Annotated in this window: 168 protein-coding genes and 1 riboswitch (1 of these 169 only partly in view); of the genes, 71 read left to right on the top strand and 97 right to left on the bottom strand. The window is 70.3% G+C overall.

All coding sequences use genetic code 11. The annotated features are described in order from the left end of the window. Positions 1-280: 280 nt before the first annotated feature. Positions 281-3,025 (bottom strand): ATP-binding protein, encoded by a 2,745-nt coding sequence (locus tag ACFY1H_RS29905; protein ID WP_386951748.1) that lies wholly within the window; start codon positions 3,023-3,025, stop codon positions 281-283. Between the two features lie 119 nt (positions 3,026-3,144). Here ACFY1H_RS29905 and ACFY1H_RS29900 point away from each other — a divergent pair, with 119 nt between their 5' ends. Both ACFY1H_RS29900 and ACFY1H_RS29895 read left to right on the top strand, forming a co-directional pair. Continuing rightward, positions 3,145-3,747, top strand: coding sequence for a hypothetical protein (locus tag ACFY1H_RS29900; RefSeq protein ID WP_366586124.1), 603 nt, complete (start codon positions 3,145-3,147; stop codon positions 3,745-3,747). Continuing rightward, positions 3,744-4,265 (top strand): YceI family protein, encoded by a 522-nt coding sequence (locus tag ACFY1H_RS29895; protein WP_386951745.1) that lies wholly within the window; start codon positions 3,744-3,746, stop codon positions 4,263-4,265. Before ACFY1H_RS29900 ends, ACFY1H_RS29895 begins: the two co-directional genes overlap by 4 nt. Positions 4,266-4,269: 4 nt before the next feature. Here ACFY1H_RS29895 and ACFY1H_RS29890 read toward each other — a convergent pair whose 3' ends face one another. Further along, on the bottom strand, positions 4,270-4,713 hold the full coding sequence (locus tag ACFY1H_RS29890) for a MarR family transcriptional regulator (protein ID WP_366586128.1): 444 nt from the start codon (positions 4,711-4,713) through the stop codon (positions 4,270-4,272). A gap of 115 nt (positions 4,714-4,828) precedes the next feature. Between ACFY1H_RS29890 and ACFY1H_RS29885 the strand changes: the two genes are divergently transcribed. Then, entirely contained in the window at positions 4,829-5,221 is a 393-nt protein-coding gene (locus ACFY1H_RS29885) for a DUF5313 domain-containing protein (protein ID WP_366586130.1), read from the top strand. A 59-nt stretch (positions 5,222-5,280) separates the two neighbouring features. Then, entirely contained in the window at positions 5,281-6,222 is a 942-nt protein-coding gene (locus ACFY1H_RS29880; protein WP_386951742.1) for an RluA family pseudouridine synthase, read from the top strand. Positions 6,223-6,244: 22 nt separating this feature from the next. Here ACFY1H_RS29880 and ACFY1H_RS29875 read toward each other — a convergent pair whose 3' ends face one another. After that, positions 6,245-6,850: a hypothetical protein gene (locus ACFY1H_RS29875; RefSeq protein WP_386951739.1), complete on the bottom strand. Its 606-nt coding sequence runs from the start codon at positions 6,848-6,850 to the stop codon at positions 6,245-6,247. Between the two features lie 155 nt (positions 6,851-7,005). Between ACFY1H_RS29875 and ACFY1H_RS29870 the strand changes: the two genes are divergently transcribed. Beyond that, complete coding sequence (locus ACFY1H_RS29870; protein WP_386951737.1) at positions 7,006-7,602, top strand: helix-turn-helix domain-containing protein; 597 nt, start codon at positions 7,006-7,008, stop codon at positions 7,600-7,602. Here the strand turns inward: ACFY1H_RS29870 and ACFY1H_RS29865 are convergent. After that, positions 7,586-8,632, bottom strand: coding sequence for an alcohol dehydrogenase catalytic domain-containing protein (locus ACFY1H_RS29865; RefSeq protein WP_386951734.1), 1,047 nt, complete (start codon positions 8,630-8,632; stop codon positions 7,586-7,588). The two genes, ACFY1H_RS29870 and ACFY1H_RS29865, sit on opposite strands and share 17 nt — an antisense overlap. Before the next feature lie 110 nt (positions 8,633-8,742). Between ACFY1H_RS29865 and ACFY1H_RS29860 the strand changes: the two genes are divergently transcribed. Continuing rightward, positions 8,743-9,372 carry an alpha-ketoglutarate-dependent dioxygenase AlkB gene (locus ACFY1H_RS29860; protein ID WP_386951732.1) on the top strand — a complete coding sequence of 210 codons (630 nt, stop codon included), beginning with the start codon at positions 8,743-8,745 and terminating at the stop codon, positions 9,370-9,372. 354 nt (positions 9,373-9,726) lie between these two features. Here ACFY1H_RS29860 and ACFY1H_RS29855 read toward each other — a convergent pair whose 3' ends face one another. Continuing rightward, positions 9,727-11,001 (bottom strand): cytochrome P450, encoded by a 1,275-nt coding sequence (locus tag ACFY1H_RS29855; protein ID WP_386951729.1) that lies wholly within the window; start codon positions 10,999-11,001, stop codon positions 9,727-9,729. A gap of 158 nt (positions 11,002-11,159) precedes the next feature. On the opposite strand from ACFY1H_RS29855, the gene ACFY1H_RS29850 reads away from it, so the two are divergent. Beyond that, a complete protein-coding gene (locus tag ACFY1H_RS29850; RefSeq protein ID WP_386951726.1) occupies positions 11,160-14,222 on the top strand; it encodes an ATP-binding protein in 3,063 nt (1,020 codons plus the stop codon). Between the two features lie 283 nt (positions 14,223-14,505). Here ACFY1H_RS29850 and ACFY1H_RS29845 read toward each other — a convergent pair whose 3' ends face one another. The 3 genes from ACFY1H_RS29845 to ACFY1H_RS29835 are packed head-to-tail and all read right to left on the bottom strand — an operon-like array spanning position 14,506 to position 16,928. Beyond that, positions 14,506-15,351, bottom strand: coding sequence for an ABC transporter permease (locus ACFY1H_RS29845; protein ID WP_366586146.1), 846 nt, complete (start codon positions 15,349-15,351; stop codon positions 14,506-14,508). Further along, positions 15,348-16,331, bottom strand: coding sequence for an ATP-binding cassette domain-containing protein (locus tag ACFY1H_RS29840; RefSeq protein ID WP_366586148.1), 984 nt, complete (start codon positions 16,329-16,331; stop codon positions 15,348-15,350). Before ACFY1H_RS29840 ends, ACFY1H_RS29845 begins: the two co-directional genes overlap by 4 nt. A gap of 27 nt (positions 16,332-16,358) precedes the next feature. Then, entirely contained in the window at positions 16,359-16,928 is a 570-nt protein-coding gene (locus ACFY1H_RS29835) for an NAD(P)H-dependent oxidoreductase (RefSeq protein ID WP_366586150.1), read from the bottom strand. Between the two features lie 181 nt (positions 16,929-17,109). Here ACFY1H_RS29835 and ACFY1H_RS29830 point away from each other — a divergent pair, with 181 nt between their 5' ends. From ACFY1H_RS29830 to ACFY1H_RS29820, 3 genes are read left to right on the top strand one after another with little or no spacing between them, the layout of a single operon-like run. Next, complete coding sequence (locus ACFY1H_RS29830) at positions 17,110-18,105, top strand: LacI family DNA-binding transcriptional regulator (protein WP_386951721.1); 996 nt, start codon at positions 17,110-17,112, stop codon at positions 18,103-18,105. A 40-nt stretch (positions 18,106-18,145) separates the two neighbouring features. Beyond that, positions 18,146-18,706 carry a TetR/AcrR family transcriptional regulator gene (locus tag ACFY1H_RS29825; RefSeq protein ID WP_386951718.1) on the top strand — a complete coding sequence of 187 codons (561 nt, stop codon included), beginning with the start codon at positions 18,146-18,148 and terminating at the stop codon, positions 18,704-18,706. Beyond that, positions 18,703-19,314: a class I SAM-dependent methyltransferase gene (locus ACFY1H_RS29820; protein WP_386951715.1), complete on the top strand. Its 612-nt coding sequence runs from the start codon at positions 18,703-18,705 to the stop codon at positions 19,312-19,314. Before ACFY1H_RS29825 ends, ACFY1H_RS29820 begins: the two co-directional genes overlap by 4 nt. An 84-nt stretch (positions 19,315-19,398) precedes the next feature. Here the strand turns inward: ACFY1H_RS29820 and ACFY1H_RS29815 are convergent, their stop codons facing one another. From ACFY1H_RS29815 to ACFY1H_RS29805, 3 genes are read right to left on the bottom strand one after another with little or no spacing between them, the layout of a single operon-like run. Further along, complete coding sequence (locus ACFY1H_RS29815; RefSeq protein WP_386951712.1) at positions 19,399-20,289, bottom strand: ROK family protein; 891 nt, start codon at positions 20,287-20,289, stop codon at positions 19,399-19,401. Next, complete coding sequence (locus ACFY1H_RS29810) at positions 20,286-23,195, bottom strand: glycoside hydrolase family 2 TIM barrel-domain containing protein (RefSeq protein WP_386951709.1); 2,910 nt, start codon at positions 23,193-23,195, stop codon at positions 20,286-20,288. Before ACFY1H_RS29810 ends, ACFY1H_RS29815 begins: the two co-directional genes overlap by 4 nt. After that, complete coding sequence (locus tag ACFY1H_RS29805; protein WP_386951706.1) at positions 23,192-24,646, bottom strand: APC family permease; 1,455 nt, start codon at positions 24,644-24,646, stop codon at positions 23,192-23,194. Before ACFY1H_RS29805 ends, ACFY1H_RS29810 begins: the two co-directional genes overlap by 4 nt. A gap of 100 nt (positions 24,647-24,746) precedes the next feature. Here ACFY1H_RS29805 and ACFY1H_RS29800 point away from each other — a divergent pair, with 100 nt between their 5' ends. Beyond that, positions 24,747-25,949 carry an ROK family protein gene (locus ACFY1H_RS29800; RefSeq protein ID WP_366586164.1) on the top strand — a complete coding sequence of 401 codons (1,203 nt, stop codon included), beginning with the start codon at positions 24,747-24,749 and terminating at the stop codon, positions 25,947-25,949. 3 nt (positions 25,950-25,952) lie between these two features. Here the strand turns inward: ACFY1H_RS29800 and ACFY1H_RS29795 are convergent, their stop codons facing one another. After that, positions 25,953-26,579 (bottom strand): TetR/AcrR family transcriptional regulator, encoded by a 627-nt coding sequence (locus ACFY1H_RS29795; RefSeq protein WP_366586166.1) that lies wholly within the window; start codon positions 26,577-26,579, stop codon positions 25,953-25,955. 225 nt (positions 26,580-26,804) lie between these two features. Between ACFY1H_RS29795 and ACFY1H_RS29790 the strand changes: the two genes are divergently transcribed. Further along, the gene (locus ACFY1H_RS29790) at positions 26,805-27,902 is read left to right on the top strand and encodes a DnaJ domain-containing protein (protein WP_366586168.1); all 1,098 of its coding nucleotides are present in this window, start codon (positions 26,805-26,807) and stop codon (positions 27,900-27,902) included. A gap of 261 nt (positions 27,903-28,163) precedes the next feature. Further along, positions 28,164-28,769, top strand: a complete 606-nt coding sequence (locus ACFY1H_RS29785) for a LysE family transporter (protein WP_366586170.1) — start codon at positions 28,164-28,166, stop codon at positions 28,767-28,769. A gap of 49 nt (positions 28,770-28,818) precedes the next feature. Here the strand turns inward: ACFY1H_RS29785 and ACFY1H_RS29780 are convergent, their stop codons facing one another. Beyond that, positions 28,819-31,275, bottom strand: coding sequence for a M14 family zinc carboxypeptidase (locus tag ACFY1H_RS29780; protein WP_386952180.1), 2,457 nt, complete (start codon positions 31,273-31,275; stop codon positions 28,819-28,821). 204 nt (positions 31,276-31,479) lie between these two features. Here ACFY1H_RS29780 and ACFY1H_RS29775 point away from each other — a divergent pair, with 204 nt between their 5' ends. Next, positions 31,480-32,145: a DUF998 domain-containing protein gene (locus ACFY1H_RS29775; RefSeq protein ID WP_366586172.1), complete on the top strand. Its 666-nt coding sequence runs from the start codon at positions 31,480-31,482 to the stop codon at positions 32,143-32,145. A gap of 15 nt (positions 32,146-32,160) precedes the next feature. Here the strand turns inward: ACFY1H_RS29775 and ACFY1H_RS29770 are convergent, their stop codons facing one another. The 5 genes from ACFY1H_RS29770 to ACFY1H_RS29750 form a co-directional block, all read right to left on the bottom strand. Next, positions 32,161-32,553 (bottom strand): hypothetical protein, encoded by a 393-nt coding sequence (locus tag ACFY1H_RS29770; RefSeq protein WP_366586296.1) that lies wholly within the window; start codon positions 32,551-32,553, stop codon positions 32,161-32,163. 420 nt (positions 32,554-32,973) lie between these two features. Next, on the bottom strand, positions 32,974-34,905 hold the full coding sequence (locus ACFY1H_RS29765; protein ID WP_386951699.1) for an AMP-binding protein: 1,932 nt from the start codon (positions 34,903-34,905) through the stop codon (positions 32,974-32,976). Positions 34,906-34,943: 38 nt separating this feature from the next. Continuing rightward, positions 34,944-36,161, bottom strand: a complete 1,218-nt coding sequence (locus ACFY1H_RS29760; RefSeq protein ID WP_386951696.1) for an acyl-CoA dehydrogenase family protein — start codon at positions 36,159-36,161, stop codon at positions 34,944-34,946. A 136-nt stretch (positions 36,162-36,297) separates the two neighbouring features. After that, on the bottom strand, positions 36,298-36,921 hold the full coding sequence (locus ACFY1H_RS29755) for a TetR/AcrR family transcriptional regulator (RefSeq protein ID WP_386951693.1): 624 nt from the start codon (positions 36,919-36,921) through the stop codon (positions 36,298-36,300). Between the two features lie 5 nt (positions 36,922-36,926). Continuing rightward, the gene (locus ACFY1H_RS29750; RefSeq protein ID WP_386951690.1) at positions 36,927-37,700 is read right to left on the bottom strand and encodes a LuxR C-terminal-related transcriptional regulator; all 774 of its coding nucleotides are present in this window, start codon (positions 37,698-37,700) and stop codon (positions 36,927-36,929) included. A gap of 231 nt (positions 37,701-37,931) precedes the next feature. On the opposite strand from ACFY1H_RS29750, the gene fabG reads away from it, so the two are divergent. The 10 genes from fabG to ACFY1H_RS29700 all read left to right on the top strand — a co-directional run bounded on the left by fabG (position 37,932) and on the right by ACFY1H_RS29700 (position 47,981). After that, positions 37,932-38,693 carry a 3-oxoacyl-ACP reductase FabG gene (fabG, locus tag ACFY1H_RS29745; RefSeq protein ID WP_366586182.1) on the top strand — a complete coding sequence of 254 codons (762 nt, stop codon included), beginning with the start codon at positions 37,932-37,934 and terminating at the stop codon, positions 38,691-38,693. 5 nt (positions 38,694-38,698) lie between these two features. Further along, positions 38,699-39,151 (top strand): MaoC family dehydratase, encoded by a 453-nt coding sequence (locus ACFY1H_RS29740; protein ID WP_366586184.1) that lies wholly within the window; start codon positions 38,699-38,701, stop codon positions 39,149-39,151. A gap of 131 nt (positions 39,152-39,282) precedes the next feature. Continuing rightward, on the top strand, positions 39,283-40,308 hold the full coding sequence (locus ACFY1H_RS29735; protein ID WP_386951687.1) for a phosphotransferase family protein: 1,026 nt from the start codon (positions 39,283-39,285) through the stop codon (positions 40,306-40,308). Positions 40,309-40,310: 2 nt separating this feature from the next. After that, on the top strand, positions 40,311-41,534 hold the full coding sequence (locus ACFY1H_RS29730; protein WP_386951685.1) for an acyl-CoA dehydrogenase family protein: 1,224 nt from the start codon (positions 40,311-40,313) through the stop codon (positions 41,532-41,534). Beyond that, positions 41,531-42,709 carry an acyl-CoA dehydrogenase family protein gene (locus ACFY1H_RS29725; RefSeq protein WP_366586190.1) on the top strand — a complete coding sequence of 393 codons (1,179 nt, stop codon included), beginning with the start codon at positions 41,531-41,533 and terminating at the stop codon, positions 42,707-42,709. The genes ACFY1H_RS29730 and ACFY1H_RS29725 overlap by 4 nt, the downstream gene beginning before the upstream one ends. After that, positions 42,706-43,824, top strand: coding sequence for an acyl-CoA dehydrogenase family protein (locus ACFY1H_RS29720; protein ID WP_366586192.1), 1,119 nt, complete (start codon positions 42,706-42,708; stop codon positions 43,822-43,824). Before ACFY1H_RS29725 ends, ACFY1H_RS29720 begins: the two co-directional genes overlap by 4 nt. Positions 43,825-43,978: 154 nt before the next feature. Then, on the top strand, positions 43,979-44,833 hold the full coding sequence (locus ACFY1H_RS29715) for an alpha/beta hydrolase (RefSeq protein WP_366586194.1): 855 nt from the start codon (positions 43,979-43,981) through the stop codon (positions 44,831-44,833). Positions 44,834-45,335: 502 nt separating this feature from the next. Further along, positions 45,336-47,168 (top strand): amidase, encoded by a 1,833-nt coding sequence (locus ACFY1H_RS29710; protein WP_386951681.1) that lies wholly within the window; start codon positions 45,336-45,338, stop codon positions 47,166-47,168. After that, positions 47,165-47,365, top strand: coding sequence for a hypothetical protein (locus tag ACFY1H_RS29705; protein WP_386951679.1), 201 nt, complete (start codon positions 47,165-47,167; stop codon positions 47,363-47,365). The genes ACFY1H_RS29710 and ACFY1H_RS29705 overlap by 4 nt, the downstream gene beginning before the upstream one ends. Positions 47,366-47,420: 55 nt before the next feature. Then, a complete protein-coding gene (locus tag ACFY1H_RS29700; RefSeq protein ID WP_386951677.1) occupies positions 47,421-47,981 on the top strand; it encodes a GrpB family protein in 561 nt (186 codons plus the stop codon). Between the two features lie 1,003 nt (positions 47,982-48,984). Here ACFY1H_RS29700 and ACFY1H_RS29695 read toward each other — a convergent pair. The 3 genes from ACFY1H_RS29695 to ACFY1H_RS29685 are packed head-to-tail and all read right to left on the bottom strand — an operon-like array spanning position 48,985 to position 52,294. After that, positions 48,985-49,596: a TetR/AcrR family transcriptional regulator gene (locus ACFY1H_RS29695; RefSeq protein WP_366586202.1), complete on the bottom strand. Its 612-nt coding sequence runs from the start codon at positions 49,594-49,596 to the stop codon at positions 48,985-48,987. 54 nt (positions 49,597-49,650) lie between these two features. After that, positions 49,651-50,625: a phosphotriesterase-related protein gene (locus ACFY1H_RS29690; RefSeq protein ID WP_366586298.1), complete on the bottom strand. Its 975-nt coding sequence runs from the start codon at positions 50,623-50,625 to the stop codon at positions 49,651-49,653. Positions 50,626-50,638: 13 nt separating this feature from the next. Further along, positions 50,639-52,294: an AMP-binding protein gene (locus ACFY1H_RS29685; protein ID WP_386951674.1), complete on the bottom strand. Its 1,656-nt coding sequence runs from the start codon at positions 52,292-52,294 to the stop codon at positions 50,639-50,641. 835 nt (positions 52,295-53,129) lie between these two features. Between ACFY1H_RS29685 and ACFY1H_RS29680 the strand changes: the two genes are divergently transcribed. Further along, a complete protein-coding gene (locus ACFY1H_RS29680; RefSeq protein ID WP_386951672.1) occupies positions 53,130-53,663 on the top strand; it encodes a hypothetical protein in 534 nt (177 codons plus the stop codon). 80 nt (positions 53,664-53,743) lie between these two features. Then, positions 53,744-54,505: a pentapeptide repeat-containing protein gene (locus ACFY1H_RS29675; RefSeq protein ID WP_386951669.1), complete on the top strand. Its 762-nt coding sequence runs from the start codon at positions 53,744-53,746 to the stop codon at positions 54,503-54,505. A 275-nt stretch (positions 54,506-54,780) separates the two neighbouring features. Here ACFY1H_RS29675 and ACFY1H_RS29670 read toward each other — a convergent pair whose 3' ends face one another. Continuing rightward, entirely contained in the window at positions 54,781-55,128 is a 348-nt protein-coding gene (locus ACFY1H_RS29670) for a transcriptional regulator (protein WP_386951666.1), read from the bottom strand. 728 nt (positions 55,129-55,856) lie between these two features. Here ACFY1H_RS29670 and ACFY1H_RS29665 point away from each other — a divergent pair. After that, entirely contained in the window at positions 55,857-57,020 is a 1,164-nt protein-coding gene (locus ACFY1H_RS29665) for a hypothetical protein (RefSeq protein ID WP_386951663.1), read from the top strand. Positions 57,021-57,022: 2 nt separating this feature from the next. On the opposite strand, the gene ACFY1H_RS29660 is transcribed toward ACFY1H_RS29665, so the two are convergent. Genes ACFY1H_RS29660 through ACFY1H_RS29645 form a run of 4 tightly spaced genes read right to left on the bottom strand, consistent with a single transcriptional unit; the run spans position 57,023 to position 60,017 of the window. Beyond that, positions 57,023-57,796 carry an ESX secretion-associated protein EspG gene (locus tag ACFY1H_RS29660; RefSeq protein WP_386951661.1) on the bottom strand — a complete coding sequence of 258 codons (774 nt, stop codon included), beginning with the start codon at positions 57,794-57,796 and terminating at the stop codon, positions 57,023-57,025. A gap of 18 nt (positions 57,797-57,814) precedes the next feature. Beyond that, the gene (locus tag ACFY1H_RS29655) at positions 57,815-59,086 is read right to left on the bottom strand and encodes a hypothetical protein (RefSeq protein WP_386951658.1); all 1,272 of its coding nucleotides are present in this window, start codon (positions 59,084-59,086) and stop codon (positions 57,815-57,817) included. Between the two features lie 35 nt (positions 59,087-59,121). Beyond that, a complete protein-coding gene (locus tag ACFY1H_RS29650; RefSeq protein ID WP_386952176.1) occupies positions 59,122-59,673 on the bottom strand; it encodes a DUF3558 domain-containing protein in 552 nt (183 codons plus the stop codon). 53 nt (positions 59,674-59,726) lie between these two features. Further along, a complete protein-coding gene (locus tag ACFY1H_RS29645) occupies positions 59,727-60,017 on the bottom strand; it encodes a PE domain-containing protein (RefSeq protein WP_386951655.1) in 291 nt (96 codons plus the stop codon). 342 nt (positions 60,018-60,359) lie between these two features. Between ACFY1H_RS29645 and ACFY1H_RS29640 the strand changes: the two genes are divergently transcribed. After that, positions 60,360-60,950, top strand: coding sequence for an NUDIX hydrolase (locus ACFY1H_RS29640; protein WP_386951653.1), 591 nt, complete (start codon positions 60,360-60,362; stop codon positions 60,948-60,950). Here the strand turns inward: ACFY1H_RS29640 and ACFY1H_RS29635 are convergent. Both ACFY1H_RS29635 and ACFY1H_RS29630 read right to left on the bottom strand, forming a co-directional pair. Further along, the gene (locus tag ACFY1H_RS29635) at positions 60,894-62,030 is read right to left on the bottom strand and encodes a tetratricopeptide repeat protein (protein WP_386951650.1); all 1,137 of its coding nucleotides are present in this window, start codon (positions 62,028-62,030) and stop codon (positions 60,894-60,896) included. The genes ACFY1H_RS29640 and ACFY1H_RS29635 overlap by 57 nt on opposite strands. Positions 62,031-62,197: 167 nt before the next feature. Next, the gene (locus ACFY1H_RS29630; RefSeq protein WP_386951647.1) at positions 62,198-62,578 is read right to left on the bottom strand and encodes an XRE family transcriptional regulator; all 381 of its coding nucleotides are present in this window, start codon (positions 62,576-62,578) and stop codon (positions 62,198-62,200) included. 164 nt (positions 62,579-62,742) lie between these two features. On the opposite strand from ACFY1H_RS29630, the gene ACFY1H_RS29625 reads away from it, so the two are divergent. From ACFY1H_RS29625 to ACFY1H_RS29605, 5 genes are read left to right on the top strand one after another with little or no spacing between them, the layout of a single operon-like run. Then, complete coding sequence (locus ACFY1H_RS29625) at positions 62,743-62,937, top strand: helix-turn-helix domain-containing protein (RefSeq protein WP_386951645.1); 195 nt, start codon at positions 62,743-62,745, stop codon at positions 62,935-62,937. After that, a complete protein-coding gene (locus ACFY1H_RS29620; protein ID WP_386951642.1) occupies positions 62,934-63,266 on the top strand; it encodes a WhiB family transcriptional regulator in 333 nt (110 codons plus the stop codon). The genes ACFY1H_RS29625 and ACFY1H_RS29620 overlap by 4 nt, the downstream gene beginning before the upstream one ends. Beyond that, on the top strand, positions 63,263-63,592 hold the full coding sequence (locus ACFY1H_RS29615; RefSeq protein ID WP_386951639.1) for a hypothetical protein: 330 nt from the start codon (positions 63,263-63,265) through the stop codon (positions 63,590-63,592). Before ACFY1H_RS29620 ends, ACFY1H_RS29615 begins: the two co-directional genes overlap by 4 nt. Further along, entirely contained in the window at positions 63,589-64,392 is an 804-nt protein-coding gene (locus tag ACFY1H_RS29610; protein WP_386951638.1) for a hypothetical protein, read from the top strand. The genes ACFY1H_RS29615 and ACFY1H_RS29610 overlap by 4 nt, the downstream gene beginning before the upstream one ends. Then, a complete protein-coding gene (locus ACFY1H_RS29605; protein ID WP_386951636.1) occupies positions 64,382-66,565 on the top strand; it encodes an FtsK/SpoIIIE domain-containing protein in 2,184 nt (727 codons plus the stop codon). The genes ACFY1H_RS29610 and ACFY1H_RS29605 overlap by 11 nt, the downstream gene beginning before the upstream one ends. Before the next feature lie 339 nt (positions 66,566-66,904). On the opposite strand, the gene ACFY1H_RS29600 is transcribed toward ACFY1H_RS29605, so the two are convergent. The 9 genes from ACFY1H_RS29600 to ACFY1H_RS29560 all read right to left on the bottom strand — a co-directional run bounded on the left by ACFY1H_RS29600 (position 66,905) and on the right by ACFY1H_RS29560 (position 77,136). Next, a complete protein-coding gene (locus ACFY1H_RS29600) occupies positions 66,905-67,138 on the bottom strand; it encodes a hypothetical protein (RefSeq protein WP_386951634.1) in 234 nt (77 codons plus the stop codon). A 505-nt stretch (positions 67,139-67,643) separates the two neighbouring features. Further along, positions 67,644-69,329, bottom strand: a complete 1,686-nt coding sequence (locus tag ACFY1H_RS29595; protein ID WP_386951632.1) for a DUF3732 domain-containing protein — start codon at positions 69,327-69,329, stop codon at positions 67,644-67,646. Between the two features lie 280 nt (positions 69,330-69,609). Further along, complete coding sequence (locus ACFY1H_RS29590; protein WP_386951630.1) at positions 69,610-70,092, bottom strand: three component ABC system middle component; 483 nt, start codon at positions 70,090-70,092, stop codon at positions 69,610-69,612. Beyond that, positions 70,079-70,840 (bottom strand): ABC-three component system protein, encoded by a 762-nt coding sequence (locus ACFY1H_RS29585; protein WP_386951629.1) that lies wholly within the window; start codon positions 70,838-70,840, stop codon positions 70,079-70,081. Before ACFY1H_RS29585 ends, ACFY1H_RS29590 begins: the two co-directional genes overlap by 14 nt. 1,194 nt (positions 70,841-72,034) lie before the next feature. Beyond that, positions 72,035-73,582: a recombinase family protein gene (locus ACFY1H_RS29580; RefSeq protein WP_386951627.1), complete on the bottom strand. Its 1,548-nt coding sequence runs from the start codon at positions 73,580-73,582 to the stop codon at positions 72,035-72,037. A gap of 92 nt (positions 73,583-73,674) precedes the next feature. After that, entirely contained in the window at positions 73,675-74,445 is a 771-nt protein-coding gene (locus ACFY1H_RS29575) for an SDR family oxidoreductase (RefSeq protein WP_386951625.1), read from the bottom strand. After that, positions 74,442-75,194, bottom strand: a complete 753-nt coding sequence (locus ACFY1H_RS29570) for an SDR family oxidoreductase (protein ID WP_366586208.1) — start codon at positions 75,192-75,194, stop codon at positions 74,442-74,444. The genes ACFY1H_RS29575 and ACFY1H_RS29570 overlap by 4 nt, the downstream gene beginning before the upstream one ends. Before the next feature lie 212 nt (positions 75,195-75,406). Beyond that, the gene (locus ACFY1H_RS29565; RefSeq protein ID WP_386951623.1) at positions 75,407-76,126 is read right to left on the bottom strand and encodes an alpha/beta hydrolase family protein; all 720 of its coding nucleotides are present in this window, start codon (positions 76,124-76,126) and stop codon (positions 75,407-75,409) included. After that, positions 76,123-77,136: a zinc-binding dehydrogenase gene (locus ACFY1H_RS29560; RefSeq protein WP_386951621.1), complete on the bottom strand. Its 1,014-nt coding sequence runs from the start codon at positions 77,134-77,136 to the stop codon at positions 76,123-76,125. Before ACFY1H_RS29560 ends, ACFY1H_RS29565 begins: the two co-directional genes overlap by 4 nt. Before the next feature lie 259 nt (positions 77,137-77,395). Here ACFY1H_RS29560 and ACFY1H_RS29555 point away from each other — a divergent pair, with 259 nt between their 5' ends. Next, the gene (locus ACFY1H_RS29555) at positions 77,396-77,776 is read left to right on the top strand and encodes a hypothetical protein (RefSeq protein ID WP_366586214.1); all 381 of its coding nucleotides are present in this window, start codon (positions 77,396-77,398) and stop codon (positions 77,774-77,776) included. 4 nt (positions 77,777-77,780) lie between these two features. Here the strand turns inward: ACFY1H_RS29555 and ACFY1H_RS29550 are convergent, their stop codons facing one another. The 8 genes from ACFY1H_RS29550 to ACFY1H_RS29515 form a co-directional block, all read right to left on the bottom strand. Continuing rightward, positions 77,781-78,998 carry an MFS transporter gene (locus tag ACFY1H_RS29550; protein WP_386951618.1) on the bottom strand — a complete coding sequence of 406 codons (1,218 nt, stop codon included), beginning with the start codon at positions 78,996-78,998 and terminating at the stop codon, positions 77,781-77,783. A gap of 111 nt (positions 78,999-79,109) precedes the next feature. After that, positions 79,110-79,529 carry an aconitase X swivel domain-containing protein gene (locus tag ACFY1H_RS29545; RefSeq protein WP_366586218.1) on the bottom strand — a complete coding sequence of 140 codons (420 nt, stop codon included), beginning with the start codon at positions 79,527-79,529 and terminating at the stop codon, positions 79,110-79,112. Then, positions 79,526-80,821 (bottom strand): aconitase X catalytic domain-containing protein, encoded by a 1,296-nt coding sequence (locus ACFY1H_RS29540; RefSeq protein ID WP_366586220.1) that lies wholly within the window; start codon positions 80,819-80,821, stop codon positions 79,526-79,528. Before ACFY1H_RS29540 ends, ACFY1H_RS29545 begins: the two co-directional genes overlap by 4 nt. A gap of 3 nt (positions 80,822-80,824) precedes the next feature. Continuing rightward, positions 80,825-82,114 (bottom strand): FAD-dependent oxidoreductase, encoded by a 1,290-nt coding sequence (locus ACFY1H_RS29535; protein WP_366586222.1) that lies wholly within the window; start codon positions 82,112-82,114, stop codon positions 80,825-80,827. A gap of 9 nt (positions 82,115-82,123) precedes the next feature. Then, entirely contained in the window at positions 82,124-83,743 is a 1,620-nt protein-coding gene (locus ACFY1H_RS29530; protein ID WP_386951613.1) for a dihydroxy-acid dehydratase, read from the bottom strand. A 104-nt stretch (positions 83,744-83,847) separates the two neighbouring features. Further along, positions 83,848-85,191, bottom strand: a complete 1,344-nt coding sequence (locus ACFY1H_RS29525; RefSeq protein WP_366586226.1) for an MFS transporter — start codon at positions 85,189-85,191, stop codon at positions 83,848-83,850. 161 nt (positions 85,192-85,352) lie between these two features. Then, positions 85,353-86,291, bottom strand: a complete 939-nt coding sequence (locus ACFY1H_RS29520; RefSeq protein ID WP_366586228.1) for a LysR family transcriptional regulator — start codon at positions 86,289-86,291, stop codon at positions 85,353-85,355. Between the two features lie 58 nt (positions 86,292-86,349). Then, entirely contained in the window at positions 86,350-86,709 is a 360-nt protein-coding gene (locus ACFY1H_RS29515) for a hypothetical protein (protein ID WP_366586230.1), read from the bottom strand. A 105-nt stretch (positions 86,710-86,814) separates the two neighbouring features. On the opposite strand from ACFY1H_RS29515, the gene ACFY1H_RS29510 reads away from it, so the two are divergent. Further along, positions 86,815-87,291: a cupin domain-containing protein gene (locus ACFY1H_RS29510; protein ID WP_366586232.1), complete on the top strand. Its 477-nt coding sequence runs from the start codon at positions 86,815-86,817 to the stop codon at positions 87,289-87,291. A gap of 3 nt (positions 87,292-87,294) precedes the next feature. On the opposite strand, the gene ACFY1H_RS29505 is transcribed toward ACFY1H_RS29510, so the two are convergent. The 7 genes from ACFY1H_RS29505 to ACFY1H_RS29475 all read right to left on the bottom strand — a co-directional run bounded on the left by ACFY1H_RS29505 (position 87,295) and on the right by ACFY1H_RS29475 (position 92,776). After that, positions 87,295-88,542: a flavin-dependent oxidoreductase gene (locus tag ACFY1H_RS29505; protein ID WP_386951609.1), complete on the bottom strand. Its 1,248-nt coding sequence runs from the start codon at positions 88,540-88,542 to the stop codon at positions 87,295-87,297. 125 nt (positions 88,543-88,667) lie between these two features. Beyond that, positions 88,668-89,828 carry an NAD(P)/FAD-dependent oxidoreductase gene (locus ACFY1H_RS29500; protein ID WP_386951606.1) on the bottom strand — a complete coding sequence of 387 codons (1,161 nt, stop codon included), beginning with the start codon at positions 89,826-89,828 and terminating at the stop codon, positions 88,668-88,670. Then, positions 89,825-90,019 (bottom strand): ferredoxin, encoded by a 195-nt coding sequence (locus ACFY1H_RS29495; protein WP_386951603.1) that lies wholly within the window; start codon positions 90,017-90,019, stop codon positions 89,825-89,827. Before ACFY1H_RS29495 ends, ACFY1H_RS29500 begins: the two co-directional genes overlap by 4 nt. Positions 90,020-90,062: 43 nt before the next feature. Next, positions 90,063-90,248, bottom strand: coding sequence for a hypothetical protein (locus ACFY1H_RS29490; RefSeq protein ID WP_366586240.1), 186 nt, complete (start codon positions 90,246-90,248; stop codon positions 90,063-90,065). Further along, positions 90,249-90,716 carry an aromatic-ring-hydroxylating dioxygenase subunit beta gene (locus ACFY1H_RS29485; protein ID WP_386951600.1) on the bottom strand — a complete coding sequence of 156 codons (468 nt, stop codon included), beginning with the start codon at positions 90,714-90,716 and terminating at the stop codon, positions 90,249-90,251. After that, positions 90,713-91,963 (bottom strand): Rieske 2Fe-2S domain-containing protein, encoded by a 1,251-nt coding sequence (locus tag ACFY1H_RS29480; protein WP_386951597.1) that lies wholly within the window; start codon positions 91,961-91,963, stop codon positions 90,713-90,715. Before ACFY1H_RS29480 ends, ACFY1H_RS29485 begins: the two co-directional genes overlap by 4 nt. Positions 91,964-92,035: 72 nt before the next feature. Next, positions 92,036-92,776 carry an IclR family transcriptional regulator gene (locus tag ACFY1H_RS29475; RefSeq protein ID WP_386951595.1) on the bottom strand — a complete coding sequence of 247 codons (741 nt, stop codon included), beginning with the start codon at positions 92,774-92,776 and terminating at the stop codon, positions 92,036-92,038. Between the two features lie 197 nt (positions 92,777-92,973). Here ACFY1H_RS29475 and ACFY1H_RS29470 point away from each other — a divergent pair, with 197 nt between their 5' ends. The 4 genes from ACFY1H_RS29470 (at position 92,974) to ACFY1H_RS29455 (ending at position 96,904) form a co-directional block, all read left to right on the top strand. Continuing rightward, positions 92,974-93,651, top strand: coding sequence for an alpha/beta hydrolase (locus ACFY1H_RS29470; RefSeq protein WP_366586248.1), 678 nt, complete (start codon positions 92,974-92,976; stop codon positions 93,649-93,651). A 325-nt stretch (positions 93,652-93,976) separates the two neighbouring features. Then, positions 93,977-95,401 carry a type I glutamate--ammonia ligase gene (gene glnA, locus ACFY1H_RS29465; protein WP_386951592.1) on the top strand — a complete coding sequence of 475 codons (1,425 nt, stop codon included), beginning with the start codon at positions 93,977-93,979 and terminating at the stop codon, positions 95,399-95,401. Positions 95,402-95,436: 35 nt separating this feature from the next. Then, complete coding sequence (locus ACFY1H_RS29460) at positions 95,437-96,129, top strand: gamma carbonic anhydrase family protein (protein WP_366586252.1); 693 nt, start codon at positions 95,437-95,439, stop codon at positions 96,127-96,129. Positions 96,130-96,289: 160 nt separating this feature from the next. Further along, entirely contained in the window at positions 96,290-96,904 is a 615-nt protein-coding gene (locus ACFY1H_RS29455; protein ID WP_366586254.1) for a TetR/AcrR family transcriptional regulator, read from the top strand. Between the two features lie 12 nt (positions 96,905-96,916). Here the strand turns inward: ACFY1H_RS29455 and ACFY1H_RS29450 are convergent, their stop codons facing one another. Beyond that, positions 96,917-97,879, bottom strand: a complete 963-nt coding sequence (locus tag ACFY1H_RS29450) for a YafY family protein (RefSeq protein WP_366586257.1) — start codon at positions 97,877-97,879, stop codon at positions 96,917-96,919. Positions 97,880-97,969: 90 nt separating this feature from the next. Here ACFY1H_RS29450 and ACFY1H_RS29445 point away from each other — a divergent pair, with 90 nt between their 5' ends. Further along, complete coding sequence (locus tag ACFY1H_RS29445) at positions 97,970-98,431, top strand: nucleoside deaminase (protein WP_386951588.1); 462 nt, start codon at positions 97,970-97,972, stop codon at positions 98,429-98,431. A gap of 9 nt (positions 98,432-98,440) precedes the next feature. On the opposite strand, the gene ACFY1H_RS29440 is transcribed toward ACFY1H_RS29445, so the two are convergent. Further along, a complete protein-coding gene (locus tag ACFY1H_RS29440) occupies positions 98,441-99,685 on the bottom strand; it encodes a diguanylate cyclase (RefSeq protein ID WP_386951585.1) in 1,245 nt (414 codons plus the stop codon). Between the two features lie 199 nt (positions 99,686-99,884). Here ACFY1H_RS29440 and ACFY1H_RS29435 point away from each other — a divergent pair, with 199 nt between their 5' ends. From ACFY1H_RS29435 to ACFY1H_RS29425, 3 genes are all read left to right on the top strand, one after another. Continuing rightward, complete coding sequence (locus tag ACFY1H_RS29435; RefSeq protein ID WP_386951582.1) at positions 99,885-101,219, top strand: histidine-type phosphatase; 1,335 nt, start codon at positions 99,885-99,887, stop codon at positions 101,217-101,219. Between the two features lie 214 nt (positions 101,220-101,433). Further along, positions 101,434-102,393 carry a chitinase gene (locus ACFY1H_RS29430; RefSeq protein ID WP_386951579.1) on the top strand — a complete coding sequence of 320 codons (960 nt, stop codon included), beginning with the start codon at positions 101,434-101,436 and terminating at the stop codon, positions 102,391-102,393. 90 nt (positions 102,394-102,483) lie between these two features. Continuing rightward, positions 102,484-103,368: a MarR family transcriptional regulator gene (locus tag ACFY1H_RS29425; RefSeq protein ID WP_386951576.1), complete on the top strand. Its 885-nt coding sequence runs from the start codon at positions 102,484-102,486 to the stop codon at positions 103,366-103,368. Between the two features lie 204 nt (positions 103,369-103,572). Here the strand turns inward: ACFY1H_RS29425 and ACFY1H_RS29420 are convergent, their stop codons facing one another. From ACFY1H_RS29420 to ACFY1H_RS29380, 9 genes are all read right to left on the bottom strand, one after another. After that, the gene (locus ACFY1H_RS29420; RefSeq protein ID WP_386952173.1) at positions 103,573-103,794 is read right to left on the bottom strand and encodes a hypothetical protein; all 222 of its coding nucleotides are present in this window, start codon (positions 103,792-103,794) and stop codon (positions 103,573-103,575) included. A 146-nt stretch (positions 103,795-103,940) separates the two neighbouring features. Continuing rightward, positions 103,941-104,549 (bottom strand): TetR/AcrR family transcriptional regulator, encoded by a 609-nt coding sequence (locus ACFY1H_RS29415; protein ID WP_366586273.1) that lies wholly within the window; start codon positions 104,547-104,549, stop codon positions 103,941-103,943. After that, a complete protein-coding gene (locus ACFY1H_RS29410; protein WP_386951573.1) occupies positions 104,549-105,388 on the bottom strand; it encodes an SDR family oxidoreductase in 840 nt (279 codons plus the stop codon). The genes ACFY1H_RS29415 and ACFY1H_RS29410 overlap by 1 nt, the downstream gene beginning before the upstream one ends. 8 nt (positions 105,389-105,396) lie before the next feature. Further along, the gene (locus tag ACFY1H_RS29405; protein WP_366586275.1) at positions 105,397-106,563 is read right to left on the bottom strand and encodes an acyl-CoA dehydrogenase family protein; all 1,167 of its coding nucleotides are present in this window, start codon (positions 106,561-106,563) and stop codon (positions 105,397-105,399) included. Next, positions 106,560-108,527 carry a biotin carboxylase N-terminal domain-containing protein gene (locus ACFY1H_RS29400; RefSeq protein WP_366586277.1) on the bottom strand — a complete coding sequence of 656 codons (1,968 nt, stop codon included), beginning with the start codon at positions 108,525-108,527 and terminating at the stop codon, positions 106,560-106,562. Before ACFY1H_RS29400 ends, ACFY1H_RS29405 begins: the two co-directional genes overlap by 4 nt. A 10-nt stretch (positions 108,528-108,537) precedes the next feature. Continuing rightward, positions 108,538-110,139 (bottom strand): carboxyl transferase domain-containing protein, encoded by a 1,602-nt coding sequence (locus ACFY1H_RS29395; protein ID WP_366586280.1) that lies wholly within the window; start codon positions 110,137-110,139, stop codon positions 108,538-108,540. Further along, the gene (locus ACFY1H_RS29390) at positions 110,136-111,284 is read right to left on the bottom strand and encodes an acyl-CoA dehydrogenase family protein (RefSeq protein ID WP_386952170.1); all 1,149 of its coding nucleotides are present in this window, start codon (positions 111,282-111,284) and stop codon (positions 110,136-110,138) included. The genes ACFY1H_RS29395 and ACFY1H_RS29390 overlap by 4 nt, the downstream gene beginning before the upstream one ends. Then, positions 111,284-113,008: an acyclic terpene utilization AtuA family protein gene (locus ACFY1H_RS29385; RefSeq protein ID WP_386951569.1), complete on the bottom strand. Its 1,725-nt coding sequence runs from the start codon at positions 113,006-113,008 to the stop codon at positions 111,284-111,286. Before ACFY1H_RS29385 ends, ACFY1H_RS29390 begins: the two co-directional genes overlap by 1 nt. Then, entirely contained in the window at positions 113,005-113,796 is a 792-nt protein-coding gene (locus tag ACFY1H_RS29380; RefSeq protein WP_366586284.1) for a TIGR03084 family metal-binding protein, read from the bottom strand. Before ACFY1H_RS29380 ends, ACFY1H_RS29385 begins: the two co-directional genes overlap by 4 nt. Before the next feature lie 181 nt (positions 113,797-113,977). Between ACFY1H_RS29380 and ACFY1H_RS29375 the strand changes: the two genes are divergently transcribed. The 8 genes from ACFY1H_RS29375 to ACFY1H_RS29340 all read left to right on the top strand — a co-directional run bounded on the left by ACFY1H_RS29375 (position 113,978) and on the right by ACFY1H_RS29340 (position 126,728). Next, a complete protein-coding gene (locus ACFY1H_RS29375) occupies positions 113,978-114,817 on the top strand; it encodes an enoyl-CoA hydratase-related protein (RefSeq protein WP_366586286.1) in 840 nt (279 codons plus the stop codon). Beyond that, positions 114,814-115,413 (top strand): acetoacetate decarboxylase family protein, encoded by a 600-nt coding sequence (locus ACFY1H_RS29370; protein ID WP_386951565.1) that lies wholly within the window; start codon positions 114,814-114,816, stop codon positions 115,411-115,413. The genes ACFY1H_RS29375 and ACFY1H_RS29370 overlap by 4 nt, the downstream gene beginning before the upstream one ends. A 244-nt stretch (positions 115,414-115,657) precedes the next feature. Beyond that, positions 115,658-118,645 (top strand): ribonucleoside-diphosphate reductase subunit alpha, encoded by a 2,988-nt coding sequence (locus tag ACFY1H_RS29365; RefSeq protein WP_386951562.1) that lies wholly within the window; start codon positions 115,658-115,660, stop codon positions 118,643-118,645. A gap of 72 nt (positions 118,646-118,717) precedes the next feature. Continuing rightward, complete coding sequence (locus tag ACFY1H_RS29360) at positions 118,718-119,791, top strand: ribonucleotide-diphosphate reductase subunit beta (RefSeq protein ID WP_364047795.1); 1,074 nt, start codon at positions 118,718-118,720, stop codon at positions 119,789-119,791. 101 nt (positions 119,792-119,892) lie between these two features. Next, positions 119,893-120,103: riboswitch (cobalamin riboswitch) on the top strand. A 99-nt stretch (positions 120,104-120,202) separates the two neighbouring features. Beyond that, entirely contained in the window at positions 120,203-122,461 is a 2,259-nt protein-coding gene (gene metE, locus ACFY1H_RS29355) for a 5-methyltetrahydropteroyltriglutamate--homocysteine S-methyltransferase (protein WP_366583334.1), read from the top strand. A 159-nt stretch (positions 122,462-122,620) separates the two neighbouring features. After that, the gene (locus ACFY1H_RS29350) at positions 122,621-124,081 is read left to right on the top strand and encodes a cytochrome P450 (RefSeq protein WP_366583333.1); all 1,461 of its coding nucleotides are present in this window, start codon (positions 122,621-122,623) and stop codon (positions 124,079-124,081) included. Between the two features lie 366 nt (positions 124,082-124,447). Then, positions 124,448-126,193 carry an EAL domain-containing protein gene (locus tag ACFY1H_RS29345; RefSeq protein WP_366583347.1) on the top strand — a complete coding sequence of 582 codons (1,746 nt, stop codon included), beginning with the start codon at positions 124,448-124,450 and terminating at the stop codon, positions 126,191-126,193. Between the two features lie 73 nt (positions 126,194-126,266). Continuing rightward, positions 126,267-126,728, top strand: a complete 462-nt coding sequence (locus ACFY1H_RS29340; protein ID WP_386951557.1) for a peroxiredoxin — start codon at positions 126,267-126,269, stop codon at positions 126,726-126,728. 32 nt (positions 126,729-126,760) lie between these two features. On the opposite strand, the gene ACFY1H_RS29335 is transcribed toward ACFY1H_RS29340, so the two are convergent. The 4 genes from ACFY1H_RS29335 to ACFY1H_RS29320 all read right to left on the bottom strand — a co-directional run bounded on the left by ACFY1H_RS29335 (position 126,761) and on the right by ACFY1H_RS29320 (position 130,737). After that, on the bottom strand, positions 126,761-127,285 hold the full coding sequence (locus tag ACFY1H_RS29335) for a GNAT family N-acetyltransferase (protein ID WP_386951554.1): 525 nt from the start codon (positions 127,283-127,285) through the stop codon (positions 126,761-126,763). Positions 127,286-127,377: 92 nt separating this feature from the next. Next, positions 127,378-128,577, bottom strand: a complete 1,200-nt coding sequence (locus ACFY1H_RS29330; protein WP_366583330.1) for an LCP family protein — start codon at positions 128,575-128,577, stop codon at positions 127,378-127,380. Between the two features lie 117 nt (positions 128,578-128,694). Then, positions 128,695-129,954: a cyclopropane-fatty-acyl-phospholipid synthase family protein gene (locus tag ACFY1H_RS29325; protein ID WP_366583329.1), complete on the bottom strand. Its 1,260-nt coding sequence runs from the start codon at positions 129,952-129,954 to the stop codon at positions 128,695-128,697. A gap of 90 nt (positions 129,955-130,044) precedes the next feature. Then, a complete protein-coding gene (locus tag ACFY1H_RS29320) occupies positions 130,045-130,737 on the bottom strand; it encodes an alpha/beta fold hydrolase (RefSeq protein ID WP_366583328.1) in 693 nt (230 codons plus the stop codon). 111 nt (positions 130,738-130,848) lie between these two features. Here ACFY1H_RS29320 and ACFY1H_RS29315 point away from each other — a divergent pair, with 111 nt between their 5' ends. Together ACFY1H_RS29315 and ACFY1H_RS29310 are read left to right on the top strand one after the other, a co-directional pair. Beyond that, a complete protein-coding gene (locus tag ACFY1H_RS29315) occupies positions 130,849-131,577 on the top strand; it encodes a sugar isomerase domain-containing protein (protein ID WP_366583327.1) in 729 nt (242 codons plus the stop codon). 125 nt (positions 131,578-131,702) lie between these two features. Further along, the gene (locus ACFY1H_RS29310; protein WP_386951549.1) at positions 131,703-132,866 is read left to right on the top strand and encodes a serine hydrolase domain-containing protein; all 1,164 of its coding nucleotides are present in this window, start codon (positions 131,703-131,705) and stop codon (positions 132,864-132,866) included. A gap of 45 nt (positions 132,867-132,911) precedes the next feature. Here ACFY1H_RS29310 and ACFY1H_RS29305 read toward each other — a convergent pair whose 3' ends face one another. Beyond that, entirely contained in the window at positions 132,912-134,780 is a 1,869-nt protein-coding gene (locus ACFY1H_RS29305) for an ABC transporter ATP-binding protein (protein WP_386951546.1), read from the bottom strand. Positions 134,781-134,895: 115 nt separating this feature from the next. Next, entirely contained in the window at positions 134,896-135,336 is a 441-nt protein-coding gene (locus ACFY1H_RS29300; RefSeq protein ID WP_386951543.1) for a MarR family winged helix-turn-helix transcriptional regulator, read from the bottom strand. A 74-nt stretch (positions 135,337-135,410) separates the two neighbouring features. Here ACFY1H_RS29300 and ACFY1H_RS29295 point away from each other — a divergent pair, with 74 nt between their 5' ends. Together ACFY1H_RS29295 and ACFY1H_RS29290 are read left to right on the top strand one after the other, a co-directional pair. Beyond that, entirely contained in the window at positions 135,411-136,283 is an 873-nt protein-coding gene (locus tag ACFY1H_RS29295) for an LLM class flavin-dependent oxidoreductase (RefSeq protein WP_386951540.1), read from the top strand. Positions 136,284-136,354: 71 nt separating this feature from the next. Then, a complete protein-coding gene (locus tag ACFY1H_RS29290; protein ID WP_366583346.1) occupies positions 136,355-137,671 on the top strand; it encodes a glycosyltransferase 87 family protein in 1,317 nt (438 codons plus the stop codon). On the opposite strand, the gene ACFY1H_RS29285 is transcribed toward ACFY1H_RS29290, so the two are convergent. The 5 genes from ACFY1H_RS29285 to ACFY1H_RS29265 all read right to left on the bottom strand — a co-directional run bounded on the left by ACFY1H_RS29285 (position 137,658) and on the right by ACFY1H_RS29265 (position 145,327). Continuing rightward, positions 137,658-137,867 carry a helix-turn-helix domain-containing protein gene (locus ACFY1H_RS29285; protein WP_003071237.1) on the bottom strand — a complete coding sequence of 70 codons (210 nt, stop codon included), beginning with the start codon at positions 137,865-137,867 and terminating at the stop codon, positions 137,658-137,660. The two genes, ACFY1H_RS29290 and ACFY1H_RS29285, sit on opposite strands and share 14 nt — an antisense overlap. A gap of 179 nt (positions 137,868-138,046) precedes the next feature. Further along, the gene (locus ACFY1H_RS29280; protein WP_364047767.1) at positions 138,047-139,675 is read right to left on the bottom strand and encodes an ABC-F family ATP-binding cassette domain-containing protein; all 1,629 of its coding nucleotides are present in this window, start codon (positions 139,673-139,675) and stop codon (positions 138,047-138,049) included. Between the two features lie 183 nt (positions 139,676-139,858). Next, entirely contained in the window at positions 139,859-140,527 is a 669-nt protein-coding gene (locus ACFY1H_RS29275; RefSeq protein ID WP_386951535.1) for an acVLRF1 family peptidyl-tRNA hydrolase, read from the bottom strand. A gap of 71 nt (positions 140,528-140,598) precedes the next feature. After that, positions 140,599-143,484, bottom strand: coding sequence for a S8 family serine peptidase (locus tag ACFY1H_RS29270; RefSeq protein ID WP_386952166.1), 2,886 nt, complete (start codon positions 143,482-143,484; stop codon positions 140,599-140,601). A gap of 280 nt (positions 143,485-143,764) precedes the next feature. Continuing rightward, complete coding sequence (locus tag ACFY1H_RS29265; protein WP_386951532.1) at positions 143,765-145,327, bottom strand: deoxyguanosinetriphosphate triphosphohydrolase family protein; 1,563 nt, start codon at positions 145,325-145,327, stop codon at positions 143,765-143,767. Between the two features lie 60 nt (positions 145,328-145,387). On the opposite strand from ACFY1H_RS29265, the gene ACFY1H_RS29260 reads away from it, so the two are divergent. Together ACFY1H_RS29260 and ACFY1H_RS29255 are read left to right on the top strand one after the other, a co-directional pair. After that, positions 145,388-146,539, top strand: coding sequence for a lycopene cyclase family protein (locus ACFY1H_RS29260; RefSeq protein ID WP_386951529.1), 1,152 nt, complete (start codon positions 145,388-145,390; stop codon positions 146,537-146,539). Between the two features lie 374 nt (positions 146,540-146,913). Then, positions 146,914-148,593, top strand: a complete 1,680-nt coding sequence (locus ACFY1H_RS29255; RefSeq protein WP_366583319.1) for a GGDEF domain-containing protein — start codon at positions 146,914-146,916, stop codon at positions 148,591-148,593. A 420-nt stretch (positions 148,594-149,013) separates the two neighbouring features. Here the strand turns inward: ACFY1H_RS29255 and ACFY1H_RS29250 are convergent, their stop codons facing one another. From ACFY1H_RS29250 to ACFY1H_RS29240, 3 genes are all read right to left on the bottom strand, one after another. Next, positions 149,014-149,661: a response regulator gene (locus ACFY1H_RS29250; RefSeq protein ID WP_386952163.1), complete on the bottom strand. Its 648-nt coding sequence runs from the start codon at positions 149,659-149,661 to the stop codon at positions 149,014-149,016. Beyond that, positions 149,658-150,872: a sensor histidine kinase gene (locus tag ACFY1H_RS29245; protein ID WP_386951526.1), complete on the bottom strand. Its 1,215-nt coding sequence runs from the start codon at positions 150,870-150,872 to the stop codon at positions 149,658-149,660. The genes ACFY1H_RS29250 and ACFY1H_RS29245 overlap by 4 nt, the downstream gene beginning before the upstream one ends. A 303-nt stretch (positions 150,873-151,175) precedes the next feature. Further along, positions 151,176-151,727, bottom strand: a complete 552-nt coding sequence (locus ACFY1H_RS29240) for a snapalysin family zinc-dependent metalloprotease (protein ID WP_386951523.1) — start codon at positions 151,725-151,727, stop codon at positions 151,176-151,178. 211 nt (positions 151,728-151,938) lie between these two features. On the opposite strand from ACFY1H_RS29240, the gene ACFY1H_RS29235 reads away from it, so the two are divergent. Further along, positions 151,939-153,873, top strand: a complete 1,935-nt coding sequence (locus ACFY1H_RS29235) for an ABC1 kinase family protein (protein ID WP_386951520.1) — start codon at positions 151,939-151,941, stop codon at positions 153,871-153,873. Here the strand turns inward: ACFY1H_RS29235 and lepB (ACFY1H_RS29230) are convergent. The 4 genes from lepB (ACFY1H_RS29230) to ACFY1H_RS29215 form a co-directional block, all read right to left on the bottom strand. Next, a complete protein-coding gene (gene lepB / locus ACFY1H_RS29230; RefSeq protein ID WP_386951517.1) occupies positions 153,797-154,582 on the bottom strand; it encodes a signal peptidase I in 786 nt (261 codons plus the stop codon). The genes ACFY1H_RS29235 and lepB (ACFY1H_RS29230) overlap by 77 nt on opposite strands. Before the next feature lie 74 nt (positions 154,583-154,656). Continuing rightward, positions 154,657-155,436 carry a signal peptidase I gene (gene lepB / locus ACFY1H_RS29225; protein WP_386951514.1) on the bottom strand — a complete coding sequence of 260 codons (780 nt, stop codon included), beginning with the start codon at positions 155,434-155,436 and terminating at the stop codon, positions 154,657-154,659. A 29-nt stretch (positions 155,437-155,465) separates the two neighbouring features. Continuing rightward, positions 155,466-155,801 (bottom strand): YnfA family protein, encoded by a 336-nt coding sequence (locus ACFY1H_RS29220; RefSeq protein WP_366583314.1) that lies wholly within the window; start codon positions 155,799-155,801, stop codon positions 155,466-155,468. Continuing rightward, positions 155,798-156,208, bottom strand: coding sequence for a hypothetical protein (locus ACFY1H_RS29215; RefSeq protein WP_366583313.1), 411 nt, complete (start codon positions 156,206-156,208; stop codon positions 155,798-155,800). Before ACFY1H_RS29215 ends, ACFY1H_RS29220 begins: the two co-directional genes overlap by 4 nt. 256 nt (positions 156,209-156,464) lie before the next feature. On the opposite strand from ACFY1H_RS29215, the gene ACFY1H_RS29210 reads away from it, so the two are divergent. Together ACFY1H_RS29210 and ACFY1H_RS29205 are read left to right on the top strand one after the other, a co-directional pair. Then, a complete protein-coding gene (locus tag ACFY1H_RS29210) occupies positions 156,465-156,887 on the top strand; it encodes a DddA-like double-stranded DNA deaminase toxin (RefSeq protein ID WP_386951511.1) in 423 nt (140 codons plus the stop codon). 14 nt (positions 156,888-156,901) lie between these two features. Continuing rightward, positions 156,902-157,153: an Imm1 family immunity protein gene (locus ACFY1H_RS29205; protein ID WP_386951508.1), complete on the top strand. Its 252-nt coding sequence runs from the start codon at positions 156,902-156,904 to the stop codon at positions 157,151-157,153. Between the two features lie 131 nt (positions 157,154-157,284). Here ACFY1H_RS29205 and ACFY1H_RS29200 read toward each other — a convergent pair whose 3' ends face one another. From ACFY1H_RS29200 to ACFY1H_RS29170, 7 genes are read right to left on the bottom strand one after another with little or no spacing between them, the layout of a single operon-like run. After that, a complete protein-coding gene (locus tag ACFY1H_RS29200; RefSeq protein ID WP_386951505.1) occupies positions 157,285-157,701 on the bottom strand; it encodes a metal-sulfur cluster assembly factor in 417 nt (138 codons plus the stop codon). Continuing rightward, positions 157,698-158,147: a Fe-S cluster assembly sulfur transfer protein SufU gene (gene sufU, locus ACFY1H_RS29195; protein ID WP_366583308.1), complete on the bottom strand. Its 450-nt coding sequence runs from the start codon at positions 158,145-158,147 to the stop codon at positions 157,698-157,700. The genes ACFY1H_RS29200 and sufU overlap by 4 nt, the downstream gene beginning before the upstream one ends. Continuing rightward, the gene (locus tag ACFY1H_RS29190) at positions 158,147-159,460 is read right to left on the bottom strand and encodes a cysteine desulfurase (protein WP_366583307.1); all 1,314 of its coding nucleotides are present in this window, start codon (positions 159,458-159,460) and stop codon (positions 158,147-158,149) included. The genes sufU and ACFY1H_RS29190 overlap by 1 nt, the downstream gene beginning before the upstream one ends. 52 nt (positions 159,461-159,512) lie before the next feature. Next, the gene (sufC, locus tag ACFY1H_RS29185) at positions 159,513-160,283 is read right to left on the bottom strand and encodes a Fe-S cluster assembly ATPase SufC (RefSeq protein ID WP_354882361.1); all 771 of its coding nucleotides are present in this window, start codon (positions 160,281-160,283) and stop codon (positions 159,513-159,515) included. 41 nt (positions 160,284-160,324) lie between these two features. Continuing rightward, entirely contained in the window at positions 160,325-161,497 is a 1,173-nt protein-coding gene (sufD, locus tag ACFY1H_RS29180) for a Fe-S cluster assembly protein SufD (RefSeq protein WP_366583306.1), read from the bottom strand. A 2-nt stretch (positions 161,498-161,499) separates the two neighbouring features. Beyond that, positions 161,500-162,948 carry a Fe-S cluster assembly protein SufB gene (sufB, locus tag ACFY1H_RS29175; protein WP_364047737.1) on the bottom strand — a complete coding sequence of 483 codons (1,449 nt, stop codon included), beginning with the start codon at positions 162,946-162,948 and terminating at the stop codon, positions 161,500-161,502. Continuing rightward, entirely contained in the window at positions 162,945-163,814 is an 870-nt protein-coding gene (locus tag ACFY1H_RS29170) for a helix-turn-helix transcriptional regulator (protein WP_386951501.1), read from the bottom strand. The genes sufB and ACFY1H_RS29170 overlap by 4 nt, the downstream gene beginning before the upstream one ends. Before the next feature lie 134 nt (positions 163,815-163,948). Here ACFY1H_RS29170 and mptB point away from each other — a divergent pair, with 134 nt between their 5' ends. The 5 genes from mptB (at position 163,949) to ACFY1H_RS29145 (ending at position 169,406) form a co-directional block, all read left to right on the top strand. Beyond that, positions 163,949-165,577, top strand: coding sequence for a polyprenol phosphomannose-dependent alpha 1,6 mannosyltransferase MptB (mptB, locus tag ACFY1H_RS29165; RefSeq protein WP_386952160.1), 1,629 nt, complete (start codon positions 163,949-163,951; stop codon positions 165,575-165,577). A gap of 6 nt (positions 165,578-165,583) precedes the next feature. Then, on the top strand, positions 165,584-166,510 hold the full coding sequence (locus ACFY1H_RS29160) for an ABC transporter ATP-binding protein (RefSeq protein WP_366583305.1): 927 nt from the start codon (positions 165,584-165,586) through the stop codon (positions 166,508-166,510). Positions 166,511-166,569: 59 nt separating this feature from the next. Beyond that, complete coding sequence (locus tag ACFY1H_RS29155; protein WP_386952157.1) at positions 166,570-167,295, top strand: ABC transporter permease; 726 nt, start codon at positions 166,570-166,572, stop codon at positions 167,293-167,295. An 82-nt stretch (positions 167,296-167,377) separates the two neighbouring features. Continuing rightward, positions 167,378-168,355: a heme A synthase gene (locus ACFY1H_RS29150; RefSeq protein WP_386951497.1), complete on the top strand. Its 978-nt coding sequence runs from the start codon at positions 167,378-167,380 to the stop codon at positions 168,353-168,355. 118 nt (positions 168,356-168,473) lie between these two features. Next, entirely contained in the window at positions 168,474-169,406 is a 933-nt protein-coding gene (locus ACFY1H_RS29145; RefSeq protein ID WP_366583303.1) for an acyl-CoA desaturase, read from the top strand. Here ACFY1H_RS29145 and ACFY1H_RS29140 read toward each other — a convergent pair. From ACFY1H_RS29140 to ACFY1H_RS29125, 4 genes are read right to left on the bottom strand one after another with little or no spacing between them, the layout of a single operon-like run. Continuing rightward, positions 169,403-170,239: a class II fructose-bisphosphate aldolase gene (locus ACFY1H_RS29140; RefSeq protein ID WP_366583302.1), complete on the bottom strand. Its 837-nt coding sequence runs from the start codon at positions 170,237-170,239 to the stop codon at positions 169,403-169,405. The two genes, ACFY1H_RS29145 and ACFY1H_RS29140, sit on opposite strands and share 4 nt — an antisense overlap. Continuing rightward, positions 170,236-171,132, bottom strand: coding sequence for a 1-phosphofructokinase family hexose kinase (locus ACFY1H_RS29135; RefSeq protein ID WP_386951494.1), 897 nt, complete (start codon positions 171,130-171,132; stop codon positions 170,236-170,238). Before ACFY1H_RS29135 ends, ACFY1H_RS29140 begins: the two co-directional genes overlap by 4 nt. Continuing rightward, positions 171,129-171,974 carry an ROK family protein gene (locus ACFY1H_RS29130; protein WP_386951491.1) on the bottom strand — a complete coding sequence of 282 codons (846 nt, stop codon included), beginning with the start codon at positions 171,972-171,974 and terminating at the stop codon, positions 171,129-171,131. The genes ACFY1H_RS29135 and ACFY1H_RS29130 overlap by 4 nt, the downstream gene beginning before the upstream one ends. Continuing rightward, the gene (locus ACFY1H_RS29125) at positions 171,974-172,852 is read right to left on the bottom strand and encodes a sugar isomerase (RefSeq protein ID WP_366583299.1); all 879 of its coding nucleotides are present in this window, start codon (positions 172,850-172,852) and stop codon (positions 171,974-171,976) included. The genes ACFY1H_RS29130 and ACFY1H_RS29125 overlap by 1 nt, the downstream gene beginning before the upstream one ends. A 166-nt stretch (positions 172,853-173,018) precedes the next feature. On the opposite strand from ACFY1H_RS29125, the gene ACFY1H_RS29120 reads away from it, so the two are divergent. From ACFY1H_RS29120 to ACFY1H_RS29100, 5 genes are all read left to right on the top strand, one after another. Further along, a complete protein-coding gene (locus ACFY1H_RS29120) occupies positions 173,019-173,807 on the top strand; it encodes a DeoR/GlpR family DNA-binding transcription regulator (RefSeq protein ID WP_220238717.1) in 789 nt (262 codons plus the stop codon). Positions 173,808-173,981: 174 nt separating this feature from the next. Then, positions 173,982-175,136, top strand: a complete 1,155-nt coding sequence (locus ACFY1H_RS29115; RefSeq protein WP_366583297.1) for a Gfo/Idh/MocA family oxidoreductase — start codon at positions 173,982-173,984, stop codon at positions 175,134-175,136. A 37-nt stretch (positions 175,137-175,173) separates the two neighbouring features. Beyond that, positions 175,174-176,481 (top strand): ABC transporter substrate-binding protein, encoded by a 1,308-nt coding sequence (locus ACFY1H_RS29110; RefSeq protein WP_386951486.1) that lies wholly within the window; start codon positions 175,174-175,176, stop codon positions 176,479-176,481. 5 nt (positions 176,482-176,486) lie between these two features. Then, on the top strand, positions 176,487-177,431 hold the full coding sequence (locus ACFY1H_RS29105; protein WP_366583295.1) for a sugar ABC transporter permease: 945 nt from the start codon (positions 176,487-176,489) through the stop codon (positions 177,429-177,431). Continuing rightward, positions 177,424-178,251, top strand: a complete 828-nt coding sequence (locus tag ACFY1H_RS29100) for a carbohydrate ABC transporter permease (RefSeq protein WP_366583294.1) — start codon at positions 177,424-177,426, stop codon at positions 178,249-178,251. Before ACFY1H_RS29105 ends, ACFY1H_RS29100 begins: the two co-directional genes overlap by 8 nt. 13 nt (positions 178,252-178,264) lie before the next feature. Here ACFY1H_RS29100 and ACFY1H_RS29095 read toward each other — a convergent pair whose 3' ends face one another. Beyond that, a complete protein-coding gene (locus tag ACFY1H_RS29095; RefSeq protein WP_366583293.1) occupies positions 178,265-179,131 on the bottom strand; it encodes a hypothetical protein in 867 nt (288 codons plus the stop codon). After that, positions 179,128-179,445, bottom strand: a complete 318-nt coding sequence (locus ACFY1H_RS29090) for a hypothetical protein (protein WP_366583292.1) — start codon at positions 179,443-179,445, stop codon at positions 179,128-179,130. Before ACFY1H_RS29090 ends, ACFY1H_RS29095 begins: the two co-directional genes overlap by 4 nt. 99 nt (positions 179,446-179,544) lie before the next feature. Between ACFY1H_RS29090 and ACFY1H_RS29085 the strand changes: the two genes are divergently transcribed. Further along, the gene (locus ACFY1H_RS29085) at positions 179,545-180,516 is read left to right on the top strand and encodes a quinone oxidoreductase family protein (protein ID WP_386951482.1); all 972 of its coding nucleotides are present in this window, start codon (positions 179,545-179,547) and stop codon (positions 180,514-180,516) included. Positions 180,517-180,555: 39 nt separating this feature from the next. Here the strand turns inward: ACFY1H_RS29085 and ACFY1H_RS29080 are convergent, their stop codons facing one another. The 3 genes in view from ACFY1H_RS29080 to ACFY1H_RS29070 are tightly spaced (at most 10 nt apart) and all read right to left on the bottom strand, a layout consistent with a single transcriptional unit that may run on beyond the window. Further along, positions 180,556-180,831: a cold-shock protein gene (locus tag ACFY1H_RS29080; protein WP_386951479.1), complete on the bottom strand. Its 276-nt coding sequence runs from the start codon at positions 180,829-180,831 to the stop codon at positions 180,556-180,558. Positions 180,832-180,834: 3 nt separating this feature from the next. After that, complete coding sequence (locus tag ACFY1H_RS29075) at positions 180,835-181,425, bottom strand: FKBP-type peptidyl-prolyl cis-trans isomerase (protein ID WP_366583289.1); 591 nt, start codon at positions 181,423-181,425, stop codon at positions 180,835-180,837. Between the two features lie 10 nt (positions 181,426-181,435). Further along, positions 181,436-182,085, bottom strand: partial view of a HelD family protein gene (locus ACFY1H_RS29070; RefSeq protein WP_386952155.1) — the final stretch only. It continues 1,621 nt past the right edge of the window; 650 of the gene's 2,271 nt are visible here — the last part of the coding sequence; its start codon lies off the right edge, out of view; the stop codon is at positions 181,436-181,438.

Here is a 182,085-nt window from a genome sequence, read left to right as displayed (position 1 = left end):
GCGCGGCCGCGCCGTGTTCGGGCCCCGCGCCCCCGCGCGCGGGACCCCGCCCTTCTGCCCGGGGGGGGCGGGGGGGGGGGGCGGGGGGGGGGGGCCCCCCCCCCCCCCCCCAACCGGCAAGCCGGCGCGATCTCGCGGTGGGTCGCCTCGGCAGGGTGGGGTTGGGTGGGAATGTGCAGTTGGTCGTGGGTGGGCAGGGAGTGAGCGGGCAAGAATAAGTGGGCAAGGTTGGGCGGTAAGGGGTGAGCGGGCAAGGTGGCCGAAGTGGCGGGGTGGTTGGTTATCCACCGCCGCGGTGGGTCCAGGCGGCGATCTCGGTGCGGTTGGCCAGGGCGAGTTTGGCCAGGATGCTGCGGACGTGGCTTTCCACCGTGCGTTCCGACAGCACGAGCTGCTCGGCGATCGCGCGGTTCGCCAGGCCGTCGGCGACGAGGTCGGCGATCTCGCGTTCGCGCGGAGTCAGCGGGCCGGTCGTGCTCAGCCGGGCCAGCAGCGCCTGGGCCGTGACCACCGGGCCCGGCATCACGAGCCGGCGCGCTTCGTCGAGGGCCTGGCGCGCCAGGGAGCGCGCCTTGCCGGTCTCGCCGAGGGTGGCGAGCACCGTGGCCAGCCGCAGGCGGTTCTGCGCGACGAAGGGGCGGGCGCCGACCCGGACGTTCGCGGCGATCGTGGTCTCGAACAGCCGCGCGGCTTCCTCGGGCCGGCCGAGCACCACGGCGAGACGGGCCGCCCAGCTCGTGCCGCAGTCGCTGCAGTACACGCCCGCGCCGGATGAGAGCACGTGCTCGTCGGCCCGCAGCACGGGCTCGAGGAAGCGAGCCGTCTCGACGTCGCCGAACGCCTCCACCAGCACCACCAGGTTGGGCCCCACTCCGCTGGACCGCAGGTCGAAGCCGTCCTGGCGCGCGAGGTGGCGCACGGCCTCGTACCCCGCGAGCGCCGCCTCGCGCTCGCCGAGGACGACGTGCACGAGCGGCCGCGACACCACCGCGATGGGCAGGGTCGGCACGGTGGCGAGCACGTCGTCGTAGTGCTCGTCGATCTCGGAGATGTCACCGGTCACGAGCGCGAGCTGCAGGCTGAACGCGGACGACATGCCGAGCGCCGAGCGATCGTCCGCCAGCTCGGCCTGGGCCAGTTCCCTGGCCTGCCGGTTCAGCTCACGCGCCTCGGCGAACGCGCCGCGGAACGCGAGCAGCGACGTGCGCAGCCGCAGGTCGTGCCAGCGGACCAAGGGCAGCCGGGTCGTCGCCGCGAGCGCCGTAACGGCCGTGATCTCGTGGTCGACGACGGCCATCGCCCCGGTCTCGAGCGCGGCGTCGATGCGCCACTTGTGGCCCCACAGCGCGGAAAGCGGCTGCCGGTCCCCGAAGCGCACGGCCAGGGAGCCGAGCCGCAGCCGGGCGTCGAGCGGCAGCTCGATCGGGAGGACCTTGAACCGCGCGCGCACGGCGTCGAGCAGCGCCTCGTCGTCGGTACCGCGTTCGGCGAGCGCGAGCGCTTCGTCGGCCAGCCTGCGGGCCTCGTCGGTGTGCCCGACGTCGGCGGCGACCGACGCGGCTTGCGCGAGCAGCCGGGCGCGAAGGGCGTCGGGCAGTTGTGCGCCGAGGGCCGTGTCGGCGAGTTTTCCCAGCCGCGGCAACAGTTCCGGCGCCGAGAGGTCCCGCACGACGAGGGCCGCGGCGGCGAACGTCTCCGGAGTTTCCGCGCGCTCGGCCGCCTGCTCCGCGTGGTCGAGGGCCGGGCCGAAGCGGCCCGAGCGATACTCCGCAGTGGCGAGGTCGACGAGCAGCTCGGCGAACCCGTCGGTCCGGCCCGCTCGCCGTCGCGCATCCACGGCGAAGGTCAGAAACCTTGCCGCCTCGGCGAAAGCCAGCGCGCGCGTCGCCTCGCGCGCGGCGACCACGGCCCAGTCTGCGGCGCGGCCCAGGGTCACCGGGTCGGCGGCCGACCGCAGCCAGTGCACCGCGACCACCCCGGCGTGGGCGGGATCGGCTTCGGCTCGCGGCGTCAGCGCCCGCGCCGCCTGGGCGTGCAGGGCCTCGCGAACGCCCTGGTCGAGGTCCTCGTAGACGCCGTCGCGCACCACGGCGTGGGCGAACCGGCGCCGCCCGGCCGCGACGGGCACGAGCACCCCGGCGCGCACGACGTCGTCCAGCAGCGGCACGACCTCGGCGACCGGCCGGCCCGCGACGTCGGCGACCACGCCGCAGTCCACCTCCTCCCCCAGCACCGCCGCCACCGCGACCAGCTCCCGGACCTCCGGCGCGAGCCCGGCCACCGACGTCCGCACGAGGTGGCGCAGCTCGGCGCGTCCGCCGCCGGACCCGGCCGACCGCGCGACCGCGCGCAGGTACAGGGGATTGCCGCCGGAGCGGCGCAGCGCGTCGCGCACCTCGGCGTCGCCGACGGCCGCGCCGGCCACCTCGGTGAGGTACCTGCGCACATCCGGCTCGGCCAGCGGCGCGACCGTCACGGCGTGCGTGGCGGGGCCGCCGAGGAGTTCGGGCAACGTCTCGTCGAGCGTGGGGCCGGTGTCGCGGTAGGTCGCGAGCACGACCAGCCGGGAGCGGCGCAGCTCCCCCGCGAGGTGGCGCAGCAGCCGCAACGACGCCTCGTCGGCCCAGTGCAGGTCCTCCAGCACCACCACGAGACCACCGGGCTCGGCCGCGGCGACGAGGGCGTCGGCCGCCGTGGCGACGAGCCGGAACCGCGCCGCGACGAGGTCCGTACCAGCGGGTCCGTCCAGGTCGGCGACGGCGCGGGCGACCTCGGCGCCCGCCGTGGGCAGGGCCGAGAGCACGCGCCGCCACGGCCACAGCGGTGGCGCCCCAGGATCGTCCACGCAGCGGCCCCACACGGTGGCGAGGCCCTCGGTGGCGGCCTCGGCGAGCGTGGTCTTGCCGATGCCGGCGGGCCCGCCGAGCAGCACCAGGGCACCCGTGCCCGCCGCACCGGCCGCGAACCGGCCGCGCAGGTCGGCGAGCACCCCGGCCCGGCCGACGAACGGCACGGAGCCTGTCACGCAGGCCAGTATGCGCCCGGTTTCAGTGGTCCGTCTGCGTACTGGCACTGATGTCCGCAACGCCCGCGCCGCCGAAGGTGGACCTCGTCGAACTTCCCACCCCAGGCCGAAGGAGCAGCATGTACGCCACCGTCCACCAATTCCGGCGCGCCGCCGCCGACGAGAGCGGCGACTGGGGCCGGGCCCTCGCCGCGGACCTGCACCCCGGCCCGGCGCCCCTCGGCGGGTGCGTGCTCGGCCAGGTCGCCGGCGTACTCGGCGCGGCCGTCGCGTTCTGGCCCGACGCCGCGTCGGCGAACGAAGCCGCCGCGCACACCGGCCCCGGCACCACGTGGCTCGACACCGACGTCTACGAAGTCGTCTCCGCCGAGTTCGCCCCCGGCTCGCCGCGCTACGCCCAGGCCAGCCGGTTCGCCGGTCCGCGCGACGAGGCACAGGTCCGTGCCGAGGACTTCGCCGGCCGCGAGCGCATCTGGCCCGCCGCCCGGCAGGTGCCGGGCATCGGCCCCGTGTTCGTGCTGCGGGCCGAAGACGGCGCGGGGCTCGTGCTCGGGTTCGCCGAGTCCGTCGCCGCGATCGAAGCCGTCCAGAAAGCCGTCCTGAACACCGAGCTGCTGCCGGGCGAGGACCCGGCGCTGCTCACCGGTCCCGAGCGGATCGACCTGCATCGCGTTTTCCACCACACCCTGCCCGCATCCGTCACCACCGGAGGTACCCGATGAGCACCCCCACCACCACCCGTCTGCGTCCCGGCACCTGGACCGTCCACACCGGACGGACGTCGGCCACGTTCACCGTGCGCAAGCTCGGTTTCCACCTCGTGCACGGCGCGATCCCCGTGCGGTCCGCGACGGTGCACGTGAACACCGCCGGCACGCCGACCGCCCTGCGCGCGGAGCTCGACCTGTCCGCGATCGACACGGGCAACCGCCGCCGCGACCGCGACCTGCAGAAGGCCCAGTGGCTCGACTGCGCCGCGGAACCGACGATGACCTTCGCGTCCGGCGACATCAGCACCGGCCCGGAAGGCTGGACGGCGCAAGGGTTCCTGAGCCTGCGCGGCACCACGTGCCCGCTCACGCTCACCGTGGAACAGCCCGCCGACACCGGCCGCGACTCGGTGCGCGTCCAGGCCCGCGCGACGCTCGACCGGGCACCGCTCGGCATGGGCGCGCCGCGCGCGATCGTCGGGCGCTACCTGGAAATCGGCATCGACGCGGTGCTCGTGGCACCGCACTGAGCGCTCAGCCGGTCGCTTCGATCACGCGACCCAACGCGGCGTGGAGGGCCTCCAGCTCGGAGACCTCCATGCCGAGCGTCTCGACCACGCGGTACGGGATCTTCTCGGCCTCGGCCCGCAGCGCGCGGCCCTTCTCCGTGAGCTCGACGGTGAGCTGCCGCTCGTCGGAGGCCTTGCGGCCACGGGTGACGTAACCCATCGCTTCGAGGCGCTTCAGCAGCGGAGACAGCGTCGCGGGTTCGTGGCGCAGCGCGGCCCCGAGGTCCTTCACCGACCTCGGGGCTTTCTCCCACAGCGCGAGCATCACGAGGTACTGCGGGTGTGTCAGCCCGTACGGCTCCAGCAGGGGCCGGTAGACCGCGATGACGCTGCGCGAGGCAACCGACAGCGCGAAGCACACCTGGCGGTCGAGCTTCAGCGGGTCGTCGCCCAAGTCGATCTCTGCCACGGGGTCCTCCTCCTGGTCCGGGCCACCCTAACCGCTCCGGGTGTGTCCTCGGCTACCTCATCGATTAGCGCACTAATGATTAGTGTACTCTACTGGTAGCCGACAAGGAGGCGTGATGAACCGTCCAGGAGTCTTCCGCTGGTTCTGGTACGCAGTGGGCGGGCGGCTGCCCGAACGCTACCGGGACTGGATCCTGCACGACACGACGTCGAAGCACTGGAAGGCGCGGCACGTGCTGCGCAGTTCCGTGGGCCTCATCCCGCTGTGCCTCGTGTGGCTGCTGCTGCCGGGCCCGCTGGCGCTGCGGCTCGCGATCGTGCTCATGGCCGCGCTGGTCGCGTACTTCTACTCGTCGGTGTACATGGAGGAGAGCATCGAGCACCGCCTCACGCGCAACGGCTTCCCTCCCGGCACGGGCAAGCGCATCCGCCGCGAGGCCGCCGAAGCCGCCGACGCCGAGGCGAAGGCGCGCTACATCGCGATCTACCGCCAGAACACGGGCGAGTGACCGCTCCCGGCAGCGGTGCCGCAGGCCCACTACCGGAGCACGACTAGAGTCGGCGTCCGATGAGACGCAAGCTTCGCGGCCCGCTGCCGCCGCGCCACGGGCTCGACCCGGCGCGGCTGAGGATGCCCGACGAAGGCCCGTGGGCCACGTTGCTGGAGCACCTCGTGGAGCGGCTGCCGCGGCTGGACCCGGTGCGGATCGAGCAGATGCTGCGCGAGGAACGCATCTTCGGCCTCGACGGGCCGCTCGGGGTCGACGCGGCGTTCGTGCCCGGCTCGTTCATCTGGTTCCACCGTGACCTGCCCGACGAGGTGCCGGTGCCGTTCGACATCACCGTGGTGTACCGCGACGAACACCTGCTGGTGGTCGACAAACCCCACTTCCTCGCCACAATCCCCCGCGGCAAGCACATCCTCGAAACCGCGCTGGTGCGGCTGCGGCGCGACCTGGATCTGCCGGCGTTGTCGCCCGCGCACCGGCTCGACCGCGTGACCGCGGGGCTGGTGATGTTCGTGATCACACCGGAAGTGCGCGGAAAGTACCAAACGATGTTCCGCGACCGACGCGTGCGGAAAGAATACGAAGCGATCGCACCGTACGATCCGACGCTGGAGCTGCCGCGCACGGTCCGCAGCCACATCATCAAGGAACGCGGAGTGCTTGCGGCGCAGGAGATCGAGGGGCCGGTGAACGCCGAAACCCGCGTGGAACTTCTCGAACACCGCGACGGGCTCGGCCGCTACCGCCTGCTGCCCGCCACCGGCCGCACGCACCAGCTGCGCGTGCACCTGGCCGGCCTCGGCATCCCGATCCTCGGTGACGACTTCTACCCCGTGCTGACGGAAAAGCCGCTCGACGACTTCACGAAACCGTTGCAGCTGCTGGCCAAAGTGCTCGAGTTCGACGACCCCGTGACCGGCGAGCACCGCCGGTTCACCAGTTCCCTGCGGCTGACGGCGTGGGACTCGCCGGACAAGTGGGCGGCGCCCCCGGCTCGCTGAGGCCGAGGACGCCGCGCCGAACTCACTTCGTCCAGAACTTCACACCGCTCCACTGCACGGTGATCGGTCCCGCACCGCTGCTGGTGCGATACGAACCGAATTTGTCGTAATAACTACCACTCGGGCTGTCGATCGTCTGCTTGAGCGAGCCGTTGATGTACACCTTGTGCGTGCTGCCCACCTGGTTGATGGTGTTGACCCGCACGGACGTGCCCACGGTGGCGCCGCTGGCGAGCGTCTGACCGCCCTCCACCGCGTACATCCGGCCGCCCTTTTCCACCGCCAGCAGGAAGTACGGGCCGGCGTTCGACCCGTCGCGGAAGGTCTGCTTCACGCTGATGCGCGTGCCGCTCATGCTGGTGACCTTGAAGGAACCCTCGAACTGGTGCGTGCCGCCGGTGTAGGTGTCGTAGCGGCGCTCGGCGCGCTGGTCGCCGCTGCCCGTGGAGCAGGTGAGCTGGAACGTGAGCCCGTTGATCTGCCCGCACCCGCGCTCCTGCTCGGAGAACCCGGGCGACCACGAGTTCCACGGACCGGTGCCGACCTGCGCACTGGCCACCGGAGCCACCACCGCGAGCCCGCACACGACCCCCGCGAGCACCCCACCGAGGCGTAGTCTTCCTCGCACTTGCCAACCTCCGTACAACTCAGGGCGGCGGTAGTGGGACAGGTTCAGACCACTGCGTCGAACCTGGGTGATCACTGTACGAGCACGGGCGAAAACAGACAAGAGCCGGATTCACGACTCTTGACAGCTTTGTTTGTCAATGCTTGACTCGGCGAATGCAGGCCGTCGAGGTGATCGAGGACCCGGCCGCGGCGGCGGCCGCGCTGGACCCGGTCCGAGCACGCCTGCTGGCGGCACTGGCCGAACCCGCGTCGGCGGCCTCGCTCGCCACGCGCGTCGGGCTCACACGCCAGAAGGTGAACTACCACCTGCGCGCACTGGAGTCCCACGGCCTCATCGAGCCCGCGGGCGAGCGGCAGTGGGGCGGGCTGACCGAACGCCTCTTCGCCGCCACGGCCGCGTCGTACCAGGTCTCCCCCGCCGCGCTCGGCGACGCCGGCACGTCGGCGATGGAACCCGACCGGCTCTCCTCGGCCTACCTGCTGGCCGTCGCGGGCCGGACCGTGCGCGAGGTCGCGGGGCTCGTGCGCCGCGCCGCGCGCGCCGGCAAACCGCTGCCGACTTTGGCGCTGGACACGGAAATCGCGTTCCGCTCGGCGCGCGAGCGGGCGGCGTTCACCGACGAGCTGACCACGCTCGTGGCGGGGCTCGTCTCGCGTTATCACGACGAATCAGCTCCGGGTGCGCGGACGCACCGCCTGGTGGTCACCGCGCACCCGAAGCCGGCCGATCCGCCTACGCCGGCTGGATGATCACCTTCAGCGCCTGGTGGTCGGCGGCGTTGCCGAACACGTCGTAGGCCTGGTCGAGCTGGTCGAAGGTGAACGTGTGCGTGCCCATCTTCTCCGCGGGGATGCGGCCGCTCGCGACCATCTTCAGCAGCGTCGGGATGGACACGGTGTCGACGAGCCCCATGGTGAGCGTGATGTTGCGGATCCACAGGTCCTGCATGGGAAGTTCGACGCCCACGCCGTGCACGCCGATGTTCGCGACGTGCCCGCCGGGCCGCACGAGCGCGGCCGCGGTCTGCAGGGTCTCGGGGTAGCCGACGGCTTCGATGGCGACGTCGACTCCGAGCCCGTCGGTGTGCGCGAGGACCTCCGCGACGGTGTCGGGTCCGACGGCGACGGTGTCCGTCGCGCCGAACTCGAGGGCCTTCTCGAGACGGAACTTGTTGGCGTCGATGGCGATCACCTTCGACGCGCCCCACAGGCCCGTGGTCAGGATCGCCGCGAGCCCGACCGCGCCGGAACCGACGACGGCCACCGTGTCACCCGGGCGCACCTCGCCCGCGAGCACGCCGACCTCGTAACCGGTGGGCAGGGAGTCGGCGAGGAAGATGGCCTGCTCGTCCGTGACCTCGGCGGGCACGTGGTAGAGCGAGGTGTCCGCGAAGGGCACGCGGACGTACTCGGCCTGGGTGCCGTCGATGAGGTGCCCGAAGATCCAGCCGACGCCGCCGACCGTGCGGCAGTGCGAGGGCATGCCCCGCTGGCAGTAGTCGCAGCGGCCGCAGCGCGTGACGGCCGGCACGAGCACCCGGTCGCCGACTTTGAAGCTGCCCACCGCGTCGCCGACGGCCGTGACCGTGCCGACGGCTTCGTGGCCGAGGATGCGGCCGTCGGTGACCGCGGCGACGTCGCCGTGGAGGATGTGGAGGTCGGTGCCGCAGATCGTGGTGGTGTCCACCTTCACCACTACGTCGGTCACCTCTTGGATCGTCGCGTCGGGAACGTCTTCCCACGCCTCGTTTCCGGGTCCGTGGTACACCAGTGCCTTCATCGCCACCTCCGGGTCGGGACCGACCTTCGACGCTACGACGGGTCGGCGGCGCCGCCGGTCTCAAATTCAGACACCCGAACAGGTGTTCGATCGTCGTGTACGGTGGGGGCATGAGTCACGCACTTCAGGGATCGCTCTTCGGGTCCGGCTTCGAAGGCGCTACTTTGGGCCCCCTCACCGGAATCCGGCGCACCGACCTCGGCCGCGGCGCGTGGGTGGACGTGCTGCCGGGCTGGCTGTCGGGGTCCGACGAGATTTTCACGCACCTGGCCGAGGACGTCCCGTGGCACGCGGAACAGCGGCAGATGTACGACCGCGTCGTCGCCGTGCCGCGCCTGCTCTGCTTCTACCGCGAAGGCGAAACACTGCCGCACCCCCTGCTCAGCGCTGCCCGCGACGCGCTCTCCGCGCACTACGCCGCCGAACTCGGCGAACCCTTCCGCACCGCCGGTCTGTGTTATTACCGCGACGGCCGCGACAGCGTCGCCTGGCACGGCGACACCATCGGCCGCGGCAGCTCCGAAGACACCATGGTCGCGATCCTCTCGGTGGGCACCGCCCGCCACCTGGCCCTCCGCCCCCGCGGCGGCGGCGAATCCCACCGCTACCCCCTGGGCCACGGCGACCTCATCGTCATGGGCGGCTCCTGCCAGCGCACCTGGGAACACGCGATCCCGAAGACCGGCAAGGGCGTGGGGCCGCGGATCAGCATCCAGTTCAGGCCGAAGGGGGTGCGTTAGTCGGTTGGCCGGCCGGGTGGGAAAAGTCCCGTGCGCCACGGGGTTCCCGGCGAGAGCGAGGGCCGCGAACGGTCGGCCGACGGCACCGCCCCTGCCCTACGTGAACGGTCCGCCTACGAGACCGGCCGTCGGCGAACGGACGACCGCGCCACCCGACCTCCCATAGGCTCGGCGAAGCCGGCCGCGAGAAGCACCGGAGACATCAGTTCTCGCAGGTGTCCCCGTAGCGCTGCTGTAGTCCGACAACCGCGCGCGTGAACCGTTCGCCGGTCAGCCGAAGCGGCGGAAAAGCGCCGCCTGAAGCCGTTCTTCGTCGAAGCACACCGAGAGACCGCCCCTCGGCGCGGCCTGGCGTCAGCGGACCAGAACCGGCAGTGAGTCGAGGCCGTAGACGATCGAGACCTTGCGGAAGGCCAGTTCGTCCGGGGAGACGGCGAGGCGCAGGTCCGGGAATCGCTTCACCAGGGCCGGGTAGGCCGTGCGCAGTTCCATGCGGGCGAGTTCCGCGCCGATGCAGCGGTGGATGCCGTAGCCGAAGGCCAGGTGGGAGGACGGGTCGCGTTTGGGGTCGAAGCGTTCCATGTCGGTGCCGAGGGTGGCGTCGCGGTTGGCGACGGAGAGGGAGACGAGCACGATGTCGCCCTTGCCGATGTGGACGCCCGCGACGTCCATGTCTTCCTTGGCGAAGCGCGGGAAGGCCATCTGCACCACGGTGAGGTAGCGCAGCAGCTCCTCCACGAACCGGTGCACGGAGTCGTCGTCGCCGCGGACGGCGTCGAACGCGGCGGGGTCGCGCAGCAGCACCAGGGCGCCGAGGGCGAGCATGCTGGCGGTGGTTTCGAGGCCGCCCGTCAGCACGCCGTCGGCGAGGCCCGCGAGCTCGAGGTCGTCGATCTCGTCGCCGTGTTCCTTGATGAGCATGCCGAGCAGGCCGTCGCCCGGTTGTTCGCGCTGCTTCTTGACGATGTCGAGCAGGTATGTCAGCGACTCCGAGATCGCGCCGAGCGACGCGCCCGCGCCGCCGAAGAGGTCGAAGCGCGCCGTGCTCAGGCGCTGGAAGTCGGCGCGGTCCTCATAGGACACCCCGAGCAGCTCGCAGATCGTGAGCGAAGGGATCGGGAGAGCGAACGCCTCCCACAGGTCCACGGGCCCCTCGGCGGCGGCCATTGCGTCGAGCTGTTCGTTCACGATCTCGTCGATGCGCGGCGTGAGGCGGTTGAGCCGGCGCATGGTGAACTCCGGCGTCAGCAGCTTGCGCAGCCGCGAGTGCACCGGCGGGTCGGCGAAGCCCAGCCCGCCCGGGTTCTGGTCCTCGGTCACGCCCGCGTTGCCGACGAGGTTCGTGAAGTCGTTGCTGAACTCCGAGACCTTGCCGAGGACGGCCTTCGACTCCTCGTAGCCGGTCACGAGCCAAGCGTTCATGCCGAACGGCAGGTCGAGCTTGCTGATGGGCGCCTCTTCCCGGCGCTGTCCCAGCGACGGCACGGGGTCGAGCCCGACGCGCCGCAGCGGTTCCAGCGCGGAGTCGGGCAGAAATGCCATCTTCTCGAGGTCGAAACCCTTTTTCTGCTGCCGGGCGATGTACCGGCGACCGGCCCAGGCGAGGACACGCGAGCGGAGACTCCCCATGGCGGCGACACTACCCCACCCGCCGTTCGGGTGATCCGGGCGGAGACAGCTGTCACCTGCGGTTCACCCGGAGATTGTCGGTGCCGCCGTCCAGAATGGGCGCGACGAACGACGCCGGGCCGTGAGAAGCTCGGCTCAAGAACCCGGAGGAAACGGACATGACTGCGGCGCTCATCGGACGGGAGCACCCCGCCTCGGTGTTGCGCGCGGAGCTGGCGCGTGCGACCGCGAGCCACGGCGGCCTGGTGCTGGTCACGGGCGAGGCCGGCATCGGCAAGACCACGCTCGTCACCGGCTTGGCCGACGAGGCCCGCGAACGCGGCGCGCTCGTGCTCGCCGGCACGTGCTGGGAGTCGGGCAGCGCGCCCGGTTACTGGCCGTGGGTGCAGGTCGTGCGCGCGCTGCGCCGGGCCGCGGAGCCGCACGAGTGGGCCGCCGCCGATTCCGCGACGCTCTCGGCGCTGCTCGGCGAATCCCCTGAACCCGGCGACGCGTTCCGGCTGCACGACGCCGTCACGAGCGCGCTCATCACGCTCTCGCACGACCGGCCCGTGGTCGTGGTCCTCGACGACCTGCACTGGGCCGACCCCGCTTCGCTGCGCCTGCTCGACTTCGCCGCGCGCCACACGTGGTTCGAGCGGCTGCTGCTGATCGGCACTTACCGGGACGTCGAGGTCGAGGCGCCCGGCCACCCGTTGCACCAGCTCGTGCTGCCGCTCGTCGCGAAGGCCACCACGGTCACGCTCACCGGCCTCGACCCCGCGCAGGTCGCCGAGCTGATGGGCCGCACCGCGGGCACGGACCCGGGCGCCGAGCTGGCCGCCGACGTGCACCGCCGCACCGGCGGCAACCCGTTTTTCGTCGAGCAGACCGCCCGCCTTTGGCGCAGCGGCAGCCCGGTCTCGGCCGTCGCGCCGGGCGTGGCCGACGCGTTGCAGCGGCGGCTGTCGCTGCTGCCGGCCCAGGTGGCGGACCTGCTGAGCGACGCCGCCGTGCTCGGCCGGGAGTTCTCGCTGCACTTGCTGGCCGCGGTCGCCGGCGCGCCCGTGCCGCAGGTCGACCACCTGCTCGGCCAGGCCGTCGCGGCGCGGCTCGTGGTCGCGCTCGGCGAAGGCCGCTTCGCGTTCGCCCACGACCTCGTCCGCGAATCGCGCTACGCCGGCCTCGGTGCCGAGGGCGCGGCCCGCCGCCACGCGGCCGTCGCCGGCTCCGACCTGGTCGGCCCCGCCGAACGCGCCCGGCACGCCTACCTGGCGGGCGCCCTCGTCGAGCCGGCCCGCACCGTCGAGCTGCTGCTGGCGGCGGCCCGGGACGCGAGCGCGCGCCTCGCCATCGAGGAGTCGATCGGTCACCTGCGGCGCGCGCTGGACCGCGCGCCGACCGTGCGGACGCGCGCGGTCGTGGAGCTGGAACTGGGCACGCTGCTGTGGCGCGTCGACGACAAGGACGAGGCTTGGGAGCACTTCGAAGGCGCCGTCGCGGCCGTCCGCGAACTCGACGACGCCGAGCTGCTCGCGCGCGCCGGCCTCACCCTCGCCCGCGTCGACCCGGGCGGCGCCCGCCACGAGCTCGTGTCGGGTCTGCTGCTGGAAGCCCACCGCCGTCTCTGTGCGGGAACGCCGACCGAACAGCTGTCCCTCGACCGCGTCACACTCGAGCTGACGGCCCGCGCCGCCATGCTCGCCCGCGACGACGAAGACGACCACGCACTCGCGTTCTCCCTGTGGGCCCGCCACGACGCCATCTGGGGCCCCGGCAGCGGCGCCGAACGCGAACGCTTGACCGACGAGCTCGCGGCCGTCGCCCGCCGCACCGGTGACCGCGAAAACGAATACTTCGCGTCGTCGCTGAAATGGGTCGCCCTGCTCGAACAGGGCGACCCGCGTTACCTGGAGCAGTTCCGCTCCTTCCAGGCCCTGACGGAAAACAGCGGCCTGCGCGGCGCCGAACTCGCCGCGAAAATCGACCGCAGCATCATCTGCGCCCTGCACGGCCGCTTCGCCGAGTCGGACGCCGCGCTGCAGCAAGCGCTCGACGCCCACCTCGGCCTGAGCGAACGCGAGTTCGGCTTCATGGGCGACCAGCTGCGCTGGAGCACCTTGCTGCTGCAAGGCCGTTTCGCCGAGCTGGCCGACCTGCCCGCCCGCATGAGCGACGCCGGCCACTCCCACCCCGGCCTCCTGCGCGCCCTCGCCGCCGCCCACGCCGGCGACGAGGCCGCCACGCGCGCGCTACTCGTCGAGGCCACCGCGGAAGCCCCGTACTCCCGCGAGTTCACCCCGCTCTGGCTGCGCTGCCAGGCCCAGGCCGCCGCCGTCCTGGGCGACCGCCCCGCCGCCGAACGCCTCCTGGCCGAGCTCGCCCCGTACTCCGGCGAATGGCTGGTTTCCTTGTACGGCTGCGATCTGAGCGGTCCCGTCGACCTCTGGACCGGCCTCCTCGCCGCCACCCTGGGCGACCACGACCTCGCCGTCGACCTGTTCACGGCCGCCGCCCGCTCCGCCGACCGCCTTCGCGCCCGCCCGTGGTCGATCGAAGCCCGCAGCCACCTCGCCACCGCCTACCAGAACCTCGGCGACCCGACTCGTGCGGCGGAACTCTTCGACACCGTCACCGCCGAGGCGACGTCACTCGGCCTGCACCACATCCCCGCCCGCGTGCGCTCAGCGCGAACGGAACCGTTACCCCTCAACGAGTTCCGCCGCACCGACTCCGTCTGGTGCCTCCGCTACGCCGGCCACGAAACCCGCGTCCCCGACTCCAAAGGCCTGCGCGACCTCCACTTCCTCCTCGGCCGCCCCGGCACCGACGTCCCCGCCGTCCGCCTCCTCTCCCCCGAGGCTCCGGTCGTTCCCTCCTACACCGGCGACCCCCTCCTCGACGACACCGCCAAAGCCGCCTACCGCCACCGCCTCACCGAACTCGACGCCGCCATCGACCACGCCACCACCCTCGGCGACGACACCCGCGCCGCCACCCTCGACACCGAACGCGCCGCCCTCCTCACGGAACTCCGCACCTCCTCCGGCCTCGCCGGCCGCACCCGCCGCCTGGGCGACGAATCCGAACGCGCGCGCAAAGCCGTCACCGCCCGCATCCGCGACGCCATCCGCAAACTGGCCGACCTCCACCCCACCCTCGCCGACCACCTCCACACCACCATCACCACCGGCTCGAGCTGCTCCTACCACCCGCCGGCCCCGACCCCCTGGCGCCTGTAACCCGCACAGCGCACCCACACCGCCGGCCGTCCACACAACCCACCCCGACGTTCTCTTGCCCCTCACCAACCCCCACCCGGCAACGCGGGTGAAACTCCCCCAACCCCTCCCCGCACCCTTCCCCCGGCCGGCCCCCGATTCGTTTGCCCCACACGGTCTGGACCGGTTGTCAAGGTACGCTTTCCCGCCTTGACAACCGGCCCAGACCGTAGTGACACTCGAAAATCGGGGTGCCCCACCACACTTCCTCGAATGCAATGGTGCGCTCCGCGCGCCGAGCACTTCACTTCCGGTTGTACAACCGCATAGTCCACGTCCCGAACACCACCGTCAGGGCCCCGGCCGCGATCAACGTCCACATGATCGCCCCGAAGTCCCACGCCCCGGCCATCATCGACCGGACCCCGCTCACCAGCTGGGTGATGGGATTCAGCTCCACAAAAACCTGCAACCACCCCGGCATGGTCGACGGATCCACATACACATTGGACAGAAAAGTCAGCGGCATGATCACCATCATGCTCACCCCCATCACCGACTTCTCCGACCTCAGCAACAACCCGAACATCGTCCACACCCACGACAGCCCGAAAGAAAACACCAGCAGCAGCACAACCCCGGCCACCACGCCCCCGAACCCGCCAGGCGGCCGGAACCCCAGAATCAACCCCACCACCATGATCACCACGGACGCGATCACATACCGCAACGCGTCCCCCAGCAAATACCCCACCATCGCCGACGGCCGCCAAATCGGCAACGTCCGAAACCGGTCGAACACCCCCTTCTCGATATCCGTGTTGACCGCCAACCCGGTATACATCGTGATCATCACAACACTCGACGCCAAAATCCCCGGCAGGAAAAACTGCAGATACTGCGAAGGCGAGCCCGCCAACGCCCCACCGAACAAATACGTGAACATCAACGTCATCATGATCGGAAACGCCGTCACGTCGAACAGCTGCTCCGGCACGTGCTTGATCTTCAGCACCGCCCGCCGCCCGAACGTGATGGACGTGGACAACGCACTGGGCCGCGGCGGCCGCTCCACCGCCACCAGCAACGCCGCCAAATCCTCGACCTTCGGCGCCGCCAACTCGACATCAGCCTCACGTACAGTCGTCACACCGCCACCTCCTCAGCCGGACGATCGGTCAAAGCCAGGAACACCTCGTCGAGACTCGGCTGCCCCAGGGAAAACGTGTCCACCGTGATCCCCGCCCGAGCCAGCTCCGCCAACGCCCGCGACGCCCGGTCCGCCGCACCGAGATGCGCATCGGCCGACAGCCGCGCCGTCAACGCCACTGGATCAGGCTCCAGTTGCACAGCCGCGTCGAGCGTGCGCCCGAGCACTTCAGCCGCAGCCGCGCGCTGGTCGGAATCCCGCAGCCGAAGGTGCACTGCCCCCACCCCCACGGAAGCCTTCAGCTCCCCCTTGGTCCCCTCCGCGATCACCTTCCCGTGATCGATCACCGCGATCCGCGACGCCAGCTGATCGGCCTCGTCGAGGTACTGCGTGGTCAGCAGCACCGTCGTCCCCTGCGCGACGATCGCCCGCACGATGTCCCACACCTGGTTGCGGCTACGGGGATCCAGCCCGGTCGTCGGCTCGTCGAGGAACAACAGATCGGGCGTGTTGAGAATGCTCGCCGCGATGTCCAGCCGCCGCCGCATCCCACCCGAGTAGTTCTTCACCTGACGCGCCGCCGCGTCGGTCAACCCGAACGCCTCCAGCAGCTGCGCCGCCCGAGACCGCGCCGCGGGTTTGCGATGCCCCAGCAACCGAGCCAGCATCACGAGGTTCTCGGTCCCGGTGAGATCCTCGTCGACCGACGCGTACTGCCCCGTGAGGCTCACCCGGCTGCGCACGGCATCGGCGTCCCGCACGACGTCCTTGCCGAACACCCGTGCCTCGCCCCCGTCGGGTCTGGTCAGCGTCGCCAGCATCCGCACGGCCGTCGTCTTGCCCGCGCCGTTGGGGCCGAGGACGCCGTAGACGGTGCCGGCGGGCACCACGAGGTCGATGCCGTCGACTGCCCGGGTCTCCCCGAACACCTTCACGAGCCCGGCGGTCTCGATCGCCGGCTCGGCGGTGGCACTGCTCATGTCTGTCCTTTCCCCGTCACAGTCGGTTCACGCGCAATACGGCCGCGCCCGCCGCCCGTCGCGCAGGGCGAGCCCCCACCAGACGAGCTCGTCGAGCAACGTCGTCACGGCGTGCGCGTAGCGCTCCGGATCGGGCCGGAACCCGCCGTCGGCGACGCGACCTTCGAGCAGGTCGAGGCACACCGCGTCGCGCAATGTCGCCGTGTGCAGCTCGGTGAACACCCCGCGAAGCTGCTCCACCGCGTACCGGCCGGCGGCGCGGTAGCCGTAGGAGACGAACCCGACCGGCTTCGCCCGCCACTCGTCGTACGCGCAGTCGATGGCCTGCTTCAGCGACGCCGGGAAGCTGCGGTTGTACTCCGGCGTGACGACCACGTACGCCTCCGCCGCCGCGATCCGCCGCGCGAACCCGGCCATCGCCGGCGTCGGCCGCGCGGGGTAGCACGCCGGGATCGCGAAGTCGGCGAGGTCGACCACGTCGAGGTCCAGCCCGGTGCGCGCACCGGCCCGCTCGACGAACCACCGGCCGACGCCGCCGCCCACCCGGCCCTCCCGGGTGCTGGCGACGACCACGGCCACCCGCAGCTTCTCCTGCACACAGTGAAGGCGCCAGATCCGCGCGAGCCGCCGCCAGATCGAATCTGGCAGACGTCAGGCGAGGAACGGGTGCAGCCCGTAGATCGGGATCACCGACCCTACGAGCCACGCGGCACCCGCGCACCGTTGAAACGTTTCATCATCGTGTTAGGCTGGCCGTCCCAAGGGGCGAGGGAGGGCCGTGGTCGGCATCAAGGACGTCGCGAAGCGCGCGGGCGTTTCGATCGGCACAGTGTCCAATGTGGTCAATCGGCCGCACGTCGTCGCGACGGCCACGCGCAACCGGGTGCTGTCGGTCATCCAGGAGCTGGGGTACGTGCGCGACGAGTCCGCGCGGCAGCTGCGGGCGGGGCGTTCGCGGATCATGGCGCTGCTCGTGCTCGACCTCGGGAACCCGTTTTTCGTCGACGTCGCGCGCGGCGCCGAGGAAGCCGCCCACGCGCAGGGGATCAACATCATCACGTGCAACAGCGGGCAGCGGGTGGAGACCGAGGCGTCGTACCTCGCCATGCTCGCCGAGCAGCGGGTGCGCGGCGTGCTGCTGAGCCCGGTCGACACCGCGGGCGACGCGATGAAGGCGTTCCGGCGCAGCGGGATCCCGTACGTGTTCGTGGACCGCAAAGTGCCCGCGGACGAGGCCAGCTCCGTGTCCGTCGACGACGTCGCGGGTGGCGCGCTGGCCGCGCGGCACCTGCTGGAGACCGGGCACCGGCACATCGGGTTCGTGAACGGTCCCACCATCCTCACGCAGTGCCGTGACCGCGACGCCGGCGTGCGTTCCGTGCTCACCGGCTCGGGCGCGCAGTTGTCGGTGGTCGAAGCGATCGGCCTCGACGTCGCGTCGGGCCGCGACGCGGGCGCGCGCCTGCTCGGCATGAGCCCCCGGCCGACGGCCGTGTTCTGCGCCAACGACCTGCTCGCCCTCGGCGTGCTGCAGGCGATGGTCGGCGCCGGCGTGCGCGTGCCCGACGAGATGGCCATCGTCGGCTACGACGACATCGAGTTCGCGGGCGCGGCGGCCGTCCCGCTCACGTCCGTGCGCCAGCCCGCGTTCCGGCTCGGGCGCACGGCCGCCGAGCAGCTGCTCGCGGAGACGGACGAGAACCCGCCGCCACACCGCGAAGAGGTCTTCACGCCGGAGCTGGTGGTGCGGGAGTCGACGCGCGTTCGGCGATAACTGTTTACACCGGAGTGTACAGAGAGCTATAAACACTCTCGTGGACACCGGCCGCAAGCTCCTGCCCCGCGCCGAACGCCGCGCGCAGATCCTCGCCGCGGCGCGCACGGCCTTCGCTCGCGACGGATACGCGGCCACCACCATCGAGCTGGTCGCCCGCGAGTCCGGCGTGACGGCAACGATCATCTACCGCCACTTCGCCGGCAAGCCCGACCTGTACCGCGCCGTCCTCGACCACGTCCGCGACCGCCTGCGCGCGGCCACGTCGGACCGTCCCGACCCGGTGCGCGCGGCGGTCTCCGCGGCGGCCGCCGACCCGGACGGCTTCCGCCTGCTGTTCCGCCACGTCGCACGCGAGCCGGAGTTCAGCGAATGGGCGGCCGACTTCCGCTCGCGCAGCTCCCTGGTCGCGGAATCGGCGCTGCCGGCGGAAATCCCCGACCCGGCACGCCGGGCCTGGGCCGCGACCTTGCTGACCACCCTCTCGGTGGAAACGATCCTCACCTGGCTCGACGCCGGCCGCCCCGCTTCCGGGGAGACGGTCGCCGCCGCCATCGACGCCGCCTCCGCCGCCTTGATCACCACGATCGGAGCACCATGACCTACCACGACGTCGGCCGCTTCGACGCCCGTGCCGACACCTACGACAAGCCGGCCCTGCAGGGCTTCTTCGGCGCCGTCCACCGCGCGACGCTTTCCTTCGCCACCCCTGACGCACCGGGTTCGGTCCTGGACGTGGGCGCCGGCACCGGCGAACTGCTCGCGCTGGTCCACGCCCGTTTCCCGGACGCCGCTTTGTCCGGTGTGGACCCCGCGGCCCGGATGCTCGCACGGGCACGGGAAAAGCCTTTCCCGGCCGAACTTTCCGTCAGCACCGCGGAGGCTCTCCCCTTCCCGGCCGAGCACTTCGACCTGGTGCTGTCGACGATGTCGTTCCACCACTGGGCCGACCCCGCCCGGGGCCTCGCGGAAATCCACCGCGTCCTCACTCCCGGCGGCACGGCGGTCGTGGCGGAACACTTCACGCGAGGCTGGCTACGCGTTGCCGCCCGCCTCCTGCCGCGCCGCAACCGCACGGAAAGTGTCGAGGACGTCGTCTCACTGGCCCACAACGCCGGCCTCGACTTCGCCGGTCAGGCCACCGTCTTCCGCTTGGCGGGACTGCCTTTCGTCACCGCTCTCCGGTTGCGCAAGCCCGGAAACGCCTGAGGGCGGAACCGAAATGGCACCGCCCCTCCGGACGTGGGTACCCGAAGCTGTGCCGGGTCGGGGCACCGGCACACCTTCGGGCAGCTATCCCCCGGTACTCAGCCGCATGGCCAGAGCCACCGCGCCGAGCAGCGACGCGTCCTGGTCGAACCGCGCCGCCACCAGTTCCGGCGGGAACGGCACCGCCCCGGCCAAGCGGTCACGCAAAGCCGGCAGCAGCACGTCGGCCGAGCGGACCAGCCCGCCGCCCACGGCGATCCGCGAAGGATCGAACGCGATGGCCAGATTGGCGACGTGCATGGACAACTCGTCCAACGCCGAGGTGACCAGTTCCTTCGCCTGCGTGTTCTCCCGAGCCAGCTCGAACAACGAAGCCGCCGTCACCGGACGGCCCAGCAGCTCCGCGGCCCGGCGGCCCAGCCCGCGCCCGCCGACGGCCTCCTCCAGCGGCGCCGAGCCGCTGGCAAAGCCGTCGGTGTCCTGGGGCGCGAGCAGGTTGTAGCCGATCTCGCCCGCGGCCCCGTTGGCGCCGGTCAGCACGACACCGCCGACCAGGACCGCGGCGGCGATGCCGGTGCCCAGCGAGAGGAACACCGCCGGATCGGCGCCCGCGAGGGTGCCGAACTCCCATTCCGCCAGGGCGGCCGCCTTGGCGTCCGTGCCGGTGGCGATGGGGACGCCGCCGAACTCGGCCGCGACCAGCGAATGCAGGTGCAGCTGTTCCCACCCGGGCACGTTGGGCGCGAGCAGGATCCGGTCCTCCAGGACGATCCCGGGGCTGACGACACCGACCGAGTCGACGCACGCGCCCTCGTCGGCCACCAGAGCCCTGGCCCCGGCGAGCGCGCGCGTCACCACCTGCTCGGCCCCCGCCTCGGCGTCGGTGTCCAGCCGGCGCGTCGCCAGCAGGGTTCCGGCGTCGTCAGCAAGCCCCAGCGCCACTTTCGTGCCGCCGAAGTCGATACCCAGGATCACTCGCGAGTCCCCTCGATCGCCGGCGGGCGGACGGCGTAGCCGCCGTGGTGACCGCGCGAAGCGGGCACCACCACGTTGCCGGTGTTGAAGCCGTCGACCGTGATCACGGCGGGTGCGCCGTGCAGGTCCGCGGCCTTGTAGGTCACCGTCAGCGTCTGCGACTCGCCGGGCCACAGCGTGATGTCGTTGTCGTCCCACGTCGCCGCGGCAAGCTGGCTGTCGCCGGACGCGACACCACCGGAAGCGGTGCCCCGGCGGACGTCGGCGCGGAGGAAGAACCCGACGGCCGGCGTCTTCGACGTGTTGGTCACCGTCACCGTGGTCGCCGTGTCGGCCCCGTCCGGACCCGCCACGCGCTTGGTCGAGCTCTCGACACCGATCTGCGCCTTCGGCAGGTCACGCAGCGCGGACATGTCGCTGTACTGGCTGAGCGTGGCCTGCGGCTCGCCCAGGGTCTTGTTCCAGTCGACGACGTCCTTCTGCGTGGAGAGCCAGTAGACGTTGCGGTCCACGACCTTCGCGCCCTGCTTCACCTGCAGCTCCACGAAGTACACCTGCGCCTTGGCCGGCGGCTTCGTCTCGGCCGGCACCTTCGGCTTGAGCAGCCCGGTGACGACACCCTGCGAGTTCAGCGACACGTTCTTCGCCGTCTGGTCGTCGAGCACCTTGCCCGCGGTGTCGTACACCCTGGCCTGCACCGAAACACCGGACTGCGTACCGCCGCCGAGGTTGGCCAGGGTCACGGAACCGTTGTCATAGCCGTAGATCGCGTGCAGCGGCTCGTTGGCCTTCTTCGCGCCGAAGAACGCGCCCGGCTGGTCACCGTCGTCGTTGTAGAGCGACCACAGCAGCGTCGGCCAGCCCTTGTTCAGCTGCCAGTACACGACCCCGGTCGACGGGTTGTCCTTGTCCGTCGAGTGCGCGATGAACGACTCGAACTGCGACCGGGTGTTCTCGTAGTTCGCGACCTGCGCGGACTCCACATAGGACTCCAGCGAGTTCCACTTGCCGTAGCGCTGGGTGATGGAGTTGTCCAACGTGTACAGCGTGCCGAACGCGTAACCGCCGTGATCGGGCTCGAAGTTGGCGTGGTACTGGTTGTACGCCGGGTCCTGCCACAGTTTCGCCTGCTCCCCGGGCGAAAGGAACCGCTTGATGGAGTCCAAAGTGGGCACGGTGTGCCCGGCGCTCTGCTCGCTCGCGAAGCCCCACGAACCACCGGCGTTGGTGCGGCTGGAGTCACCGGAGTCGAAGTGCGACGTGTCATACCAGTAGGCCGGCGGGACCCAGTCGTACGGGCCCTCCTTCTCACCGGAGACACCGAGCGTCGGGGTGCTCTTGTACTCCGCCGAAGCGATCACCGGCACCTGGAAATCGGCTTCGGAGAACGCGGCGAGCGTCTCGGACTCCTGCCGAGCGACGGGTTCGTTGTCGCTCCAGCCGTAGTTGAAGACGCTCGGGTGGTTGCGCTCGCGCTGCGCGATCGAGTACGCGGAGTCGTGCATGATCCGGTAGTCGCGATCGGTGAGCTTCGAGGCGTCCTCGGGCTGCCAGGCGTCGCAGCACAGGAAGCCGCCGATCACCAGCAGGCCCGCGCGGTCGGCCTGGTCGTAGAAGTCCTGCGGCATGTCGTGGCCCTCGAGCCGCACGCCGGACAGGCCCATGTTCTTGATCAGCGCGATCTGGTGCGCGGTGTCGGCCTTGTCGTAGCGCAGGAACAGGTCCGGCGCGAAACCGCCGCCGCGGAACACGAAGTCCTTGCCGTTCACGGCGAACAGCCGCGAGCCCTGCGGCAGCGGCGCCGACTTGCCGACGAGCTTCGAGGTCACCGTGCGGATGCCGAAGGTGTCCGAAGAGGACGTGGACACGACGCCGCCCTGGCTCACCGAGGTGTCCAAAGTGTACAGCGGCTGCGCGCCCATCGAGTACGGCCACCACACCTGCGGCTTGCGGATCTTCAGCGCGGCGAACTTCGCCGGCGTGAACGTCACCGTCTGCTTGGCGTGCGCCGCCACCTTCACGCTCTGCTTCACCACGATGGGCGCGCCCGACGGCGGGTTCACCGTGGCCGTGACGTCACCGGTCTGCGCCGAGCCGGCGTTGTTGGTGACGTCGACCTTCACCGTCAGCGAGGAGGTGGACAGGTCGGGGGCGTTGTCCTGCACCACGTGGGCGTTGTCGCCGGTGAGCGCGTCCGACAGCTGCAGGGTCGGCGGGTACTGGATGCCGGTGTTGTTGTCCGGCGGGATCTGGCCCCAGTCGACCTGGTCGAGCGTGTACATCGTGAGCGGGTTGTTCGGGTAGACCTTGATCGCCAGCGTGTTCTTGCCCGGCTTCAGCAGCTTGGTCACGTCGAAGGTGTGGCCGGCGAACGCGCCGCTCACCACGTCCTTGCCCGCCACCAGCGTGCCGTTGACCCACACGTCGCCCTCGCCGACGATGCCCGGGATCGTGAGCTTGCCGTTCTTGCCCTTGGCGAAACCGGGGTCGAAGTCCGTGCGGTACCACCACGGGTCGGAGAACGGCTTCGTGGTCACGGGGCCGAGCTTGTCGACGTACCCGAAGCACTTGCGCATGTTGTCGGAGTAGAAGACGTCCGGGCACTTGCCGTTCTGCACCAGCGCGTTGATCTCGGTGCCCGGCGCGCCCGCGTCGTCGGCCTTGACCGGCAGCCAGCCCTTCGTCGAGTACCCGGGCTGCGAGACGCGGTCACCGCCGTCCTTCACGCTCGCGGTGGTGAGCACCTGCCAGCCCGACGTGCCGATCGTGGACAGCCCCTGCTCACGCGGAGCGTGGTGCTGGGGCGACGCGGCGGGCGCCTGGGCCGACGCCGTCGCGCTCACCACCCCCGGGACCAGGATCAGCGCGGCGGCCGCCGCGATCCCGGCGACGAGCGGTTTCCTCATGCCTCAAGCCCCTCTTCGGTCGGCTGCTGCTGCGCGAGGACGAACTCCTCGCGGATCTCCTTCGGCCCGAACGGCCACGTCTTCTCCGCCGCTGCGTAAATTCCGAACGCGACGACGCCGAGCACGATCCACGCCACGGAAAGGACGATCGAGAGCAACGTGGCGGAGATGTAGATGTACACCCAGCCGGCGAGCGCGATGATCGTCGGGATCGGGTAGAGGAACTGGCGGTACGGCCGCTTCAACGTCGGCTGGCGGCGGCGCAGCACCCAGATCGCGGCGACCTGCGCCAGCGACTGGATGATCACGAGCACGGTCACGGCCGCGTTGATCACGTCGGTCAGGGTGAACAGCGAGCCGATCGCGGTGATCACGCCCATCGTCAGCACGCCGGCGGTGGGCAGGTTCAGTTTCGGGTGCAGCTTGGCGAACACCGGCAGGAACACCTTGTCGCGCGCGGCTTCGAACGGCACGCGCGAGCCGCCGAGCAGGCCGGCGAAGACGGAGCCGATGGCGGCGATGCCGATGAAGACGGTGATCACCTTCGCGGTGACCGTGCCCCACGCCTGCTCCAGCACGGTGGAGGCGACCGACGTCGCGTTCTTCAGCTCGTCGAGCGGGATCGAGCCGAGCACGCCGACCTGCAGCAGGAAGTAGAGCGCCATGATGCCGAGGATCGAGAAGATGATCGACCGCGGGATCGTGCGGCCCGGGTTGCGGACCTCACCGCCGAGGTAGGCGCTGGTGTTGTAGCCGAGGTAGTCGTAGATGGCGATGACGAGGCCGGCGCCGAGGCCGCCCCAGAAGGCGCCGCCCGAGCCGAACGCGCCGGGGGTGAAGGCGAACGCCTGGCCGCCGCTGAAGTGCGAGAAGGCCGCGACGATCACGGTCAGCACAGCGAACAGCATGATCACGAACAGGACGGTGGTGAGCTTGCTGATCTGGCCGATGCGCCGGAACAGCGCCAGCACGATCACCACGACGATCGCGATGCCGATGATCTTGCCCAGCGGCGTCACGCCGCCGTCGTCGACCACGCCCGGGATGAGGTAGCCGAGGTACTGGACGAGGCCGATGATGCCCGTGGACATGATCAGCGGGATGAACAGCACGGCGCTCCAGGCGAACAGGAACGGCATCAGCCGCCCGGTGCGGTACTGGAAGGCTTCGCGGAGGTAGATGTAGGTGCCGCCGGCGCCGGGCAGCGCGGCGCCGAGCTCGGCCCAGACCAGGCCGTCGGCCAGGGCGATGATCGCGCCGATGATCCAGCCGAACATCGCCTGCGGGCCGCCCATCGTGGCGACCATCGCCGGGATGGTCACGAACGGGCCGATCCCGCACATCTGCGTCATGTTGATCGCGGTCGCCTGCAGCGGCCCGATCTTGCGTTCGAGACCGGTCCGTGGAAGATCCGCCGTTCCGGAAGCCCCCGAACGGGTGGGTGAGCTCACGTCGCGCCTCCGTCCAATAGTTAGTAAAGCTTCTTAACATAAGATTTGCGGGGTCGGAAGGGCCGCGTTCGTAAAGTTGTGGAAACGGCGAGGGGTGAGCATGGCGGGACCGCGGGTGGGCACACCGGCGAACATGCGCGAGCTGAACCAGCGGCTGGTGCTGGACCGGTTGCGCGCCGGCGGTGCGGCCACGCGGCCCGGGATCGCCGCCGACACCGGGCTTTCGAAGCCGACGGTGGGCCAGGCGCTGCTCGATCTGGAGCAGTGCGGATTGGTCCGGGCCACCGGCCACAGCCCGTCGGGGCCGGGGCGCGCCGCCGTCGTGTACCGGGTGGCGCCCGAGGCCGGGCACGTCGTGGGCGTGGACATCGGCCGGCGTTCGATCCGCGTGGCCGTGGCCGATCTGGACGGGAGCATCGTCGCGCGACTCGACGAGCCGAACCGGTGCCGGTCGGGCAGCGCGCTGGTCCGGACGGTCGGCGACGCCGTGGGCCGCGCGGTCGCGTCGGCCGGGCTGGCACCGGCCGACGTTGTGGCCACCGTGGTCGGCACGCCGGGCATTCCGGACGCGCGCACCGGAACCGTGCACCGGGCGCCGAACCTGCCGGGGTGGGAGCGCAAGGGGCTGCTGCACTCGCTGGCCGAACGGCTGTGCGCGCACGGTTCGGACCTCGTCGTGGAGAACGACGCGAACTTGTGCGCGGTCGGCGAGCACGCGCTGGGCGCGGCACTGGGGGTGGACGTGCTGGTGTGCCTCACGGTGGGCACCGGCATCGGGATGGGCGTGCTGGTCGGCGGGAAGCTGTTCCGGGGCGCGCACGGCGCGGCGGGCGAGATCGCGGACCTGCCGGCGGGCGCCCGTGCCTCCGGGGCGCGCGCTCACCGGCCCGGGCCGATGGAGGACGTCGCTTCGGCGCACGCGATCGTCGCGCGGGCCCGCGCGCTGGGGTCGACCGCGCGGAGTGCTCGGGAGGTATTCCGGTCTGCCGCGGACGGGGATCCGGTGACGCTGCGAGTGGTCGAGGAGGAGGCCGAGCACCTGGCGCACGTGGTGGCCGCGGTGACGGCGGTGCTCGACCCCGGGCTCATCGTGCTGGGCGGTGGCATCGGGAGCAACGCGGCGCTGCTCGCCGGGCCGATGCGGCGTGCCTTGGCCGCGACGACGCCGTTCGCGCCGGAGATCGTCGCCGGGCAGCTGGGGCCGGAGGCTGTGCTGGCGGGCGCGGTGACGACGGCGCTCGGCACGGCGCGGGAGCTGGTCTTCGAACGGCGCGAGCCGCGGCGGACGGCCGCGCAAGCCTGAGCGTCACCGCGCGGCGGCTTCGACGATCGTCAGCAGGTCTTCGAGGTCCTTCACGAACTCGGCGTCGCAGTCGACGCGGTGCGGCAGCGAGCCGAGCCGGTGGTGGGCGGGCAGGTCCGCGGGGCCGAGCTCGACGCGGCGCGAGCGGGCGAGGCGGGTGCTCGCGGCGAAGCGGCCTTCGACCTCCGAGAGGACGTGGCCGAAGACGAACGTGGACAGCAGGCGTTCCAGGCGTGGGACTTCGTTTTCGGGCACGCCCGCATCCAGCAGCGCCTGGTACACGCGTTCGGCCGGGAGCAGCGACTGCTCGCTCGCCGCCGGACGGGTGAACAGAAGGCCGGCCACGGCGGGGTGCTCGCGCGCGACCGCCCGCGCGCCCGTGGCCAGTTCACGCAGCCGGGTGAAGGGGGCGAGGTCCGCGGCGGGGGTGGGCAGCAGGGTGAGCAGGTGGGCGGCGATGCCGTCGAGGAGGTCGTCCTTGCTGCGGAAGTAGCCGTACAGCGCCATGGGCGTTAGGCCGAGCCGGGCGGCGACGCCGCGCATCGACAGGGCGGGCAGGCCGCGTTCGGCCGCCAGCTCCAGTGCCGCGCCCACGATCTCGGACCGCCGGGCGGTCTTGAGTCTGCGCACCCCGCGCAGTCTGCACCGTGAACCCGCGAGTCTACGGCGTAGATCACGCACCGGAACCCGATCGAGCGACAGTACGCAGCCAGCACGGGGTCCGCACTGTCCACTGTGGTCACCGGCGCCGGACGATGAACGGGGTTCACCCCGGCGCGCCGCGGAGGCGGTTGCCGATCGCGATCACCGACCCCATATCGTTGCGCGGCAGCCATTCGGAGGTGGAACGCGAACGTGCCCGAAGTCGACTACTACGCGGTGCTCGGCGTGGGGAAGACGGCGTCGCCCACGGAGGTCAAGGCTGCCTACCGCAGGCTGGCGAAGACGCTGCACCCCGACGCGGGCGGCACCGTCGGCACGTTCCAGCTGCTGCGCGAGGCCTACGACACGCTGAGTGATCCCCGCGCTCGCGCTGCGTACGACGCCGGCATCCCGACCGTGCACGCGCGCCCGCCCGCGAAGCCGAAGCGCCGCCGATTCAGCGAAGAGCCCGGGTTCGTGCCCGAGCCGCTGGACCTGGAGCCGGACGAGCTCGAGTGGTGGGAGTTCGCGGCGCAGGACCCGCGCGTGCGCCACGGGCGGCGACGCGGACCCGGGCACACGCCGGTGGTCGCGGCCGTCACCGGAATGGTGCTGGTGCTGGCGCCACTGGTGCTGGGCGTGGACTTCACGCCGCCGGTGCTCATCGTGTGGCTCGCGCTCACGGCCGCCACGGCGCTGCTGGTGCAGCGCCTGGCCCGCGGCTACCTCGCCGCGCGGCGCGCCCGCAGCGAGTTCGCCGCGGAGTTCGGCGGCGGCTCGGTGTTCGGCAGCCCCGGCGTGGAAGCCGACGAGCTCGCCGAACGCCTCACCGCCGACCTCCTCGAGCGCTACCTGACGCGGCTGCCCGCCGCCCGCATCTTCCACGGTCTCGCCTGGCCGGGCTCCGTCTTCGCCGACGTCGACCACGCCGTGCTGTGCGGCAAACGCCTCGTGCTCATCGAGTCGAAACAGTGGCTCCCCGGCCACTACGAAACCGCCGACGACGGCCGCCTCCTGCGCAACGGCCGCCCCTTCCGCGGCGGCGGCTCCCGCCTGGCCGAAAGTCTCGACTCCTACCGCGACCTCCTCCCCGGCATCGCCCTGCGCGGCGCCATGATCGTCTACCCCAGCCGCGCCGGCGCCATCACCACGGCCGACTCCGACCCCGCCCTGGACCCTGCCGCGCCCATGACGCCGGAACAGTTCCTGCACGAAATCGGCGGCTGGCTCTCGGCGGAACCGTCTACTGTGGACCACAACGCACTGCGAACGGTGCGGGGCCAGGTCGTGGGGAGCGGGCGGGCCGCGTAGGCGAGCGAGGACGCCGAGAGATCCTGCCTACGCCTCGCGCCGGCGCGGTGGTTGCACCGCTGCGGCCTCGCCACTCGGCTCGCACGGGCGAAGCGGCAAAGCTCGACCTGACTCCGAGCCGACCGCGGGAGTGAAACCGCGCGGCACCGCCGCTCCTCGCCGGTGCCGGAAGGCACGAGCCGAGCAGCCCACGCGGCACCGTGTTCCCGGCCGTCCCCGCCCGTCGTCCGGCGGCCCGCGCCCACGCGGGAGGATGACCACGTGAACACCGCGGCCACCCTGGGCACCGTCCTGCTCGTCTACGCGCCCGCGGCGGTGACGCCGGGGCCGAACTTCGTGCTCATCGCGCACACCGCCGCGGCCGGGTCGCGCCGGGCGGCGGTGGCCGTGGCGGCCGGGGTCGTGGTGGCGGGTGGGCTGTTGGCGACGGTGGCCGTGTTCGGGTTGGGCGCGCTGCTCGCCGCGACGCCGTGGCTGGCGACCGCGTTGCGGATCGTGTGCGGGCTTTACCTGGCGTGGCTGGGGATCAGGCTGTGGTGGAAAGCGCGGGCACCCGACCAGGAGCCGCTGCCGGAGCGCAAGAACGCGTTCGGGCAGGGGATGCTGAGCAACGTCACCAACCCCAAGGCCGCGGTGTTCTTCGGGAGCGTGCTGACGGCCACGCTGCCGCCGACCGAGCCCACGGCGACGAAGGCGGCGGCGATCGGGCTCATCGTCCTGGCGTCGGCGACGTGGCACCTGTCGGTGGCGCTGCTGTTCTCCTCCCCCGTCACGCAACGCTGGTACGACCGGGCGCGGCCGGTGCTCAACCGGGTCGTCGGGGTGGTGCTCGTGGTGCTCGGGGTCGCGTTGGCCGTCACCGGCTGAGAAAGCCCGTGAAGGGCCCCGAGACGGAGCCCTCCACGGACCGGAAAACTCAGCCGTGCGAGCGGTTCTTCGCCGCGCGCGCCGAGTTGGTGCAGATCTCGCCGACGTCGATGGTCTGGCCGCGGTCGAGGTACACGTCCGCGATGCCCGCCAGCTTGCCCTTCGCATTGGCACAGGTCAGCTGGTAGGCCTCCTTCGGCCCGTACGTCGGCGGCACCGGCGACGCGAACGACACGCCACCGGTCCAGTCGTCCACCTGGGCCGGGTCGGCCTGGGCGTAGTTCACCAGCACCGCGCGGTAGTCACCGGCGGGCGGGTCGAACAGCACGGCGTGCTCCGAGGTGGTGCCGCCGTTGGCCGACGACGTCACGGCGTTGCCGGCGGCGTCGTACACGTACAGGTCCCAGTCGGTGTCCGGGTTCGCCCAGTTCACGTCCACGCTGAACTTCCCGTTGTCCACCTTGGGCAACCCGTCGACGTGGAACGTGAAGCTCTCCGACGCCGGGTTGTCCGGGTACGACTCGTTGATCGGCGGCACGCCCGCCGGGTTCGCCACGGCGTACCCGGCCTGCGCCGGGCCCTGCGGGTCACGCCCGTAGCGGCCCGCGACGTACGGCCGCGTCGACGGGTTCACCGACCACGCGAAGCGGCCGCCGGTCGAGGTGTAGGTGGAGTTGAGGTCGTCGGTCACGTACACGGGCGGCTTGGTGGAGCCGTCCGGCTGCAGCACGGGGGACGTCGGGGTCTGGAACGTCTTGTGCAGCTTGAGCTGGTAGCCCTTCGGCGCCGTGCCGATGAGCGTCGAGTGCGCGGCCGGGTCGGCGGTGTTGCGCAGCATTTCCAGCAGCGCACCGCTGTTGCCACCCTTGCCGGCACCGGTCGACGGGGCCAGGCCCGCGTACTCGGCGACGACCCCGACCTCGTACGGCGTGTGGAACCCGGCGCCGCCGATCTCGATCGTGAAGCCCCAGCCGCCGGTGGCCCAGTACGACCAGTCCTCCGTGGTGCCGGTGGTGTCGTACAGCGCCCAGCTCGGTTCGCTCGTGTAACCGTTGTGGGAGGCCAGCTTGTCGCCCAGCGCCTTGTACACCGGGTCCTCGAGCGGCGGCCGCACGTCGGCGACGCCCGGCGGGCGCAGCACGAGCGCCGCGTTGGTGTGGAACGTGATCAGGTTCGTCACCTGCCGCGACGACACGACCGAACGGATGTTGCGCGACTCCGGCTCGCTGAACGGCGCCGAACCGCGGAACGTCTCACTGCTCCACGACAGGCCCGCTCCCCCGCCGCCCCAGAAGCCGGCGTAGTTGCGGTTCGGGTCGGTGCCGCGCTGCGCGCCGCCCGGGTTCGCCTTGCAGACGCCGGTGGCGAACTGCGGCGGGGAGTCGGCGGCGTTGCAGTTCTTTCGCTTCATCTCGTAGTCGAATCGCGAGAAATCACCACGGGGTTCGGCCTCGCGGGAGATCGAGAAGCCGTCCGGGTTCACGATCGGCACGACGATGTTGCGCGTCTTGCCGACCAGCCCGCGGATCGTGGTGTCGTGGGCGTAGCCGTTGATCAGCTGGTACGCCCACTCCATCGTGGTCTCACCGGCCGGCCATTCGCGCGCGTGGTGGACGCCCATGGTGAAGTCGACGGGCTTGCCGTCGGCGGTGTTCGCGACGTCCGTGGCGATCTCGAGCCCGACGACGTCACGGCCCTCCCACGTCGGCTCCGGCAGCGTGAACGCCGTGACCAGCTTGGGGTTCTTGCGCGCGAGCTCCTTCATCTCGTACTCGTAGTCGTACAGGTGGCGGTAGCTCGTGCGGCCGGACGGCAGCACCGAGGACGCCGTCTTCGCGGCGTACTCGCGGTCGGTTTTCGCGTCGCGGATCGACTTCGCCGACAGGTCCGGCTCGACGACGGTGGACTTCAGCCCGCTCGCGGCGAGCGTGCGGCGGTCGGCGTCGCCGGCGAGCACGACCTCGACGCCCGTGGCGTCACCCTTTTCGGTGACGTCGAGGCCGAGTCCGAGGAGCTTGTTCTTGTCCGCGCGCGAAGGCGTGTGCACGCGGACGAGCTCGGCGCGCTGGGCCGGCGCGGCGGATCCGGTCGGGGTGCCCTGCGGGGTCAGCGCGAGGAAGTCGACGCCGAGTTTCGCCTCCTTGGCGTTGCCCGCGTACCGGCAGCTCTGGATCACGAGCTGCTGGCCCTTCTTCACGAAGCTCTCGGCGAGCTCGTGGCTGCGCAAGGCCGCCGAGGCCGCGACGAGCGCCCCGGTGGCCTTGTCGAACACGGCGAGGTCCCAGTCGCCCTCGGCGCCGGCACCCGGCGCCAGACGGGCCTGGACCAGGCCGTCGACCGTCGAGACGACCTCGCGGCGGTCGGTGCCGGCCGCGCCGGGCGGCTGGAGCGCGGCGAAACACGACCGCACGACCGAGCGGTCGGCGTGCACCACGTTCTGCGCGGCCGTGGCCGACGTCGGCAGGGCGACGAACGTCCCCGCCAGGACGCCGGCCGTGGCCAGCAGAACCCACGGTCTGGATCTTCTGAGTGAGAGTCTGGATGAAAGCGGTGAATTCCCCACGTTCGCGGACCTCCCAGGGCCGAGCCGGGAGCAGGGACGCTCCGGCAGCGAACGACCATATCGACGCAAAACGCCCCGGGTAACCTTCGGAAGTACGGGATCATCCACTCACAGCGGGCACATACCCGTCCTGGCTAATCTCGAAGGATGACCGCCCTCGCCGAGGACCGCCGCCCCGCTCTGCTGTCGATCGCCGGCATCGCCGCGTTCGCGATCGGCGCCGCGCTGGTCCTGCTCCTGCAACTGGTGCCGCCCACCGACGAGATCAGCGTGACCAGCCGGACCATCAGCGAGTACGGGCTGTCGGACAACAAGTGGGTGTTCGACCTCGCGGTGGTGCTGGTGGCCGTGGGCTCCGCCGTGACGCTCGCCGTGCTGCGGCTGCAACGGCGGTTGCCCGTGGTCTCGGCCGTGTTCGGTGCACTGTGGACGATCGGCTTGCTCGTGATCGTGGCGTTCCCGAAGACCAACTGGGCCACGGCCACCGGCGGCGCCGCGGGCGGCACGCTGCACCGGGTGGCCAGCGTGGTCGCGTTCGTCTGCCTGCCGCTGGCCATCCTCGTGGCCGCGCGCACGACGTTCCCCCATTCGCCACGCCGCCGGTTCGCCGCGCGGCTGCTCGCCGTGCTGTCGCTGGGCTGGCTGGCGATCATCCTCGGCGCCGTGGCGGTCGCCGCGGTCAACGACGAACGCTGGTGGCTGCTCATCCCGCTCGGCCTGGTCGAACGCGGGATGGCGCTCACGGAGCTGGTCGCGCTGGCGGTGCTGGCGGCGCCGGTGCGCGCGAAGAAACCGGCCGGCGTCCCGAGCTGAGGCCCGGGCCGACGATCAGAACTCGTCGCCCTGCCCGAGCTCGTGTTCGAGCTGGTCGGCGCGGGCCACCAGGGCACGCAACGGCCGGTCCAGCTCGTCCTCGATGTCCAGCGAGGCGAGCGGCACGGCGTGCTTGATCAGCGCCACGCCGTCGACCACGGCCGCCCCGCCGACCCCGGACTCGCCGACGAGCTCCAGCAGCCGGCGCAGGTCCACGCGGTCGGCCCAGCCGACGGGCGAGGACAGCTCGGCCCACGCCACCCCACCGTGGTCGGGCAGCAGGTGAACGGTCGCCTGCTGGCTCCGGCCGTCCTCGGTGGGCAGGCGGAAGCGCAGCCAGCCGTCGTGGTCCTCGAGCACCTCGTACCGCAGGCGCACGAAACTGATCACGTCGTTCCAGATCGTCACGGTCGACACCTCTCGCCCCTCGGCCACGGCGCCAGCTTATCGGTCAGCCGCGCCGCCCCGCCCGGCGCACGCTCCGGGCGAACCGGACGCGCCGCCGGTTGCCGCGGCCGTCGCCAGGAGAGCTTGATCGGCCGACGCCGCCGCAGCGCGCGGACCCAGGCCGCCACCGGCGGGTCGCGCTTCTTCCCCCGGCGATCGGGCGCGCCGCAGCACCGCGGGCAGCCTGGCCCGAGCACCCGGTCGGCCGGTCATACCCAGCGGCCGACCGGGCCTGCGAACGTGGCCCGCAGGTGGGAGTGGACCCCGCTTCAACCGGCCGGACGACCGCCCTCGGCAGCCGCGCCACCCCGCCCGGCGCACGCTCCGGGCGAACCGGACGCGCCGCCGGGAACGGGGTGGCGGCTTCGCGGGACGGGAGGGTCAGCGGGCGGCGGACACCGCCGTCAGCACGGCGTCCAGGGCGCCCGGGTCTTCCATCGCGCTGGTGTCACCGCGCGGGGCGCCCTCGACGAGGACGTCGCGCAGGAGGCGGCGCATGGTTTTGCCCGTGCGGGTCTTGGGCAGGGCCGTGACGGGGTAGACCTTGGCCAGCCGCGCGTAGCCGCCGAGTTCGTCGCCGACGCGGCGGATCAGCTCGGCCGACACGGAGTCGGCGTCGGCGCCGGCCAGGAGGGTGACGAAGGCGATGGGGACGGTGCCCTTGGTCGGGTCGGGCACGCCGACCACGGCGGCCTCGGCGACGCGCTCGTGGGCGGTCACGACGCCCTCGATCTCCATCGTGGAGATGCGGTGCGCGGCGACGTTGATGACGTCGTCGGCGCGGCCGAGCACCCACAGGTGGCCGTCGTCGTCGAGGACGGCTTCGTCCTTGGTGTTGTACTTGCCGGGGTACTGGGTGAAGTACGCCGACAGGTACCGCTCGTGGTCACCCCACACCGTGCGCGCCAGCGTCGGGAACGGGCGGGTGATCACCAGGTTTCCCTTGGTACCGGGGGGAACCGGCTCGCCGTCGTCGTCCACGATCTCGCAGTGGTGGCCGGGCAGCGGGCGCCCGGCGGAGCCCGCCTTCAGCGCGTCGACGCCGGTCACCGGGTAGGTCCAGGTGGAGCCCGTCTCGGTCTGGCCGTAGGCGTTCACGATCGGCACGTCGAGGTGCGCGGTGCCCCAGGTGAACGTCTCGGCGTCGAGCGGCTCGCCCTGCACGGTGATCAGCTTGAGGTGCGGCAACGGGTGCGCGGCGCACAGGTCCTCGCCGAACGAGCGCAGCATCCGCAGCACGGTCGGCGCGGCCAGCACCTGCGTGACCTCGTGGCGTTCGCAGAACTCGTAGAACCGTTCCTTCGTCGGGGTGTCGAGCGCGCCCTCGTAACACGCGATCGTGGTCCCGCACGCCAGCCCGCCGATCACGGCCTGGATCGGGAAGGTCAGCCAGCCGACGTCGGCGGCCACCCAGTACACGTCGCCTTGTTCGAGGCCGGCCTGCCAGTAGGCGTTGGCCCACGTGCCGACCAGGAACCCGGCGACCGAGTGCACCACGCCCTTCGGCGTCGACTCCGTGCCGCTGGTGAAGATCAGGAACGCCGGGTCGTTCGCCTCCAGCGGCACGGCCGGCGTGCCTTCGGGGTGCCGGGCGACGAGGTCGGCGTAGGAGACCTCACCGGCTTCGAGCGGCAGGTCGCGGCCGGTGCGGTCGAGCACCACGACGTGGCCGAGGTCGGGCAGGCCCGGCCGGGCCGTGCGCAGGGTCTCCAGCAGCGGCACGAGCTTCCCGCGCCGGTAGGACGCGTCGGCGACCACCACGGCCTTCGCGCCGGAGACCTTGAGCCGCGCGGCCACGGCGTCCTTGCCGAAGCCGGAGAACAGCACCGTGTAGATCGCGCCGATCCGGTTGCACGCGTGGATGGCCGTGAACGCCTCGACGAGGTTCGGCAGGTAGATCGCGACCACGTCGCCTTTGCCGACGCCCAGCTCCAGCAGCCCCGCCGCCAGCGCCGAGGTCTCGCGGGCGAGCTCGGCGTAGGTCACCGTGCGGGTGTCCCCCGGCTCGCCCTCCCACACCACGGCGGCGCGGTCGGCCGTCGCGGGGTCCTCGGCCCAGCGGTCGACGCAGTTGTCGGCGACGTTGAGCAGCCCGCCCGTGAAGTAGCGGAACTCGGGCAGGTCACCGCTGCGGACCTCGTCCCACGGCCGCATCCACCGCTGCTTGCCCGCGGCCCAGGCCCAGTACTCGTCCGGGTCGCGGTCGTGCAGCGCCCGCGCCTGCGCGATCTCCTCGGCCCGGCTCGCCGAGCGCCACCGGTCCGGAAGTTCCTGCAACGGAACGGAGATCAGCTGTTCCACACTGTCGGCCACGGCACACTCCCTTGTGTGTTCGATCGATCGGCACCTGCTCAGACGGCCAGCCCCAGTGAACGCGCGATCAGCATCCGCTGCACTTCGGACGTGCCCTCGCCGATGGTGAGGATGCGGGCGTCCTGGTGGTGGCGGGTCGCGGCCGTCTCTTCGATGAAGCCGTAGCCTCCCTGCAGCTGGGTCGCCAGGTAGGCGGCCTTGTTCGCGGCTTCCGACGCGACCAGCTTCGCCGTGGCGGCGGCCTCCCTGATCGACAAGCCGTGATCGTACTTCCACGCGCCGTCGTACGTGAGGGTGCGGGCGGTGGCGGCGAGCGCGGCGATGTCCGCGGTCTGGAACGCCACGGCCTGGTGGTGGCCCAGCTGCTTGCCGAACGACGTGCGCTCGGTGACGAAGCGCAGGGTGTCGGCCAGGCAGCCGCGGGCGAGCCCGGCGCTCATCGCGGCGATCGGCAGCCGCGCCCAGGTGAGGAACTCCAGCGCGTCGCGGTAACCGCGGCCCGGTTCGGACAGCAGCGCGTCGCCCGGCACGCGGACGTCGTCGAAGAACAGCGGGTGCGTGTCGGAGGAGCGCCAGCCCAGCTTCGGGTACCCCTTGCCGACGGTGACGCCCGGCGCGTCGAGCGGCACGAGGAACGCCGAGACCGGCGGCCGGCCGCGCTCGTCCTCGCCGACCGCGGCGAGCAGGATCACGTAGCGCGAGAACGGGGTGCCGGAGTTCGTGATGAACTGCTTGGCGCCGTTGATGATCCAGCCGTCGCCGTCCTGGCGCGCGACGGTGCTGATGTTGCCGGCGTCCGACCCGCCCGACGGCTCGGTGAGGCCGATGGAGACGAACGTCTCGCCGGTGGCGGCCGAGGGCAGGATCTCGCGGCACAGCTCGGGCCGGTCCTGGGCCAAATGGGCCAGCAGCGCGGCACAGATCGCCTGGACGTGCACGGTGACCGCCAGCGAAGAGTCCACTGTGGCCAGTTCCTCGATCGTCAGGCAGAGCGTGCGCAGGTCGGCGCCGGCGCCGCCGAACTCGGCCGGCACCATCAGGCCGAAGACCCCGAGCCGCCCCGCCGCGCGGACCAGGTCCGCGTCGAACTTCGACTCGATGCTGCGCCGGGAGGCCTCGGGCGCCACCACTTCGGCGGTGAACTCCCGCACGGTGTCGCGCCACTGCAGGTGCTCGGGGGTGAAGGCCCAGGGCAGCTCGTACCCGTGGTCGGCGAGCTGGCCACCCCGCACGGAGTTCGTGGTGGTCGCGGTCATTCGGCATCACCTGTTCTCGGGGGTCCCCGCCTCGGGGCGGCGGGAGCACGGGATCGTCGGGCCCAGCCGGGGACTGGGCCATCCGGACCAACGGTAGGTGCGGCGCGGTCGCGCGGATACCCACGAGTGGGGGTGGTCAGCCGCCCGTGCCGAGGAACGGCGCGACGAGCAGTTCGGCCAGCTCGTCCGCCAGCTCCGCGGGACCCACCTCACCGGCCGGGTCGTACCAATCGGGCAGGTAGGCCAGCGTGCCGTACGCGATTTCCAGGCACAGCCGCGCTTTCCGCGGGTCCGTGCCGAGCTCCAGCGCCGTTTCCTCGAACACCGTCGCGTGCTCGCGCCGCAGACTCAGGACGGCTTCCTGCAGCGCGGGCACGCTCACCCGCGCCTTGAAGAACAGCGGGACGTACTCGGGGTAGTCGCGGACCTCGATCAGCACCTGTTCGCGGAACAGCCGCCGCAGCCGTTCCCGCGGCTCGGGTTCGGCCTCGACGATCGCGCGCAGCCGGGCGGACACGTCGGCCGCCGACTGGCGCAGGCAGCGCAGGAAGAGCTCTTCCTTCGACGAGACGTAGTAGTACAGGCTGGCGCCGCGCAGGTCCAGCTCGGCCGCGATGAGGTCGAAGTTCGCGCCTTCGTAGCCGTGGAGGGCGAACACCCGCGCCGCGGCGCGTTCGAGCCGCGCCACCCGTTCGGCCCGCTTGCGCTCGGCCCGGGTCACCGGTGCTTCTCCGGACCCGCCGGCCGTCACGCTCCCCACCGCGGTCACGGTAGCAAGCCGGCCATCCGCGCGCGGTAGACGGCTTCGCCGCGGGTGTGACTGTCCAATTTGGCCATCGCGCTCTTCAGGTACGACTTCACGGTCTGCACGGTGAGGCCGAGCCGCCGGGCGACGTCCACGTTGGCGTGGCCCATCGCGACGGCCGTGAGCACGTCCAGCTCACGCGGCGAGAGCCGGATCGGCAGGTCGTCCTCCGCCGGTTTCCCGGACAGGCTCGCGCCCAGCTCACGGAGCCGCCGACGCACCTCGGGGTCGGTGACGGCGGCCGCGATGTCCTCGAGCTCGGCGGCGATGTCACCGGCCGAACGCCGCGGCGGGCTCGGCGGTTCTTCCACGGCAGAGCGCTTCACGAGGTCGACCGCCCGGTCGATCAGGCCCTCACCGAACTCCACCGACGTGCGCGCCGCGCCGTACACGACGTCGCGCACCACCCCGTCGGTCTTCACGGGCACGGCGAACATCGCACTCAGGCCCTCCCCCGCCACGGCGCCGTCGAACCGGTGCGTGATGCCCTTGGCCGCCACGTAGTCCCGGACGAACACCGGCCGCTCCAGCGCGATGCACCGGCCGCCGACCCCCTCGCCCCGGGGAATGACCAGGTTGCGCAGCAAATCGGTGCGCGCCCCGTCGAACCGGTCGAGCACGAACGTGCCCGTGCCCCGGTCCACCCGCGCGGCGAACGCGACGTCCACGGGCTCGAGCGCCCGGACGGCGCGAAGCACCCCGTCGACGCGGGCTCGCGGTGTCGCCGTCGACATCCGCGCCTCCTTCCGCCACGTGCTGAGACCCAGGTCACTTTACGCAGGGGGTCCTGGAATTTCTAGTCGAGCCTTGAAATCCGGAGGCCGGGAACCCCGCCCCGACCGGGCGAAAATGAGGCCGGTCACAGTGGCCTGCCGAAGGGCCCCCGGGTATCTTCGCCTAAGCAATCGCTTAGCCGGGCAGAGTGCGTGCCCGATCGCTGTTTCTCAACGATGAGGAGGGTCCTCGTGACCGATTCCCCCGCCCGGGTTGCCATCGTGACGGGAGCCGGCCGCGGCATCGGTGCCGCCGTCGCTCGGCGCCTCGCCGCCGACGGGTTCGCCGTCGGCCTGCTGGACCTCGACGAGTCCGCGGTGAAGGCCGGGGCCGAGGCGATCGTGGCCGAGGGTGGCCGGGCCGTCGGCGTCTCGCTGGACGTCAGCGACGCCGACCAGGTCGAGGCCGCCGTCACCCGTGTCGCCGAGGAGCTCGGCGCGCCGACCGTGCTGGTCAACAACGCCGGCATCACGCGCGACAACCTGCTGTTCAAGATGACCGAGAACGACTGGGACTCGGTGCTCGGCGTGCACCTCAAGGGCTCGTTCCTCATGACGCGTGCCGTGCAGAAGTACCAGACGCAGGAGAAGTGGGGCCGGATCGTGAACCTGTCCAGCACTTCGGCGCTGGGCAACCGCGGCCAGGTCAACTACTCCGCTGCCAAGGCCGGCATGCAGGGCTTCACGAAGACCCTCGCCATTGAGCTGGGCAAGTTCGGCGTCACCGCGAACGCGATCGCGCCGGGCTTCATCGCCACGGACATGACCGCGGCCACGGCCGAGCGCCTCGGCATGGACTTCGAGGACTTCAAGAAGGCGGCGGCGTCGCAGATCCCCGTGCAGCGCGTGGGCACGCCGGACGACATCGCGAACGTGACCTCGTTCCTGGTGAGCGAGGGCGCGGGCTTCGTCTCGGGCCAGGTCATCTACGTCGCCGGCGGACCGAAGGACTGATGGCCATGCGCGTGTTCACGAACGTCGACGAGTTCGCCGCCGCGGCGGGCGAGCACCTCGGCGAGAGCGAGTGGCTCACCGTCACGCAGGAGCGGGTGCAGCAGTTCGCCGACGCCACCGACGACCACCAGTGGATCCACCTCGACACCGAGAAGGCCGCGGCGGGACCGTTCGGCACCACGATCGCCCACGGGTTCCTCACGCTATCGCTGCTGCCGCACTTCGGCTCGCAGGTCTACCGCGTCGACGGCCTGAAGATGGGCATCAACTACGGCCTCAACAAGGTGCGGTTCCCGCAGCCGGTGAAGGTCGGGGCGAAGGTGCGCGGCAGCGCGGACCTGCTCGAGGTGACAGACGTGCCCGGTGGCAAGCAGGCTGTGGTGCGGTGGACCGTCGAGATCGACGGCGAGGCCAAGCCGGCCTGCGTCGCCGAGTTCGTCGCCCGCATGATCGCCTGAACCACCCACGACACCGCCCGACAACCCGCCTGACCACGCGAAAGGCACCCGGCCCGGGGACACCCGGGCCGGTGGCTGTACGACATACCGACTAGTCGGTAGCGTGGCCCGGTGACCCCCGAGGAGGCCCGATGACCCCGTCCGACCCGCCAGGACTCGACCTGGCCCGCCTGCGCGCCTACCTCGACGAGCAGCGGCCCGGCCTGGTCACCGGCGAGCTGACCGCCGAGGTGGTGCAGGGCGGCCGCTCGAACCTCACCTACATCGTGGGCGACGGCACGCACCGCTGGGTCGTCCGCCGGCCGCCGCTCGGGCACGTGCTGCCGACGGCGCACGACATGGCGCGCGAGTTCAAGGTGATCTCCGGCCTGGCCGGCACGGCGGTCCCGGTGCCGGGCACCGTCGTGCTGTGCCAGGACGCCGACGTGCTCGGCGCGCAGTTCTACGTGATGGAGTTCGTGGCCGGCACGCCGTACCGCACCGATTCCGAGCTCGAGAAGCTGGGCACCGAGCGCACGCGCGAGATCGGGTTCCGGCTCGTGGACACGCTCGTCGACCTGCACGCCGTGGACCCGCAAGCGGTGGGGCTCGGCGACTTCGGCCGGCCCGACGGCTTCCTCGAACGCCAGCTGCGGCGCTGGAAGAAGCAGCTCGACGGCTCCCGCAGCCGCGAGCTGCCCGGCGCCGACGAGCTGCACGACAGCCTCGCCGCGAAGCTGCCGACGTCGGGCCCGGCCACGATCGTGCACGGCGACTACCGGCTCGACAACGTGCTCGTGGACGGCGACGACCGCATCACCGCGGTGCTCGACTGGGAGATGTCCACCCTCGGCGACCCGCTCACCGACCTCGCGCTGATGGTGGCCTACGCCGAGCGCGACAAGGTGTCGCTGCAGATGGTGTCCAACGCGAGCTCGGCGCCGGGCTACCCGAGCCCCGACGAGGTCGTCGCCCGCTACGCCGAGCGCTCCGGCCGCGACGTGTCGGCGCTCAACTGGTACGTGAGCTTCGCGTTCTTCAAGCTCGCAGTGATCCTGGAAGGCATCTACTTCCGCTACAGCAAGGGCCAGACCGTCGGGTCCGGGTTCGAGGGCATCGGCGACGCCGTGGCCCCGCTCGTCTCGCACGGCTACGAGACGCTCAAAGAGGAGAAGTAGTCATGGATTTCGCGTTCGACGCGCGCACCGAGGAGCTGCGCGGGCAGCTGCTCGAGTTCATGGATTCGCACGTCTACCCCGCTGAACCGGTCTTCGAGGAGCAGCTCGCCGAGCGCGAGAACCCCTGGTCGTCGGTGCCGGTGGTGGAGGAGCTCAAGGCCGAGGCGCGCAAGCGCGGCCTGTGGAACTTCTTCCTGCCCGGTGCGGACGGCGCGGGCCTGACCAACCTGCAGTACGCGCCGCTGGCCGAGATCACCGGCCGCAGCCCCCGGCTCGCGCCGACCGCGGTCAACTGCGCCGCGCCGGACACCGGGAACATGGAAGTGCTGCACATGTTCGGCAGCGAGCAGCAGAAGAAGCAGTGGCTGCAGCCGCTGCTCGACGGCGAGATCTGCTCCGCGTTCGCGATGACCGAGCCCGACGTGGCCTCGTCCGACGCGCGCAACATCGCCACCAGCATCCGCCGCGACGGCGACGAGTACGTGGTCAACGGCCGCAAGTGGTTCATCTCCGGCGCGATGAACCCGAACTGCAAGATCATGATCGTGATGGGCAAGACCGATCCGGACGCCCAGCCGCACCAGCAGCAGAGCATGATCCTGGTGCCGCGCGACGCCGCGGGCGTGACCATCAAGCGCGGCATGCACGTGTTCGGCTACACCGACGGCGACCACGGCGGTCACGCCGAGGTCCTGTTCGAGGACGTGCGCGTGCCGGCCGAGAACCTGATCGCCAACGAGGGCGCCGGGTTCGCGATCGCCCAGGCCCGCCTGGGCCCCGGCCGCATCCACCACTGCATGCGCGCGATCGGCATGGCCGAGCGGGCGCTGGAGCTCATGTGCCGCCGCACGCTTTCGCGCGAGACGTTCGGCAAGCCGATCGCCGAGTCGGGCGTGGTGCAGGACTGGATCGCCGAGTCGCGCGTGCGCATCGAGCAGCAGCGGCTGCTGGTGCTCAAGACCGCGTGGCTGATGGACACCGTGGGCAACCAGGGCGCGCACACCGAGATCCAGGCCATCAAGATCTCCACCCCGATCACGGTGGAGTGGATCCTGGACAAGGCCGTGCAGGCGCACGGTGCCGGTGGCGTGAGCCAGGACTTCCCGCTGGCCGAGCTGTGGGCGGGCGTGCGCACGCTGCGCCTGGCCGACGGCCCGGACGAGGTGCACAAGCGCTCGCTGGCGCGGCGTGAGCTCAAGAAGTACCGGGCGGAGGCCGGCCGATGACCCCCGACGACCTCCAGGCCCAGGTGGCCGGGTTCCTGGCCGCGCACGACCCGAAGACCACCGACCGGCTCGAGTTCCTGCGCGCCCGCTACGACGCGGGCCTGGCGTGGGTGCACTTCCCCGAGGGCCTGGGCGGCCAGGGCGCGCCGCGCGCGCTGCAGCCGGTGGTCGACCGCGCGTTCGCCGCGGCCGGCGCGCCGGACAACGACCCGCGCCGCATCGGCATCGGCCTCGGCATGGCCGCGCCGACGATCCTCGCGTTCGGCACCGACGAGCAGCGCAGCCGCTACCTGCGTCCACTGTGGACGGGCGAGGAGGTGTGGTGCCAGCTGTTCAGCGAACCGGGAGCCGGCTCCGACCTCGCCGCGCTGGCCACGCGCGCGGTGCGCGACGGCGACGACTGGGTCGTGACCGGGCAGAAGGTGTGGACCTCGGGTGCGCACAACTCGCAGTGGGCCATCCTCGTCACGCGCACCGACCCGGACGTGCCGAAGCACCAGGGCATGACGTACTTCCTGTGCGACATGACCGCGCCCGGCGTCGAGGTGCGGCCGCTGCGCCAGATCACCGGCGAGGCCGAGTTCAACGAGGTGTTCCTCACCGGCGTGCGGATCCCGGACACCCAGCGGCTCGGCGCCGTCGGCGAGGGCTGGAAGGTCGCGCAGACCACGCTGATGAACGAGCGCGTGGCCATCGGCGGCAACGCGCTGCCGCGTGAAGGCGGCCTGATCGGCATGGTCGCGAAGACCTGGCGCGAGCGGCCCGAGCTGCGCACGCCGGAGCTGCGCGACCGGCTCGTGCAGCACTGGGTGGAGGCCGAGTCGTTGCGGCTGGCCGCTTCCCGGCTGCGCCAGCAGCTCACGGCCGGTGCGCCGGGGCCGGAGGGCTCCGCGATGAAGGTGGCGTTCTCCGAGCTGAACCAGAAGCTCACCGGGCTGGAGATCGAGCTGCTCGGCGAAGAGGGCCTGCGCTACGACGACTGGACGCTGCGGCGGCCGGAGAAGGTCGACTTCCTCGGGCGCGAGGCGGGTTACCGCTACCTGCGCGCGAAGGGCAACTCGATCGAGGGCGGGACCTCGGAGGTCCTGCGCAACATCATCTCCGAACGCGTGCTGGGGCTGCCGTCCGAGCCGCGGGTGGACAAGGACGTCGCCTGGAAGGACCTGCCGCGATGAGCGAGCTGCCCACCCCGGACCTGCTGTACTCCGACGTCGAGGAGGACCTGCGCGCGTCGGTGCGCGACCTGCTCACCGACCGGGCCTCACCCGCGGCGCTGCTGGCGCGGGTGGAGACCTCGGAGCCCTACGACCTGAAGCTGTGGAAGACGCTCGCCGCCGACCTCGGCGCGGCCGGGCTGATGGTGCCCGAGGAGCTCGGCGGGCACGGCGCTTCGGCGCGGGAGACGGCCGTGGTGCTCGAAGAGCTGGGCCGCAGTGTGGCGCCGGTGCCGTTCCTCGGCAGTGCGGTGCTGGCGACGTCGGCGCTGCTGGCCGCGGGCGGTGATGTCGCCGCCGAGCTGCTCCCCCGGCTCGCCGCCGGTGAGCTGACGGGTGCGCTGGCCGTGCCGCTGTCGACCGCGCCGGGTGCGGCGTTCCCGGCGACCGTGTCCGTGAACGGTGACGGGACGCTGAGCGGGCGGGCCGGCACGGTCGTCGACGCGTCCGTGGCCGAGCTGCTCGTGGTGCCCGCGACCGGGCCCGACGGGCCGGGGCTGTACGCGGTGGAGGCCTCGGCGGCCCAGGTGACCGAGCTGGTGTCGCTGGACCTCACGCGGCGCGTGGCCGACGTCGAGCTGACCGACGCCGCGGCGCGGCTGGTCGTGAGCGGCGCGGCCGCGGAGGCGGCGCTGGACACCGCGCTGACCACGGCGGCGGGGCTGCTCGCGTCGGAGCAGACGGGGCTCACGGAGTGGGCGCTGACGACCACCGTCACCTACCTCAAGGGCCGCTACCAGTTCGGGCGCCCGGTCGGCGGGTTCCAGTCGCTCAAGCACCGGCTGGCGAACCTGTACACCGACCTGGTGAACGCGCGCGCGACGGCGCGGTACGCGGCCGACGCGCTCGCCGGCGGCTTCGACGTGCCGATCGCGGTGGCCGTGGCGCAGGCGCGCGTCGCGCCGATCGCGGTGCACGCCGTGGAGGAAGCGATCCAGCTGCACGGCGGGATCGGCATGACGTGGGAGCACCCCGCGCACCTGTTCCTCAAGCGCGCCAAGAGCGACGAGCTCGCGTTCGGCACGCCGGGCCGGCACCGCGCGCGGCTGGCGGATCTCGTGGACCTGCCTGCCTGACGTCGTTTTCCGGGCCCCGCCCGCCGTTTCGGCTGGCGGGGCCCGCGCCCGTGGTGGACACTGTGGACGGTGGTGCCCGGCACGTACGAACAGGCGGCAAGAGTGCACTTTTTCCTGTGGTGGCCGGAAGCTTCGGCTTCCTAGCCTGGTGATCATGGTCCCGGGCACCGAGCAGCTGACGATCACCGTCGGCACCCACCGGCACAGCGCGCTCGCTGCCGGCCCCGAGTCCGGGGAGCTCGTCCTGTTGCTGCACGGATGGGCGGAGTTCGCCGATTCGTGGACCACGGAACTCGCGGCGCTGGGCGCGGCCGGCTACCGCGCCGTCGCGGTCGACCAGCGCGGCTACGCCTCGGGCGCGCGGCCGCTCGACGTCGACCAGTACTCCGTGCGCCACCTCATCACCGACGTGATCGCCTTCGCCGCGGCGCTGGGGTCCGACCGCTTCCACCTCGTCGCGCACGACTGGGGCGGCATGGTCGGCTGGGCGTTCGCGAGCGCGCACCCCGACCAGTTGCGTTCGCTGACGATCCTGACCACCCCGCACCCCGCCGCGCTGCACCGCGCCGCCACCGACGACACGCGCCAGTTCCGCGACCTCGGCTACGTCCGCTTCTTCCGCCACCTCGACGGCCGCGCCGAGGCCTCCCTCCTCGCTGACGACGCCGCCGAACTACGCGCCGCGTACGGCGACCGTGTGCCCGCCGACCTGGTCGAACGCAACATCACGCGCCTGACCGAGCCGGGCGCTTTGACGGCCACGCTCAACTGGTACCGCGGCCCGGCCGCCAGCGAGTTCGACATCCCCGCCGGGCGCATCTCCGTGCCGACGCTGTACCTGTGGGGCAGCGAAGACCCGTACCTGGGCCGGACGGCCGCCGAGCTGACCCGCTCGTACGTCGACGGCGAGTACGAGTTCGAGGTGGTGGAGGGGGCCAGTCACTGGCTGCCGGAGGAGGCCGGGGAGTTCATCGTGCCGCGGCTGCTGGACCACTTGAAACGGTACTAGCTCACCTCACAACCCGATCGCACCCAGTCACCTTCGGCGAGGCACCGCAGCCGGCTGAGCGGCAGGTCGAAGGCCTGTTGGCCGACGACTGGTGAAGTCGGCCTGCGGGTTTTGCGAACGGTGCACGGACGCCGATCCCGCCAGCGTGGCAGGCCTGGCCGGCCAGTGTCGGCAGGCCCTGGCCGGCCGAGCGGTCAGGGGGCCGGCGATGCCGAAGGTCGCGGGTGGTGGAACGGGTCGTCGCGGGAGCGACCGGGGACACTCAGCGCGGGAACCGGTCGGCGCTGACGAGGACCTGCACGTTGCCGCCGAAGGCACGGTGTTTGCCCGAGCAGGCCGGACCTCACGGCACCACAGTCCGGTGTGTCTGAACACGAAATGTGCTCGCAATACACGAAAACTCGCCCGCAACCAGGGGGTCCTAGCGTCTCGCCTGCCCTTCCCCACCGGTTCAGAAGCGAGGCAGTACGTGGCACAACCAGGAAGACTCACGCGGAGATCCGTGCTCGGCGGCGCAGGCGCGGCGGTCGCCGGCGGCACCCTTTCCCTCACGCTGGGAGCGGCGCCGGCGAGTGCGGCGCCGGCCGGCGGGCCGGCGTTGCCGTCGGTGAGCCAGATTCCCCACCGTGGCCGGCTCGTGGACTACGAGATCACCGAGCTCGCCGCGCTGCTGCGCGCGGGGCGCACGTCCAGCGTGGAGATCACCCAGGCCTACCTCAGCCGGATCTCGAAGCTCAACGGTCCCTTCGAGGTCTACGGCGACAACGGCGCGTACAACGCGTTCGTGCGCGTCGACACCGCCGGCGCGCTGGCCGCCGCGCGAGCCGCCGACCAGCGGATCTCCACCTGGCGCCGGCACGGTGGCGACCTGTCGCCGCTGTGCGGGATCCCCATGGGCATCAAGGACTCCGTGGGCATCAAAGGCCTGAACGCGCAGGACGGCAGCCCGGCGTTCACCGGCAACAAGGCGCTGCAGGACGCCACGGTCGTCGCGCGCCTGCGGGCGGCCGGCGTGGTGCTGCTGGGCAACACCATCTGCTCGGCCTTCTCCGGTTCGATCACCGGCACGTTCGCGGGCAACGCGTGGAGCCCGTCGCACGTGCCGGGCGGGTCGAGCCAGGGCTCGGGGGTCGCGCCCGTCGCGCGGCTGGCCGCGGCCTGCATCGGCGAGGAGACGGGCGGCAGCATCATCATGCCGTCGGCCGCGAACGGCGCCAGCGGGATCAAGCCGTCGCTGGGCACGGTGTCGATCGCGGGGCTCATGCCGCTTTCGCCGGGCTACGACGTGCTCGGCCCGATCTCCCGCAGCGCCCGCGACTCGGCGCTCATCCTGAGCACGATCCTCGGCCCGGACGCGGTGAACGACCCGCAGACGCTCTCGGCACCCCTGCCGTTCCCGGCGATCCCGTCGTCGCCGCGGCCCGGGCGGGCTCCGTTGCGGGGCTTGACGATCGGCATCCCGCAGACGGACTGGATGAACGTGGGCGGCACCATCAAGACCGGCGTCAGCCCGCAGGACACCTACGGCGCGGAGCACCTGAAGGCGTTCAACCGGCTGGTGAGCCAGCTGAAGAGCCTGGGCGCGCAGGTGAAGGAGTTCCCCGGTCTGGACATGACCGACCCCGCGCAGAACCCGTACTTCGCGTCGGCGGACGTGCTGGCGACGGTGGACGGCTCGCCGGTGTCGCCGTCGGCCGCGGTGGTGAACGCGAACCGCTACGAGGTCCGGTTCGTCGCGGCGGTGGCGGACTTCTGTGCGAGCGGCATCCCGACGGCCGACGCCGTCGCCACCCTGACCAGCCAGTACGGCCGGCGCGCCCCCGGCGAGGCGGCGGCGAGCTTCGCCAGCGCCGACCGCTTCAACGGCGGCATCCCCGCCTCCGTCCGCTACGAGGGCGAACAGCGGCGGCGCCGGCTCATCGCCAACTACACCAAGGCTTTGGAGGACGCCGGCGTCGACTTCATGCTCGTCCTGGCCCTGGGCGACGTGATCGGCCAGCGTGCCGGCGGTGGCCCCGGCTTCCCGGTGTACCGCGCGTACTACCAGGTGCCGAACGCGCTGGGCTGGCCCATGGTGAGCTTCCCCGTCGGCTACACCGCGGGCCTGCCGATCTCGGCCCAGTTCTGGGGACCGCGCTTCGCGGAGCCCGCCCTGGTCCAGTCCATGGTCGACTACCAGGCCCACTTCCCCGAGTACCACACCGCGGCCCCGCCGGACCCGGTCTTCGGGACCCTCACCCCGAAGCTCGCGCCGCGCGCCCTCGCCCCGGCGGCCGAGGACCCGACCAACGACCCGATCCTGGGCGAGGAAGCGATCCGGAGGGCACTCTCGTGAGCGTCACCGAACCCACCCGGTTCCTGACCGTGGACTTCTCGACCCCGGTGGACATCGGGTTCCTCCCGCAGCACGCGGAGACCCCCGTCGTGCCGCCGCTGACGATCGGCTGGGCGCCCCGGCTGGGCACGACCTACCTGCCCTTCGACCCGGCGGATGAAACAGTGCCGACCGACCGGACGCCACCTCGCCCGTGAAACCCCCGGCGGGCACCGACGGAAACTGTCGGTGCCCGCCGGTAGCGTGCCGGCTGTGAGTGAACCTCCGGCCTGGGCGTACGAGAAACCGCACGTCACCGCACCCGACCCCGCGTGGCCGGCGCGCGGTGCCGAGCTGTGCGCGCGGCTGGCTGTGGTGCTGCAGCCGTGGCTGGTCGACGGAGTGGAGCACGTCGGGTCCACGTCGGTGCCCGGGTTGGCGGCCAAGCCGGTGGTGGACGTGATGGCTTCGGTTTCGGACATCGACGTGGTGGTCACTTCCGCCGGCGCGGCTCTCGCGGCCGACGGCTGGGCCTACGTCCCGCCTTCGCTGGACGTCGCCTCACCGTGGCGGCGCTTCTTCGTCCTGCCCGACGCCACCGGCGAGCACCGAGTGGCCCACCTCCACGTCCTCCCGGCCGGCCACCCGCGCTGGCACGCCCAACGCACCTTCCGCGACGCCCTGCGCGCCGACCCGGCCCTGGCCGCGGAGTACGCCGCCCTGAAACACCGCCTCACCACCGAAACCACCGACCGCGAGGCCTACACCGCCGGCAAAACGGCCTTCGTCACCCGCGTCCTCACACACCACGGGGTGATTCTGCCGACGGAGTGAAGTGCCCACAGCGCGACGGACGTCGGCAGCAGGCCCGCTGACGTGACCCATCGTCGCCGACGATGTCCGTCGCGGACGCCGGCCGCAACCCCGGCGGCAACGGACCCGGCCAGGGCGGCAGCCGGCCCGGCACCAGCGGGTTCGGTTGCGGCGGACTCGGCGGCAACCGCCCAGCCACAGCCAACCCGGCAACAGCGATCTCGGCGGCAACCGGCCCGACCGCAGCCAACCCCGCAACAACCAGCTCGCCGGCAACCCGCCCGACCGCAGCCAACTCGGTGGCACTCGGCGCGACCGCAGTGTCGGCCCGGCAACAGCCAACTCACCAACAGCCGGCGCGACCGCAATGCCGGCCCGGCAACAGCCAACTCACCAACAGCCGGCGCGACCGCAATGCCGGCCCGGCAACAGCGAACTCGGCGGCAACCCGCCCAGCCACAGCCAACCCCGCAACAGCGATCTCGGCGGCAACCGGCCCGACCGCAGCCAACCCCGCAACAACCAGCTCGCCGGCAACCCGCCCGACCGCAGCCAACTCGGTAGCACTCGGCGCGACCGCCGTGTCGGCCCGGCAACAGCCAACTCGCCAACAGCCGGCGCGACCGCAATGCCGGCCCGGCAACAGCGAACTCGGCGGCAACCCGCCCAGCCACAGCCAACCCCGCAACAACCAACTCGCCGGCAACCCGCCCGACCGCAGCCAACTCGGTAGCACTCGACGCGACCGCAATGCCGGCCTGGCAACAGCCAACTCACCAGCGACCGGCGCCGCGGCAGTCGGCCTGGCGGCGGGCAGGGCGAAGTCGTCGCCGGCCGAAGGATCCGCAGTGCGCGGGACTCCGGCACAGCACCTTCGTGGTGGACGTGCTCGAACCCGGCACAGCGCGAGATCGCGCCGGTTTCCGAATTCAGTGGTGCGATCGGCCCCCGGCCGATCCGACCGCTGAATTCGGAAGCCGGCTCCAAGGCGATCTCGCACGCCTCGGTGGAGCCGAGGCAGAAACTACGGCCGGAGCATTGACAGCAGCAGGTCCGCGAATTGGTCGCCGACCTCGCGCGCCGACAGGGAGCCGCCGCGGCGGTACCACGTGCCGAGGTGGTGGACCGAGCCGAAGAAGAAGTCCACGACCAGGTCGGCGGGCTTGTCGGCGCGGAACTCGCCGGAGGCCTGGCCTTCTTCGATCAGGCGGCGGAACCGTTCGTGGTACTTGCGGCGTTCGGCGCGCACGGCTTTGCGCTTGTCGGCGCTGAGCTGGTGCATGGACTGCAGGAAGATGGTGTTGTCGTCGAGGTTGTCGATGCTGCTGACGACCACGTCGGACGCGGCGGCGGCCAGCCGTTCGCGCAGGGGCGCCGCGCTGGAGGCGACGCGTTCGAGCTGGGAGGTCTGCTCGCGCAGCACGCGGGCGTAGATCTCGTAGAGCAGGTCGTCCTTGGAGCCGAAGTAGTGGTACATGGCGCCCTTGGTGACGCCCGCGGCCTCGACGATCTCCTGCACCGATGTGCGGTCGAAGCCCTTTTTCGCGAAGAGCTTCGTCGCGTGCTGAAGCAGGCGGCGAGGCACCGCGGGCGACTCGTCGGAGACGACGGCCTTGCGCGTGCCGGCCCGGGTCATCGCCACACCCCCTCCGGGAACTCAGAGAACAGCCAGCCTACCGGCCGTGGCCGGTCAGTACGCGCCGCCGTGGTCGAGCAGGCGGCGCGGGTTGTCGACGAGCATCGTGGTGAGGTCGGCTTCGCTCACGCCGCGTTCGCGCAGGGCGGGCAGCACGTCGTTGGTGATGTGGAGGTAGTGCCAGTTGGGCAGCACGGCCTCACGCACCGGTGCCTCGAGCCAGTCGAAGTAACACGACGCGTCGTGCGAGAGCACCATGCTGCGCGCGTACCCGCGCTCACACATCGCCGCGACCGTCGCCACCCGCTGCTCGAACGGCAGATACACGTCCACGCCGAAGCGGTCCATACCCAGCAGCGAACCGCGGTCGGCCAAGGCCGTGAGGTAGTCCAGGTCGGCCGAGTCGCCACTGTGCCCGATCAGCACCCGGGCCAGGTCCACGCCCTCGGACTCGAACACGTCCTGCTGCTCCAGCCCCCGCCGCGTACCCGCGTGCGTGTGGGTCATGATCGGCACACCCGTGGCCCGGTGCGCCTTCGCGACCGCGCGCAGCACCCGCTCCACACCAGGCGTCACGCCCGGCTCATCGGTGGCGCACTTGAGCACTCCGGCCTTCACACCCGTCCCGGCGATGCCCTCGGTGATGTCGCCGACGAACATCGCGACCAGCGGATCGTCACCACCGAGCATCGTGCCCGGCCCGCGCAGCGAAAGGTAGTGCGGCAACTCGTTGTAGGTGTAGAGCCCGGTCGCCACGACGATCTGCAGCCCCACCTCGGCCGCGACCTTCTGCACCCGCGGCACGTAACGCCCGAGCCCGATCACGGTCGGATCCACGATCGTGTCGATCCCCGCGTCCTTGAGCGCCTGCAGCTTCGCGATCGCCTCCGGGACGTGCACGGACTCGTCGAACCCGTCGTGCTCCGGATAGTTCGCCACGAACTCGGGACTCAGCACGAAAATGTGCTCGTGCATCAGCACCTTGCCCAGCGCCGCCGGCTCCACCGCACCACGGACCGTCTCGACCACCGTCACGTCCTCCCTAACCTCGGGCGCGCAGCTCGCGCCTCAGGATCTTCCCGCTCGTGGTCTTCGGCAGCTCGGCGAGCACCTCGACCGATCGGGGGTACTTGTAGGCGGCCAGCCGCTCCCGGCAGTAGGCCACGAGCTCGTCCGGATCGGGCGTCGCGCCCGGCGCCACGCTCACGTACGCCTTCACCGTCTCGCCGCGGTACTCGTCCGGCACGCCCACCACGGCCGCCTCCCGGACGCCGGGGTGCGTGTACAGCACGTCCTCGACCTCGCGCGGCCACACCTTGAACCCGGAGGCGTTGATCATGTCCTTCTTGCGGTCCACGACGTAGACCCAGCCGCGTTCGTCCATGAACCCGATATCGCCGGTCAGCAGCCGCCCGCCCGGCAGCGCCTCGGCTGTGGCGTCGGGCCGGTTCCAGTAGCCGGGCACGACCATGGGCCCTTCGACGGCGATCTCGCCCGCCTCGCCGAACGGCAGCTCCGTGCCGTCGTCGGCGAGGATCCGCACGATCACGCCCGGCACCGGCAGCCCGATCGACAACGTGCCCGAAGCCGGGTCGACCGGCGCCTCGACACCGCTGGGCACCACGACGCAGCCGGCCGTGGTCTCGGTGAGGCCGTAGCCGTTGTGGATGTACTGGCCGAACCGGTCGCGGAACGCGTTGACCACCGCCGGGGGCAGCGCCGCGCCGCCGGAGTACAGCGCGTCGAACGAGGCGAAGTGCTGCGGGGTGACGTCCGGGTGCGCCATCAGCGCCATGTACGCCGTCGACGGGCCGACCATGTACGCGGGCTTGTGCTCCAGCAGCGCGCCGAGCACCACGCCGGCTTCGAAGCGGTACGCGAGCGCCAGCGTGCCGGCGATCTCGATGGCGTAGGCGACCTCGCACACCATCCCGGTGATGTGGAACAGCGGCGCGAGCGCGAACACCGTCGCCCCCGGCTCGACGCGGCCGGCGCCGGCGAGGATCGCGGCGTTGGTGCCGAGGTTGCCGTGGGTGTTGGTGGCGCCCTTGGGTTTTCCGCTCGTGCCGGAGGTGTAGCTGATCAGCGCGACGTCGTCGAGGCCGAACGCCGGGTCGGGCGGCGGGTCACCGGGCGTCGAGCGCAGGACGCCGAGCAGGTCGGCCGCACCGGGCGTCGCCTCGCGGCGCACCTTGCCGAGCACGCGCTCGTCGTCGCGGGTCTGGAGGTCGAGCTCGCTCGTGGTCACGGCGATCGTCACGGAGCTGTCCGGTACGAGGGCGCCGATGTAGTCGTGCCAAGCGGTTTGCGAGCAGACGAGCGCTTTCACGCCGGCGTCGGTGAGCACGTGGCCCAGCTCGCCCGCGCGGTACATCGGGTTGACCGGCACCACGATCCCGCCGGCCTTCCACGCGCCGAGCAGGGCGATCACGAACTGGGGGATGTTCTGCAGCACCAGCGCGAGCCGCTCACCGCGGCCGAACCCGGACGCGGTGAGGTGGCAGGCGAAGGCGTCGGAGAGCTCGTCGAGTTCGCGGTAGGAGATCCGGGCGTCGAAGTAGGCCAGCGCCGTGGTCTCCGGCGCCTGCGCGACGGTGCGGCGGAACGTGACCAGCGGCGTGGTCGGCGTGAACTCGCTCGCGGCGGCGCGCTGCTCGTCGTAGCTCGCGAGCCAGGGCTTCGCGTCGTACCAGCTCATCCCGCGCCCTCCCTTGGACACCGACCAGTCGGTATGGCGACGCTAGAGACCGCGCGGGCTGCGCGTCAACCCCGCGCACCCGGAACGGGCACACCGGCGGGCACGGCCGGGCAGCCGACGCTCGAAGCACCCCAATGTGGCGTTCGGTGCACTCAACGCACCGAAGGCGAAGTCTTATTTGGTTGCATAAGTGTTACATAGCACTGGTAGGACGGGTCGGCGTCGAGCACGTGACTCACCTGTCCCGCCTTGGGACAGGCGCAGCTAGCCTTCTACCAGGGGAACGTCGATGGGACGGGGTGGGACGGGTTGTCGAGAACCCGTCCCACCCCTGCGCTGGAACCCCGGAGCAGGGTGACCTGAGCGAGCCGGCTCGGGTGCCGTCACCCGTCCCGCTCGCCGGTTTCAAGGGCTCGCCCGATCCGAAGTCCGCGCCGCAGCTGGCAGCAAGTCGGGGTGGCAACTCGTCTTCAGACGGCACGAAAAACGTGCACGACCCGACGCGTCTCGCCTACAGTGCCGCGCACGGGGCGAGCAAGAAAAACTCGCGCCCGTCATCGCCCCCCGGGGATACAGGGGCCGGTTCGAACCGCTGGTGCCCACGCAATCGACACCGCAGCGACACGCTGCGCTGCCGAGTTCGCCGTGGCAACGGCAACGCCGCCCGCGTGAACACAACGGCATGGCACGCCGCGCACGGCGTGCCATGCGGATGAAGCAGCCAGCAGACCTCCTGACGAGATGTCCAGGTCAATGCCCTTGTGAACACCTCCGGCCTGGTAGATAGGCTCGGGGATGATCGTGCCGCACCGCCGAGATGTCTTCAACTACCAAGATGATGTTGTACGACATCAGGGCGAACTACCAGCTCAGCGTAGCCTTGGCCATCAGTCACAGTGCAACAATCGCACCCGACGACCTGATTTGGTGCGGCAGGGGGACCCGTGTGAGCTGGCAGATCGCCATTGTTCTCGGTGCCGTTGGTGGCCTTCTCGTCGAAGTGATCAACTTCTTCGGTCGCGCCATCGGTTGGCAAACAGCGCGACGAAGGGCACTCGAAGCGGGGAAACGCAGGTTACCTAGCCTTTCACGACACATCGATCTGCCCGCCGATGGCCTGGTCGCATTGACGCGACTCGCTATCGGTGGCAGCGCAGCACTGGTGCTTCACACGCAGATTATGGGACCGGCTGCAGCGATAGCAGTGGGGGCAGCCGGCCCGGCGATCTTGGCGCAACTCGGCCGGATTCCGAGCGTTCAAGAGACAGTCCAGTCAGGCGGGCAGCACGACCGAGTGGTAATCCCAACCACCAATGAAGCGCAGACCGAATCCATAATCTCACGGCAGAGTGATGGGGTGTCCCAATAGTGGGTAGGAGCCTCACGTCCCGATACCTGTCGGCCTTACTGGGATATACGTCCGATCCCGAAGTCATTCCTAAAGATCCCGTGGCAGGGGTACAGTACTCACTACGTCGCCGCTATCTGGCCAGCCTGCTCGGAGCGGAACTCGCCACCGCGGTGGCGAGTTCCAGTGCCCCGGACGAGCAGGTTGAGACAAGCCCGGTGGAACCAGCTCTCCACCGAGCTCATCTCGATCTGGCGGCCCCGCGGTCGATCATACTCAACGAAACGGACCTGAGCCATGCAGATCTGAGCGCAATGGACCTTCGCTCTGCGGACATGTACAGAACGAATCTTACCCGCGCTAACCTGAACCAGGCGGACCTCCGTGCCGCGAATCTGAGTCACGCGATCCTGAACGAAGTCGATTTGAGTGAAGCGAATCTCAACCGGGCTGTCCTCCGGCGAGCGATTGTGAGCAAGACCGATCTGCGGAAGGCGAGGATGGTAGAGGCGGACTTGACCTGGGCGTTCTTCCGTTGGACGGACTTGCGGGAGGCAGACCTAAGCGCGGCAAACCTCCAAGGAGCCGACCTGCGTAACGTCGATGCCAGCGCGACTACCTTCGCTGGCGCCGACCTGCGTTGGGCGGATCTACGCAACACCAATCTCCGCGGTGCAGATCTGCGACGAGCACGTCTGGACGGCGTAGTCCTTAATTCGGCACGTTGGTCGACACAAACTCGCTGGCCCGTCGAGTTCGCGGAAAAGATCCGGAACGCATCTGTTGAGGAAAGCCCCGGAGTCTTCCTCTACGGCCCCGGACGAGCCGACGACCACGCCCAGTCGGAGCCCGTGCCAGTATGAGGCAACAGGCGATAGCCGCACTGATCCCAATCGGATAGATCACCACCGTCGGCGCGGACTGAGGCGCCGGACTGCACTGGGCCGGGTTGGGTCGCGGCGTCACAACCCGTCCCAGCCCTGGGACGGGTCCGGAACGGTGTCTAGCAGGCAAAACGCCGGTGGGACGGGTGGGACGGGTCGTCGGGGAACCCGTCCCACCCTGCTTTGTGCGCCGATTGCGCGCGTAGGAGAGAGGCGCCCCGCCTGCCCTGTCCCGGCCAGCCCGGGGCACTTCCTCACGGCTGGTTGTGTGCCCGCGCGGATCGGACGGCGGACGAGGCCAGCGCCGTGAGATGTTCCCAGCCGGTGAGGTGCATGGCCAGCCGGTCGAGACCGTGGTCCGCGATCTGCCACGACGATCGCCTTCCGTCGGATGACGGCCGGGTGTCGAGGTAGCCAGCTGTGCGCAGAGTGGCCAGTTGCTTGGACAGGACTTGCGGACTCAACCTCAGCGACGCACGCAGAGCGGAGAACTCGTGCCATTGCTGGTCGACAAGCATGGCCATTATGAGCAGCCGCACCGGCGGAACGAGGACCGGGTCGATTCCGCCGGTGAAGCCTTCAACGCGGACGAATCCCGCCATCAGGCGCCCGCCGTCAGCTCGGGGGCAGTCGGTGTCTGGCGTAGGCAGTGCGTGCAGGGCATGCCCCGTAGCGCGTTCATGAGTTCGAGTTCGTCAGGGCCGAACTCCGCGCCGCAGGCTGCGATGAGCCGGGGTGGGGTTGCGCCCGAGGGAGGAACGGTGAACAGGTGGACCACCCGGCGTGTTTCTCCAACGGTTCCGGGCAGCGGCCGGGCCAGGAACACGGGCCCGGTCACTGCGCACCGCCCGTGGCGGCCGAGGTTGTGCCGAGAACACGCGCGGCATGTTGTCCCTTGTGGCGAAGCCGACACCACAGCGAGGCTCTGCGGTGTCGAGTTCGTCGGGGCGGCCGCACTGGCGACGGGACCAAGGCCCGACCGGAGACGTAGGTCCAGCAAGCCCTGCACGGCGAGCCGGGCGCCAGCAGCATCGAACCCACGACTACAACATGGCCGCAGACCGCCCGATAGCAGCCCGCGGACCCCGTACGCCGTCCGCGCGCGAACTCCTCGTCCGTGATCGCGTGGTCGCGTCCGTCACGGGCGCAGAGATGCCAAGCCACGTAGAGCCGGTCCTCGTCGGTTGCCACTGTTCGGTCCCTTCCGCCGGCCGCACCCACCAGCGCCCCATTACCAGTTTGAGCTGATATAAGCGTGTATGGTGGAGCTATTTCAGCGAAGGCCACACGTGGGCCGGAGCGGGGCCATTGCGGGGACATGGGAGAGGGCATGGCGGCTGGCGAACGCGCACGACGACCTCGGACGCTGCTTGAGCAGCGGATCTGGCAGCGCAATCAGTCGCTCGCGGAGTTCACGGAGGCCGCAGAGGAGTTCGCCCGCCGTTCTGGAGAATCCGGCACGCTCAGCGAACGGAACCTCAAACGTCTCGTCGCCGGGCTCCGGACGGACGGCACTCGGGTTGGCCGCCCACGCCCCGCGACGGCAAGGTTGCTTGAACGGATCTTCGACACCGGCATCGACGAGCTATTGACCCCGCTCGAATCAACGGCCCGCGAAGCGACAAGCGAGCAGGAGCTCAGCGCTGCCCTCGCCACTTCCCGCCGGGTCACGCCTGAGGTGGTCACCCTCTTGCACGGCCAGCTTGAGGCGGTGCGGAAGCTGGACCGGCAGCTCGGCGCCATCACCGCCTATGACGAGGTGGCAGTCAAGGTCGACCAGGTATCGCGATTGCTCTCCTACAGCGTGTCTGCCGGGACGCGCCGGAACCTTGCCGCGCTGCTCGCGGAGTTGAGCGCCCTCGCCGGGTGGCAGGCGCTCGACCGTGGCCAGATCTCCACGGCGTGGGACCACTACGAACGCGCAAAGCAAGCCGCGAGTCAATCCGGTGATCTCGCCCTTGAGGCGCACACAGAGGCCGAACAAGCTTTCGTACTGCTGGATCTCGGGCAAACGAACGAGGCCGCCGACATGCTGGCGACGGCCGAAGAGCATGCGCGAGGAACCACCGGCCCGACGCTGCGCGCCTGGCTCGCCGCCGCGCACGGTGAAGCGCTCGCCGCGTGCGACCGCCGTTCGGCAAGCCTGCGTGCCTTCGATCGCGCAGAATCGCTGCTACCGCCTCGTCCCGGTCCAGATGACGGCCCCTATGTCGTTCTTGACGACGTCCACCTTGCCCGGTGGCGTGGGAACGCACTCGCCCGCATCGGCGAGCCGGAAGCCGTCAACGTCCTCACCGAGGCCCTGCATGAGCTGGACCCCACGTTCACCCGCGCCGAGGCGGGACTACGTGTCGATCTGGCGACCGCGCTGACCGCGATCAGCGAACACGACGAAGCACACACCCACGCTGCAAAAGCACACGCTCTGGCCACAGAGATCGGCTCAGCTCGCCACCTACGCCGAATCGCACGGTTACCTGCGGCGCGAATCTGACGTCAGGCCCGCAGGCCGCGCATCGTGTTGTCCAGGGTCCCGCTGATGTAGTCGGCGCTACCGGGACCAGCGGTGATCACGTCCTCGCCATCGGGACCATTCTGCAGAACTGTGAGAACTCGCCCCTCGCTGATCGTGTCCACCACAGTCAGCGGAAGACTCGACGACCGCACCCCATCGGTCCTGTTGGCCACGTAGAACTGATGCACAGCACTGCGCGGGGCAGCCATCAGCGCGCGAAGCCGCTCAGCCGGGTCGGGCACGGTGTAGTCGCTCGTCACGTCCAAGTCGTAGTAGTCAGCGACCCGACTCGACCCGTACTCCGATCGACGCACGGCAATCTCAGCAATGCCGGCCGGGCGGACCTCGGGCAGCGTGCCGACGACGGCCTGGCAGACCCTGCCTGCCGAGATCCGCGCTAACGTCACCTGGTCATCGTCCACAGTGAACAGCAGCCCCGATCGGCCGGTAACGATCGCGAGCGCGGCCGACTTGCGCCCGCTGCGATCACCGGAGATGCGATAGCACTCCGCGTCGGCAGAGGACACACCCCACAACACGTCCCGGAACTCCCCGGTAAGACGGTTGCGGCGCAAGTCGTAGAACCCGGGCTCGGCAAGCGCCTGCCGGATCAGCTCGTCGAACTGGCCTGACACATCGTCTTCGAGCCACCACTCCACAACGCCCAGCACAGGATGCGCCGGACCGACCTTTTCCCATTCCCACGCCCTGGCCAGCGCCACGCGCGGCACCGTCACCGGTTCGTCCATGAACATGTCGACGTCCGAAAGTGACTACTTGCCGATCACGGGCGGGGTGGCCTTGCCGTCGTAACCGAACAGCGCGTTCGGGTCCGGTTCCAGCAAATAGGAAGCGGACTTCTTTTCCTTGTCCTCTTCCTTGGCGCCTTTGCCGCCCCCAGCGCCCATCGGCATGCCGTTCGCGCCGCGAGAACCGGCAGCCCCGGTGCCGCCGCTCCGTCCGGCAGAAGTCTCCTCCGCCGGGCCGAACCGGCCCGCGCCCGTCGACCGCCCCGGCCCGGCGAGATCGCCGGAACGCGAACCTGCTCCAGGCATCCCCGCTCCGCGACCACCAGCGCCCGATTCCCCGGAACCGGGGCCACCGCTCGTGAAGCCACCGGCAAAACCGGGACCGCCGAAACCGGGGCCGCCGGATCCGGGGCCACTTCCCGGGCCGAACGATGAGCCGCCACCCGGGCCGCCCGGAGTGAATCGTGTCGCGTCACCGCCACCCCGGAGCCCCCCAGCCGTGGGATCTGCGGAAGGGACAAAACCGGCCGTGTTCGTGCCATCTCCGCCAGGCACCTGAGCGGCCGGAAGCTGCGCGTAATTCGACGAACCGGCGCCGCCACTGGACGGCGACGACTGCCAGGACGGCGAGGTCACCGGAGTGCCGTGCCGACCCGGCTGCGAGACCCCACCGTCGATATCGCCGGAAGAACCCCGCGGCTGGAACGTGGAATGCTGCGCGTTCGTCGCATGCTGATTCGTTGCGGCAGAGGGGGTGTCCACCGTGAAGTCGCCTTGCGCGTCAGACAGCTGGCCGTAATCGTTCGGCATCCTCTGTGCGTGGCCGTCGCTCGTGGATGTAAAACTTTGGTAGATCTGGTTGTTTCGATCGATCGCGGCGTTACGCGAGTTGATCTGGTCCTCGACATCGGTGTCCCACGGCGTCACCACGTCGACCAGCCCCCGCTCCGGCGGCGAGTCCGACACCTCCTGAAGCGAGTCCCGAGTGGACTGGAAGGCATGAGCCTGATCCGTCAACGTGTTCTGACTCGTGCCCAACGCCGTCGAAGACGCGGTAGCAGCGTCCGCCAGCGGCCGCAACCCGCCCCGGGCCGCGTCACCACTCTGCCCCGACCACGCGGACTCCAACCGGGACACGATCGACTGCGTGTCCGCCTCGATTCCTTGTTGTACGGAGGCTTGAGACATGCTGATGTGCTGAGCCTCCCCGAGGCTGCCCAGCCCAGCACCGCCCCGGACCCGGCGCACCAGCTCACCAGGCAAGATCAGCTTGCCCTGAGCCTGCTGCTGCTCCATCCACGCCTGCACCACACCAGCCGGACCCGACGCCATCACGCACCCGCCTTCAACGTGGTAACCGCAAGATCGGCGACCTTTCGCGCGTCATCACACGGATCCCCCGTGCCCACAGCTGAGTTGGCGAACTGAACGTCAGCCTCGAATGCTGCATTGTCGGCGATCCCGACAGCGACATTGCACATCCCCTTGGAGCGTTGATCCGACGGACCGTAGGCGACCACCGGATACCCCTGCACGGGACTCAAGACCTTGAAGAAACCACGACCCTGGGTCGCATACACGTCGGCCAAGCCGTGCTTCCACGCATACACGAACTGAATACCGACCAGAGAACCCCGGGCGTCATCACCCCATGAGCATGACTTCGCAGCTCCGGTGTCTTCCGCTGCCGGGCTACGCGTCGGCGTGTTCGAGAAAAGGCTATCGACCTGAGCAGAAGTGAGTGCCGCGCATGGATCGCCCTGGACCAGAGTCGCAGGCAAGGGCGAATCAATCTTGGGAGCCGACGGACCGGCACTGGACGGTGACTGAACTGCGCCCGGCTCGGGGTTGCCCTCTGTGGCCCCCGAACAAGCTGTAAGCATGCACGCAACAGCCAGACCAGCGACGACGCCAACGAACCTAGGTACACCAGCCATTAGAAGTGGCCTCCGTCACCCGCAGCGCTGACATCCTGTGCAGCTTGTTCGTCCTTGGCTCCGTAGATCCCGAGCGCAGTCTGGATCTTACCGATGAAGACACCCACGAAATCGCGTTGCCTGATAAGCGCGTCCTGGTAGGCGCGACCGGACTTGTTGGAAGCGTCGGTGTTTCGCAGCGACGCGGGATCATTGCCCGGAGACTGGATAGACCACATTGGCACCGCAGCGCGAAGCTGATCGGCTATCCGCCTCTGAAGCTGCTGCAGGTTTGCCAACTCGGTAGTCATGGCGTCCCGGTCTAGTGCGAAGGCACCGTTAGCCGAACCACCGGAGGCGCCTCCGCCCCCTCCGCCGGCCACGACGAACCTGACAGCGTTGACCGCCGCCTGCTCCTGCCCAGCCACTTGCAGCCTCCCCTGACACCATGAGCACCTCTATCGCACCGATAGTAGCCAACCGGCAACAAACTGTCCGCAGAACGCCGGAGATCACTCCAGTGAGCGGCAGCACATGGCCTGACCTGGCCCTTTAGGTCTACGCGAGGGTTGGACGGAGGCATCCAACAGGCCCGTTCCATGTCCATCGGATGGACGTGGAACGGACGTTGACGCCCCCGTAGGGTGCTGGGCGTGGCTGACGAGCATGGAGCATGGAAGACCTTCGGCGAGCGGACCGTCTACGACAACAAGTGGGTCCGGCTGGGCCTGACCGACGTGCAGGCGCCGAACGGTGAGCGGTGGGAGTACCACGTGGTGCACCTCGCCCGCATCGCCATCGGCTTGATCGTGGACGAGCAAGATCGGGTGCTCATGCTGTGGCGCTACCGGTTCGCCACGGACCAATGGGGTTATGAGCTGCTCGGCGGCCTGGTCGAGGAGGGCGAAGAGCCCGAAGTGACGGCGGCGCGCGAGATCCGGGAAGAGAGTGGCTATCAGCCCCTCGGCGAGGCCGAGCACCTGATCGGCTTCGAGCCGCTGCCAGGGCAGGTGACCGCGCAGACCGACGTGTACCTGTGGCGCAAGGCTGAGAAGGTCGGCGAACCGACCGATACCGAGGAAGTCGGGCGGCTGGAGTGGGTTCCCCTCACCCGGATTCCTGAGCTGGCGCTGCGGAAGGAAATCCTCGGCGCAGGTGCCTTGGTGCCGCTGCTGTACTACATCGCCTCACGCGGCACCGGGGGCGCTGCTGCCGGGCAGGATCAGACCGTTGAGACGCCGTAGCTGCCGATCGGACTTGATCTGCATGGCCACTCGCCGCGCCTGCCGCGCGTGGGCGAGTGCCGCGTCGCGGTCTCCCGCTGCTGCGTAGGCGAACGCCAGGTCGACCAGCATTCCCGTCCTGGCCCGGACGAAGTCCGGTGGCAGGCGCGGTAACGCGTCGGTGAGATGCTGGATGGCATCTGATTCGCCGAGCTTGCTCAACGCGTTGCCGCGCCACCGGTCGAGATGGGCTCCACCCAGGAAGAGAAACGGCAACGCCGGGTCCACGGGGTCGGTCGGCAGAAGCGTGCCTGCCGCGTCGAACGCGCGTAGCGCCTCGTCCCGTCGGCCTGCTGCGGCGAGGCCTTCGCCGTGCGCGGCCGCCATCCATGACCGCAGCAGCGGTGGTGCCGCCCGCTCGGCCAGCGCGCGTGCTTCCGCGAGCTGCTCGATGGCCATCTCGACCTCGCCGAGGTCGATCAGGATGAACGCCTGCTGCGCGGTCGAATGGGCGAGCAGGATCGCCGACTCTGCCTCGCGGGCAGCCGACTTGGCGGTTTCGTGGTGCTCCCACGCCTGCCGGATCGCATTGCGGTCGAGCGATTCCCATCCCGCCAGGGCCGAGGCCTCGGTCAGCACCACTGCCAACGCCTGGCGCTGTCCGCGCAGGGTGCTGAACCCGAGCAGACGCTGAAGCTGATCGATGTTGCTGCGCAATTGGTCGAGCAGCGGCACCCCGCCGAGCTTCCGATCAACGTGCCGCGCCTGGTCGACCTGGCGCCGGAAGATGTCGACAGACTCAGCGTCGACCGAGCGGGCGCGCGCCAGCCGAGACACGAGTTCCTCGGCCTCGTCGTCGGTTTCTTCCGGTTCGAATCCGAGTTCTTCGTTGGTGCGGCCGTAGATGTCGCGGAAGAGACGCCGGTAGGGCTGGCTGACGGTCTCGTGCCCGTTTTCCCAGCGCGACACCTTGACCTTGAGGCTTGTCGCCGACATGACGGGCACGGCGAGCGCGTCGGCGCGGCGGAGCAGCATCTTGATGACCTCGTCGGCCTTGTAGCCAAGCTGGCGGCGCACGGCCTGGAGCCGCGTTTCAGCCATCGGCCACACCTCCGGGATAACCGCTCTGACCTGCGCGGTTAGTGGAAGTTAATGGAATCGTCGTTAACTTCAGCCACCTGCGGAAAGGTGTCTCGTTGCCGTTTCCTTGAGGCATGAACGCAGACGGAAACCAGCAAATCCAGCCCGCGCCATTGACCATCGGACGCCTATTGCTCGTCGCGGCGGCTCAGCACGACAGCGAGGTCCGCCCTCAGCTCTGCCAGGTGTTCGGTGATCTCGGAGAGCCGACGCTCAATCACCGCCAGCCGCGCCGATACCGCATCCTCCATGTCTTCCCGAGGCTGGCCCGGGGCCGGCGGAATGCGGCCGTGCAGCACGGCCAGCAGGTGCTGTGGGTGCAGCCCGAGCGCCAAGGCCAACGCTTCAAGCGTGCGGTCGCTGCGCTTGCGCTCCACGGTGTGGTTCTGAATTTCCCGGACGATCGCCTGGGAAACCTGCGAGCGTTCGGCCAGCTCGCGCTGCTTCCACCCGAGCGCCTGCACGCGCTCATTGATGGTCTCCGCGACCGCCGCCCAGTCTTCCGACACCCATTCCTCCGTGGTCCGCCTCAGCGCCGACATTAGCGCTCAACCGGATTCCGCGGCCCGCGATCAAGACCGAGTCACGCACCCGGGGCATTCCCATGCCTTCGAACGACTAAATCAGCTCATATATTGCGATCAAATCATCTCTTCTCGGAAAGGTCTCATCCATGCAAAACCACATTCCGAACGCCGGTGGACCGGCGTTCTACTCGACAACCGACGCCGCGTGGATTCTCGCTGTCGACCTCAACGCGATCCATCGCGCGATCCGGGTCGGAGAGATCCGCACCGTGCAGCGCCGTTCCCGGCTGGTCATCCCGGCCGCCGAACTGCGGCGCGTGCTCAACGGGGGTGCGCGATGACCGAACACAAGTACACGGAGATGGCCGCCCGTCTCGACCGGTACGCCGACGTGCCGGACGATGTGCTCACGAACCTGGTGACCAGGCACGGTCTGTGTTTCTGGGCGTTCGACCGGGAGAACATGCCCGAACTGATCGGGGACGACCCGCCAGACAGGGAGCTTGCCGCCCGGTTGTGCGCCGGATGCCCGGTGATCGACGAGTGCCTTGAACTCGACCTGCGCACCGCCGGAGCGAACACGCTCGGGGTCTGGGGCGCGCTGCCGGAGACCGACCGGCGCGCGCTCCACCCGGCGTGGCTGCGCCGCCGGGGAGGTGCGGCGCGATGACGCTCTCCCTCACGCCGATGCAGATCCTCGCCGGAGCTGGTGTCCTGTTCGCGCTGCTCGTCGTGTGGCGGTTCGGTGCACGGAAGGCACGCCGAACCGCCGATGCGGCGAGAGCCGGCGCCCGGGTGGTGTCACTCGCCGGGCGGGTGCTGTTCACGGGAGCGGCGTTCATGGGCGTTCAGTGGCTGGTGATCACGCATCCGGGTAATCCGACGCTGCTGCTCGTGGTGCTCGGTCTGCCGGACCTGATCGCCGCGCACGTCCTGACGCGTGCCCTGACGGTCACATCGCAGGACACCCCGCGCCGGGGCGGTGGTCGCCGATGACCGCGACCCATCAGAACCCGGGAAGGGTGGCCGCCGCCCGGCGACTGCCCGCCCCGGCCGCGCCGAGCCGAGCGCAACGGCTCGCCGACGATGCTGCCGAGGCAGCCAGTGTCCGGCGCTGGCAGACGCATCCGGACGTAGTGGCCTTGCAGGTCGAACGCGCCCGGACGCAGGTGGACCGGCTGTGCTGGGCCGGGATCATCCTTGGCCTGGCCTTCACCACCGCCAACGTCCAATGGTTCGCCGCGTCCGGGGCCGCGTTCGGCTCGCTGCCGTGGCTGACAGCGTGGCTGCTCGATCCGACGGTGTGCCTGGTCCTGCTCGCGATCCTGCGAGCCGAGCAGGTGACCGCGCGATACCAGGTCCACACCGGACCATGGGTTCGGACGGCGAAGTGGCTCACGTTGGCAGCCACCTACGTCATGAACACCTGGTCATCGTGGGCGGCCGGGTCGCCGGCCGGGGTGGTCCTGCACTCGGTCCCCCCGCTGGTGGTGTTCGTTGCCGCCGAGGCGGTCACCGACCTACGCGACAAGCTCACCGACGCCATGCAGGTGGCGTTCACGAACGCCACGAACCCGGACGGCGGTCATGAACCGGCCGCGCCCTGGCGTGAGCAGCCGGTCAAGCGGCGATGGTTCGCCGACTATCTCGCCGATGCTCGGCGAGCGTGGTCACCGGACATCGTCGTGACCCCGGCGTGGGTGCGAGAGGTCACCGGCTGTTCGCGCGGCCTGTCCTCCCGGCTCGCAGCGGCCCTCGTCGCCGAGGTGGTCAAGGGGGCACGCGATGAACACTGAACAGGAAGGTGGTGCCGAGCTGGCCCGGATGGGTTCGCACGAAGTCGAGCACGTCGGGCCGGTGCTCGATGGCGAGTTGATCGATGACAGTTTGCCGCAGCCGTGCCATCGGACCATGCGGCGCCGGTTCGCGCGGTGGTGGCGGCACTCGCCCCGGGTGCCGCTGTGGCTCAAGAGCAAGCCGCACGCGGTGCAAGCCGCCAAGGACGGCGTGGTCTGGGTGCTCAAGTCGCCGTGGCGGTTCGTCGGTGCGGTGCTGCGTGGTGTCGTCGTCGGCGCGCGGTGGTGGCGAGGCTGGGTGAAGGTGCGCGACTACCGCACGGCGGCCGAGGAGTCGGACAAGCTGGCCGACAAGTTCACCGAGATCCGTGAACTCACTCTGTTCCGGTGGAAGGTCACCGGCGCTGTTCTCGCCGTCCTGGCCTTGGCGGTCGCCGTGGTCGATCTCGTGTACGGGTCCGATCAGTTATGGATGGCCGGTGCCGTCGCGTCGGTGACGCTGGCGATCCTGGGGCGTCGCAAAGACGGGAGCCCTGGACGGAAACCCGCGCTCGCCGGGCCACGAACGCTCACTTGGACGATGGACCCGCAAGTCCTGGTAGACGCGTTTCGGGACGCGAAGCTGATCGGCAAGGACGAAACTCTTCGGCTCGTCGAACGGGCTACCCATATCGGGAACGGATGGGCCATCACCGTCGACTTGCCCGCAACTCGCAAGGCAGCCGACGTGGTGAAGAACCGGGAAGCGCTCGCGTCGGCCCTCGCGGTGGATGAGGTTCAGCTCATCGTGGAACGCGTGCGCGGCAACGGCGGGCACGCCGGGCGAGTGTCGATGTGGGTCGCGGATGAGGACCCGTACGCCCGGCCACCGCTACCGACACCGCTGCTCGGCGTCTCCACGTGGGACGCGTGGCGTCCGGTGCCGTTCGGGCGCGACGCGCGAGACCGCCGGATCGATCTGCCGCTGGTCTGGACGTCACTTCTGGTCGGCGCGATCCCTCGACAGGGCAAGACCTTCGCTGCTCGGCTCGCGGCGGCCGGTCTCATCCTGGACGCGTGGGTCCGGCTGTACGTGGCCGACTTCAAGGCAGGCAAGGACTGGGACGCCGCCAGCCAGGTGGCGCACCGGTTCATGTCCGGCGACGAACCCGAACACGTTTTGGCTCTTGCGGACTGGCTGGTTGAGCTGGTCGCCGAGGTTCAAGGACGGTTCCGGCGAATGCGGGACCTCGACGACCTGACGTGCCCCGAGTCGAAGGTGACGCCGGAAATGTCCCGAGACAGCGCGTTGAACATGCCGATTACGGCGATCTTCATCGATGAGGTCCAAGTACCGCTGGAAGACCGGACACCCGTGGAGGTACAGGGAAAGAAGCTGACAGCTGGCGAGTACATCGGCGAGTTGCTGACCTGGTTGGCCAAGAAAGGACCGGCAGCCGGGATCGTGCTGGTACTGGCCACGCAGCGGCCGGACTCGAAGACGATCCCGTCCGGGCTGCGGGCGGTCCTCGGCTCGCGGTTCGCGCTGCGGGTGATGGACTGGCGCGACTCCAACATTGTGCTCGGCGAACAGATGAACACGCGAGGATTCGACTCCAGCCGGCTACTGCCGTCGCACAAGGGCGTCGGCATCCTGCGCCCAGACGGCCACACCGCTGCCGGAGCCGACGTACTCGCAATGACTGTCCGGACCTACTACATGCCGAACGAGGATTGGCAGACCATCTGTCAGCAGGGCAGGGCGCTGCGCGAGTCGGCTGGGACGCTCAGTGGTCACGCGCTCGGGCAAGACAGTCCACCGTCGCTCGACCGCGCGGCCGTCGCACAGGCTCTCGGCACGGGCAGTCCCGTACTGCAAACGGTTGAGCCGGTCACCCTGCCTGAGCCGCTCGCGCTGGTGGTCGACTATCTCGGCGACGACCTCGACGAACGGGAGTTCATTCCGAGCGCTGAGCTTGTCGATGCACTCGACGTCGAGCCCACCGCTTTTGGGCGGCAGATGGGCGAGTTGGGATGCCGTCCAACCCGTGATTACATCTTGGCGGAGGATGGCCAGACCAAGCGCGTGCGCGGGTACCTCGCCACCGACATTCGCGAGGCCGTCGACCGCGCACTCGCTGGTGCTCTACCGGATGCGACCGCAGACGGTGAGCCGGGTGTGGATGATGGCTGACCGGGCTACGGACACGACCGGACGCCGCACAGCCCAATCTGCAAAGGAAGACCAAGCCGAACTGGCCGAACCAATCGATGCTGAAGGATTGGAGTACTGGGAGCAGGTGTGCGCTGCATGGCCACCGATGACGGCAGACGAGGTTGAAACTCTTGCCGTTGTGCTTCGCAGGATCGACCAACGCACCCACCCATGATTAGACGAGGACCGGGGCTGCCATGCCCAAGGCCGGCCCGGTCCTCGTCGACGCTATGTCGGCCACCTGAAGGGACGACCTTCGGCGGCCAATACGGGTTCTATCCACGTTTGGTTCTGATTTGGAGCTATTGGATGCCCAGATCACGTATTCGACTGTTCATCGTGAATGCTGTATCCGAGTTCATTTCTCATGCACTGGCGAAGCTTGTGGCGAGAAGTGCGCGTTTCATCTTCGGCGGAACGAAATACTACAATATTTTGATCGGTGGCAGCGTTTACCATATTCCAAAGTGCTGCGCTTGCTTCGCGCGCAGCATTGAACGTTTCACCCAACGCGGCAGTTATGAGCAGTTCTTGATAGGCACGGCTGAACAACTCGCGCTCCTCGTCAGCATACCTAGCCGACTTCTGGCCATAACTAGCCTCTGTCTGCGCGGTGCTAGGTTGGGTCGCGTGCGTGTTCGACTCGGCGAATTCGATCGCACGGCTCGCCAAAGCCTGATATGCAAGAAAGTACCCGACAAACACCGTGCGCCGCTCTTCTCGAAGCTTGTTGCGAGATTCATGATTTCGCTGCGCGCGCAGCTTCGCGCTGACTTCTAATGTTCTGCTTCGCGCTGACGAAGCTCGCGACCGCAGTTAACGCAACGCCGCTGAGCGTTCCCACCACAGCAATCCACGGATTCATCCATAACCCTATCGGTAAATGACACGCCTCTGTGAGACAGTGTCGTCCACCGCCATGATATATTTCGCGTCGCTCAGGAATTGACGTGCAGCGTTCAACCCCGTGCCGGCATGTCAAGACGCATGCCGATCAGAAAACATGCAAACCCTTCTCACGCGGCTCCGACGCCGGCGGCGAGAACTTTTCGGCGACTCATTCAGCGTCAACCCAGTCAACTGGAATAAGTGCAGCACCTCTTCTCCAGTTATCCACGACCGCTTCCTGAAACCATTCTTCGCCTAGGTTTGCATGGTCGCAGACGATTATTTGAAGCTCATTTGAGAGGGTATTTACTACTTCATGCATCAGGGAAAACTGACGACGCACAGCTTGCCAGTCTGCATCTTCTATTTCCGCAGCATCGGCGACTTTTTCTGGAAAGAATGCTTGGGTTGGCTGGTCGAACATCACGAAGCGCGGTACGGGTCGATCATTTAAGACAAACCATTTATGCAACGCAAGGTGAGCCGCCAAATGATATCCAATCCAGTTCTCAGCACTGCCGACGCGAGCTAATGGTCGAACGCCGCCAGGGGTCACAGCTGCGACAGTAAGGTGGTCGGGATCGAGACGGATATAGTGCTCAGAGTTCTCTAGCTGTAGATATCTAGAGTAATCAGTCAAGTCTACGCCAACCTGGCGCATTATTTCGTCCATTTTCGAGTCGACACTTTCATCGTCCATGTTGGACTGGAGCGATTCTACGCGAAGCCGAGCGACCTCTTCCGCTTCAACCAATTCCGCGATCCGATCAGTGCCAAAAACCCCCAGATTAAGCTCTTGGGCAATACGCCCCTGCAGGAAGGCCCGCTGAAGGGAGGTTGAGTCAGCGTCCGAGACTGAGTTCTCCGATATACTCAGACCATCCAACTGCGTCAAGTTCACCTTAATCTCTTCGCGTAGTTGTTCTCTACGTTCAACAAGACGCCTGAGTTCCGTCTCGCGTCGAGGCCGGATATTGCTCGAAGTTTCTAGCCTGCGCCCTATATCGTCACGCAAAGAATTAAGGAGCGTAAGGCTCGGATCAGGGTTTGGAACTTCCTGCAAACAGAACGGGCAGGTTTCCTCCAGATCCTCGCCATCACGTGTTCGCTTGGGAAGAAGATCTAATGACTGCAAGCGCTGGAACTGATAACCCAACTCGTTATCAAGATCTTGCTGCTCTCGGCGAATGCCTTGAAGAAGATCTATGCTGTCTGCCACCTCGCGAAACTCTACGCGCAAACGGCGGCGCTGATCCAGCAATTCGCGTCGCCTACTTACGCCACCGCTAGTATTAACCTCATTTTCAGAAGATGAGACATCTATCGGCGATTGAGCGCCATTCAAGGCTAGCTCTAGCGCAAATCGAACATCATCCACTGGTCCCTCCGAAAATTCGGAGGATATCAGGCCGAGAGCAGATGCATCTCTAATCAACGCGATATGACGAGAATCCTGTTCTTCCATCAGCACTCGTGCGTCGGACAGCTCTCGTTGCGTTCTACGGAGGATGCGGCGTGCCTGGAGAAATTGCTGACGCAATACTACTTGCTCCGGGTTAACCGCCCCGAGAAAGTAGGGAAGCGTCTCTCTAATTGTAGCGGCGATGCCCTCTTCGCCCTGCCTGTGAAACAAGAACTGCTGACTAGCAATCTCTGTCTGCTTCTGAAAGTTATAAAATACAGCGTGCCGCACTGAGACATCAAAGCTATTGCGAAGAGAAGTTCTTTGCTCCACCCTGAACGACTCAATTCCTAGTCGCTCACTGAGCAGTTCTCGAATAACCGTCGTGTCGGCATTTACTCTGAGGCTGGAATGATCTGGAAGGTCCAGAGTTCTATCGCCGATCAAAACCATCGCGCGACTCGTGGTCGCCGTCTCGGGATTCGGTCGAGCTAGCACCAAGTGAGCGTCACCGATTTGCACCAAGATGGCATACCAGCTAACCGTCTCCGAAATAATCCCTAATGGGAGTGTGATCTGGTCGCGTCCAAGGCAGAACTCTACAAGGTCCAGAACCGCAGACTTACCGGTTTTAGATCGCCCTGTAAGGACATTAAGTCGGCCGGGCCTGAGACGAATGTCACGCCTTTTGCCGTTGTGGCTATAAACTGATACTGCCAATATGTGCATAGCTCTACGGTTTCACTCCAAGTAGGGAAAACGCCGTTACAATGTCGGTCGAGGCGAACCATTTCCCACAGGTTCGTGCTGCGGATACAATTTCTCTTAGCTCATCTGGATGCGATCGATTAACTCGCCTGAGGCGACGTTTTACATGCAAGCTGGCATTTCTGACCTCAAGTAGATCATATCTCAAGCAGTAGCGCAGAGCTCGTCTCGTCGTCGGCACCAGAATCTCAGCAATGTGCGGGTACTGCGCATGCAGTGCCGGGTTTGACACCGACCACGAGGCTAAAGTCCTACGACTACTCGCGCCCACAGACTTGCGCAACTCTGGATTCAGCGTAAAGGGCAAGATTAGAAACGAGAAGAAGAATGGAAGTCCATCTATATTTGCGCCTTGATAAGATTCGACAGCATAGCCAAGTGCTGCTCCGGTAATAGCCGGATTGAACAGGGCCAAGGCTTCCGGCGAATGGGATTCAGGAGCTAACATCAGCAAGCATACTTTCGAGCTTCATCTGAAAGTCTGGGTGCCATCCAATTCTGTATCCGGCATACCCATCGGCCACTGCATGAAGCATTCCACGAGTGAACCAAGGTTGATCGAAGCGCTCACGTAGGCGCGCGCGTGCGTCTCGCGCCAAGAGGGAAAGAACCTCACGCCCAGCTTGAGCGTCGTTGATTTCACCGCTGGAGAATTGCTCCACCTTCTCGTCGAAAATCTGCTCCCATTCATCATGTAGTGCGCAGGCAAATCGATCCAGCTCGATCTCGGAAATCAAGTTGTGCCGCAACCATTCCGAACGTTGCGCGTAGGATCTATGGTAGTCGCGAACGGCCTTCCACAGTCTTCTGTTGTCAAGAGCTATCCAGAACAGCTGCTGAACGAACTCGCGGTCGTGAAATTCTTTTGCATCCCCCTCAACGAAAGGGGAGTTCTGTATTTCGAGGGACACGGGAAGATTGTCGGCGCGGTGCTGGTCCACCAGGTCTTCGACGTAGCTCTGCAGGTCATGTCCGGTTATTGCGGGAAGCGATCCATCGAGCAGTCGAACTGCGATGCCTGCCCACCATCCTTTGAGCTGCTTCAAAAAGCTATCTTCTTGCCCTCTAGTAATAGCGTAACGAAAAATGCTTAAGAGGGGCTTATCGATGTCGCGTGCAACGGTCGAACCGTCTTCGACCACGACATTTTGAAGGAGACTGAGACGGTCATGCTCCGACAATTGCAGAAACTTCATCCTCCATGGCGCCGTCTTCTTGCTCTTAGAGCTCTCGGCAGACGCTGTAAGCGACTGTATAGCAAATGGTACGTCTCGCCTCGAATCTGACCGCAAAAAGGAAAGAGCGCTCTCGTCGGGCGCCGTAGCCGTGGTGATTAGACGGAGAATTGGTTTGGCACCGCTCCGGTTGTTATAGCCGTCTATCCAAACGTTGAGCGTGCGCCAGACGTCCGAACTGCTAGCGGTAAGGTCTGACGCTGGTTGGACCTGATGTTTCGTTTGGAGGAGTTCTGTCGGGGTGCCATTGATTCCGAACTCAATGTCATCGAGTGCCTCAAGTCGTAGCTCAGATTCAGGATCCTCGCTGGCCCGCTTCCCTAGCTCAACCAGCGCCCACATGCACTGATGAAGGTAGCCCAGCGCGTTGCCCGCCGCGCCGTGCGAGCTATTAGAGGCCATAGTAGGGGAACTTACGGTGATCGTTGTTCAACGGCAAGACGTCAAATGGGCGTGGTCCGAGCAACTTTGCCCTGCTTCTTGCTGACGCTGGTCGTGGCACAGACGTGGAACCTGGCCTACGACTTCGGGCTGCCCGACGTGCCCGACGCCGGCTGGATTGACGCAGCGGAGCGGAGCCACTTGGCTCGGCATACTTGCACTCGGCAGAACAAGGCGAGTCATGCGCGAATCGGACGGGCGTACGAAGCGGCGAAGCGATGATCGTCGTGGGCGGTTGGAGGGCGATACCTCGCTGCGGCCGCCGAGAGGCCAATGCATGGTCAGGCTTCATCGCCCTCGCCTGGCGTCGATCACGCCTTCGGCCATCGACTCGTGCGCGCACAGTCACGTCTCGTAGTCGACGATAGGCGGCGATCAGTTACAGGCGCTGACGGCGCTTGGCGGACCTATGCGCGACTTTAGATCGCGAAACAATGACGATCAGCCGGAGCGCACCCCTCTGACCAGCGTCGATGGATCTATTTTGGCCCTAGCTGTTGACACCTAATCGTGACGTCAAGGCCGGGCGCAACCCGAACGGCGCTGGTTAGATCGGTGCGCAGGCGGCACGCCGCGATCCTGGCCTTCGTTATGTACATGCACCAGGGCACACCGAGTAGTCAGCTTGGCTCGCATCGTCTCGTGACGCCGAGCAGCGTCGTCAAGGAACCTGAAGTGATGTGGTTAACGTGCGAGTCGACCTCGGATACGCAATCAGGCGGAAGCAGCAGACGACGACCTGTCAGGCTCGACCGGTCGCAGGCGTTTCCGCTCGAACGCCCGCGCACCGGCGCGCGTGGCCGGGTCCAGGTAGAGCAAGGTCTTTCCCAGAGCGGAAACCAACATGGTGCGACGTTCGCTGACATCGCCGTTGTCCCACTGCTTGGCAACCTGCGCCGGATTCTGAGCCTTCACCGGACCGTCAGGGTTCCCGCCAGACAACTCCTCGCGCTCCGCTCGCAGCTTCGCCAGACGTGCACTGATCGGCTTGTTGCCACGGTCGAACGCCTCGACGTCGATTTCCAGCAACCCGAGTCGCTCGGACAATGCGGTCTGGACGTCCTCGCATTTGGTGATCTCCTCGCGCAACTGGGCGAGCCGGTCCGCCACCCGTGCACGCGCGGCCGCTACCGCCGAGGCGTGACGCGAGTCGGACTGGCGCGCGATCACCAACAACCGCAACTCGTGATCAACCGCGCGCCGGTCGCCATACACTTTCCCGCAGCCGCGCCGCTGCTTGTTGCAGAAGTACACGGCGCGTCGCTCCCCGGTGTCCTTGTACACGGTATTCTTGCGGCTCGCCGACAGCTTGACACCACAGCCAGGCGCTCCACACCGCAGAATGCCCGTGCCGACGTAGCTTTCGCCGACGACCCGGCCGCGCCGCCGGGCCGCGAAGGTTGCCCGCAACCGTGCGAACTTCTCCGGGTCGACGATCGGATCACCGTCGATCCGTCCCGCTAGCTTGCCGTCATGCTCGATCAATCCGGCGTTAGTCGGTCGCGCGAGGACCGATTTCACCGTCACCGCGATCCACTCGCGGCCCGCTGCGGTCCGGATCCCCTGTTTGTTCCACTCGGCCGCGATGGTGCCCTGACCGATGCCCGCTAAGTGAGCGTCGGTCGCTTCGCGCAGCGCCGCCCGCTCCCGTTCGACGAGATCCGCAGACACGTCCGGCCGGTCCTTATCCGTCTCACCAGGTCCAGGCGCCCACATCATGTCCTTGCCCGGCCAGCCGAACCGCCGGGGACCCCCGAGATGGCCAACGCCCTGCTCGCGCTTGGTGGCGAACCGACGCTTGATCCGGCGGGACGTGTCGTCCGACGAGCGCGCCGCGTGGGCAACCTCGATCCGTAGAATGAACCGGTCGTCAGGATCGGCCAAGTCCCGCTCGCCATGCGCCGAGTAGACCTTGAAACCGCGCTCACCGAGTTCGATCAGCTTTTCCAGGTCACGCGGCTGCCGGAACAGCCGGTCGGTGTGCCAGACCACGATCCCGTCCGACTCACCGGACTCCACCCGCTCCAGCAGCCGTGTCCAGCCGGGTCGGCGCACGCTGCGCTTCCACGCCGACAACCCATCCTGTAGCTCCTCGCCCAGCGTGCCCCCGACCCGCTCGATCACCTTGCGATTGTCAGCCCACTGGGTCTCGATCTTCTCCAGCTCGCCCGTCTCCGGCACCCGCGACAGGCGGCCGTACGAGTCGAGCACGAGCGGCCGATCAGACTCCTGACCTGGGGTAATATCCCGTTTGGCGATCATGCTCCGAGGTTATGCCAGCAAATGGGACATCGCCAACGCCGCATTGGGTGCGTTGGGCGCAACCAACGCCACATCGGGGTGGTCCGGGCCGGTCAGTCCTCCGGCAGGGCCTCGATCTTGCGCTGCAGCTTGTTCATCCCGCCGAGCCAGCGGTCGGTTTGGGTGGCGCGCAGGGCGTAGTACTCCGCGACCTCCGGGTGCGGCAGCACGAGGAACCGGCCTTCGTCGATGGCGGTGAACAGCGCGTCGGCCACCTGGTCAGGGTCGATCGCCGACGCGCCCATCAGCAGCTGGCCGCGCGGGCCGCTGCTCTCCAGCATCGCGGTGCGCACGCCCTGCGGGCAGATGGCCTGCACCGTGATGCCGCGGTGGCGGTAGGTCGCCGAAAGCCACTCGGCGAAGGCCAGCGCGCCGTGCTTCGTCACGGAGTACGGCGCCGAGCCCAGCGTCGTGAGCAGGCCGGCGGCCGACGCGGTGGCGATGAAGTGCCCCTTGCCGCGGTCGAGCCACGCGGGCAGCAGTTGCTTGGCGGCGCGGACGTGGGCCATCACGTTGACGTCCCAGGTGCGGGCCCAGTCGTCTTCCGTCGACTGCTCGTCGCCGAAGGGGGCGACGCCCGCGTTGGCGCAGAAGACGTCGATCTCGCCCAGCGTCTCGCGGGCGGCCGCGAGGAGCTTCGCGACGCCCTCTTCGCTCGCGACGTCGCCGGCGAACGAGGTGCCGCCGACCTCGGCGGCGACCTCCGCCGCGGCGTCGCCGTTGAGGTCGGCCACGACCACGCGCGCGCCGTCGGCCGCGAAGCGCCGGGCCAGCGCCCGGCCGATCCCGCCGCCGCCACCCGTGATGACGACCCCGGCGCTCACAGGCCACCGCCCAGGGTCACGCCGCCGTCGAGGACCACGGTCTGGCCGGTCATCCAGCCCGCGTCGTCGGAGAGCAGGAACGCCACCGCGCCCGCGATGTCCTCGGGCACACCGAGGCGCTTCATCGGGTAGGCCGCCGCGACCTCCTCTTCCTTGCCCTCGTACAGGGCGGTCGCGAACTTGGTCTTGACCACGGCCGGCGCCACGGCGTTCACGCGGATCTTCGGCCCCAGCTCGGCGCCGAGCTCCTGCGTCAGGCGGATCAGCGCCGCCTTGCTCACGCCGTACATGCCGATGCCGGGCGACGCCCGCAGGCCGGCGATCGAGGCCACGTTGACGACCGAGCCGCCGTGCTCGCCCATCCACGCGTCGCGGGCCCGCCGGGTCCAGGCGATCGGCGCCAGCACGTTCACCGCGAAGATCTTCGCCGCGGCGGCCGGGTCGATGTCGAGCGTGGACCCGTAGACCGGGTTGATGCCGGTGTTGTTCACGAGCATGTCGAGCCGGCCGAACCGCTCGATCACCTTGGCGACCGCCTCGTCCTGGTGCCCCGTGTCGTCGGCCTTGCCGGGCACGGCGATCGCGAAGTCCTCGCCCCCGAGCTCGGCGACGGCCTCGGCCAGCGGCTCGGGCTTCCGCGCGGTGATGCACACCTTCGCGCCCCGCTCGACCAGGCCCTTCGCGATGGCGAGGCCGATCCCGCGGCTGGCGCCGGTCACGATCGCCACGCGGTCCTTGAACGAGTTCACAGCACTGGCCTCCTGTTCTGCCGCGCACCCCGGCGGCTAAGCGGTCGCTAAGTGGAGGCTACCGCCGTCCGGGAATCGGGTCGCCGCGATCACCGCCGGAGGCGCCGGACACGCGTTCACCGGCCGAGCTCCTCCACCAAGGTGGGCGCTGGTCAACCGCAGGTTGACCAGCATCCTTGCCGGCGCCGCGGGGCCGGCAAGGATGCGGCTGTTCAGCAAACGGCGTTCGCCAGCCAGCTTCGCGCCTCGATCCAACTGTGGTGACTCGGATCGATGAGCTCGAAGTGACCGACGTCGGGCAGCTCGAGGTAGTCGACGGCGTCCCCCGCGTGCCGAGCCGCGGCGACGTAGTCCCGGCTGTGGTCGACCGGGACGCGTTCGTCGGCGTCTCCGTGGACGACGAGGTGCGGCTTGCCGAGCGGCAGGCGGAACCGGGGCGAAGCGGCCCGGTAGGAGCCGGGGTCGGCTTCGGGTGTGGTGCCCATGAAAAGCGGGGCCGCACCCTCTCCGAGGCCCGCTTCCGCGGATCGTGGCAGGTCGGTGACCGGGGCGAGGGCCACGGTCAGGTCCACGGCCGCGGACGCGGCGGCCAGCAGCGCGAGGTGCCCACCCGCCGAGTGTCCGATCGCGACGACCGGCCCGCCCGGATCCCGGTGCTGCCGCACGGAATCGATCGCCTCGAGCACGTCGGTGAGTGTGCCGGGCCAGCCGCCGGCGTCGCCGTCGGTGCGGCGGTACTCGACGTTCGCCACGGACCAGCCCCGCTCCGCCAGGTCCGCGCACAGGGGATCCATCTGGTCCAGGCCGTGCCGAGCTCGCCAGAACCCGCCGTGCAGCAGCACCGCGAGCCCGCGGCTGCGCGGCGGAACGGGCCAGAGCTCGACGAACTGGCTGCGCGAAGAGCCGTATCCGAGCACGGCCTCGGGCTTCACGACCACGGACCGTGCAGGGCCGCGCGGATCACGTTCTCCGGGCGGTCGGTGTTCACGCGGAACGCCTCCTGCGCCTGCGCCCACCCGAACCGGTGCGTGATCACCGCTTCCGGGTCCAGCACACCTTCCGCCACGAGCCGCACCGACTCGGGGTACTGCCCGGGACCGCCCTTGACACCCACCACGGTGAGCTCTTTGAGCAACACGCTGGCCGGCTCCATCAGCTGCGGCGCGCGGCCCACCAGCGCGACGACCGACCCCGGCGTCGCCAGGTCGTCGGCCAGCGCGACACCGGCGGCAGCCGCGGAAGTCTCGACGATCAACCGCGAACCCGCACCGACGTCGACGGCCTCCGGTGCGTGCGCCGGCAGCCCGACCGACGCCGCGAGCTCGCGGCGGGCCGCGTGCGGCTCGAACACGTGCGGCGCGTAGCCGTGGTGCTTGAGCACCAGACCCAGCAGGATCCCCAGCGGACCTCCGCCCACCACCGCACACGGCAGTGGTTCCGGCACCACCGGCAGTACCCGCTTCAGCAGGTGCAATGCCACCGCGACCGGCTCCAGCACCGTCGCCGCGAGGTCGGAAACCTGGTCGGGCAACGGAACGACGAGGCGTTCGGGCACGCAGACGTACTCGGCGAGCAGGCCCGGACCGAGCATGCCCAGGTACCCGCCGTCCGGGCACAGCTGGGTACGCCCGGCGACGCAGTGCTCGCACTGTCCACAGTGGGCGACCGGGTCGATCGTCACCCGTTGCCCGACCGACACTCGGGTGACGCCGTCGCCCACCGCCGCCACCTCGGCGGCGCCGTCGTGCCCGACGATGTGCGGGTAGCGCGCCGCACGCCCGCTGTACATGTGCAGGTCCGTGCCGCACAGGCCGAGCGCCCGCATCACCACGACGACCTCACCCGGCTCCGGCTCCGGCACCGGGCGCGGCCGGGTGGCGAACCGCTTCGGTTCGACCAGCTCGATGACGCGACCGCCGGCGCGCACGTTGACCACGGCCATCAGATGACCCGGTACTTCCCAGGCGCGACAACCATGAATGCTCCTCCTGAGGTGTGGTTCCGTCCCTCGGCCACGGTGGCCGGCAGCCGCGAATCTATAGCGTTGTCGTGACGGTCGTCAACTGTTCGCCATATGCAACCTCGGCTTCACGTCACCGCCGACCTGGTCGACCTGACCTCATATGGCGTACTTGTGACGGTCGACACGAGTGCTATATCCTTCGCTGCGGTCAACGCGGACCAGTTGCCGGGAGGTTGACGTGTACGTAGCACTTTTCTGGGGCAAGGTCTGTCCTGAGTGGCAGAACGACGAGTACGCCACGATCGGGGCGCGGATGTTCGAACGGGCGTCGTCGATGCCTGGTTTCGTTTCCTTGCACAAGTTCGACGTGCCGGACGGCCGGGAACTGGCGATCGCGTACTTCGAGACCGAGGAGCACATGCGGGCCTGGTACAACGATCCCGAGCATCGGGCCGTCGAAGCCTTGGGGCACCGCGAGATCCTCGACGACTACACCATCGAAATCCTGCAGATGACCCGCTCGTACACGAAATCGACGTCGACCTTCGCGGCAACCACAGAGGAAACGTGTGCTGCTGACGCCCTCGTCGTGAGCGCGCGGCAGCCGATCACCTCGTAGCGGCTCAGGCGGCAGCACCCGGCCGCTTCGAGGGAAAACCGTGTGTGCCGGCGGTGATCACAGTGACCAGTACCGGAGCGAGGAGCACGAGGACGGCCCAGGGGAAGGATGCGGGGCCGAAGCCGTCGAGGAGCAGACCGCCGACGACCCCGGCGACCGCGATCGCGGTGTTCCACAGGGTGACGAGCATGGCCTGGGCGATGTCGGCAGCGGCACCGGCCGCGTCGGCCACGGCCGTTTGCAAGAGAGTGGCGACGCCGCCGAATCCCAGTCCCCACAAGGCCCCCGCAGCGTAAACCGCGACAGCGCTGTCGGCGAGCACGGCCAGGACCGTGGCCGCCGCGGCGAACAACACGGTGCTGGCGACGGTGAGAGTGCGCAGGCGACGATCGATGAGCACGCCCACCACCCAGATGCTCAGCACCGACGCCGAGCCGAAGACGAACAGCACCAGGTCGACGGTGCCGCCCATGCCCAGCCCGCCGAGGAAGGTGGCGATGTAGGTGTAGAGGATGTTGTGCGCCAGGACGAAGGCCAGGACGACGAACAGGACCGGCGCGACGCCGGGGAGCCGGAGCGTCCGGGCCATCGGAGCCCGGCCGCGCCGGGCCTCCCCGGGCAGGTCCGGGACCGAGAGACGGATCCACCCGAGCAGGACGAGCGCGAGCGCGGTCATGGACCAGAAGGTGACCCGCCAGCCGAGTGCTTGGCCGAGAAGGGTTCCCGCGGGAACCCCGAGCGAGAGGGCGAGCGGCGCGCCCGCCATCGCGATAGCCGTCGCCTTCCCCTGGAGCGGGCCGGCCACCATCTGCCGCGCGTATCCGGCCATCATCGCCCACACCAGCCCGGCGGCCACTCCGGCGATGAACCGTCCGGCCATCGTCAGCACGTAGTAGTCGGAGACGGCCGTGACGGTGTTGGCCACGGCGAACCCGGCGACCGTGGCCAGCAGCAACCGTTTGCGCCGCCACCTGGACGTCGCCGCGGACAACGGGATCGCCGCGACCGCGGACCCGATCGCGTAGATCGTCACCGCCTGCCCCATCGCCGATTCGCCGACCCTCAGGTCCGCGCTCATCGCCGGCAGCACCCCGGCCGGCAGCGCCTCGGTGAGAATGGTGATGAACGCGGCAGTGGCCAGCGCCGCCAGGGCCCCCCACGGGAGCTTGTGGTGCACGCTCGCGTCCGGGGTCTCGACCGGTCGCGGGGTTTCGTATCGCATGCCGCCAGGATCGAACCTTCACACGGATGTCAAGGTCAACGCGCCCCTCGGTGAGGTCGGGCACACGCGTCCGGGCCGGACCTCACCGCCCGACACCGAGCCGCCGGGACGTCAGCGCGGGAGCACCCTGACCAGCCCGTGGTCGGCGTCGACCTCGACGAGGTCGCCCGTGGTGATGCGGGCGACCGGGTCGTCGTCGAGGTCGGTGACGGCGGGAACGCGGGTGACGATCGCGCCGAGTGCGGCCTTCGTCGTGAGGCGGGTGAAGACCATCGCGAGCGGCGCGGTGCCGAGCAGCCGCGTGGACTGGAAGAAGCCCGACCACCCCGACGATCCCTTGGCGCCCGGGAACACCAGGACTTTCCCGGTGAAGCACACGCCGAACAGCTCGTGGCGGCGTTCGATGATCGTGCCCGTCGCCGGGTCGATGCCGCCCCAGCCAGAGATCGTCTCCCGGGAAACGAGCGCCTCGCCGACGACGCGGCCGGGCACGATTCCGCGGCCGCGCAGCAGCACCCCGGGCGCCGTCATCGGGCTGCCTTCCCCAGCGAGCCGCGCCACCGGCCGGTGACGGCGGCGTCGACGCAGTCCTCGAGGGTGCCGAACCACGCCTCGATCCCGAGGATCGCGGGCAGGTAGTGGGCTTGCTTGGCGGAGTCGGTCGCGAACACCCTCGTGCCTTCCGGGGCGACGCGCGACATCGCCGGGCAGGAGTCGGTCAGCACACGCCCGCCGGCCCGCCGGATGGTTTCGGTCCAGCCGTTGCGGTCGGCGACCGTCCGCAACGCGCGGGGCGTCATCAGCCACAGTTCGCACCCGGCGGAGAGCTTGCGCCCCTCCAGCGCGCGGGCGACCCGGCCGACTTGCTCCAGCGAAGCGTGCGGGCAGCCCAGGAGGATGAAGTCGACGTCCTCGCTGTCGCCGATCGAGTTCAGCGACTCGTAGACCGCCCGGCGCTCGGCCTCGCCGTACCGGATCGGTTCGGGGATCGAGCGGCCCCCGAAGGCGGCTTCCAGCGTCGGCGCGTCCGGGGTCCGGCCCGGCAGGTGGTACATCTCCACGCCACCCGAGGACGCGGCCGCGGCACCGAAGTGCTTGAGGTCCGCCAGATCCGGGCGACCCAGCTCGCCGATGACGACCGGGCGCTCCTCTTGGACGACGTCGCCGGCGAAGTAGCCGAGCATCCCCCAGTCCTGGAACCCGTCCGGCACCAGCGTCGTCTCGATGAGGTGCGTGCCGTAGCGGTTTTCCCGGTGGTGGTTGCCCCAGCACGGGATCCGCCCGGTCAGGCTCGCGGCGCCCGTGGAGGCACCACCCTCGCAGTTGGTGCGCGCGCCCAGGACGGAGTTGGCGTAGACGACCGCCGAAGACTCCATCCACGCGACGTGCTCGCCGTAGGTCGGGAGGTTGCCGACCTGGTACGGCGTGCACGTGGCGAGCACGTTGACGCCCCGGCTGCTGGCGAACGACTCGGCCTCGGCCTGCAGGTCGATCTTGTGCCCCGGGTAGGGCATGATGCCGCGCGCGTCTTCGCCGAACCCGTGCTGCAGCTGACACGTCGGGACGCGCATCGGCGGGATCTCGAGGTCGTCGTCGCAGTCGAGGCTGATCACGGAGAACGCCTTGGCCCAGCCGCCCTCCGCGACCAGTTTTTCCTTGGCCGGCGAAGGTTGTGTGGTCGTGCCCGCGACGTTGCGGGTTTCGCACAGCCGCTCGGCGCCGAGCGCGTCGGCGTAGCGGATCAGCAGATCCATCGCCGCCGCGACCGCGTCGCCTTCCGCGCCGTCGCGCATGCGCTTCTCTTCGTCGGTGAGGCCCACCATCGCTCAGCCCTCCACGTTGTCGCGGATGCGGTCCCGCAGCGCGGTCAGATCGACGTCGTGGACATCGCCGCCCAGGGTCAGGTCCAGCGTGTGCGCGGCGGCGCGGCCCATCGCCGAGCACGGGCCCATCACCCGGACACTCGACAACGCCGCGGCGTCGCCGTCGACACACCGCCCGGCCGCGACCAGGTTCCGCGCGCCCGGTGAGGTCAGGCTGCGCAGCGGGACGTAGTGCACGTGGTCCGGCCCGAACGTCTCCCAGACGTAACCCGACACCCGGTCGTGCAGCTCGACCGGCCACGCCGTGCGCGCCACCGCGTCTTCGAAGGCGGTGCCGTGGCGGACCTCTTCGAGCGTGAGCTGGTGGTCGGCGGCGAGCCAGCGGGTCTGCCGCCGGCCCGGAAAGCCGTACGCCAGCACGGAAGCGTCCTTGAAAGCCGCCGGGAACTCGGCGCGCAGGAACTCGACGACCCGGTCGGCCTGTGCCCGTCCGCGCAGCTGCGCCTCCGCGGCCTCGACCGCCGTCAGCGGTGCCTCGACGTGCGTCATGTTCATCACGGCGGTGTCGCGCCCCGGGAAGAAGAAGGCGAGCCCGTCGCGCCGGACGAGGCCGTACTCGTCGGCTTTCTCGTCGACGCGGGCCACCAGTTCGGCCGGGTCGGGCTTGGCCGACTCCACCAGGCCGGTGAGCCGGATCTGCTGCGAGCCCCACACCGTCCGTTCCGGCACCCGGCACGGCAGCCCGGCCTCCCACGCCAGTGCGGCGTCGCCGGTCGCGTCCACGAATCCCTTGGCGCGCACCGAAACCGGACCGTACCGGGTCGCGAACTCGACCCGCTCCAGCACGCCGCCGTCGAGGGCGACCGCGCTGATCGAGGCGCCCAGGACGACCCTGATCCCGAGCTCGGACACGAGGTTCTCGAACCACCGGCCCAGCACGACCTCGTCGTAGGGGACGGTCTGGGTGTGGGTGCGGTTGTACGCGATGTCCCCGGAGCGTTCCAGCGCCGGGAACATCTCGTCGAAGATCCCGTGCGTGAGCTGGTGGTACTCGGGAGCGTTTCCGTAGATCCCGCAGAACAACCCGATCATGGAGTTCACGCACTGTCCACCCAGGACGGGAAGCGCGTCGGCGAGCACGACGTCGCGGCCGCAGCGTTTCGCGTCGATCGCCGCGGTGAGGCCGGCGATGCCCGCGCCGACGACCAGGACGTCGGCTTCGAGCGATTCCGCGGCGCGGTCGGCGGGCCGGGTGACGGTGTTCACCCGCAGATCGGTCAGTGCGTGAGGCAACAAAACTCCTTAGGACGAAGAAGAACGGCGCAGGGTCGCGCCCCGGTCGAGCGGTTCCACGACGCCGGCGTAGACACCGAGCCACGAACCCGGGCGGGCCGGCCAGGTTTGCGGAGACCGGGTGCGGGGGTAGTCCGAGAGCCGCTGCTCGAGCTCGGCCGGTGCCACGAGCAGCTCGACGGTGCGGGCCGGGACGTCGATCGCGATCGCGTCCCCGGTGCGCACCACACCGAGCGGGCCGGGCACCCCGCCTTCGGGCGTGACCTCCCCGACGACGATGCCCTTGTTGACGAGCCCCGAGAGCTGCCCGTCGGTGACGAAGGCGACCTGCTCGCTCAGCCCGGCGCCGTTGAGCGCGAAGACCACGGCCGACGCCATGCCCATGCCCGGGGTTCCGGTGACACCGAGCCCCCTCAGCACCAGCACCTCACCGGACCGCACCTCGCCGCGCTCGATCGCCTCGATGGCCGCGGGCGCGGACTCGTAAACCCTTGCCGGGCCACGGAACGCGCGGGCGCGCGTCTCGGTGACCGACAGCTTGACGATCCCCGTGCCGGGGCACAGGCTGCCCCGCATCAGCACGATCGTCGACTGCGGCCGGATCGGTTCCGCCCTGATCACGGCCGGGTCGACCGCCGCGCCGGCGAGGTTCTCGGCCATCGTCCGGCCGCTCATCGTCGGCACCGAGCCGTCGACGACGTCGCCGAGCTGGGCCAGCACGGCGCGGGCACCGCCGGCGTCGTCGAACTCCTCGATCGACGCCGGACCGTTGGGCCGCACCGCCGCGAGCGGGCCGACGTGGTGGCCGAGCTCCTCGAACAGGCCGTGCACGTCGAGGTCGCCGGGGAGCTCGGCGGCGATCGCCTCGAGGTGCTTGACCGCGTTGATCGACCCGCTGACGGCGATCACCGCGGCCACCGCGTTGCGGACCGCGCCCGGCGTCATCACCGTGCTGGGCCGCCGATCGGCCTCGACCGCGGCGATGATCGCGGCGCCCGAAGCCCGGACCGCCGCCCACATGGTGTCGCTGTTGGCGCGGGTCGGCGCGGTGCCGGGCAGTGCCATGCCCAGCGCCTCGGCGACGATGTGCATCGTGTTGGCCGTGCCCATGCCGGTGCAGACGCCGGGGCCGGTGATCGCCCGGTCCGACATGGCACACAGGTCGTCGAAGCCGATCGCGCCCGACGCCAGCTTCCCGGCGTCGACGAACACGTCCTCGATGTCCACGCGGCGGCCGTCGTCGAGGGCTCCGCAGCTCTGGTAGCCGCAGGCGATGACGAGCGTGGGCACGTCGGTGCGCGCGGCGGCCATCAGCTGGCCCGGTGTCGTCTTGTCGCACGAGGCCAGGCAGACCATCCCGTCGAGCTGCGCCCCGTCGACGACGGCTTCGATGTCGTAGGACACCAGGTCCCGGCCCGACAGGACGTAACCACCACCACGGCCGGCAGCCATGATGAAGTCGGTCGGGGCCACGGTCCGGATCTCGAAGCCCAGCCCGCCCGCGGCGTCGATCGAGTCCTTCACCGCCGCGGCGATCGCGTCGAGGTGGGCGAAACAGGGCGCCAGCCCGGAGGACGAGTTGACGACGGCGATCTTGGGGCGCCTGATCTGCTCGTCGGTGTAGCCCATCGATTTCCACTGGGTCCGGGTCGTCGCCCACCGGGGCGAACCGACCGGGTGGTTGCTGCGCGGCTCTGGGTTGGTGATCGTGACCTCCGGGTTCGGGTGCGGGATCATTCGGACGCGGCGTCCGCGTGCGGTGCGGTCGCCCCGGCCGGCTCGCCGAGCAGCACGGTGCCCCGCGTCTCCGGGCCGATCCACGCGCCGGCGAAGAAGAGCACGCCGCCGAGGACGATCAGGACCACGGCGGTGTACTCGTAGGGCAGCACGGCCTGCAGCACGGTGATCCAGACGCTGTACAGCGCGGGCAGGATGAGGCTGAGCGTGTAGACGGTGCCGTAACCCGAGGAGCGGACACCGGCGCCGAAGCGTTCGTTGAGGTAGACGACCAGACAGCCGAGCGGGGCGTTGGGCAGCACGAAGGCGACGACCGCGACGATCCCGATCGGCAGGAACCCGGCCCCGGAACGGGCGAGCAGGACGAGGAGCACGTACGCGAGGGCGGCCCCGAAGGTGATGGCCACGGCGCAGCCGAGCAGCAGCTTGCGGCGGCCGATCCGCTGCCCCCACACCCCGGCGCCGATCATGCCGAGGATCGTCGCGACGTTGGCGATGATCTCCAGGGTGCTGACGTCGGAGGGGTTCTGGTGCAGGACCCCGACGAGCAGCCCGGGCATGAACGACAGGACGATCTGCGCGGCGAACCACATTCCGGTCATCAGGAGGAACACCTGGCCGAAACCGCGGATGTTCTTCCGGTTGAACAGCTGGAAAAGCGGCGCGCGATTTCCGTCGCGGGATTTCTTGAGCTCCTCGAGATCGACCTCTTCGACGCGCGAGTAATAAACGACGTAGGCAATTCCGAGCAGGACCCCGAAGAAGAAGGGAATGCGCCAGCCCCAGGATTGCAGTGCCGGGGTGGAAAACCGCTCCAGCACGACGAGCTGGATGATGCTGATCAGCGTGATGGCCGCGGGCGCTCCGGCGGCCATCACGCCGCCGACCAGGCCGCGGCGGCGCATCGGGGAGCGCTCGATGGCCAGCGGAACCGGCCCGGCGTAGCCGCCGCCCAGGAAGATCCCGCCGATCAGGCGGAGCAGGATCAGCCCGACGATGGACCCGTAACCCCAGCTCGCGTAGCCCGGCATGAGGGCGATCAGCAGGGTCACGACCGTGAACCCGATCCCGGTGATCAGGGTGACGCGCCGCCGGCCGATCTTGTCGGCCAGGTTGCCGAAGATGGGGCCGCCGATCGGCCGCCCGAGCAGGGTCACGACGAAAATGACGGTCACGAGGGTGACCTTCGTCGTGGCCGACATCGAGTCGGGTTCGAAGTAGTCCATCACCGCCGGCAGCACGAGTGCGGGCAGGTAGATGTCGAAGCTGTCGACGAACAGGGAAAGGATGCCGCCGACGACCGATCGTCGCGCTTCCGGAGTCAGTCGCTCGTCTGCCATGGGTACGGTCGTCGACATCCAGGAAATTCCTTCCGATCACGAATACCGCTCCGCTGCGATATATCGCTTGTCCCGGAAGATTCTAGGAATCCCCGCCGAGGGCCGGAAGTCAAAAATCCTGATCCCGGGAATCAGTCTGGATTATGGTTGCGCCGCGATGATCAGCTGAGCCCTTCGCCGATACCGCGCAGCGCCTCGCGCAGCCAGGCGTGCGCCGGGTCGGGGTCGAGGTCGTCGTGCCACCACAGGCTCTCCACGATGCCCTCGGGCTCGCCCGGGCACTCGAGGACCTTGAGGTCCAGCCGCTTCGCGAACTCGACGGCCAGCCGGCGTTGCACCAGCGCGATCCGGTGTGTTCCGGCCACGAGCGCGGGCACGGCCTGGTAACTCTCGACGCTCAGCGCGACCTGCGGCGCGAGCCCCAGCTCGGCCAGCCGCCGCGGTACGGGCGGCAGGGCCACACCCGGCTCCCGGTGATACGGCACCACCCAGTCGAGCCGCTGCAGGTCGGCCAGGGTGAGCCCGTCGTCGCCGACGTCGTGGCCGGCCCACACGACACACACCCACTCGTCGCGGAACAGCTCGGCCGAGCGGAGCCGGGGCAGGTCGTCGAGCTCGATCGGCGGCGCGACCACCCCGTCGACGAACCGGGCGATCCGGGGCAGATCCGCACTCAGCGCCTCGCGGACCAGCCGGATCCGCAGCCGCGCGCGGGGCGCCTCCCGTTCGAACAGCTCCGCCAGCGGCCGGCCGATCACGGCGAGCGTGTAGTCGGCCATCAGCAGCGTGAACTCCCGCACCGACGTGCCGGGAGCGAAACTCGACCCGGTGGCGAACAGCTGCTCGGCGGCCGCGCAGACGTCCTCGACCTGGCGCACGAGCTGCCGGGCCAGCGGCGAGAGCACGTAACCGCGGCCGCTGCGGACCAGCAGGTCGTCCTCGAAGTGGCGCCGCAGCCGGGCGAGAGCCGCGCTCAACGCCGGCTGGCTCACCCCGACCCGCTCCGCCGCACGGGTCACGTTGCGCTCCCGCAGCAGCTCCCGCAGGACGACGAGCAGATTGAGGTCGAGCCCGGCGAGCTGCGTCGCACGGCGGCTCATCCCGCCCCGCCGTCTGTGTGCCCGACCATTCCCGTCACCTTACGGGGCCGGGCGGCCGTCATCCCGGGCCGTCGGGATGGGCGAGGTCGTAGGCGCGGGAAACCTTCTGCGGGACCACCATCCGCCACGCGTCCACGACGAGCTCGCGAGCCTCGGCAGCGTCCAGCGCGGCAAGCTCGGCGTCGACCCAGTTGAACCGCAGGTCCGACTCCGACGGCAGCCGGAACTTCTCCGGCTCGCCGGCGACGAGCGCGGCACGCTCCTCCTTCGGGAACGCGAACCCCATCACCGCCTCGTCGAGGGAGAACGCGACATAGACGATCTGCTTGACCCGGAACTTCAACCGGCCGCGCACGTACACCGGATAAGAACGGTCGAGCTCCGAACCCAGGCCGCGAACATCGTCGACCACCGCCACGACACACCTCCTCACCCAGGACGAAGGCTGCCATGTCAACGCTGTACAACGCGACCGGTATGGCGCAAAGTGCTCAGCAGAGGTGACCATCGGCCAGGAGGTGTGATGACCGGCGAGGAAATCGTGCTCGGTCCCCTACCGAAGGGGATCACTCCCGCCCACGAGGGCATGCGGAAGAAGGTGTGGAACGTGCTCGGGCACACCTACTCCATGAAGGCCGCCAGCGAATCGAGCTTCGCGTTCGAGACGCTCGATCCTCCGGGCACCGGCGTACCGCCGCACGTGCACCCGACCCAGGACGAGCACATCTACATCCTGGAGGGCGTGTTCACCCTCTACCTCGACGGCAAGTGGGAGACCGCGGGCCCCGGCGACACCGTGCGGATGCCGAAGGGCCTCCCCCACGCCTACTACAACCGCAGCGAGGACATCAGCCGAGGGCTGTTCTGGGTGAGCCCGGCCGGGCGGCTCGCGGAGCTGTTCGACAAGCTGCACAACCTGGAGGACCCGGCCGAGGTGGTCCGGCTGTCGGCGCTGCACGACGTCGACTTCCTGCCGCCCGGTTCGGTGGAGGGCGCCTGAGGTTCACCGGCCGGGGTCGTTCACCTGCTGCTGCGATGCCCCGGAAACCTGGGCGTAGCCGGTGACGACGGCCTCCAGTTCCGCCGCGTCGATCACGTCTTCGAGGCGGGAAAAACCGTCCGGAGCGCGGCGCTCGACCTCGTCGATGACATTCTCCGGCCCGCCCTCGCGATTGCGGAGCACGATCTCGCCGGTGGCCGCCAGGCGGTCGTCCTGGTAGGCCCGAAGTGCTGCGGTGGGGTCGGAGTGCCGCGCCAGGTGCCCGGCGAGGCTGGTGGCGTCGAGGATCGCCTGGCCGGCGCCGTTGGAGCCCATCGGGTACATCGGATGCGCGGCGTCGCCCAGCAGCGTCACGCGCCCGTGCGACCAGGCGGGCAACGGATCGCGGTCGCACATCGGGAACTCGAAGATCTCCTCGGTGGCCTCGACCAGCGCGGCGTGGTCGACCGTGGGCAACCGGAACCGCCCGACGTAGCGGGCCAGCTCCGCCCGGTCGGCGGGCTTGGCCCAGTCCTGGCGCTCCGGCGGCGGATCACCGGGTCGCCCGGTGCGGATGCAGATCGCCCAGTTGGTGAGCCGGGTGCCCGCGCTCCGGCCCGGCGCGATCGGGTAGACCACCAGCTTGGCCGCGGTGCCCCCGGCGACGATCATCGAACGACCGCCGCCGAACTCCGGCCAGTCGGTGGCACCGCGCCACATCAGGACGCCGTTCCACCGCGGCGGTCCCTCCGCCGGGAACAGCAGGGACCGCACGGTCGAGTGGATACCGTCGGCCGCCACCAGGACGTCGCCGCGCACCGTGGCCGGCGCGCCACCGTGCCGGTCGGCGAAGTGCGCCTGAACGCCACTGTCGTCCTGGTCGAACCCGACCAGCCGGTGCCCGGTTCGCACCGCGTCGGCACCGAGCCGCTCCCGGACCGCCCGCAGCAGCATGCCCTGCAACCGGCCCCGGTGCAGGCAGAACTGGGGAAGCGTGAACCCGGCGTCCAGCCCGCACGGCTTGCGCAGGATCACCTGCCCCAGCCGGTGGGTGTAGAACAGCTCGCGGGTGCGGATCCCGACTTCGTCGAGCGAGTCGAGCAGGCCGAGTGCGGCGAGCTCCTTGACCGCGTGCGGCAAGGCGTTGATCCCCACGCCCAGCTCGCTGATCCGCTCGCTCTGCTCATGGACGACGCACTCGATGCCTTCGTGGTGCAATCGCAGGGCCGCGGTGAGCCCGCCGACCCCCGCTCCGACGATGACGACCTTCATCACGGCCACCTCCTGTCCCGACCTCGCAGCATCGCCGAGACGCGCGGTTCACGCCACCCCCGATCGGTGGCACCGCGAATCGGGCGTTTCCTCTCGGGCAGCGTCTTGCGGCTGCCGGTGCACGCTCATCGCGGCACGGGCGCGGCCTTCAGCATGACGGCGCGCAACCGGGCCAGCTCGCGCGGAGCGTTGCACGCGAGTGCACCGGTGAGGGTGCCGCCCTGGTCGTAGGTGGCGGTGAACGTGCCCCGGCCGAATGAGACCCGCACGTGGTCGGCGGGGTCAGGCGTGCCGAGGCAGTGCAGTTTCCGGTCGTATTGGTCGGACCAGAAGTACGGAAGCGCCGTGTACGGCGTGCGGTCGTCGCGGACGAGGGCGCGGGCGGCGTGCCGGGCCTGTTCGACGGCGTTGGTCCAGTGCTCGACGCGCCGCAGCCGCCCGGTGCGCGGGTCGGGAAACCGGGCGACGTCGCCGACCGCGAACACGGTGCGGCCCGGGTCGGCCGAGAGCGAGCCGTCCACCAGGACACCGTCGTGCACGGGCACTCCCGAGCCGGCGAGCCACCCCGTGGCCGGGGCGACGCCGGTGCCGAGCACGACAAGATCGGCCGGCACCGTCTCGCCGTCGGCCAGGACGACTCCCTCGACGTGATCGCGGCCCCGAATCCCCTGCACTCGCACACCGGTTCGCAACGTCACGCCGTGGTCGCGATGGACGTCGGCCACGATGCCGGCGACGCGGGGACCGAGCAGGGCCAGCGGATGGGGTTCCGGCATCAGCAAGGTGACGGGGAGACCGCGGCCCCGGACGGCGGCGGCCACCTCGGTGCCGATGAAACCACCGCCGATGACCGCGACCGTGGTGGCGGTACTCAGCGCCGCGCGCACAGCCAGCGCGTCGTCGAGGGTGCGCAACGGATGGGCGCCGGGAGGTAACCGCCACGGCACGCGCGGGGTCGTCCCGGTGGCGATCACGGCCGCGTCGTAGGCCAGTGTGTCGCCGTCGTCGAGCCGGAGCGTGCGCTTCGCGAGGTCGAGACCGATCGCGCTCCGGCCCAGCAGCAGCTCGGCGGCGAGGCCGTCGACGTCCAGCCGGGTCTGCTCGGGAGCCCACTCTCCGCTGAGCACCTGTTTGGACAGTGGCGGGCGATCGTAGGGCGGATGGCGTTCGGCACCGATCAGGGTGATCCGGCCGTCGAACCCCTCGGCTCGCAGCGCCTCCGCGGTACGCACGCCGGCCAGCGACGCGCCGACCACCGCCACGTGGCGCCGAGCCGCCCGTGTCACCGGCCGGCCAGCCGGATCGCCTGGCGCGGGCAACTGCGCACCGCCTCCTCGACCGCGGCGCGCTGGGACTCGTCGGGGGTCTCGTCGAGGATCGACACGAGGTTGTCGTCGGTGAGGTCGAAGACTTCCGGGGCGGTGATCACGCAGCTGGCGAATCCTTCGCAGCGTGCGGTGTCGGACTCCACGTGCACGACGGTTCCTTTCGGATGGCTCGGATGGCTCGGGTGACTCGGGTCAGTGCGGCCGGACCAGGCCGGCGAAGTCGTCGTGGGTGAGCCGGGTCAGGCTCTCCACCTCCAGCACGTCCAGGTGGATGGCGGCGCCGGTCTCCAGGTTTTCCACCAGCAGCCGGGGGCCGGCACCGGCGGTGTCGACGCTGACCCGGACCGTGCCGAACTCGTTGCGCAGCACCAGCGACATCTAGATCACGAACGTGAGGTTGAAGATGCTGGACTCGCAGTTCACCAGGACGACGGTTTTCGCCGCGATCCTCCACCGATCGCCGTCCCACCGGAACCGGTGCCGGTACTCCCCCGCGAACAACCGCTGCGTCTCCTTGCGGTCCTCGGCCAGGATGAAATTGGACAGCACGGCGTCCTCGCGGATTCGCACGTTGCCGATCACCCGCCGGGTCGCGGATTGCGGGATCTGGGCGTGTGCGGGCCCTTCCGTGAGCCGCCAGACGCGCTCGCGCATCCGCTCGCGATCGTCGTGGATGAGCGAAACCTCGCGAGAGGGATCGGTGCTGTCGCGGCGGGCTGGCACCCAGTACACGGCGTCGTCGGTGAACATGTCCAGCCAGCCCTGCAGGTCGCCGTCGTCGAGGGCTTCGGCCTCGGCGTAGAGCAGGTCTTCGGCTTCGGTCCGGGAAAGGCGCATCGGTGTCATGCCGGCTCCCCCTGTGTCATCAGCCGCCGCCATTCGCGGAACAGCCCGCGCTGCGGTGTCTCGTCGCTGGGCTTGCCGCGCCGCACTCCGTCCGTGCGCCGCTCCTCCTCGTGCAGGCCCCGGGTGAGTACCAGCCACGGGTCGCCGGCCACGGCCGCTGCCCCTTCCTGCACGCAGACGAACGCTTCCGCGTCGTCCGGGGAGATGAAGGCCCCGGTGGCGAACGCTTCTTCGAACTCACGCAAGCGCTCCGCGTTCAGCTCCGGCGGCGCGTCGGCGAAGAGAGTCGGGGTCATCGTGATCTGGGTTCTGGCCGGTGACAGCGGGGTGATCACCCGCAGGTTCTGCAACGTCAGGTGCAGGTTCGGGTAGATCATCAGGTTGAACTGGCCGAGGAGCGCGGTGAACACCCCGGCGCCGTGCTCGCGTTCGAGCCGGTCGGTGTACTCGGGGTACTGGGCGCGGAACTTGGCGATGTCCGTCTCGCCGGGCCACCGAGCGAGCAGGACGTGCCCGTACGGGTGCGCTTCGCTGTAGCCGACCGCCTCGTCCCGGGAAGCCAGGCGCGCGTGCGTGCGGTCCGGGCTCTGCTCCCGGATGTTGAACCACGTCTCGTGCAGGGTGATCGCGTGGTAGCCGTCCACGCCACCTTCGAGCGCGTGTTTCCAGTTCGCCGGGTACTCCTGACGGTTCACCCCCGCCGAGAGCTCCAGCACGTGCTCGAACGCGGGGTGGAAAAAGATCGTGTCCAGGTAGTGCCGAGCCGTGCCGAGGTACTCGGTGAGCTCCACGATTTCCGGGTCGAGGCTGGCGAACACCAGCCCGCGGTAGGTGTCCACCCGCGGCACCGGCAGCAGGCCGAGCGTGGACTTGTCGAAGTCGTCGCCGTAGCGCGCGGCCCCGGGAACACCCAGCAGCTCACCGGAATTGCGGTACGTCCAGCCGTGAAAGGGGCACCGGAAGAAGTTCGCGTTGCCGGTTTGCTGGCGGCACACCACCGACGCGCGGTGCCGGCAGCGGTTGAACAGCACTCGAATCTCGCCGCCGGTGTCCCGGACGACGATGACAGGGTGCCGGCCGATCCGCGCCGTCTTGTAGTCGCCGGGCTCGCGCAACTCCGAGACGTGCGCGACGTAGACCCAAGTGCGCCCGAAGATCCGGTCCATCTCCTGGTCGAACAGCCCGGGATCGGTGTAGACGCGGCTGTGCACCCGGTCCTCGAGGACCAGGTCCGCGGTACTGGGCATGCGGTTCCTTTCCGTGCGACACGGCGGCACGCGGTCACGCCCCGCCGGAGAACTGACGATCGCGGGCGGGCTTCACCGCGCCCGATGCCCGAGCGCGGCCGAAATCGCGCCCGTCGCCGCCAGCAGATCGGGAAGGATCCGCTTCACGGCGGCGCTGCCGAACCGGTTGGTCGGCCCCGACACGGTGGTCGCGGCCGTCACCGCGCCGTGCCCGTCGCGGATCGGCGCCGCGACGCCCCGCCCCGTCGCCGGATCGGCGTCGGTGGTCTCGTAGCCGCGTTCCCGGATGCGCCGCAGGCGCGCATCACCGTCGGACCGACCCGCTTGCCAGGCCAGCAGGCAACGCCCGGCCGCCAGGTCGAGCGGATCACGGGCGGTACCGAGCCGGGTGTAGGTCCGCACCTGGTGCGCGCTGTCCACCCGATCGACGCAGATCGCCAGATCGTGTTCGAGAACCCAGAGCGTGACCTGCTCGCCGGTGTCGGCGGCCAGCCGGCGCAGGTGCCCGGCGGCGGCGGTTCGCACGTCCAGCGGTGCGATCGCCACGCTGCCGAGGTGCCACGTGCTGAGCCCCAGGCGATAGCGCCGCGTTTCGGGATCCTGCACGAGGTAACCGCGGTCCACCAGAGTCCTGGCCACCTTGTGCACGGTCGACTTCGGCAGGCCCACCGCCGCGCTCAGCTCGCCGAGCGCCAATTCGGGCCGCTCGAAGCTGAATGCCTCCAACACGTCCAGAGCTTTGCTGAGCGATTGGACCGGCGGTTGCGGTGCCGATCCAGTGCGTTCCCGATTAGCGAATGCCGCACCTTCCACGGGACCACGTTAGGTGGCACCTTCCTGCAGGTCAAGCCGTTCCCGATTGGCGAATGGCCGCGAATCGCGGTCTTGACAACGCGTGTTCCCGGGCGAACAGTGAACCCGCCGCGAGCTGGTTTTCGCACCGGACAACCAGCTTTTCCGGCACTTGTCCGAGCCGGCGGGCCGGCTTCTGCGATTCACTGGAGAATCACATGGATATCGTGCTGGTGCACGGCGCCTGGTGTGGCGGCTGGATCTGGGACGACGTCGCGCATCGACTGCGTTCGGCCGGTCACGAGGTGCACGTCGTGGAGCAGCTGCCGAGCTCGGATCCCGCCGCCTTCGGCGATCTGGCCGCCGACGCGAAGCACCTGAGGGCGGTGATCGACCGGTGCGCCGGCGAGGCGTTCGTGGTCGGGCACTCCTACGGGGGAATGGTCCTGACCGAGGTCGCCGACCATCCGAAGATCCGCCACAGCGCCTACCTCACCGCGTTCTGGCCGGTCGCCGGTCAGTCCTTGATGGACATTCGTTCCGAACACCACCTGGAGTGGCTCACCGGCGGGCCGGACGGCACCCTGCACATCACCGACGACCAGGAGATCGCACGGCAGGTACTCGGGTCCGATGTGGACTCCGACCGGTTCGCGATCTTCCACCGCAACCGCCAGGCGCAATCGGTGGCCAGCTTCACCAGCGTGAGTACCGCGCCGCCGCGAAACCATCCGACGACCTATGTCGTCTGCGAACGCGACCAAGGAATCCAGCTCGCCGACCAGGAGCGGATGGCCTCGCGAGCCGACGTGGTGCACCGGCTCGATGCCGCACACCTCGCACCGTTCTCCCAGCCCGAGGCGCTCACGAAGTTGTTGCTCGGCCTTCGGTCCTGACCGCGCCGTTTGGGATTCGAGCCGCCTTCTGCGGGGCCTTCGTCCCGGCGTCGGCGACGCGCCGCCGCCGGCGTGGAGCGACAGCCTGACACCGGAAGTCCGCGCACATTCGCCGGTGTGGTGCGACATCCCGTTGGAGATTCTCTATTTTCCGGGCGAGGACCGTTGCCCGGGGTCGGCGTCAGTGGCTGGTTCCAGGCCCCACACAAAACTGTGCCGCGTTGGAAGAAGAGGTCAGCCGAGCTCACCGTGGGCGTCCTCGATGTGCAGTAAACTCATTGCCCGCCGCAATGCGTCCTCGATACCGCGAAGGAGACAGGAGAACATGTTCACCAACGCCGACGAGATCCTCCGCTTCATCGCCGATGAGGACGTCCAGTTCATCGACGTCCAGTTCTGCGACCTGCCCGGCATCATGCAGCACTTCACCGTTCCGGCAGTCTCCTTCGACGCGGAGTCCTTCACCGAGGGGCTCGCCTTCGACGGCTCGTCGGTCCGCGGGTTCCAGTCGATCCACGAGTCGGACATGCTGCTGCTCCCCGACCCGGTCACGGCCCGCGTCGACCCGTTCCGAGCCCAGAAGACGCTCGCGATGAACTTCTTCGTGCACGACCCGTTCACACGCGAGGCGTACAGCCGCGACCCGCGCAACATCGCCCGCAAGGCCGAGCAGTACATCACCGAATCCAGCATCGCGGACCGGGCGTTCTTCGGGCCGGAAGCGGAGTTCTACATCTTCGACTCCGTCCGGTTCGACTCGGCGGAGAACGGTGCCTTCCACGAGGTCGACTCGATCGAGGGCTGGTGGAACACGGGCGCCGACGAAGCCGGCGGGAACCAGGGCTACAAAACGCCGTACAAGGGCGGCTACTTCCCCGTCCCGCCACGGGATCACTACGCCGACCTGCGTGATGAGATCGTGCGCGACCTGGCCGGCGTCGGGATCGTCGTCGAGAAGGCCCACCACGAGGTCGGCAGCGGCGGCCAGGCCGAGGTCAACTACAAGTTCAACACCCTCCTGCACGCCGCGGACGACCTGCAGTTGTTCAAGTACATCGTGAAGAACGCCGCCTGGGCGGCCGGCAAGACCGTCACTTTCATGCCCAAACCACTCTTCGGCGACAACGGCTCCGGCATGCACTGCCACCAATCCCTGTGGGACGAGAACGGGCCCCTGTTCTACGACGAGACCGGTTACGGCGGCCTGTCCGAAATCGGGCGCCACTACGTCGGCGGCATCCTGCACCACGCGCCGAGCCTGCTGGCCTTCACCAATCCGACGGTGAACTCCTACCACCGCCTCGTCCCCGGCTACGAGGCGCCGATCAACCTCGTGTACTCCCAGCGCAACCGCTCCGCGTGCGTCCGGATCCCGATCACCGGCGCCAGCCCCAAGGCCAAGCGCATCGAATTCCGCTGCCCCGACTCCTCGGGCAACCCCTACCTCGCGTTCGCCGCCATGCTGATGGCCGGGCTCGACGGGATCCGCAACAAGACCGAACCGGCAGCGCCGATCGACAAGGACCTCTACGAACTGCCACCCGACGAAGCCCGCGAGGTCGCCCAGGTCCCCGGGTCTCTGGAGGCGGTGATCGACCGGTTGGAAACCGACCACGAGTTCCTCCTCAGAGGCGGTGTGTTCACCCCGGACGTGATCGAGACCTGGATCGACTTCAAGCGGGAGCACGAAATCGACCCGATGCGGCTGCGCCCGCACCCGTACGAGTTCGCTTTGTACTACGACGTTTGAGGGGTGACAGCGCCGAACAACCGATCGGAGGCGCGATGACATTTCCCGAGGACTACCTGCACCCGGTCGGCCGCGGCGCGGTTTTCATCGAGCACCAGCACCGGCACCCGCGGGTCGACAAGTCGGCGTACATCGCCCCGACAGCCGTGCTGTGCGGAGATGTCACCGTCGGGCCGCACAGCCGGGTCCTGTTCGGCGCCGTGCTGACCGCGGAGGGAGGGCCGGTCGAGATCGGCGCGCACTGCGTGATCATGGAGCACGCGGTGCTGCGCGGCTCCCTGCGCCATCCGGTTCGGCTCGGGGACCACGTCCTGGTCGGGCCGCACGCTCACCTCAGCGGATGCGTCATGGAAGGCAACGCGCGCGTCGCGACCGGGGCGATGCTGTACAACGGCGCGCGCATCGGGTCCGGCGCCGATGTCGGGTTCGGGGCCGTGGTCCACGTGAACACCGTGGTTCCGCCGGGAACGACGGTGCCGATCGGCTGGTTCGCCGGCGGTGACCCGGTTCGGCTGATCCCACCGCAGCAGTGGGACCGCATCGCCGCGGTGATGGAACCGCTCGACTACCGGGGAACTGTCTTCGGCGTGACCGAGGCGCCGGGCGAATCGGTGATGGCCCGGATCGCGCAACGCTACGCGCGGGCGCTCGCACTGCACCGCTACGACGAGAACGTCACCCCGGAACTGCTCGGCGAGCCCGACGACGAGCGGAGGGATCGCGTGTGACCGGCTTCCTCCGCGGGTCTGCACCTGGGTGTCGGTGAGCTCCTTCGTGGGACATCCCCGTTTCGGGGACGCATCACCGGATCTCTGCACAAAGCAAGCGCTTAGAATGGGCTCGGTTCACGCCCGCCGGGCGCGGCAGCTGATCTGGGAGGATCGCCGGATGACGACTTCGCTCTCGGCCGAGCTGTGGCCCGACGTACAGCCCGAGACCGCGCGCCGGCTGATGCTGGCCGGGGTGGAGTCCTTCGCGAAGCGTGGGTACCACGCCACGACCACGCGGGACATCGCCGGAGCCGCGGGCATGAGCCCCGCCGCGTTGTACGTGCACTTCCCGTCGAAGGCGGCGCTGCTGTTCGAGATCAGCCGCAGCGGCCACGAGCAGACGCTGGCGCTGGTGGAGAACGCGCTGGAGAAGGCCGAGGACCCGGTCGAGCGCATCCGGCTCGTGGTCGAGGACTTCGTGGCCTGGCACGCGCGGCGCCACACCGTGGCGCGGGTGGTGCAGTACGAGCTCAACGCGCTGCCGGAGAAGGAGTTCGAAGTCGTCACGGAGCTGCGGCGGCGCATCGAGCGCATCGTGCGCGACGTGATCGCCGCGGGTGCCGAGTCCGGTGCGTTCTCCGTGACCGATTCGCACACGGCCGCGCGCGCGGTGCTGTCGCTGGGTGTCGACGTGGCCCGCTGGTACAGCGAGCGCACGCGTCAGACGCCGGCTGCGCTGGGCAAGGAGTACAGCGAGCTGGTGCTGCGGATGCTCGGCACGCGGACCGCCTGACCCGCGGGCCGCTCAGCTGCGCGCCGCCGCCGCGGCGAAGCGGTCCGCGATGCGCGCCAGCCGGTCGAGCAGGCCGGGCGGCGCGTCTTCCACCACGAAGTCGTAGTCCCACTGCGCGAGGTAGAACGGCGCCGCCGCGAGGTCGGTCGCGCCGGTTCGCAGCCGGCACGTGTGCTCGTCCACGGGCTCGACGGTGCCGGCGGTCGGCGGCACGCGGGCCGCGAGCTCCTCCGCCGGCACCGACACGAGCAGGGACATCTGGTGCGCGTACGGCGCCGAAGAGATCGCCTGCGACACGTACGCGGCGAGGTCCTCCGCGGGTGGCTCGCGCGGCGTGAAGCGGAACCCGGGCGCCGGCACGGCTTCGATGCGGTCGACGCGGAACGTGCGCCAGCCGTCGCGGCGCAGGTCGTAGGCGACGAGGTACCAGCGACGGCCGGTGTGGACCAGGCGCAGCGGCTCGACGTCACGCTCGGTGACCTGGCCGGTGTGGTTCGCGTAGGTGAAGCGCAGCCGTTCGTGGTCACGGCAGGCCGCGGCGATCACCGTGAGCACCTCGGCGTCGACGACCGGTCCCCCGCCGCCGAGCTGCAGCATCGCCGAACCCATGGCGCTCACGCGGTGGCGCAGCCGCGCGGGCAGCACCTGTTCGAGCTTGGCCAGCGCCCGCACCGACGTCTCCTCGATGCCGGACACCGTGCCGTTCGCCGCCGTCCGCAGGCCGACCGCGACGGCCACGGCCTCGTCGTCGTCCAGCAGCAACGGCGGCAGCGCGGCGCCGGCCCCCAGGCGGTAGCCGCCCGCGACCCCGGGCGTCGCGTGCACCGGGTAACCGAGGCCGCGCAGCCGCTCGACGTCGCGGCGGACCGTGCGCACGTCGACGCCCAGCCGGTCGGCCAGGTCCGGCCCCGGCCAGTCGCGCCGGGCCTGCAGCAGGGACAACAGCCGCAGCAGCCGCTCCGAGGTTCCGTACATGCGGGCCACTCTGCCAGACCTCGCGGACAGGATCGGTCCTCGATGTCCGTGGACTTGCCTTCCGCGAGCGGGGCCGGTGAAGTGGTGACCATGCAGATCGATCCGCACGCGTTGCTCGCCGTCGCCCGCGAGGAGGCCGAGCTCGGGAAGGCCGAGGGCGGCGTGCCGATCGGCGCCGCCCTCTTCGACAGCTCCGGCACACTCCTCGGCCGCGGCCACAACCGCCGGGTGCAGGACGGCGACCCGTCGCTGCACGCGGAGACCACGGCGTTCCGCAACGCCGGGCGCCGCCCCCACTACCGCGACACGATCATGGTCACCACGCTCTCGCCGTGCTGGTACTGCAGCGGCCTGGTGCGCCAGTTCGGCATCCCGCGGGTGATCATCGGTGAAGCCAAGACCTTCTCCGGCGGCCACGACTGGCTCGCCGAGCACGGCGTGCGCATCGACGTCCTCGACGACCCCGCGTGCACGGGGTTGATGGAGGAGTTCATCGAGACCCGGCCGCAGCTGTGGTTCGAGGACATCGGCGTGCCGTCCACTTCGGACTGAGCTACCGGGCTACTGGGCTTCCGGACTGCCGGCGCACACCGTCCGGTTGCGACCGCCGGCTTTCGCGCGCCGCACGGCTTTCACGGCGGCCGCGAACACCGCGGCCGCCGTGTCGCCGTCAGCGGGACGGGATGCGACGCCGACGGAGACCGTCGCCCACGCGAACTGCGGGCTGCCGTAGGGCGCCTTCAACGCGACAGCCGTCGACGCCACACGCAGGCGGATGCGCTCGGCGATGGCGAGCGCGTCGAACGGCTTGGTACCGGGGAGAAACACGGCGAACTCGCCACCGCCGGAGCGCCCGACGAGGTCGGCCGAGCGGACTTCGTCGCGCAGCGCGTCGGCGATGGCCCGCAGCACGGCGTCGCCGATGCGGCGGCCGTGGCGGGCGTTGACGTCGCCGAAGCGGTCGAGGTCGAGCACCAGCACGGAGTACGCCGGGGCGGGCTGCCCGTGCGCGGCGTCCCACCAGGCGGACGCCGTGAGGGCGCCCGTGCCCGGGTCGGCCGTCGGCGCGGCGCGCGGGGTGGCGCCGACGCCGCCGCGGTGCAGCACCACGAGCGCCGCGGCGAGCAGCGGCACGACGAGCGGTGAATCCACCACGGCCCAGGCGAGGGCAATGCCCAACCCGGCCATCGCGACGTCGAACAGCAGCCCCGCCACACCCTGCCGATAGCCGCGCACGACCCCGGTGAGCGCCGCGTCGACGAGCAAGAACACGACGGCGGCCACCACGAGCAGTCCCATCAGGCGGACGTCGCCCAGCGAGCTCGGCGGGACCGGAACCGCCCACGCGAGGAACCGGCCGGCCAGCAGCACGGCCAGCGCCGTCGCGGCCACCTCGAACACCTGCCGGTACGGCGCGCGCCGCCGCACGCGCAGCCACCGGTGCGCGCCCGAGACCACCGCGAGCACCACGGCGGGCACCGGCGGCAGCACCACCGCGCCGGCGAACACCCACGGGGTGCCGAAACCCGGGCCCAGCAACGTTTCCCCGCGTCCGCGTTCGGCCGCGCGGCTCAGCTCCGCGCTCACCAGCAGCCCCGCCGCCAGCACGGCGAACCTCGCGGAACCCGTGAGCGGCACGGGGAGCAGCACCGCCACGGCGACCGTCGCGGCCAGCGCCACCACGTCGACGCACACCACGAACGCCGCCAGCGCGCGGGTGCGCACGCGCCACAGCTCCCAGTTCGCCACGGCGACGGGAAACCGGCGCCGCTCACCCCCTCCGGCCGTCGCCGGATCCCCCACCATTGCGAAAAAATAGCCGGTTCACCGCGGTTTCGGCACCGTCTTAAGTGTGGCGGCGGTTTTCGGCCCATGAGCCACGACCCTTCCCGATCACCGGAACCCCGGGAATTCACCGCCGCGATACCCGCCGTCCCGAACCGCGTCACGACCGGCGGGTCTACTGAGCCGTCCTTTCACCCAGACCAGACAGCGGGGTAGCTCGATGAGACGTGTTGTGGCCGGAATCGGCGGGGCCGCACTGGCATTGTCAGGGCTGTTCGCCCTGCCCGCGCAGGCGCACGAGGGGCACGCGACGGACGCGTTCACCACCAAGACCGCCTACGAGCCGCAGGGCGACCTGTCCTCCTACGAGCGGCTGCCCTCGTCGTTCCGCCCGGTGTTCACCGAGAACGTCTCGCGCCACGGCGCGCGCACCCTCTCCGACAGCGACGACGGCGACGCCTTGCTGGCGCTGTGGAACACCGCGAAGTCCGAGGGCGCGCTGACCGGCGTCGGCAAGCAGCTCGGCCCGGACGTGCAGGCGCTGCTCGCCGCCAACGCCCGCGACGGCTACGGCCTGCTCACCCAGGAAGGCCGCGACGAGATGCGCACCACCGCCCAGCGCATGGTGCGGCGGCTGCCGTCGCTCTTCGCCGACGCGGCCAAGGGCACGACGCCGAAGATCGACGTCGTCGCCTCGAGCCAGCAGCGCACAGTGGACAGCGCCAACGAGTTCGTGGCGGGGCTCAAGGCCGCGAAGCCGGGGCTGACGACCACGGCCACCCGCACCGACGACACCCTGCTCTACTTCCACAAGTCGAACGTCGAGTACAACGACTACGTCGACAACGACCCGCGGGTGGCCGCCGCCGAGAAGGCCGCGACGGACCAGCCGCGCACGCACGCCGTGGCGCGTTCGGTGCTGCAGCGCAGCTTCTCGAAGAAGTTCGTGGACGAGATCGCGGCCGGGAAGCACGCGGAGTTCAAGGACGAGATCGCCGCGGCCGACGCGGTGTACGCACTGGACCAGGTGACCGTGGACCTGCCGGGCGAGGGCCACTGGCACTTCGACCGCTACATCACGCTCGACGAGGCCTCGTGGTTCGGCTACCTCGACGACGTGACTTCCTTCTACGAGAACGGTCCCGCGTTCTCCGGCAGCGACATCACGTACAAGATGGCCGGCGGCCTGCTCGGCGACATGTTCGCCCAGCTCGACGCCAAGCGCGCCGGCACCACCACGCGCGACGCCGAGCTGCGCTTCTCCCACGCCGAGGAGATCTTCCCGCTCGCGTCGCTGCTCGGCCTGCCCGGCAGCACCCAGCAGCAGCCCGAGAGCAAGCTGTTCACCTACGCGAACAACCCGTTCCGCGGCGCGCAGGTGGCGCCGATGGCCGCGAACATCCAGTGGGACCTCTACACCGACGGCCACACCTACCTCGTGCGCATGCTCTACAACGAGAAGCAGACCGCGTTCAAGGCGAGCTGCGCGCCGGTGCACCGCGGCAGCTACTTCTACCGGCTCGACGAGCTCGAGCGTTGTTACGGCCAGGCTTGATCTTCCGTGGCGGATCTTTCGCCGCGGGCCCGTTTTTCGTTCCAGAGCACGACAACGGCAGCCGTGCCGAGTCCATGATCACCGGACGCCCACGTGACCACTACCGACTTTCGGTGGTTTTTTTCTTTCCGCCTCGGGATCTTGACACTTCTTAATGGTCTAGTCCATTGTGACGGGCACATCGCCCTCTGTGCGCCCCACCGTTGGAGGACCCATGAAACCCTTGCGCCGTCTGGCCACTGTCGCGCTCGCCGCGGGCGCCGCGCTGGCCACCACCCTCGGCCTCGCCCCGTCGGCGCTGGCCGCGCCGGACCCCGTGCTCGCTTCGCCGTACCTCTACCAATGGGGCGGGCAGACCGACCCCGCCGCGGCCATGTCGGCCACCGGCGTGAAGGCGTTCACGCTGGCCTTCATGCTGTCCGACGGCGGCTGCAACCCGAAGTGGGACGGCAACCGCGACCTGACCGGTTCGGACGCCGCCCTGATCCAGAAGATCCGCTCGGCCGGCGGCGACGTGATCCCGTCGTTCGGCGGCTGGTCGGGCACCAAGCTCGGCTCGCAGTGCGGGTCGCCGGAGGACCTGGCCGGCGCGTACCAGAAGGTGATCGACGCCTACCAGCTCAAGGCGATCGACCTCGACATCGAGAACACCGACGAGTTCGAGAACGCGACGGTTCAGGACCGGATCCTCAACGCCGTGAAGATCACCAAGCAGAAGAACCCGGGCGTGCGCGTCGTCATCACGATGGGCACGAGCCCGCAGGGCCCGACGGAGTGGGGCAGCCGCCTCATCACGCAGGCCAAGGCGATCGGCGCGAACGTCGACGTGTGGTCGGTCATGCCCTTCGACTTCTCCAGCGGTGGCGACATGGCTGCGATGACGAAGTCGGCGGTCGACGGCCTCGCCGGTCAGTTGAAGTCCGCCTTCGGCTGGAACGACGACGAGGCCTACCGGCACAGCGGCCTGTCGTCGATGAACGGCAAGACCGACAACGCCGGGGAGAACGTGTCCGTCGCGAACTTCACCTCGATCCGCGACTACGCGTCGAGCCACCACCTCGGCCGCTTCACGTTCTGGGCCACCAACCGCGACTGCAGCGGCGGCGGCGAGTGCAGCGGCATCGACCAGGAGAAGTACGCGTTCACGAAGATCGTGGCCGGGTACCAGGGCTGAGCTGCGACGGGGACCCCGCTTGCGCGCGGGGTCCCCGTTTCTTCCGGCGGATAGTAGCCATGGACATAGTATCCATGTACATTATCTTTCGTGCGCCTCAAGAACCCGACCACCGGTCACCTCGTGTGGCGGCTGTCCATGAAGTGGCGGGCGGCCGTCGACCGGACCGTGCGGCCGCTCGGCCTCACCCACGCCCAGTACTCACTGCTGGCCACGCTCACCGGCCTCGTGGTGCGTGGGGTCCGGCCGAGCCAGCGTGAGCTGGCCGACCACACGGGCCTCGAGCCGCTGCACGTGTCGAAGCTGGCGCGGGCGCTCGAACAGGCCGGCCTCGTCACCCGCCCCGCGGACCCGGACGACCCGCGCGCCGTACGGCTCGACCTCACCGCGCGGGGCCACGAGGTGATCACCGAGGCGATCACTCTCGTGCGCGACCTGCACGAGGAGCTCACCGCGAACCTCGGCGGCACCCGAAGCGCGGGGACCCGCCAGTTCCGCGACACCCTGCAGACCCTGCTGGGTGACGACCCCACCGGAAGCGAGAAGACCATGACCACAGCCCGCGCCGTCGGCGGCCGCGACCTCAACCTGGCCGCCGCCGCGTCCCGTTCCCTGCTCACCACGTTGCTGGACCGCGAAGGTCTGGACTTCACGGACTACGTGGTCCTGCGGACGGTCGCCAATGGCGCCCAGCCCGCGGACACCCTGGTGGAGACCATCGCGGCGACGGCCGTCGCGCCCGCCGAGGTGGTGCGCTCGGTGCTCGACCGCCTGACGACGGCGGGCCGGCTGACGGCCGGGGACGTCATCGACGTCACCCCGGCCACGCGCGACCTGGTCGAACGCTTGACTGCGGACTCGACGGCGGCTGGTGACCGGCTGTTCGCCGGCATCGCCCCCGAGGACCTGGAGGCGGCGAAACGCGTCCTCGACACCGTGACGGCACGAGCGGGCGAAATCCGCGCACAGCTCTGACGACGGAGGCCGTTCGTGCGGGGTGGTTCGACCTCATCGTCCCAGGTCACAGGCCTGGACCATCGTCCGGCCGCGGTGTGGTTCAGCTCGTGGCCGGACCACTAACCACGCAGGACTGAAGCCCGGGGCACCAACACCCGAGCCGAGAGGCCACCCGAACGGGCGAGCGAAATCGTCACCCGTCCGTGAGGTCACCTGGTCGCCTCAGGCGGCGACGGTGATCTCCAGGGCGGCGTGCCCGGCCTCGGTCAGTTCGGCGGGCACGCGGCCCGCGGCGTCCGGTACGGCGGGGCGGATGTAGCCGCCGTGGGCGAGGTTGTGGGCGGTCATCTGGTCGCAGCAGGCGAAACCGTCGATGAAGAGGTCGGGCTCGCTGCTCGTGGTCATCTCCGCGCGGTGGGCGGCGACCGCCCTGAGCATCGCCATCGCGCGGTGCGTCAGCTCGACTGCCGCGCCTTCTGAACCGGACACCGGTACCGACCTTCTTCCTGGTGGAGCCACTTACTCGGAGTCATCGTCCGTTGGGCCGAATGTGTTAACAGCCACATCTTATTAGGCCGAAGTTGTGACGTTCACGAGGCCTCGCCGGTTCCGGACAGTCGCGTCTCCAGGGTCTGGGCCCACTCCCGCACGATCTGGCGCCGGCGGCGGGTGTCGTCGGTGAGGAGGTTGGCGAGGCCGAGGCCGCGAGCCAGGTCCAGGGTGGCTTGGACCAGCTCGCGGACCCCAGGCTTCGCCTCGTCGACGCCCAGCAGCTCCACCGTCACGCGGTGCGCCTCGCGCCCGACGCGCGCCTCCAGCGGCGCCAAGGTCGACCTCAGCTGTTCGTCGCTGGAGGCCACGGCCCACAGCTGCAGCGCGGCGCGGAACAGCGGCCCGGTGTAGAGGTTCAGCACCATCTCCACCACACCGAAGATCCGCGACGCGCCCGTCGGCAGCCCGTCGGCCTTCGTGCGCAGCTCGGTGATCTGCGATTCCCCGAGCAGCTCCACGGCGGCCGCGACGAGGTCCTCGCGCGTCGGGAAGTGGTGCTGCGCGGCGCCGCGCGACACGCCGGCGCGTTCGGCGATCACGGCCACCGTGACGCCGTGCCAGCCCCGCTCGCCGATGCAGTCCATCGCGGCCTCGATCAGCCGCCGGCGAGTGGTGCGGCTGCGCTCCTGCTGCGGTTCCCGGAGCATCAGGCCGGATCGACCCAGAAGTCGAGCTGCAGGTCCGCTTCCGACGAGCCGATCCGGTACTTCGACAGATCGGTGACGCCCTCCGCCGCGAGCACCTCGTCGTCCAGGAAGAAGTTGCCGGTCGTCGTGCGGCTGGGCCGGGTGAGGATCGCGTACGCGGCGTCGGCCATGATCTCCGGCGTGCGGCTGCGGTCGGCCAGCTCCGCGCCCACGACGTTGCGGATCGCCGCGGTGTCGATCGTGGTGCGCGGCCACAGCGAGTTCGCCGCGATGCCGTCCTTCTTGAGCTCCGCGGCGAGCCCCACCGTCACCAGGCTCATCGAGTACTTCGCGATGCTGTACGCGAGATGCCCGGCTGTGAACCACTTCTCGTCGAGGCTGATCGGCGGCGACAGCGTGAGCACGTGCGGGTTGGCCGACTTGCGCAGGTGCGGGATGGCCAGTTTGGACAGCAGGAAAGTGCCGCGCGCGTTGATGTCCTGCATCAGGTCGTAACGCTTCATGCTCACCTGCTCGGTGGGCGTGAGGTCGATCGCGCTGGCGTTGTTCACCACGATGTCGATACCGCCGAACTGCTCGACGGTCTTCGCCACGGCAGCGGCGACGCCCTCGTCGTCGCGCACGTCGCCGAGGATGGGCAGCGCCTTGCCGCCGGCCTTCTCGATGGCCTCGGCCGCTGTGTAGATCGTGCCGGGCAGCTTCGGGTGCGGTTCGGCGGTCTTCGCCAGCAGAGCCACGTTCGCGCCGTCAGCCGCCGCGCGCAGGGCGATCGCCTCACCGATGCCGCGGCTGCCGCCGGACATGATGATCGTGCGGCCCGCCAGGGATTTTTCGGACACAGTCACTCCTAGTAGGACTTCGGCAGCCCGAGGCTGTGCTGCCCGACGAAGTTGAGCACCATCTCGCGGCTCACCGGCGCGATCCGCCCCAGCCGCACCGCGGTCACGAGCGTGCCGAGGCCGTACTCGGTCGCGAGCCCGTTGCCGCCGTGGGTCTGCACCGCCTGGTCCACGGCCTTGATCGCGGCCTCCGCGGCGGCGTACTTGGCCATGTTGGCCGACTCGCCCGACGCGAAGTCGTCGCCGGAGTCGTAGAGCGAAGCCGCCTTCTGCGTCATCAGCTTCGCCAGCTCCAGCTCGATCTTGATCTGCGCCAGCGGGTGCGCCAGCCCCTGGTGCGAGCCGATCGGCGCGCCCCACACCCGGCGCTCGTTGGCGTACGCCACGGCCTTGTCGAGCGCGTAGCGCGCGGTGCCGAGCGAGAACGACGCGCCCATGATGCGTTCGGGGTTCAGCCCGGCGAACAGCTGCGCGATCGCCGCGTCCTCCTCGCCCACCAGCGCTTCGGCCGGCAGGTGGACGTCGTCGAGGAACAGCCCGAACTGCTTCTCCGGCGAGACCAGGTCCATTTCGATCTGCTTGAACTCGAAGCCCGGCGTGTCGGTGGGCACGATGTAGAGCGCGGGCTTGAGGCGGCCCGTCTTCGCGTCCTCCGTACGGCCGACCACGAGCACCGCGTCGGCCTCGTCGACGCCGGAGATGAACACCTTCCGTCCACTCAGGACCCAGTCGCTGCCGTCGCGGCGCGCGGTGGTGGTGATCTTGTGCGAGTTGGACCCGGCGTCGGGCTCGGTGATGGCGAAGACCATCTTCTTGCTGCCGTCGGAAAGCCCCGGCAGCCACTGCTTCTTCTGCTCGTCCGTGCCGAAGCGCGAGATCACCGTGCCGCAGATCGCCGGCGAGACGACCATGAGCAGCAACGGCGAGCCGGCGGCCGCGAACTCCTCCAGCACCGCGGCGAGATCGGCGATGCCCGCTCCCCCGCCGCCGTACTCCTCGGGCAGGTTCACGCCGAGGTAGCCGAGCCGGCCGGCCTCGTCCCACAGCTCGTCGGTCTTCTCGCCCGAGCGGGCCTTCTTGGAGTAGTACTCGTGCCCGTACTTGCGCGCCAGTTCCGAAGCCGCCTTGCGCAGCGCCACGCGCTCCTCGGGCTCGACGAAGTTCATCGCGTTCATGCTTGCTCTCCCACCACAGCTTCTCCCACCACAGCCAGAATCGTGCCGACCTCGACCTGCAACCCGACCTCCACCGGCAGCTCGGTGACCACGCCGTCGGCGGGGGCCGCGATCCGGTGTTCCATCTTCATCGCCTCCAGCCACAGCAGCGGATCCCCCGCCGCCACGGCGTCGCCCACGCCCACCGCGAGCCGCACGACCGTGCCCGGCATCGGCGCGACGAGCGAGCCCGCCGCCAGCGCCGCCGAGGGGTCTGCGAACCGCGGCTCGGCCGTGAACGTCACCGCACCGAGTGCGGAGTCCACAAAGGACTGTCCGTCGTTACGCGCGACGGTGAACGTGCGCCGCAGCCCGGCCACGTCGAGCACCACCCGGCCCGGCTCCGCCGAGACCAGCCGCACGTCGTCGAACCCCTCGGCCCGCAGTCCGTCTCGCGCGAGCGAGTACCGGACCTCGTGGGTCGTGTCGCCGCGTGTGAACACCTTGCGCTGGCTCGCCGAACGCACGTTGCGCCAGCCGCTGGGCAGGCGGCCCAGCGTGGTCGCGGCCGCGCGGTTGCCGGCGGCGTCGGCCAGTGCGGCGGCGAGGGCGGAGAGCTTCTCCGCGTCGCCGCCGACCAGCGGTTTCGCCAGGGTGTCGAGGCCGTGGCGGTCGAAGAACGCCGTGTCGGTCTCGCCCGCGAGGAACGCGTTGTGGCGCAAGATGTTCACGAGCAGGTCGCGGTTGGTCACCACACCGTGGATCTTCGCGCCGGCCAGCGCGGTGGCGAGCCGGCGGGCGGCCTCGTCACGGGTCGGCGCCCACGTGATCACCTTCGCGAGCATGGGGTCGTAGTGCACGCCGACGACGGACCCGCTCTCCACGCCCGAGTCGAGCCGCAGCCCGGCGCCGTGCGTGAACTCGCGGTCGACGCCCGGCACCTCGAAGGTGTGCAACGTGCCGCTCTGCGGCTGCCAGCCCGCGGCCGGGTCTTCGGCGTAGAGCCGGACCTCGATCGAATGCCCTTGCGGCGCGGGCGGTTCCGGCGGCAGCTTCGCGCCCTGGGCGACGGAGAGCTGCAGCGCCACGAGGTCGAGGCCGGTGACGTTCTCGGTCACCGGGTGCTCCACCTGCAGACGGGTGTTCATCTCGAGGAAGTAGAACCGCCCGTCCGGCCCGGCGAGGAACTCGACCGTACCGGCGCCGACGTAGTCGATGGCCTGCGCGGCCTTGCGCGCCGCGTCGAACAGTTCCGCGCGCATGGCTTCGTCGACGAACGGCGACGGGGCTTCCTCCACCACCTTCTGGTGCCGGCGCTGGATCGAGCACTCGCGCTCCCCCACCGCCCACACCGTGCCGTGGCTGTCGGCGAGCACCTGCACCTCGATGTGGCGACCCGTCTCGAGGTACCGCTCGCAGAACACCGTCGGGTCGCCGAACGCGGACCCGGCCTCGGCCCGGGCGCTCTCGACGGCCTCGGCGAGCTCGCCCAGCTCCCGGACCACGCGCATGCCGCGGCCACCGCCACCGGCGGAAGCCTTGACCAGCAACGGCAGATCGGCGTCCGTCACCGAGGCCGGGTCCAGTTCGGACAGCACCGGCACGCCGGCGGCGGCCATGATCCGCTTCGACTCCACTTTGGAGCCCATCGTCTCGATCGCCGCGGGCGGCGGGCCGACCCACGTGAGGCCGGCGTCGAGCACGGCCCGCGCGAACGCGGCGTTCTCCGACAGGAACCCGTAACCCGGGTGCACGGCGTCGGCGCCCGCGTCGGCCGCGGCCTTCACGATCAGCTCCGCACGCAGGTAGGTGTCGCCGGGTGCGTCGCCCGGCAGGCGGACCGCGACGTCGGCCTCGCGCGTGTGCGGGGCGGCCGCGTCGGCGTCGGAGAACACGGCCGTCGTGCCGATGCCCGCGTCGCGGCAGCTGCGGAACACCCGGCGGGCGATCTCGCCCCGGTTGGCGACCAGCAGGTTGTGGATCACGACTGCACCCCTACATCCGGAAGACGCCGAAGCCACCCTCGGCGCCCTTCACTGGTCCGTTGTGGATCGCCGACAGGCTCAGGCCGAGCACCGTGCGGGTGTCGCGCGGGTCGATGATGCCGTCGTCGTAGAGCATGCCCGAGAGGAACATCGGCATCGACTCGGCCTCGATCTGGTTCTCGACCATGGCCCGCATCGCCGCGTCGTTCTCCTCGCTGTAGTCCTGCCCGCGGCTCGCGGCCGCGGCACGAGCCACAATGGACAGCACGCCGGCCAGCTGCGCCGGGCCCATCACCGCCGACTTCGCGCTCGGCCAGGCGAACAGGAACCGCGGGTCGTAGGCGCGTCCGCACATGCCGTAGTGCCCGGCGCCGTAGGACGATCCCATGAGGACGGACAGGTGCGGCACCTTCGAGTTCGACACCGCGTTGATCATCATCGCGCCGTGCTTGATGATGCCGCCCTGCTCGTACTCCTTGCCGACCATGTAGCCGGTGGTGTTGTGCAGGAAGACCAGCGGCGTGTCGATCTGGTTGGCCAGCTGGATGAACTGCGCGGCCTTCTGCGACTCTTCGCTGAAGAGCACGCCCTGCGCGTTGGCGAGGATGCCGACGGGATAGCCGTGGATGTTCGCCCACCCGGTGACCAGGCTCGACCCGTAGAGCGGCTTGAACTCGTCGAAGTCGGAGCCGTCGACCACCCGCGCGATCACCTCGCGCGGGTCGAACGGCACCTTGAGGTCGCTCGGGACGATGCCGAGCAGGTCCTCGGGGTCGAACAGCGGGTCCGCGTAGTCCGGCTGCGGGGCGGGCCCCTGCTTGCGCCAGTTGAGCCGCTTGATGATGCTGCGGCCCAGCCGGATCGCGTCCTGCTCGTCGGCCGCGAGGTAGTCGGCCAGGCCCGAGGTGCGGGCGTGCATCTCGGCACCGCCCAGCGACTCGTCGTCGGACTCCTCGCCGGTCGCCATCTTCACCAGCGGCGGCCCGCCGAGGAACACCTTCGCGCGTTCCTTGACCATCACCACGTAGTCGGACATGCCCGGCAGGTACGCGCCGCCGGCGGTCGAGTTGCCGAAGACCAGCGCGACGGTGGGTACCTTCGCGGCCGAAGACCGCGTGATGTCACGGAAGATCCGCCCGCCCGGGATGAAGATCTCCTTCTGCGTCGGCAGATCCGCCCCGCCGGACTCGACGAGGTTGATCACCGGCAGGCGGTTCTGCGCCGCGATGTCGGCGGCGCGGAAGCTCTTCTTCGTCGTCCACGGATTGCTCGCGCCGCCCTTGACCGTCGGGTCGCTCGCGGAGATCAGGCACTCCACGCCCTCGACGACGCCGATGCCGGTGATCACGCTCGCGCCCACGCGGTAGTCCGACCCCCACGCGGCCAGCGGCGAGAGCTCCAGGAACGGCGAGTCCTCGTCGATGAGCAGCTCGATCCGTTCGCGGGCCAGGAGCTTGCCGCGCTTGCGGTGGCGCTCCACGTACTTCTCGCCGCCGCCGGCCACGGCTTTGGCGTGCTCGGCGTCGATCTCGGCGAGCTTCTCGAGCATGGACTCACGGTTGGCGGCGAACTCGCCGGCCCGGGTGTCCACAACGGACCTCAGTGCGGTCATGCGGTGTATCCCAATCGCTTCGCGGCCAGGCCGGTGAGGATCTCGGTGGAGCCGCCGCCGATGCCGAGGATGCGGACGTCGCGGTAGTGGCGTTCCACTTCCGACTCGCGCATGTAGCCCAGCCCGCCGTGCAGCTGCACGGCTTCGTTGACCACCCATTCGGCGGCTTCGACGGCGGTGTTCTTGGCGAAACAAGCTTCGGCGATCACTTCTTCGCCGGAGACATGGCGCACGGCGGTCTGGCGCGCATAGGTGCGGGCGACGTCGGTCTTGCGCGCCATCTCGGTGAGCTTGTGCTGCACGACTTGCCGCGAGATGAGCGGACGGCCGAACGTCTCGCGCAGCCGGCACCAGTCGAGCGTGAGGTCGAGCGCGCGCTGCGCGTGGGCGTAGGCCTGCACGGCGAGCGAGAGCCGCTCGGTCACGAACTGAGTGGCCACCTGCGCGAACCCGCTGTTCTCGGCGCCCACGAGGTTCTCCACCGGCACCCGGACGTCCACGTAGGACAGTTCGGCGGTGTCGGAGGCGGCCCAGCCCATCTTCTCCAGCTTGCGCGACACCGTGAACCCGGGCGTACCGCGTTCGACCACCAGCAGGGAGATGCCGTGCGCGCCCTCGCCGCCCGTGCGGACGACGGTGGTCACGAAGTCGGCGCGGCAGCCGGAGGTGATGAACGTCTTGGCGCCGTTGACCACGTACTCGTCACCCTCGCGCACGGCGGTGGTGCGGATGCCGGCGACGTCGGACCCGCCGTCCGGTTCGGTGACGGCCAGCGAACCGATCTTCGTGCCCGCGAGCGTCGGACGCACCCAGCGTTCGACCTGCACCGGATCGCCGGCCTCGGCGATGTGCGGCACGGCGATGCCGCAGGTGAACAGCGACGCGAACAGGCCACCGGAGCCGCCGGCGTAGTGCATCTCCTCGGCGACCACGAGCGCGTCGAGGTAGTTGCCGTCGCCGCCGCCCACCGACTCGGGGAACGCGACGCCGAGCAACCCGAGGTCCCCGGCCTTGCGGTGCAGCTCGCGCGGCAGCTCGCCCGCGCGTTCCCAGTCGTCGAGGTGCGGCAGCACTTCCTTCTCGACGAACCGCCGCACGGTCGCCCGCAGCTTTTTGCGCTCCGGCGTCGCGAACGGGTCCACGATCACAGCAGCGCCTCCGGCACGTCGATCTCACGCGCCCGCAGCCATTCGCCGAACGCCTTGGCCTGCGGGTCGAACCGCGCCTGCGAGGCCACGCCCTCGCCGAGGATGTCCTCGACCACGAAGTTCATCGCCCACAGGTTCGGCAGCAGGTGCCGTTTCACCGGCAGCTGGGCGGTTTCCGGCAGCAGCAGCCGGAACTCGGTGACGGTGAGCCGGTGCACGAGCCAGCGCCACGCCTCTTCCGAGCGAACCCAGACGCCGAGGTTGGCGCTGCCGCCCTTGTCGCCGCTGCGCGCGCCGATCACGCGCCCGAGCGGGACGCGGCGCACCGGCCCGTCCGGCAACGGCTCGGGCAGCGCGGGTTCGTCCACTTCGGTCAGTGCGAGGGTCTTGGTGGCCGGCGCGATGTCGATACGTCGACCGTCGGCCGGCACCGCCACGTGGGGCACCTCGGCAGCGTCCACGAAGGCCGCCGAGTACACGCCGTACGGCGAGGCGTCCGACGGCGGAGCGGTCACGTGGAAGCCGGGGTAGCTCCCGAGCGCCAGCTCCACCGCCGCGCCGCTGAACGCGCGGCCGGCGATCTTCGGATCGGCGTCCTTCACCGCGACGTGCAGCAGTGCGCTGGCCTGTTCCTCGGTGTCGGCGTCGCCGTGGTCGGTGCGCGCGAGCGTCCAGCGGACCTCGGCGGGCGGCTTCCGTTCGAGCGCCGTCTCCAGCTGCTCACGCACGAGCGCGGCCTTCTCCTCGATGTCGAGGCCGGTGAGCACGAACGTGGTCTCGTTGCGGAACCCGCCGAGCCGGTTCAGCGCGACCTTGAGCGTGGGCGGCGGGGCCTCGCCGGTCACGCCGGTGATGCGCACGCGGTCGGGGCCGTCCTCGGCCAGCGTCAGCGTGTCGAACCGCGTGGTGACGTCGGGGTTGGCGTAGCGGGCGCCGGTGATCTCGTACAGCAGCTGTGCGGTGACCGTTCCGGTGTTCACGACGCCGCCGGTGCCAGGGTGCTTCGTGATGACACTGGACCCGTCGGCGTGGATCTCGGCGATCGGGAACCCGGGCACGCCGATCGGCTGCTCGCGGAAGAACGCGTAGTTGCCGCCGGTCGCCTGGGTGCCGCACTCGATCACGTGACCCGCGGCGACGGCGCCGGCCAGCGCGTCGTAGTCCTCACGCGTCCAGCCGAAGTGCGCGGCGGCGGGCCCGACGATCACCGACGCGTCGGTGACGCGGCCGGTCACGACCACGTCGGCACCGGCGTTCAGGCACTCGACGATGCCCCACGCACCGAGATAAGCGTTGGCGGTCAACGGGCTGCGTTCCTGCGGGGTACCCGCACCCAGGCGAAACCCGAGCTCGTCGGCGCGCCCGATCAGGTCGTCGCCCTCGACGTGCGCGATCCGCACGTCGACGCCGAGCTTCGCGGCCAGCTCCCGCAACGCCGTCGCCAGGCCCGCGGGGTTGAGGCCACCGGCGTTGGCGACGATCTTCACGCCCTTTTCCTTGGCCAGCGCCAGGTTCTCCTCCATCTGGCGCAGGAAGGTCTTGGCGTAGCCGCGTTCGGGGTCCTTCATCCGGTCGCGCCCGAGGATGAGCATCGTCAGCTCGGCGAGGTAGTCGCCGGTGAGCACGTCGAGCGGCCCGCCGGTGAGCATCTCGCGCACGGCGGAGAACCGGTCGCCGTAGAAGCCCGACGCGTTCCCGATCCGGATCGGTTCACGGCTCATGCGAACTGCCCCGGCTTCCGGCCCGCACCGGGCGGGCCGGCGAAGGCCTGCGCGACGGTGAGCCACTCCTCGACGTCGGCGCCGGTCGCGACCAGGTCGGTGTCCGCGGGGTGGCGCCGCTGCGTGATGACCAGGCAGAAGTCCACGGCGCTGCCGGTGAGGCGCTGCTCGGCGTCCTCGGGCCCGAACGCCCACGTCGTGCCGTCCGGCGACGCCAGCTCCACGCGGAACTCCTCGGGCGGCGGGGCGAGCGAGTTGAGCTTGTACGCGAAGTCCCGCGTGCGCGTGCCGAAGCGCGCGATGTGCCACAGGCGGCCGGTCGGCCGGCGGGTGAGCCCCAGCGCGTCGAACACGTCCTGGCCGTGGGCCCACGTCTCCATCATCCGCGCGGTGGCCATGGACGCGGCGCTCATCGGCGGGCCGTACCACGGCAGCTTCTGCCCGGCCGGCACGGCGGCCAGCGCCTCGGACAGCGCCGTCCGCCCGGCGCGCCACTGCGCGAGCAGCTCGTCCGGCGGCGTCGCGGCGCCTTCCTCGGCGGCGAGGTCGACGTAGTTCTCCCCCACGCTCAGCAGGTGCTCGACCTCGGCCGGCCACTCCTCGGGCCGGGCCGCGGCGATCAGCGCCTTCGAGTCCGTCCAGGCCAGGTGGGCGATCTGGTGCGCGACCGTCCACCCTTCCGCCGGCGTCGGCCTGGCCCACCCTTCGGCCGGCAGCCCGGCCACCACGTCGTCGATCGCCTGCGATTCGGCCGCGAGATCCCCGAGGATCACGCCGAGATCAGCCATCCTGCGCCTCCGTGCGTCTGCGTGAGTGCGGACGTCTTCGTCCGCGGGCAGCGTCCCTGGGCCTACCCTCGCACCCCGGCCGCGGAAAAATCAAGCGCGCCTGATTGTTTTTTCCTCGATCGAGGTCGGAGCCACTATTGACACATTGCCAGTAGAACCCCGTTGTCCTACCGTTCCAGCCATGAGCCCCTACGCGGACATCACCTACGAGGTCGCCGAGCGGATCGCGACGGTCAAGCTGAACCGGCCCCAGGCGCGCAACGGCTACACCGTGCGGATGGCCGACGAGCTGGGCGACGCCATGGACCGCGCCGACCGCGACGAGGACGTGCGCGTGGTCGTGCTCACCGGCAGCGGCAAGGACTTCTCGGTCGGCGCCGACCTCTCGTCCGGCGGGTTCGACTTCGAGCACGGCGAAGGCCCGCCCGACGGCTGGCAGGAGCCGGCCGGGCGGTGCTCCAAGCGGATCTTCACCATGAACAAGCCCGTGATCGCCGCCTTGCGCGGCGCCGCGGTGGGCGGTGGCATCACGATCACGCTGTCGTGCGACTACCGGCTGGCGGCCGACGACGCCAAGTTCGGGTTCGTGTTCACGCGCCGCGGGATCTACCCCGAGGGCGCGTCGGCGTGGTTCCTGCCGCGCCTGGTCGGCATGGGCACGGCCGTGGACTGGATGGTGAGCGGACGCGTCTTCGGCGCCGAGGAGGCGTTGCGGAAGGGGCTCGTCCACAGCGTCCACCCGCCGGAAGCCGTGCTGGACAAGGCTTACGAGCTCGCGCGCGACCTCGTGGCCAACACCGCGCCCGTGTCGGTCGCCGTGACGCGGCAGCTGCTGTACCGGATGGCGTCGGCGCCGTCGCCGTTCGAGGTGCACGAGGTGGACTCGAAGCTGATCGGCGGGATCGCCACCAACCCGGACTCGATCGAGGGCGTGCTGTCGTTCCTCCAGAAACGCCCGGCGGAGTTCAAGCTCCGCGTCGACCGCGACCTGCCGCCCTACCTGCCCTGGATCGCGGAATGACCGCCTACCCGCCCGAACCCTGGCACCTCGCGGGCCAGGCGCAGCTGTCCGTGTGGCTGCTCCCGGCCGGCAATCTGCCGGAACTGCCCGAAGGCGTCGAACCCGTCACCACCGGCGGCCACGCCGCGGTGTTCACCGCGTGGATCGACTACCGCGCGCCCGGCCAGCTGAGCTACCACGAGCTGCTCGCCGCCGTCGCCGTGCGCGGCGGGCTCACCGCGTCGATCACCGACATCTGGGTCGACAGCGAGGTCTCGCTCGCGGGCGGGCGCGAGCTGTGGGGCATCCCGAAGGACCCCGCGACGCTCGAGTTCACCGGCGACCGTGAGTTCACCGCGGCCACCGGCGACGGCTGGATCGCCACCGCCGCGTTCTCCCGACGCGCCGGGCTGCCGGCCGCCCTGCCCGCCCGGTTCGAGATCGCGCAGACGCTCGGCGGGCGGCTCGAGCGCAGCCCCGTCACGTCGCGCGCGAAGCCGCACGCGGCCGCCGCCGACTGGTCCGTGAACCCCGCCGGACCGCTGGGCTTCCTGGCCGGACGTCGCCCGATCGTGAGCGCGAGCCTGCGCGACTTCACCCTCGTCTTCGGGGGCTGAACCGCCCCCGACCAGCCGCTCTGAGTGATCGACTAACCCGCGAGGGTGAGCCCGCGACACGCCACCCCTTGGGGCACGTGCGAGCCCGAACCCCTAGATGTAGTCTCTGTGGACCGGCAGCCCCCAGCGACGGGGAGACCGCTCAGGAAGGGCAGCCGGGCCGATTTGAGAAACAGCAGCGCACGGCCTTGTGAGGCCGTGTGGCGATGAAGCGCGCCCATTTTCGACTTTGTTGGAGACCCGCATGTCAGTGGAAACCGGTCAGCGTCCGCCTTCGTCGGCGGACTCGGCACCGAGCGCGGTCCGCGTGATCCGGCGCGACGGCAGCGTGTCGCCGTTCGACGCCGGCAAGATCAGCGTGGCCCTCACCAAGGCCTTCCTCGCCGTGGAGGGCGGCGACGCGGCCGCTTCCTCGCGCGTGCACCACGTCGTCGCCGAGCTGACCGAGCAGGTCGAGGCTTCCCTGCTGCGCCACGCCGGCCCCGAGCCCGCCCTGCACATCGAGCAGATCCAGGACCTCGTCGAGCTCGCCCTGATGCGTGGTGAGCACCACAAGGTCGCCCGCGCCTACGTGCTCTACCGCGAGGAGCGGTCGAAGGCCCGCGAGGCCGCCACGCCGGCGCCCGCCGAGGCCGCGATCAGTGTCAAGGGCACCGACGGCTCGCTGCGCCCGCTCGACTGGGCCCGCGTGTCCCACGTGGTGGGCGAGGCCGTGGCCGGGCTCGAGGACGTGTCCGCCGAGCCGGTGCTGGCGGAGGCCAAGCGCAACCTCTACGACGGCATCAGCGCCGACGAGCTCGCCCTCGCGCAGATCATGGCCGCCCGCGTGCTCGTCGAGCAGGAGCCGAACTACTCGTACGTGAGTGCGCGGCTCCTGCTGGACAAGCTGCGCGGAGAGGCCCTGAGCTACCTCGCCGGGCGCCCGCGCCAGGCCAGCCAGGACGAGATGACCGCCGAGTACCCCGCGTACTTCCGCACCTACCTGCGCCGTGCGGTCGAGCTGGAGCTCGTCGACGGCGAGCTGCTCACGTTCGACCTCGACAAGATCACCGCGGCGCTGGCCGCCGAGCGCGACCTGGACTTCGGGTTCCTGGGCCTGCAGACCCTGTACGACCGGTACTTCCACCACCACAACGGCACACGCTTCGAGCTGCCGCAGGCGTTCTTCATGCGCGTGGCCATGGGTCTGGCCATCCGCGAGGACGACCGCGAAGCCCGCGCGATCGAGTTCTACGAGCTGCTTTCGACGTTCCACTTCATGGCGAGCACGCCGACGCTGTTCAACTCGGGCACCACGCGCGCCCAGCTCTCGTCGTGCTTCCTGACCACTGTGGACGACGACCTGGACTCGATCTTCCAGGCGTACAAGAACAACGCGCTGCTGGCCAAGTACTCGGGCGGCCTCGGCAACGACTGGACCCCGGTCCGCGGCCTCGGCGCCCACATCAAGGGCACCAACGGCCAGTCGCAGGGTGTCGTGCCGTTCCTCAAGATCGCCAACGACACCGCCGTCGCCGTGAACCAGGGCGGCAAGCGCAAGGGCGCGGCGTGCGCGTACCTCGAAACCTGGCACGTGGACATCGAGGAGTTCCTCGACCTGCGCAAGAACACCGGTGACGACCGCCGCCGCACGCACGACATGAACACGGCCAACTGGGTGCCGGACGAGTTCCTGCGCCGCGTTGAAGCCGACGGGCAGTGGACCCTGTTCTCCCCCAACGAAACGCCGGACCTGCACGACCTCTACGGCAACGCGTTCGCCGAGCGCTACCGCGAGTACGAGGCCGCCGCCGACCGCGGCGAGATCAAGGTCTTCCGCCGCCTGCGCGCCGTCGACCTGTGGCGCCGCATGCTGACGATGCTGTTCGAGACCGGGCACCCGTGGATCACGTTCAAGGACCCGTGCAACCTGCGCTCGCCGCAGCAGCACGTCGGCGTGGTGCACTCCTCGAACCTGTGCACCGAGATCACGCTGAACACCAACATCGACGAGGTCGCGGTCTGCAACCTCGGCTCGGTGAACCTGCTCAAGCACGTCACCCCCGAGGGCCTGGACACCAACCGCCTCGAGAAGACCGTGCGCACGGCCGTCCGCATGCTCGACAACGTGATCGACATCAACTTCTACACGATCCCGGAGGCGCGCCGCTCCAACCTGCGCCACCGCCCGGTGGGCCTGGGCATCATGGGCTACCAGGACGCGCTGTTCGAGCTCGGCCTGCCGTTCGCCTCGGAAGAGGCGGTGAAGTTCGCCGACGTGAGCATGGAGCACGTGTCCTACTACGCGATCTCGGCGTCGACCGACCTCGCCGAGGAGCGCGGCCAGTACCAGACGTTCGAGGGTTCGCTGTGGAGCCGCGGCATCCTGCCGATCGACTCGATGCAGCTGCTGATCGACGCGCGCCAGGGCGACGCCCTCGCCGTCGACACCTCCACGACGCTGGACTGGGCGCCGCTGCGCGAGCGCGTGAAGACGGTCGGCATGCGCAACTCCAACGTCATGGCGATCGCGCCGACCGCGACGATCTCCAACATCTCGGGCGTCGGCCAGTCGATCGAGCCGCTGTTCCAGAACCTGTACGTGAAGTCGAACATGTCGGGCGACTTCACCGTGGTGAACCCGCACCTGGTCAAGAGCCTCAAGGCCCGCGGCCTGTGGGACGAGGTCATGGTCAGCGACCTGAAGTACTTCGACGGCAGCCTCGGCCAGATCGACCGCGTGCCGGACGACCTGAAGGCGCTCTACGCCACCGCGTTCGAGATCGAGTCGAAGTGGATCGTGGACGCCGGCTCGGTCCGGCAGAAGTGGATCGACCAGGCGCAGTCGCTGAATCTCTACATCGCGGCGCCGAGCGGGCGCAAGCTCGACGAGCTGTACCGCTACGCGTGGCACAAGGGCCTCAAGACCACGTACTACCTGCGCGCCCAGTCGGCGACGCACGTGGAGAAGAGCACCCTGCGCGGCACCGACGGCAAGCTGAACGCGGTCTCGGCCGCCCCGGCCGCCGCTCCGGCTCCGGCCGCGACGCCGGCTCCGGCTCCTTCGCCGGCACCGTCGCCCTCGCCGTCGGCCGCCGTGCCGGCGAGCCCCGCCGCGGCCGTGCCCGCCGCGGTCCCGGCCGCCAAGCCCGCCGAGCCGAAGGAACTGCCGAAGGTCGACGACATCGACTTCGTCGCCACCGAAGGCGCCTCCTGCCGCATCGACGACCCCGACTGCGAAGCCTGCCAGTGACCTCCTCGTGAAGGGGTGCGGCCGGCGAGACCCGGCCGCACCCCTTCACGAGCCTTTTCTTGGAGCCTCTAGATGACCAACGTGGAGACCACGGACGCCACCGGCCTCGGCGCGATCGAGGTCGGCGCCGCCCGGATCAACGTCGACGACAAGCGCATGATCAACGCCCGCGCCGACGTGAACCAGCTGCTGCCCATGAAGTACCGCTGGGCGTGGGACAAGTACCTCGCCGCGTGCAACAACCACTGGATGCCGACCGAGGTCGCCATGCAGGCCGACATCGCGCTGTGGAAGTCGCCCGACGGCCTGACCGAGGACGAGCGCCAGATGCTCAAGCGCAACCTCGGCTTCTTCGCCACGGCGGAGTCCTTGGTGGCCAACAACATCGTGCTCGCGGTGTACCGCCAGATCACCAACCCCGAGTGTCGCCAGTACCTGCTGCGCCAGGCGTTCGAGGAGGCCGTGCACACGCACACCTTCCAGTACATCTGCGAAAGCCTCGGCCTGGTCGAGGGCGAGCTGTTCAACATGTACCGCGAGGTGCCGTCCATCTCCGAGAAGGACGCGTGGGCGCTGAAGTACACGCAGAACCTCGAGAACCCGGACTTCGAGACCGGCACGCCGGAGGCCGACCAGGCGTTCCTGCGCGACCTCGTGGCGTTCTACGTGATCTTCGAGGGCATGTGGTTCTACACCGGCTTCGCGCAGATCCTCTCGCTCGGCCGCCGCAACAAGATGGTCGGCATCGCCGAGCAGTACCAGTACATCCTGCGCGACGAGTCGATCCACCTGAACTTCGGCATCGACTGCATCAACCAGATCAAGATCGAGAACCCGCACCTGTGGACGGAAGAGTTCCAGGCGGAGATCCGGCAGATGCTGACCGACGCGTGCGAGCTGGAGGTCCGCTACGCGCGTGACACCATGCCGCGCGGCATGCTCGGCCTTTCGGCGCAGCTGTGCGAGCAGTACATGCACTTCATCACCGACCGGCGCGCCCAGCAGATCGGCCTCGCGCCGATCTTCGGGGAGACGGAGAACCCGTTCCCGTGGATGTCGGAGGCGATGGACCTGAAGAAGGAGAAGAACTTCTTCGAGACCCGCGTGATCGAGTACCAGTCCGGCGGCGCGCTGGACTGGGACTGATCGGCTGCAGGACTGATCCCGGTCTCCGGGATCACAGCGGACGTCGTGCCACCCGGTGCCGCGACCCGCTAGGCTCGGCCACGCCACTGGTTCGCCAGGGCGTGGCCGGGCTTTTTTCGTGCGGCCACACCCTGGCGAGGCAACAGGGAACCCGGTGTGAGTCCGGGACTGCCCCGCAGCGGTGAGTGGGAACGAAAGCCGTCACCACGATTTCGTGGTCAAGCACTGGGCGCGAGCCCGGGAAGCGACGGTGAGTAGGCGCGAGCTCGGCGCCCACGAGTCCGAAGACCTGCCCGTGGTACGTGCGCCGACGGCGTGCGTGAGTCCGGGCCCCGTGGGAGCAGGCCTGACCGAAGACGCGGTTCTCGCGTGCCCGGGCTCGCCTCGAACGAGCTCGCGAGGAGAGAGCCTGTGACCACCATCGGCACCACGATCCTGGGGTACCCGCGCATCGGGCCGGCCCGGGAACTGAAGCGCGCCCTGGAACGCTACTGGGCGGGCACCACCGGCGAGGCGGAACTGCTCGCCACCGGCCGCGAACTGCGCGGGCGGACCTGGTCGCGGCTGCGCGAAGCGGGCCTGGAATCGGTCCCCTCGAACACGTCTTCCCACTACGACCAGGTGCTCGACACCGCCGAGCTGTTCGGCGCGCTGCCGGCGCGCTTCACCCGCCTCGGCCTCTCGCCGCTCGATACGTACTTCGCGGCCGCGCGCGGCGTGCAGGACGAGCCGGCGCTCGAGATGACGAAGTGGTTCGACACCAACTACCACTACCTCGTGCCCGAACTGGGTCCCGACTCGCGCTTCGCGTTGTCGGGCACGAAGCCGCTCGACGAGGTGCGCGAGGCCCGGGAGCTGGGCATCGAGACGCGGCCGGTGTTCGTCGGCCCGGTCACGTTCCTGTTGCTGGCCAAGGCGACGCGGCCGGGGTTCGAGCCGCTGGAGCTGCTCGACGAGCTCCTGCCCGCGTACGCGGCGCTGCTGTGCGCGCTGAAGGCCGAGGGCGTCGAGTGGGTGCAGCTCGACGAGCCGGCGTTCGCCGGCGACCGCACCACGAAGGAACTCAACGCGCTGACCCGCGCGTACCACGTGCTGGCCAAGGCCGAAGACCGGCCGAAGCTGCTCGTCGCCGGGTACTTCGGCGGGCTCGGTCGCGGGCTGGGCGTGCTGGCCCGCTCCCCCATCGACGCGCTGGCCGTGGACCTCGTCACCGAGGAGTCCTTTGTGGACGCCGTGGCGGCGGAAGGCGCCTTGCGCGACAAGGAGGTGCTCGCCGGTGTCGTCGACGGGCGCAACGTGTGGCGCACGGACCCGGACCGTGCGCTCGAACGTGCCGCCCGGCTGGCCGGCACCGCGCGGCACGTCAGCGTGTCGACGTCGTGCTCGCTGCTGCACGTGCCCCACGACGTCGAGGCCGAGAACCTCGACCCACGGCTGAAGAGCTGGCTCGCGTTCGCCGACCAGAAGGTCGCCGAGGTCGTACTGCTCGGGCGGGCGCTGCGCGGCGATCAGGTGGACCTGTCTGCGGCGCGCGCGGCCGTCGCGGACCGCGCGACGAACCCGGTGGACGCGGCCGTGCGCGAGCGCCTGGCGGCACTGAAGCCCGAGGACGCCGTGCGTGCGCCGTATGAGCAACGGGCGGCCCTGCAACAGGAATCCCTCGGCCTGCCGCCGTTGCCGACCACCACGATCGGCTCGTTCCCGCAGACCACCGACGTCCGCAAGGCGCGCGCCGCGTACCGCGCGGGCACGCTCGAGGAAGCCGCGTACGTGGCCGAGATGCACGCCGAGATCGACCGCGTGGTGCGGCTGCAGGAGGAGCTGGGCCTCGACGTGCTCGTGCACGGCGAGCCCGAGCGCCACGACATGGTGCAGTACTTCGCCGAGCAGCTCGCCGGGTTCGCCTCGACCGAGCACGGCTGGGTGCAGTCCTACGGCTCGCGCTGCGTCCGCCCGCCGATCCTCCACGGCGACGTCTCGCGACCGCGGCCGATGACCGTGCCGTGGGCGCGGTACGCGCAGAGCCGCACGGCCAAGCCGATCAAGGGCATGCTCACCGGCCCGGTCACGATCCTCGCGTGGTCGTTCGTGCGCGACGACCAGCCGCTCGCCGACACCGCGCTGCAGGTCGCGTTCGCGATCCGCGACGAGGTGGCCGACCTCGAAGCCGCGGGCGTGCGCGTGATCCAGGTCGACGAGCCGGCGCTGCGGGAGCTGCTGCCGCTGCGCGCGGCCGGGCACTCGGCCTACTTCGGCTGGGCGGTGCGCGCGTTCCGCGTCGCGACGGCCGGGGTCGCCGAAGGCACCCAGATCCACACGCACATGTGCTACTCGGAGTTCGGGGAGGTCCTCTCCGCGATCGACGGCCTCGACGCCGACGTGACCAGCATCGAAGCCGCGCGCTCGAAGATGGAGGTGCTCGCCGACCTCGCGGCCGGCGGGTTCGCGCGCGGCGTCGGGCCGGGCGTCTACGACATCCACTCACCGCGCGTGCCCGGCGTCGACGAGGTCGCGGACCTGCTGCGCACGGCGGCCGCCGCCGCCGTGCCGGCCCGGCGGCTGTGGGTGAACCCCGACTGCGGCCTCAAGACCCGCCGCTACGCCGAGGTGGAGCCCGCGTTGCGCCACCTCGTCGCGGCGGCCCGCCAGGTCCGCGCCGAGCAGGACTGAACAAACCGCGGCGACGGTGCCGGGCGGCGCGAACCACTGCCCGGCACCGGCGCTGCGTCAAGGATCACCCGGATGGAGCCCGCCGAAGGTATTGTCATTCGGTCAACAGCGCGGCACGGTGGAGGTCGACCGGGGTTCCGCCAGTGAAGGCAGGTCGCGATGACGAGCGCAGTCGGCAAGGTCGGCAGGGTCGCCGAGAGCCTGCGTGAGCGCGTGCCCACGCTCACGTCGATGCCGCTGCCCCGCACGGTCGACCAGCGCTGGCAGGCGGCCACCTACCCCGTGCGCGAGCTCGCGCCGCCGCCCGCGGGCAGCGGCCTCAAGCCGGTGCTCGGCGACGACGGGCCGCCGGTCGTGGGCCACGCGCTGGAGATGATGCGGTTCGGCCTGGACTTCAGCTTCAGCCGCTACGAGAAGTACGGCCCCGTCTCGTGGATGGGCGGCTTCGGCCGCCGGATCGTGTCGCTGTCCGGCCCCGAGGCCACGCAGATCGCCCTGGTGAACAAGGACAAGGCGTTCTCGCAGGAGGGCTGGAAGTTCTTCATCGAGAAGTTCTTCGACCGCGGCCTCATGCTGCTCGACTTCGGCGAGCACCACCTGCACCGGCGGATCATGCAGAGCGCGTTCACGCGCGAGCGGCTCGTCGGTTACGTCGGGCAGATGGGCCCGGCCCTGCGCGCCGGCGTCCAGGCGTGGCCCGGCGGCACGCGGCCCCGGCTGTACTGGTCGCTCAAGCAGCTCACGCTGGACGTGGCCACGCGCGTGTTCATGGACATGCGCTCACCCGACGACGCGATGCGGATCAACCGCGCGTTCGTGAACACGGTGCGCGCGGGCACGGCGCTCGTGCGCTACCCCGTGCCCGGCGGCCGCTGGTCCGCGGGCCTGCGCGGCCGGCGGCTGCTGGAGCGCTACTTCGGCGAGACCCTGCCGGAAAAGCGCCGCGCGGGCGGCGACGACCTGTTCGCCGCCCTCTGCACCGCCACCACCGAGGACGGCGACCGGTTCACCGACGCGGACATCGTGAACCACATGATCTTCCTGATGATGGCGGCGCACGACACCACCACGATCACCAGCAGCGCCATGGCCTACTACCTGGCCAAGCACCCGGAGTGGCAGGAACGCGCCCGCGCGGAGTCGCTCGCGCTGGGCGACGACGTGCCGGACATCGAGGCGCTGGAAAGCCTGGAGACGCTCGACCTCGTGATGAAGGAGTCGCTGCGGCTGCGGGCACCGGTGCCGTCGATGGCCCGCAAGACCACGAAGGACACCGAGGTCCTCGGTCACTTCATCCCGGAAGGCACGCTCGTCGGCGTCTCGCCGACGCTGAACCACTTCACCCCCGAGTGCTGGACCGACCCGATGCGCTTCGACCCCGAGCGGTTCGCCGAGCCGCGGCGCGAGGACAAGTCGCACCGGTTCGCGTGGATGCCCTTCGGCGGCGGGGCGCACAAGTGCATCGGGCTGCACTTCGGCAGCCTCGAGGTCAAGGCGCTGATGCACGAGATGCTGCGGACTTTCCGCTGGTCGGTGCCCCAGGACTACACCGCGCGCTGGGACTACGTGTCGTTGCCGGTCCCCGCCGACGGACTGCCGGTGCGTCTCGAATATCGTTGACGGTCATTGCGGGAGGCGGGGAGCCGACTGTGCCGGACCAACGGAAAATCGGACGAACCGGAAAAACACGTTCGAGCACTCAAGGTGACATCACGTCACCATTTGTGTAGGAGTCATCACTCGTTCAGCCGGTAGACACCCCGTTTCGCGCATGATGCCGTGGCATCACTCACGGCCAACTCATACCTAGTGTGGGTCCATGAACCTTCACACCGGGTCTGAGCTGGCTTTAGTCCGCGCATGAAGAGGTGGAGTGTGCCTGAGCCTGGTGCCGCGCCAGGGTTGGTCGACGTCGCGCGCAAGTTCGCGACGACGCTGACCGACACGAAAGGAGTAACGCTTCCGCCCGCGGAACTGGAACGTCTCATGCTGTCCTTCGCCCAGGAGGTCGCCGACGTCGCGACGCCCGCGTACGAAGGCGCCGTCCTGCGCTTCACCACGCTCTTTTCCACCGCCCCGATCGGGATCGCGCTCGCCGACCCGTCCGGCGTGATCATGGAGGCCAACGCCGCGCTGGCCAAGCTGCTCAGCTCGACCCAGAGCCGCCTCCACGGCAAGCACCTCGCCGACCTGGCCGCGACCGACCACGACGCCACCCGCATCCGCGCCTGCCTCGAGCGCCTGGCCACCACGGAGATCGGCCGCCTCACCGAACGCGGCGTGCACCTCGACCACAGCCAGGACGGCAGCATCACCACCAACGTCACGCTCGCGCGGCTGCCCGGAGACCGGCAGGACACGCACTTCCCCGTGCTGATGGCCGCCGACACCGACGACCTGCACCTGCTCGGCGAGCGCCTGCTGCACCAGAACGTGCACGACGCGCTCACGGGCCTGCCCAACTCCCAGGCGTTCGCCAACCGCGTCGAGGCCGCGCTCGGCTCGCCCGGCGGCGAAGAGATCGCGCTGGTCTACCTCGACATCGACGGCTTCAAGGTGATCAACGACGGCCTCGGCGCCGGCGTGGGCGACCAGGTGCTCAAGGAGGTCGCGAGCAAGCTGTCGACGACCTTCACCGGGCACCACGACGGCTACGTCGCCCGCCTGTCCGGCGACGGGTTCGGCGTGCTGATGCGCGGCGCCGACCTCAAGACGCAGCACGTGGTGAGCCTCGTCGAGCGTGCGCTCGAAGACCTCAACGAGGCCGTGTACCTCGGCGGCCACGGGATCGGGGTGAGCGCCAGCGCCGGCATCGTCGTGGGCGGGTGCCCCGGCGGCGGGCACACCGAGCTGCGGCGGGCCGCGGAGCTCGCGCTGCACCGGGCCAAGGAGCGCGGCAAGGCGCGGTGGACGCTGTTCGACCCGGCGGAGGACGAGCGCGACCGCAGCCGCTACCAGCTCGGCGCGGTGATCGCCGGCGCGCTGGAGAACGGCGAGTTCTCCCTCGTCTACCAGCCGACCGTGAAGCTCGCGAAGCCCGACGAGATCGCGGCCGTGAACGCCGGCCTGCGGTGGAACCACCCGGACAAGGGCGAGCTCGACTCCGAGGACTTCTACCCGCTGGCGCAGACCACCGGCATGACGGTGCCGCTCGGCAAGTGGCTGCTCGCCGAGTCGCTCGCCGCCACCGCCCGCTGGCGGACGCGCTTCGGTGAGGCCACGCCCGACGTCTGCATCCGGCTGCCGCAACGGCTCGCGAGCGACGACGACCTCGTGTTGCTGGTCAAGGAGCAGCTCGACCGCCACAACCTTCCGGCGAAGGCGCTGCGCCTGTGCGTCGACCGGCAGTCGATGTTCGACGACAACGAAGAGGTGTACGACTCGTTCACGGTGCTGGCCGACCTCGGCGCGCAGCTCGTGCTCACGATCTCGGGCTCGGCCGACCTCGAGCTGATCCCGCGCTTCGACCTGCCCGTGCGGCACGTGATCCTCAGCGGCCCGGTCGTCGACGCCCTGGCCGACTCCCCCACCGAAGCCGACGTCCGGCACCTGAGCCAGCTCGTGGAGCGCGGCAAGGAGCTCAAGCTGCGCATCGGCGCCGAAGGGGTGCGAAGCACCGAGCACGCGGCTCGCCTGCGCCAGCTCGGCGTGCTCGCGGCGCGCGGTGCGTTCGTCGCCGATTCGGCCACGGGCGACGAAGTGGACGAGATGATCGAGCGCCACGCCGGCTGACCGATCCACCTGCGGTGCAGGTCCGAACACCGGGGAGGATCATGGTTCGCGGACCCCACCCGAAAGGACCCCGATGGACACCGGCGACCTCGCGCCCGACTTCACCCTCTCCGACGACCAGGGCAAGGACCGCACGCTGTCGGACTTCCTCGCGGCCGGCCCGGTCGTGCTGTTCTTCTACCCCGCCGCCATGACGAGCGGCTGCACCGCCGAGAGCTGTCACTTCCGCGACCTGGCGGCCGAGTTCGCCGAGGTGGGCGCCCAGCGCGTGGGCATCAGCCCGGACGCCGTGGCGAAGCAGCGGGAGTTCTCCGCCGCCAACGGGTTCGACTACCCGCTGCTGTCCGATGTGGACGGCGTCGTGGCGAAGCAGTTCGGCACCTGGCGCAAGTTCATCCCGCTGCACACCAAGCGCACCACCTTCGTCATCGACACCGACCGGCGCGTGCTCGACGTGATCAAGAGCGAGCTGAACTTCACCGCCCACGCGGACCGCGCGTTGAAGGTGCTGCGCGAGCGCAAGAACGCCTCCTGACGCTTTCCCTTGCCCGGCAAGGGATTCGCCGGTCAGCTCGGCCGCTGGATCCGCCACACGAAGTCGTTGCCCGAGCAGGCCGGGGCGAGCGCGTCGGAGGCGGCTTCCTTGTGGTGCAAGGTGAAACCCAGCCGGGCCGGGATCGCACCGCTCTTGGTGTTCAGCTCGTCGTGGAGGATGTCGACGTGGGGCGCGCCCAGGCGCCAGGCCTCGGCGACGAGCAGGGCCGTCGCGCGCGTGGCCAGGCCGCGGCCGGTGCACGACTTCGCCAGCCAGTAGCCGATCTCGCGGCCGTCGTCGCGGCGCATCAGCCCGCAGCCGCCGGCGAGCGTGCCGTCGGCGGTGTGGATGCCGTACTCCTGGGCCTCCCCGGACGCCCAGCGTTCGGCCGTGCTCGTGAGGAACTCCGTACCCTCGGCCGGGCCGTAGCCGTCGGTGGCCCAGACGAGCCACGCGCCGATGTGCTCGCGCGAGGCCGAGACCGTGTCCACGAGCAGGCCGAGGTCTTCGGCGCGCCAGCGGTTGAGGCTGACCACGCCGTCGGTGAGGGTGTCCATGTCCTCATGGTGGCACCGGAACACCACGGTGGCATCGAAATAACGCGGGGCCCGCCGTTTCCGGCAGGCCCCCGCGGTCCGGTGCTCGTGAGCTAGTTGACGACGGCGGTGGGCGGCACCGTGGTGTCGTTCTTCAGCGCATCGAACAACTGCGCCGACTTCGTCTTGTCCCAGTGCTGGGCCGAGCCGTCGGTGACCGGCACCGTGCCCGTGAGCACGCCGTCGGACGAGATGCCGCGCATCGCGATCGCCAGGCCGGCCAGGTTGTGCACGTGGTCGCCCGAGTCCATCGTCAGCGCGTCGGGCGCCGAGGACAGCAGCGGGAAGAAGTCGAACGGGTTCAGCAAGGTCCCCGGGCTCGCGATCTGGCTCACGAGGGCACCGATGAACTTGCGCTGGTTGGCCACGCGGTCGAGGTCCGAGCGCGGGGTCGCGCTGCTGTGGCGCATGCGGACGAACCCGAGCGCGGACCGGCCGTCGAGCGTCTGGCAGCCGGCCTTGATGTCGATGTTGGTGAAGGTGTCGTGCATCTCCTTGTCCACGCACATGTCCACGCCGCCGATCGCGTCGACGATGTTCGCGAAGCCGCCGAAGCCGATCTCCGCGTAGTGGTCCATGCGCAGGCCGGTGACACCTTCCACGGTCTTGACCAGCAGCGCCGGGCCGCCGAGCGAGAACGCGGCGTTGATCTTGTTCGTGCCGTGGCCCGGGATCTTCACCTGGGAGTCGCGCGGCAGGCTCAGCAGCGTCGGCTTGGTGTCGTTGTCCGGGATGTGCGCGATCATGATCGTGTCGGTGCGCTGCCCGCCGCCGGCCGCCGCGACGTCACCGGTCGCCAGGCGTTCCTCGTCCGCGGCCGACAGCCCGTCGCGGCTGTCGGAACCGACGATCAGCCAGTTGGTGCCCGACGCGGCCGCGGGACGGCCGTCGTAGTCGGCCAGCGCGTCGACGCGCTTGATCGAGAACTCCAGGTACGCCCAGATCCCGCCGATGAACACGACGAAGATCAGCACCAGCGTCATCAGGACCTTGCCGAAGCTCCACCGGCGGCGCCGGCGCGGAGCCGGCCCGGGCGGCGGGGCCTGGCGCGGCGGCGCCTGCCGGGGCGGCGCGGGCGGGGGTACGGGAGCCTCGCCGCGCGAACCCAGGGGTCTGGTGCGCTCGTCATACGGACTGCTGCTCACTCCTGGCAGCGGCATCATCTGCGCCCGCTGATGCTGCCGCGGGCGTGCGGCGGGCTGCGGTGGCCTGGGCGGCATGCGCCGCCGGCCGTCGTCGCCTCCGTACGTCATCGGTCGATCACCCGTTCCCCGAATCCGGCACAACTCGTGCGGCCCAGTGAACCGCACGTCCTCGAACAAAGGACGTGCGGCACCGGGTGCAGGTTCATCGGTGAGGGAACGGCCTGGTCAGCGGGGGTCGGCGAACCCGAACTGGTGCACCTTGATGTGCCCGGAGCGGAACCCGGCCTCCGAATACGCGAGGTAGAACTCCCACATGCGGTGGAACACGTCGTCGAAGCCGAAGCCGCGGATGTCGTCCCAGCGCTGGTGGAACCGCTCGCCCCACAGCTTGAGCGTGCGGGCGTAGTCCTGGCCGAACTCGCGCATCCCGGCCAGCTTGAGGCGGGTGTTGTCGCGCATGCCGTCCTCGATGGCCTGCACCGACGGGATGATGCCGCCCGGGAAGATGTACTTGTGGATCCAGGTGTACGACCGGGCCGCCGCCAGCATCCGGTCGTGGTCCATCGTGATGGCCTGCAGGCCGAAGCGCCCGCCCGGGCGCAGCCGCTTGCCGATGGTGGCGAAGAACGTGGGCCAGTAGGACTGCCCGACGGCCTCGATCATCTCCACGCTGACCACGGAGTCGTACTGGCCGGTGGCGTTGCGGTAGTCGCACAGCTGCACGTCGACGCGGTCGGACAGGCCCGCCTCGGCGATGCGCGCGTCGGCGAGGGTCTTCTGCTCCTGCGAGATGGTCAGCGACGTCACCTTCGCGCCCCGCGAGGCCGCGCGGATCGACAGCTCGCCCCAGCCGGTGCCGATCTCGAGCACCTCGCTGCCCTCGCGCACGCCCGCGTAGTCCAGCACGCTGTCGAGCTTGCGGTGCTGGGCCTGCGTCAGGCTGTCGCCCGGGCCGAACAGCGCCGAGGAGTACATCATCGACTCGTCGAGGAACGCGCTGAACAGGTCGTTGGACAGGTCGTAGTGGCGGTGGATGTTCGACCGCGACCCCTCGATCGTGTTCTCCTCCGCCGCCGGCTGCACCCGCTCGGCGAGCCGGCGGAAGCGCTGCAGGAACGGCGGCACGATCGTGGCCAGCTTCTCCGCGAACGGCGTGAGCACGCCCGCGAGGTCCTCGGCGGTCCAGTCCCCCACCATGTACGACTCGCCGAACCCGATCTTCGCGTCGGCGCCGAGCCGGTGGAAGAACGCCGAGGGCCGCAGGATGCGCATCTCGGGCGCCTCCGGCCCGCCGGCCCCCAGAACGGTGCCGTCCGGGAAGGTGACCCGCAGGTCGAGGTTCTTCACGGCACGGCGGAAGAGCGCCTCCGCGGCCCGCGCGCGAAGCGGCGAGTGCGGCGGCGTGGCCAGCCCCGGCCACCGGGTTTCCTCGGGCACCGGCTGCGAGGCGGGCCCCGCCGCCCGGTCAACACTTGAGGTGGACAAGACACTCCCTCCGGAATGGGCCCATCGGCCCACATCTGATGGTATTCCCGGCACACGCCACCTGCGCTGCGCGGTTGTCGCCGGATCCGGTCACACGGGGATGCGCAGCCGCTCGTCCGCGGGCCGGGTCCACGCCTGCCGGAGAGTCTCGTCGGTCTCGCCCGCGTCGATCGCTTCCAGTGTGAAAGCACACATCAGCCTGGTCCAGACCGCCGGACGCTTGATCATCGCGTGCCCTTCGCCGGTGACCTCGAAGCGCGCGAGGCGCTTGGCGAGCTCCCGCGCGCGCTCGGCGAAAGCGTGGGAATCACGCGGTGAGGTGATCCGGTCACGCGTGCCGTGCAGCATCACCACGGAGCGGCCCGAGACGGCGTCCACCGGCTCCCCGGGCGGCGTCCACGGCGCGAGCGCGCACACGCCCACCACGGCGGGGTCGTCGGCCACGCGCAGCACCACGCGTCCGCCCATCGAGTGCCCGACGAGCACGACGGGCAGGCCCGGGTGCTCGGCGTGGATGCGCTCCAGCGCCCAGCGGGCGTCGTCCACCGGGTCTTCCGCGGGCGCGTTCCAGCCGTAGCGGCGGTTGCGCACCAAGCGCACCTCCAGGCCCGCCGTGCGGCCCGCGCGGTGCAGGGCGCGGGCCAGCGGCACCATGCGCAGGTACGCCAGCCGCCACGGCCCCACGGCCGCGGTGCCGTGCTCGGCGCCGCCGTGCAGCACCAGCGCCACCGCCCTCGTCCGCCCGTGCGCGCGCCGCACCGAAACGACGGGTACTCCGTCCACGTGCCGCCTCCCAGTCACCGGTACGCCCGGATGATCAGCTCTCACGCTAATCCACCACGAAGCGTGTCCAAGCGATACATTCGGCGCCCGACCCCGCGACGAAGGGCAGGTGTGGTGAGCGCCACGGAAATCTGGAAGAGCACCTCGGACAAGCTCGCGGCCGCGCAGCAGGCCAACGCCGAAGCGCTGACGGCGGCGGCCGACCTCGTGCTCGGGGTGATCCGGTCCGACGCCCTCGTGTTCACCGCCGGTGCCGGGCACTCGCTCGCCGCGGTCGCCGAGACGTTCTACCGCGCGGGCGGCCTCGCCTGCGTCTACCCGCTGTACCACCCGGAGCTGCTGCCCCTGCACGGCGCGCAGCACAGCACGAAGACCGAGCGCCGCAGCGGGCTGGCCGAAGAGGTGCTGGCCGAGCGCGCGCCGGGCCCCGACGACGTGCTCGTGGTGTTCTCGACCTCCGGCGTGAACCCGTACCCGGTGGAGCTGGCCGCCGGTGCCCGCCGCCGGGGCGCGGCGGTGATCGCCGTGACGTCGCGCGCGTGCGTGGCCGCGGCGCCGCGCCGGTCGGCGACAACGCTGGTCGAGGAGGGCACGGTGGTGCTCGACTCGCTCGTGGTCCCCGGCGACGCGAGCCACCCGGCGGCCGCACCGCGCACCGCACCACTGTCCACTGTGGTCAACGCGTTCCTGTGGAACCTGATCCTGGCGGAGGTCTACGACCGCGGCACGGCCGAGGGCATCGACGTCCCGCTGTGGCGAAGCTCCAATGTGGAGGGTGGCGACGAGGCCAACACGGCCCTGCTCGCCAAGTACGGCCCGCGCGTGCCGGCCCTGCGGTAGCCCGTCGGCGAACCATCGGCACTTCCGGCGAAAAAGGACCGGGCCCGGCAGGTCTTGACGGGCCCGGTTCCGCGCTTCTAGCTTCGGCGTACCGACCAGTCGGTGTCGAGTGGAGGCGGGCCAGCGTGGACGATGAGACGGCCGTGCCCCTGCACGGCACCTGCGCGCCCGGGTTCGAGGCGGTGCAGGACGCGTTCGTCGAGAACATTTCCGAGCGCGACGAGCTCGGCGCGGCCTTCGCGGTGACCCACCGCGGCGAGGTCGTGGTGGATCTCTGGGCCGGCTGGGCGGACCCGGGCCGCACCACACCGTGGCGGCCGGACACGCTGACCAACGTCTGGTCCACGACCAAGGGCATGACGGCGATCTGCGCGCACCAGCTGGCCGACGCCGGCGAGCTCGACCTCGACGCCCCCGTGGCGCGCTACTGGCCCGAGTTCGCCGCGGCGGGCAAGCAGGACATCCCGGTGCGCTGGCTGCTCTCGCACCGCTCCGGCGTCGTCGGCATCGGCCTGGCGCGCCCCGTGAAGGTCGAGGAGCTCTACGACTGGGACCACATCACGGGGCTGCTGGCCGCGCAGGAACCGCTGTTCCCGCCCGGCTCGGCCGGCGGTTACCACGCGGTGTCCTACGGCTTCCTCGTCGGCGAGGTCGTGCGCCGCGTGGCCGGGCAGGGCATCGACGCGTTCTTCGCCGAGCACGTGGCCGGTCCCCTGGACGCGGATTTCTCCCTCGGGGTCGGGGAAGCCGACCTCGGGCGCTGCTCGACGCTCGCGGAGCCGGTGCTCACGCCGGAGCTGACCACGGCGCTGACCGAGGCGTTCGCGAACGCCGGACCGGTCGCGCTCGCCGCCATGGCCAACCCGCGCGTGGAAGGCCACCACGCCAACGATCCCGCGTGGCGGCGGGCCGTGATGCCGGCCCTCAACGGCCACGGCACGGCCAAGGCGCTCGCGGTCATCTACGGCGCCCTGGCCGACGGCTCCGAACGCCTGATCTCGGCCGGCGCGCTCGCGCGGGCCCGCGAAGGACAGGGCGCCTCGGTCGACCTCGTCGCCGGCGTGCCCAACGAGTGGGCGCTCGGCTTCTACCTCGGCAGCGACGCGCGCGGCTTCGGCCCCAACCCGGCCGCGTTCGGCCACGACGGGCTCGGCGGCTCGTCCGGCGGCGCCGACCCGGAAGCCGGCATCGGCTTCGGTTATGTAATGAACCGCATGGGCCCGCTGCTGCGTGACGACCCGCGCAAGATGGCGCTCGTCAACGCGACCTTCGCCTGCCTCGAAAATTGAGCGAAGGGCGCCTCGAGCCTTCCTCGAGACGCCCTTCACGGCGCGTCAGGCGACCGCGGACGGCTCCTCGTCGAACTGCGTGTGGTGCAGCTCGGCGTAGCGGCCGCCGAGGGCGAGCAGCTCTTCGTGCGTGCCGCGCTCGACGATCCGGCCGTCCTCGACGACCAGGATCAGGTCGGCGGCGCGGACGGTGGAGAGCCGGTGCGCGATCACGAGCGCCGTGCGGCCTTCGAGCGCGCCCGTGAGGGCCTCGCCGACCGCGGCTTCCGACTCGGAGTCCAGGTGCGCCGTGGCTTCGTCCAGCACCACGACCTTCGGCTGCGCCAGCAGCAGCCGCGCGATGGTGAGGCGCTGGCGCTCGCCGCCGGAGAGGCGGTAGCCGCGTTCGCCCACGGTCGTGTCGAGGCCGTCGGGCAGCGAATGCACCAGGTGGCTCAGGCGAGCCTGCTCCAGCGCGGCCCAGATCTCGTCGTCGGTCACGCCCGGGCGGGCGTAGGCGAGGTTGGCGCGGATGGTGTCGTGGAACAGGTGCCCGTCCTGCGTCACCACGCCCACCGTGGCGCGCAGCGTCGCGAAGTCCAGATCCCGGACGTCCACATCGGACAGCCGGACCGCACCGCCGTCCACGTCGTAAAGGCGCGGCAGCAGCGACGCGATGGTCGACTTGCCGGCACCCGAGGACCCGACCAGCGCCACCATCTGGCCCGGTTCGGCGCGGAAGCTGATGCCGTGCAGCACCTCTTCGCCCCCGCGGCTGTCCAGAGTGGCCACGTCTTCCAGTGACGCCAGCGAGAACCGGTCGGCCGCCGGGTACCCGAAGCGCACGTCGTCGAACTCCACGGCCACGCCGCCCGCGGGCGGCGCCTTCGGCTGCTCGGGCTCCTTGATCATCGGGTCGAGGTCGAGCACCTCGAAGACCCGCTCGAACGACACCAGCGCGGTCATCACGTCCACGCGGACGTTGGCCAGCGCCGTGAGCGGCGCGTAGAGCCGGGTCAGCAGCAGCGCCAGCGCCACCACGGTGCCGGGCGCGATCTGGCCGGTGAAGGCGAGGTAGCCGCCGAGGCCGTAGACCAGCGCCTGCGCGAGCGCCGACACGAGCGTGAGGCTGGTCATGAACCAGCGGGTGAGCATCGCCGTGCGCACGCCGATGTCCCGCACGCGCCCCGCACGGTCGCTGAACTCGCCGACTTCCTGGCGCGGACGGCCGAACAGCTTCACGAGCGTGGCGCCCGGCGCCGAGAACCGCTCGGTCATCTGCGTGGTCATGCCGGCGTTGAGCTGCGCCGACTCGCGCTGCAGCCCGGCCATCCGGCGGCCCAGCCGGCGCGCCGGCAGCACGAAGATCGGCAGCAGCACCAGCGCGAAGAGCGTGACCTGCCACGACAGCGTCACCATGACCGCGAGCGAGAGCACGAGCTGGATCACGTTGGTGACCAGACCCGACAGCGTCGCGGTGAACGTGCGCTGGGCGCCGATCACGTCGTTGTTGAGCCGGCTGACCAGCGCGCCGGTGCGGGTGCGCGTGAAGAACGCGATGGGCAGCTTCTGCACGTGCGCGAACACGGCGACGCGCAGGTCGAGGATGATCCCCTCGCCGATGCGCGCCGACTGCCACCGCTCCGCCAGCCCCAGCCCGGCGTCGAGGATGGCCAGCACCGCGATCACCACGGCCAGCCAGATGATCAGCGGCAGGTCGTGGCCGCCGACGACCGCGTCGACGACCTTGCCCGCCAGCACGGGCGTGGTCACCACGAGCACGGCGGAGACCACGGTGAGCACGAGGAACACGAGCAGCCGCGTCCAGTGCGGGCGGGCGAAGCGCGCGACCCGTTTCACGGTGCCGCGCGTCAGCGCCCTCGGCGTGTCGGCCCCGCGCATCACGGAGCCGAGCAACGCCCACGAGTTGTCCATGTGGAGCCTTTCCCCCGATCGACAAAACTTCTACATTACTTGAGCTTTTTTCGTGAGATGCCCAGCACAACGTCGGTTCGTCCCGAGTTCTTCCCCGTGCCGTCACCCGTGGCGTTCACCGGTGGTGAACAACCGCCCACAGCACCTCCCGCAGCGCGTCGGCCTCGCGCCCGGCCAGCGGGCCCAGCAGCCGCCGTTCGGCCTCCTCCGACGCCTCGGTGGCCGCCTTCAGCACGCGCAGCCCCTCCTCCGTCGGCGTCACGATCCGGCGGCGGCGATCGGCCGGATCGACGTGGCGCCGCACGAGCGCCTTGTCCTCCAGTTCGTCGACGAGCTGCACCATGGTCGTCCGGTCCACGCCGAGCCGCGCGGCCGCCTCCTGCTGCGACTGCGGCTCACCGTCGGCCAGCAGCGCGAGCACGGCAACCTGCCGCCCGGTCACCCCGTGGGGCGCGAGCAGCGGCTCCTGCAGCTCGGCCAGCCGCAGCTGCGCGTGCTTGAGCAGATAACCGAGCCGGCGGGTCACGACGGCCGGCGTTTCGGGGGCACTCGACATGCAGTGCATCCTAGCCCTACGCTGATCATCAGTAGTGCTGACGATTTCTTCCCCTGACGATCAGGAGTCCTTGCATGGTGACCTTCGGGCTGAAACCCGCGCAGCAGTTCACAGACGTCGCGACGCTGCGCGAGATCTGGGCGATCGCCGACGACGCGCGGTTCGACGGCCTCTGGACCTTCGACCACTTCGCCCCCATGGGCCCGGTCCGCACCGGCGCCGTCTTCGAGGCCTGGACCCTGCTCGCCGCCATGGCCGAGGCCACGCGGCACGTGCGGATCGGCTGCCTGGTGTCGGGCAACACCAACCGGCACCCGGCCGTGCTGGCGAAGATGGCCGCGACTGTCGACCACCTCTCCGGCGGCCGGCTCGACGTGGGCCTCGGCGCGGGCGGCGACGAGCTCGCCGACACGATGCTCGGCCTGCCGACCCCACCGGCGCGCGAACGCGTCGAGCGGCTCGCCGAGGCCTGCGCCGTCCTCGATCTCCTGTGGACGCGCCCGGTCGCCGACTTCAGTGGCGCCCACTACTCGCTCACGGCCGCGACGAGCGACCCGAAACCGGTGCAGACGCCGAAGCCGCCGCTGTGGCTAGGGAGCAACGGCGAACGCCGTGGCCTGCGGGTCGTCGCCGAGCACGCCGACGTGTGGCTCAACGCGAGCCTGCCGGGCACCCCCGTCGAGGAGCTCACGCGGCTGTCGGGCGTGCTCGACCGGCATTGCGCGGCCCTCGGCCGTGACCCGGCGACGGTGCGCCGGGCCGTGCAGTTCCGGCTCTCGGCCCAGGACGACGACACGCTGCGCGAAGCCCGGACCTACCTCGACGCCGGGTTCACCGACCTCGTCCTCATGCTCCCCTCCGCCGGCGACGCCCTGGGCCGCGCGAAGCAGGCGGCCGCGCTGCTCCCGCGGTTGCGCGAACTGGGCCGAACGGGCGAGGACGGGTGATCCGGACGCCCTCGGTAGCCTGACGCGACGGGGACGGCCAGGTTCGTGAGGGGGAAGCGGTGCAGCTGCTGATGGCGCCGGCCCGGACCGGCGTGGACCGGGCGGTCCGCGTGCTGACGTGGGACCTGGTGTTCTACCTGGGCTGCTTCGCCTTCGCGTTGATCAGCGCGATCGTGTCCGAGTTCTACGGCTACCGCGTCTGGGGCAACTTCGCGACGGCCGCGTACGGCTTCGCCGCGGCCCACAGCGGGTGGCTGCTCGTGTCGGCGCGGCTCGGGCGCACGCCTCGCGGCCGGCTCGGCTCGCGGTGGTGTTCGATCGCGGTGATCGGGTTGTTGGCGATGATCATCCCGCTCGTGGTGCTCGTGATTCGCCGACTGACGGGAGTCGACTGGCTCGTCACGCCGGTCTCGTGGGCCGCGCAGCCCGAGGTGTGGGTGATCGAACGCAGCGCGAGCCTGCTGCTCCAGCACGGCACGCCGTACGTCGACGTGACCGCTCTCGGGCGCGCTCCCGAGGTGAACGACTACACGCCCTACGGACCCGTGATGACGGTGTTCGGTCTTCCGCGCGCGTTGTTCGGGGGAACACCGTTCACCAATGCGCTCACCGATGCCCGGTGGATGTTCGCGCTTTGTGCGTCTCTCTGTGTGATCGGCTCACTACGAATGCTGAAATGGCCGCGAATTCCGGTTCTTTCGGCACAATTGGCAATCGCGTGCCCACTCACCGCATTGACTTGGGCCGTTGCCGGTCCCGATCTCGCCATTGTGGGACTGCTCGTGCTCGCCTGCGCACTCGCTGCAACCGGCCGCGCGGGCTGGTCGGGATTCGTGCTGGCACTCGTGATCAGCGCGAAGCTCATCGTCGCGCCGGCCGCGGCCGTGCTCGCGGTCTTCGTGTTGTGCCGTACGCACAACGGAAATTCACGCGACCGCAGGGCACTCGCGTGGTTCGTGACCACTTTGGTCAGTGCGACCGTGGTGCTGCACCTGCCGGTGTACCTGGTCGACCCGGACGCGTTCGTGGAGCACGTGATCCGGTTCCCGCTCGGGATGGGCGTGGTGCGCTCCCCCGCGGCAAGCCCGCTTCCGGGCCACCTGATCGCGGAAACCGGATCGGCGGGCCGCGTGATCTCACTCGTCCTGGTGGCGGCCGCAGCAGTGGCGATGCTGGTGTGGCTGGTGCGCCGTCCCCCCGCGACGGGATCCGCCGCGCTCTTGCGGATCGCCGTCGGGCTCGGCGCGTTGGTCCTGCTCACCCCGGCAACCCGCTACGGCTACCTGGTTTATCCGTTGGTGCTGCTCGGAGGAGTGCTGACGTTCCGAGCGGCCGAACAGGGACTGCGCCCCCCGCGCAGTCGGCCTGGTACTGCTACTTCTTCTTGACCCGCGTGGCCCCGCCGCGCCCCCGCAGCTGGACCCCGGACTCAGAGAGAACACGGTGCACGAACCCGTAGGAACGCCCCGTGGACTCAGCGAGGGCCCGGATGCTCGAGCCCTTCTCGTATTTCTTCTTCAGGTCAGCGGCCAGCTTGTCGCGCGTGTTGCCGGTGATCCGCGCGCCTTTCTTGAGATCAGCCACGTCGATCGCCTTCCCGCCGAGTGGAGTTCTGGGCCATTTGACGGCCCCTGCCGGGGCAATGATCGAACACGAAGCCCAGGAATGCCAGACGACAGACGTAAAACGAGCGAAATTGCGATCACATTGGGCCATTCAAGTGCTTCACGGACCGTGGCAAGCACCCAAATGGCCGTATCTGATCACGCTAGCTGGACAAGTTCCAGATAATCCGCGGACCAATGATCCTCGGTCCCGTCGGGCAGGAGGATCACGCGCTCGGGCTCCAGCGCCTCGACCGCGCCCGGGTCGTGCGTCACCAGCACCACGGCGCCGGCGAAGCTGCGCAGCGCGTCCAGGACCTGCGCACGGCTGGCCGGATCGAGGTTGTTGGTCGGTTCGTCCAGCAACAGCACGTTCGCCGCACTGGAGACGAGCCCGGCCAGCGCCAGGCGGGTCTTCTCACCGCCGGAAAGCGTGCCGGCGGGCTGGTCGAGTTGTTCACCCGTGAACAGGAAGGAACCGAGCAGGTTCCGCAACTCCTGCGCTCCCGTGTCCGGCGCGAGGTGTCGGATGTTTTCCCACACGCTCGCATCGTGGTCGAGAGTTTCGTGTTCCTGTGCGTAATAGCCCAAACGCAATCCGTGACCCGGCTCGACGGAACCCGTATCCGGAGTTTCCATTCCGCCGAGGAGCCGGAGCAATGTCGTCTTTCCGGCACCGTTCAAACCGAGTACGACGACCTTCGAGCCGCGGTCGATCGCAAGATCGACTCCGGTGAAGATCTCGAGCGAGCCGTAGGACTTCGACAGCCCGTCGGCCGTGAGCGGCGTGCGGCCGCACGGGGCGGGCTCCGGGAACTTGATCCGCGCGACCTTGTCGGCCTGGCGCGTCTCGTCGAGCGAGGAGAGCATCTGCTCCGCGCGGCGCGCCATGTTCTTGGCCGCCACGGCCTTCGTCGCTTTGGCCCCGAGCTTCGCGGCCTGCTGCTGCAACGCCGACGCCTTCTTCTCGGCGTTCGCGCGCTCGCGGCGGCGGCGCTTCTCGTCGGTGGCGCGCGCGTCGAGGTAGCGCTGCCAGCTCATGTTGTAGAGGTCGATCTCGCCGCGCGTGGCGTCGAGGAACCAGACCTTGTTCACGACGTCGGCGAGCAGCTCCACGTCGTGGCTGATCACCACGAGGCCACCGTCGTGCTGCTTGAGGAAGCCGCGCAGCCACGAGATCGAGTCGGCGTCGAGGTGGTTGGTGGGCTCGTCGAGGAGCAGGATCGTCTCGGACTTGCCGCCCGCGCCGGCCTCCGCGGCGGCGAACAGGATGCGCGCGAGCTCGACCCGGCGGCGCTGGCCACCGGACAGCGTGTTCAGCGTCTGCTCGAGAATCCGGTCGGCGAGGCCGAGGTTGGAGCAGATGCGCGCGGCCTCGCTCTCGGCGGCGTACCCGCCCAGGGAGGCGAACCGCTCTTCGAGGCGGCTGTAGCGGTTGACCGCCTTGTCGCGTTCCTTCTCGTCGGCCAGCTCCGCCATGGCCGTCTGCGCCTTCTCCATGTTGCGGATCAGCGCGTCGAGGCCGCGCGCGGACAGCACGCGGTCCTTCGCCGTGACGGACAGGTCGCCCTCGCGCGGGTCCTGCGGCAGGTAGCCGAGCTCACCGCTGCGGCGGACTTCGCCCGCGTGCGGTTCGCCCTCGCCCGCGAGGACCTTCAGCGAGGTGGTCTTGCCGGCGCCGTTGCGGCCGACGAGGCCGATGCGGTCGCCGGGCTGGATGCGGAGCGTGGCGCCGTTGAGCAGGATGCGCGAGCCGGCACGCAGCTCGAGGCCAGTGGCCGTGATCAAGGGAACTCCCGGATTCGGGGGTGAACGTGGACAGCGACAGGCACCGGCATCGCCCGCCGTCCCCGCTCCCTGCGAAGATCGGTCACGAGCGCCCGGTGCGGCAGCTACTCCGTGAGGATTTCCCGTTCCACGGGACCCAGTGTACGGGGCGGCGTCGAACGGTTTTCCGCCGCGTGGCGGGTCTCACGCTCCGCTCAGGACCACTTCCACGGAGATCGCCCGTCCGGCCGCGTCGTCGAGCACGTCGCGCCGCGGCTCGGGGATGTCGAGCACGCGCGCCTCGGCGCGGGCGAACAGCGGGTGGAGCCGGTGGTCGGCGCGCAGTTCGCCGAGCGCGAGGCGGTCGCCGCCGAGCACGACGGCGTCCACTTCGGACAGTCGGGGCACGAGGACCTCGACCGCGTCCTGCGCGGCCGCGCGCAGCGCCACCCGGGCCTGCCCCGCGCGGCGGCGCGCGAAGCGCTGCTGCGACCAGCCGCCCGCGGCCGTGCGGCCCTGCACGAGGTGGCGGTCGGTGCGCGAGACGAGCACCGTCCCGCCGCGCGCGAGCCCGAGGGAGTGCCCGCCGAGGCGGACCAGCAGCAACGCGAGCAACCGCGGCACCAGCGCGTGGGCCACGAGCGGTTCGACGGCCAGCCCCTCGTGCCTGCCCGTGACGGCGAGCGGTCCGAAGGGGACGGTCGCGGTGGCGGTGACGCCGTTGCGCGCGAAGACGCGGACCTCGTGCTCGCCGAGCTCGGTCGTGCCGACGCCGTCGTTGCGTTCGGCGAAGCGCGTGAACCAGCCGGCGAGGCGCTCGGGCGCGACCTCGACCGCCGTCCCGCCGCCCGCGACCCGCCGCGCCCTGGCCATGCGGACAACGGTACGGGGCCGCCGCGAAAACGCGACGGCCCCGTCCGGGTGGATCGGTGTTGCTCGAGGGATCAGGCGATGGCCGGACCGGCGTGCACCACCGGGCGGACCAGCGCGGCCGCTCCGGCCGTGCTCCCGGTACTCCCCGTGCCCGCCGACGCGTAACCGTTGACGTGCAGCGAGACGCTGCGGATCGAGCCCGTGTCACCGCCGGCGACGTCGACCGCCTTGAACGTCCACGTGCCGTCGGCCGAGGTCCCGGCGAGCGGGGTCTGCGGGTCGATCGGCAGGTAGGTGCCCGTGAACGGCGCGAACTGCGACCCGACCGTGCTCAGCAGCGCCGAAGCGCTGTCGTCGAACACGACCTGGCACAGGTTGTTGCCGCCGCTGCCGGCCCGCTGGAACAGCGTGGCCGACGCGCCCGACGGCGAGGTCAGCGTGCCGACCAGGTCCGCGACGTAGGTGTGGTCCAGGCCGACCGTGGTCGAGCCCTCGTCGGCGGTGCAGCTTGACCCGTCGATCGAGACCGAGACCTTCGACGCGGCCCCGACCCCGCTCACCACCAGCGGAACGGAGGCGCCGAGCTGCGAGTTGTCCGGGATCGCGACCGGCGCGCCGGTGTAGGAGAACGTCTGCACCACCGGCGACGGCGTGCCCACCGGGAGCGCGAAGGTGCTGGTCGTCGGCGAGAACGAACCCGCGAACGTCACCTTGGCCGAAAGCACCACCGGCACGCCGAGGCCCTGGCTGGCCGGGACCGTGACGGTGAAGTCGTTGACGCCGGTCTGGCCCGGGCTGATCGTGCCGTAGGACTTGGCGCGCGGCGCGATCGTGACGCCGGGCGTCGTCGTGGTGAGCACGACGCTCGTGGACGACGCGACCCCGTCGCCGGTGTTGGTCACCGGCAGCGTCACCTTCGCGGTGTCACCGGGGTCGAGGGTGCTGCCGCCGTCTGGTCCGGTGACGGTCGGCGACTGGGCCTGCGCGTAGGGCTGCGGGCTGGCGCCGGTGTAGGCGAGCACCCGGTCGGCGAGGACGACGCCCGCGCCGGTGAGGTTGTCGCTGCCGGGCGCCTCGATGTCCACGGCCGTCGCGAGGAACGCGTCGCGAACGTCCGAACCGGACAGACCGGGGTTGCCGGAGAGCACGAGGCTCGCGATGGCGGCGGCGTGCGGCGCGGCGGCCGAGGTGCCGAAGAACGGGTCGAACCCGCTCACCGAGGTGCGGACGCCGTCGGCCGCGGTGATCTCCGGCTTGTCGCGGATCTCGCCACCGGTCGAGGAGACGTTGCCCGGCGTGATGGGCGTGCCGTCGGCCTCGTAGAACATCCGGCGCGGGCCGTCGGAGCTGAACCGCTCGGCCTTGCTGGCCGAGGAGAACGCGCCGGGGAACGGGCCGGTCGGGTTGGCCGGGTCACCGGGCTCGAGCGCCCGGCCGAACGCGGCGGCCGCGGGTGCCGCGGCGACGGAGAACGCGTTGCGCGCCGAGGAGTGCCCGACCGTGACGCCCGGGGTGCTGTAGGCCTTGAGGCCGTCGGCCGAGTCGCGGAAGCGGCTGCCGAACGCGGTCAGCGAGAGGTAGCGGCCCTCGCCCGAGAACTTGACCACCGCGAGCCGCAGGCCCGTGCCGCCGAAGAGCGGGGTGGCGAGCTGCTCGTACGGATCCTGGGTGCCGTCCTGCACGTCCTGGCTGAACGAGACGACGTTGCCCGCCGCGTCGAGGAGGTAGAGGTCGTAGTCGTCGCCCGCGGCGCCGAGCGGGTCGGACCAGTGCAGCGTCACGGGGATGTTGCCCGACGACGCGTCGGAGATCGGCTCGAAGATCTGGTTGCCCGCCGCGCCCGCGAAGTTGTGCGCGGTGCCGGCGAACTTGCCGACCGACTTGCCCGAGTCGACGAAGTCGCCTTCCCAGTGGGCGGCGGTGCCGTCGGCGACGTTGCCCTCGTTGCCCGCGGAGGAGAAGTAGAGCGCGCCGTCGGCGGTCACGTCGTTCACGGCCTGGGCGATGATCCAGTCCTGGAACGGGGATTCCTTGAAGTAGATGACGTCGTCGACGATCACGTCGCAGTGCGACTCGAAGCGCAGCTTGCGGATGTTGTCGGCGAAGCTCGCGTCGGAGGCGAACGCGGAGGCGAAACCGAGGGCGGCGTTGGGCGCGAGGTCGTGGATGATCTCCAGCATCGCGGTGCCCTCGTCGCCGTCGCCGGCCTGGCCGGGGACGACGTCGACGGCCGGCAGCTCGCCCTTGGCCTGCGAGACCGCGAGCGAGTCGACGCCGTCGGACAGCGCGCACGCCTTCACGCCGGTGCCGGTGACGCCGTACTGCTGGCGGGCGAGGTCGGCGTTGTGCGCGCGGTCGCCCTCGCTGGTGATCGTGGCCGCGGCGGCCCGCTTGTTCTTCGCCGCCAGCGCCTGGTTCAGCGCGGCGTCGAGGCGGGCGGCCTTCTGCTGCTTGGTCTCGACGGGCGCCGTCTTCCCTTGCCCCGCCTTGGTTTCCAGCTCGCGGGCGGTGATCGCCTGGTCGGCGGTCTCGACCCGCTTCACGTCGGCGCGCGCCGCGATCGCCGGCAGCGCGGCCAGCGGCACCTCGGCGCGGATGCTCGCGGCCTTGTCCGACACCGTGCGCACGGCGGCGCCGGCCTTGCGCAGGTCGTTCACCAGCGCGTCGGACACCTTCGTGACCCGGATGTCCACGACCGCGGTGCTCGCCGTACCCGCCCCCAGCGCGGGTACGGCCGAGGCACTCAGCTTCCGGGAACGCAGCTTCTGCGTGACGAGCAGACGACTGTCCAGTTTGGACTCCGCCTTGGTCTGGCCGGTCTTGATCGACTGCAATGCCGCGATCTGCCGGGCGGAGTTGTCGGAGAAGGAGTCCGGTGTGGACACTGTGGCGGCGCCCGCGACCGGCGGGGCGACGATGCCCAGCGCGGCGATCAGCGCCGCGGCCCCCGCGGTCAGGACGGTCGCTCGGGATCTGGCTCTCGGTCTGAATCCGGCTCTTGTGGAACGGCTTCGACGCACGTGCGCCTCCGAATCTCGCACCGCGTGCCCCGACTCACGCTGGCCAACGCCGGTGATCACCGGCTGGATCCAGCTAAGTACCCGGGGTAAAAGGGAAAAAGGAGCCGTTAGGGTGATGTATGGCTGTAATTTTCCCATACCCGCCGGAGGTCGTAGGCCATTCAGCGGCAGTTCCGGCGCGAAGTTCCGGCTGAGCGCGTGCCGACTGGGAGCGATCTCAGAGCACGAACGAATCCGACCACGGCTGCGCGGCGCGCCCTGACAGCGCGTCGAGCAGCGTCACGGCCTGCTTGTCGGTGAGCGAAGCCACGAAGTCGACCACGGCGCGGCCGCGCGCGAGGCTGCGCACGGCGTCGGCGCCCTCCACGCGTTCGCCGGTCGCGCCCACGAGCACCTCCGGCATGGTCCGGACCAGACCCGAGTACTCGTCGTGGGCGAGCTCCACGAGGTCGTACAAGCGCCGGGGCAGGCGGCTCTCCTCGTCGCGGTCGAGCAGCCACGCGTCGAGCGCGTCGACGAGCGTGGTCACGAGGCTGGCCTGCCCGCGCTGGTGCAGCGCGAGGTCGGGGCGCAGCAGCACGAACCGGCGGTGCACGAACTTCAGCACCTGCACCTCGTGCCACTGCGCGGTGCGCAGCGAGACGTGCCCGGAGCGAGCGGAGGGCGAGGACAGCACGAAGACGCCGTCGACGAGCCGGGAGGTCCAATTGGCCGAGAACGCGGCCGTGGCCTGCTCGGCCTCGATCGAGCCGTCGAACCCGTTCTCGAGCAGCCCGTCGACGAGCTCCCGCTGCACGCGCCGGACGGCTGCGGCGAACGCGTCGTCGTCGGCGATCCAGCTGTCCTTGAGGTGCATGCGCCGGCGCAGCTGTTCGAGCGAACGGCCCGGGCGGCGCAGCTGCGCGGCGACCTGCTCGTCGTCGAGCGCGGCCAGGTCCAGCGCGCGGTCGAGCCACTCCCCCAGCTCCGCGGCGACCGGCGCGTGCTGCAGCACACCGATGCGGTGGAAGTCCTGCAGGTCGTGGATCGCGTAGGCGATGTCGTCGGCGGTGTCCATCACGGCCGCCTCCACCGTCTGCTGCCACGGCTCGATGCGCCCGGTGAACGGGCCGCGCGCCTGCGCGAAGTCGTCGAGTTCGGTGGCGTAGGCGGAAAACTTGCTCGCGCCGGTGCCCGGTGAGCTCTCGGGCTCGGCCGCGCCGCGCGGCTGCGTGCGCATCGCCGTCGGGTGCGGCTCGGGGTAGTGCAGCCGCGCCCACGGGTACTTCAGCACCGCGGCGCGCACGGCCGCGGTGAGGTCGAGACCGATCGCGGACGGGCCGCGCACGTCGGTGGTGGTGAGGATGCGGAACGTCTGCGCGTTGCCTTCGAAGCCGTCGGCGAGGCCGAAGCGGTGGCGGGCGATGCGGTCGAGCGTCTGCTCGCCGAGGTGGCCGAACGGCGGGTGCCCGAGGTCGTGGGCGAGCGCGGCGGCCTCGCAGACGTCGGGGTCGCAGCCGCCGAGCTTCGCGGCCAGCTCGGCCGACTCGCTGGCGCCGGTGATCCGCTCCGCGATCGCGCGGGCGACCTGCGCGACCTTGAGGCTGTGGGTGAGCCGGTTGTGCAACAGCCCGGCGCCGCCGGCGCTGACCACCTGCGTGACCCCGCCCAGGCGCGCGAAGAACGGCGAGGCGGCGATGCGGTCGCGGTCGATGCGGAACGGGCTGGTGGCAAGATCCGTGAACCCGCCCACGGAGCTCGACGGGTCCCTTCGCGCGGCCCTCGGGTCGGTCTCGGACATGCGCTCCACCGTATCTGTCCGGCACCCGGCGGACCCGCCGGATACGGCAGGATCGGACGGGTGAGCGACGTGCTGATCGCGGGCGGCGGACCCGCCGGGTGGGCGCTGGCGCACGCCTGCGCCCGGCGCGGGCTCGCGACCACGCTCGTCGACGCCGCGCCGCAGGCGCCGTGGCGCAGCACCTACGGCGCGTGGGCCGACGAGCTGCCCGGGCTGCCGGGTGAGGCGATCGCGTCGGCACCCGGCGCGACGGTTGCGTTCGGCACGCGCGAGCACCGGCTCGACCGCGGCTACCTCGTGTTCGACAACGCCGGCCTGCGCTCGTGGCTCGCGGCGGCGCCGGTGACGGTGGTGACCGGACGGGTCGCGCGCGCCGAGCACGGGCGCCACGGCTCGACGGTGGTGCTGGCCGACGACCGCCGGCTCGCCACCGCGGTGGTCGTGGACGCGTCGGGGCGCAACCGGGCGCTGTCCGGCGGGCCGCCGGGTGGGCCGCGCGCCGAGCAGACGGCGTACGGCCTCGTGCTGCCGGCCGCCGACGCCGAGCGGCTCGTGCCCGGCGCGTCGGACACGGCCGTGTTCATGGACTGGCGCGACGGCACGCCGAGCTTCCGCTACCTGCTCCCGCTCGGCGACGGCACGGTGCTCGTGGAGGAGACGTCGCTCGCGCACCGGCCGGGCGTGCCCGTCGACGAGCTCGCCGCGCGGCTGCGGACCCGGCTCGCGGGCGCGGGGCTGCGGCCGCACGGCCGGGAGGAAGGGGTGCGAATCGTGCTCGACGTGCCGCTGCCGGGCCGCGGGGCAGTGGTCCCGTTCGGGGTCGCCGCCGGGCTCGTGCACCCCGCCACCGGGTACAGCGTCGCGACGGCGCTGCGGCTGGCCCCGCGCGTGGCCGCGGCGCTGGCGGGTGCGTTCGAGGCCGGGCCGGCGGCGGCGGTGCGCGCGGCCCGCCGGACACTGTGGACAGCCGAGGCGCGGGCCGTGCATTCCCTGCGGCAGTACGGATTGCGTGCTTTGCGCCGGATGTCGCCTGCCGAGCTCGCCGAGTTCTTCGATCTCTTCTTCGCGCTGCCGGCTCCGGTGCAGCAGGCCTACACGTCGGGCCGGGAGGACCTGCCGGGCACGGCGGCGGCGATGGCCCGGCTGTTCCGCGCGGCGCCGCCGACGCTGCGCGCGCGGCTCGCGGGCCGCCGGCCGAATACGATTCGGTAACGGCGTCGAAATCGGCAGCCGAATGCGCGGGCGGGCTGCCGGGAGCGGTACCACGTGCGGAACCGGCGGACCGAACGGAGGCCGCTCCGCGAATTCCGTATCCGAAACTTCTTCGGGTCAAACGATCAAGCTCCAGGTGGACGGACGCGCTGGTCACTGCCGCGAACCGACCCACCACGGACGGTGTGCGAGTTCGTGTACGGGCATGGTGAAGACGGGAATTTTCACACTTCCGAACGGCCCACGGAAATCCATCCCGAACGGGTGATCGCTACCGATTTCGTTACTCCGATTCAGGTAACTCAGGTTCCGGCGCGGTGAACATCTGTTGACAACGGTTTCGTTTCCGCGCGAGAGGATGCGACGATCTCCGGGTGACGACGCCCCGTGCGGTCCGGTTCGCCTTCCAGCCGATGTACAGCCTGCACACCGGCGGCGTTGTCGCGTACGAAGCGCTCGCCCGCCCCGGCAAGGGGACGGCCCACGAGCTGCTCGCCGAAGCCCGCCGTGCCGGCCGCCTGGCCGAGGTCGACCTGGGCCTGGCCGCGGCCGCGGTGCGCCAGGAGGCCGAGCGCCCGAGCGCGCTGCCGCTGCACCTGAACATCTCCGCCCGCACGCTCGCGTCGGGCCCGGCCGCGTTCGACGAGCTGATCGCCGAGCTCGGCGCCGCCGGCCGCCGCACGCGTGACGTCGTCCTGGAGATCGGCCCGCCGTTCACGCACCTGCCCGGAGACCGGCTGCTGGGCGGTATGCGAGCTTTGTCGGAGCTGGGCTTCCGGCTGGCGCTCGACGGCCTCGGCCGCGGCGACCTCCCGCTGGCCCTGCTGGCGCAGGCGCCGGTGGACCTGGTGAAGCTCGACCGCAGCGTGCTGCGTGGCCTGCCGGACGAGCCGGCGGCCGTCGCGGTGGTCGAGTCGCTGCTGCACTTCACGACGCGGACCGGCATCCGGCTCGTCGCGACCGGCATCGAGACCGGCCCGCAGCTGGACGCGGCGCAGAGCCTCGGCGTGCGCATCGCGCAGGGCAACCTGCTGGCGCCGCCGGCCGCGCACCGCAGCGCGCCGTCGGCCGGCGCCGTGGTGCCCGACGACCGCCGCTCGCCCGCGCCGCCCACCGCGCCCCGCGTGGGCGACTTCCTGCGTCCCGCCACCACGCTGCCGTCCGACGCGACCTGCGACGACGTGCGCGAGGTCCTGGCGGCGGCCGACGCCCCGACCGGCGTGATCGGCGTCGACGAGCACAACCGTCCGCGGTGGTCGGTGGACCGCACGCGGTTCCTGGTCGCCGTGACCGGTCCATACGGTCACGCCCTGCACGCCAAGCGCCCGGCCGAGCGGCTGGCCGACAAGCCGCACACCATCGACGCCACGGCGAGCGCGCTGGAGTTCCTCGAGCTGGTCACCGACGCCGACTGGGGCCGCACTGGCGACGACGTGGTCGTGGTCGACAACGCGGGCCGGACCCTCGGCGTGGTGCTGGTGACCGAGGTGGTCCGCGGCGTGGCCGAGGCGAAGGTCGAGGAGGCCGTGACACTGAGCCCGCTCACGCGGCTGCCGGGCAGCGAGGCCGTGGCCCGCGACGTCGAACGCCGCATCTCCACGGGCGAGCAGTTCGTGGCGGCGTGGCTCGACGTCGACTCCTTCAAGTCCGTGAACGACAACGCCGGCTTCGCCGCGGGCGACGACCTCATCCGCGCCCTCGGCGAAACCCTCACGGGACTCTCGCGGCGCCTCCCGCGCATGCGCGTCAGCCACGTCGGCGGCGACGACTTCCTCATCGTCTGCGACGTCGACGAGATCGGCACGGTCGCCGCCGCCCTCCTCGACACGCACTGGTCCGCCGAGGGCATGCCGGTCACCGTGTCCCTCGCCACCCTCGTCTGCGGCAGCGGCTCCATCGCCTCCTACCGCGACGCCTCCCGCCTGCTCGCCCCGCTCAAGAAGCGCGCCAAAGCGGTGCCCGGCTCGAGCTGGGTCCTGAGCCGACCGGGCTCCGACCGCGTCGAAGTCCTCCGCGGCATCGGCCGCGACGTGGCGGTCAGCCGCTCAGCTTGAGCCGACCTGGCCGGGGCGGGTTGGAGAGCGGCCGGTTGGTCAGGGTTTCTGTGCGACGAAGCGTGCCTCGTGAGTCCGGATCGCCCGGTTCCGGCCGCGACAGGCAGGGCCGAGCCGAACTGCCGCTGCCTGGCGTCGCCGGTTGCTCGCTCGTTGCACCGGCTCCCGCTCCGCGCGGCCTCCGACCGCGGCGAGGTCCGGCTCCCCGCGCACGTCAGGCAAATGGTCGTAGGCGCGCGGGCTAGGTCAGCGCTTCGGCGTCGCAGACCCCTGACCCCCGCGGGGCCGAGCCGAAGTGCCACGGCTTGGCATCTCGGGGTCGCTCGCTTGCGGCATCAGGCCGACACCACATCCCGAGCCGCGCAATGAGGTCCGGCTTCGCCGCGCACGTCAGGCCGTCCGTCGTAGGCGCGCGGCCGGTCAGGGTTTCGGTGTGACGAAGCCCGACTCGTAAGCCCGGATGACCGCCTGGGTGCGGTCGCGTGCGCCGAGTTTGGCGAGGATGTTGCCGACGTGGGTTTTGACCGTTTGGAGGCCCAGGTAGAGGTTCGTGGCGATTTCGGTGTTGGACAGGCCGGCGGCCATGAGGCGCAGGACTTCGCGTTCGCGGTCGGTGAGGGCGGCGGAGGTGAGGCCGTCGCGGGCCGGGCCGCGGGAGTGGGCGGCGGCGAGGCGGCGGATGGCGGCCGGGAACAGCAGGGACTCACCCGTGGCCACCGTGCGGATGCCCGCGACGATCTCCTCCGGGCGGGCGCGCTTGAGCAGGAAGCCGCTGGCGCCGGCGAGCAGGGCGTCGTACACGTAGTCGTCGTTTTCGAAGGTGGTCACGACGATGACCTTCGGCGGCGCGTCCACAGTGGACATCAGGTGCCGCGTCGCGCGGATCCCGTCGACGGCGGGCATGCGCACGTCCATCAGCACCACGTCGGGACGCAGGCGCGCGACCAGCCCGGGGACCTCGGCGCCGTCGGCGGCCTCGCCGACCACGGTGAGGTCCGGCTCCGCGTCGACGATCGCGCGCAGGCCGGCGCGGATGAGCGGTTCGTCGTCGACCAGCAGCACGTTCATCGGTTCGCCCACGGCACCGTCACCACGACCTCCCACCGGTCCCCCGCCGGTCCGGCGGCCAGCTTGCCACCCAGCAGCTCCGCCCGCTCGGCCATGCCCCGCAGGCCGCGCCCACCGCGGGCCCGCGACGGCCGCGCGGCGCCCAGCGGGTTCGCCACCGTCGCGCACAGCTGCCCGGCCGACACGGCCACGTCGACGCTCACCGGCACCTGGCCCGCGTAGCGCACCGCGTTGGTCAGGCACTCCTGCAGGATCCGGTACACCTCGCGCGACACCACCGCGGGCACCGCGGCCAGCGAACCCCGCACGTCGGCGTGCACTTCCGCGCCCGCCAGCCGCGTCGCCTCGACGAGCGCCGGCAGCTCCGCCAGGCCCGGCTGCGGGTTGCGCGACGAAGCCCCGTCGCGCAACAACCCGAGTACGTGGTCGAGGTCGTCCAGAGCCGTACGCGCCGATTCCTCGATGGCCGTGAGCGCCTGCTCGGTGAACCCCGGGTCGGTCCGCAGCGTGCGGCGCGCGGCTCCCGCCTGCACCGTCACCACGGACAACGCGTGCCCCACCGAGTCGTGCAGCTCGCGCGCCAGCCGGGTGCGCTCGGCCAGCTGCTCGGTCCGCCGCTCGAGCTGCGCGATGCGCTCGGCCGCCGACATCCCCAGCAGCGCCCCCGCCGCCCGCCGCAGCAGCGCGCCGACGCCCCACACCGCGTAGACCAGCACCAGGAACGCGGCCGCGAACGCCACCGGCAGCCACGCCGACCCCCACCCCCGGTGCACCGCGACGACCTCGGTGCCGTTGTCCACCAGCTTCCCCGTGAACACCGCGCTCACCGAAAACCCGAACCCCACCGGCACGGCGAGCGTCACGGTGCTCACCACCGCCCCGACCCCCACGTGCAGCACGAACATCACGCTGTACCGCGCCCGCGCCCGCACGGTGGCCGGCCGCCCCGCCGCCGCCTCGCCGAGCAGCTCCCGCACCGCGGCCGCCTCCAGCACCCGCACCGCCGGCAGGAACGACGTCGCCCCCAGCACCACCACCGTCACCACGACCCCGAGCACCGACGCCCACCCGATCGACGTCACGAACGGCGCCAACGCAGGCACCGCCACCGCCGCCAACAACAGGTACGGCACGCTGATCGCCCCGCCCAGGATCAGGTAGACCCATCGGCGATAGGTCACCCCGCTCACCACCGGCCGGAGAACTCCCACCCCCGAATCCTCCCAGCCGCCCCGCCTCCCCGCCTCCCTCCACAGCGGGAACCACGCTCACGAACCGCCGGCCGACGCCGCCCCAACACCGCAGCCAACACCACGACAAAACCGCAGCCGAACTACACACCGCGCGGGAACGCCCAGCCCCTCCCCCGCCCCGATCCGAAGCCAAAACACGATTCAGGGCCATTTGTCAAGGTACTCTTTCCAGCCTTGACAAATGGCCCTGAATCGTAGTCACAATCAGAAATCGGGGCGCCTTCCCGCACCACCATTCCGATCAGGAAAGCCCGGAAATCCTCAGTAAACCCCAGCCGTAACCCGAGTCCCCACGCCCTTCACACCCCCGAACCCGTTTCGCCACAACTGCTGCACCTTCGCCGCCTCCTGCGCACTCGGCTTGGCATTGGTACACGACGTCCCCGGACCGTGCCCCGACATCAACTCCGAACAAGGCCCGTCGTAATCATCCGGCAACCCGAGATTGTGGCCCAACTCGTGCGCCGCAATCCTCGTCGGATCAAACCCTTCGGCCACCTGAGACGTATCCAGATAAACGTTCCCGTTCCCGTGCCCGTCAGTCTGCGTGTACGACCCGCCACTGTGGATCTCGTGGAACACCACCGTCGCTCCGGACGAGCGCTTCACCAGCTTCACATCGGTCACCGCGGCGTTCCAGTTCGCCGCGCCCTGGTCGATCTGGGCCACGTAATCCGGTGCCCCGCTCGACGTGTAGTAGACCGTGGTCGCCGCGGCGGCCTCCGCGCCCGGCCCCGCGACCAGCCCGACACCCAGCGGCGCCGCCACCGCCACCGCGATCGCCGCGATGCGCCCGAACCCGCGTGCCCTCATTCGCGTCTCCTTCACCGAATTGTCCGCTCCGGCCACCGGAAACCCGGCAACCGCGGTTCGATCCACGACGTTAGGAGTTCACCAATCGCCGCGGCCACGTCCGAAAGTAGGTGACCCGGTACCGTCCGTCAGCACGGTCCCCCGCGAGAGGGAATCCAGTCCCGCCGCGGCTGGAACCGCAAGGCCGCGAACCCTGGTGTGCTCGACGACCATGGAAACCCTGCTGGTCGGCTTGTTCGCCTACGTCCTCGTGCTGTGGCCGCTCGTCGCCGCGTCGCGGCGGGTGCTCGGCGTTCGGATCGGGTACGTCCGGGCGCTGTGCGCGGCGGTGTTCGGCTGGGTCGTCGGCGGCCTGGTGGTCCGGACCTTCCCGCTGACGGTCCTCACCAGCGCCGGCGCGGCGGTCGGGCTGCTCATCCCGCTGGCCGGGTGCGCGCTGGCCGCGACGCTGCTGTTCCTGTTCGTCGCGGAGCTGGCCGCGCCGTCGGGTGCCACGCCCGGGTTGTTCGGGCAGCTGCGTTCGGTGCACGCCCGCGTCGCGCGGGCCCGGCGCTACTCGCGGATCGTGCGCATCGCGATCAGCCACGGCCTCGGCGGATATCTCACCGGACGTCGCGAACCCGGCCTCGGGCCCGGCCGCCACGCCAAGCTCGCGCGGTCGCTGCGCCGTGCCCTGGAGGAGGGCGGCGTGACGTTCGTGAAGCTCGGCCAGCTGCTCTCCACCCGCGCCGACCTGCTGCCGCCCGCCTTCGTCGACGAGCTCGGCCGGCTGCAGGACCGCGTGGGGCCGGCACCCGCCGAAGCCGTGTTCGCCCTGCTGCGAGAGGAACTCGGCGCCGACCCGGACGATGTCTTCGCCGAGTTCGACCCGGAACCGCTCGCGGCGGCGTCGATCGCCCAGGTCTACGGGGCGCGGCTGCGGTCCGGTGCCGAAGTCGTGGTCAAGGTCCAGCGGCCGGGCGTTCGCGCGCAGGCCGAACGCGACGTCGACATCGTCCGCCGCCTCGCCGCGCTCCTCGACGAACGGGCGGCCTGGGCCCGGGCGCTCGGCGTCGTCGACCTCGCGGACGGATTCGCCGACGCGCTGGCCGAGGAGCTGGATTTCCGCGTGGAGGCGGCCAACATCGAAGCCGTGGCGGCCCAGGCCGTGGCCGGGGTGACGCTGCCGACCGTCCACAAAGCACTGTCCACGGAGCGCGTGCTCGTGATGGGCCGCCTCGACGGCAAACCCCTCTCCACCGCGGCGCCGGGCGACCGCGAGGAGCTCGCGCGGGCGTTCCTGCGCTGCCTGCTCGACCAGGTGCTCGTCGGCGGCGTCTTCCACGCCGACCCGCACTCCGGCAACGTCCTCCTGCTCGACGACGGCACCCTCGGCCTGCTCGACTTCGGTTCCGTCGGCCGGCTCGACGCGAGCCTGCGCGCCGGCCTGCAGAACCTGCTGCTCGCCCTCGACCGCGGCGACCCGGCCGCGTTGCGCGACGGACTGCTGGAGATCGTCGACCGGTCCGACGAGATCGACGAGCAACGCCTGGAACGCGCGCTCGGCACGTTGCTCGTGCGCCACTTCGGCCCGGGCCGGGCGCCGGGGCTGGACCTGTTCACCGACCTGTTCCGCGTGGTCGCCGACTTCCGCCTCGCCGTGCCGCCGCCCATCGCCGCGGTCTTCCGCGCGCTCGCGACGGCCGAAGGCACCCTGGCCACGCTCGCACCCGGCTTCGACGTGGTCGCCGAATCGCGGTCGTTCGCCGGCGAGCAGCTCGGCGCGCGCCTGCGGCCCGAGACCGTGCGCGACGAGGTGCTGGCCCTGCTGCCGGTGCTGCGCCGGCTCCCCCGCCGCGTCGACCGGATCGGCGCCGCCCTCGAAGAAGGCCGGCTTTCGGTCAACGTGCGGCTGTTCTCCGACAAACGCGACCGCGACCTCGTGACGGGCCTCGTGCACGAGGTGCTGCTGGCGTTCGTGGGCATCACGACGGGCCTGATGGCCGTGCTGCTGCTCGGCAGCACGAGCGGCCCGCGGCTGCTGCCGGACCTGACGCTCAACCAGGTCTTCGGCTACAACCTGCTCGTGATCAGTGCATTGGTGGGCCTGCGGCTGCTCTTCGTCGTCTTCCGCCGGAGCGCACGACGGTCACGATCAAGCCGATGAACCCGAGCACGAACAGCGCGGCACCACCGAGGATCAGCTGCCGGGCCCCGCGGAGGCCGGTGTCCGCAGTGGACGCTCCGGGCAGGCCGGCGTCAGTGAAGGCTGTGGTCGGTGCAAGGGGCACGGAGGAGAAGATCGTGCCCCTCGCGACGATCACTCCGTCGACTTTGGACAGCGGGATCGCGCCGGCGCCGGGCGCGTCGACGAATCTGCGGGAATCGATGGTGATGTCGCGCTTGTCGCCCGCGACGAAGATCGCGCCCGGCGGAACCTGCGCCGTGAACTCGTAGGCGCCGGCCGAGAGCGGCACCACCGGATCGAGGTAGGGCTCGGTGACGGACTTGCCGTTCACCTGCAGCCGGTTGTCGGGCCCGCAGCAGACCACCCGGTCGCCGCCGACGGCGATCACGCGATCGAGGAGGTGGTAGCCGGGCGGTGAGTCGGGGAACGCGTCGATCTGGAACAAGACCAGGTCGCCCCGGTGGATCTCGTGGCTCCCGGCCCAGTGGAGAACCATGGGCTCGTCGTATCCGACCGTGGCCTCCATGGAACGTTCGCCCATGCGCACGGTGGTGTAGCCGAACAGCTTCACCACCCCGGTCCCCGCGAGCACGGGGCCGGCCACGACGAACACGACGAAAAGCGCCAGAAACGGCGAAAACCGGCGCGTACGAGGCGGCGCGGCCGGGGGCGCCGGAAAGTCGGTCACGCCCCTCTATCGGGCCGGCCCTGCCGGCGTTACCGGCCGCTCGACCAGGTCTTCCGGCTGCAACCTGCTCGCGATCAGTGAGCCGGCACGGCTGCTTTCCGTCGTCTTGCGGCGGACCGCACGCCGGTCACGATCGCGCCGATGAACCCGAGCAGGAACAATGCGGCACCGCCGGCCGCCAGGTACCGGTCTTTGGCGAGCGAGGTGTCCTCAGTGGACGCTCCCGGCAGGCCGGCGTCGGTGAACGCCGTGGTGGGCTTCAAGGTGTCGGAGGCGAAGATGCTGCCCGTCGCCACGACCACACCGTTCACCTTGGACAGCGGGATGGCACCGTTGCCCGGCGCGTCCACGTAAATCCGGGAGTCACGCGAGTTGTCGCGCGTGTCGCCCGCGACGAAGATCGCACCTTCCGGAACCTGCGCCGAGAACGGCAGCGCGCCCTCGGGCGAGACCTTCGGGTCGAGGTAGGGCTCGGTGACCGACTTGCCGTTCACCTCGATCCGGTTCGCCGGGTCGCAGCAGAACACCCGGTCCCCGCCGACCGCGATCACGCGCTTGAGAAGCCGGCCGCCCGGCACGCCGGGCAATGCGTCTGCCTGGAACACGACCAGGTCGCCCCGGTGGATCTCCCGGCCTTCGCCCCAGCTGTAGACCACGGTGGTACCGGGCGGAATGGTGGCGGCCATCGAGCCGCCCGGGACGGTCACCATGCCGTAGCCGAGTACCTTCACCACACCGATCGCGGCGGCCACGGCGCCGACGACGGCGAGCACCAGGAAGATCGCCAGCAGCGGCGAGAACCGCCGCCTGACCTGCACCGGAGCGGGCGGCGGCGGAAAGTCGGGTTCGGTCACGCTGATCTATCGCGGGCGTTGTGCGAGCGTTACCCGGTTCGCGGCGCGTACATGATCACCGCGACGCCCGCGAGGCACAGCAGCGCGCCGATCACGTCGAACCGGTCGGGCCGGTAGCCGTCGGCCACCACACCCCAGGCCAGCGAGCCGGCTACGAAAACCCCGCCGTACGCGGCGAGGATGCGGCCGAAGTGCGCGTCGGGCTGCAGCGTGGCGACGAATCCGTAGAGCCCGAGCGCCACGATCCCCCCACCGATCCACGCCCAGCCGCGGTGCTCGCGCACGCCCTGCCAGATGAGCCACGCGCCGCCGATCTCCAGCACCGCGGCGGCGACGAACAGCAGGATCGACTTGAGGACCGTCACCGGCCGAAGGGGTTGCCGAGGGTCCCCATGTCGAAGTAGGCCACCGTCGACGTCCACAGAGGATTGACCGCGAACGCCACTGCCCCACCCAGCGCGACCACACACGTGAGCCCACCCAGCAGCACACCGGCGCGCGCCACTTCGCCCCCGTACTCGCGCCCACCGCCGGTCAGGCCCAGCACGATCGCCAGCACCCCGGCCAGCAGCCCCACGAAGAACAGCGCCCCCAGCACGAGCAGGAACACCTGCCCCACGATGGGGTACACCGGCCCCGCCTCCATCCTCGGCCGCACCAGCAACCACGCGATCCAGGTCGCCACGACCAACATGAAGGCCACCGCCGCAATCGCCACCGCCGCGACGGCCTGTCCCCGCCGGGGTTCCCGCTCGTTGTCCGGTTCGGTCATGCCCCAGTCATAGCACCCGGGCCTGGTTTTCGTCGGCCCTTTGGCGTCAGCTTCACCGCCTTGGATCCCACCAAGATCGCCGACGACCTCACGACCGTCGGCGACTGCTGGCTCGTGTTCGACGAGAACGTGCGCCGCCGCGCTCTGCGTAGCCGGGCATACCCGCATTCAGCCGGATGAAGTTCTTCGGTGAACGTCGACGACACCGCTGCTTTGACCACGGCGGACCAAAAGACACGCGCTGCAGTCACCCAGCTTGAACAGGCCGCCGCGGCGCTCGACGAAAGCGGGCAGGCGCTCAGCGAAGCAATCCAAGGCACACGGCCGATGGGCCGCCAATGATGCCCTGGCCGAGATGAAGCCGGTGACCAGCGGGACCCGAGATGACCTTTATCAAGTCACGCTGCACTACCTGCAGCAGAACGGCATGGGTCAGACCGTGATCGGCTCGCACATTGAAACCAATCTGGCCGTGCACATGCGCCAGGTCGACATCCGACTCGTCACGGTGGTGGTCAACCATCAACCGCATGATGGTCCGTTCGGCTGCGACACTCGTGATCCGCGCATACTTCGACGGCCGCACCTCGACCGCGATGGAAGTCGAGACAGCAGAGGAGCTGGCGACCATCCTCGCCAAGGTCGAGGGCGGCCGGGCCGGGGCAGGCCGCCCACCTGATCGTGGGTGATCCGGTGGGCGCTGCACTGACGGTCGGCCTCGATGGTGACCGCGGGGTGATCCGGTTCGCGACGGGTGACGCCGAGGTTTTCAGCAAGAACGCTATGGCTTATCCCCTGCCCGACGACGAAGAACTGCTCTACCTGGCCGGGACTGCTGAGGTGTTCTACCCGGACAATGCCGAGGTGCCGAGGAAGCTGGTGCTACAGGCGGCCCGGAGTTCCTGGAGTCCGGTGGCGCGCGGGCCGGCGAGCATGGAGTGCTGAACCGGCCGCGGAGCAGGACGACCGGCATGGAGCTGCAAGCCAACGCGGCGCCGTATAGACCGTTATACATTCACCGAAACAGAACAGGCCACCCCGCTGCGAGCGGAGTGGCCTGTTCCCTCGAAGGAGGCTCAGACGGTGAACCCGAGCGCGCGCAGCTGCTCGCGGCCGTCGTCGGTGATCTTTTCCGGGCCCCACGGCGGCATCCAGACCCAGTTGATCCGGAAGTCGCTCACGAGGCCGCCGGAGGTGAGGGCCGCGGAGGTCTGGTCTTCGATCACGTCGGTGAGCGGGCAGGCCGCCGACGTGAGGGTCATGTCCAGCGTGGCGGAGTTGTCCTTCTCCACGCGGATGTCGTACACCAGGCCGAGGTCGACGACGTTGATCCCGAGCTCGGGGTCCACGACGTCGCGCATCGCCTCTTCGATGTCCTCGATCTTGGCGACGTCGGCGGGCACCGCCGACGCCGTCTGCTCCGGCAGGTCCGCGGCGGTGCGCCCCTCGCGGGGGTCGACGTCCGCCGACGGGGCCACGGTCTCTTCGCTCATGCCTTCTCAGCTCCTGTGGTGGTGCGGGCCACGGCGTCCTTGAACGCCATCCAACCGAGGAGGGCGCACTTCACGCGCGCCGGGTACTTGGCGACGCCGGCGAACGCGATGCCGTCCTCCAGCACGTCCTCATCGGGCTCGACCTTGCCCTTGCCCTGCATCAGTTCCACGAAGGCGTCCATGGTGGTGAACGCCTCCTCCACGGTGTGGCCGGTGACGAGGTCGGTCAGCACCGACGTGGAGGCCTGGCTGATCGAGCAGCCCTGCCCCTCGTACGACACCTGCTCGACCTTGCCGTCCGTGAGCTTCACGCGCAGCGTCACCTCGTCGCCGCAGGTCGGGTTGACCTGGAACGACTCGGCGTCGTACGGGTCGCTCAACCCACGCCCGTGCGGGTGCTTGTAGTGGTCCAGGATGATCTCCTGGTACATGCTCTCGAGGTTCATCAGGCAACCCCGAAGAACTTCTGCGCCTCGCGGATCCCGTCGACGAGGGCGTCCACTTCGGACAGTGTGTTGTAGAGGTAGAACGTGGCGCGCACGGTGGCCTGCGCCGAGCACGCCCGGTGCAGCGGCCACGCGCAGTGGTGCCCCACGCGCACGGCGATGCCCAGGCTGTCGAGCACCTGGCCGGCGTCGTGCGGGTGCACGCCGTCGATCACGAACGACACCGCGCCGCCGCGATCGGCCATGTCGGTCGGCCCGATGATGCGGACACCGTCGATGGCGCTGATCCCGGCGAGCGCGTGCTCGGTGAGCAGGTGCTCGTGGGCCGCGATGCGCTCCATGCCGATCGCCGAGAGGTAGTCGACGGCCGCGCCGAGACCGATGGCCTGCGACGTCATCGGCACGCCGGCCTCGAACCGCTGCGGCGGCGGCGCGAACGTGGAACCCTCCATGCGGACCAGCTCGATCATCGACCCGCCCGTGAGGAACGGCGGCATCGCTTCGAGCAGCTCGCTGCGCCCGTAGAGCACGCCGATGCCGGACGGCGCCAGCATCTTGTGCCCGGAGAACGCCGCGAAGTCCACACCCAGCGCGCCGAAGTCGACGTTGCCCTGGCCGTACACCCCGTGGGGCACCGACTGGCACGCGTCGAGCACGGTCAGCGCGCCGACCGACTTCGCCTTGGCCACGAGCACGTCGACCGGGTTGATCGTGCCGAGCACGTTGGACTGGTGCGCGAAGGCGACCAGCTTGGTGCGCGGCGTGATCAGCTCGTCGATGTCCGACAGGTCGAGCCGGCCCTCGGGCGTCACCTTGAACCACTTCAGCGTGGCCCCGGTGCGCTGGCACAGCTGCTGCCAGGGCACGAGGTTCGCGTGGTGCTCCATCTCGGTGATCACGATCTCGTCGCCGGGCCCGACCTTGAAGCGCTCGGACTCCGGGCCGGCCGTGCTCGCGTTGCTCATCGAGTACGCCACGAGGTTGATGCCCTCGGTGGCGTTCTTGGTGAACACGAGCTCCTCCGGGGAGGCACCCACGAACTCCGCGATCCGCGCGCGGGCGGACTCGTAGGCGTCGGTGGCCTCCTCGGCGAGCTGGTGCGCACCGCGGTGCACGGCTGCGTTGGAGGTCTCGAGGAACGCGCGTTCGGCGTCGAGGACCTGCGTCGGCCGCTGCGAGGTCGCGCCGGAGTCCAGGTACACCAAGGGTTTCCCGTCGCGCACGGTGCGGGACAGGATCGGGAAGTCGGCACGCAGTGCCGCCACGTCAAGGGGAACAGAGTTGGTCGGGCTGTTCGAAGCCGTGGTGGTCATCGAGCCAACTCCTCTCGGTGTAGTCGGGAACTTCTCGTGGTGCTGGCGAAACTCAGAGTGCGGCGGGCTCGGCCTTGCCCACGTACTTCACGTAGCCGTTCTCCTCGAGCTCGTCGGCGAGCTCCTTGCCACCGGACTCGACGATGCGCCCGTCGGCGAAGACGTGCACGAAGTCCGGGGTGATGTGCCGGAGGATGCGGGTGTAGTGCGTGATCAGCATGACGCCGACCTCGCTCGAAGCCTTGTACTGGTTGACGCCCTCGGAAACCACGCGCAGCGCGTCGACGTCGAGCCCGGAGTCGGTCTCGTCGAGGATGGCGATCTTCGGCTTGAGCAGCGCCAGCTGCAGGATCTCGTGGCGCTTCTTCTCGCCGCCGGAGAAGCCCTCGTTCACGGAACGCTCGGCGAACTCCTGCGAGATCTCGAGCTTGCCCATCTCCTCCTTGACCTCCTTGACCCAGTGGCGCAGCTTGGGAGCCTCGCCACGGACCGCGGTGGCCGCGGTGCGGAGGAAGTTGGACATCGAGACGCCGGGCACCTCGACCGGGTACTGCATGGCCAGGAACAGGCCGGCGCGGGCGCGCTCGTCCACGCTCATCTCGAGCACGTTCTCGCCGTCCAGCAGCACCTCGCCGGAGGTCACCTGGTACTTCGGGTGGCCGGCGATGGCGTAGGACAGGGTGGACTTGCCCGAGCCGTTGGGGCCCATGATCGCGTGGGTCTCGCCCGACCGGATGGTCAGGTTCACGCCCTTCAGGATCTCCTTCGCACCCTCCTCGGTGTTCACCGAGGCGTGCAGGTCCTTGATTTCCAGGGTAGCCATTCTCAGTTTCCTAAAAGTCTGGTGTGGACGGACGAGGGGGCTCAGGCGCCCACGGCTTCGAGCTCGGCCTCGATGGCGGCCTCGAGGCGCTCGCGCACCTCGGGAACGTCGATCTTGACCAGGATCTCGTGGAAGAACCCGCGCACGACCAACCGGCGCGCGGAGTCCTCCGGGATCCCGCGCGACAGGAGGTAGAACAACTGCTCGTCGTCGAACCTTCCCGTCGCGCTCGCGTGGCCGGCGCCTTCGATCTCGCCGGTCTCGATCTCCAGGTTCGGCACCGAGTCGGCCCGCGCACCCGGCGTGAGCACCAGGTTCCGGTTGAGCTCGTAGGTGTCGGTGGCCTCGGCGGCCGCCCGGATCAGCACGTCCCCGATCCACACGCTGTGGGCACCGTCACCCTGCAGCGCGCCCTTGTACATCACGCGCGACTTGCAGTTGGGCACCGCGTGGTCCACGAACAGCCGGTGCTCCTGGTGCTGGCCGGCGTCGGAGAAGTACACGCCCAGCATCTCCACGTCGCCGCCGCGCTCGGCGAAGGCCGCCGTCGGCGAGACGCGGACCAGGTCGCCGCCCAGGGTGATCACGATGTGCTTCAGCGCCGCGTCACGGCCGAGCTTGAGGTGCTGCTCGGACACGTGCACCGCGTCGTCGGCCCAGTCCTGGACGCTGACCACGGTGAGCTTCGCGGAGTCGCCCACGACGAACTCGACGTTGTCGGCGTAGGTGCCGGAGCCCACGTGGTCGAGCACGATCACGGCCTGCGCGAAAGCCTCGACGCGGACCTGCAGGTGCCCGTAGGCGACCTTGCCCTCGCCGGGGCCGTGGATGCGCAGGGTCGAGGGCTTCGACGCGGCGGTCTCCTTCGGCACCGTCACGACGGTGGCCTGGGTGAAGGACGAGTAGGCCTGCGCCGCGATCCGGTCGCTCGGCACGCCGGCCTCGCCGAGGCGGGCGTCGTCGCGGCCGACGGTCTCGATCTTCAGCTCGGGCGCGGCGTCCGCGTCCAGCGTGATCTCGCCGGACGCGACGGCCGTGCCGTCGTGGAGGCCGCGCAGGCGCTTCATCGGGGTGAAGCGCCAGTTCTCCTCACGGCCGCCCGGGACCTCGAAGGCCTCGACGTCGTAGGAGGTGAACCGCTCGGCGCGGGAGGCCGCCGGAATGACGGCGCCCTCCCGCATCGACTCGGCAACGTTGTTCTCGGTAACCGACATGACTAGCCGACGGACCCTTCCATCTGGAGCTCGATCAGGCGGTTCAGCTCGAGCGCGTACTCCATCGGCAGCTCACGCGCGATGGGCTCCACGAACCCGCGCACGATCATCGCCATCGCCTCGGCCTCGTCGAGACCGCGCGACATCAGGTAGAACAGCTGCTCTTCGCTGACCTTGGACACCGTGGCCTCGTGGCCCATGGACACCTCGTCGTTGCGGATGTCCACGTACGGGTAGGTGTCCGAGCGCGAGATCGTGTCGACCAGCAGGGCGTCGCAGACCACGCTGGAGCGCGAGTGGTGCGCCCGCTTCGCGACGCGGACCAGGCCCCGGTAGGAGGTCCGGCCGCCGCCGCGCGCCACCGACTTCGACACGATGGTCGAGGAGGTGTGCGGCGCGAGGTGCTCCATCTTGGCGCCCGCGTCCTGGTGCTGGCCCTCGCCCGCGAACGCGACCGAGAGGACCTCGCCCTTGGCGTGCTCGCCCATGAGGAACACCGACGGGTACTTCATGGTGACCTTGGAACCGATGTTGCCGTCGATCCACTCCATGGTCGCGCCCTCTTCGCACTTGGCGCGCTTGGTGACCAGGTTGTAGACGTTGTTCGACCAGTTCTGGATCGTCGTGTAGCGGCAGCGGCCGCCCTTCTTCACGATGATCTCCACGACCGCCGAGTGCAGCGAGTCGGACTGGTAGATCGGCGCGGTGCAGCCTTCGACGTAGTGCACGTAGGCGTCTTCGTCGACGATGATGAGCGTGCGCTCGAACTGGCCCATGTTCTCGGTGTTGATCCGGAAGTAGGCCTGCAGCGGGATGTCCACCTTCACGCCCTTGGGCACGTAGATGAACGAACCGCCGGACCACACCGCCGTGTTCAGCGCGGAGAACTTGTTGTCACCGGCCGGGATCACGGAGCCGAAGTGCTCCTGGAAGATCTCCGGGTGCTCCTTGAGCGCGGTGTCGGTGTCCAGGAACAGCACGCCCTGCGCCTCCAGGTCCTCGCGGATCTGGTGGTAGACGACCTCGGACTCGTACTGCGCGGCGACACCGGCGACGAGACGCTGCTTCTCCGCCTCGGGGATGCCCAGCTTGTCGTAGGTGTTCTTGATGTCCTCGGGAAGTTCTTCCCAGCTGGCCGCCTGCTTCTCCGTGGAGCGCACGAAGTACTTGATGTTGTCGAAATCGATCCCGGAGAGGTCGGCCCCCCAGTTCGGCATCGGCTTCAGCTCGAAGAGCTTGAGCGCCTTCAAGCGGGCTTCGCGCATCCACTCCGGCTCGGACTTCTTCGAGGAGATGTCGGTGACGACGTCCTCGTTCAGTCCGCGGCGGGCGGTCGAGCCCGCCTCGTCGGAGTCGGCCCAGCCGAACGCGTACTTGCCAAGGGACTCGATGGTCTCTTCCTGGCTCAGTGGCGCGGTGGTGGGAGTGCGCTGCTCGGCAGCGGCAGTCATGCGGGTTTCCCTCCATTCGGGATCCGTGCTGTACGCCCCCGGTCCGCCCGCGCCGGCTGCGTCGCCGCAACCGCCTCGGTCGTCCCGGAGGGCCTGGTGCTGTCCGGCTCGGGAAGGGCCGGGATACCCGACGTGCCGACGGGTACGTGTGTGGTGCACGCGTTGTCGCCGCGTGCGATCGTCGCCAGCCGCTGCACGTGGGTGCCGAGCAGCCGGGCGAACGCCTCGGTCTCGGCCTCGCACAGCTGCGGGAACTCCGCGGCGACGTGCGCGACCGGGCAGTGGTGCTGGCAAAGCTGTTCGCCAACCCCGACCTGGCGGGTCGACGCAGCGTAGCCCTCCCTGGTCAGGGCCGTGGCCAGGGCCTCGGCGCGCTCCGCGGGATCACTCGAACCGGTGATGGCGGAGCGGTGCGGGCCCACCAGCGCGTCGACTCGGCTCTCGGCGAAGGCGCGCACGGCGTCGGGGCCGGCGTGCTCGGCGAGGAACCGGATGGCCGACACGGCGAGGTCGTCGTAGGCGTGCCCGAACCGGGCGCGGCCCGGCTCGGTGAGCAGGAAGAACTTGGCCGGGCGCCCGCGCCCGCGCGGACCGCGCCGGGGCGCGTCGCGCGTCTCGGCCTCGCCGTCGGCCACCAGCGCGTCCAGGTGCCGGCGGACGGCCGCGGGGCTGATGCCGAGCTGTTCCGCGACCACTACAGCGGTCATCGGACCCTGCTCGAGAAGCAGGCGTGCCACCTCGTGACGGGTGCGTCCTTCGGCCACATTGGCCGGGCTGACCTGCACGGGAACGCCGACGTCCGCGGTGCGCGGCTGATCGCCGAACTCCTCGCAGACCTCGTCCTCGGGCGTCCCGTTCTTTTTCACAACACAAGTGTGTCTTATTTCCGGCGCAGGAGCAAAGGCGGGGTGTCCGGCAGTGACCCGAGTCACCACGGAAGGGACTCGATACCCTTCCTGACGTGGCAGTCGGCGAGCAACCCGTGCAACGGGACCCGGAAGTGGGCACACCCGGCGACACGGCGACGGCCGTGGCGCCACCTTCGCCCGTCCGCCCGCACGAGCCGCAGCCGCTCGACCAGGCCGAACGCCGCGGCCTCGACATCGTCCGCCGCTTCGGCACGGTCGGCTCGCTGTTCCTCGCGCTCGGCTCGCTCGGCGCCGGCGCGGCACCGGTGATCAACCCGGTGCAGGACCTGCCGGTGCTGCGCCTGTTCACCCGCATCCCGACGGTCTCGCTCGCCATCGCGTTCTCGGGCATGGGCATCCTCGTGCTGAGCTGGCTCATGCTCGGCCGGTTCGCCCGGCCCGCGAGCGCCCGCCTGGCCGGCCAGGGCCAGATGGCCCGCACGATCGCGATGTGGGTGGCGCCGCTGCTGCTCATCCCGCCCCTGTTCTCCCGGGACGTCTACAGCTACCTCGCGCAGAGCGAGATCGTGCACCGCGGGATGGACCCGTACACCCTCGGCCCGGCCCAGGCGCTCGGCGTGGCCGACCCGCTCACCGCGGGCGTGGCCAACATGTGGCGCGAGACGCCGGCGCCGTACGGGCCGCTGCTGCTGCGCCTGGGCGGCTGGCTCGCGCCGATCGGCGGCAACAACATCGTGACGGGTGTACTGCTGCAGCGCGGCCTGGCGCTCGTCGGCGTGGTCCTCATCGTGTGGGCCGTGCCGCGGCTGGCGCGCCGCTTCGGCGTGCAACCGGTCACGGCGCTGTGGCTGGGCGCGGCCAACCCGTTGCTGATCTTCCACTTCATCGCCGGCGCCCACAACGACGCGCTGGCCATCGGGCTGATGGTCGCCGGGCTCGAGGTCGGCATCCGGCGGCTGCCGGTGCGCATCAAGGGCGACACGCCGCCACCGCTGGCCCGGGGCGAACTGCTGTGCATCGGGCTCGGTGTCGCGATCATCACGCTCGGGGCCGCGGTCAAGGTGCCGGCGCTGCTCGCGTTGCCGTTCTTCGCCGTGATGGTGGCGCGGCGCTGGCACGGGCGGATCAAGGACCTCGTGTGGGCGGGCGTGCCGATGGCGGCGCTGTTCGGCGTGGTGCTCGTGGCCGTCTGCTACGGCACCGGCCTGGGCTTCGGCTGGATCGGCGCGCTCGGCACCCCCGGCCTCGTGCGCTCGTGGATCTCCCCCACCGCCGAGCTCGCGAACCTCACCGGGGTGCTCGGCATCGCGCTGGGCCTGGGCAACCACACCGACGCGCTGGTGCCCATCGTCGGCGCGCTCGGCTACCTGGTGACGGCGTTCGTCACCGTGAAATTCCTGTGGGCCAGCTTCAAGTGGCGCTACCGGCCCATCATCGGGCTCGGGGTGGCGCTCGGCGCCGCGATGATCCTGCAGATCAACCTGCAGCCCTGGTACGTGCTGTGGGCCGTGATCCCCCTGGCCGCGGCGGCGGGCACGTCGCGGTTCCGCGTGGCCGCGACCGTGATCAGCGCCGGGCTGCCGTTCCTGCTGCCGCCCACCGGGAGCACGTTCGACGGCCACGCCTACATCCTGCCGTGGGCCTACGGCGCCGCCGTGCTCGTGACGCTCGGCGGGCTCGCGTGGGTGTACCGGCTTTCGCCGCTCCTGCTCTCCAGGACGTCCCCGGAACGGCCCGCCGTGGTGGACGTCGTATCGTGATTCGTTGTGGACAACCCCGCGGTCGAGATCACCGGCCTGGTGAAAAGCTACGGCTCCACCACTGCGGTCGACGGGCTCGACCTGCGGATGGAGCGTGGCTGCCTGCTGGCCTTGCTCGGCCCCAACGGCGCGGGCAAGACGACCACGGTGGAGATCTGCGAAGGGTTTCGCAAGCCTGACGCCGGAAACGTCCGGGTCCTCGGCCTCGATCCCGTGAAGAACAGCGCCCGGCTGCGCCCGCGCGTCGGCATCATGCCGCAGGGCGGCGGCGCCTACCCGGGTGTGCACGCGGCGGAGATGCTCGGCCTGGTGGCCTCGTGCGCGGCGAACCCGCTCGACCCCGCGTGGCTGCTCGACGTGCTCGGGCTGGCCGGCGCGAAGCGCACCCCGTTCAAACGCCTCTCGGGCGGGCAGCAGCAACGGCTTTCGCTCGCGTGCGCGCTCGTCGGGCGGCCCGAGCTGGTGTTCCTCGACGAGCCGACCGCGGGCATGGACCCACAGGCGCGGCGCCTGGTGTGGGAGCTGCTGGCCGCGCTGCGCAGCGACGGCGTGAGCGTGCTGCTCACCACGCACCTCATGGAAGAGGCCGAAGCGCTCGCCGACCAGGTCGTGATCGTGGACCACGGCAAGGTCGTCGTCCAGGGCTCTCCCCACGCGCTGACGCTGGAAGAAGGAGACGCGGCGCAGCTGCGGTTCCGCGCGCGCACGCGGCTGGACCTGTCGCTGCTCACGGCGGCGTTGCCGGAGGGGTATCGCGTGACCGAGTCCTCGCCGGGTTCGTACCTCGTGGAAGGCGCGGTGGATCCGCAGGTGGTGTCTACCGTCACGTCGTGGTGTGCGCAACAGGGCGTGCTGCCCGAACAGCTGCAGGTGGGGCGGCGCACGCTGGAAGAGGTTTTCCTCGAGCTGACCGGACGGGAGCTGCGAGCGTGAGCACGACGTTCCCCGAAGGCACCTTCACCCCCGCGCCGGGCCGCGGGCCGCTGGGCCGGATGCTGCGCACGCACGCGCGCGTCGAGGCCGCGTTGACGCTGCGCCACGGCGAACAGCTGCTGCTCACGCTGATCATCCCGCTCGCGCTGCTCATCGGCCTGAGCCTGCTCGACATCCTCCCCGCGAGCCAGCTCGGCTCGACGTCCAAAGTGGACTGGATCACGCCGCGGATCCTCGCGCTGGCCGTGATGTCGTCGGCGTTCACGGGACAGGCCATCGCGCTCGGCTTCGACCGGCGCTACGGCGTGCTCAAGCGGCTTTCGGCCACCGCGCTGCCGCGCGGGCTCCTCGTGGCCGGGCGCGTGGTCGCGGCGCTCGTGGTGGTCGTGCTGCAGTCGATCGTGATCGGCGTGGTGGCGGCGTTCCTGGGCTGGTCGCCTTCGGGCGCCGGGATCGCGGCGGCGATCGTGCTGCTGGTGCTGGGCACGGCCGCGTTCGGTGCCCTGGGCGTGCTGCTGGGTGGCGCGCTGCGCGCCGAAGCGGTGCTGGCGCTGGCCAACATCGTGTGGTTCGTGCTGCTGCTCGCCGGCGGAATCCTGCTGGCGCCTTCGGCTCTGCCGACGGGCCTCGGCGTGGTCGTCTCGCTGCTGCCCTCGGGCGCGCTCGCGGAAGGCATGCGTGCGGCACTGGTCGACGGCCACTTCGCCTTCGGGCCGATGGCCGCGCTGGCGGTGTGGGCGATCGTGGCCGGACTTATCGCGACACGGACCACAAAACTCACCTGAGTGCCCGTGAAACGGGTGTGAGAAAAGCGTCTCCACGCACACAGCGGGAAAGCGCGGAATTGTGCGCGAGTACGATTCCCCCGTGTCTCTTCGCAGTTTGATCGCCCGCCTGCCCTATCCGTCCGTCGCGGTCCAGGGGGCCGTCGGGATCGCCTCCGTGGTGGCGATGGGCGGCATCGGCGTCACGGGGTCCGTGGTGCGGGTGACGGGTTCGGGCCTCGGCTGCCCGACGTGGCCGCAGTGCGTGCCCGGCAGTCTCGTGCCGGTGCAGCACCCCGGGATCCACGCGGTCAACCAGTGGATCGAGTTCTCGAACCGCATGCTGACGGGCGCGGTCATCGTCGTGGCCGCCCTGGCGGTACTGACGGCGTGGCGCATCCTCATCGACCACCCGAGCCGCAAGCGCCTGCTCGTGCTGGCGTGGACGATGCCGGGCGGTGTCGTGCTGCAGGCCGTGCTCGGCGGCATCACCGTGCTGGCGAAGCTGGAATGGTGGACGGTCGCGATCCACTTCCTCGCGTCCACGCCGTTGATCTGGCTCGCCGTGCTGCTGCTGCGCGCGTTCCGCGAAGGCGACGAACCCGCGCGCCCGCTCGTGCCGCCATTGGGCCGCAAGGTGCTGGTGCTGCTGACGGTGCTGATGTGGGCCGTCCTCATCGCCGGCACGACCGTCACCGGCGCCGGCCCCCACGGCGGCGACATCCACACCCACCGCCTCGACGTTCCCATCGAGAAGCTCGCCCAGGTCCACAGCGGACTCCTGATCGTCTACCTCGTGGTGCTCGCGGTCTTCGGCCTGCAGCTGCTGCGCGTGGGCGCGCCGAAGAGCGTGTGGCAGCGCTACGCGTGGGTCTGGGCGGTGGCGCTCGCGCAGGGCGTGCTGGGAACGGTGCAGTACGCGCTCGGCGTGCCCGAGGCGATGGTGTCGTTCCACGTGCTCGGCTCGGCCCTGGTCATCGTCGTCACCGCGACGCTGTGGACCGGCACCCGCGACCGCGGCCCGGCGGTCTCGCTGGAGCCGGCACCCCCGGCCGACCTCGAACTCACCCCGGCCGGCTGACGCCCCGGACGGCCACGCCTTCGTAACTCTCCGTCGGCTCGCCGTCGGCGCAGCGGACAGAACGGGCACCTACCCTTCGGCTCGGAATCGCCATCCGAAGCGCCGCGAGGTGACGCTCATGACGTCCGTCCCGTCCAGCACCGTGAAGCCGTTGATCTCCGGACGCCGGGGTCCGGCGGAGATGGTCGTGCTCAAGACGTTTCTGCTGGTGCCGTTCGTGGCGCTGGTGGCCGCCGTCCCGCTGCTGTGGGGCTGGGGGCTCAGCTGGGTCGACGCGGCGTTGTTCGCGGTCTTCTACACGTTCGGCACGCTCGGTGTGACCGTCGGGTACCACCGTTACTTCACGCACGGTGCGTTCAAGGCGCCGCGCGCGCTGCGGATCGCGCTGGCCGTGTCGGGGAGCATGGCGGTGCAGGGCTCGGTGATCTTCTGGGTCGCGAGCCACCGCCGTCACCACGCGTTCGCCGACCGCGAGGGTGATCCGCACTCGCCGTGGCTGTTCGGGACGTCGCCGGCGGCGTTGCTGCGCGGGTTCTGGCACGCGCACATGGGCTGGATGTTCAAGCGCGAGGTGACCAACGCCGACCGCTTCGCCCCGGACCTCGTCGGCGACCGCGACCTGCGGCTGGTGAACCGGTTCTTCGCGCTGTGGATCGCGCTGAGCGTCGCCCTGCCGGCCGCGCTCGGCGGGCTGATCACGTGGTCGTGGTGGGGCGCGGTCACGGCGTTCTTCTGGGCGGGCCTGGTGCGCATCGCGTTGCTGCACCACGTGACCTGGTCGGTCAACTCCGTGTGCCACCTGATCGGCGAGCGCCCGTTCGCCAGCCGTGACAAGGCCGCCAACTTCTGGCCGCTCGCGATCCTGTCCATGGGCGAGTCGTGGCACAACTCCCACCACGCCGACCCGACCTGCGCCCGCCACGGCGTGCTGCGCGGCCAGGTCGACGTGTCGGCGCGCGTGATCTGGCTGTTCGAGCGCTTCGGCTGGGCCACCGACGTGCGGTGGCCCCGGGCCGATCGCCTGGCCGCCAAGCGGAAGCAGCCGGCCTAAGCCGCGAGCAGGCGCAGCAGGCGCGCGGTCTCCTCCTCGACGGCCGCGCGCCCGAGCCGCACGTACTTGCGCGGGTCGACGACGTCCGGCCGCTCGTCGAGGAACTGCTTGAGCGAGCGGGTGAACAGGCCGTTCAGGTGCGTCGAGATGTTGATCTTCGTCATCCCGCTCTCGACGGCGCCGCGCAGCTCCTCGTCGGACAGGCCGGACGAGCCGTGCAGCACCAGCGGCACCGCCACCGCGTCGCGCAGCCGCGAGACGAGCGCGCGGTCGACGCTGGCCGTGCGCGACACCATGGCGTGCGACGTGCCGACGGCGACCGCCAGCGCGTCGACGCCCGTGGCCTTCACGAACGCGGCGGCCTCGGCCGGGTCGGTGCGGGCGCCGGGAGCGTGGACGCCGTCCTTGCCGCCGACCTCACCCAGCTCCGCCTCCACGGCGATGCCCGCCGCGTGGCACAGGTCGGCGATCTCGCGGGTGGTGCGCACGTTCTCGTCGTAGGGCAGGCGGGACCCGTCGTACATGACGCTGTCCACGCCGAGCTCGACGCCCTCGCGCACCAGGTCCTGGTCCTCGATGTGGTCCAGGTGCACGAGCACCTCGACCTTCGCCCGCCTGGCGATCTCCAGCGACGCGAGCGCGATCGGCGCCAGCCCGCCGTGGTAGCGCACGCAGTTCTCGCTGATCTGCAGCACCACGGGCACACCGGCCTGTTCGGCACCGCTCGCGATGGCCTCGGCGTGTTCGAGCAGGATCACGTTGAACGCGCCGACCCCGGCGTTGCGCTCACGCGCCGACGCGAGGATCCGGGCGAGAGCCGGGCGGGTGATCATGCGGGTTCTCCGTTCGATTCGAGAAAACGTCGGTAGGCCTCGAGGTCGACCTCGCCCGCCACCGGCCGCAGCACGGCCGCCGCCCCGAGCGCGGCCGCGCGGCGAAGGGCTCGGTCGAGCGGGACGCCGTCGACGAGCGCCTGTGCCAGGCCTGCGGTCGCAGCGTCGCCGGCTCCGGTCGGGTTTCCGGTGACGCCACGGATGGCGGGGATTTCAAGGAGTTGTTCGGCGGTGTGCGCGGCAATCCCTGCGGCGCCACGCGAAACGACCACCAGCCCGGCGCCTCGCCGCTCCAGTTCGGCGGCGCCGGCGGTTTCGTCCACAGTGGACGTCGCTTCGAGCAGCTCCGCGAGGTTCGGCTTCACCACGTCCGCCCCGGCGTTCGCCGCTTCCAGCAACGCGGGCCCGGAAACGTCGGCGAGCACCCGGACACCGGCTTCGTGCGCCGCCCGCACCCAGTCGCCGAGCAATCCCGCCCGCGCCCCTCGCGGCAACGACCCCGAGACCACCAGCAGGTCCGCGCCCGCCAGCCGCCGCCCGAGCAACTCCGCGAACGCCGCCCACTCGGCTTCGCTCGTCTCCGGCCCGGGCTCGGTGTAGACGGTCGGATGCCGCTGCCCCACGACCGTCACCGTCGTCCGCGTCTCCCCGGCCAGCGGCGAGACCTCATGCGGCACCGTCAGCTCCCCCGCGACCCACCGCCCGGCCGCACCGCCGAGCGGCAGCAGGGCCAGCACCTCGGCCCCCAGCCCGGCCAGCACGCGCGCGACGTTCAGCCCCTTACCACCGGGCCTGCGCTGGACCTCGAGAACGCGATTCGTCTCCCCGGGCTCGTGCCGCGCCACGCGGTAGGTGACGTCCACCGCCGGGTTCGGTGTGACGACGAGGATCATCCAGCCACTCCCGCGGCGAGCATGTCCTGCGCCAGCAGCGTCGCGCCGATGACCGCCGCCGCGTCGCCGTGGTGGGCACGGACGAGGGCGGGAGCGCGGAGGATGCCGAGGCGCGCGGCGACCTCCTGGGTGAGGGGGTCGAGCAGGAGGGCGCCCGCCTCGGCCAGGCCGCCGCCGACCACGACGGTGGCGCAGCCCACGGCGGCGGTGGTCCAGGCGATGGACTCGGCGAGCACGCGGACGCACTCGCGCCAGGCGGCCAGCGCGGCGCCGTCGCCGCCGCGGACGCGTTCGGCGACGGTGAAGGCGTCGGGGGCGCCGGCGTGGCGGGCGAGGGCCGAGGCGGAAGCGACCTCCTCTACTCGGCCGCCGCCGGCCAGGAGCACCTGGCCGATTTCGCCGGCCCACGGGCTGTCGAGCACCCGGCCGTCGACCACCAGGGCGCCGGCCAGGCCCGTGCCGACGGCGGCGAACAGCACCGGTTCCGAAGACCCGGCCGCAGCACCCGTGCGGACCTCGGCGAGCGCGCCGGCGCGGACGTCCTGCCCGAACGCCACCGGCACGGCCACCGCAGCGGACACGAGTTCCCGCACCGGAACGTCGCGCCAGCCGAGGTTCACGGCCTGCAGGCACAAGCCGGCGCGTTCGTCGACGATGCCGGGCACGACGAGGCCCACCGCGTCGACCGGGTACCACTCGGTGGCGCGGCGCACGAGCCCCGCCAGCGCCTGCGGGTCGCCCGTCGGCGTGGGTTCGCGCCACTGCGCGAGCACCGCGCCGTCGTCGCCGGTGACGCGCGCCTTGACCGTGGTGCCGCCGACGTCGACACCCAGCACGGCCATCAGGTGAGGATGACCGAGCGCGTGAGCGAACGCGGGTGGTCGGGGTCGAGCCCGCGGCGCACGGCCAGCGCGACCGCGAACCGTTGCACCACAACCAAAGCCGCCATCGGGTCGAAGTCGTGGTGGACGAACGTCGCGCCGGTGCGGGCGATGTCGTCGGCCAGGCCCTCGGGCGTCGCGCCGAGCGACCACACGAGCCGGCCGGGCTGCGCGATCGCGATCGGGCCGTGGCGGTAGTCCATGGCCGGGTACGACTCCGCCCAGAACTGCGCGGCCTCGCGCGTCTTCAGCGCGGCTTCGAACGTGAGGCCCACGGCGGCGTCGCGGCCGATGAAGCTCACCTGCTCGGCGTCGAGCAGGTCGGTGATCGGCACCTGCAGCGCCTGCTCGGCCTGCGCGGCCAGCGCGTCGACGTCGTCGCCGAGCCCCGCGCGCAGCAGCGCGAGCGTGGTCGTCGCGAACCGCGTCTGCACCACGGATTCCTCGTCGGCGAAGGGAAGTTCGACGACCTCGCCGGCCACCGCGGCGGCCGGCGCGTCGCCGACGGCCGTGATCAGCACCGTGCGCTGCGAACCGAGCGCGCCGAGCAGGTCGACGATCTCGGTCGTGGTGCCGGAGCGCGAGATCGCGACCACTCGGTCGTACTGGCGCTCACGCGGGTACTCGGACCCGGCGAACGCGTCGGTCAGGCCGTGCCCGCGCTGCTCGCGCGCGACGGCGTAGCTCATGGCGATGAACCAGCTGGTGCCGCACCCGACGACGGCGACGCGTTCCCCCGGCTGCGGCAGCGCGCTCGCGACGGAGGGGAACAGCTCGGCCGCCGTACGCCACATCTGCGGTTGGGACGCGAGCTCACGGGACACGAAGGAGTCGGACATGGAGACCTTTCGAGCCAAGGGCGATCGACGTGATCGCAGACGTGAGCATAGACGATCATTCTTGATTGGAGTGAGCGATATACGTCATCTTCAATCATCCGGCTCAGTGGAGATGACCTCTAGGATGAGTCGGTCCTGCCCCTCGACCTCGAACGCGAGCCGCCCGATGACACCCCAGCAACGCCTCAACGCCCTGCTCGAGCTGGTGAGCGAACGAGGGAACGTGACGATCACGGAGATCGGCGAAACGCTCGGCATCTCCCCCGCCACCGCGCGCCGCGACCTCTCGATCCTCGCCGATCAGCGCCTGATCACCCGCACGCACGGCGGCGCGGCGGCCCTCGGCGCCGGCTACGAGCTGCCGCTCCAGTACAAGATCGCGCGCCAGGCCGAGGCCAAGACCGCGATCGCCCGCACCGCCGCCGAGCTGGTCCGGCCCGGCGAAACGGTGGGGATCAACGGCGGCACCACGACCACCGAGGTCGCCCGCGCGCTCGGCAAGAGCGAGCGGTTCATCCGCGCCGACGGCGAGACCGGCCTGACCATCGTCACCAACGCCCTGAACATCGGTTACGAGCTGTCGGTGCGCGCGCACGTGAAGATCGTGGTCACCGGCGGCGTGGCCCGCCGCCAGTCCTACGAACTGGTCGGCTCACTCGTGTCCAACGCGCTCGCCGCGTTCGCCCTCGACACCGTGATCCTCGGCGTCGACGGGCTGAGCGCGCAGTACGGCGCCACCACGCTGCACGAGGGAGAAGCCGAGGTCAGCCGGCACTTCAGCCAGGTCGCGCGGCGCGTGATCGTGGTCGCCGACGCCACGAAGCTGATGAAGTCCACCTTCGCGCGCATCTGCCGCCTCGCGGAGATCGACGTGCTGGTCACGGACGCCGAAGTGCCCGCTTCGTTCGCCGCCGAGCTGGCCGCCGCGTCGGTCGAGCTCGTGGTCGCGAGCTGACCACGAGCCGGCCCCGAGCCGATCGAGGACCGGTCACGGCCCGAATAACGGTTCGCGCACGCGTCTGAGCAGACTTGTCATCGCGTGTTGTGCATTAGTGATTGGTTTGCCATCATGCAGATCAATATCACGCAGAGGTGAGGTGACCAGGTGGGAAACGGCGAAGCTGTCCGCGTGGGTGTGGTGGGAGTCGGCCAGCGGGCCGTCATCGCCCGGCACATCGCGGAGTCCGGGCTGGCCGCGACCGTGGTGGCCGCGGCGGACCCGACCGAGGCCGGCCGCGCCCGGGCCCGTGAGCTGTTCGGCGAGATCGACGTCGTCGAGCAGCACACGGACCTGATCGAGCGCAAACTCGTCGACGCCGCGATCGTGACCGCGCCGGACTGGACCCACGCCGAGATCGCGGTCGACCTACTGCGCGCGGGCATCGCCGTCTACCTCGAGAAGCCGCTCGCGATCACGCTCGAAGACGCCGACGCCGTGCTGGCCGCCGCGCAGGAGTCGAACACACCGCTCTACATCGGACACAACTTCCGGCACTCGGGCGTGGCCCGGGCGCTGCGCGAAGTCGTGGCCCGCGGCGAGATCGGCGAGGTCAAAACCGTGTGGTGCCGCCACTTCGTCGGCAACGGCGGCGACTACTACTTCAAGGACTGGCACGCCGACCGCAGCAAGGTCAACTCCCTGCTGCTGCAGAAGGCCAGCCACGACCTCGACGTGATCCACATGCTCGCCGGCGGCTACACCCGCCGCGTGGTCGGCATGGGCCGGCTCGCGGTCTACGGCGACATCACCGACCGCGGCGGCCACGAGAACGAGCTGATGCAGGACTGGTTCTCCTTCGACAACTGGCCCCCCGCCACGCAGACCGGCCTCAACGAGGTGGTCGACGTCGAGGACGTCTCGATGGTGCTGATGACCCTCGACAACGGCGTGCTCGCCAGCTACGAGCAGTGCCACTTCACCCCGGACTACTGGCGCAACTACACCGTGATCGGCACCGAGGGCCGCGCCGAGAACTTCGGCGACACCGGTGGCGGCGTGGTGAAGGTGTGGAACCACCGCCGCGGCTGGTCGACCGAAGGCGACCGCGAGTACCCGATCTCGGGCGTCGAGGAAGGCCACGCCGACGCCGACCTGCTCACGATGACCGAGTTCCTGCGTTACGTGATCGACGGCGAGACCCCGACGCTCTCCCCGGTCGCCGCCCGCGAGGCCGTGGCCGCCGGCGCGCTCGCCACCCGGTCGCTGCGTACCGGCTCGGTCCCCCTCGACGTGCCCGAGCTGCCCGCCGCCGTGCGCGCGCACTTCCCCACCGGCACCCGCTGACCTCCCGATCCTCCCCCGCCCGCTGAAAGGAATCCCGATGGCCTCATTCCCCCGCCGAGCCCTGGCCGCCGTGGCCGGCACGGTGGCCGCCGCCGCCACACTCGCCGCGTGCTCGTCCACGGGTGCGTCCACAGCGTCCGATTCGGACACCCCGTACAGCCCGCCCGACGCGAACATCTCGGCGAACCTGACCTACGCGGTCTGGGACCAGACCCAGGTCAAGGCGATCAACGCCAACCTCGCCGAGTTCACCAAGAAGTACCCGAACGTCAAGGTGAACGTGGACGTCACGCCGTTCGCCAACTACTTCACCAAGCTGCAGACCGAGGCCTCCAGCGACAGCCTGCCCGACCTGTTCTGGATGAACGGCCCCAACTTCCAGCTCTACGCGAGCAACGGCAAGATCGAGCCCATCACCGGCGAGGTCAAGGCCGGCGCGATCGACCCGAAGAACTACCCGCAGTCGCTGGACCAGCTGTACACATTGGACGGTGTGCAGTACGGCGTGCCGAAGGACTTCGACACCATCGGCGTCTGGATCAACAAGGCGCTGTTCGCCGAGGCCGGCGTGCCGATCCCGAGCAAGGACTGGACGTGGGCCGACTTCCAGTCCACCGCCGCGCAGATCTCCCAGAAGCTCGCGAGCAAGGGCGTCTACGGCATCTCCGCCGGCATGGACGGCCAGACCACCTACTACAACACCATCTTCCAGTCCGGCGGCTCCGTGATCTCGCCCGACGGCAAGACCTCGACCTACGACGACCCGAAGACGCAAAAGGGCATCCAGTTCTGGACCGACCTCGTGAAGTCCAAGGCGATGCCGACCATCAAGCAGCTCACCGACACCACCGGTGACCAGTGGTTCGTCTCCGGCAAGTCGGCGATGTACCAGGGCGGCAGCTGGGCCCGTAGCGAGGTCGCGGCCGCGCCGATCGCCAAGGACGTCGCGGTGCTGCCCGTGCCGAAGGGCGACCAGCAGGCGACCGTGATCCACGGTCTGTCCAACGTGGTCGCCGCGAACAGCCCGAACAAGCAGGCCGCGCAGGCGTTGCAGGTGTTCCTGGCGAGCAAGGAAGCCCAGCAGCAGCAGGGCGACCTCGGCGCCGTGATCCCGGCCTACACCGGCACGCAGGACGCGTTCGCGAAGTCCATGCCGGGCGTGGACCTGCAGCTGTTCCTCGACGAGGTCTCCTACGCCAAGCCGCTGCCGGTGTCGAAGAACACCGCCGCGTGGAACACGCTGGAGACCAACCTGCTGCCCGACGCCTTCGACGGCACCAAGCCCGTCGACGCCGTGCTGAAAGACCTGACCTCGCAGATGAACGCGGACCTGGCCAAGGAATGAGTGCCGTGTCCGCCGACGTCTCCGAGTCCGCTCCGGCGCCCGCCGCTCCCGCCACCCGGCGGGCGCGGCGCGGCGTCCGGCGCGGGGACGGCCTGTGGCCCTGGGCGTTCGTGCTGCCGCTGCTGGCCGGGGTGCTCGTCTTCTACATCTGGCCGATCCTGCAGACGGCGTTCTACTCGTTCACCACCTGGGGCGTGTTCGGCGGCTTCAAGTGGTCCGGGCTGGACAACTACAGCCGGCTGTTCACCGACCCGCAGCTGTACCGGTCGCTGCTGAACACCCTGATCTACACGGCGGTGGTGCTGCTCGGCGTGCCGATCGCGGCCTGGCTCGCGAGCCTGCTCAACACCCCGGGCCTGCGGTTCGCGCAGTTCTACCGCGTGCTGTTCTTCCTGCCCTACGTGGCGATGCCCGCCGCCGTGGCGCTGGTGTGGCGGATCATCTTCAACGGCGACTACGGCATCCTCAACTGGGCGCTGTCGCTGATCGGGATCCCCGGCCCGTCGTGGGTCAACACGCCGGGCTTCGCGCTGGCCGCGGTGGCCGTGGTCGGCCTGTGGTCGTCGCTGGGCTTCTCGATGATCGTGCTCGGCGCGGGCCTGAAGAACATCCCGCCGGAGCTGTACGAAGCCGCCGAGCTCGACGGTGCGAGCCGCTTCCGCCAGTTCCGCTCGATCACGCTGCCGCTGCTGGCGCCCAGCGTGTTCTTCGTGGTCGTGGTGACCACCATCGCGAGCTTCCAGCTCTTCGACCTGCTGTACGCGTTGCTGGGCAACCACAACGCGGTGCTGCCGAAGACGATGTCGCTCGTCTACTACTTCTACAACGCGGGTTTCGTCGAGAACGACAAGGGTTTCGCCGCGGCGATCGCGATGGTCATCTTCGTGCTGATCGGTCTCGTCACGCTCCTGCAGTTCCGCTTGCAACGGAGGTGGGCCGGAAATGCCTAGAGCCCGACGCCGGCAGTCCCACGCCCTGATCCACCTCGTGCTCGGGGTCGGCGGCCTCATCATGGCCTTCCCGTTCCTGTGGCAGATCGTGATGTCGTTGTCCACCAACGCCGAGGTGCAGAGCGTCACCCCCACGTTCTGGCCCGCGCACCTGCAGTGGTCCAACTACGCGGTGGTGTTCCAGCGGCTGCCGTTCCTGTCGCAGCTGTGGACGTCGGTGCTCATCACGGTGATCCGCACCCTCGCCCAGATCGTGCTGTGCACCCTGGCCGGCTACGCGTTCGCCCGCATGCGCTTCCGCGGCCGCGCGGTGCTGCTGGGGCTCGTGCTGTCGATCCTGCTGGTGCCCTCGCAGGCCTACCTGATCTCGCAGTACCAGATCGTGCAGAACCTCGGCTGGCTCAACACCCTGGCCGGCATCGTCGCGCCCGGGCTGTTCAGCGCGTACGGCACCTTCCTCATGCGCACGGCCTTCCTCAACCTCCCGGCGGAGCTGGAGGAGGCGGCGCGCATCGACGGCAGCGGGCCGTTGCGGACGTTCTGGAGCGTGCTGCTGCCCGTGGTGCGCCCGAGCATCAGCGTGCTCGCCATCTCGGCCGTGCTGTGGTCGTGGAACGAGCTGCTGTGGCCGCTCGTGGTGTCCACGCGCGCCACGCAGATGCCGCTGTCGGCCGCGCTGGCCACTCTGGCCGGCGACGTGACGGTGAACTACCCCGTGCTGATGGCCGCCAGCCTGCTTGCGATGGCGCCGATCCTGATCCTGTTCATCCTGCTGCAACGCCGGGTGATCGACGGGCTGGCGTCCTCGGGCCTGAAGTAACCCGTGAACTGAACTAGGCCAGCTGCTGCCGCACCGCCGACGCGAACCTCAACGGGGCCCCCGCGTCGGCGTTGCGGAAGCCGAGTGACGGTTCGGCCAGCTCGAGCTCCAGCACGAGCGGGTGCCCGTCCTCGCCGCGCACGATGTCCGCGCGGGCGTAGAGCAGTTCGGCCCGCAGGATGCCCATGAGCGAGCACGCCGCGTCCAGGGCGTCCTCCGCGACGGCGCGCACGCCGGACGCCGGGACGGCCGGCGCGAGCTTCTCCGTGAGGAACAGGCCCGACGGGTCGGTGCCGGCCCCGAGCATCGCGCCCTTCGTGAAGGCGTGCGAATAAACGCCGCCGAAGTACACGAGCGCGATCTCGCCCTGGCTGTCCACACTGGACTGGTACGGCTGGACGACGGCGGTGCGGCCGTCGGCGTGCAGCTCGCGCAGGTGCTCGGCCGCGCCCGCGGCGTCGGCGCCGAAACGGGCGGCGCCGCGCGAACCCGCGCCGACCGACGGCTTCACCACGAACGGCACCTTCGGCCACTTCGCCTGCTCACCCGGCTCGACCAGCGTGGTCGGCACCGTGGGCACGCCCGCGTCGAGCAGCTCGACGAGATAGGCCTTGTCGGTGTTCCAGCGCACGACCGCGGCGGGATTGGCCAGCGTCGGCACGGTCTCGCACCAGTCGAGGAACTCGGCGCGGCGCTCGGGGTAGTCCCAGGTCGCGCGCAGCACCACGAGGTCGGCGGTGGAGAAGTCGGCGCCCGGGTCGTCCCAGACGGCCCAGCGGACGCCGAAGCCGAGGTCGTCGAGGGCGGCCGCGGCGGCGGTGTCGTCGCCGTCGCCCTCCGGCATCTGCGCGCAGGCGACGAAGATCGCTTCGCGGTTCACCGGCCGGCTCGCGGACCGGCCATCTTGCGGCGGTGGGCCGCGCCGATCTTGGTCGCCTTCACGGTCTCGCTGTCCCATTCGGCCGGTTCGAGGTCGTCGACCGCCTCGACGAGCGCCGTGCCCGTCTCCGGGGCCGGCACGATCACGTCGCCGAGGGCGCCGTCGGCTCCGACGAGCACCACGCGGGCGCCGATCCGGCCGATGTTCTCGACCACCGCGCGCGACGGTTTCCCGTGCCGCGCCACGAAGTCACGGGCGGCGGCCAGCTGCCGTCCGGTCGGTGCGGGGGGCGTCTGCTCGGTCTCCTCAGCCACGTCGGCGAGCTTAACCGGTCTCACCCGGTGACGCGGAACAAGCGTGGTGTCGGCCATAGTTGGCACCGGTGAGTGCCCAACCCGACGCGAGGAGGAAACATGCCGTCCGCTGTGCAGGTCAGGACGACCGGTGGTCCCGAGGTACTGGAGGTCACCGAGGTCGAGGTCGGCTCGCCCGGTGCCGGTGAGCTGCTGGTGGACGTGGCCGCGGCCGGCGTCAACTACATCGACACCTACCAGCGCCAGGGCATCTACCCCATCGACCTGCCGTTCGTGCTCGGCCTGGAGGGCGCGGGCACCGTGGCCGAGGTCGGCGAGGGCGTGACGGCGTTCGCCCCGGGTGACCGCGTGGCCTGGCAGGGCTCGCTGGGCAGCTACGCGGCGCGCAAGCTGGTGCCCGCGGCCGTCGCCGTGAAGGTGCCCGCCGGGGTGTCCGACGAGGTCGCCGCCGCCACGATGCTGCAGGGCATCACCGCCCACTACCTCGTGCGCTCGACGTACGAGGTCAAGCCGGGCGACGACGTGCTGGTCCACGCCGCGGCCGGCGGTGTCGGCCTGCTGCTGGTGCAGCTCGCGAAGGCGCGGGGCGCGCGCGTGATCGGCACGGTGTCCACCGAGGAGAAGGCCGAGCTGGCCCGCGGCGCCGGCGCCGACCACGTGATCCGCTACGACCGCGAGGACTTCGCCGAGGTCACGCGCGAGCTGACCGACGGCGAGGGCGTGCACGTGGTCTACGACGGCGTCGGCAAGGACACCGTCGACGGCAGCCTGGCCAGCCTGCGCATCCGCGGCATGCTCGCGCTGTTCGGCGCGGCCAGCGGCCCGGTGCCGCCGATCGACCCGCAGCGCCTCAATTCGGGCGGCTCGCTGTTCCTGACCCGCCCGACGTCCGGCCACTACGTCCGCACGCGCGAGGAGCTCGACTGGCGCGCGGACGAACTGTTCGCCGCCGTGACCGACGGTTCGCTCGACATCCGCATCGGCGGCCGCTACCCGCTGGCCGACGCCCGCATGGCGCACGAAGACCTGCAGGGCCGCCGGACCACCGGGAAGCTGATCCTCGTCCCGTGACGCGATCCGCCGGGCCAGGTGGGTGCCTGGCCCGGCGGTTCAGCGCTGCTTGGGCTGCTTGGGCTGCTTCGGGTTCTTCGGCTTCTCGGGTGGCCGTTCCGTGACGGAGACCGCCCGCCAATGGAAGCCGTCCTGCTCGGCGCGCTCGACGGTGAACTCGACCTCGGCACCGGCGCTCAGCCGCCGGAACCCGGGCATGTCCACGTGCGAGTAGTGGGCCCAGACCTGCTCGGGCACCGTCCGCGACTCCAGCACGCCCCAGCCGTCCTCGTCGTGCCAGAGCACGACCCAGCCGCGGTGGACGGTGCGGGCCACGGCTCAGCTCTTGTCGTTCGGCACCGTGACGGCGTCGGTGACGAAAACGAGGGTCTCGTTCGGCGCGATGCCGTTGCCGCCCTGACCGTAACCGAGGTCGGGCGGGATGATCAGCAGCCGGCGCCCGCCCTGCTTGATGCCGACGAGGCCCTGGTCCCAGCCGGGGATGACCTCGCCCGCGCCGAGCGTCAGGTCGAAGGTCTGGCCGCGGTCGAACGAGCTGTCGAGCTTCTGCTTGTCCGACCAGGTGACCAGCGAGTAGTTCATCGACACTTTCTGGCCGGCCTTCGCGCCGTTGCCGGTGCCCGCGACCAGGTCCTTCGTGATCAGCTTCTTCGGCGGATCGCAGTCGTCCGGGATGGTGATCGTCGGCGCCTGGCCGAAGGTCCCGGTGGTCTTGATGTCGTCCGCGGTGCACTCGCGGCCCTTGGTCTGGGCGGCCTGCGCGGCCGAGCTCGACGGTGCGGCGGGCGCGGACGGCTGGGACGGCTGCTGGGTACTCGCGCTCGTCGAGTCGTCACCGCACGCGGACAGGCTGAACGCCGCGGCCACCGCCACGGCGCCCACGGAGGCGATCTTGCCGATTCTCTGCATGCCCGGCACCCTAGCCAAGCTCTGCCAGGGCCGGTACGACGTCACCGGTCTGGACCACGCCGAGCCGCTGGGTCGCCCGCGTGAGGGCCACGTAAAGGTCGTTGAGCCCCCGCGGTGAGGCCGCGACGACCTCGTCCGGCGCGACCAGCAGAACGGCGTCGAACTCGAGGCCCTTGGCGCGCTCGACCGTGAGCACGCTCACGCGTTCGTCAGGCGTCAGCACCGCTTCCACAGCCGCGAGCCGGGCCGCCGGTGTGAGCACGGCCACGGTGCCACCGTCCACTGCGGACAGCTCCTGCGCGACGAAACCCGGCAGATCGGCGTCGAGGTCGCTGGTCGCCTTCGACCAGGGCGCCACGCCCGTCTCGCGCACCGACGCCGGGGCCGCGAGGTTCACGTCGAGCTCGGCCAGCACGCGCGCGGCCACGGCCATGATCTCGGCCGGGGTGCGGTAGTTCACGGTGAGCTGCTCCAGGCGCCAGCGGTCGGCGACGTAGGGCGAGAGGACCTCGTCCCACGTGCGGGCTCCCCCGGCCGCGCCGGTCTGCGCGACGTCGCCCACGAGCGTCATCGAGCGGTTCGGCGAGCGGCGCATGAGCAGCCGCCAGTCCATGGCGGACAGTTCCTGGGCCTCGTCCACGATCACGTGGCCGAACGTCC

It is taken from the genome of Amycolatopsis sp. NPDC001319, assembly GCF_042896185.1.
GTDB lineage: Bacteria > Actinomycetota > Actinomycetes > Mycobacteriales > Pseudonocardiaceae > Amycolatopsis.
Note: the sequence above shows the minus strand (reverse complement) of the source record. Positions and strands in the feature narration are given on the sequence as shown.

Excerpts from the sequence above, each read along its gene's own strand:
- ACFY1H_RS29880 (WP_386951742.1), top strand. The coding sequence starts at position 5,281 with ATGAGACGCAAGCTTCGCGGCCCGCTGCCGCCGCGCCACGGGCTCGAC.
- ACFY1H_RS29350 (WP_366583333.1), top strand. The coding sequence starts at position 122,621 with ATGACGAGCGCAGTCGGCAAGGTCGGCAGGGTCGCCGAGAGCCTGCGT.
- ACFY1H_RS29740 (WP_366586184.1), top strand. The coding sequence starts at position 38,699 with ATGCGCGTGTTCACGAACGTCGACGAGTTCGCCGCCGCGGCGGGCGAG.
- ACFY1H_RS29695 (WP_366586202.1), bottom strand. The coding sequence starts at position 49,596 with ATGACCCGGGCCGGCACGCGCAAGGCCGTCGTCTCCGACGAGTCGCCC.
- ACFY1H_RS29100 (WP_366583294.1), top strand. The coding sequence starts at position 177,424 with ATGCCTAGAGCCCGACGCCGGCAGTCCCACGCCCTGATCCACCTCGTG.
- ACFY1H_RS29585 (WP_386951629.1), bottom strand. The coding sequence starts at position 70,840 with ATGAAGTTTCTGCAATTGTCGGAGCATGACCGTCTCAGTCTCCTTCAA.
- ACFY1H_RS29520 (WP_366586228.1), bottom strand. The coding sequence starts at position 86,291 with ATGAGCCGCCGTGCGACGCAGCTCGCCGGGCTCGACCTCAATCTGCTC.
- ACFY1H_RS29735 (WP_386951687.1), top strand. The coding sequence starts at position 39,283 with ATGACCCCGTCCGACCCGCCAGGACTCGACCTGGCCCGCCTGCGCGCC.
- ACFY1H_RS29665 (WP_386951663.1), top strand. The coding sequence starts at position 55,857 with ATGGCGGCTGGCGAACGCGCACGACGACCTCGGACGCTGCTTGAGCAG.
- ACFY1H_RS29445 (WP_386951588.1), top strand. The coding sequence starts at position 97,970 with ATGCAGATCGATCCGCACGCGTTGCTCGCCGTCGCCCGCGAGGAGGCC.
- ACFY1H_RS29455 (WP_366586254.1), top strand. The coding sequence starts at position 96,290 with ATGACGACTTCGCTCTCGGCCGAGCTGTGGCCCGACGTACAGCCCGAG.
- sufB (WP_364047737.1), bottom strand. The coding sequence starts at position 162,948 with ATGACTGCCGCTGCCGAGCAGCGCACTCCCACCACCGCGCCACTGAGC.
- ACFY1H_RS29085 (WP_386951482.1), top strand. The coding sequence starts at position 179,545 with ATGCCGTCCGCTGTGCAGGTCAGGACGACCGGTGGTCCCGAGGTACTG.
- ACFY1H_RS29715 (WP_366586194.1), top strand. The coding sequence starts at position 43,979 with ATGGTCCCGGGCACCGAGCAGCTGACGATCACCGTCGGCACCCACCGG.
- ACFY1H_RS29720 (WP_366586192.1), top strand. The coding sequence starts at position 42,706 with ATGAGCGAGCTGCCCACCCCGGACCTGCTGTACTCCGACGTCGAGGAG.
- ACFY1H_RS29540 (WP_366586220.1), bottom strand. The coding sequence starts at position 80,821 with ATGGTGGGCCTCACCGACGAAGAGAAGCGCATGCGCGACGGCGCGGAA.
- ACFY1H_RS29660 (WP_386951661.1), bottom strand. The coding sequence starts at position 57,796 with ATGTTCATGGACGAACCGGTGACGGTGCCGCGCGTGGCGCTGGCCAGG.
- ACFY1H_RS29775 (WP_366586172.1), top strand. The coding sequence starts at position 31,480 with ATGACCGCCCTCGCCGAGGACCGCCGCCCCGCTCTGCTGTCGATCGCC.
- sufU (WP_366583308.1), bottom strand. The coding sequence starts at position 158,147 with ATGAACCTCGAGAGCATGTACCAGGAGATCATCCTGGACCACTACAAG.
- ACFY1H_RS29380 (WP_366586284.1), bottom strand. The coding sequence starts at position 113,796 with ATGGCTGATCTCGGCGTGATCCTCGGGGATCTCGCGGCCGAATCGCAG.
- ACFY1H_RS29240 (WP_386951523.1), bottom strand. The coding sequence starts at position 151,727 with ATGAGGGCACGCGGGTTCGGGCGCATCGCGGCGATCGCGGTGGCGGTG.
- ACFY1H_RS29490 (WP_366586240.1), bottom strand. The coding sequence starts at position 90,248 with ATGTCGCTGGTGCTGCGCAACGAGTTCGGCACGGTCCGGGTCAGCGTC.
- ACFY1H_RS29655 (WP_386951658.1), bottom strand. The coding sequence starts at position 59,086 with ATGGAGCAGCAGCAGGCTCAGGGCAAGCTGATCTTGCCTGGTGAGCTG.
- ACFY1H_RS29275 (WP_386951535.1), bottom strand. The coding sequence starts at position 140,527 with ATGGCCAGGGCGCGGCGGGTCGCGGGCGGCGGGACGGCGGTCGAGGTC.
- ACFY1H_RS29430 (WP_386951579.1), top strand. The coding sequence starts at position 101,434 with ATGAAACCCTTGCGCCGTCTGGCCACTGTCGCGCTCGCCGCGGGCGCC.
- ACFY1H_RS29525 (WP_366586226.1), bottom strand. The coding sequence starts at position 85,191 with ATGGCAGACGAGCGACTGACTCCGGAAGCGCGACGATCGGTCGTCGGC.
- ACFY1H_RS29450 (WP_366586257.1), bottom strand. The coding sequence starts at position 97,879 with ATGTACGGAACCTCGGAGCGGCTGCTGCGGCTGTTGTCCCTGCTGCAG.
- ACFY1H_RS29635 (WP_386951650.1), bottom strand. The coding sequence starts at position 62,030 with ATGGCTGAAACGCGGCTCCAGGCCGTGCGCCGCCAGCTTGGCTACAAG.
- ACFY1H_RS29545 (WP_366586218.1), bottom strand. The coding sequence starts at position 79,529 with ATGACGGCGCCCGGGGTGCTGCTGCGCGGCCGCGGAATCGTGCCCGGC.
- ACFY1H_RS29130 (WP_386951491.1), bottom strand. The coding sequence starts at position 171,974 with ATGGCCGTGCTGGGTGTCGACGTCGGCGGCACCACGGTCAAGGCGCGC.
- ACFY1H_RS29550 (WP_386951618.1), bottom strand. The coding sequence starts at position 78,998 with ATGCGATACGAAACCCCGCGACCGGTCGAGACCCCGGACGCGAGCGTG.
- ACFY1H_RS29295 (WP_386951540.1), top strand. The coding sequence starts at position 135,411 with ATGGTGACCTTCGGGCTGAAACCCGCGCAGCAGTTCACAGACGTCGCG.
- ACFY1H_RS29345 (WP_366583347.1), top strand. The coding sequence starts at position 124,448 with ATGCTGTCCTTCGCCCAGGAGGTCGCCGACGTCGCGACGCCCGCGTAC.
- ACFY1H_RS29120 (WP_220238717.1), top strand. The coding sequence starts at position 173,019 with ATGACACCCCAGCAACGCCTCAACGCCCTGCTCGAGCTGGTGAGCGAA.
- ACFY1H_RS29590 (WP_386951630.1), bottom strand. The coding sequence starts at position 70,092 with ATGTTAGCTCCTGAATCCCATTCGCCGGAAGCCTTGGCCCTGTTCAAT.
- ACFY1H_RS29730 (WP_386951685.1), top strand. The coding sequence starts at position 40,311 with ATGGATTTCGCGTTCGACGCGCGCACCGAGGAGCTGCGCGGGCAGCTG.
- sufC (WP_354882361.1), bottom strand. The coding sequence starts at position 160,283 with ATGGCTACCCTGGAAATCAAGGACCTGCACGCCTCGGTGAACACCGAG.
- ACFY1H_RS29305 (WP_386951546.1), bottom strand. The coding sequence starts at position 134,780 with ATGGACAACTCGTGGGCGTTGCTCGGCTCCGTGATGCGCGGGGCCGAC.
- ACFY1H_RS29405 (WP_366586275.1), bottom strand. The coding sequence starts at position 106,563 with ATGAACGCGATGAACTTCGTCGAGCCCGAGGAGCGCGTGGCGCTGCGC.
- ACFY1H_RS29750 (WP_386951690.1), bottom strand. The coding sequence starts at position 37,700 with ATGTCGACGGCGACACCGCGAGCCCGCGTCGACGGGGTGCTTCGCGCC.
- ACFY1H_RS29370 (WP_386951565.1), top strand. The coding sequence starts at position 114,814 with ATGACCGCCTACCCGCCCGAACCCTGGCACCTCGCGGGCCAGGCGCAG.
- sufD (WP_366583306.1), bottom strand. The coding sequence starts at position 161,497 with ATGTCGGTTACCGAGAACAACGTTGCCGAGTCGATGCGGGAGGGCGCC.
- ACFY1H_RS29190 (WP_366583307.1), bottom strand. The coding sequence starts at position 159,460 with ATGACCACCACGGCTTCGAACAGCCCGACCAACTCTGTTCCCCTTGAC.
- ACFY1H_RS29615 (WP_386951639.1), top strand. The coding sequence starts at position 63,263 with ATGACGCTCTCCCTCACGCCGATGCAGATCCTCGCCGGAGCTGGTGTC.
- ACFY1H_RS29870 (WP_386951737.1), top strand. The coding sequence starts at position 7,006 with ATGCAGGCCGTCGAGGTGATCGAGGACCCGGCCGCGGCGGCGGCCGCG.
- ACFY1H_RS29885 (WP_366586130.1), top strand. The coding sequence starts at position 4,829 with ATGAACCGTCCAGGAGTCTTCCGCTGGTTCTGGTACGCAGTGGGCGGG.
- ACFY1H_RS29335 (WP_386951554.1), bottom strand. The coding sequence starts at position 127,285 with ATGGACACCCTCACCGACGGCGTGGTCAGCCTCAACCGCTGGCGCGCC.
- ACFY1H_RS29340 (WP_386951557.1), top strand. The coding sequence starts at position 126,267 with ATGGACACCGGCGACCTCGCGCCCGACTTCACCCTCTCCGACGACCAG.
- ACFY1H_RS29595 (WP_386951632.1), bottom strand. The coding sequence starts at position 69,329 with ATGGTTTTGATCGGCGATAGAACTCTGGACCTTCCAGATCATTCCAGC.
- ACFY1H_RS29480 (WP_386951597.1), bottom strand. The coding sequence starts at position 91,963 with ATGCCCAGTACCGCGGACCTGGTCCTCGAGGACCGGGTGCACAGCCGC.
- ACFY1H_RS29435 (WP_386951582.1), top strand. The coding sequence starts at position 99,885 with ATGAGACGTGTTGTGGCCGGAATCGGCGGGGCCGCACTGGCATTGTCA.
- ACFY1H_RS29360 (WP_364047795.1), top strand. The coding sequence starts at position 118,718 with ATGACCAACGTGGAGACCACGGACGCCACCGGCCTCGGCGCGATCGAG.
- ACFY1H_RS29800 (WP_366586164.1), top strand. The coding sequence starts at position 24,747 with ATGGCGGGACCGCGGGTGGGCACACCGGCGAACATGCGCGAGCTGAAC.
- ACFY1H_RS29375 (WP_366586286.1), top strand. The coding sequence starts at position 113,978 with ATGAGCCCCTACGCGGACATCACCTACGAGGTCGCCGAGCGGATCGCG.
- ACFY1H_RS29625 (WP_386951645.1), top strand. The coding sequence starts at position 62,743 with ATGCAAAACCACATTCCGAACGCCGGTGGACCGGCGTTCTACTCGACA.
- ACFY1H_RS29580 (WP_386951627.1), bottom strand. The coding sequence starts at position 73,582 with ATGATCGCCAAACGGGATATTACCCCAGGTCAGGAGTCTGATCGGCCG.
- ACFY1H_RS29440 (WP_386951585.1), bottom strand. The coding sequence starts at position 99,685 with ATGGTGGGGGATCCGGCGACGGCCGGAGGGGGTGAGCGGCGCCGGTTT.
- ACFY1H_RS29290 (WP_366583346.1), top strand. The coding sequence starts at position 136,355 with ATGGCGCCGGCCCGGACCGGCGTGGACCGGGCGGTCCGCGTGCTGACG.
- ACFY1H_RS29820 (WP_386951715.1), top strand. The coding sequence starts at position 18,703 with ATGACCTACCACGACGTCGGCCGCTTCGACGCCCGTGCCGACACCTAC.
- ACFY1H_RS29485 (WP_386951600.1), bottom strand. The coding sequence starts at position 90,716 with ATGACACCGATGCGCCTTTCCCGGACCGAAGCCGAAGACCTGCTCTAC.
- ACFY1H_RS29760 (WP_386951696.1), bottom strand. The coding sequence starts at position 36,161 with ATGACCGCGACCACCACGAACTCCGTGCGGGGTGGCCAGCTCGCCGAC.
- glnA (WP_386951592.1), top strand. The coding sequence starts at position 93,977 with ATGTTCACCAACGCCGACGAGATCCTCCGCTTCATCGCCGATGAGGAC.
- ACFY1H_RS29135 (WP_386951494.1), bottom strand. The coding sequence starts at position 171,132 with ATGATCCTCGTCGTCACACCGAACCCGGCGGTGGACGTCACCTACCGC.
- ACFY1H_RS29850 (WP_386951726.1), top strand. The coding sequence starts at position 11,160 with ATGACTGCGGCGCTCATCGGACGGGAGCACCCCGCCTCGGTGTTGCGC.
- ACFY1H_RS29265 (WP_386951532.1), bottom strand. The coding sequence starts at position 145,327 with ATGTCCGAGACCGACCCGAGGGCCGCGCGAAGGGACCCGTCGAGCTCC.
- ACFY1H_RS29645 (WP_386951655.1), bottom strand. The coding sequence starts at position 60,017 with ATGACTACCGAGTTGGCAAACCTGCAGCAGCTTCAGAGGCGGATAGCC.
- ACFY1H_RS29420 (WP_386952173.1), bottom strand. The coding sequence starts at position 103,794 with ATGGCGATGCTCAGGGCGGTCGCCGCCCACCGCGCGGAGATGACCACG.
- ACFY1H_RS29560 (WP_386951621.1), bottom strand. The coding sequence starts at position 77,136 with ATGGCCGTGGTCAACGTGCGCGCCGGCGGTCGCGTCATCGAGCTGGTC.
- ACFY1H_RS29200 (WP_386951505.1), bottom strand. The coding sequence starts at position 157,701 with ATGAGCGAAGAGACCGTGGCCCCGTCGGCGGACGTCGACCCCCGCGAG.
- ACFY1H_RS29530 (WP_386951613.1), bottom strand. The coding sequence starts at position 83,743 with ATGGGCTACACCGACGAGCAGATCAGGCGCCCCAAGATCGCCGTCGTC.
- ACFY1H_RS29155 (WP_386952157.1), top strand. The coding sequence starts at position 166,570 with ATGCTGCGCACGCACGCGCGCGTCGAGGCCGCGTTGACGCTGCGCCAC.
- ACFY1H_RS29865 (WP_386951734.1), bottom strand. The coding sequence starts at position 8,632 with ATGAAGGCACTGGTGTACCACGGACCCGGAAACGAGGCGTGGGAAGAC.
- ACFY1H_RS29075 (WP_366583289.1), bottom strand. The coding sequence starts at position 181,425 with ATGCAGAGAATCGGCAAGATCGCCTCCGTGGGCGCCGTGGCGGTGGCC.
- ACFY1H_RS29125 (WP_366583299.1), bottom strand. The coding sequence starts at position 172,852 with ATGTCCGACTCCTTCGTGTCCCGTGAGCTCGCGTCCCAACCGCAGATG.
- ACFY1H_RS29855 (WP_386951729.1), bottom strand. The coding sequence starts at position 11,001 with ATGGGGAGTCTCCGCTCGCGTGTCCTCGCCTGGGCCGGTCGCCGGTAC.
- ACFY1H_RS29680 (WP_386951672.1), top strand. The coding sequence starts at position 53,130 with ATGATGTTGTACGACATCAGGGCGAACTACCAGCTCAGCGTAGCCTTG.
- ACFY1H_RS29145 (WP_366583303.1), top strand. The coding sequence starts at position 168,474 with ATGACGTCCGTCCCGTCCAGCACCGTGAAGCCGTTGATCTCCGGACGC.
- ACFY1H_RS29895 (WP_386951745.1), top strand. The coding sequence starts at position 3,744 with ATGAGCACCCCCACCACCACCCGTCTGCGTCCCGGCACCTGGACCGTC.
- ACFY1H_RS29605 (WP_386951636.1), top strand. The coding sequence starts at position 64,382 with ATGAACACTGAACAGGAAGGTGGTGCCGAGCTGGCCCGGATGGGTTCG.
- ACFY1H_RS29810 (WP_386951709.1), bottom strand. The coding sequence starts at position 23,195 with ATGAGGAAACCGCTCGTCGCCGGGATCGCGGCGGCCGCCGCGCTGATC.
- ACFY1H_RS29620 (WP_386951642.1), top strand. The coding sequence starts at position 62,934 with ATGACCGAACACAAGTACACGGAGATGGCCGCCCGTCTCGACCGGTAC.
- ACFY1H_RS29860 (WP_386951732.1), top strand. The coding sequence starts at position 8,743 with ATGAGTCACGCACTTCAGGGATCGCTCTTCGGGTCCGGCTTCGAAGGC.
- ACFY1H_RS29510 (WP_366586232.1), top strand. The coding sequence starts at position 86,815 with ATGACCGGCGAGGAAATCGTGCTCGGTCCCCTACCGAAGGGGATCACT.
- ACFY1H_RS29505 (WP_386951609.1), bottom strand. The coding sequence starts at position 88,542 with ATGAAGGTCGTCATCGTCGGAGCGGGGGTCGGCGGGCTCACCGCGGCC.
- ACFY1H_RS29235 (WP_386951520.1), top strand. The coding sequence starts at position 151,939 with ATGGAAACCCTGCTGGTCGGCTTGTTCGCCTACGTCCTCGTGCTGTGG.
- ACFY1H_RS29215 (WP_366583313.1), bottom strand. The coding sequence starts at position 156,208 with ATGACCGAACCGGACAACGAGCGGGAACCCCGGCGGGGACAGGCCGTC.
- ACFY1H_RS29330 (WP_366583330.1), bottom strand. The coding sequence starts at position 128,577 with ATGACGTACGGAGGCGACGACGGCCGGCGGCGCATGCCGCCCAGGCCA.
- ACFY1H_RS29395 (WP_366586280.1), bottom strand. The coding sequence starts at position 110,139 with ATGACCGCACTGAGGTCCGTTGTGGACACCCGGGCCGGCGAGTTCGCC.
- ACFY1H_RS29460 (WP_366586252.1), top strand. The coding sequence starts at position 95,437 with ATGACATTTCCCGAGGACTACCTGCACCCGGTCGGCCGCGGCGCGGTT.
- ACFY1H_RS29110 (WP_386951486.1), top strand. The coding sequence starts at position 175,174 with ATGGCCTCATTCCCCCGCCGAGCCCTGGCCGCCGTGGCCGGCACGGTG.
- ACFY1H_RS29385 (WP_386951569.1), bottom strand. The coding sequence starts at position 113,008 with ATGAGCCGTGAACCGATCCGGATCGGGAACGCGTCGGGCTTCTACGGC.
- ACFY1H_RS29470 (WP_366586248.1), top strand. The coding sequence starts at position 92,974 with ATGGATATCGTGCTGGTGCACGGCGCCTGGTGTGGCGGCTGGATCTGG.
- ACFY1H_RS29900 (WP_366586124.1), top strand. The coding sequence starts at position 3,145 with ATGTACGCCACCGTCCACCAATTCCGGCGCGCCGCCGCCGACGAGAGC.
- ACFY1H_RS29610 (WP_386951638.1), top strand. The coding sequence starts at position 63,589 with ATGACCGCGACCCATCAGAACCCGGGAAGGGTGGCCGCCGCCCGGCGA.
- ACFY1H_RS29840 (WP_366586148.1), bottom strand. The coding sequence starts at position 16,331 with ATGAGCAGTGCCACCGCCGAGCCGGCGATCGAGACCGCCGGGCTCGTG.
- ACFY1H_RS29415 (WP_366586273.1), bottom strand. The coding sequence starts at position 104,549 with ATGCTCCGGGAACCGCAGCAGGAGCGCAGCCGCACCACTCGCCGGCGG.
- ACFY1H_RS29365 (WP_386951562.1), top strand. The coding sequence starts at position 115,658 with ATGTCAGTGGAAACCGGTCAGCGTCCGCCTTCGTCGGCGGACTCGGCA.
- ACFY1H_RS29300 (WP_386951543.1), bottom strand. The coding sequence starts at position 135,336 with ATGTCGAGTGCCCCCGAAACGCCGGCCGTCGTGACCCGCCGGCTCGGT.
- ACFY1H_RS29650 (WP_386952176.1), bottom strand. The coding sequence starts at position 59,673 with ATGCTTACAGCTTGTTCGGGGGCCACAGAGGGCAACCCCGAGCCGGGC.
- ACFY1H_RS29670 (WP_386951666.1), bottom strand. The coding sequence starts at position 55,128 with ATGGCGGGATTCGTCCGCGTTGAAGGCTTCACCGGCGGAATCGACCCG.
- ACFY1H_RS29250 (WP_386952163.1), bottom strand. The coding sequence starts at position 149,661 with ATGAACGTGCTGCTGGTCGACGACGAACCGCTCATCCGCGCCGGCCTG.
- ACFY1H_RS29685 (WP_386951674.1), bottom strand. The coding sequence starts at position 52,294 with ATGAGCTGGTACGACGCGAAGCCCTGGCTCGCGAGCTACGACGAGCAG.
- ACFY1H_RS29725 (WP_366586190.1), top strand. The coding sequence starts at position 41,531 with ATGACCCCCGACGACCTCCAGGCCCAGGTGGCCGGGTTCCTGGCCGCG.
- ACFY1H_RS29140 (WP_366583302.1), bottom strand. The coding sequence starts at position 170,239 with ATGATCACCCGCCCGGCTCTCGCCCGGATCCTCGCGTCGGCGCGTGAG.